This is a genomic window from Flavobacterium supellecticarium, from assembly GCF_004801375.1.
GTDB classification, from domain to species: Bacteria; Bacteroidota; Bacteroidia; order Flavobacteriales; family Flavobacteriaceae; genus Flavobacterium; species Flavobacterium supellecticarium.
In genome coordinates this window covers 1-165,902 of the sequence record NZ_SSNZ01000008.1, presented here as the reverse complement: position 1 = coordinate 165,902, position 165,902 = coordinate 1, and the positions used below count along the sequence as shown (strand labels likewise).

Here is a 165,902-nt window from a genome sequence, read left to right as displayed (position 1 = left end):
ACCTTTCGGTATGGCTATCGTCTGGGCTATCGCTACCAGATATCCGACGATAGTAACGGTCAGGTTTTATGGACCGAACATACTCTAAACTCCAGGGATCAACTTACAAGGGGAACCTTTGGAAATGGTTTACAGTTAGGCAATCAATACGACGAATATGGTTATCTGCTTAAAGCTGACACCTTTCATCCCAATCGGAATACCTCCGCTGGACGACCTATGCTGAATCAAACCACACAATTTGATATCCAAACTGGAAATCTTACCGCGCGAAAAAACAATCTATTAAACCATTCAGCTACTTTTCAATACGACAATCAGGATCGACTCGTGCAATGGAAGAACCAAACCATAACCCTTCACAGTGACGATTTTCGCTCGGGAACCGGTGAATTCGGAACACAATTCGGAGCCATCCCAACAAATGAGAACGGCCAGCTAAAAGTAACCGCAACACAAGGCTATGCCGGTGTTAAAAAGACATTGTTAACGCAGGCTAAAGCAGGTGACCAATTAGCCCTAAAAGTTAAGGTCGACAAAGGAACTACCAACAAAGTTCGTGTATTGGTAGTGGAATACGATCCGGATAGTGGATTGGGTCATGAATCGTTTAAAGGGTATGCTCAAAATGGTGTTCTTGAATTCGAGCATACGGTTACGCAATATCCTTATATCACTTTAAATATCGATAAAGATGGTATGGGTAACGATGTCGGAACCACAACCTTTTTCTATATCGATGACTTATGGATTGGAAAACAGCTTATTGAAGAACAGCACTACGACGATCGTGGTCGTATTACCAAAAATATTTTAGGTCAGTATAACTATACCGATGTCAATAAAGTCTATCAGAACACTTCCATCGACTTGAACATAGCGGACGCTTCCTACTATCAAAACCGGGAAGGGATTTTTAATGATGGCATGGAAGAACAAAAGGGATGGTCGGATTTGGGATTCGGATGGGACATCTTCGGCAAACCGACTTACGACGATTCCAAAGTCAAATCCGGAAAATATTCGCTAAAAATTCATAATCCGACCGACTCGGATAAAACCTTACATTCCGATCACTGGATTCCGATTGATAACCCGCATGGCGCTTCCTATACGTTTTCCGGATGGGTATATAGTGACGGACCTTCTTCTCAGATTTTTCTGTTTATGAATTCCGAGACTGAAACCGGGTATTATACCCTCGTGGCCGACAAATATACCGAGGTGACCCACCAATGGGTGTATCTGGAACGAACCGTATATGTCCCGGCTCATATCAAAAAACTAAACATCCGGGTCGATAATAACGGTGGTGGAAATGTCTGGTTTGACGATATCCGAATTCGAAAAACTGAAAATCCAAAAACCGATTTGCGTCAGTTGCATGTGATGTACGACCTTTTTAAAAAACCAATCTCCATTACCGAAACCGGGGTGGAAAAAGTAGCCTTTTCCTATACATCCGATCATTTTCGAAACACCATGTATTACGGCGGATTACAAGCCCCGGAACAACAGCCTTTCCGAAAGGATTATGCCACCGACGGTTCGATGGAAATTACCACCAATCAGCAAACAGGTGTCTCTACTTTTGTATTTTTTGTAGGTGGTGATGCTTATAGTGCTCCGGTCGTTTTTAAAGACAATGGAACCACAAGCGAGTACCTTTACCTGCATCGGGATTATCAGGGAACCATAGTTGCAATCTCCGATCAAAACGGAAATTTTGTCGAAAAACGACTTTTTGATCCCTGGGGAAAACTGCTAAAAGTACAGGACAAAGATGGTCATAACCTAGACAAACTTACACTACTCGATCGTGGTTATACCGGACACGAGCATATACAGGGTGTTGGGATTATCAATATGAACGGACGGATATACGACCCAAAACTCCACCGTTTCCTTTCGCCCGATAATTATGTGCAGGATCCCTATAATACCCAAAACTATAACCGGTATGGCTATTGTTGGAACAACCCCCTAAAATATACCGATCCTGACGGAGAGTTTATACATTTGATTATAGGTGCCGTTATTGGCGGAATTGTAAACTGGGCAACACATGGAGCAAAATTCAACTTAAAAGGTCTTGGATATTTTGGAATTGGGGCAGCAGCAGGAGCATTAGGTGTAGGTGTAGGAGCAGGAATAAGTTCTGCAATGATTGGAGGTTCTTTTGGTGCCGGATTTATTGGTTCTTCAGCGGCAATGACGGCAACAACAAGTTTTGCAACCGGTGCAGCTATAGGTGGTGGAGCTGGGTTTAGTGCTGGATTTACAACAGGTTTTGGAAATGGTTTAATAGCAGGACAGAACTTTGGACAAGCATTATGGAACGGAGCTAAAGATGGGGTAATTGGAGGAGCTTCTGGTGCCTTACTTGGTGGAATTTCTAGTGGAATTTCTGCTGCTACTGATGGAAGAAATTTCTGGCATGGCGGAACAAAAACAGTAGACGTAAATTTGTCTATACCACAAGTAAATCAAACTGGACAATATGATTGTAATTATGCTTGTGCTGAGAGTGTTGACGATTATTATGGTAATGGAAGAAATCAAAATTACTTTCAAACATTAGAACCAGGAAATGGCCAAGGGCTTACTGATGTAGAAATCGGGCGTATGTATGGTAAAGCTGGATATGGGGCAAGACCAATTTCAATAAATACTTCTAACCCTGTTTCGACTGCTAGTGATATTGCTAATACAATGAGTACAAATAAGGCAGTTGTTTTAAATTATAATACCGGAATCAGTGGGGGTGTAAATTCTGCTGGACAAAGAATTGTTTTTGGTCATGCTACGGTCGTAACCAGAGTGAGAATATTTGATAATGGGCGATTTATTATTAATGTAATGAATCCCGGAGGGTCAACCACAAGGTTCACAAGTGTCAATCTTTTCCACTTAATTTTCGGAGTATATTAGTATGAAAGCAACTGTTTTAAATTTAATTTTAATAGTCTGTAGCAATTTGCTGATGGCACAACAAGATAAAATATACTTTAATTATGACAAATACGGATATAAATACGTTGCTAAAGAGCGATTTATGAATTTAAATTCAAAAGAAAAAAATAGCATTACCCCTGTTTTTTCAACAACTCTGTTATCAAATAAATACAAAGTAGAAGAATTAGATTTTATTTCAATACCCGTTTTGGGGTGGAATCAACAGTCATATAAGTGTGGGGATAATCTTGAACCATTAATAGCATTTAAGCTGAATTTCTTATTCCAGATGGTATTTGTTGTGACTAAAGAAGATAATCTAAAGGTTGGGGCATTTGAGGTTTTTGATTCCTACAATGAAGAAAACAGAAAGAAAGACAGTATAAATAATGTTCCATTTTCTTTGCATGGAAGGCCCGTAATGTCAGATAACAAAAAAATAGAAAAGGAAATCCATAAATACATTTTGGAGAATCCTAATGTTTTTGTTTTTATGATTAGAGGTTTACATGGTTATTGGGCTGTTATTGAGGGAGAGCTTGTGAAGTTGATCTTTAAAGGTTGTAAAATTACAGGAGAGCAAAGTAGCAAATTTGTTTGTAAACAGTATGGACAAGAATTTATTAATGATGCTATTACCGATAGCTTTAGGACAGGTTATAGATACTTAAGTTGTCCAGATTGTAAAATAAATGAGTCAATAAAAATCGACATTAAGAATTGTCTCGTCCTGAAAAAAGTTGACTAAATAAATGTCCGCATTAGACAAATAGTGACTAAACAAAGACATTAAATCTTATATAAAGACATATCGAAAGTAAAAACTTTAATTTTAAACGACCATTAGATAAAAGCTATTTTGAGTCTGTTTCGGTATTATCAAGGAGGTAACGTCGTACTATCCAATCTGGATGGGTATTTTATCGAAAAACGACTTTTTGATCCTTGGGGAAAACTACTAAAAGTACAGGACGAAAAAGGGCATCAACTGGCCGGGCTAACCTTGTTGGATCGCGGGTATACCGGGCATGAACACCTGCAAAGTATCGGGATTATCAATATGAACGGACGCATATATGATCCGAAATTACGCCGATTCCTGTCACCCGATAATTATGTGCAGGATCCCTATAATACCCAAAACTATAACCGGTATGGCTATTGTTGGAACAACCCCCTAAAATATACTGATCCTGACGGAGAGTTTATTTTTACTGCACTTGCCTGTATTATTCCAGGTGGACAGGTATTCTTACCGTGGGCAATTGGTGCCGATATTGGTATGTGGAGCGGCGGAAGTATTGCCAACGGAACAACAAACCCTTTTAAATGGGATTACAGTTCTGGAAAAACCTGGGCTTATATGACTGCCGGGGCAGTTGTTGGCAGTATATCTGGAGGTACCGGATCGATAGTCGCAAGCTCTGGTATGCCTATGGCTAACACTGCCGCCATAGCGAGTGCCTCGTTTATTAATTCATTAGGAACGTCTATTTATACCGGTTGTCAAACGCCTGTTTCTGTAAGCCTTGGAGTTGCTTCTTATGATTTTACCAATGGTAGCTGGGGATATTTGGGTAAAAAAGGGAATAAATGGTATGAAAATGTTGGATATGGATTGGGAGCGATTGCAAATTTTAATGATGCTATGGTAGGTTTCAGTTCAAAAGATATTGGAAGTCTCGAATTAACAACGGAGCATTCTGATACTATTGGCCATTCTGCTTTGGTTGAACCTGGTACTGTTAATAATAATTCTTCTATTGTCTCCTTTGGCCCTCCTGATCAAGATTTTTCATTAAATCCATTTAAAAGTGTTAGAGGTAGTAATAATTGGATGAATCATACAAGCGATGGATCACCACTATGGAGATCGACAATATCAGGGGTAAACAAAAGTAAAATACATTCTTATGGCATGGAATTATCTAAAAATCCTCCAAAATATAACGTGTATTTTAGTAGTTGTGTTACCCATACTAGCAGAGTCCTAAATATGTCTGGTTTTCTTAATATCGGGATTCATCCATACATTTTACACGCTCAAGTATATTTAAGAGGAATCGGTTTTAGAACTTACCTAAGTCATTATTTAACAAGATAATTTAAAACTAAAATTATTATGAGTACGACTATTTTTTACACTATTCTTTTAACTTGTTTTCTAGTTTCAAAAAATGACATTTACGAAGGAAAGGTTTTTCCAGGGTTTGTTGTTTATATTTCAAATATTGATGATCCCGTTATTGTTGGCGAAATTGGAGGAACATCAATTAAAATGGGAGGAGATTATATTATCCTTTTTAGAAAGATTGAAAAAATAGATAATATAAATACATTGGCTTCAAGTCAAAACAAGAAGTGTTATTTGTATAAAGATAGTTCTTGTTATTATTTTCAATATGAAGGAATTAAAGGAAAGAGAAAATTCAAATTAAAAAATGTAAAGAAATCATCTAAAATAAAAAAAATCAGATACGGTATTTTTCAGATGTATTATTACAATAAATATAATGGAGATTATAATCTAAAGGAACCTAATCAGGACTTTAAAAATTTTCTAAACTCACCTTATGAGTATCTGGTTAAAAAATAAGTCTAAATATCTTTCTTAGGATTATTTATATAAAATGAGGGTAAGTAAGATTCATATAGTAAATTGTGTATAGATATGATTCAAAATAAAGGAAATAAGAATTTTAGGCGAATGGGCTAAGAGACCATATATGTTTACTCACACTTATATAAATAATCATTAAAATTAATTACTTATTATTAATCTATTTATTTTTTTATGGTACAGATAAGCCAATAGAAGAAGAAATAATAATTGAAAAAATTGTTATCTATAAAAACTTTTACAAAGCAGGAACCACTTCTTTACTGAAAAACATTTTTATTTCTCCATTGGACTATGAAATTGACACTTCGTTTACCTATGTAAAAACTGAAGATGTAAATATTTTTGAGTTTCTATTGAATAATACCGCTATAAAAAAACATAAACAAATAAAAATTAATGTTGATATGGTACTAATTGTAACTATACAAGGTAAAGAACATTTTTTTGTTATTACAAAATCAAACAATATGATTATAGATTTGACTGCAAATTTAAATTATAAATTGAATTCTGATATGCTGAGGAATAAAGTATACGAATTCATTCATAAATATAGCTAATTAAAATTATTAGAAAGTTTTCTGCTATTTAAAAGAGACCATTATAGCCCCTAATGCCGTTGCAATCATGACTGCTCATTTACTAATTGTATTAGAATAGACAAAATGTCATAAGATCAAACGAACGATTTTAGTCTTGAAATAGTTCTAAGAACAAACCAAAGTATCTGGTATAAAGGGAATTCTTTTATAGAAAATTTAGGCTATGGATTATAATAGCTTTAGTTCTGTTTCTGGAGCCGCACTAACCATCGGTAATTTCTGGCAAGGTACTGTAAGAACAGTACAAACCCCGGTCAATTATAAAACGTACAAATAGCATTAAACTAAAGACAAATGATTACTGAATAAATAGACATAGAGTACAGTTACTACCTTTATCAGAACAAGTATTATACGCTCCCAACTTTAGAATAGTCAAATTATGAAAAAAGCAATGGTAATTTTAGCATTACTTATCAGCAGTTTGGTCTTTTCACAAGAGTTATCTTTGAAAAGAAATGAGATATTTATGTAGGAAAAAAAACTTAAAAACAGAGAAGTACTAGAGTTACTTCAGTTCAATACTGTGGCATTGGAATTGTATCAAGAAGTACGTAACAAGACTATAATTGGAGGAATTTTATTGGGTTTAGGTATCGGATTGACCGCTAGCGATGTGATGTATGGCGCCTCTGCAGATGTCCAATATCCTACACCTCTTACCTATGTGGGGTTGGCTGCTACTGTATTATCAATTACTGTCTTTTGTGGAAAATCAAAAAAATTGAATAAAAGTATTGAACACTATAACAAAAATCTAAAAACAGTAGGCAATACCGGTTCCTATGATATACAGCTTACAGCTAATTCCAACGGAATTGGGTTTAAACTCTCGTTTTAATGAAACTTATATTTAACACCTGACAGGTGGTGTTAAATATAAAAGCCCCGCCATGGCGGGGCTTTTTATATCGAATAATCGGAAGGATTATAACAATGCGTCGATTGCATCACTATAGGTTTGCTTTGGAGCAACTCCTACCTGACGTCCCACTACTTCACCATTTTGGAATACCAAAACGGTAGGAATGTTACGTACGCCATATTTCGCCGCAAACTCTTGGTTAGCATCTACATCAACTTTCCCGATAACGGCTTTTCCTGCATATTCTTCACTCAATTGATCAATGATCGGAGCTACCATTCTACAAGGACCACACCATGCCGCCCAAAAGTCAACCAAAACCGGTTTATCTGATTTCAATACTAATTCTTCAAAAGTAGCATCTGTTATTGCTTGTGCCATTTTATTTTCTTTTAGGATTTGTAGCTACAAAAGTAGCTTTTTATTTTCATTTTTTTAGTGCCTTAAAATCAGTTTTCATTATGCCCGAATTGTTAAAATCGATTTCACATTTTTTTAAGGAAATCCCAATCGGATATTCGAAAACGAAACGCCTACCTTTAATTCAGTCTGAAATTGAGTTGCATCTTTTCCAATTCCTGTAGCAATTCGCCCGAAATATTCACTTTTAACTTCCTACTCGGCATGCTCAATTTCGTCACCACCCGAATTTCTTCTTTTTCTTCCGGGATATCGATTTCGGTATCTTCCAATACCTCATCGGTAACAACATCGTCTTCTACTACCGCTGGTATTTCTACAACCCGTTTGACTTTCTCAAGTTCCATCACTTCAAAAGTCACACTGTGATCGCCACGGTTCATCTGGAAAATCTCCTGCAATTCGGCAATCAGGTTTTGCTGCAACTCCGCTATATTCATTTGGATGATCAGTTTCTTAGCAAAAGATGCTAACACATCCTGCAATGGTTTGACATCTAAAAACTGAATCCGCGGTTCCGTGCGTTTCCCTTCTTTATTTACCCAGCCTTCCTTGATATTCACTTTAAAATACATAAAGTAATTGGCTACCAGAAAATGACGGTATTTTAGATAATCTTCCCGAAACATCGAAAAACGGTAACTTTCATCATAGCCCTCAAGGTTAAAACTGGCAAATCCCATTCCGTTTTTAGCCACACGGTGCTCTACTCCGGTTACAATTCCACCAAAACTCAGGTTTTTCCCAACATGCTGCTCCATGTTTTTTAAGGTGTCCAGACTCGCATTACAGAAATATTTCATTTCAAATTTATAATCGTCCAACGGATGGCCCGAAATATAAATCCCTACTACTTCTTTTTCCTTCGCCAGCTTTTCCATCGTACTCCATTCTTCACATGGCGGTACTACCGGTTCCGGAATCTGCACATCACTGGCTTCTCCAAAAAGACTTACCTGTGAGGAATTTTCATTTTCCTGAAATTTTGCGCCATAGCGAATTGCTTTTTCCAAAAACGTCAGGTTATCGCCATCCGTATGAAAATACTGCGCCCGGTGTGTCGCAGCAAAACAGTCGAATCCTCCGGCCAGTGCCAGGTTTTCAAAGGCTTTTTTATTGGCCGCCCGTAAATCGATTCGCTTTGCCAGGTCGAATATCGATCGGTATTTACCGTCTTTTCGACAATCAACAATCGTATTTACAGCACCTCCTCCTACACCTTTGATCGCTCCCATTCCGAAACGAACGGCATAGTCTTCGTTTACCGTAAATTTATAAAACGATTCGTTTACATCAGGCCCCAATACCTGTAAGCCCATTCGCTTACATTCTTCCATAAAGAAGGATACCTGTTTGATATCGTTCATGTTATTCGACAGTACCGCTGCCATATATTCGGCCGGGTAATGCGCTTTTAAATAGGCGGTCTGATACGCAATCCACGCATAACAGGTCGAGTGGGATTTGTTAAAGGCGTAACTCGCAAAGGCTTCCCAGTCTTTCCATATCTTATCCAGTTTTACCGCGTCGTGCCCGTTGGCTACCGCCTGATCGATAAACTTGGATTTCATTTTGTCCAGTACCTCTTTTTGTTTTTTACCCATCGCCTTACGCAATACGTCGGCATCACCTTTGGAGAAGTTCGCCAGTTTTTGCGACAGTAGCATCACCTGCTCCTGATATACCGTAATACCATAGGTTTCCCCTAAGTATTCTTCGCAGGCATCCAAATCGTATTCGATCGGTTCGTCTCCGTTTTTACGGCGGATAAACGACGGAATATATTCCAACGGTCCGGGACGATACAAGGCGTTCATCGCAATAAGGTCGGCAAAAACGGTTGGTTTTAGCTCCTTCATGTATTTCTGCATCCCGGGTGACTCATATTGGAAGATCCCTACGGTTTCACCACGCTGGAACAGTTCGTATGTTTTTACATCATCGATCGGGAAATTCTCCGGATCCAGTTCGGTTCCGGTTCGGTATTTCACCAATTTTACGGTGTCTTTTATCAATGTAAGGGTCTTCAGACCCAGGAAGTCCATTTTTAACAATCCGGCACTTTCGGCTACGGAGTTGTCAAACTGGGTCACATATAAATCGGAATCTTTTGCCGTGGTAACCGGTACGAAATTCGTGATATCGTCCGGAGTGATAATTACCCCACAGGCGTGAATCCCGGTATTTCGCAACGATCCTTCCAGTGTTTTGGCCTGCTGAATGGTTTCGCCCGCCAGATCCGGTTCTTTCGCAATTGCGATCAGCTCTTTAACGCGGTCAAATTCGTCCGACGATTTCAGGGCTTTTTTAACCTGATCTTCTTCTTCCGCCAGAAAACGCGCCAGATTCCATTTGGATGGCATCATTCCCGGAATCAGTTTCGCAATACGATCGGCTTCAAATAATGGCAAGTCCAATACCCGCGCCGTATCCCGAATCGCCGATTTGGTTGCCATTTTACCATAGGTAATGATCTGAGCCACCTGGTTCGATCCGTATTTATTGATTACGTATTCCATAACACGACCACGACCCTCGTCGTCGAAGTCGATATCGATATCGGGCATGGATACACGGTCGGGATTCAGGAAACGCTCAAAAAGGAGGTCGTATTTAATCGGGTCAATATTGGTAATTCCAAGACAATACGCTACCGCCGATCCCGCTGCCGATCCACGACCGGGTCCTACAGATACATCGAGGTTCCGGGCTTCGGCAATAAAATCCTGTACGATCAAAAAGTAACCCGGATAACCTGTTTTTTCAATCGTCAATAATTCGAAATCCAGTCGTTCGCGGATGTCATCGGTTATTTCTTTATAGCGTTTTGCCGCTCCGACATAGGTCAGGTGACGTAAAAATTTGTTTTCACCTCGTTTCCCTCCATCTTCTTCGTCTTCGGCCACCTGGAATTCTTCCGGGATATCGAATTTCGGAAGTAGTACATCACGGTAAAGGGAATAGGTTTCAATCTTATCGACAATCTCCTGAATCGAAAGAATCGCTTCCGGCAGATCGGCGAAAAGCTTTTTCATTTCGTCTCCCGATTTGAAATAGTATTCCTGATTGGGTAAACCGTAGCGATAACCACGTCCTCTACCAATTGGCGTTGCCTGTTTTTCTCCGTCCTTTACACAAAGTAAAATATCGTGTGCATTGGCATCTTCTTTGGCCGCATAGTAGGTATTATTGGTCGCTACAAGCTTGATATTGTGTTTTTTAGAAAATGAAATCAGGGTCTGATTTACCCGGTTTTCATCTTCCTGATTGTGGCGCATCACTTCAATATAAAGATCTTCACCAAACTGCTCTTTCCACCAGATCAAAGCTTCTTCGGCCTGGTTCTCTCCAATATTTAAAATCTTACTCGGTACTTCTCCGTAAAGGTTACCGGTTAACACGATAATATCTTCTTTGTATTGTTCGACTACCGTTTTGTCGATCCTCGGGACATAATAAAATCCGCTGGTATAGGCTATCGATGACATTTTGGCCAGATTGTGGTAGCCTTTTTTGTTTTTAGCCAGAAAAACCACCTGATAACCGTTGTCTTTTTTGGTTTTGTCTTTATGATTTTCGCAAATGTAGAATTCGCAACCTACAATCGGTTTTACTTCCGTTTCGGTTGGTTCTTCCCCTTTTTCCTCGGCTTCTTTATTTTTGGCCGCCGCTGCTTTGTTGTGGTTTAACACCGCACTTACAAACTGAAAAGCTCCCATCATGTTACCGGTATCGGTCATCGCGACAGCCGGCATTTTAAATTTCACGGCTTCTTTTACCAGGTCGTTAATTCCGATCGTTGATTGTAATACGGAAAATTGGGTATGGTTGTGCAAATGAGCAAACGCCGCATCTTTAAGTTCTTTTTTGTCTTCTTCCGAAACGGTTTGACGGTTTTCTCCTTCTTGCTGTTGCAAACGCTTCCGGATTTCGTCGGATGCCGCTTTCAGGTTGATATGCTTTAAACCGATCAGTTTGATTTCACCCGGATTGTTCTGGCGGAAGTTAAAGAAGTATTCCGGATCCACATCCAGTTCTTCTTTGGTAAATACTTCCCGTTTGATCAGTTCAAGGAAACAGCGAGTCGTTGCCTCAACGTCGGCAGTCGCATTGTGCGCTTCGGCAAATGGTACTCCAAATAAATACTGGTGCAACTCCGTTAGTGTAGGTAGTTTGTATCTTCCACCTCTACCTCCGGGCAATTTTAGCAATTCGGCGGTCACTTCGGTACAGGTATCGAGAATCGGCATTTTTGCCATATCACTTCCCACGTTCATCCGATGGAATTCACATCCCATAATATTGACGTCGAAACCAATATTCTGACCTACAATATATTTGGCTTTTGACAGCGCAATATTAAATTTTTCGAGCACTTCCATTAGTGCCACACCCTGTTCCATGGCCAACTCGGTCGAGATACCGTGGATACGTTCGGCGTCGTACGGGATATTAAACCCTTCGGGCTTTACCAGATAGTCCTGGTGTTCGACCAGGTTCCCCATTTCATCGTGCAGCTGCCAGGCAATCTGGATACAACGCGGCCAGTTGTCGGTATCGGTAATGGGTGCCGACCAGCTTCGCGGTAAACCAGTTGTTTCGGTATCAAATATCAAGTACATAGCTAAAAATCAGTATTTTAAAATCTGTCGTATTTTAAAAAAAAGTAATTTTCAAATGTACTGCTTTTTAGAGAAAGAATATAGCAGAATTTGTTAACAGCCATTAACTACCCCATACGCGGTTTTTAAACAGATCGAAGGTTTGTTTTAGATGACTATTGAGTAATAATAGGACTACTAAAAACAAAAGTCCGTATCCGATTACGGTAAAAATTTCCATATCAGACAATAATACCGATTGTTTGGAGACGGCCTGAATCAACTGTTGCACTGCTAATTTATAGGCTTCGTCAGCTGTAAATCCTTTCGCTAGAAAACTTTGGGTCAGTTTTGCCAATCGCTCACTGGTTACGGGACTTTCGGACAATACAAACTGGCGGAGTTTTGTAAAATGCGATCGCTGCAAAAACACCTGAGCATTTTGCAGAATACAAAAACCGATTGTACTTCCCCAAAAACGACCACTTACACCAACCGTACCGGAAAAAGGCGCATAATGTGTTGGAACCGACGATACCGTAAACAACACCAACGGTACAAATAAAACACCAACTGCTACACCTTGTAACATATACGGAATAAGAATATCCGATAGCGCCACATCGGGCACAAATAAAAAGGTAAACCAAAAATGATAGATCGCAAAAATCAGAAAACCAAGACTAAAAATAAGCCGTGTCGCTATGCCTTTTGCCAGAAAGATACCCGCCAAAACCATTCCGATTACATTTCCGATCACATTAAGGTATTGCACCTGTGCCACGCGCGAGGGTTCCCAATTCCAAACGGTAAACATCGCACTATGACACATATTTAGTGTCGCCCGGGCAATATAAAAAATCACAAAAAGAAAAAAACCGGTTCGAAGATTCGCATAGCGAAACACATTCATATCAAAACAAGGTCTTTTTACCAATTGTTGTCGGATCACAAACAATCCGCCGGCAACTAAAGTTATGAGCAACGATAGAATGATTTGCGGCGAATCAAACCAGTATCTCCGCTCTCCATAAATAAAGAAAAACGATCCGCATAGGATAGCCGTCAACACCAAGATATAACTCGCCCAATCGACCTGATACAAGGGGATTTTTTTATGAAACCGATTGTTGTTAAACGTCAGCATAACCAACGCCACACAAAGTATTTGAAATAGGGCCGAACCATAAGCCATATACGTCCAGTCGTAATTTTCGAGTAACCAAACGGCGATATTCATAATAAAAGGCGATGCCAACAACAAGGCTCCATAATTGCAGCTAAACCCTATGATCACTGCATTTTTGGATTTAAACCGGGTGATCAGCAATTGACGCAACGGAATCCACGGTAAAGCCATTAATACCCCCTCGACCATCCGTAGCATGATAAACACGGAATAATTATCGGTATAGGCCGACAAGATAAACGTGATTGCCGCCAGACTGTAAATCGTTACAAAATACTTTTTGGTCGGAAAAAATTTAAACAGTCGGCTTTCGATCAAAATCGTAGCCAGAAAGGTTCCATAGGTCACACATAATGAAAACTGCAAGTCTTCCACATCCACATCCAAAAAACTGGCCGAATAGGTCACATTCGCGGTATATACCCCCAACAATACCATCGAATGCAACATACACACAATCAGAATCAGAATGATCGCCCAATTGGGAACCCAGGGCTTAAAAACACTAGTTTGCGACATCGCCTATTGGTGTTCGGCTATTACAATTATATTCATCCCCGCCCGTAAAAACTCGGTTTGATCATCTGTTTCAGCCAGTTTGATCCGAACCGGAATCCGTTGCTCAATTTTAACAAAGTTACCCGTCGCATTGTCGGGCGGCAATAGGGAAAAACGCGCACCACTGGCCGGTGATAACGATTCCACCGTTCCGCGAAAAACACGTCCCCGCACCGCATCGGCTTTTAATTCCACTTCCTGACCGATGGTAAGGTATTGTAATTGCGTTTCTTTAAAATTCGCCGTTACCCACTTTTCCTTACTGACAATCGAGACCAACGTTTGTCCTTCTTTGACCATTTGTCCCGGTTGTATCGTTTTCCGACCCACCCAACCATCATACGGAGCTGTTATTATAGTATACGACAGGAAAAGTGAGGCATTGTCTGCCATCGCCTGATTGGATTGCACTACAGCCGCAGCCGTTGGCAGTTTCGAACGGGTTTCTGTTGTATTTAAAGCCGTTGTACGAATGATTTTCTGAATTTCGTTATAATGGGCTTCAGCCGTTTCATAGGCGGCTTTTACCTGTTCCAATTGTTGTTCGGTCGCCGCCTCTTCCTTTAATAAAGCCTTATACCGTTGGTAATCCTGTCCGGTTTTCCAGACTTCCGTACGTGCGGCTTCGAGTTGCGCTTCCTGTTCGGCGGTTTTATTCGATACGGTAGCCACGCTGTTTTCGATTACTTTTATATCCTGACGCGCATGGTTAACATCGGCCAGCGCCCGGTCAAGATGGGATTTATATTCCCGGTTGTCGATTACGATCAGCGTATCCCCTTTACGGACAAACTGATTTTCCTCGTAGCGCACTTCCTGTACAAATCCGGTTACCCGAGCCATAACCGGTGTGACGTATTGATCAACCTGCGCATCGTTGGTTTCCTCGTGGTTGTTATAGAAAATCAGGAACCAGATTCCCAGAACGATTCCGCAAAAAACGATGCAACCGGCTATTACGGTGATCAATGTATGAAAAGAACGATGTGCCCCTGGCGCCTTTTGTTTTCCCATCTTGTAAAAATTGAATTAGAATATTGAGTTGGACTAATTAGTGTAATCGGTCGGCCGTATGCAGTAGCTCGTAGTACTTCATCGCGGCTTCAATTTTGGTAGCCGTATTTTTATATCGGGCTTCCAGCAATGCATTATCGGCATCAATCATTTCGGTGATCAAAACCAGCTGGTTCAGGTATTTTAACTTGACAATCCGGTAGTTTTCGACTGCCAATGCCAATGCTTTTTCGGTTACCGGAATCCGGGCGAGACTTTCCTGATAGTGCCTGTAATCGGCAAATATTTTATCCTCGACAGCATCTTTTACAATGCCGGCTTCCATTTTTTGGCGCTCCAATTGTTGATCGGCTATACGGGATTTTGCTTTGTTTTTATGCAAAGTGGAAAGATTAAATGTGGCTTCAATCCCCACTTGCCCCAACGAATAGAGGTACGGATCCGGCGGAAAAAACATATAATTCGGATATTTAAAACTGTAATTTCCAAACAAACTAATCGTCGGATAATAATTGGACTTTACGAGTTTCTTTTCCAAATGTCCGATTTCGATTTCCTTTTGCGCCATTTTTATCTCTTCGTTATCCAAAGCCGCTTTTAAAAAGTAGTCGTAACTTTCGATATGTTTTAATCCGGAGAGCAACTGCGTCGTATCGGGTTCTATGAGTTGACCTTCCGGAAGTTGCATCATGGTTTTTAGATCGTGTAGTGCTATCGCAATGTTTTTGCGGTTGGTGAGTGCATCCAGTTCCCGATCGGATAATTGCAATTCGGCGCGTAAGACTTCGTTTTTGGTGACCGTTCCGTGTTTTTTAAACGACTGTACTTCTTTTAGACGTTCCTGTTCCTCCTGGATGCTTTCGTCAATTATTTCCTGAAGCGCCATCATTTTATAGATTCCCAAAAACGACGCTACAACCTGTAACTTTACGTCGTTGGTCGTTTTTTCGGATTTTAAAGTCATTAACTCCGACTCTTTTTCTGCTATTTTTACCGTATGGTTGATTTTATTTCCGGCATATAACGGCATTCGGAATGCTGCCGACACCTCGTAGATTTCGGGGATGGTTTTAGTGACCTGTTTTCCCTGAAGAAAGCCACTTTGAAACTCTGTCAGATTGGTAATTCTGGAATACAGGGAATGCAATTCCACTTCGGGTAAGCGGAGTTCTTTTTTGGTTTTGACCGTTTCACCGGAAACCTGTTCGTCGATATGGGCTTTTTGAATAAACCGGTTGTTTTTTTCGGCCATTTGCCAGGCATCGTGTAGCTTTAGCCTGGTAATTTGTTGGGCGTTTATCGTTACTGTACCCGAAAGCAGTAAAATGATAGTGAGTAGCTTGCCTGAAATACTCTTCTTTTTGTGGTTTAAAAAAACCAGCGTGTTGCGATGCATAAGTCCATCAATAAATATGAGGCAAAGTTGGCGTGTTTTTATCGAGTGTTAAAATCATAAAAAGCCAAATATTTATTCATTTCAGACATTTATAATTCATAAAAAAACCACCTCGAAAGGTGGTTTTGTATCTTTATATATTTCGATTTAATAAATCGGAATTCTGTAGAATACTCCTTTTTGATAGTTTACAATACTGTCGTTATCGTTTTTCGCATTAAATTTAAAGCTTCCGGTAATCGTTCCGTCCTGGATGCTTTCAATTTTGATTTCGCCATCACTTCCCTGAACATTAACTACTCGGAATTTTGCCTGATTATCACCACCTACAATAGTAACAATATCGCCCGGTACATATCCGGTACCTCTTAAGTGAATCGCTACCGTAGTCACCACTCCGGCTGTCGTTTGAATCGCAACCTGTAATCCGGTTCCGGAACCGCCCGATGTAAAAACAGAAGTACTATTGGTATATCCTGTCCCCCCGTTTTCTAAAGCAATTTTACTCGCTGGTCCGCTAAAAACTCCTGTCGTATAGATATCTTCCATTCCGTTCATCGTCGAAATGAAACTGGCTCTGTTACTTTGGTTTGTCGTCCCTAACGGATACGTTCCGTTTTGGAAAGAAGATGTTCTTAAAATCACCTGCTCATCTACCGTGATCCCTTCGATTGTAACCGATCCGTCTGCACCAATGGTAGCATGTGCATCAGCAGCTCTCCATAAACCATAGTTCTTTTCACCCTGAAGCGACGGATTATTAAATTGTACGTTCTGCTCACAGGAAGTGAATGCTGCCACAAGAACTACAAGGGAAAGTATTTTTTTCATTTTAAATTCAAATTAATATTTGGGTTCATTATATTTCTACAAAAATAGTTTTTTATAGATAATAAGCTAATAAAATCATAAAAAATCACAAAAACACCTAAGTTATCTTGTTTTCAAAACGATAGCTCCCGTTTTCTTCCCATCCGAACCTAAGGATTTTATATATTTTGTATTCGTTTGTATTTAAAAGTTTTATATATTTGCACCCTTATTTAACAGAGGTCGTGTACCTCAAAATTTAATCACAAGATTATGTCAGTAAAAATTAGATTACAAAGACATGGTAAAAAAGGGAAACCTTTTTACTGGATTGTTGCAGCTGATGCTCGCGCAAAAAGAGATGGTAAATTCCTGGAAAAAATCGGAACTTACAATCCAAACACTAACCCAGCTACTATCGACTTAAACCTTGACAGTGCTGTACAATGGTTACACAACGGTGCTCAGCCAACTGACACTGCAAGAGCTATCCTTTCTTACAAAGGTGCTTTATTAAAACACCACCTAGACGGAGGTGTTCGTAAAGGCGCTTTAACACAAGAGCAAGCTGACGCTAAATTGGCTGCCTGGTTAGACGAGAAAGCTTCTAAAGTTGATGCTAAAAAAGACGGTTTAAGCAAAGCTCAGGCTGATGCTAAAGCGAAAGCATTAAAAGCGGAGCAGGAAGTAAACGCTAAGCGTTTGGCTGCTGCTGAAGAAGCTGCTAAAGCTGCTGAGGCTGCTGCTGCTGAAGAAGCTGCTACTGAAGAAGTTGCTGAAGAGGCTCCTGCTGTTGAAGAAAACAACGAAGAAACTCAAGCTTAATTTACCCGGCGATTCTATGCGTAAAGAAGAATGCTTCTATTTAGGTAAAATCGCTAAAAAATTCAGCTTTAAAGGGGAAGTCCTTGCTTATTTAGACACGGACGAACCGGAAATGTACGAAGAATTGGAATCAGTTTTTGTTGAATTCAACAATAATCTGGTTCCTTTTTTTATTGAAAGCTGTTCGCTACACAAAAACGATTTCCTTAGAATCCGTTTTGAAGATGTAGCTAGTGAAGAGGAAGCCGACAAACTACTTGGCTGCGCCTTATACCTACCATTAAGTGCCTTACCCAAACTGGAAGGCAATAAATTTTATTTCCACGAAGTGATTGGTTTTGATGTGGAAGATACCCGTTTGGGAATTATCGGAAAAATTGTTTCGATCAACGACAGCACCGCACAACCTTTGTTCGAAATCGAACATAACGGAATCGAGATTTTAGTTCCGATGATCGACGATTTTATCGTTGCGATAGACCGAGCCAACAAAAAAGTGGTCTTAAACACTCCGGAAGGTTTGGTTGATCTCTACCTGAACAATTAAAAACTTATGTTTCAGTTTAAGCAATTTACCATAGCACAGGACCGCTGCGCGATGAAAGTGGGTACCGACGGCGTTTTATTAGGCGCCTGGACTCCGCTTGATCATCATCCGTATAGCATTTTGGACATTGGCGCCGGAACCGGATTAATTGCATTAATGCTAGCACAACGCAGTACCGCCGAACAAGTCGATGCATTGGAAATTGACGAAGAAGCCTACGAACAGGCAGTTGAAAATTTCGAAAACAGTCCGTGGAACGATCGTTTGTTTTGCTATCATGCCGCTTTGGATGAATTTGCAGCAGAAATCGAAGACGAATACGACCTGATTGTTTCCAATCCGCCTTTTTATACCGATACGTACTATTCCCAAAACGAACAAAGGGATCTGGCCCGATTTGAAGACGCCATGCCATTTGAAGATTTGGTTGAAGCCGCCTCGGTTTTATTGTCAGATACTGGTATTTTTGCCGTGATCATCCCTTTTAAAGAAGAAGAACACTTTATCGGACTGGCTCAGGAATGCGAATTGTTTCCTTTTAAAATAACACGGGTTAAAGGCACACCTAGCACTGAAATCAAACGAAGTCTGATCGCTTTTTCCCGAAATCCGGAAAATCAGCCGGAAACGGACGAACTTATTATTGAAGTCGCCCGCCATCAATATACTCCGGAATATACCGCACTGGCTAAAGATTTTTATCTGAAGCTATAAAACATTTTACACCTTTCCTTTATTTGGTTATTTGTTATATTTACAACAAAATGTATTCGTTTTAGCTGTTTTACTGTTTTTTAAATTTTTCCTGTTTTCAAAACAAAAATAATTTTAGATCAGCGAATTTATACCTCTAAAATTTAGGCCAATTCGATATTATAGCGCTCTATAGTGTTGAAAAGTTGATTTTGTTTGCTTACTTTTGTGAACCAAAATTTATAAACAATGAAACCAGACTTATTTCAAGCTCCTGATTATTACCTATTAGACGATTTATTATCAGACGAACATAAATTAGTACGTGATGCTGCCCGTGCCTGGGTAAAACGTGACGTATCTCCAATTATCGAAGAATATGCTCAAAAAGCAGAATTCCCAAAACAAATCATCAACGGTTTAGCAGAAATCGGTGGTTTCGGTCCTTATATTCCTGTAGAATATGGTGGTGCCGGATTGGATCAGATCTCTTACGGTTTAATCATGCAGGAAATTGAAAGAGGTGATTCTGGTGTACGTTCTACTTCTTCTGTACAATCTTCTTTGGTAATGTATCCAATCTGGAAATACGGTAACGAAGAGCAGCGTATGAAATACCTTCCGAAATTAGCTACCGGAGAATTTATCGGTTGTTTCGGATTAACAGAGCCAGATTACGGTTCGAACCCGGGTGGTATGGTGACCAACTTTAAAGATATGGGTGATCACTATTTATTAAACGGGGCTAAAATGTGGATTTCCAATGCGCCATTTGCCGATATCGCTGTGGTTTGGGCTAAAAATGAAGAAGGAAGAATCCACGGATTGATCGTTGAAAGAGGTATGGAAGGTTTTTCAACTCCTGAAACGCACAATAAATGGTCGCTACGTGCTTCGGCTACCGGTGAATTGATTTTCGACAACGTAAAAGTTCCAAAAGAAAACTTATTACCAAACAAATCCGGATTAGGAGCACCACTAGGATGTCTTGACTCGGCACGTTACGGAATTGCATGGGGTGCTATCGGTGCTGCTATGGACTGTTACGATACCGCTTTACGTTATTCAAAAGAGCGTATCCAGTTTGACAAACCAATCGGAGCGACACAATTGCAACAAAAAAAATTAGCCGAAATGATCACTGAAATCACGAAGGCACAATTATTAACCTGGAGATTGGGTGTATTGCGTAACGAAGGAAGAGCTACATCGGCTCAGATTTCTATGGCAAAACGCAACAACGTGGATATGGCTTTAACCATTGCCCGTGATGCACGTCAGATGTTAGGTGGTATGGGAATCACAGGTGAATATTCGATCATGCGTCATATGATGAACTTAGAATCGGTTGTAACGTACGAAGGTACACACGATATTCACTTATTGATCACAGGTATGGATGTAACCGGATTAAACGCATTCAAATAGGATTCTAAATCCCTATATATTTAAAAAGAGCTTGTATAAAGCTCTTTTTTTATGGTCAAAACAAGACATTGTAAAACCTAATGATCAATTTATACGTAAATCAATGTTAAAAGCTATTCTCAGAACCGCTAGCTTGTTTATTTTTGTACTAAACTTTTACCAATGAATATAAAATCCATCAATAAAAAAATTCAACCTCAAAAGGACATCCTTTTGAGCCATCCTTTATACAGTCAGATTCAAAATATAGACGATCTACATTGTTTTCTTGAAGGACATGTGTATGCCGTTTGGGATTTTATGTCATTGCTAAAAGCATTACAATCCAAACTAACCTGCACGACTACACCATGGTTCGCTACTAAAAATCCGGAAACCCGGTATTTGATCAATGAGATTGTACTTGCGGAAGAATCCGATATTTCTTTGGACGGAAAACGACTGAGTCATTTCGAAATGTATATTGACGCCATGAACGATTGTCACGCCAATACGACACCGGTATACGAATTTCTGGACAACGTAGTGAACACTCAGAATATTTTTGTGTCGATCAAACAAAGCAGTCTACACCCCAATATCAAGGCTTTCCTTGACTTTACCTTCCGCGTAATCGAACAGGGAAAACCACATGAAATTGCTGCGGCTTTCACCTTTGGACGCGAAGATTTGATTCCAGGTATGTTTACCGCTATCCTAAAACATTTTCAGGAGAATTTCCCGGCTACCGATCTGTCGAAACTAATCTATTATTTTGAACGCCATATCGAATTGGATGCAGATGATCACGGCCCAATGGCCATGCAGATGATTTCCGAACTTTGCGGTAACGATACCGAAAAATGGAGCGAAGTGGAAAGCGTTTCCATATTGGCGTTGGAAAAACGCATCGGATTATGGAATGCCATTGAAGAAACTATCCGTCAGAAAAACCTGGCAACCACATAAAACAAAAAACATCCTTTTCAGGATGTTTTTTTATTTGGATTTCCATATAAAACCGTCCAGTATATAATGGGTAAACTGCGGCACGACCAACAAGGGCACTAAAAGAAAATGTAAGGCGGTAAAATCAAACGAAGCCGCATTAAAATGTTCCTGCCAGACAGTAATTTCCCAAAGGTATTCTTCGGCAAAAGCAATACCCAATAAAATTCCAATATAAAACAACAGACTCGTAACGTTTATTCCGCTACACGAAACAGCCTGCTCCCTTTCTTCTTTCGGTTTTACTTCTTTTAAATAGACCAAGGCCATATAGGGAATACCGTGCGACACCACATTTAAAGCGGTAAAAATCAAATCCTGATTAAAATAGACAATTCCAAAATACCAGGATAAGGCCGTTCCCAGAATCACCATATTTTTCGGAATATTAAAATAGCGTTCTTTTACGGCCCGATACACGGTTCGTATTATATAAACACCCAATATACCATAGTACAGAACCGTTGTTATATCCAACAGGGAACTACTTTCAAATTTCAAAAACTCCTCCGGCATAAACCAGCTGAAATTTCGCTGTGGCGACAAAAACCAGTACAACATCGGATATCCGGTAGCCGTATAAATAACCAGACTATCGAAATTTTTATTTGCTTTGATCCGGGGTTCGTTTCTGGAATACAACCGCATAAAACCATATTGCTGTCGGATAAAATGAAACACGGCAATATAGGCCAATACCGACCAAAAAAAGGCACTCCCAAAAGAGAACAGTAGCATCCCAATTAAAAAACATCCTATCGGCACACCGATCAATAGTTTTTTTCGCTTTTGAAATTCGGAGGCAACAAAATAGGTTTTAAACAAGGTCGCATACACATGTGCCACGTCGATAAAAACAATCAGGAATAACCAGGTATAAAACGAATAGTGTTGTTCAGCCCAAAGGATTTCTTTCTGAAAAAGCACAATCACTGCCAACACCAAAAATGGTGGTAACAGAATAAACAGACTGTCGGTTTTCGCTTTATGAATCCAGGGTTGCATCGTTTATCATTTTATTTACGGCGTTAATCCCCTGATGAAAAGCCTCCTCGAAAATAGAAATTCCAGCCAGATCCGAATGCCCGAAATAGATTCTATTGGCTATGGGTTGTCGCGCCAGTTCTTTTTCTTTTCCGAATAAAAATCCTGGAACAGGACTGATCATTCCATGTCCCAAAAGATGAATATCGATGGTTTCGATGTAGCGTTCTATATCCGGATGGGCTTTTTGCAAATCGGCTATAACCTGTTGTTTCCAGTATTCTTTATCTTTTTTGTATACTGCTCTTCGCGTCTGCGGTAGATTCCCCGATGAAAAACTATGGTAATAGGTGATCACTTTTTTGGGATGCAACTGTTGCAACGATTGATGTTGATCATAAATATATCCCAGTCCTTGCGCATCGTGTATCACGTTGTCCCAGCACAATGGATAACTCTGATTATCGGTTAATTCCGCAACCGTTATCGTCGCCAGTAACCAAGGCGCATAGTGAAATGCTTTGGAAAACTCCTTTCTTCCGGTGAGCAAATACTGATTTATAAATTGTGGTGTGGCCAAAAGTACCCGATCGGCTATAATGGTAACCGATTCCTGTTTTTCATTGTCGAATGCTGTAACAGCAACGGTATCGTTACGGGTTTCCACCTGATATACCAGATGCTTTTTTACTATTTTCTGATCGGTGTATTTTTTCAAATGCGACGCCAGCCTGGCATTTCCTTCCGCCCAGGTGAGTACGTTTTCTTTTTTATCGGCTGTAGCATCGTGTTTGCGACCACAGAAATAATGAATTCCCGCCCAGGCCGAAACGTAGGCAACGCCCAAACCGTAATCGTCCCGGCAACAATAGTCGACATAATACCGCAACACATCCGTTGTAAATCCGTTGCGTTCCATCCACTCCTGCATGGTAATCGTATCCAAGGCTCTTGTTTCAGTATCGGTAGACGAAAGGGCTAAGGGGATATCGAACAAATAGGCACCATCCGATCCTTTTGCATTTCTAAAAAACGCCATTTTATCAAAAAACCGCTCAAACTGTTCTTCTTCCGCATTGGTCATTCCCAATCGCGGTACCAAGCCTTCCTGCCAGCTGTTTTTATAATACAGCCGCTCCTGAGGCGAAAAAGTCAGCTGTTCTTCATCGAATACCGGAAAACCTTTGGCATCATATCCGGTAATTATTTTGGTTTCTTCCAGAAATTGCAGCAGTTCTTTATCCTGAAAATTGGGCAACGGAAGGTAATGTGCTCCCAATGGATATTTCGAATACCGGTTTTCGCCATTGGACGAATTACCTCCCAAATGGTCTTCCATCTCAACCAGTAAAAAATCGGAAATTCCTTTTTTATGAAGTTGTCGTGCCGCGCTAAGACCGGTAATTCCACCCCCTACAATCAGGTATGGAATACGGATCTCCCGAGTTGGCTTCGGAAAGTTTTTTGTCCATAAACGATGCCCCAGTATATGATTGGTTCCCGACAAGCGGATCGCCATCTTCAGAACTTTCTCTTTACAGGATTGCACCAACGGAATCAACAGCAATGATGCAGCGATACCTTTTAAAAAAGTACGTCTTGATTTATAATTTTCCCCACTCTTCATCGAAATAGCGCACTAAGATCTGATTGTCCAGACGATTAATCTCCACGTTATTGGAAACCATATCTTTGGAAAAAAAATTAAACTTATCAAACTGATAATTGTAAAATCGCAATCCTTCGACTTTCCTGTTTACAGTGGCAAACGTAGCCTGCGGATTAAGCGTTGCAATGGTATAGCCCCATTCACCGAATGACGGCACATAGGCATGATAGGCGTCCACCTTTGGAAAAATTTCATGTATCGTCTTATTGATACACCAAAATGACTTCGGTGCAAAATATGGGGATGTAGTTTGAACCACAACAAAAGCCTCGGGAGTTAAAATCGTTTCTAACGATTTGTAAAAATTAAGCGAATACAATTTCCCAAGACTATAATTAGACGGATCGGGAAAGTCGATAATGGCCACATCAAATTTTTGCGGACAGTTTTTAGCCCAGATATAGGCATCCTGATTGATCACCTTTACTTTCGAATCGGTTAAGGAATTTTGATTAAAACCGGTTAGAATCGTATTGGTTTGAAACAGTTTTGTCATTCCTTCGTCCAGATCGACCAAAGTAATACTCTTCACTTCTTTATATTTCAGTATCTCCCGAACGGCCAAACCATCACCGCCACCCAAAACCAATACATGATCTACTTTTTTGGCAGCAGCCATTACCGGATGTACCAGAGCTTCGTGGTAACGGTACTCGTCGGCCGAGCTAAACTGAAGGTTATTATTAAGATACAAACGATAATCACTTTTATTATGCGTCAGTACGATTCGCTGGTAAGGCGTCGAGCTCGTATAAACAATATTTTCTCCATACAATTTCCCCTCCGAAAAGGACAAAATAGCTTCCGAAAATATAAAAACAAGCAACAAAAACAAAAACGAAGCGATTGCTTTTGTTTTTAAAACAAATGGTCGGTTTAATTCTTTTTTAAGCAGAAAACACAACCCAATTGCAATTCCAATATTGATCATACCAAAAAACAAAGAAGTTCGCATCACGCCCAACTGTGGCACCAATACCAGAGGGAACAATATCGAAGCCAATAGTGCCCCGATATAATCGAACGTAAACACATTGGATACCAGATCGCGGAAGGCCACCCGATCTTTCAGTATGTTCATCAGCAGCGGAATTTCCAGTCCCACCAAACAGCCGGTGGTAAACACCAGCAGGTACAGGATAAACTGAAAATAATCGACACTTTCGAATAAAAGAAATAGCACTACCGAACTTAAACCGCCTACTAAGCCCACCAATATTTCGATTTCGACAAAGGTGTCCAGCAGTTTTTTGGTAATGAATTTTGAGAAATACGACCCAATCCCCATTGAAAACAGGTATACACCAATAATCAACGAAAACTGTTTTACGGAATCCCCTAACAGGTAACTCGCCAGTGTACCGGCCACGAGTTCGTATACCAATCCACAGGTCGCAATTGTAAAAACGGCGATAAGCAATAAAAATTCAAATCGGAGGAATTTTTTACCCATGAATCGCTGCGCTTACAATCATTGAAATCCCGATAATGAAAGCCGCCAGCACAATTGCTACCGCCACGTTATTTTTTTCGGTAATTTCTTTCCACGTATTTTCTGGTGTTAGTTTTTCGATTACAAAATAAGACCCTAACAAGATCAACAATCCCAACACGGAAAAGACCAAGGAGTTTAAAATAAGTTTTGTACTGATAAAATCCATATTTTTTATTTTTTGGTTATTTATGATAAAATCGGTTTACATGATGGGTACGCGATTCTGACGTGCCGTATTTTTCCACTGTGGCACAATCGCATATCCGGTTTCCTCCGATTACAAATTGCAAATACACTACATAAATGATCACCCCTAATAATAGAGGCCATTTATTTTGTTTTATATACGCCAGCACGTTATTTTTCATTGTCATCACTATTATTCATAAGGAGTATACGGACTATCGTTCCATCGTTTTGTTTCGTTATACAGCTCTCCAAAGTAGGCAATTAACACCATCACGGCCATAATAATAACCAGCACCCAAATATTCCAATAGGACGCTTTGTTCCAGGTTGCTGTTACCCTCATTCCGGTATTATTAAGGTCTTCCGGTGCTTTTACAACCGTAATCGCCAAGTGGTATTTTCCGGCACTCACGCCACAGATACTAAAATCGTCCGATGTATCGCCTTCGGACCAGCTTTCGCCCTCCGAATAACCGTGATAATATTCGACATCTTTATTGGCATAGATCTCTTCGTTTGTCGTTTCGTTTACCAACGCCACCTGTGCATTGGCCCACGAATTATCCACTCCGGAATGCACGGAAATGGTTAGTGGTGATGCGCCGCCTTCGAGTGTAAACGAGGGTGAAATATACTCTTTGTTGTTGTATTCGCTAAAAGAAATATCATTGCTAAAAACGACTTCTTCCTGCTTATCGTGATACACATACAAATGCGTTAACAGAATCAACAAGGTAACCGAACACAATATCAAAGCCAATTGTCGGACATTAAAAAAATAAGGTTGTACCAATCCGATACCAATCCGGTTGGGCAATTCTGCCGTAGGCTTAAAAATACGTTTTATCTGCTTCTTTGAAATATGTTCGCCCAAAAAAACCGTTCGCTCTTCTTTTTCTAACTTTTCAAAAGAGATCATATACGGTGGCGCGATAAGTTCCGCCATGGTTACCAATCCTGTTGGCAAACTCACATCAAAAAAACCAGCCGCTGCGGCGATTCTCGGCCTTGCAATATCATACAGCTTAAAAACCTTATCGTTATAATCGATTATTTTGGGATGGCCTTTTATAAAATCATCCGGAATTTCCCGTAACAAAATCCAGTGTCCGTTCACTTCCGATAAATACAAAAACTTAGCTGTCGCCGAGGCAAGAACATATTCTCTCCAATAGTAATTCATATATTCTTTAACAACAACGCCAGTAACGATATACTCTTCCTCTTCCAGTATTCCTTTTAGTCCCGGTGTAAGGCTACCAATCTCTTTGTCGTATTTGTATTTGTCTTTAAAGATAAAGTCGCCTGTTTCTGTTGCTTTATAAATACTAAAACACTTGGAACAGACAAATTGTTTTACCGGAAACGGCACTTCAATAGCTGTAGGGGTATCACATTGATAGCACGTAATTCTCATATCTATCTGTTAATTTCAAAATTTTTAATAACATCCGCTTGAAAATATTCGATATAATCGTTTGCGATAGTCTTCACTTTCACGGTGTTATCCTGTAGGTAATTGCACAAATAAATATCCATGGTGAGCTGGTTGTACTCTGGCCAGGTATGAATGCAGATATGCGACTCTTTTAAGCAGACAGCGATCGTAAAGCTATCATTTTCAAAAGAATGCACTACCACACCCACTTTTTCGAGTTGGTATTTTTGTAGTATCGTGTCCGTAAAAAGAACAAAATCCTGTGCCGCCGTAAGCTTGTTACTGTTTGGAACAGAAAGTGTCAGAAGTTGGTGTAATCCGGGAGAATACGAAGTTTGTGTCATTAATTATACCCATTCGGGAAATTTATCGCGTATGGTGATTATACGGCAGACTTTCCAAAATGTTACAAAAAAAGCGAAGAAAAATCTTCGCTTTATTATTTATTATTCCGGAGCCAATTCCAGTTGTAGTCCGTTTAATGCTTCCGTGATGTGAATCTGACATCCGAGCCTACTGTTGTCTTTTACATTAAATGCTTCCGACAACATGGCTTCTTCATCATCGTTCATTTCCGGCAGGTCTACATCGTTGAGTATATAACACTGGCAGGACGCACACATGGCCATTCCGCCGCAAATACCAATGGTTCCTTCCGGCGCCAGTTCGTAGGCCCGCACCAGTTCCATGATATTCATGTTCATATCTGTAGGTGCTTGTACCTCATGAACCGCTCCTTCACGGTCTGTAATGATTATCGTTACATCCTGAGACATGGCTAGTCAATTGATTTTACAACTGCTTTTTCAGCCTCTTTACGAGTACCGTCAAAACCGTCGACACCGCTCACGGTGGTATATTTTAATACGTATTTCTTACCTGGGTTCAGTTTGTTAAACACACTCTGACACATTAAAGTTGCTTCGTGGAAACCACATAAAATCAGTTTTAATTTCCCCGGATAGGTATTGATATCGCCAATGGCGTAAATGCCTTCGATATTGGTTTGATAATCCAATGCGTTGTTTACTTTAATCGCGTTTTTCTCGATTTCAAGTCCCCAGTTGGCAATCGCTCCCAATTTTGGAGTTAATCCAAATAACGGGATAAAATAATCGGTTTCTACATTCATGCGGGCGCCATTGATTTCGATATCCACCGATTCAATACGTTCGGATCCTTTAAAACCAACCACCTCAGCTGGTGTGATCAAACGAATTTTTCCAGCTTGTTTTAATTCCTGAACTTTTTCAACCGAATCCAACGCCCCACGGAATTCGTTTCGACGGTGTACCAAAGTTACTTCCGATGCCACATTTGCCAAAAAGATACTCCAATCCAAAGCAGAATCCCCACCTCCGGAAATCACTACTTTTTTATTGCGGAATTTTTCCGGATCTTTTACGAAATACTCCACCCCTTTGTCTTCCTGTTCGTAAAACTCCAAATCTTTCAGAATCGGTTTTCTCGGTTCAAAACTTCCCAATCCACCGGCAATCGCTACTGCTTTTGCGTGGTGTTGCGTACCTTTATCGGTGGTTACAATAAACGTTCCGTCTTCCAGTTTATCTATGGTTTCCGCTTTTTCATTTAGCGTAAATCCCGGTTGGAACTGTTTGATCTGTTCCATTAGGTTATCGACCAAATCGCCCGCTAATACCGACGGAAATCCCGGAATATCGAAAATAGGTTTTTTAGGATATAACTCCGTTAATTGTCCTCCCGGTTGCGGAAGACCATCGATAATATGGCATTTTAATTTTAAAAGTCCGGCTTCGAAAACGGCAAAAAGTCCTGTGGGACCTGCGCCAATAATTAGTATATCTGTTTCAATCATTACGTAATAGATTAATTAAGGACACAAATGTCCCTCGAATTATTTTCTTGTTCTATGACAAATATCAAGAAATCTAACGATGGAAGGCATTATACTGCCTGTCAGGAAAATATCCTGAAGACAAAAAAAGTCCCGGCTCCTGTATTTCAAAAGCCGGGCACTGTATCCTGAATTTATGCTACGTTAACCACAGTTTCGATCTGCGGCACATATTTTTTGATCGTAGTTTCCACACCGGCGCGTAACGTCATTTGGTTTACGTTACAAGCCGTGCAGGCACCTTCAAGGCGAACTTTTACGTGCTTATCGTCTTCAATTTCGATAAGCGTAATATCGCCACCATCCGAATTTAAGAACGGACGAATTTCTTCCAGTGCTCTTTCAACGTTTAGTTTGATTTCTTCTGTTGTCATTTTATTTCTTTTTTACAGCTGAACATCCAGCCATCGTGGTAATTTTTATTGCTTCTGTAGGCGGCAGACTTTCATTTCTGCTTACTACTTCCTGTACTACGGAACGCGCCAGTTCTTCAAATGCTTTTTCAATTGGCGTTGCCGTTTGTAAGGCGGCCGGGCGACCGTAGTCTCCTGCTTCGCGAATACTTTGTACAATCGGCACTTCTCCTAAAAACGGCACCTGTAAATCTTCCGCCAGATTTTTCGCACCTTCTTTTCCGAAGATATAATATTTGTTGTCCGGTAATTCATCCGGTGTAAAATAGGCCATGTTTTCAATGATTCCCAAAACCGGTACATTGATGCTTTCGGCCTGGAACATTGCTACTCCTTTTTTAGCATCGGCCAAAGCCACTGCCTGAGGTGTACTTACTACCACCGCTCCGGTAATTGGAAGCGATTGCATTAACGACAGGTGAATATCTCCTGTTCCCGGTGGTAAATCCAGTAACATAAAATCCAGTTCGCCCCAATCGGCATCAAAAATCATCTGATTTAAAGCTTTAGAAGCCATTGGTCCTCTCCAGATTACCGCCTGATCCGGACTGGTAAAGAAACCGATAGATAAGATTTCCACACCGTAACTCTGGATGGGTTTCATTTTCGATTTTCCGTCCACCTCAACCGAAATCGGACGTGCTTTTTCCACGTCAAACATAATCGGCATGGAAGGTCCGTAAATATCCGCATCCAAAACACCAACCTTAAAGCCCATATTCGCCAGCGTTACCGCCAGATTTGCCGTAATCGTTGATTTTCCAACACCACCTTTTCCAGACGAAACAGCGATAATATTGCTGATTCCCGGAATCGACTTGCCTTTGATTTCCGGTTTTTCCGGAGCTTCAACTTTTATATTGACTTTTACTTTTGCCTTATCGTATATTTTTTCATGGATCACTTTCATAATGTCCACCTCAGCGCGTTTTTTGATATGCAACGCCGGGGTGTGCAATAATAAATCCACTACTACTTCATCTCCGAAAGTGATTACGTTTTGTACCGCACCGCTTTCTACCATATTTTTACCTTCTCCCGCAATGGAGATCGCTTCCAATGCTTTAAGAATTTCTTTCCTGTCTAATTTCATTATTTTACTCGCTTTAAGTCGTTTATTAAGACTGACTTTATGTTACAAAGATAAGATGAAAAGTTCTTAAAATAAAGATAAAGAATTGTATTTGTTTATTGCGCAATAGCTTCCCTTTACACTCGCGGTTTCAAAAGCCTCAATCCGGGACAATAACGGTAATTCAGACCGGTTCCCAACTGTTTATTTTTTAAAGAATTCCCGGTTTAATTTCGAAAATCCATTTTAAAATTCAATTTTCGAGCAAGCAATCCGGCTTTTTAGCTGTTATTTCAAAAAAAAGCAGCAACCGAAACGTGTCCGATTGCAGCAAAAGGTAGTAAAAATCAAAGTGGATTATTCGTATTTCAGGTATTTCAGAATATCGATCCTTGTTGCCTGATAGGCTTTCGAAAGCACAATAAGCAATGTGAGCGATACTAAGACCACAAAACCAATACTAAACGGCAAGGTGGTTATCGAAATCCGGAAAGCAAAGTCTTCCAACCATTTATTAAGCAGGTAATACGCCGGCATCGCTGCCAGAATAAAACCGATAATACAAAAAATGATGTATTGTGTCGACAGGTTTTTAAGTAGCATTCCGGTTTCGGCGCCCAATGTTCTTCGGATCGCAATTTCTTTTATGCGTCTTTCAATCGAATAGGATGCCAGCGCAAACAATCCGAACAATGCAATAGTGATCACTACAATATTGAGCAGCGAAAACAGGTTTCTTTGTTTGACATAGGTTTCATAGGTCCGGGCGTATTCTTTATCTACAAAATCATATTTAAACGGATATTCGGTATCGACTTTCTGCGTCCAGAATTTCTCCAGACCGGCAATAGTCTGATCCATGTTTTGTGCATCGACTTTTATATAGATTCTATCGATATTGGTTTGCATCCACGGAACGGTCTTAATATGAAAGAAAACCATTGGCGGTATTTCCCGCTGTAACCCATACAAATGGAAATTATCGACTATTCCAACCACTTTTAATTTATGTCCGTTCCATTCGATTTCTTTTCCAACCGGATCTTTTTCGCCCATCTTCTCCCATGTCACTTTATTGATCAACATAGTGCTTACCGTATCGGAAGCCAACTCCGGTGAAAGCATTCGCCCCTGAAGTAGCTTTATCCCTAACATATTCAGCAAATCAAAATCAATTCCCATATTTTGTGCCTGAATCGGATTGTCGTTATGTGTAAAGCCCGTTGAAGACGTAGCGCCTCTACCCGAAAAATTAAAGGTTCCGGCTCCCACTCCCTTAACGCCTTTTATTTTTTGCAATTCCTGCTGAAAGGTTTTGTAGCGTTCATAATCGGTTCCGTCTCTTTTTGGACGATACGGAATCGTTATAATCTGATCGCCTTTATAGCCTAATTCCTTACTACTCATATAGCGCACCTGTTGGTATACGATATACGAACCGATAATAAAAAATGTCGCAATGGCAAACTGAAGGATTAACATTCCGTTTCGGAGCCATATTCCGTTTTTACTTCGTCCGAAATTACCTTTAAGCACTTTTAAAGTCTCAAAATTCGACACATATATCGCCGGAAAAATACCCGCCAATGCAATAACCACGACCACTATCAGCACCAATTGCAAATAGAACTGACTTCCGATCATTTGGAGGTCTTTCCCTAAAAACGAATTATAAAACGGTAGGGCAAGCTCCACGATCATCATCGACAAAATCAAGGCTCCGAAAACCACCAGTATTGTTTCGAAAACAAACTGCCATACAATTTGTTTTTTAGTCGCTCCGATAATTTTTCGGATACCGATTTCTTTGGCTCTTTTAATCGCATTGGCCGTAGCCAGATTGATATAATTCACAATCGAAAGCACCAGAATCAGAATTGAAAGTCCCATCATGATCATCAAAAACTGATAATTCCCTTTTCCTTCCACCAAACCGCTGGTTAAGTCACTTAGTCGTGCTTTTGACAATGGGGTCATGGAAACCTTAATAATTCCGTATTTTTTAATAAACTCCTGTTCCGAAATTCCCAAATTTTTAGCCTCTCTTCGGATACGATGTTCGTAATAAATCGCTTCAATTTCTTTCGCAACCGCAGCGGCTTTTTCGGGTGAATTGATTTTCAACATCAATCCGTAATTAAAATCACCCCAACTCTCGCTGTTTTTATCCATTTTTAGATACAACATCACGTCGGGTGCCATCGACGACTTACCCGGAATACGGTAAACACCTCTTACCGCGTACGGTTTTCCGTCGTAGATCATTTGTTTTCCTATCGGATTTTCATCTTTAAAAAATAACTTAGCGACGTCTTCCGACAATGCGATACTACTTTGATCCTGTATGGCTGTTTTCGCGTTTCCGGCTATAAATTCAAAAGGAAAATACGTGAAAAAATTACTTTGTGCTGCGCCAATTTTCTTGATCATTTCTTTTTTTCCATTGTAACTCAAAATTTCTTCCGAATACCAGGCTGTATAATAACAGTAACTTTCGATGTTTTTGGAGGATGCTTCCAGAATCGGAGCGGTTGGTGCTACATTCCACGCCCACTTACCGGCATCGGCTACATCGTTAATCACTTCATAAACCTTGTCTTTCTCGGGGTTCCATTCGTTATACGAGTGTTCTTCGTTCCAATACAGAATGGCAAAGATTAATCCGGAAATCCCGATGCTTAATCCCAACACATTGAGTATTGAAAACAGTTTGTGTTGCTTAAAATGATACACAAACACTTTTAACCAGTTTTGTATCATTGTTATTTAGCTGTAATGGTTCCTAATGATTTTTTGTCTGTCGTAAGCACTTTCGGTTTGCCGGAATATTCAATAGCAGCTACCGAACTGGCGGATGCATCCAGTTTTTCAGTTACATGTACCGTTACTTTCGAGGTATTTGCCGCTTCAACAATCGCATATTTTACATCCAGATCGCCGGCTTTAAAAACCGATGCCGATTTTGCCTCTACTTTTAATTCGCTTGCTTTTCCGGTAATCGTTGCTTCTCCGGCACTTGCCAATACTGCTTTTAGAACCGTTGCCTGAATAGCACCTTTAAAAGCCGATCCGGAACTGATATCCAATTGTACATTTTTCGCTTTAATGTTTCCTTTCAAATGTGTTCCCGACGAAAGGGTGATTTGTGCATTCACCGTTTCCACTTCGTTTTCAAAGGTCATTTTGGCTCCGGAAGACAGTTTAAAATACGTCACATTTGGTCCCGAAACCTCAACCCGTGCGATTTCAAAATTATTGATTTCTTTAGTGGATTTTATTTTTACTTTTAATACGCCACCATTCACTTCTGTAGTGATCATCTTTACTTTATCGGCCGTATCGGAGGTTACTTTTACTCCGGTTGTTTTACTTTGCGTATAGCGTATTTCAACTCCGGCTGAACCTTCAATGGTTGTAAAATCGGCTACGGTTCTGTTTTCGCTTACCTGTGCCCGACATACAAATCCGATAAGACTTAAGGTTATGGCAATTACAATTCGTATCATGGTTTTTCTTTTTTAAGGTTGTGGTTGTTTTTAATTTTCTTTGGCATCGACCAAAACATCTACATTACGGGCGTTTTGCTTTTCGCTGAGAATCACGCCGTCTTTCATATGAATGGTTCGTTGTGAAAACGACGCATCGTAATCGGAGTGCGTTACCATCATGATCGTCGCGCCATTAGCGTGTAAATCGGTTAACAATTCCATTACCTCGTTTCCGTTACGGCTGTCCAGATTTCCGGTAGGCTCATCCGCCAGAATGATTTTTGGATTGGTGATCAAAGCCCGCGCAACGGCTACCCTTTGTTGTTGTCCGCCCGAAAGTTGTTGCGGATAATGCTTTAGACGGTGGGAAAGCGACAGCCGTTCGGCAATGGCCTCCACTCGTTTTTTGCGTTCCGCACTACCCACATTATTGTAGATCAGCGGCAGTTCAATATTGTCATATACCGACAACTCGTCGATCAGGTTAAAGTTTTGGAAAATAAATCCGATTTGCTGTTTGCGCAACTTCGCTTTTTCATTTTCCTTTAGTCCGTTGATCTCCTGTCCTAAAAGTTTATAGCTACCACTGGTAATACCATCCAAAAGTCCGATGATATTAAGCAGGGTTGATTTTCCGCAACCCGAAGGTCCCATTACAGAGATAAAATCCCCTTCGTTAATTTGCAGCGCAATCTGATTTAATGCGGCTGTTTCCACTTCTTCCGTCCGGAAAACTTTGGAAAGATTTTGAATGCTGATCATAACTGTTCGTTTTTTAGATTGATTGATTTTTTCGATTTCCCGTTTCCGGGTTTTTATATTTTGTTCTTTTGTTTATCCAACTTAAAAATGGCTCGGCTAAAGTTATTATTAATTCCATTATTTTACTTGTCAAATTGTAAAACCACCACTTCTTTATAATCCTGATAGGAAGAGGTGATTACTTTTTCACCCTCTTTTAATCCTTCCAGTACTTCGAAATACAACGGATTTTCCCGCCCCAGCCTGATCGTACGACGGATGGCTTTATCACCATTTACGACAAAGATCCAGTTTCCAGAGGTTTCCTGATTAAAACTTCCTTTGGGTAATACCAGCGTTTTTACACTTTCGGAAAGGGTTAATTTAACACCAAAACTCAATCCCTGTTTTAAATCCAGTTCTTTGGCATTTTCAAAACTCAACTCGACCTGAAATTTACCGTCTTTAACTTCCGGAATTACTTTGGCAATATGTACCGGAAATTGTTTCCCTTTATATTCAATCGTTCCTTTTTGTCCAACCGATACGCGCTCCAGGTAAAATTCGTCGACTTTTGCAACCAGTTTATACCCTTGCATCACATCAATTTTTCCAATACTTTCTCCGGCCTGGTAGTTTTTTCCTAAAATTGGCTCGAACGAAGATAGTCGTCCGGATAAGGGTGCCGTAATTAAAAAGTTCTTTTTATTCCCTCGCAAAATGTCAAGGCTCTTTTCCATTGTCGCAATCGAACGATTGATTTGCTGAATCTGGACCTGGTTGGTTTGTTTTTCTTTTTGAATGCTTTGCTGGATAATATTTTTACGTTCCTGTTGGTAACGGAAACCTTCCCGCGTCGTTTCCCATTCGTTTTTGGCAATGATTCCTTTTTTAAATAATCGTTCGTTAAGATCGTATAATTGTTTGGCCGTATTGTAATCGTGTTCGATGGCAATCAGGTCTTTTGCCAGATTTAATTCCTGATTTCGGATATCCAATCGCGCTTTGTTTAGGTTGTTGATTTGTTCGATCATGGACGTCTCCTGTGTCAGATAGCTTAATTCTGTATTTGGATTATACAATTTAGCCAATGCTTGTCCTTTTTCGACATGACCGCCGTTTTCCACAAAAATTTCCTGTACCGAACCACCTTCAATAATATTGATCAAAATAGAATTTAAAGGTTCGGCTTTCGCCTGAAACATAATAAAATCTTCAAAGTAGGCTTTACTTACGGTTTTGATGCTAATCTCATCTCGTTTTATATTCAGGCTTTTTTCTTTGGTGATCATGGAATAGGCAAAATAGCTAACGGTCAAAAAAAGTAGCACTATCCCTATACGATAGCTATTTTTTCTATTTTTACGAGTGATAACAGTATCCATTTTTTGATTTTTTGATACGATATACAAAGACAATTTCGTGCCATTGTTTTAAAAATCAAGAACCTACTGATTATCAATCGTTTTATAATTCGCTATGATTTTGAAGTGTTCAGTATCGGACACTTTTTTGTCCGAAACCGAACAGCCATGAAAAAAAAACAAGCCCAGATTTTAATTATCGACGATCAGGATGATATTCTTTTAGCCGCAAAACTGCTGTTAAAAAAACATTTTGAAACCATTCATACCGCCAATTCGCCCAAAAAATTGGTGCAATTGCTTGCCGATAATCCTATTGATGTGGTTCTTTTGGATATGAATTATCGTATCGGTTTTGAAGACGGACGGGAAGGGATTCACTGGTTAAAAGAAATTAAGTTGCTGACCCCAAACACGGTAGTCGTTTTGATGACTGCTTTCGGAAAAGTGGAAACAGCGGTCGAAGGACTCAAATCCGGCGCTTTCGATTATGTGATGAAACCGTGGGACAACGATAAATTACTTACGGTGATCAACAATGCCGTAGCACAAAGTCGGAAAGAGCAAAAAAAGAATCCACCACAACTTCAAGCCGGTCAGTCGGTTTTTATGGGCAATGCGCCCAAGATCAAACAGGCCTATGCTATTGCAGACAAAGTCGCCAAAACGGATGCCAATGTTCTTATCCTTGGTGAAAATGGAACCGGAAAATATGTTTTTGCCGATTATATTCACCGGCATTCCGACCGGAAAGACCAGCCGTTTATCGCCGTTGACCTTGGTTCGTTAAACGAAAACATCTTTGAAAGCGAATTGTTCGGTTATGCCAAAGGTGCTTTTACCGATGCCAAATCCGATACCGCCGGGCGTTTTGAAGCCGCACAGGGCGGAACGATTTTTCTGGACGAAATCGGGAATGTTCCGTTGCATTTGCAATCCAAATTACTACAGGTTATCCAGAATAAAACCGTTACCCGATTGGGTGAGGCCAAAGCCCGACCTTTGAATGTGCGTATCATCACGGCGACCAACCTCGATTTAAAACAGGAAGTAGCGGCAAAAAACTTCCGGGAAGATTTGTTCTATCGAATCAATACGATGACGATTCCATTGCCGTCATTGCGCGAACGAAACGAGGATATTATTCCGCTCGCCCACTTTTTATTGGCACAATTAGCTGCGAAATATGGTCGGGATGGGTTACAATTTCAGGAGAAAGCACTGGAAAACATGGAAAAACATCGTTGGAACGGTAATATCCGTGAAATGGAAAACCGAATCGAAAGAGCAGTAATCCTTTGTGAAGAGGCGACCATCACCGCTTCCGATCTGGATCTGACGTCCATTTCCGAACCGGATGAGGTAGCAGAAGACCTGCAATTATCGGATCTGGAAAAGCGAACCATCGAAAAAACATTGCACAAACATCAGTATAACATTAGTAAAACAGCCGAAGAATTGGGCCTTTCGCGAGCGGCTTTATACCGCCGGATCGAAAAATTCGGAATTGACACCAACGATTAAATCCGCCGTTTATGACACAATCCTGGAAAATATACAATGCTTTTTTTATCCGGTTACTGCTATTGTTGGTACTTCTCGGAAGTTGTATTTTATTGTTTCAGAAACAGCTCTACTATACGCTGTTTGGTTTTGCTTTTTTTGGAATCTTACTAGCGTTGGAAATGTATTATTTTATCCGAAATGCTTTTTTATTTTACGATAAAACCATCACCGCTATTTTACAACAGGATTATTCGGCTAGTTATTCCGACGCTTATAAAACCGGAAATTACAGCAAATTGCACCAGCTTTACGAAACGCTAAAAGAACGGGGAAACGAGCAAACGTCTAAAGAACTCGTGTACCGAACCATTTTAAACAATATCGACAGCGGTGTTGTAATCCTTGAAAAAAAAGATACGGAATGGGGTATTTTTTTGATGAACGATTATTTTTCAAATCAGTTTACCGTGCCAAAGGTTTCCAAATGGCATTATCTGAAAAAGCAGATTCCATCGTTTTGTTCGGCTATCGAGCAATTTGATTTTCAGGAAGTGAAAACATCCGTTCAGATTCGAGCGAATGCCGATGCGGAATTTCAGACGTTCCGCTTACAGGCGTCTTTAAGTAAGAGCTACAATACCGAATATTATATTATTTTTCTGGATTCCATTCAAAAGGTAATTGAGAAAAAAGAGAAAGAAGCCTGGATTAATCTGATGAAGGTGATTTCACATGAATTATTAAACTCACTGACACCAATTCGTTCGCTGTCGCAGAATTTACATGAAATTGTAGATCAGGATGCTTTAAGTTCCGAAGATCTGGAGGATATCCGATTAAGTCTTTCGACGATTATCAACCGAAGTGATCATCTTCAATTCTTTGTTGATAATTACCGTAAACTGGCGATGTTACCCTCACCGCAAAAGGAAAAAACCGCTTTACTATCGCTTGTGAAATCTTGTATCGATACCATGATGCCGTTGTTTAAAACACATGGTATTAGCGTCCATAACAACATCGATTTTGACCGCTGGCTGTATGTCGACCGCAACCAATTGGAACAGGTTATACTAAACCTGCTCACTAATAGTATGTATGCATTAACCGGAGATTCGACGGACTCCAAAGTCATCGAACTATCCGCATCGGTTGCGAATAACCGTTTGTTTATTGTAATTTCCGATAGCGGTGCCGGTATTGAAAAAGAGATTCAGGATAAGATTTTCCTTCCGTTTTTTACCACGCGGAAAGAAGGCGCCGGGATTGGTTTGACATTATCCAAAAATATCATTGAAGCCCATGGCGGTTATCTGAACTACCAACGCGACAGCATGCATACGACGTTTGTTATTAGTCTGATTGAAGGCGAAAATTCGTAGTATTACAACTGTATTTCCGGTTGCCAGAATAGTTTTTCGAAGTCCAACACCTGGTTGTTTTTTACTTTAACACCTTCGCTTTCGAGTAATTGCTGCATCAGATGGGTTCCGTCGAAATGGTGTTTCCCGGTGAGCATCCCTACGCGGTTTACGACGCGATGTGCCGGAACATCGTCTTTTCCGTGTGCTGCATTCATCGCCCAGCCGACCATTCGTGCCGAACGCGCTGCGCCCAACGTTTTCGCAATGGCTCCATACGATGTCACCCGTCCGTACGGAATTAGACGTACCACTTCGTACACCCGTTCAAAGAAATTTTCATTTTCGGCTTTCATTATCCCAAATTATTATTGATCAACTTAATGAGGGTAACAATAGAAACCAGTCCGGTTATCGATCCGATAATATAATTGATATTGGTAATCAGAAAAGACGGTTTTTCACCTTCTTTTTTCTTAAAAAACAGTATATAGAGGTAAAACACCAGAAACGATCCGATAACAGCTCCTAATACAAACAGGGAAATATAGGATTGGTTAAAAAAGAAATAGCCGTTTCGCGACAACCATACACTGATAAAGACATAATACGGAATCGGAAAAAGATTAAGTGCCGACAGTAACATTCCCAAAAAGAAACGACTCGTTTTGCTTTTCATTTTAAGCTCTTCCTTCGGTTTCTTTGGCTTGTTGGCAATCGTAAAAAAATAGAGCGTTAGCAACACAAAAATCCCAAGTCCGATTTCCTGCAACAGGTTAATGATCTCCGGATTTCGGTCGATAAATTTTGCGAACAATACTGCCAGATACGTTTGAAAAAGTACGGTAAACGTAGCACCCAATGCGAACATCAATGCCTTACTTCTACCATCCCGCACACTTAGTTTTGCAGCCGTCATATTGAGCAGACCTGGTGGTGTGATCCCAATTGAAGCCACAGTAAAACCAAGTATGAGGGGCATAAAATAATGCATCTATTTTATTTTGAATTGGATATAGGTTATCGCTTTATTTTGTTCTAAATATCGTTGTTCGTAAAACGTCTGAATGGCTGTTACCACTTCCGGTGCTCCTTCGTTTTTGTAAACATTATGGTTGGCATACAACACTTCGTGTCCTTCGCCGTGTAATAATCCCAACGTATAACCGTGCATAAATTCGCTATCGGTTTTCAGATTCATGATCCCGTCTTTTTTCAGGATTTTTTTATAGCGCTGTAAGAATTCCGAGTTCGTCATACGGTGTTTCGTACGCTTGTATTTGATTTGCGGATCCGGGAATGTAATCCAGATTTCATCCACTTCGGCTTCTGCAAATACATATTCCAGCAATTCAATCTGCGTTCGTAAAAAGGCAACATTTGACAGTCCATTTTCAACAGCTGTTTTGGCTCCCCGCCAAAATCGTGCCCCTTTTATATCAATCCCGATAAAATTTTTATCCGGGTAACGTGTGGCCAGTCCAACGGAGTATTCCCCTTTTCCACATCCTAATTCCAACACCAACGGGTTATCATTTTTAAAAACCTCCTGTTTCCATTTGCCTTTAAACGGAAACGAATTCGATACCACCTCTTCCCGAGTTGGCTGAAATACGTTCCCAAATGTCTCGTTCTCCTTAAATCTTTTTAATTTATTTTTACTTCCCACGACTAAACTTAAAATTTTGGTAAAATTACGGAAATATCCAAGAACTAAAATAGTTTTACTTTGCAGTTATTAAATAAGTTATCAAAAACGATCTTATTTAGATCCGGATAACCGGATTGGTTTACGCTTCCCGTTATGCATCGCAGGTTTTTATAAAGACCTGTTATTTCAGGGGTTGATTTGTGTCTTTTGGATTGCCCGCGGGGTAAAATGAAAAACTTTTGGAATATTTAGAACATGCATCAAGAACGAAAAAAAAGAATTCTGGTCGCTCCATTAAATTGGGGTCTTGGGCATGCCACACGTTGCATCCCGGTTATTGAGGCTTTGGAAAATCACGGTTTTCAACCTGTGATTGCTTCCGATGGTGTTGCATTGTCGCTTTTAGAAAAAGAATTTCCGCACCTGCAAGCCTTGGAACTTCCTTCCTATAAAATCCAGTACGCTCAAAACGGAGCCAATTTTAAATGGAAATTGATCACTCAGATTCCAAATATGTATCGCGCCATGCGGGACGAACGGAAAATGGTGGAACGCTGGATTCAGGAAGAAGCCATCGACGGGATTATTTCCGATAACCGACTGGGTGTTTTTTCTTCCAAAGTTCCTTCGGTTTTTATTACGCATCAATTGAATGTTTTAACCGGCAATACGTCCTGGATTACGACTAAAATCCACCATCAGTTTATCCGAAAATACAGAGAATGCTGGGTTCCGGATATCGCCGGAAGTCCGAATCTTTCCGGAAAACTGGGTCATACGGAAACGCCGGTAACGAATGTAAAGTATATTGGCCCGCTAAGTCGGCTGCACAAAAAGACCGTCGAACCATTATACGATCTGATGGTTATTTTGTCCGGACCGGAACCGCAACGAACATTACTGGAAGAAAAATTAAAACTGGAACTGAACTGTTTTGAAGGTAAAATCCTTTTTGTACGTGGTGTGATCGAAGAAGAACAAACTATCTCGCGACGCCTGAATTTTACCTGCTATAATTTTATGAATACCGAAGAACTGGAAACAGCCTTTAACCAGAGCAAAATGGTTTTAAGTCGTTCCGGATATACCACCATTATGGATTTGGCGCATTTGGGTAAAAAAGCCTTTTTTATTCCAACTCCGGGTCAATATGAGCAGGAATATCTGGCCAAAAAACTAAAGAAAAAAGGTTTAGTCCCTTATGCAAAACAAGACGAATTTAAAGTTGGCGATTTAAATCAGGTGGATTTGTATAAAGGACTAAAAAACATCACTCAGGAAATCACCTGGCGTCAGTTATTTTGTCTTTTCGAGCGTAAAGGAAAACTCTGATCCGACACCGATTTTACTTTCTACATAAATACGTTCGTCGTGCGCTTCGATGATGTGCTTTACGATAGCCAATCCCAAACCGGAACCACCTTCGGAGCGCGCACCACTTTTGTCCACACGGAAAAATCGTTCGAATAAACGGGAAATAAACTGCTTTTGAATTCCTTCCCCATTGTCGGTTACACGAATAATCACTTTGTTATTGACCAAATCCTCGATACTGATTTCGGTTGTTCCGTTTTCTTTTCCGTATTTGATGGAATTTTCAACAAGATTGGTCACCACCTGCTGAATGCGTTCTTTATCGGCAAAAACCTTTACCGGTTTAGTATATTTCCGATCAAACATCAGTATAATATTTTTCTGATCGGCACGCATTTCCAGAAGATCCAAAACATTCTGTATGACATCCACAATATTGAATTCGGTAAACTCCAGATTTAGGTCGCCGGTTTCGAGCTTGGTGATCATATCCAGATCTTTTACGATATAGATCAATCGTTCGACTCCTTTTTCGGCGCGTTGCAGGTATTTTTTGCGGATGGTTTTATCGTTCATCGCCCCGTCCAGCAAGGTAAGCAGATAGCCCTGAACGGTGAACAACGGTGTTTTTAATTCGTGAGAAACATTCCCCAGGAATTCCCGACGGTATTCCTCACGAATTTTTAACGTTTCAATTTCTATTTTTTTGTCTTTTGCAAATTTCTGTACTTCGTTCATCAGTGTCGCCATATCGGTTGTAACCGGCTGACTTCTGAGTGTGGTCGAATCCAGTAACGACACATCGTCATAGATTTTTTTAACCCGTCGGTAGATAAAGCGTTCTACGCGGTATTGCAGTACGAAAAAGGAAAAAAAGTAAACGCCTGAAGCAAAAATAATACAGAATTTATAGTTCAGTTCATAAAACCAATACGTCAATCCTGCGATTAATAAGGTGGAAAAAAGGGTAATATAGAACGCAGATTTGACCGCAAATCTGTATGATTTTTTAAAGCTTATGGACATTTATATTTCTAATTTGTAACCGACTCCTTTGATGGTTTTAAATAGATCGTCTCCGATTTTTTCTCTTAGTTTACGGATATGAACGTCGATTGTTCGTCCACCAACCACTACTTCGTTACCCCATACTTTGTCGAGAATTTCTTCTCTTTTGAATACTTTTCCGGGTTTGGAAGCCAAAAGGTAGAACAATTCAAATTCTTTACGCGGCAGGATAATTTCTTCTCCTTCTTTTACAATTTTGTATTCTTCGCGATTGATTTCAATTTCACCTACCCGTAATACATCACCTTGTTGCTCATCTTCTTTTAAGCGACGCAATAAAGCTTTGACCTTACTCACCAGAACTTTCGGTTTAATCGGTTTGGCAATGTAATCGTCGGCTCCGGCATCGAATCCTGCCACTTGTGAATAATCTTCACTTCTTGCGGTCAGGAATGTTATGATCACATTGGCCAGTTCCGGGATTTTACGGATGTTTTCGCACGCTTCCATCCCATCCATTTCGGGCATCATCACATCCATAATGATCAACTGCGGCATTTCCTTTTTAGCTTTTAAAATGGCCTCTTTACCATTGCTTGCCGTTACGATCTGATAACCTTCCTGTGATAGATTATACCCTACGATTTCGAGGATATCCTGCTCATCATCAACCAATAAAATCTTAATGTCTTTTTTCTTCATAATGGACACTCTATGTGTGTTTTCGGGTTGTAAAGGTAAAGATAATACAAAACGATTATATGTGTTAACGATTATTTAATCTGTTAACGATTTCGTAATACATTCCCAACAAAACGATAACAGGTTACTAACTTCAGGTTAACTTCGAAAGGGTTCCTTTGCGCAAAATTTAATACAACACGTAAACAACAACACAATGAAACTTAAGTTATTACTAACAACATTATTGTTCACGGTCTTCGCCTTTGCTCAAAAAGGGACTGTTAAAGGTACGATAACAGACAAGGAGATGAACAATGAGCCACTTCCTTTTGCCAGCGTAACAATTAAAGGTACAACAATTGGCGCAAATACCGACGAAAAAGGAACATTTAGTTTGAGCGTTCCGGAAGGAAACCACATTCTAATGATTGCCTTTTTAGGATACCAAACCATAGAAGTCCCTTTTAAAATTGCTTCGGGCGAAACGAAGACAATTGACAAAGCACTAGGTACTGCCGGTGTACAATTGGAAGATGTGGTTTTAAAAATCGAAACCAACCGTCAGAAAGAAAGTGCGCTTTTAGTAGAACAGAAAAAAGCCATCGAAATAAAACAAAGCATCGGAGCACAGGAACTTTCCCGTAAAGGTGTAAGTGATGTAGCTACTGCGGTTACCAAAACGACCGGTATTACCAAACAGGAAGGTACCGGAAATATCTATGTGAGAGGTTTGGGCGACCGTTATAATTCGACTACCATGAACGGCTTACCGATTCCTTCGAACGATCCGGAAAAGAAAAACATCCGATTGGATATTTTCCCAACCGATATCGTAGAATATGTATCGATCGACAAAGTATATAACGGAAAAACGTCGGGCGACTTCGCCGGAGGTAACGTGGATATCGTTTCCAAAGATTATAAAGGCAAAGGATTTTTACGTCTGGATATTGGTTCTAACGCCAATACCAATGCATTAGCCGAAGACAACTTCCGTCTTCCAAAAGGTCCGAATAGTTTTGGTTTTAGCAATCCGGCCAATCCGAAAACAATCTCCACTTACGATTTCAACACCTTACAATTTGAAGGAAAAACTCCGGTAGCCGGTTCTTTCGGAATCTCAGGAGGTAAATCGTTCGACATCGGTTCGGAAAGCAAATTGAGTATTTTCGCCACCGGATCTTTCGGAAACGAATACACCTCAAAACGCGACGGAAGCGCCAAAGGTAGTGTAAACGGTGACGGAAGTTTGGTTAACCGAAACTTCAAGACCTTCTCTTCTATGGGTTACAATACAAATACAACCGGATTGGTGAATGTAGGTTACAAAATCAACAACAATCATAAAGTAAGTTTTAACTCTTTATTCATCAATACATCAAGCCAGGTTAAAGACGAGTATTTCGGATATATCGCCGATCTTGCCGACGCTGGTAACGGATTGATTCGCCGTTCGGAATATGTAAAAAACACCTTATTCGTAAACCAATTATTAGGCGAACACACGCTTAGTGATCGTTCCAAATTCAATTGGGGTGTTGCTCAAAACAACATCACAGGCGATACGCCGGACAGAATGTACAACACCTTACGAAAAAACGATAACGGCTATACCATCATCAGTCAGTCAAAACCGGACAACCACCGTTATTTCCAACGCTTGAAAGAATACGAAACAGTTGCCACTGCTTCGGTTGACTATAAGTTCCACAAAACCAGCGATGGCGATTTTAGAGGTAAATTTACAGCCGGTTATAACGGTCGTTTTAAAAACAGAGATTTTAAAGCCACTCAGTTTAACTTTAAAACATTTGGCCCTTACACGACCACTATTGTAGATCCTGACAACCTGGATTTATTCTATAACCAACAAAATCTAAGCAATGGTTATTTTGAAATCAGTACGTTTGTTGGAAATGCTGAAATCGCGAACGCTCTTGATCCACAAAAATACACCGGAGAACAAATCATTCACGGAGGTTATTTAAACACCGAATATAAATTCAGCAACAAATTAACTGCTGTTTTAGGATTACGTGCCGAGTATATCTTTCAGAAAGTAGACTGGAAAACACAGTTGGATCCCGTTGGAGACAAAGATGAATTCAAAAAAACAACGTTCCTTCCAAATTTGATCATGAAATATGAATTAAACGAAAAACAAAACCTTCGTTTGGGAATGAGCAAAACCTACACTTTACCACAGTTTAAAGAAAGAGCCTTATTTATCTATGAAGATGTAACTGAAGTAAAAGTAGGTAACCCGGATTTATATCCTTCCGATAACTATAATTTAGACCTGAAATGGGAAATGTTCCCGAAAAGCGAGGAGTTGATTTCCTTTACTGCTTTCGGAAAATACATCTTAAATCCGATTAACGAAGTAACCATCGCTTCTTCTACAAACGATATTTCATTTGTTAACACCGGAGATCGCGGTTATGTTGCCGGAGCCGAAGCCGAATTCCGGAAACTGATCTTCCAATCGGGCGAAAACAACAGTAAAAAAGTAACAGCCGGAATCAACGCTTCTTATATGTATACCACTCAGGACTTAAACGGTTCTAAAGTAGACAAAGAGACGCGTTATAATGTTGACTTTACCAAATCGAAAAGTGCCTTTACCGGAGCATCGCCTTTATTACTAAATGCTGACGTATCATTCTTTAAAGAATGGAACAACAAAGAATCGAACATCTCCACTACTTTAGCCTATTCGTATTTCTCGGATCGCATCTATGCCTTAGGAACAAATTTACGTGGCGACCAGGTAGACAAAGCTGTAGGAACCTTAGATTTTATTGTAAAATCAAAAATCAACAAAAACTTAGGTATCGGACTAACTGCTAAAAACATTTTAAATCCTAAAATCGAACGTGTACAGGAAAACAACAACGGTGACGTTACCTTGTTAACCTATACTAAAGGAATGAATCTGAGTTTCAATGTGAACTATCAGTTTTAATACAACATCAAAATACACCTGAAGGAGCGAATTATCGCTCCTTCTTTTTTAAAGTAAAGTTGCCTTAACAAACGAAACATTTACTTAATAATTACTTCTTTATATGTTAATCCAACCGTGACAATGGCTTAACCCGCTTTAAAAAAAAACGAAGCACTTTTGCATCAAACATAACTAAAAAATTATTCAGAAAACAAAATGAAAAAATCAATCGTAAAATTATTTGTAATTTTCGCAGTAACTGCAGGAACTTTAGCAAGTTGTTCTTCATCTGACGAGAGCACACCAAGCGGACCTTCTTCTTCTTTCGTTGCTAATGCGAACGATTTTAAAGGAACGATCAACGACGGTGTAGTAACTTTAGTTGCCGGAGCAACTTATAAGCTTACTGGAAAAATCCAAGTAAATAGCGGTGCTACTTTAACTATTCCTGCCGGAACAAGAATTGAAGGAACCGGAGGTACATCTGCTTATATCGCAGTAGCACAAGGTGGTAAAATCAACATTTTAGGAACCGCTGCAAATCCAGTAGTTATGACAAGTGGTTTGACAACTAAAAATGCTGGTGACTGGGGAGGTTTAGTAATTTGTGGAAAAGCACCAATCAACAGAGGAACGGTTACAGCACAATCAGAAGTTGCTGACTTAACATACGGTGGTACTGTTGCAAATGACAACTCTGGTGTAATCCAATATTTAAGAATTGAATATTCTGGTGCTGCTTTCAACACTGAAAAAGAATTCAATGGTGTTTCTTTCTTCGGAGTTGGTAACGGAACTGTAGTTGAAAACGTAGAAGTTTATCACGGTGCTGATGACGGTTTCGAATTTTTCGGTGGAACGGTTAACACTTCCAACTTAATCGCTATCGGAAACGAGGATGATCAATTTGACTGGACTGAAGGATGGAACGGTACCAACACAAACTGGTATGGTAAACTTGCTTTCGGAAAAGGAAACAGAGGTATCGAGGCTGATAACTATGAGTTCAACTTTGATGCAAACCCGGTTTCTAACCCAACAATCACAAACTTAACTTTAATCGGTGCCGGAAGTGCTGCTGATGCAACAGCGTATCCAGAAAACCAGGCTTTAAAATTAAGAAGAGGAACTAAAGGTATGTTCAACAACGTAGTAGTAAAAGATTTCAAAGTTGGATATGATGTAGAACACGATCAAACCATCTCTTTCGTAGGTACTACTTTAAAAGGAACCAACACAAAATTCGAAGGAATCGGATCGAACGCTAAAGGTAAGAAAACAGACGGTAGTGCTATGGATGTAAACGCTGTATTCACGGAATCAGCTGCTGCAACTGGCGCTGGTAACGGAACAGCTGCACCAAGCTGGTCAACCGGATGGACAGTAGGACTTTAATTAAAAGTAACTAAATATCTTTTTCAGAAAAATATCTCTCTTTCAATAAGGGGGATATTTTTTTTGGCATAAATTTTGAACTTTTTTTATATCTTTATGCCATATTTAGACCTATGAAGAAAAATTACTTTTATATTATTTTAGTTGCCTTTTTCCTGTTTTCTGCCAGTTTATTTGCGCAGGAGGCTAAAGGTTCTTCGGGTACCACTATCGAAGGTCTGAACATTTATCCAAACCCAACCAACGGGGACAAAATATACATCACTTCCAAATCGACACAAGATAAGGAAGTTGAGATTTTCGACGTGTTAGGCAAGCGTATTTTACAGGCTACTCTAAACTCAAAAGAGCTAAATATAGCCAATTTAAACGCGGGTGTTTACATCATTAAAATCAAAGAAGGCGAAGCTTCCGCTACAAGAAAGCTTATTATCAAATAGTTAACAAAGGGTTATTTCTTACATTTAACCATAATTTTACATTAAAAGTTTTCATTTATCACGAAATACTTCTTAACTTTGTTGTCCACTTTTTAAAAAACAATTCAAAACATGAAAAAACTTTACACTTTATTAGCAACTGTTGCATTATCGTATGCTGTCAATGCTCAAAACTTAATACCTAATGGTGGATTTGAAAACTGGACTGCTGGTGCTCCTGACTCATGGACAGTAACTGTTCCTGCAAACGGAGGATCTGTTACTCTTGAAACTGCGGCTGGTAACGTACACGGCGGTACAAGTTCAGCTAAATTTACAGCACCTGCCGGAACAGGTAACGTAAGAGCTGGTGTTGCTGACTTTGCTGTAGTTGCTGGTCACCAATACACATTGACATACTGGTATAAAGACGAAACTGATAATGCTAGAGGAAGACACTGGGGAGCTTGGAGAACTAGCTCAGCTGGTATTACTGACACTTCTTTACAACCAGACTACTATGGTAACACTACAGGATGGCAACAAGTTTCTGTAACGGCTACTGCTCCAGCTGGTGCAACTATCTTGCGTTTTGACTTCCGTGTATACCAAGACACTGGAAACTCAGGAGCTATCTATTATGATGACGTAACTTTAGTAGATAACACACTAGGATTACAAGAAAATGCTATTTCTGGTTTAAAAGTATATCCTAACCCGGTATCTGGAAACAACTTCTATATTTCATCTGATGCTTCAGCTGTAAAATCAGTTGCTGTTTATGATGTATTAGGAAAACAAGTAATCAATACACGTGTTGAAAACGAAGCTGCTATCAACGTTTCTAACTTAAACGCTGGTGTTTATATCGTTAAAATCACTGAAGAAGGAAAAACGGCTACTAGAAAATTAGTTATCAAATAATTTCTCTTCACACTATATAGAAAAGCGTCAACAATGTTGACGCTTTTTTTATGCTCTAATTTTAAAACTTAAACTACCCTTTACTTTAAGATGATCAAAAGCCAACATCAGGTCGCTATCTTGCCAACAAAAAAACCATGAGACAAATTTACCTGGCTTTATTCAGCATCGCATTGAGCGTAACCGCTAACGCCCAAACGAACTTAATTCCAAACGGGAATTTTGAAACCTGGACCAACAACACTACTCCAAGTGGATTTACAGCTGTAAACACTGAAACCTTCTCGGCAAATAACTTTATCACCCGCGAAACCAGTATATTTAAAAGCGGTGCATCCGCCGTAAAACACCAATCACAAGACGATACACAAACGGTAAGTCCAACTGATTTAATCCCGGTTATTCCCGGAAACAATTATACTATTTCCTATTGGTTTCTGGATAACGACACCAAAGCCCGTAGCCGCGCCTGGCATTCCTGGGTTAATATTTCCAATGGAAACGAATCGGAACTAACCGACCATAGAGACATATTACACCCAACAACCTACTCCAGCAACAATGCACAATGGGTACAGGCAAGCTTTACCCTAACCGCTCCGACCAATGCCACGCATTTCCGTTTTCAGGCGCGTACCTACAGACAATCAGCAACCAGCGTTGGTGGCTTTATTTACTATGATGATTTTTCAATGGTAAACAACACCCCAATGGGACTAACCGATCACCAAATCGACGGTTTAAAATTATACCCGAATCCGGCCAGCAACAATGATAACCTTTATATTACTTCGACAACAGGATCTGATAAAACAATTGAGATTTATGATATCCTTGGAAAACAGGTTCTGAATTTGAAATCCGAAAACAACAACCCTATTCAGCTTTCCAATCTAAACACCGGAGTGTATCTTTTAAAAATTACAGAAGAAGGAAAAACCGCCACACAAAAACTGATCATCAAATAACAGCCTCCATATTCTTAACCTTATCGAGCACCAACGAATGTTGGTGCTTTTTTTTATTTTAAAACATATTGTTATTTTTAAAACAATTTATTTTCTTAATTTGTCAGAAATTTTTTAAATCTAATTTATATGAAAACAAAACTACTTTTAACAGGGTTCTTTTTAAGCGGATTTCTATCATTAAATGCACAAAACGTAGCTTCTAATTCAACCGTCACAAGTGGTGGTCTACAATCCGGTAGTAATGGAGAAGGCAATACTTTTTATGGTTATCAAGCCGGCATGTCAACAAACAATATTACATTCAGCAACAACACCTTTATTGGCCACTCAGCCGGAAGAACAAATACTTCCGGCAAACAAAATGTCTTTATCGGCAATCATTCAGGTATAGACAATACAACAGGAACAAACAATCTCTTTATTGGCTATGGTTCTGGCTCTAATAATACTACGGGCATTCAAAACACATATATAGGCAGCCTAGCCGGTGCATTTGCTCCTGGATCGACAAATACTTTTATAGGATATGGATCAGGTCGAGAAAATGATGGCAATAACAATACATTTATTGGTATCAATGCAGGAGCAGAAAGCAGAGGTTCAGGCAATGTATTGATTGGAGCATATGTTGCACTAAGTTATGATATCGACAATAAGCTTTATATTGACAACAAAGAAACTGATACTCCTTTAATATGGGGTGATTTTACAGCCAGTCAATTAAAACTAAACGGAAAAGTAGGTATCGGAAGCACATTTGGCAATTTCCCAACAACAGCCGGTGGTGTTAATCTAAACAATTATAGTCTTTTTGTAAAAGGAGGTATATTAACGGAAGAAGTACGTGTGAATCTTCAATCTGCCTGGGCGGATTATGTATTTCAACCGGAGTACCAATTACCGACACTAAACGAAGTAGAAAAACATATTCAGGAAAAAGGTCGCTTAATAAATGTGCCATCGGCAGCACAAATTGCAGAAGAAGGAATTGCTTTAGGTGAAATGATAAAAATCCAACAGGAAAAAATCGAAGAATTAACCCTGTACATCATTGAGCAAAATAAAACCAATGAAAAACAAGCTAAAGACATTGAAGAATTAAAAAAGCTTGTAAACAATCTGACAAATAACAAATAATCCTTTAACAGCATGAAAAAACAATACCTTACTATCCTTATAGTACTGTTAATCGCTATAAAAGGATTTGCACAATCGGAACCCTGTCTTACCGATGAACTGATGCGCAATGCACTAAAAGAAAATCCTTCGATCCAAAATTATCTGGACGAGATGGATCGAACAATAAATCAGACTCAAAATCAGAGTTCCAAGTTAGCTGCATCTGCAATGATAACGATCCCTGTGGTTGTTTATATTGTACACGGAGGGGTTAATAATCCTGAAAACATTTCAGACAATCAGGTTACCAGTCAGATAACAGCCTTAAACTCCTATTTCAATCCACATGGAATTAATTTTTGCCTAGCAACAAAAGCTGGTAATATAGCAATCCCATCAAGCGGAGGAACACAAACAACTCCCGGTATAGTACACCTCTTAAGTACAGCTTTAACCGATCATGATGCTCAAACCGAACAACAAAATTTAGTCAATATAGCCGGAACCACAATTTCTTCAAATCGTTACTTAAGGATCTGGGTTGTAAAAAGCATTAGCAACACCGGTGCTGCGGGAACTACTTTAGGATACTCTATGTTTCCAAATACTTCCCCCATATTTGATGGTGTCGTTATCAGATCTGATGTTTTTGGAAGTGCTCAATATTGCCAAAATTGCAATCTAATGCCAAACTACAACTTGGGTAAAACACTCGTTCACGAAGTTGGTCACTTCCTGGGACTGTATCATACATTCCATGAGGGCTGTACAGAACTAAACAATTCAAACTGCAATCTAGCCGGAGATCGTATTTGCGATACACCACCTACTGAAACCGCAAATTTCCTATGCATCAACAAAGACACCTGTATAGAGCCAAACAACCAACCAGACGACATACACAATCATATGGATTATGGTGACGACAATTGCTCAACACACTTCTCCGAAGGGCAACGTTCTAGAATGTTCGCCACCTTATTCACATATAGATACGAATTATTCGATACCGACAATTCAATTTATACCGGTATTTGTAACTATCAAAACATGATATCGGCAACTTTTTCAGCAAGCAATTATGCTCCTTGCCAAGGAACAACGGTTACATTTTCACCAACCATGACCGGTTCGAATATAACATACCTTTGGAACTTTGGCGATCCAGCCTCCGGAAATAACAATACCTCAACATTACAAAACCCCACACACTTATTTTCCTCTGTAAGCAATTCTCCCTATAATGTCACATTAACGATTAATAACGGCACCTCATCATCCACTTCGGCTAAACAAATCTTTAATTCTTTGTGCCAACCAATACAAAATGAAGACAATTCCTGGTATTTCAGTACCTATAACGGGCTTAATTTCAACACTGGAACTCCCCTATACAATTCTTCCATCCCTTTCACTAATACAATGCAGGAGGCTTGTTCTGTACAAAATGATCCTTCCGGGAATGTATTGTTCTACACCAACGGGATCAATGTCTGGAACAAAAACCACATACTAATTAACAATTCCAATTCCATAAAAGGTGACACTAGTTCTGCTAGTGGCGCAATAACTGTAAAAAATCCAGCCAACAACAATCAGTATTACATCTTCACAAAAGGTTCAGATCTAACAAATAACGGTTTTAGGTACAGCATTATAAACAACTCAAATGGCGTAATTTCCATGTCATCTACCGTAGGCCAACCCATTACCTTTCCAAACGGTTACTTAACCGGTGACAACAACTCCATATTAGGAGGTGAAGGCGTTAGTGCTGCACAACATTGTGATGGCTATTGGATCGTTACATCGTCACGTAAATCTTCAGGTTATTTTTTAGTTGTCTACTCTTTAACCTCTTCCGGATTGAGCTTTATTAATGAAACTGCCCTGCCCACTAATATTACCCGAAATCTATCTACAATAGAGTTTTCACCTAACGGCAATAAAATAGCCTATATCAACAGAGCAGGCACGGTGCTTTTATTTGATTTCAATAAGTTTACTGGAGCAGTATCAAATATGAAATCAACAAGCTCAAATGAACTTTACTACTCAGGTTCATTTAGCCCTGACTCTGCTCTTTTCTATTACGGCGCCGGAAGCAAAGTATATCAAATAAATGCGAATGCAGTAAATCCAAATGAAAGTCGTATGACTATTTTTAACGGTAGTGCAACCATTAATGGATTTCAAAAAGGTCCTGATAACAAAATATATTTAAGCTTCACAAATTCAAAACTTGCCGTAATACACAATCCAAATATCATAGCTACACCAGATAATGCTAATGCCTGTAATTTTACCCCTAACGGGCCAATTTTACAACAATCTTTATCTTATGCTTTACCGAACATGGTTGATGCGAAAATAGAAACAGCTTTTAACAACACCATCAGTCATAGCGCTTCCGGGTGTCTCACCTACAAATTCAATGCTAACGTTTGTACTCAAACCTTTAGCTGGAATTTTGGAGATTCAGCATCAGGAGCAAATAACACCTCAACTCTGGCTAATCCGTCACATACTTTTTCAAGTGCCGGCACTTATACCGTAACTTTAATTTCCGGTGGAAATACCATAACCAAAACCATAACGGTAGGCATGGCATCTGCAAATATCCTGGGAAGCACATCAGCCTGTTCCACAAACAGTAATGCAACCAATAATTTTGTTGTATTACAAGAGGGACAAAGAGCGCAATGGTCTATAACCTCCGGAGCAGGATCTATTAACGGCTTAAACAATCAGTCTAACGTGCTTGTTAATTGGACGTCACTTCCAGGAACCATTTCAGTTACCGTTACCGATGTTAATGGCTGTACCAGTACAGCGACAAAGACTATTACAGCGAACTGCAACCCAACAACAAACTGCGATAACGATCTGGTTTTAAATACAACCGAAGCGACCAACACTACGCATCAGGTTTCAAATACTATTACTTTAAATGGCAATTACACTATAAACAGTGGTGTCAATGTAAATTTAAAAGCCGGAAATACGATTATTTTTAAACCGAATAGCGTGGTAAAAAGCGGTGCCAACATGCTGGCTAAAATCGAAAATTGTCCAGAACAAAAAACAGTATTTGAAGATCTGAAAATGGCTCCAGAAACAACTATAGACCAAATCCGACTTTATCCAAATCCGACCACAAGCCGTATAAAAATTGAAACATCGGGTGCACCAATGACAGAGATCGCTATTAGTTCTTTTGAAGGAAAATCTATTTTCATTTACAAACTAAAAGAAAGCACACAACTATATCAGATCGACATGTCCGATTTACAAAACGGGATTTACTTCCTAACAATCAAATCAAGCACCGGCGAACTAGTAACGAAAAAAATAATTAAACAATAACATAATATGTGCTCTAAATATTTTATAACTCTCAGTTTGACATTTGCAATCAATATTATAAACGCTCAAAGCATTGCGACTTCATCAATAACAAGTGGCGGGCTTGAAGCAGGATCTAACGGTCAAAAAAATACTTTCTATGGTTATCAATCCGGAAAAATAAACACTTCTTCCGGTATTTCTAATTCTTTTTTTGGGCATCAAACCGGAATTGCAAATACAAATGGCCATTCAAATACTTTTATTGGAAATACTGCCGGCATTACCAATACTACAGGGGCATCAAATGTCTATCTTGGACACGAAAGTGGAAAAGCTAGTTCTAGCGGAAATGAAAACGTTTATCTCGGTGTTTATGCTGGTGGCGAAAATGAAAGCGGTAGTGGCAATACTTTTATTGGTCATAATGCCGGTGGCGAGGCGCAGGGTTCCAACAATATCTTTATAGGCAGCTATTCAGGTTATTACGAACACACTAGCAACAAATTAATCATTAATAACAGTTTCAATACAAGTCCGCTTATCTGGGGCGATTTTGCTCTGGATTTAGTAAAACTAAACGGTAAAGTAGGTATCGGTTCCGGCTTCGGTAATTTCCCGACAACAGCCGGAGGTGTAAACTTAAACACTTATAATTTATTTGTTAAAGGAGGTATTTTAACCGAGGAAGTCCGTGTAAATCTTCAATCTGCCTGGGCCGATTACGTTTTCCAACCGGAATACAAATTACCAACACTTGCTGAAGTTGAAAAACACATTCAGGATAAAGGTCATTTGATAAACGTTCCGTCTGCTACTCAGGTTGCAGAAGAAGGAATTGCCTTAGGCGAGATGACCAAAATCCAACAGGAAAAAATCGAAGAGCTAACACTCTATATTTTGCAGCAAAACAGAATAAATGAAGTTCAAAATCAGAAACTGGAACAACAATCAAAGGAAATAGACGAACTAAAAAAACTCGTACAAAATCTTATTGACAAGAAGTAAGCCGTTTCCGATATTTTTTTCAAAAGCACCAACTCGCGTTGGTGCTTTTTTATTTTGTATTTTTGCTCAAAAAGTTATACTCTTGATCACTTCTGCCGATATCTTTCAGATTGCCTCTAAAAAGGAATTTGAAAAAACCACGCTCAAAGTCTTCCGTCATCAGTTCGACAACAATAGTGTCTATCGGGATTTTTGCACCCTTTTAAAAAAGGACAAAACCAATGTCAAACAGCTACTAGACATTCCGTTTTTACCCATCCAGTTTTTTAAAAGTCACGAGGTTGTAAGTAGTACCGATCCGGTTCAGACCATTTTTACCAGTAGCGGAACAACCGGAATGAGCACGAGTCGACATTTGGTGACCGACTTACAGTATTACGAGGAAAGTTTTCAATTGGGTTTCTCACAGTTTTACGGCAATATCGAAGATTACGTCGTACTGGCGCTTTTACCTTCTTATCTGGAACGCGAAGGCTCGTCCCTTATCTATATGGTTGAAGATCTGATACAACGCTCTAATCAGCCAGATAGCGGTTTTTACCTGAATAATTACGACGAGTTGATCGCCAAATTGATCAAACTCGATAACGAAGGTCAGAATATCATCCTGATTGGCGTTACCTATGCACTATTGGATCTGATCGAAATGCAATCGTTCGCGCTAAAAAATACCATTATCATGGAAACCGGTGGTATGAAAGGACGTCGTAAAGAGATTATCCGCGAAGAATTACACGCTATTTTAGCTAAAGGTTTTGGGGTTTCCAAAATCCACTCCGAATATGGAATGACCGAATTGCTATCGCAGGCGTATTCGTTAGGGGATGGTATTTTCGAATGTCCACCCTGGATGGATATCCTAATCCGCGATACGGAAGATGCGCTATCCTATATTGAAACCGGCAAAACCGGTGGAATTAATGTCATTGATCTGGCCAATATCAATTCCTGTTCGTTTATCGCTACTCAGGATTTAGGCAAAAAATATTCAAACCATTCTTTTGAAGTACTCGGACGGTTTGACAATTCCGATATACGGGGTTGTAACCTTATGGTGTTATAAAAAAATAAGAAAGGGAGTTTTAAAAACTCCCTTTCTTTTTATACGGCACGAATCACAAAATAATTCTTTTTCCCTCTTTGCAACAGTACAAATTGTCCATTGATCAGGTCTTTACTCGTGATTTGATAGTCTTCCGTTACTTTTTCTTTATTAACCGCAATCGAGTTTTCTTTTAAAGCCCGACGCGCTTCGCTATTAGAAGCCAAAAATCCGGATTTACCCGATAACGCTTCGATAATACCCACTCCGGATTCGATTTCCGCTTGGGCTATTTCAGCTTGTGGCACTCCTTCAAAAACATCCAAAAATGTTTTGGCATCCAAGTCTTTTAAGTCTTCCGATGTGGAATTTCCAAATAGAATATTCGACGCTTTGATTGCATTTTCCAAATCGGTTTTGGAATGTACCATAATGGTAATTTCTTCCGCCAGACGCTTTTGTAACGCACGTAAATGTGGCTCACCTCTATGTTGTTCGATTAAGGCTTCGATTTCCGCTTTGGATAAAAAGGTAAAGATCTTAATATATTTTTCCGCATCCGTATCGGACGTATTCAACCAGTATTGGTAGAACTTATACGGCGAGGTTCTTTCGGCATCCAGCCAAATGTTTCCGCCTTCGGATTTACCAAATTTGGTTCCGTCGGCTTTTGTAATTAACGGACATGTTAACGCATAGGCTTTTCCACTTTCTTTTCGGCGCACCAATTCTGTTCCGGTGGTAATATTACCCCACTGGTCACTTCCTCCCATTTGAAGCGTACAATTTTTCGCTTTGTACAAATGTAAAAAGTCATACCCCTGAACCAACTGATACGTAAATTCGGTAAAAGACATTCCTTCAGCCGATTCCGATGAAAGCCGTTTTTTTACGGAGTCTTTAGCCATCATGTAGTTCACAGTAATGTGTTTTCCTACATCACGGATAAAATCCAAAAACGAGAATTCCTTCATCCAGTCATAGTTATTCACTAATTCTGCTGCATTGGGCGCATCGGAAGTAAAATCCAGGAAACGAGACAACTGTGCCTTAATCGATTCCTGATTGTGTCGCAATGTAGCTTCGTCCAACAGGTTTCGTTCGTTCGATTTACCCGACGGATCACCTATCATTCCAGTAGCCCCGCCAACCAACGCCAAAGGCTTGTGGCCGCTTAACTGAAAATGTTTTAGCATCATTACGCCTACCAAATGTCCAATATGCAATGAATCCGCTGTTGGGTCAATTCCCACATACGCTACCCGCATCTGCTCCAACAAATGTTCTTCCGTGCCTGGCATAACGTCGTGGAGCATTCCTCTCCAAGTCACTTCTTCAATAAAATTCTTCATTTTTTTTCAATTTGCACAAAGATAGTCGAATTAAGGCATTTCAAACACCCTGTTTTTTGACAATTTTTAATTTTAAAATATTTCTTACTTTTATCCGTGGCGATAATTAGTACATTTGCAACTATGATACTTGTTACAGGCGGAACCGGATTAGTGGGCGCTTATCTTCTTCTGGAATTACTCCGAAAAGAGGATAGGGTTCGCGCCATTTACCGTACGGAAGCCAATATCACCTTAACCCGAAGACTTTTCGAGACACATCAACAACTGGAATCCTTTGACCGTATCGAGTGGCTTCAAGCCGATATTACCGATATTCCGCAATTGGAAAAAGCTTTCCGGGATATTGATTATGTGTATCATTGTGCTGCGTTGATTTCGTTCGATCCGAAAGACGAAGAAAAGCTACGAAAAACAAATATCGAAGGAACCGCGAATATTGTGAATTGCGCACTCCACTTTAAAGTTCAGAAATTGTGCTATGTGAGCTCTATTGCCGCTTTGGGCGATGCTCCGGAAGGGCAATCGGTTATTACCGAAGAAACCGACTGGAATCCCGAAAAACTGCATGGCGATTATGCCATTACCAAGTTTGGCGCCGAAATGGAAGTCTGGCGCGCCTCACAGGAAGGACTGGATGTTGTGATCGTAAACCCCGGAATTATTTTTGGTAGTGGTTTTTGGAACAATGGCAGCGGGCAGATTTTTAAGCAAATCGCTTCCGGATTCCCGTTTTATTCCAAAGGAGTAACCGGCGTTATTGCCGTGGAGGATGTCGTAAAAATTATGATCTCACTAATGGATAGCTCGGTTTCAAGAAAACGTTTTACATTGGTAGCCGAAAATCTTTCTCTGGAAAAAATCCTGTTTACCATTGCCGACGGTATGTCTAAAAAAAGACCTTCTTTTTATGCCGGCCCATTGGCCACCGCAATTGCCTGGCGATTGGATTGGTTGTTTTCGACTGTTTTTTTCCAAAAAAGAAGTTTTACCAAGGCAACGGCCAAATCGGCACATTCACAGGAAACATTCAGTCCAAAAAAAATAGTCCAGCAACTGGACTATTCGTTTACTCCTATGGAGTCGTATCTTTATGATTTAGCAAAACGCTATATTACGGAGCATCGGCAGGTTTAACACCTGTTGTTTTTTCAATTTCAACTCCAACTTCTTTTCGCCGCTCTTCCAAATTATCGATTACTTTTTCGTATAGTTTTTTATACCCATCTACATCGGAAGCATAGTATTTATTGCTCGTTTCAATTACCTTGGCATTGACTTTATATTTATTAAAAATAAAATCGTTTAACTTGACGTTATTGGTCGTTAATTTCTGCGGATCATAACCTTCTACAGCTTGATAAATGGCAATATCCGTTAATATTTCCACCATCTTATCTTCCGGAATCAAATTGGCTGGCTTTTCCATCACCTGTTTATCACAAGCAACCACAAAGTACAGTAAACCAATGAGTAATACGATCTTTTTCATACTTTTTATCTATCAAATAACAAACGCTCACCGCAACGGATGTCTTTTACTTTTGAATTTACATAAACCAATTGCCCGTTTACCAGCGTATGGGTAATTCTCGATTTAAAATTAGCTCCTTCAAACGGCGACCAGCCACATTTATAGAGAATATTTTCCTTTTTAACCGTCCACGGTTGCCCGGCGTTTACCAAAACCAAATCGGCAAAATACCCTTCACGGATAAAGCCTCTTTTTTCAATTTTAAAGATTTTTGCCGGATTGTGCGCCATTTTTTCAACGATCTTCTCTAATGAAATTTTCCCCTGATGATAGGCCTCAAACATCGCTACAACAGCATGCTGTACTAACGGACCTCCGGAAGGAGCGCTGGTATATGGATTTTGTTTTTCCTCAAGCGTATGTGGCGCATGGTCGGTTGCAATCACATCAATACGATCATCCAGCAACGCTTTCCATAATTCATCGCGATCTTTTGCTGTTTTTACCGCCGGATTCCATTTGATCAGATTTCCTTTTTTCTCATAATCGGCATCGGTAAACCACAAATGATGTACACATACTTCTGCCGTGATTTTTTTATCTTCCAAAGGAATCTTATTGGTAAACAATTCTGTTTCCTTTGCTGTCGAAACGTGGAAGATATGCAATCGCGCACCTGTTTTTTTCGCCAGCTCTATTGCTTTTGACGACGAAATATAGCACGCTTCCTCGCTACGAATCAGGTGATGGAATTTTACCGGAATATTATCGCCGTATTCTTCTTTATATTTTTCAAGATTGGCTTTAATCGTTCCTTCGTCTTCACAATGAACCGCAATCAGCATTGGCGTACTGGAAAAGATTTTCTCCAATGTCTCTTCATTGTCCACCAGCATATTTCCGGTCGATGATCCCAAAAACAATTTAATTCCCGCTACATTTTTGGGATTTGTTTTCAGTATCTCTTCCAGATTATCATTGGTTCCGCCCATCATAAACGAATAATTCGCATATGAGGTTTCGGCTGCAATCTGGTATTTTTGTTCTAATAATTCCTGAGTTACCGCATTCGGAACCGTATTGGGCTGTTCGATAAAAGAAGTTATCCCTCCCGCAACAGCCGCTCTGGATTCGGAGGCAATATTTCCTTTATGGGTTAGTCCCGGTTCGCGAAAATGCACCTGATCATCGATCGCACCCGGAATAAGATAGTTTCCCTCCGCATCAATAATCACACAGTCGGAAGATTTCGGACTGATGCTTGCCGCAACCTCCTTGATATATTTATCTTCCACCAGCACATCTCCTTCAAAGATAACTCCTTCATTAACAATCTTCGCATTCTTGATCAATATCTTGCTCATCGTACTTTTCTATCTTATAATCTATAATCGGTTTATCATTTTTTTAAAGCGCAGAGTAATTACACCAAAAATAGCTTCTTTTATAATAGCATTGCTCATTTTTGACTCTCCTTTGGTTCGATCGGTAAAAATAATAGGCACTTCTACTATTTTCTTTTTTTTGACAAAGGTTCTGTATTTCATTTCGATCTGAAAAGCGTACCCTACAAATTTAATTTTATCCAGATTGATTTCTTCCAACACTTCTCGTCTGTAACAAATAAATCCTGCCGTTGCATCGTGGATTTTCATACCGGTAATCAGGTCGACATATACCGAAGCGAAATAGGACAACAGTACGCGGTTTAACGGCCAGTTTACCACATTAACACCGGTAACATACCGCGAGCCAATTGCCATTCCGGCACCATCAACGCAGGCTTTATACAAACGTTCAAGATCTTTGGGGTTATGGGAGAAATCGGCATCCATTTCGAAAATATACTCGTAATTCCGTGCTAATGCCCATTTGAATCCGTGTACATAAGCCGTTCCGAGTCCTGACTTTTTAAGTCGGTTTTCCAAAAACAAGCGATTCGGAAACAATTCCTGAAGTTCTTTTACCTTAGTCGCAGTTCCATCCGGCGAATTGTCGTCGACAATCAGCACATCAAATGAAACGTCCAATTCGAAAACAGCTTTAATGATGCCCTCTATATTTTCGATCTCATTGTATGTAGGAATAACAACTATGCCCAAGCTCATTTTTAACTAAATTTGCCTGCAAAAATACACTATTTCCAATGGTTGTTTCATAATAAAAGTATAATAAAAATATTCCACTTAAAAATTAGTACTTTTACAGGCATTATGATGGATCTATTATTTACCGAAAGAGTCGTCGAAAACAAAGACTGGGCAACCGTACTGTTTGTACTGTGCTTTGTTTTACTGGCTATTAACAAAACCATATTTGAAGTCCGTTTTAACGAATTTATCCGACTGGGAATATCCGACAAATACATTAAGATTTACAAGGATAGCGGAAACATGCAAAGCTGGTTCACTATTTCTATGTTTCTGATACAATTAATCTCCTTTGCATTCCTGATTCAAATCATCCTGAGTTATTACGGTTATACCACCAAAACCAACTGGATTTCCTATATTCAGATTATCACGCTTTTGGGGGTATTTATCCTGTCCAAATACCTGATCGAAAAGATTATTGCCACTTCATTTAACATTGAAGAGTTTAATGAGCAGTTTAATTTACAAAAAGTTAACTACCGAACCTACATCGGATTACTCGTTCTACCCCTCAATTTAGTCCTTTTCTATAACGATTTCCCATCAAAAAATTTAATTTTAGGGATTATCATTACTATTTTAGTAATAAACATAGCAACTTATGCACTAACATTAAAGATTTATCAAAATTCCATACTAAGCAAGCTGTTCTATTTTATTTTGTATCTTTGCACTCTTGAAATAGCCCCCTATTATTTCATGTATTATTGGTTTACGAAAAGTTAGAGCATTACAATTATTTTAATATGAAAGTGAAAACAATCTTGGTTTCGCAACCAGAACCTAAAGTAGAAAATTCACCGTATTTTGAGCTGCAACAAAAGCTTAAAATCAAAGTCGACTTTAGACCATTTATTCACGTAGAGGGCGTTCCTGCTAAGGAGGTAAGACAGCAAAAAATTGATTTAAACAATTATTCGGCTATCATTCTAACCAGCAAAAACTCCGTCGATCACTTTTTCAGAGTTGCTGAGGAAATGCGTTATAAAGTTCCTGAAGACTTAAAGTATTTTTGCCAGTCAGAAGCCATCGCTTTCTATTTACAAAAATATGTCGTTTACAGAAAACGAAAAATCTATGTGGGTCAAAAAGATTTTGTCGACCTATCGCCGTTGGTTAAAAAATACAAAGATGAAAAATTCCTACTTCCTTCATCGGATCAGCTAAACGCCGACATACCACAGACTTTAAACAATTTAAAAGTTGACTGGACTCCTGGAACATTCTACAGAACGGTTATGAGTGATCTTTCCGACTTAAAGGATGTTTATTACGATGTACTGGCTTTCTTTAGTCCAACCGGAATCAAATCTTTATTCAAAAACTTCCCGGATTTCCAACAAAACAACACCCGTATTGCTGTTTTTGGAAGTACCACACAAAAAGAAGCTATTGAACATGGCTTACGCGTTGACATCATGGCTCCGACACCCGAAACCCCGTCGATGACCATGGCTTTAGAAAAATACATCACCAAAGCCAACAAAGAATCCAAAGACAAATAATTCGAAATAAAAAAAGCTTCCTTAAAGGAAGCTTTTTTCTTTTAAACTCTCAAAAAAACAAAATCGAATATATAAAGGATAGATCCGACTATTCTATTACAATCCCATCATTTTAAGCAATCAGCGAATGGATAACTCTTATGATGTAATCTTTTTCTCATCACCAACATCAGCAAAACCGATTATCAGCTACTAGAAACAATATTATACAAAAACCGAAATTCTTAAATCTGCAACCAAGGAAAATCGTATCCATTTTACTTAAATACGCCGACCTAAAGTATCAGAATTTTTCAGTTCGTGTTTTGATAATTGTATTAATTCCACTTTTTAAATTCCGACTTTTAATTTCAACAGAACTGGATTTCAACAACATAGCCCCGCCCACTGCTTACTCTCCAGCAACTGTTAAAATTAAAAATACTTTTACTTAAACAACCACTTAAAAATACTGCGAAACAACAGATAAAAATTACGGTTTTTTTACATTTTTATTACGGATTACACAAATTGTTAACACAACAGATTAATAACCTAAAATTAACGTTTTTAACACCTACTGACATTCAAAAATCACAAACAAAACGCATAAGTCAAGGTTCAAATTACACCTGTAACAAAAAAAGCTACCTCTCGCGAGATAGCTTTTCTATATTCCAAAAAGGATGAATTACAGTTGCGGACCTGCTTTAACTAAATTCTTACCTTCTTCATTATCGGTATATTGTACAAAGTTCTTAATAAACAACCCTGCAAGATCCGTAGCTTTTGCTGTCCACTCCGACGCATCTGCATAGGTATTTCTAGGATCAAGAATCTCTGTATTAACTTCAGCCAATGCTGTCGGAACTTCCAGATTGAAGATCGGAACGATAGCCGTTTCCGCTTTTTCGATCGATCCGTCAAGGATTCTGTCGATAATCGCACGGGTATCTTTAATAGAAATACGTTTTCCGGTTCCGTTCCATCCTGTATTTACCATATAAGCCGTTGCATTGTGCTCTTCCATTTTCTTAACCAGTTCTTCCCCGTATTTCGTTGGATGCAAACACAAGAATGCTTTTCCAAAACAAGCTGAGAAAGTTGGCTCCGGTTGTGTTACACCACGCTCCGTTCCAGCCAGTTTTGCAGTAAATCCAGACAAGAAGAAATATTTGGTTTGTTCCGGTGTCAATTTGGATACTGGCGGCATTACCCCAAATGCATCTGCCGTAAGGAAGATTACTTTAGAAGCGTGTCCGGCTTTCGATACTGGTTTTACAATATTATCAATATGATAGATCGGATATGAAACACGTGTGTTTTGTGTTACAGAACCATCTTTAAAGTCAATTTTACCATCAGCATCTACCGTAACATTTTCCAACAATGCATCTTTACGGATCGCATTAAAAATATCCGGTTCGTTTTCCTTACTTAAGTCGATTGTTTTCGCATAACAACCTCCTTCGAAGTTAAACACACCTTCGTTATCCCATCCGTGCTCATCGTCTCCGATTAATTCCCGTTTCGGATCGGTTGACAACGTTGTTTTTCCTGTTCCGGATAATCCGAAGAATACCGCTACATCACCCTCTTTTCCTTTATTAGCAGAACAGTGCATTGAAGCGATTCCCTGTAACGGAAGGTAGTAGTTCATCATCGAGAACAGTCCTTTTTTCATCTCACCACCATACCAGGTTCCTCCAATTAACTGAATTTTTTCGGTAAGGTTAAAAGCGATATACACTTCTGAGTTTAATCCGTGTGCCGCATAATCTTTGAAAGTTGCTTTAGAACCATTCATTACTACGAAATCCGGTTCTCCAAAGTTTTCAAGTTCCGCTTCCGTTGGACGGATAAACATATTTTTTACAAAATGCGCCTGCCATGCCACTTCCATAATAAAACGCACTTTTAATCGTGTGTTTTCGTTAGCGCCACAAAAAGCATCTACAACATATAATTTCTTTCCGGAAAGCTGGCTTACTGTAGTCTCTTTTAAAGCATTCCAGGTATCCTGAGAAATTGGTTTGTTATCGTTAACTGCTTTTTCTGATGTCCACCAAATGGTATCTTTTGTAATATCGTCTTTAACAATGTATTTGTCTTTAGGAGATCTTCCCGTAAATACACCCGTCATAACGTTAACGGCACCAAGTTCTGTCAACTGCCCCTTCTCGAATCCTTCCAGCTCCGTATTTAATTCTTCATTATATAGGTGATCGTAAGACGGATTATAAATAATCTCAACCGTGTCCTTGATCCCGTATTTTTCTAATGAAATTATATTCGTAACATTCATAACTTAAAAATGTGTTGTTTTGTTATTTAAGAACGCAAAAGTAAAAATTTAATTTTAGAATAATTTTTTTTTAATAAATATTATGCTTTTTCCTGATTACCTGTACAAAAAGGAGCAACCAGGCCAGGATCATCAAAAGCCCGCCAATTGGGGTTATCGGTCCTAAAAATTTAAAATCGATCCCGGTTGCCGTACTCGTCGCCAGCAAATAAATAGATCCCGAAAAAAACAACACTCCGATAACCGTAAGATAACAAATGGTCTTTTTGACCTTTTCCGTTGTCAATGTTGTCATTCCTACAAATAATAAGAATATGGCATGGTACATCTGGTATCGCACTCCTGTTTCGAAAGTTGCCAATTGTGTTTCATCCAGCACCTTTTTCAGTCCGTGTGCTCCAAAAGCCCCTAATATTATAGCGACAGCTCCCATTATAGCAGCCGCTGCAATTGTTTTTCTATCCATCGTGTATTTATTTCCTATCAAAGGTAGCATTATTTTAAAAAGTTAAATAATGACATTAATCATCTTTTATATTTTTAAAGAAAATAACAAATTCATATTTTCGTAGACTTTTTAAAACAAACAACCAGCATGAGACATATTTTAATTATCGGAGCCGGTCGCTCGGCTTCGTCGCTCATAAAATATTTACTGGATAAATCGGAACAGGAAAATTTACACCTTACCATCGGCGATTTATCTTTAGAATTAGCAGAAAAGAAAACTAACAATCACCCAAGAGCCACTGCTATTGCTTTCGACATCCATAACGAAGCACAACGCAAAGCGGAAATTCAAAAAGCCGATATCGTAATCTCGATGCTTCCGGCTTTTTTACATATTGAAGTAGCCAAAGACTGTATTACCTATAAAAAACATATGGTTACCGCATCTTATATTTCGGATGCGATGCAGGAACTAAACGAGGCAGCCATTGCCAATAATCTTGTTTTTATGAACGAAATCGGATTGGATCCGGGAATCGATCATATGAGTGCGATGAAAGTACTGGATGAAATCCGTGAAAAAAACGGAAATGTAATTCTTTTCGAATCGTTTTGCGGCGGATTGGTAGCACCGGAATCGGACACCAACTTATGGAATTATAAATTTACCTGGAATCCGCGTAACGTCGTTTTGGCCGGCCAAGGTGGTGCTGCAAAGTTTATTCAGGAAGGTACCTACAAATACATTCCATACCACAAGCTTTTTAGAAGGACTGAATTTTTGGAAGTGGAAGGTTATGGACGTTTTGAAGGTTATGCCAACCGCGATTCCTTAAAATACAGAAGTGTTTACGGATTAGACAATGCCTTGACGGTTTTCCGCGGAACGATCCGACGTGTAGGCTATTCCAGAGCCTGGGATATGTTTGTACAATTGGGAATGACCGACGATTCGTATGCGATCGATAATTCTGAAACAATGAATTACCGTGAGTTTGTGAATTTGTTTTTACCGTATCACCCTACGGATTCCGTTGAAATCAAATTGCGTCATGTTTTAAAAATCGATCAGGATGATGTGGTTTGGGATAAATTACTGGAATTGGATTTGTTTAATGCCAACAAAATCATCGGACTGAAAAATGCTACTCCGGCTCAGATTCTTGAAAAAATCCTGACCGATAGCTGGACTTTGGAACCGGACGACAAAGATATGATTGTGATGTATCACAAATTTGGCTATGAAGTAAACGGCGAAAAGAAACAAATTGACGCTACAATGGTTTGTATTGGCGACGATCAGACGTATACATCGATGGCAAAAACCGTTGGATTACCGGTAGCGATGGCTACACTACAGATCTTAAACGGAAATATTACAACGCCGGGTGTACAACTTCCGTTAAACAAGGAGGTTTACCTTCCGATTTTAAAAGAGTTGGAAGAATACGGTGTTATTTTTAAAGAAAAAGACGTTCCGTACAAGGGATATAAATAATAGCAAAAGCCTGATTTTCGAAAATCAGGCTTTTTTATTTCAATTTCTATTTCATTTTGTAACTTTAGCTATAAATTTATTTTAAATGAAGCTTAATTCCTTACAAGTTGAAATGGACGGTATCGACAAGGAGATCCTGCGTTACCTAATGGAAGATGCCCGAAAACCGATATTACAAATTGCCAGTAAGATTGGTATTTCCGGTGCGGCCATTCACCAGCGATTGCGAAAACTGGAACAGGCCGGTGTGATAACCGGTTCCCGTTTTACCGTAAGTCACAAAATATTAGGATACAGCACAATGGCCTTTGTGGGTATTTATCTGGACAAAGCATCCCGAAATCCGGAAGCTGTTCGGGAGTTAAAAAAGATACCGGAAGTATTGGAATGCCACTACACCACCGGAAACTGGAGTATTTTGATCAAATTGATTTGTCACGATAACGAACATCTGATGCAATTACTCAACAAAAAAATCCAGGCCATTGAAGGCGTTTCCCGAACCGAAACATTTATCTCACTGGATCAGCAAATCGAACGCCAAATACAGTTATAAAACAAAAAATCCGGTGCTTTCGCACCGGATTTTTTTATCGTATTACTATTGTTTTAGTCTCTTCTTCCAAAAACCTGAAAAGCCCAATATAATAAGGAGGCTAATGCACCGATAGCTGCTACCACATAGGTTCTCGCCGCCCATTTTAAGGCATCTTCCGCTCCGGCATATTCCTGCTGACTTAACATGTTTTTGTTTTTCAACCAGGCCAACGCTCTGTTACTGGCGTCGTATTCTACCGGTAAGGTGATAAAACTAAATGCCGTTGCAAGCCCCATTAAGATCAATCCCAAAATAGCAATATAAAATCCGAATCCTACTTTGGCCGCCGCGCCCAAAATCAAACCACCAACGATTAACCATTGTGACATTCCGGAAGCTACATTAACAATCGGTACCATTTTGGAACGCATTTGCAACATACTATAGGCCGTGGCGTGTTGTACCGCGTGTCCACATTCGTGGGCCGCTACTGCCGCCGCCGCCGCATTACGTTGGTTGTATACCGCTTCACTCAGGTTTACCGTTTTATCAACCGGATTATAATGATCGGTTAAACGTCCCGGAGTTGAAATCACTTTTACGTCGTAAATTCCGTTGTCTGCCAGCATTTTTTCGGCTATTTCCGCTCCGGACATCCCGTTACGCAAATGTATTTTCGAGTATTCTTCGAATTTACTCTTTAGCCTGTTACTAACAATCCAACTTACTAAAGCAATTGCTCCTAATAAAACATAATATCCTAACATGTTCTCTCTTTTTAGTTTTCTAAATATACCAAAAAGAATAGCAAACTACGCGCCAATTAGCGTTCCGTTAACAAAATATGCTATTTTGTCAGGTGAATTATCCTACCAAATTGATAATCTTACCCGGAACAATTACTACTTTTTTCGGTGCGTTTCCATTTAGCTGTGCAATCGTACGTTCGTCAGCTAAAATGATTTTTTCGATTTCGGCCGCTGTCAGATCCATTGGCAATTCGATTTTAAAACGCATTTTCCCATTAAACGATACCGGATATTCTTTACTGCTTTCCACTAAGTGTTTTGCATCGAATACCGGGAATGGTACTTGCGAAATCGAACCTTCATTGCCTAATGCCTGCCATAATTCTTCTGCGATATGCGGTGCATACGGTGAAATCAGGATCGCTAATGGTTCTAAAATAGCGCGTTCGTTACATTTGGCCGCTGACAATTCGTTTACCGCGATCATAAATCCGGACACAGACGTATTAAACGAGAAGTTCTCGATATCTTCCTGTACCTTTTTGATCGTTTTATGTAGGGTTTTTAACGCTTCTTTACTCGGCTCGTTATCGGTTACAATCAGTCCGTTATCGTCGAAATACAAACGCCATAGTTTTTTCAAAAATCCGGATACTCCGGTAATTCCGGCTGTATTCCACGGTTTTGCCTGTTCCAATGGCCCTAAAAACATTTCGTACAAACGCAAGGTATCCGCGCCGTATTGTTCGCAAATATCATCCGGGTTTACGACATTGTATTTCGATTTGGACATTTTTTCCACTTCGCGACCTACGATATACTTACCGTTTTCGTTCGCAATAAACTGGGAATTTTTATAATCCTGATATAAAGCGTGATTTTTAAACGCATCGATATCCAATTCATCCGAGGCATTTACCAGATTTACATCGGCATGGATTTTTAATACCGGTACAAAATCCGATTCCTGCTCTGTGATTATATATTTATTTTGAGCGCTGTCGAATGCTACATAAACACCCGGCTGCCCGTCTTTTTCAACAATAAAATTCTTAGAAGCGAACAACACGTCCGTACCCATCGTAAAACGATATACAAACGCACTCGTCCCTAAAATCATCCCTTGATTGATCAATTTTTTAAACGGCTCTTCCGTTGGTGCAAATCCTTTGTCTTTTAAGAATTTATTCCAAAAACGGGAATACAACAAGTGACCGGTTGCGTGTTCGCTTCCACCGATATACAAGTCGACATTTTCCCAATATTGTAAGGCCTCTTCCGAAGCAAACGCCTCATTGTTATGCGTATCCATATAACGCATCCAATACCACGAGCTTCCCGCCCAACCCGGCATGGTGTTTAATTCCAATGGGAATACCGTTACATGATCAATTAAATCATTGCTCACTACTTTATGGTTCGCAGTATCCCAGGCCCAAACCGTTGCGTTTCCTAATGGCGGTTGTCCGTCTTCGGTTGGCAAATATTTTTCCACTTCCGGTAATACGATTGGCAAATGTTCCGTTTCGATCATTTGCGGCAAATCGTTTACATAATATACCGGGAAAGGCTCACCCCAATAACGTTGTCTGGAGAATACCGCATCACGCAAACGGTAGTTGGTTTTACCTTTCCCTTGTCCCAATTGTTCCAAAGCTTCAATCGCTTTTTGGGTCGCTTTTTTATAATCTAAACCGTTCAGAAAATCCGAATCGGCTATAACTGTATTTTCTTTGTCGGAGTAGGCTGTTTCCGAAATATCCACACCTTCGAAGATGTTTTTAATCGGAATACCGAAATGTTTCGCAAACGCGTAATCCCGTTCGTCACCACATGGTACGGCCATTACAGCTCCGGTTCCGTAACCCGCCAAAACATAATCGCCAATCCAAACCGGAATCGGTTCTTTGGTAAACGGATGCTCGGCATAAGCTCCGGTAAATACGCCCGAAATGGTTTTCACATCGGCCATACGATCTCTTTCACTACGTTTTGCCGTAGCTTCAATATAGGCATCCACCGCTTGTTTTTGTTCCGGTGTTGTGATTTTAGTGACCAGTTCGTGTTCCGGTGCTAATGTCATAAACGTAACACCAAAAATAGTATCAGGACGCGTCGTAAAAACGGCTACTTTCTCGTCATGTCCTTTTAAATTAAATGTCACCGCAGCTCCAACCGATTTCCCGATCCAGTTCCGCTGACTTTCCTTAATACTTTCGCTCCAGTCGATCGTTTCCAATCCTTGTAGCAAACGCTCGGCATAAGCCGAAATACGCATACTCCACTGGGTCATTTTTTTACGAATCACCGGGTGACCGCCACGTTCGGATACACCGTTTATAATTTCATCATTTGCCAATACCGTTCCCAAAGCCGGACACCAGTTTACTTCGGTTTCCGCCAAATACGTCAATCGGTATTGTAGCAAGATTTTTTCTTGTTCTTCTTTCGAAAAAGCGTTCCATTGCGCCGCTGTAAACGGTACGATGGCCTCATCACAAACCGCATTAACCGTCGCATTTCCTTCCTTTTCAAAAATAGCGGTTAGCGTACTGATGTCTTCCGCCTTATCGCTGTCGTTATTATACCAGGAATTGAATAATTGGATAAAAATCCACTGTGTCCATTTGTAATAGTCCGGATTGGAAGTACGTACTTCGCGGCTCCAGTCGAATGAAAACCCGATTTTATCCAATTGCTCGCGGTAACGGGCGATGTTTTCTTTGGTTGTTTTTTCAGGATGTTGTCCGGTTTGAATCGCATATTGCTCGGCCGGCAATCCGAAACTGTCATACCCCTGCGGATGTAACACATTGAATCCTTTGTGACGTTTGTAGCGCGCATAAATATCAGACGCGATATAGCCCAGCGGATGCCCAACATGCAGTCCCGCTCCCGATGGATACGGAAACATATCTAACACAAAATACTTTGGCTTCGCGGAATCGTTCGCTGCTTTAAAGGTCTGGTTTTCGGACCAGTACTTTTGCCATTTGGCTTCAATTTGATTTGGATTGTACTTCATTACTCTGAATTGCTATAATTACCGGATAATCTTCCTGTTTTAGTATTCCTTTTTTGAATCCCGAATATAGGGTATCATTTTCGGGCAGGCAAATTTACATTATATTATAAGAAAGTTAAAACTTTGAGCGTTATAAACCTTAAAAACAATTTTCTTTCTTATTTTTACGGCTTAAATCAGATTCTATGGCTACATCTTTTGAAAAGTATCAAAAACGCAGACTTATTTCTTCCTATTTTTCGGTTATTTTAAGTATTTTCTTAGTGTTGTTCCTGTTGGGCGCATTGGGGCTTTTTGTTATCAATTCTGAAAAGATTTCCAACGATTTTAAAGAAAATATCCCGATGTCGGTTTATTTTAACGACCAGGCAAACGACAGTATTTTAAAAGCGTTCGGCACCCAACTAACCGCTTCGAATTATGTAAAAGACCAGTCGTTTGTTTCCAAAGACGACGCGGCTAAAAAACACAAAGATATTATTGGTGAAGATTTTATGGAATTTTTAGGCTTTAACCCGCTTCAAAATTCATACGACATTCACCTAAAAGGGAATTATGTGGTTTCCGACAGTATTAAGGAAATCGAAAGCAATATCCGTAAAAACCCAATGGTTACCGAGGTAATTTACGACAAACAATTAGTGGATCTGGTAAATGAAAACGTAAAGAAAATTACGTTTTGGATTTTGATCGTCAGTGGCGTACTGGCTTTTGTAGCTATGCTTTTGATCAACAGCTCACTTCGCCTTTCGATTCACTCGAACCGTTTTATTATTAAAACCATGCAAATGGTTGGCGCGACCAAATCGTTTATTCGTAAACCGTTTATCTGGAGAAGTATCAAACTGGGATTAATCGGTTCCGGATTGGCCATTGCCGCTTTAATCGGTCTGGTTTATTATGTCGACGGAATGTTCCCAAGCCTTGGTATCGCAACCGATTACCTTTCGACCGGAATTGTTTTGGCCGGCGTACTACTGGTAGGAATTATCATTACCTGGATCAGTACGTTTTTTGCCACACAACGCTTTTTAAATTTAAGAACCGACGATTTATATTAAGAATCTTCAATTCAATACCCTAATGAAAAACGAAAACAAGCACAAACACGACTTTCTTTTTGAAAGCAGCAACTATAAAATCCTTTTTATCGGACTGGCCGTAATCGCCCTTGGTTTTATACTAATGTCCGGCGGCGGCAGTAACGACCCGAATGTATTCAGTACTGATATTTTTGATTTCAGACGTATCAAACTGGCTCCGACCGTTGTATTGATCGGTTTCGGAATTACGATTTATGCTATTTTAAAAAACCCTAAAAAGGATAGCGCAGAAAATTAATGGATTTATTACAAGCACTTATTATTGCCATAGTCGAAGGACTAACCGAATATTTACCGATCTCTTCTACCGCACATATGGGCTTTACAGCCGCTTTAATGGGCATGGAGGAATCGGAATTTTTAAAAATGTTCCAGGTTTCCATTCAGTTTGGCGCTATTCTTTCGATTGTAGCGTTATACTGGAAAAAGTTTTTCGATTTCACCAATCTTACTTTTTACTTTAAACTAGCCTTTTCGGTAATCCCAGCCTTGGTTTTGGGTTACTTTTTCGACGATAAAATCGAAGCCGTTTTAGGCAATCAGATTGCTATATCGTCTGTTTTGGTTGTCGGCGGAATCGTTTTATTATTTGCCGACAAATGGTTTAAAAACCCAACGATACTCGACGAAAAAGAGATTACCATTAAAAATGGAATTGCGATTGGTTTTTGGCAATGTCTGGCGATGATGCCCGGAACTTCGCGTTCGGCCGCTTCGATAATCGGAGGAATGGCACAAGGTTTAAGCCGAAAAGCTGCCGCTGAGTTTTCATTCTTCCTGGCCGTTCCAACCATGTTGGCCGTGACGGTTTATTCCATTTTTGTAAAAACTTGGGGAAAAGGAACCGCCACCGAAATGAAAGGCTATGAAATGATTTTACAGGATCAGGATCACATTACTTTTTTTATCATCGGAAATGTTGTGGCTTTTATCGTCGCTTTGGTTGCTGTAAAAACGTTTATTAATGTGCTTACCAAATACGGTTTTAAATTTTGGGGTTGGTACCGGATTGTAGTTGGAATTGGTTTGTTACTTTATTTTTATTCCGCTAAATAATGGAACCTTTAACCGCAGAACACTATCAGGAAGGCCAGGTTCTTCTAATTGACAAACCCTTGCAATGGTCGTCTTTCCAGGCTGTAAACAAAATTAAATGGTCGTTAAAAAAACATCTCGGTTTAAAAAAAATCAAGGTTGGCCATGCCGGAACGCTCGACCCGTTGGCCACGGGATTACTAATCGTATGTACCGGTAAATTCACCAAACGCATTCCGGAATTACAAGGAATGATCAAAGAATACACCGGAACCTTTCATATTGGCGCTACCACGCCATCCTATGATCTGGAAACCGAAATCGACGCGACCTTCCCAACCGATCATATCACGGAGGAATTACTGTATAAAACCATTGCTCAATTTTTAGGTGAAATCGACCAGAAACCACCGGTTTTTTCAGCCATAAAAAAAGATGGAAAACGCTTGTACGAACACGCCCGTAAAGGCGAAGAAGTTGAAATAGCCGCCCGGAAAACGGTTATCCATGAGTTTGAAATTACCCGTATTGCACTTCCCGAAGTGGATTTCCGGGTGGTTTGTAGCAAAGGAACCTATATCCGCTCATTGGCATATGATTATGGCGTTGCGTTACAATCCGGAGCGCACTTAACCGCATTACGACGCACCAAAATAGGAGACTACTCCGTTGAAAATGCTATGATCGTTACCGATTTTGAAGAGTCGGTTACGCCACAATAAAAAAAGGTATTCCGCGGTAGAGTGCCCCCAAAAAGTCAGACACTATTTGTGGGCAGTTCACGGAGTACCTTTTTTGTTATTACAAACCTTGCATCAGGTCGAGTAATTCTTTTTGTGTCGACAATCCTTTGTCTTTTAAATACCATTTTTGCAAATCGGTTTTGGCAGTTTCGTCAATCACGCCGTGTTGCGCTTTATAATCCAGAATCAACTGTTTCGCACCTTGCGGACGTGGTCCCCAATCGGCTTTTACTTCCTTTGTTTCCGCATCCAGAACGATTAGTTTCGGAATCGCTTTTCCGCCATTGGTCAGGAATTGTTGCATCAATTCTTCGTTTTCATCGCGGAAAACCAATTTCATTTCAATATTTGGCGCCTCCAATTCCATTTTATGCAATACCGGCACAATCTGAGCCGCATCACCACACCAGCCTTCCGAAAGTACCAACCAGATGTATTTTTTTTCGATATTTTTTAATCCTTCACCAATAACATTCGGAACCGGTATTGTTTTCTCCAAACGGTTCATTCGGACTTCATTTAACTCACTATAATGCAATAAATCATCCGATTGTTCTGCTCCGGTCGATTTTCCTTCTTTTAGCAATTTCGTCACCAAGTCTCTATATTCCTGATACGAATAACTTCTTTTCAGACTTTCTTCAATATACATTTCCATTTCACTTTGTTTAGTATGCGGCACAAAGTTAGCGCAAATGACCGCATTAAAAAGTAACAAAAGTAACAATCCAATGGACAAAAAGTGTAACTTTATCTTTTTACAATAAAGATGGATTTACAAACAAAGTCAATCGGACTGATCCTTTCCGGTGGTGGAACCAAAGGATTGGCACATGCCGGAGCGATAAAATTTTTAGAAGAAAAAAACATACGGCCAATCCATATTGCCGGAACCAGTGCCGGTTCGATTATCGGAACCTTATATGCCTGGGGAAAATCACCAGAGGAGATTCTGGAATTTTTTAAGTCGATTTATTTTTTCCACTGGAAACACTTTACACTAAAAAAAGCCGGGCTAATCGATTCGGAATCGTTTAAAAAGTATTTTAGTTCCATTTTTGAAGACGCTACTTTAGGCGATCTGAAAATACAAACCCATATTACGGCCACCGACATGGTAAAAGGCAAGCTGAAAATTTTTAGCCCCGACACCAAAATTGTCGATGCCATTCTAGCCTCCTCCTCTTTTCCGGGTGTGATGTCGCCCTACGAAATCAAAGGGAACATTTATAGTGACGGCGGCATTCTGAATCATTTCCCAACCGATGTGCTACAAGGCCGATGCGATACGCTGATTGGTGTCTATGTGAGCCCGATCCAGAAAATCGAAGCCAAAGACCTCTCGTCGATAAAAGCAGTGACCACACGTGCTTTTGATCTGCTTTCGGCTAATTCGAATATGCAGAAATTCAACAATTGCGACTGGGTGATCGAACCGGAAGAATTATCCATTTTTAGCACTTTCGAAACCAACAAAACCCGGATGGAAGCGATTTTTAATATCGGATATGAGGCGGCAAAGAAATCGTATCTCGAATTGAAATTATAAAACCAATCCCTATTCTTTGAACCCTCACAGCTTGTTTAAGAAATATTTACGGACTTCGTTTTAAAAAAACAGATAATAACTATATTTGCACCACTAAACAAAACTTGCAATGAAATACAAAAGAATTCTTTTGAAACTAAGTGGTGAAGCTTTAATGGGAGAACGCCAATATGGTATTGATCCGAAAAGGTTGGCCGAATATGCTGCTGAAATCAAACAAATCCATGACAACGGTGTTGAAATCGCCATTGTTATCGGAGGTGGAAATATTTTCAGAGGTGTCGCCGGAGCCAGTAACGGAATGGATCGAGTTCAGGGGGATTATATGGGAATGTTAGCCACTGTGATCAACGGAATGGCGCTACAAGGTGCTTTGGAAGAAGCCGGAATGCAAACCCGTTTACAAACTGCTTTGAAAATTGAGGCTATTGCCGAACCGTATATCAAAAGAAGAGCGGTACGTCATCTTGAAAAAGGACGAATCGTAATCTTCGGTGCCGGAACCGGTAACCCGTATTTTACAACCGATACCGCAGCCGTTTTAAGAGGTGTGGAAATTAATGCTGATGTAATCCTGAAAGGTACCCGTGTAGACGGTGTATATACTGCCGATCCGGAAAAAGATGCCAATGCCGTGAAATTCGACTATATTTCTTTTGACGATGTATTGAAAAAAGGATTGAATGTAATGGACACTACCGCTTTCACGTTAAGTCAGGAAAACGAATTGCCAATTATCGTTTTCGACATGAACAAAGAAGGTAATTTATTAAAAGTTTGTGAAGGAGAAACTGTTGGAACAACAGTAAATATTTAATTTTGAATTATAAAAATTAGTATCATGACCGAAGAAATTAATTTTATTTTAGATAGCACAAAAGAATCCATGAACGGTTCTTTAGAGCACCTTGAAAAAGCATTTCTGAATATCCGTGCCGGAAAAGCAACACCTCAGATGTTGGGTGGTGTTTTTGTAGATTATTACGGATCGCAGACGCCACTTTCACAGGTTGCCAATGTAAACACACCGGATGCGCGTACAATTACCGTTACGCCATGGGAGAAAAGCATGTTACAGCCTATCGAAAAAGCGATTATGATTGCCAATCTTGGTTTTAATCCGATGAATAATGGTGACAATATCATCATCAGCGTACCGCCATTAACCGAAGAGCGTCGTCGCGACCTGGTAAAACAGGCTAAAGCAGAAGCCGAAGATGCTAAAATCAGTATCCGAAATTCCCGTAAAGAAGCGAATACCGATATCAAAAAACTAGAAAAAGACGGGACATCCGAGGATATCTGTAAAAGTGCCGAAGAAGACGTTCAGAAATTAACGGACATTTACATTAAAAAGATTGACGAGGCTTTGGTTGCAAAAGAAGCCGAAATCATGAAAGTATAAGTAAAAGATCCGCTCCACAGCGGATTTTTTATTAGAACGGATTTGCAAACCTATTTTCATTTTAAATAAAATAAGAAGCTATCTTTTTGACAGGCTTTTTATTACCTTTGCGGGCATTGCAAATTTTTTTTCACTTAAAATCAATATAAAAATCATTACAATGAAGCACACTAAAGTTAAGGACCTGCTAAACGGTACGAAGACATTGCATGAAGTAAAAGCAAAAGGTTGGGTTAGAACATTTAGAAATAATCAGTTTATCGCGTTGAATGACGGTTCTACGATAAATAATATTCAGTGTGTTGTTGATTTTGAAAATACCCCGGATGAAACTCTAAAACGAATCACTACCGGTGCAGCCGTGAGTGTTACCGGTACATTGGTAGAAAGTCAGGGTGCCGGACAAACGGTGGAAATCCAGGTAACCAAGCTGGAAATTCTGGGTGATTCCGATCCGGAAAAATACCCGATGCAACCGAAAAAACACTCGTTGGAGTTTTTACGTGAAAATGCTCATTTACGAATCCGAACCAATGCTTTCGGAGCAATTATGCGCGTACGTTCGACTTTATCGTTTGCCGTACACCAATATTTCCAGGAAAAAGGATTTTTCTATGTAAATACACCTATCATCACCGGATCGGATGCTGAAGGTGCCGGAGAAATGTTCCGCGTTACCGCATTGCCTTTCGACGGTACGCCAAGAACCGAAGACGGACAGGTAAACTTTAAAGAGGATTTCTTCGGAAAAGAAACCAATTTAACCGTATCCGGTCAATTGGAAGGCGAAACCTATGCGATGGCTTTAGGTCAGATTTATACTTTCGGACCAACTTTCAGAGCTGAAAACTCGAATACTTCACGCCATTTGGCCGAGTTCTGGATGATCGAACCGGAAGTAGCATTTAACAACCTGGCGGACAACATGGATCTGGCCGAAGATTTTATCAAATATGTGATTAAATATACGGTGGATAAATGTGGCGATGATCTGAAATTTTTAGAGCAACGTTTACTGGATGAGGAGAAATCAAAACCACAGGCTGAAAGAAGCGAAATGTCCTTATTGGAAAAATTAAGCTTTGTAATGGACAATAACTTTAAACGTGTAAGTTATACCGAGGCAATTGATATCCTGAAAAGCTCCAAACCAAATAAAAATAAAAAATTCAACTATATCATCGACGAATGGGGTGCTGATTTACAAAGCGAACACGAGCGTTACCTTGTAGAGAAACACTTTAAATGTCCGGTAATTTTATTTGATTACCCGGCAAAAATCAAAGCGTTCTATATGCGTTTGAACGAAGACGGAAAAACGGTTCGCGCTATGGACATCCTATTCCCTGGAATCGGAGAAATTGTAGGTGGATCACAACGGGAAGAGCGTCTGGATGTATTATTACAAAAGATCGCCGACCTTGGTATCGATGAAAAAGAATTGTGGTGGTATCTGGATACCCGTCGATTCGGAACAGCCATTCACAGTGGTTTCGGACTTGGCTTCGAAAGACTGGTATTGTTCGTAACCGGAATGTCTAACATCCGTGACGTAATTCCATTCCCAAGAACGCCGCAAAACGCTGAATTCTAATTCTGGAATCGTTTATCTGTCAGGTTACACTGAAAATGTGTTAATTTCGGTTTCACATCGCAGTACCTGCTAAACTTATACTAACCTTTGCCGATTTTTTTTTATTTTTGAAAATAATAATTTGGCAAAGGTTACTTTATTATGGCGGTATCCTACTGCCTCTGATTAACCCAAAACCGAATACACAATACAAAAATGCTTAAACAACATTTACAGCTCAAATTATCGCAAAAGCTATCCCCTCAGCAAATCCAACTGATGAAGTTGATTCAATTGCCTACGCAGGCTTTTGAACAACGTCTGAAGGAAGAACTTGTGGAAAATCCGGCTTTGGAAACCGGAAAAGAGGACACTATGGAGCATGACGAATATGAAGCCGATAATTATGATGAATACGACGATTATGACAACGAACGTATCGATGCCGACGAAATCAATATCGACGAATATTTGAGTAACGATGAAACGCCCGATTATAAATTACAAGCCAATAATTATAGCGACGATGACGAAGACCGCACTCTTCCGTTTGCCGCACCGGTGAGTTTTCATCAGGATCTGATTAACCAATTAAATACGTTTATACTTTCCGACAACGAACGTGAAATCGCCGAGTTTTTAGTAGGAAGTATTGATGATATGGGCTATATCCGCCGCGATATTCAGGATATCGTAGATGATATGGCTTTTACGCAGGGAATTTATACCGACGAACAAAATGTGGAGCGTATTCTAAACATTATCCACGAATTGGAACCGTCGGGTGTTGGCGCGCGCGACCTACAGGAATGTTTGTTGTTACAACTTCGCCATAAAACGCCAACTGAAGCGATCGAACTTGCCATTGATATACTCGAAAACCAGTTTGATGCGTTTACCAAAAAACATTACGACAAATTACTACAGAAATACGATATCTCACAGGAGCAACTCCGCAAGGCGATTGACGAAATCGAAAAACTAAACCCCAAACCGGGTGGTTCGTTCGACACCAATTCCCGTACTGTAGAACATGTAGTTCCGGATTTTTCAATCCGCCTGATCGACGGCGAACTGGAGCTTTCCCTAAACGGGAGAAATGCCCCGGAATTGCACGTTTCCAAAGATTATCAGGAAATGCTGCAAACCTATAAGGAATCGCGCGAAAAATCGAATTCTCAAAAAGATGCCGTACAGTTTATCAAACAAAAACTGGATTCGGCCAAATGGTTTATCGATGCCATCAAACAGCGTAACGAAACCTTATTTGTGACGATGAACGCGATCATGCATTACCAACAGGAGTATTTTCTTGATGGCGATGAAACCAAACTAAAACCGATGATCTTAAAAGACATCGCTGATATGGTTGGTTTGGATATTTCGACCGTATCCCGTGTGGCCAACAGTAAATATGTGGAAACCCCTTACGGCACAAAACTCATCAAAGAATTCTTTTCTGAAGCGATGAAAAACGATCAGGGGGAAGATGTTTCGACCATCGAAATCAAAAAGATCTTGCAGAATGTAATCGAAGAGGAAGACAAAAGTAAGCCGCTTCCCGACGATAAACTAGCCGATATCTTAAAAGAAAAAGGCTATCCGATTGCCCGAAGAACGATCGCCAAATACCGTGAACAGCTGGATATTCCGGTGGCACGTATGCGAAAAAAAATATAATTGCCCGACTTAAACCCATCATTTCAATGGATTTCAAAAAGATCTTCCCGTTATTTTCTTATTTGTTCCATCCGCTGTTCATTTCGGTTTATGCCACGCTGTTTTATTTTTTCGTAACCCGGAATTATTTTTATCCGCATGAAATCTACCTGATTCTGTTTCAGGTGGTTATTCTGACGTTATTCCTACCGGTATCGACATATTTCCTTTTAAAATCACTTGGATTAATCCGTTCCGGGATTATGTTGTCGGAGAAAAAAGAACGACGATTACCATTGGCTTTTCAGGCGATGTTTTTCCTGGTATTGATCGAGCATTCCCTAACAATGCTACCGATTCCGGAGTTGTATTTTTTCTTTCTCGGTGCGTTGATCAGTTCGATTATTGCTTTGGTCCTACTGCTATTTCACTTTAAGGCCAGTTTGCATATGGTAGGCATTGTTGGGATAAGCCTTTTTATCATCGGGATTTCCATGCATTACCATATTCGGTTTGTGAACCTGATTGCTTTTTCGATATGTAGCATTGGAATTGTCGCGTCGTCCCGTTTGTATATGAACGCCCACTCGATGAAAGAGATTGTCATCGGCATATTGGTTGGCGCTTTACCGCAAATCGGGTTATGGTATTTCTGGTTATAGAATGTAGAAAATTACCAGAAAGCTAAAAACATTCATTTTGATTTTTTCACCATCGATTTCACCCGATTTAAACAATGGGTTTAGTCCATAATAGGCGTAGGCATTAAATGTATTATACCCAATCCCGACATAGGGCCCGTATTGGATTTTATTCAGGTCGGAATTATTAAATACTTTGATTTTTTCGGTACTTCCGGTATACACCGATTTACTATAGAACAGGTAACTAAACTTAAATCCGGAATAGATTCTCCAGAATTTATGACTTTCCGGTGTTGATGTACGCCAACGTACTTCGATCGGAATATCCAGATAATGCATTTCCAGTTTGTTTTTTTCGAAATCGGAACTGATGGAATAATTGGCGACGCCGTCTATTTCTTCAATTTTCATGTTCTGACGAAGACTGTTAAACGAATAACCAATTCCCGGCGCTATGGCAAAGGTCCGTTTTTCGTTAAGTGGAATATCGCGGAGAATACCGGCACTCAGACCCAATGAAAAGGAGTTTTGCGAAAAGCCACGCGGACTATTTCGCACTAAGTTATAAGCAATACTGATATAAAACTGATCTTCCCGGTACAGCGAGTCTACGACAACTTTCTTTTCTTCTTCTTTTTTTACCGTTTCTTCGGTTTGTGCCCAAAGACCTACGGGAAGGATTAATAAGAGATATAGCAGGCCAACTTTAATCATACTTTACTTATTTCTGTACTAAAGTAGTAAAAACTAGCTTTACTTTTATTTATTGTCCCGATTCTTTTGACCGTTTAAATCAGTCCGATCTTTTTGGCTTCTTCGATCAACTCTTTGTCGCCACCTTTGGAACGTAGCAACTGGCTTTTGATATTGGCTTTTCGTTTTTCCAGTGCACTCATCGACAACGGAATATAGTTGGGAAGATCGGCCGTTTTAACACCTTGAGAAATCAACAACAGAATCTGACTATCGATAGAATCCCATTTGATGTTTTTCATCATCAGTTCTTTCAAGGCATTGGAAATCGTGTGACTGGCAAAGGTTTCACCTCCATAGATTTTCTCGAATACGTTGGGAAACATTTCAAAATTGATATCGCATTTCGAAATAAACGCCTCCGGATTGACTTTATTCATAATCTTATCAATCAGTACCGGTTCATTGTGCATCGTGAGCAGCGCAATTTTACATTTTGGAAATTTTTCACGAATCAACAGTGCCAGATCCACTCCCGATTCGATGTTCATTTCTTTATAAGGCGGCAAGCTAATATCAAGATAAGCAAAGTCGATATCTTTTTTTAGCCTGGAAAAGTTCATAATGGTCGTATAGGCTGTAGTACAATTATGAGCCGTTGTAAAAGTAAGCGTCAACTCATCGGTATTGAATTCGGAAAGCAAGTTGATATAACCATCCAATGTCATTGGATGATCATCTACTAGCAAAATATTTATTTCTTTGGCCATACGATTTTTTTTCTATTACAAATCTAACGAAAAAGTACGGAATATCCGTAAAACAATTTCAGACGAAAGTAATAGCTTGCACTAAAATTAAAGTTGTGCATTATCCGTTTTTGCTAATCGATGACGATGAGAAGGTAGCCAAGAACATTCTGGAAGTTTTTGAAGATTTTGAAGACTTTCTGTGCCTTGGTGTGATTAAGACGAAAGAAGAAGCTATCAACCGGATATTGGAGTTAAAACCCAAACTGGTGTTCATTGAAATTGCTTCTAAAAAACCGGATTCGGATTTATCGTTTGCTATTTTATCCGAACTTAACGAATTTCTGGAAGAATTACCCTATTTTGTGGTAATTACTTCGGATGAAAGTCATGCATTTGAAGCTATTAAAAAAGGGGTGTCGGATTACCTGTTAAAACCTTTAAGCCAGAGCGAGTTACGAAAGTGCCTGCTTCGCTTTCAGAAAAAAAATCCGTTTAAAGAGCCTGAAACTATTTGTGTAAAATCATACGGCGATTATCAGTTTGTGCATTTAAAAGACATCACCCATTTAAAAGCCGACAATAATACCACCGATATTTACCTTAGCTCTGGTCAGAAAGTTAGCGCTTACAAAACCTTAAAGCATTTTGAAAGTCTGCTTCCTTTTTACTTTTTAAGGGTACACAACAGTTCGATAGTAAATATTAATTATGTTTCCCGTATACATTTGGGAAAATTGAAATGTTATTTAAATAATAATGAAATTTCCATACCTTTCTCCAAATCGTATAAAGATAACATCGATACCATTATAAGGCGAATTTCATCTTAACAAAAACCTATTGTTTACACGTACAAATGATACATCCACTAGCAAACGCCTTACAACCACTAAATACACGATTAATGATTACCAAAACAGCTTGTTCCTTATCTAATTTTGTAACTGTAATAATGACGGAACAATTTAAAGCTTTAAACAATTACTAAGATGAGGGAACATGCTTTACACATGACATCTTCAGTAATACTGGTAAGTAATCCCAACTTTCAGCAACTAAAACAAATCAAATACCACTACTTCATAAAAAATGTTGTAGCGACCCCATTATCTTAACATTAAAATATTTTTTTTATGAAAAAAGCTCTTTTTATTTTGACACTTATTATTGTTGGCGGATTAACATTTTCATGTTCAACAGATGAGTATGATGTAACTCAGGAAACCAGTGCCCGAAAATTCAATACCAATGACGATGTAATGCGCGGTACACCTGCTGACTCTACAAGTATGCTTCCGAGCTATACTCCAAATACAACGACAGAACCAATCAGTCCGAATCTTGATGATAACGGAGGTGGAACATTGAACCCTCCAAAAAGATAATATAAAAACGAAAGTTTTTTTTCGACCTGGGCAATATAAGTTGTGATATTAACTTATATTGCCTAGGTTTTTTATATTATTTTTGATCAATCCCTAATTCGCCACCATTTTGAACGCCCCAGTATCGAAATTTATATTTTGCCTTATCCTCTGTTTTTTGATGTTCTCTTGTGAGATGAACAAAAAAAGTGACATTGCTGTTTCGGATAAAAAAATAAATGCGCTGTTCAAAGACGCGAACAACAATCAGAAATCGCTATCGAAGAAGAAGGTATTACTGGATTCTATTTTCCATGAAATTTCCCGGCGCAAAAACGACTCGATTACCCGGAATTTTCATTTCCAGCTGGCAGACGAATATTACCGCCTCAACGATTTTCAGACATCCAGAATCATTAGTGAAGAAGCTTTTAACCTGGCCAATGACGCCAACGATAGTGTTGCTACTGCAAAAGCGCTGTATTATATTGGCGATTGCTACGAGCCTATAAAAAAGGATAGTGCTTTCTATTATTATCTTCAGGCCGAAAAAATATACCGCCGGATCAAAGACTCGGAAAATGTTGGCCGTATGCTATTATACAAAGGAGGGATTTTATATAGCGAGGGCAACTACATTGAAAGTGAAATCGAAGCCAGCAAATCGCTACAATTACTCAATAAATCCGGAAATTATAAGCTTACCTATAGCGCTTATAATATTCTTGCCAATTCTCTTCAGGGATTAAATGATTTTAACGGTGCGCTAAAATACCACGAACTCGCGTTAAAAGAATACGACAAACTCAAACTAAAAGAAACCGATCCGAAAGTTATTCTTGGGTATTATATCCCAACACTGAACAATATCGGTTATATGTACGACAAAATCGGAGAGCATCAAAAAGCGATCAAACAATTCGAAAAGATTATTGCGATTAAAGATCTCCGCAAACTTTTCCCGGAATATTATGCCGCGACGCTGAGTAATCTTGCGTATTCCAAAATGAAAGCCGGTGATTTTAAGGATCTGAAAGAGATGTTTTACGAATCGATTCATCTCCGGGACAGTCTGGGAAATCAGGCGGGTGTTGCGTATAGTAAAGTACAGTTGGGCGAATTTTACCTCATCCAGAAAGACACTTTGCAGTCGATCGTAACACTAAAGGAAAGTTATCAGCTCGCCAGTGACACCAAAAGTTATTATGAACTGTTGCGCTGTTTAAAACTCTTATCCAAAATCGACACCAGTAGAAGTCAGCAGTATTCCGATGAATATATTGCTGTTAGCGACAGCTTACAGAAAAAGGAACGGGCAACCCGTAACAAATATGCCCGTATTGCCTATGAAACGGAACGACTCGAAGAAGAAAACGAAGTGCTAACCAAACGAAATCTGTATATATTACTTGGAGCGGCCTTTTTTATTTTTGTGGTGACCGCTTTAGGGATTATCCGTCATTTAAAAGCCAAAAACAAAGAACTTCAGCTAATCCAACAGCAACAGGAAGCGAATGAAGAAATCTATCACCTGCTTGTAGAACAACAGGAAAAAGTCAATACCGCTAAAGAAGAGGAAAAGACCCGGATTGCTATGGAATTGCACGATAATATTATGAACAAGATCTATGGTGTCCGGATGAACCTTGGTTTTTTTAATAATAAAGCCGACGAAAAAGCGACTGAAAAACGAAAAGAATATATCCTGGAGCTTCAGAATATTGAAAAAGAGATCCGTACGATTTCGCACGATCTGACCAAAAACTCGTACTTCGAAGAGCGCAATTTTACCGAGTTGTTAAGCTTCCTGATCAAAAACCAGGAAAATATCAATACCACGGATTTCCACTATGAAATCGATGAAAACATCGATTGGAATACGGTTCCGAATACCACCAAAATCAACATCTATCGTATCGTACAGGAAGGCATTCTGAACATCAACAAATATGCGAATGCGAAAAATGCTTTTGTGACCCTTACACTTACCGAAACCGGTAAACTGCAACTAATTATAAGTGACGATGGTGCCGGTTTTGACCTAAAAATTGCCAAAAAAGGGATCGGTATCAAAAACATGACCGAACGAATCTCTTCTTTAAAAGGTGAAATGCAGATTAAATCCAATATTGGAAAAGGCACACAGATCGAAGCTGTTTTCCCTCTGTAAGTCTTACCGTATGGCCGTATTACAGTTTGTATCTGCTTGATTCCCTTTTTAAAGATTTTATTCTTTTACGATTGAAACCAACCCTATCGTTACAATCTTTCGCTTCCGAAATGATATTTTCAAAACAATACCCGAATAATGATCACAAAATCGCCTGTCTTTTTTAAAAACTATTTGCATTAGAAAAACCCAGTAGCTGTTTCAATATATTTGTCTTTGATTGTTCTTTTTATCTTTTACTATTAACAGTATTATTTGATCAACTTATAAACAAAATAAATGTCCTTTTTTAAAACCTTATTCGGCAAAAGCACTCCTATAGCGGAAGACAAAGCCTTTACCATTGATTTTGAAGATGCGCTAAAGCGCTATATCGGCGTAACCAATGGTGATGTCGCCTATGAATTTAAAGATAAAAGAGGTAATGTGATTCCTCCCTCCTATGCTTTTGAAGGTGCCTATAATCAATGGAAGGAAATACAATCGGTATGGGATAAACGCGGGGTTATTTTTGCGGCACTGGATTCGGTTTATTTTCACCGGATTCCAAAAGCACAGGTAATCGAACGTTTTGTGATTGACCGTTATCCGGAAAAAGCGTTGCAATTTGCCGCAGCCAATTTAAACGAAGCGGATTATACCGATCCGGAGGCACTGGCATCCTTAGCGAAGTGTCATTTTATACTGTTAAACTTTGACGAAAGTATCGCACTGGCTCAAAAAGCCCTGGAACAGGATGGAGACAACAAAAAAGCAAAAATTGCTTTAGCGAATTCCTTTCACTTAACCGGCCAACATGAGAAGGCGCATCAAATCTATCAGCAACTTTTAGAAAACAGTTTGCGAAACGAATGGAAAAGTGATGAAATAAACGTGCTGCAATTGGTCGATTTTAAAAATGATATTATCCATTCATCCGTTTATGCTGTTGCCCTGCTTTCGGTTCCGGAGGCGGATGAAACCATCTGGAATACAGTCGCCGAAGAGTTTTATTACTGTCCGTATTTTAGAAGTCAGCATGCCTTTTGGTATATCCGAAGCGGGGAAAGTCTAAAAGGTGTTGTTAAATTACTCGCCACAGCTCAGGAGTTCCCATGGTATCGGGATGCGGTTGTGAATGCTAAAAGTAGCATTCTGCAATTCCGGGAGCAGATGCAATCGGACGATTTGTGGGAAAACGAATTACAGTATCTAACGGAAATCATGCAAAAGAATAACTGGAACTAAATTATACTCCTTCTAAAATAGATCGGCTAGTAGTTCGTCATTTTTTAGGAGGAGACATAAAAGTTCGCGCCGTGCCCGCATTACCCCCTATAAACCATAAAGGTAACAAGCTAAAAGCTACAACACCCTCCTCTGTGGCCGTAGGCGTACCGTTAAGGTTACGCATACTACCATCCTGAACGCATTTCCTGTCTTAAAAAAACCGAATTCTGTTTCCAATTAAATTCTGGAGAACCTTGATCGAACATTTTAAGCATCCTATCACCAGTTCTCCATCCTTATACTGTAGTTGTAGTGGCTTTACCAAACTTAAATAAATTCAAGCCTCCTTCTGTTCCCCCTTTAGCGACAACTGCCCCAACTCCTTTCCCCAGTTTCTATAAGCTACTAAATTATGTCCATTTTGACAACAATTCGCCAAACCATTTTCAATGACTTTAAAAACTGTTTTTAGTATCTCTTTATGAAAAAAAAAGAAGTTACTGTTTTCTTAATATTAGGAAATGTAATAGTTGCACTTGTTACATTCATATTAGCAACAAGTGCACCCAAAACATGCAGCAATATTTTGACAAACAACTTCATTGTTTAAGAATTTCTTGAGCATCCACATTTGTTTTTAACAACGGTAATCCAAGTGGTGATTTTCTTTCATAAACTATAGGAAAACGGTCTAGGAAATCAGTATTGCTGAATTCCTCATACTTCTTAATGCTTCCAATAAGATAGCCATTTAATTCATAGCTACACAAAGCATAATTGAAGCTGCCGTTACATTCAAAAAAGCGATTAATAAAAATTGTGAGTTTTTTTAAGTCTTCTTTAAAAGTGTCTTTGTAAAAAAACTGTTCGGGCAGGCCAATAGATAATTCTTCAAAATCAGATTCATCAGCATCAATAATCGACACTAAAATTTGTCTTCCTGAAAATATTTCAGATGTGTTTTCTCCTTCAGATAATTCAAGCTCATTCAAACAAAACTCTATTTCTGATTTTGAAGATTTTGTTTTTGGGGCTATTAGCGATATATCAAAATATTCTGGCATAAAATTTACTTTATTTGATTGCTCCTGTAGACAATAAATATTTAACTTGATCTGCACTTAATTTCCAACCACCAACTAAATTACCGCTTATATCGGTCATAACATTTAAGCCTGTACTTGAATTATAGTAGTGTAATACTTGCTGTGTTCCTCTATAGGTTCCCTGAATTGGAGTTAATCCTTTTATATGGGTTTTTATCACTCCTTCAAATTCACCTGCCATCGCTTTGCTCCAATTTCCTGTTACTCCAAAATCCTTAGCATGACGGCCAAACATATGCTGTAAAGTCCGTTGCTGAACATTGAGTACCCCCTTAGCAACTTGCCCGGTTTTCGCCAATAAGTCAGTACCTGCCCCTACTTGCGTTGCACCCGCATTACCCCCTATAAACCATAAAGGTAACGAACCAAAAGCTAAAACACCCTCCTCTGTGGCCGTAGGCGTACCGTTGAGGTTACGCATAGTACCATCCTGAACGCTTCTTCCCTATTAAAGAAATAACTTACCCTAAAACAGGTCGACTAGTAGGCCATCAACTTTTTTCACGATGGGACCATCCGTCTTTGCTATCTGTGTCTGAAATAAATTTGAATTTGTTCTCTCCTGAATATTCGGAAAAGTAATGGCTGCACTCATTACTTTTACATTCGTAACGAGTGCAACAAAAACAAACTGTAATAATTTAATAAACAAGTTCATCTTATTTTATATTCCTCATAAGAAGTGTTATTCGAAAAAGATTATCTTCTTCTACTTCGTTACTCAATGACCAATATTTTATCAAGTTATTAAAAATCAGCCTTTCAGACTCTAATATAAATTTGATTTTGTTCCATCTATCATCAATTTCTAAATCATTCTCATTTAGAAAATCTTCATAAGAAGCAAGAATAAGAGATATTACAGCTACTTTTTTATCAGTAGACAAATCATTCTGATGATAAAATTCAAGGAAATCATCAATTCTGTTGGAATCTGCCATTTCTATATCCCAATCCTGTTCTATACCTGTATAAGGCAATGATAACTCATTGCTAAGTTGTTCGATTATTTCTTTTTTCAGTATCATAAGGCCAAAATTAAGGTATTAATGGATAAGCTGTTTTAACTCCGCCACCGCTAGGAACAAGTCGTATATGAGTAGCTGCTTTAAATATTCCGTCTGGCATAATAACTCTTGCCGGAAAACCTTTAGGAATAGGAATATTCACAGCTCCATTTGCTGTTTTACCTACGTTGTCTAAAATAAATTGAGCTGCTTTTTGATTGTTCAAGAATTGACCTTGTGCCATACCAGAACCTTTTGCCCTGTTAATCAAAAAGTTTGTCATATCATCTCCGTGAGTAGTGAATGTATGCCCAAAAGTCTTTTTAGTTAACTGTATTCCTCCCTTAGTAACTTGTCCAGTTTGCTCCAACAACTTGGTACCTGCCTCTGCTTGTGTCGCGCCGGCATTACCTCCTATAAACCATAGCGGTAACGAACCAAAAGCTAAAACACCCTCCTCCGTGGCCGTAGGCGTTCCGTTTAGGTTACGCATACTACCATCCTAACGCTATTTCCTGTTAAAAAAGACTCGCCCTAAAATAGGCAGACTTTTAGTTCGTCAACTTTTTCAGGATGGAACATTATTTTAAACTCAATTTTGGGTCTTTAAAAAACAATGTGAGATATCTATTATCAACAGTATTCACGAGCATTTCCAATTCTTTGTTATCGTTATATTTCATATATAAGATTAAACTGAAAACACCTATGTGCTTATTTAAATCATATCGCTTTTGCTCATCCCCAAGCGTACATTTTGCATACTCCCAATTTTCAATAACCCAAATACAAGGAGCATCTAAATATGTATCCTTAATCAAATCATAGTGTCCTCTAAAATGAACTTCTATTTTTTGAGTATCTAAATCGTAGCAAAACTTACTTACCGGCTCGTCATCAAACGAATATTCTAATTTCTTTTCCATATTAATACTCATTTATCTGATTGGAATATGAGCTGCAGAGCTTTTATAATTCACTGGATTGAGGAAGATATTATAACTGTTCCCTCCATACTCCAAATGCATATGATTGAAAGGTGTTCCTGATTGCGGTGGGTCTAATCGGATTCGCATACCGCCCCGCTCAAAAACGCTTACAGGGGAAGTTTTAGGACTCATTCTTTTGAAGCCCGCAGACTCTATATTTTGAATCAATGTACCCCGCTCTAAGTTACCTGCTCCTTGTAACCATTGTTTTACTGCGGTTCTTCCTCCACCTAAAGATTGTACTTGTCCGGTTTGCTCCAACAATTTGGTACTTGCCTCTGCTTGTGTCGCGCCGGCATTACCTCCTATAAACCATAGCGGTAACGAACCAAAAGCTAAAACACCCTCTTCCGTAGCGGTAGGCGTTCCGTTTAGGTTACGCATACTACCATCCTGAACGCTTACTTCCTATTAAAGAAAACTAATCTTAAAACAGGTCGACTAGTAGACCATCAACTTTTTTCAGGATGGAACCATCTGTCTTTGCTATCTGTGTATGAAATAAATTTGAATTTGTTCTCTCCTGAATATTCGGAAAAGTAATGGCTGCACCCATTACTTTTACATTCGTAACGAGTGCAACAAAAACAAACAGTAATAATTTAATAAACAAGTTCATTTTGTGTTTCCTTATCTTTTTAGTACTAATAATAATTTTCATCTTCTTCAGACAATTCTTTATACCTTTTCATTTGCTGTGAATTTCTTATAACACTAAGTACTTGTCCGTGATTCAACGGAACAATATTTAACCCTTCATCTAAAATGACTAATCCGTTAAGGCTACAAAACTCAAGAATGTGCCTTAATATCGATTCATAGTTACTTGTAAAATCTAATCTAAAAGAAACAGAGAGAACATTACCTTCATTATCAGAAAGAACCTCAAAGCAATTTGATTCCTGATTACCGTATAAATCAATATCGTTACTCCAAGATTTAGTTTTTTCGAGGATTGAATTGATTTTATTAAAAAAGCCTTTTTTAAGGGGGTAATTTTCCCAAAATAACTCATCATCAAATCCTTCATCTGTATAGTTAAAGGAAAAATCTTCCGCTAAAGTATTTACACTTTCTTTTGGTAAAACTTGAAATGTATATTGCCAAATTGCCATTAGTAACGAGAATAAATTAGATCATCAACTGATTTATAACCAGCATAAGGTAGTTTTACTTGCTGTACTGGAACATTTTGAATTCCCAACTCTTTTGCTGCCCTTAAGCGATGGTGGCCGTCAACAACGAATCTTTTACCATTATGCTCTACAAACTTTATTGGTTCCTGAATCCCATTTAGCTTTATATTAGCTTTAAGTTTTGAAAAAGCATTTTTGGATTTAGTAAGCCCGTGAGTTATTTCTAATTCATACGTTCCTAACTTAGTTCCCGTCTCAGCAACTTGCCCGGTTTGCTCCAGCAATTTGGCTCCCGTCTCTGCTTGCGTTGCACCCGCATTACCCCCTATAAACCACAGCGGTAACGAACCAAAAGCTAAAACACCCTCCTCTGTGGCCGTAGGCGTACCGTTAAGGTTACGCATACTACCATCCTGAACGCTTTTTCCTATTAAAGAAGACCCGTTCTAAAATCTGTCAACCTATTCAAAATAATATTTTTAGGAATAGTTTCACACTATCCAACTATTGATTTTATATATAGATTTTTTGCAGTAGGTTTTTTTTTACAAAGTGCTAATAACTCATTTCTTTTTTGTTTATATTTTTCTTTATCAAAAAGGTAAAGAAAGAAATAGGGTACAATACTTTCACTATCTCCATACTCTTTTAAAAGATTTTCGCAGTCTTTTTCTGAAAACTCATCACCATAAATAATATGCTGAAAATACTTCTTCCAAAAATTCAATTCTAAATTATTAGGGAACTTGCTTAGCCCTATGTCTAAAATTTCAGGATACTTATCGTATCCAATATTCCTTAATTCTTCCGATATTTTATAATAAGAAAAGAAACCAAAATCCTGAAAATTCCAATATAAAAAAGATAGGTTTAAAAAAGTTTCAAGATTAATCTCGCCTTCATCAATGCTTTTTTGATAATAAATAGCCGCATCATTATATTGCTTATTAATATCTTTATCTAATGCTATAGTAAATTTTCTCATAATTTATCTTGGAATTAAATTTACGCCTGCATCAAATATTTTTCCATTTCTTGTCTGTACCCATATTTGACCATTCTTAAAAGTTTGAGTAAATCCTTCAGCTCCATTTTTTATGGCATTTGGTGCTAAGATACTTTGATTCAGATTTGCTGGGTTATTAGCTACACTTTCGAACAATTGAATATATCTGTTTTGTGACGTAAGCGTTGAAGGATTAACGTGTCCAGTAGCATCTCTAAAAATATGTCCTAATACTGATTCTGACCTTGTTACTGTGTTTGTTACCCCCTTAGCAACTTGCCCGGTTTTCGCCAATAAGTCAGTACCTGCCCCTACTTGCGTTGCACCCGCATTACCCCCTATAAACCATAGCGGTAACGAACCAAAAGCTAAAACACCCTCCTCTGTGGCGGTAGGCGTACCGTTGAGGTTACGCATACTACCATCCTGAACGCTTCTTCCCATCAAATATTGTACCGGGATACTAAAGCTGTTAAACGTGCCATATACAAACCGATCCAGAAAATTACCGTCCGAAAGTGCCGTCATGTTTACCCCCAGAAAATGATGTTGTGTGGGCATCTGAATGACCGCTACCGGTACATACGGATGCTCATTCCGGTTAATGACTTCCCCATAATAGTTTAGGGTCGGATGGTTATTATAGTTATCAATATAGGTATTCGCATATTCCGTAGCGGCATAGGAAATGGCCGATGATGTAGGTCCTAAAATCGCATTGTAGACTCCGGTATCTCCCCATTTATACGGATTTACCTCTCCGGTTGTCTGGGCTCCGTGTATATAGGCCGACACCAGATACCCTATGGCCTGCCACCACCATTCCCCGGTTGGATCGGTGTATTTGGTTGGATTGTTTAAACAATACCCATAGCGGTTATAGTTTTGGGTATTAAAAAGATCCTGAATATAATTGTCAGGCGACAGGAACCGGCGTAATTTCGGATCGTATAAACGTCCGTTCATATTGATAATTCCGACGCTTTGCAGATGTTCGTGTCCGGTATAACCTCTGTCTAAAACCGTTAATCCGGCCAGATTTCGACCTTGTCCGTCCTGTACTTTTACAATCGCACCCCATGGATCAAAAAGACGTTTTTCGACAATGGCCCCAACCTGATCCAAAACAGCTATGATACTACCCTGATAATCCCGTTCTAAATACAGCAATTCCGAAGTGGCGCCGTTATCTTTAAATACTGCCGGAGCACTATAGGCATCTCCTCCCACAAAGAATACAAACGTAGATTCGCCCGTTTGCTGGTTTGTAGTAATTTCCATCGAACCGTCGGAAGCATAATCTTTTCGAAACTGCCGTTGGGTGCTATCGGTTTGTAAACCACCATAAAACATCGCCGATCGATAATGACTATCACTGTATTTAAAATCGATTTTTTCGACACCGGTTTCGGTAATGGAAACCGGATTTTTAAACATATCGTAGGTAACATCCAACTGACGTAGATCCGTTTTCGGATTATCCGTTTTGCGAATCCTAATGTCATCAAACCAAACATTTCCACCACCGTTATTATCCACGCGAATATTGAGTTTTTTGATATGTGATGGTACATAGACCGTTCGTTCCAAATAGACCCATTGGTTGGTGACTTCGGTATATTTGTCGGCCACGATAGTATAGTACCCGGTTTCAGTCTCGGAATTCATAAACAGAAAAATCTGAGAAGAAGGTCCGTCACTATATACCCATCCGGAAAAGGTATAGGAGGCGCCATGCGGGTTATCAATCGGAATCCAGTGATCGGAATGTAAGGTTTTATCCGAGTTGGTTGGATTATGAATTTTTAGCGAATATTTTCCGGATTTGACTTTGGAATCGTCGTAAGTCGGTTTGCCGAAAATGTCCCATCCGAGTCCCAAATCCGACCATCCCTTTTGTTCTTCCATGCCATCATTAAAAATCCCGTCCCGGTTTTGATAGTAGGAAGCGTCCGCTATGTTCAGGTCGATGGAAGTGTTTTGGTAGACCTTGTCGGCGTTGGTATAATTATACTGACCTAAATTGTTTTCGGTAATACGACCACGATCGTCGTAGCGCTGTTCTTCAATAAGCTGTTTTCCAACCCATAAGTCATCGATATAGAAAAAGGTTGTGGTTCCGACATCGTTACCCATACCATCTTTATCGATATTTAAAGTGATATAAGGATATTACGTAACCGTATGCTCGAATTCAAGAACACCATTTTGAGCATACCCTTTAAACGATTCATGACCCAATCCACTATCCGGATCGTATTCCACTACCAATACACGAACTTTGTTGGTAGTTCCTATGTCTACCTTAACTTTTAGGGCTAATCGGTTGCCTACTTTAGCCTGCGTTAGCAATGTCTTTTTAACACCGGCATAGCCTTGTGTTGCGGTTACTTTTAGCTGGCCGTTCTCATTTGTTGGGATGGCTCCGAATTGTGTTCCGAATTCACCGGTTCCCGAACGAAAATCGTCACTGTGGAGCGTTATAAGCTCTTTATTCCATTTTACCAGACGATCCTGATTGTCGTATTCAAACGGTTCATAGGTGTTAAACAGGCTGTTGCTTTTACTGATTAAGTTTTGTCTTTGTGTTTCGAATGTTGTTTTTAAACGCAATACGTCTTCGGACACATCAACTGGTACAAAAGGCCCGGTATTCGGATTCGTAACCATACGGGTTGTTACCGCTTCTTTCGGAAAACCATATGGATCATAGGTACTATTTCTAGTGATCCAGAAACCGCTGCTTTCACTGGTCAACTGCCCGCTTGCATCAACTGTATGGGCGTTCCAAACCGGGTTTTTAGTTACGTCGTCAACTATTTGGGTGTGCTGCCCTGCCAAATAATAATAGGCAAATGCCCTGCTACTGGTTTTATTATTGGTTAACGAAGTTGCGGTGTACTTTTCTTTTCCTATTCTTCCGAATGCGTCGTAGGCAAATTCTTTCTTAAAAGTTGCATAAGGGGTTATCTGACTTATTTTTTTAACTCTTTTATAGGTATCGTATTCATAATACAATTCGTTGGTTGCATTACCGGCTAAAATTTCCTCACGTACCGATTTGTAAAACGTATTATCATTATTGTAATAATATTTTGTACCATGCAAAACCGTTCCTGTTTCGGCTTCTTTTACCGAAATAACTCGACCGACATCATCTCTAATCACGGAAAAAGTTCCTTTTGGGGTTATCTCTTTGGTGAGTTCACCAAATGCATTGTATTGGTACCTGTAAATTCCGGCTGAGGGGTCTTCCAGTTTTGTTTTGTTACCCCAGCCATCATACGCCAATTTGATTCTTCCTCCTTCGTAAACCGACTCTTTCAGATTACCGTTTGCATAATAACTATAGGTAATGGTTCCGCCCGGTCTTTCCGTTAACGAAATAAGCTGACCCAATGCATTGTATACACTTTGTTTGGACTTTATACCGTCGTTTTCAATTGTTATTAAGCCTGAATAACTATAATTTACAACTTTACCCTGAGTATTTGCTGTTTTTAATGAAACGGCCTGAATAAGTCTGCCATATCGATCATACTGCATTTCATTCCATACCGTAGCTTGCTCATTGCTAAAATAAGGGTGGCTTTCGGAGATAAGCCTGTCCTCAATATCGTACCTCAAATCGATATACGACCATATACCGTTGATGGTTTTTGTTCCTTTTCGCACTTCCCTTCCATAAGCGTCAATCTGACTGGTACTACGACTACCATCATCCCCTATAGTGGTTTTAAGGACTCCTTTGTCAGGCGTTTTCGCATACGTATACTTGTCACTTTTCCCCAGATAATTGGTTTTCTTGATCGTTTTCCCCCATTTGTCATAGACATAAGTAGTAGTCATCGGGTTAGTACCGTTGCTTATGGTTTCTGTTAGCATTAAACCGTTACTGGCATCATAGGTATAGGTGGTTTGATTTCCCAAAATATCCGTCTTCTTGCTTACAAAACGATGTGTTGGTGTGTCATATTCCCATTTATTAACCCTGGGTGCCATTCCTGTGGCCGACAGTGTTTTTTGGATTAGATTGCCATAGTGATCGTATTCGTTATTTTCGGTTATATATCCGGTATTATGACCTTTTCGTCTTAGCTGTTTTAACAGGTTCTTTTCATAAAAATACTCCTCTTCGCTTTGCACCGCATCATTCCCCGCCAGGGTCACGGTAGTACTTTTACTCCTTGGCCGGTCTATCATATAAGGAGCCGTTATTAGCGGGTCATATCTATAGTCTTCTACCGTAGTCCGTTCGAGCGTGGTCCCGTTTTTAACCTTGGTAGTTACCTTAGCGGGACTCCCTGTGGCATTATAAACCGTTGTCGTTTCACTGTTAACTCCGGTTAGTCCGTTACAATTTGTAACCCGTGTTTTTCTTAGTTTGTATACCTTATTGGAGAGTACCGGCTCTTCATCATAGCTATCTTCGTTGTTATATAGCGTATTACTTTTGCTGATAAAGAAATCGGTAGCAGCCAGGGTTAAACTAGGTGAAACCAGTCCGGGAACCGAAAAATCCTGAATTACGGCTCCTCTTTTATTCATATCGAACTTCGTTATATAGGAGATGATTTTGGACGGATCGTCATACCAATTTGTTTTCAAGACCGACTGGAATCCAAAGAATCCAAGTCCTTCTGCATGAGCTACAGCACCCTGGTAACGGTATTCCTGAATTTTATGATATGCCGGTCCGCTTTTTTGTATTTTCGAAACGACTTTAAATTTTTCAGCAGTATTAATTGTATAATTTGGAAATATTTCGATGTCGTTCCCGGCAAAATATACGCCGTTTCCCGGTTTTAAATTGGCATAGCTAATCGATTGGGTGGTACCGTTAGTATGGATACTTTTAAGCAGGTATTCGTCATCCAAAAAGCTTTTGTTGGAGAAAAACGAAATTTTGTTGCTTAGATCGCCTCCCAATAGTGCGATTTCAGTTTTGCTACCGTCCGTCTTACTTTTTCGGGTTAAAAGTGCCACCAGCTTTTTATCAAACCTGTTCATCTCGGCATAAGGAATACCACGTGCATGCATCATTCGCTGAAAGGACTGATGCCCCCAAGGTAACGAAACCGAAGTAGCACCCGTTCTGAAATAATGCTCTATTTTAAGTCCATGAAATTTGTAATAATTCTGAACCGGACAACATTGATGCGCACCTTGGTTATCCGTCCAGATCGTATAGGAAATGCTGCCTGGTTCTTTTACCAATATTGGAGAAAGCTTTAAGATGTCGTCTTTTCCGTCATTATTAAAATCTAGTGCCAAAAACTGCTCTTTATACGATTCCGGTCCGGTATAGGAAGGCAATAATTCCGCTATAAATTGCATTCCGCCTGTAGCCATTAACACTTTTCCCAATGCCGGAAAAAATATATCGCTCTTACCATCACCATTGTAATCACCTATCGTAATTGGAAACATCCGGTTACCACTTACCGAATGCCCTGTCATAGTAAATGGACTTCCCAGATATCCCGGCATATTGGTCGTCCAACTGTACATTTTTACAAAAACAGTATTCCGTAACGAATAAATATCCATCACGTTATACGGATCTCCTCTGAAAATAATCAGATCGGTTTTACCATCACCATCAAAATCGCCTGTTTTAAATCGGTAGCTTCCTTTTACAATCGGCATCCCATTAGCATGAGTACCTGTCACATTTCCAATTCTTAATGTCCCGGAATTATAGGTCAAATCAGACGCTATCCTTCTGTCTAAATCAACCAACTGGGTTGCCAATGTTCCGTCGCCATTGTTCTTAAGAAACAGCAAGTCCGTTAATCCATCGCCATTAAAATCGCCCGGAAGCGAAAAATAACCGTAAGGCGAGTACATATCATTAGTGTTATACTCCGGAATAATAGACGTAAAGTTTTTCTGATATTCTAAATCGACACCACCGGTACTGCTATTGTATGAATATACTTTAACTACCGCATCATATCCTCCTTCAACCGTGCACCAGCCTTGCCGGTTCTTCTTTTTAAAACTACTATCCAGAAAATTTACAGTGGAAAAAACGGTGCCGATTGTTACAGGAGTGGTTTGAGTAAGCAGATTAACAGCCTCATCTGACGGATTTAATTTATAAATTCCGATAGATTGATTCCTGACATCAGCACTTCCTGTAAGTATTTCCATCTCCCCGTCACCATCAAAATCTCCGGTTATAGTTCGCTTGATATCAGCAAAAGGAATAGTGGTTTGAATGGTTTTTACAAATTCAATTTGCTTCGGGAAAGTGGTTAAATTAGCAACATACTGAAAAACCGTTTTAGGATAGCTCTTTGTGTTATCTCCTGTTTTTTCCTGTATACTGACCAGTTTTTCATGTCCCAGAGCGCTTATAGTATGCTCAAAAACATAATTGCGTAGGACTACTCCATTTCCTTTAACCTGAATTTCACTTATAATTTTATCATTGATTTTCTGAAGTCCGGCAATATGAAATTCTTCCGGCTTCAATCTGTTTTTATAAATAAAAAAAAACCTCATTTATAGGCATATCTGTACCTGCCGATCCGTACTTAATACTATTCAGGACTGTCGTATTGGAAATCCAATTGGTATAATAATAATTGATTCGCAATCCCTGAGGGTTTTCCCAATAGGTAATGGAATATTCCGTTTGCGATCTGGAATTGGAAGTATTCCCGTGTATATAACCATAATAGGCTTTGGAGCCATCGGCATATTCTACAATAAAATAATCCGGACCCCGATCCGGCGCTCCTTCAATACCGCCAACGAGTGTAACCTTGGTATTCGAATAATTTTCCGTTTCATAGACGGCTCCATCCCTACCATGCACACCGCTTTTTAGTAACAGCCGCTGACCGTCTAATGCATAGTTATCCGAAAGATTATAATTAATAATTTCAATCTTATCATTATGGAATTTAGTAGATGGCACCCTTGTAATCGAGGACAAACCGGTAAGATTCCATCCGTATCCCAGCATTCCAACACCTGACTGACTATTATAGCTGATACCGATTTTAGGCACAGTTTCATTAATTCCAGGAGGTAAATAAAGTGGTATTGTATAGTTTGCGGCTCCGGATGCCGAAACCGTTAGTTTTCCTTCGGTGACACCCACTTCGGTGGCACTTCCAACAAGAGGCGTTTGTGATAAGACCGGAATAGCAGACAATAAGGCGGATAGAATAATGAACAACGTAATTTTTTTTCCCATAAGTGAAATCGTATTGAATCGAAAAATCAATTGAAACAATTTACATAACAGGAGAGCAGTGATGTGTCTGAAAAACACGGCAATGTTTACGGTTTCGACTATTTCTTCGAAAATTGAAAAACTATTAATGGAGGAAGCATTATAATCCGTTTTATTTTTAAAACGGCTGGAAGGGTGTTTGGAACAGAAAATTAGCCCCCCTTTTTTGAATTGACTAAAAAATGATCTTTCTTTCCAACTTAATGAACGTTTTGTTTTGGTTTTTTATGAGCATAATTTGATCATTAAACACTGTAAACGGGATTGAAAAACAACAAAAGTAGTATCTTGCATTCGTAGCGTAACGGCGATGACAAACCGCACTATTAAGCTCAAATCATGCAACAAATAATGGAAACTAAATCTGACTATCCACCCACTTATGAATCTTAAAATTTTTTACCTTCTGGGTTTTATTAATAATTACGCCGGTGGTTTTTCTGCTAAAGACGGGATATTCCAACGGTTTTCGTTTACGGAAGACTTTGAAATCAGTGAGCACAAAATGGCTGTTTTTAAAAAAGTCGTTACCATTTGCGAACAGCTCCTACTGGAAACCGATAGGGAAAATGACATTCGGATTGACTATTTTGAGAATCAAAAAGGATGTATTCTGTATTCCCGGAATATTGTTCAGCTTCTGGATGATGCTGTAAAAAGCAAGTCTTTTTTTATCGATCGGGATTATTTTTTGTTAGACGAAAATCTCTTCGAAAAATTCGAACGTTGGGATAACAACGCTTACGCCTATCAACAACGCGTTCAGTTTTTAAACGGTGTTATGGATAGCAATGCAAGCGATAATACGCTCTATTTCTATAATGATTATAAAAAATGCCTGCTAACACATGCTGTTTTGTACTGTTTTGCAGATGAAGAAGATCAGATTATAATGGAATCTTTTTTCAAAACTCCTTATGTTAATACGATCCGGATCAATAAAGATGGACATATCTGGTCTATTATAAAGGAGCATTCTTAAAATTATTATTTATGGAAAAACCCGAATTCTGGGAAGCCAGTTTTGTTGATAAAAAAGAAATGTGGGGTTTTACGCCCGCGCAATCTACCGTGATGACAAACGATTTCTTTGTGTCCCAGACCCTAAAAAACATTCTTGTTCCCGGAATCGGTTATGGTCGGAATGCACAGCTTTTCAGGGAAAACGGAATGACCGTAACCGGAATTGAAATTTCAAAAACGGCTATCGAAATGGCCCGGAAACATTATGGTGATACGCTAAAAATTTTTCATGGTTCGGTAACCGACATGCCATTTGATCATCAAAAGTATGATGGTATATTTTGCTATGCGCTCATCCACCTTTTAGATGAGGAAGAACGAAAAAAACTAATCCGTGATTGCTACAATCAATTGGAAGAAGGTGGCTATATGATTTTTACGATGATCACCAAAGAAGCCGCTACCTATGGAACCGGAAAACACCTCGGGCCGGATCGTTATGAAATAATCGAAGGTGTGAAGCTGTTTTTCTATGATCTGGAATCGGTTCACCGGGAGTTTGACCCATTTGGTTTAATCGACATCACGACGGTTCCGGAAAATTTCCCGTTCTTTTTGGTAAAATGCCGGAAAAACGAAAAGTAAATTATAGGTATATATGTGCGACTTTACAAAAGGTATCAAATTATGTAGCTGTGAACCGGAAACCATCAAATTCCGGGAACAGGAATTCTATAAAAAATCCGGTGATCAACTTATTCCGGTTCGAAACAAAAAAAACGATGGTATTCCGTTACGGTATATCTGGAGACTATTCCGTTTTGTGGAAGCGTATAAAGACTGTGCGATGCTCGGTCATTATATTATGCCTAGTGATTCCATTGGAAACGGTCTGGATGCCGAATGGATTGCTTTAAACCTAAATTGCGAAAACTGTTTTGATTTTGACTATTCGCCACAAGAAGGTGATAATTTGTTTATCCGGCAAAATGTAATCTTAGGTCCCTATATCTCCTTTGTTTTTAAAAGCGGACAATGGATAATTGATCATCATGATCCGTTTGCCATCGCTATAGAATCGGTAAAAGACGGCATCATTAAGGAGATCGACTAAAAGCGTCCGCAATTTCACGCTAACTCTTTTTAATGTTACATTTTTTTATCACCTCTGAATATCAATACAATATTACTATATTAGTTATCGCAAAAAGTCATAGCGAATGAATACGATCAAAAGTATTGTAGTTGGCAAAAAATTTCCCCATTCAAAACGGGACATTACTATAGGAATCACTCCGGATTCTTATTCCGAAATCGGGCACCTGAGTGAACTGGACCTGGATGTTATCACCGATATCATTTCCGAATTAGAAACTTTAATCACCAAAAATGATCCCGGTGATTACGTCGAATGGGGTGTCGATTTGTTTTCGGTGCTTTCTTTTCCGGAACTATCAAAATGTACTGATACGATCCACGGAGTCGATTTGGCCGATACCAGCACTACCTATCTGCTTACTTATATGCGACAATTGCAATCCATTAAAGAACAGTATTCGGACGTAACGGCTTTACATAGTATTCTCGAACGAGCGTTTCAACAGATAAAAAACGATCCATCCACTTTTAAAAAATGGGAAAATGGAACGTATTATGAAACGGCAATTGATGGTCTTCTGATCAACTTAAACCTATCGGATGCCGATTTTATACTTTCTGCTACGGAATATGCGGATCAAATAAACTAAAACCGCTTCCTATTATTAGCCGGTTTCGATGCTACGGATCCGACAATGGTGGCATTAAAAAATAACTTAAAAAAATAACCTTGGAATACATTACTTTTAAATCGCAATTATACTTTACAAGCGCCCGATTGATTACGCTGATGAAGCTGTATCTGATGTCGGAAAATGAGTTCAGATGGCAATTTTACAACGAATGCACACAATTGGAAAAGGAATTTTTCGGAACTTATAAAATCGGAGGCGGAGGCATCAAAAATGATGGCTTTGACCTGGACCGTTTTTTGAATGATCAAAATACAGAGGCTTTTGCTGCTATTCTACATAAGATTCTTACTGAAAAAGAGCTAACCAACAATCAAACCACAAAAAATATAGCAGCACTGGCAGGATTCGCCCAATATGAAAGGACCACAGTCCAAACGTTCATAATAAACAACCTGATTTTTAACGACCCTCAAAAAGGAAATGAATTAAAAATACTTTTCGAAGCAGTGTATACGGCTTTACAACAAGGCTTTTTTTACAAAGTATCCGATATCCATCCGGACCAACTTATGGGGGAATGGCTATCCACTAAGGAAACCGGACAATTACGGATTAATTACAATATGACCAATTTTATGCCACTTGGCGATACGATACATCTTATTGTGAGTCGCCATAAGAACAATTTCCTCCGCTTTAGTTGTCTGGCTAAGGTTATGGATTATGATACAAGAAAGGAAGGAGAAATTACCGTTCGGGAAACCTATATCAACATACAGGATGGCTATATTCACCATCATCGTTTAGAGGAAGATGGTTTTAAATTTTTATATAAAAGTCCGATTTATGGATATGACGGAAATCGCTTTGAAACACAGGTTAGCGATCTAGGATTTGTTTTTGAAAAAATAAAAGAATAGACCGATTCATGACTCAAGAATAGAATAAATAGTAAAGCACTTCTATTTTCTTTTAAGCGTTTTACATTCACAGTCAGGCATTTCTGTAAAACAGCTACTACGTTCAAAAAAACACATATATGTGAAATTTAACAGTGATTTTACACACAACTATTTGTCGAATTAATTTTTAATTGTATTTTCGAGAGAAATTTCCGATAATCCCCTATCGGGAAACGAAAAAGACGAAATCTTAAATTTCATTAAATATAATGAAGGCGGCGATCCGTTTTCAGAGGTGTCTTTTTCTATGAACTATAGTGCTACACCATTCGTGTAACTATTTCCGTATCCATTTTAAAAATGGATACGAAACGAGTAAAACCAACCATAAATCAATACTATGAAAAACAAGAGATTCTTGCTTTTGGTAGCCATCGCGACTTACAACTGCAACGGTAGCCTAATAATTTAAAAATACAGTTTACTTTTTAGAACCTCCGGAGGCATTGCTGTCGGAGGTGATTCAACAACCAACCAAATAACAAAACATGGATATTAACCAAGAACTTGTAATCGCTGCGGAAGCCGGCGATATTGAAACGGTAAAACAAATGCTTGCCAAAGGTGCCGATGCCAGTGCTATGGGGCCTAATTCGGGCGCTTTACATTGTGCGGCAGCCTACGGTCATCGTGAAATCGTACAACTTTTGTTGCAAAACGGAGCCAACCCAAATGTGGCGGATAACCAATCGTTTTATCCGATCCACCTGGCCACCGCCTACAAACATATAGACATCGTTCAGGATCTGATTGCACACGGGGCTAAAATCGACGTGGTAACTTCCAGTCAGGGAACGATTCTTCACGTGGCTGCGGCAAACGACTTCTACGAACTAATCCAAATATCGGATGTCAAAAGAGCCCTACTCGAAACCAGAGATCACGAACAGAAAACGCCGTTAAACGTAGCCGCTTCGCTCGGTAATTATGCGTTTGGATGGCGCCTTATTGACAGGGCGGGTGCAGATGTAAACACCTTGGACGAATACGGATTTTCGCCTTTACTTAATGTTTTGATGCGTTTGGGACAAGCCAAAGTCGAACATTGGGAATCGGAAGGAACTAATTCCGGTGTTTATGTAAAGTACCTGATCGAAAACGGCTGTTTCCGTTATATAAAACCGTACAATGGCGGTGAAAATGAAAAAGGACGTGTGCTTTCGCTTATGGATCAGTACGACATCTCCGGATATTCCTGGGGACCAACCGAGCATCGCAACTACGTAGGATGTATCTATCTTGCCAAAGATCTTATCAAAAAAGGTGCGGATGTTAACATTCGCGGTAACAATGGCAATACTCCAATGATCATGGCTTGCTCTGCCGGTGAACCGGAAGCAATCAAGCTATTGGCCAAAAAAGGAGCTTCTTTTGACGTTAAAAACGAACAGGGAATTGCGCCTTTACATTACGTTGCGCGCAGTAAACGTGTCGACGGTTTGAAGACTTTTCTTAAACTTAACGAAGGTGTCGACATCAACCAATTGGATGGAAACGGATGGACAGCCGGACATTATCTTGCCGATACCGGAGGACCTACCGAAATGGCAAAAATCCTGGTAAAAGCCGGTCTTGATACCACAATTGGAAGTACAAACCAGCTGGGACCACTTCCTCCGGGAATCACTGCAAAAGAAGTAGCCGAACACTGGAATGACGACGAGATCGCGAAACTGCTAACCCCTAAAAAAACAAAAGCAAAATAATGGCCAGATCAAAACCTATCGGGCTTAGACAAATTGACAAACCGGAGGATCCGAGCAAAGTAATTGTCTCTTTTCCAAAACCGGCAGACGTTCTGGCCGAACCCAAACATTTCGATCAGGAAATTCTGTTACCACAATACAGTATTCCGGGGAATGTTATTAAACCCGAATTCGCGGATCTGATATTTCATTTTATCGTAACACCGGTTTTTCTGGATTATGCCGATTTTAGACTTACCGCCGACAATAAATACGAAATTGTATCGTATAGTGAAACGCCAATCGCCAATTTCGACGAAGAGTTTATCGAATGGTGTGCCGATGAAATGTCGGATAATTTTCACGGATACGAAGACGAACCAACTTATTTCGAAGTCGACAAATCGGTAACACGTAAAAGCCTTTACATGGGCGGAGAACCCATTTGGGACCAAACCACCTACGAAAAAGACCATGTGCGCAAAACCGATTATACGCTCGACATCTTTAAAGATGAAAACGGTGAGCTAATGCAGTACATTGCCACACTTTACGACAGTAGAGTCTATGGTTCTTACAACCTGTTCTATTCGCCTAAGACGCGTTTAATACGGCAATTTCACCAATCGACTTAAAATGAAAGCACTTAATAGCCTACAGGCCGATTTAAACCGCCTTTATGAAGGTCAGGATACAAAAAAGGCACTAAAACTTGTATTCAACGGAAAAGAAAGCGCCCTCGAACAAATGCGTGTCTTTGAGAACGGATTTTGGTTTGTGGCTCCTTTTGTATTCGGATCAACCTCCCGCGAGACCCTAACGGCATTGCTTTCACCTCGCATGACATCTTTGAAGGATGCTCCTGTGGTGGGTGTTTATATCGGTTTAGGCTATGCTACTCCAACAGCCGTCACCCGAGCACCAAACCTAAAAGCGTTGATTCCAATGCTATACCTGAGTTTGATGGAAAACGCTACCAAGATCAAAGCCTTGAAATCGGATCTGGATGCTGCAATCAATCAGTCAAAGCTGCTTTTTGATTATTTGGGCGAAGGCGACCTCGATTTTCTCAAGTCCTATCTGTTGGATGAGAAAAACCAGGAGCGTTTTAAAAAAGCAAAAAAGAACCAGGATTCTTTTTTCTGTGATTTTTGGAATCATTACTACGACACGCCCGAACACAAAAAAGCGTTTGATCTTTTTGCTCAGTTAATTGACAACAAGAAATTCCTGCCCGAATTCCAGGAGGAAGATTATGGTATCTGGAATGCCTACGTACGTAGTGTACTGACGCAACGTGCTTACGATCTGGAACCTAAAAACAAGACCCAAATGGAAAAACGGTATTCGCATTTATGGAAGTATGCCTGTATGCCACACGGATTGGACTGCGACACAATGCCTTTTAAGAAATACCAGTACTACTACGGTAACTCTAAGGACATGATGTGGCACGTGAGTCTCTCCATTAATTCAGCTCTCGAACACGAAGGCTTTTTGCCGGATGCTGTAGCCAACCATCCGTTGTATGAAGCCACGACCCTGATCGAAGGCAATCAATACGCAGGAGAGAACCATTTGATGGCCGCAAAGCGTTTCGATCAGGAACTTAACGATCCCGAAGCCTGCTGGAATGCCTTGGTGTCGACAGCCTATTGGGCGGGTCATGCAAAACGTCTGGACCTCGTAGAAGCGTCATGGCAATATGCGATCGACTTATCGAAAAGACAAGGTTGGAACGTCTTACACGAAGTACTTAGAGATCAATGGGCTTTTTACGAGTATCACAAAAATGACAGGCTCGAAAAAATGGATCGCACTAAGACGTTTTTAGCCGATTTTATCCGCATCGAGGCCGATGCATTGTACGCTAATGACACTTCCAAGATACGTCAATTACATGCGATGACCGATTTAACAAGGAGTTACTACAGCAAAATCAATTTCGAATGGAAAAACGTTCAGACCTCGGAAAACGAACAACCCAAACCGCGTCACCTGTATGAAATCGTACAATACGACCATCAGCATTACGAGGAAATCTGGGTCTGTTATCTGTCTGCCGCCAATCCAAAAGAAATGACGCTGGACGATTGTTTCGTGCTGGCACAAATCAACGGCGAACCAAAAATAATCGCACGCTTTACGCCAAAGCAAACCGATTACGACCGATGGGAGCTCGTTTCAGGTGACTCGGATGTCATCGGTTACACCACAAACACTTATATTACACAACAACATTTTAATACGCCCATTGATGCAAAATGGGAACGTGATTTACTTCGAAAACTATGAAAAAATTCTTTAAAATCGGCTGCGTAGCGTTTATCGCTCTAATAGCCATCGCCTATGCCATTTATTACATTCAAAATGGACCAACCGGCCCCACTCAGGCGGTTAAATTTATGAATACGGGAACCGAATTGCGATCCGTAACCTTTGAACAGATAATGCCCGACGGGAAGTTGGAGAATGCTTACACTATCAACGACAAAATCAAACCCGGTGAATTTCTTATCAAACAAGTTCCGGCTGGAAATTATAAAGTATCGGTTTGGGATACGAACGACAGTTTAGTTAAAGCGTCCGACTACAAAATTGTACTTCCAAAACCGGATGAATCGAATTACGAACTGATGCGTTTCGATTTGGCAGTAGACAAATATTTTGTATTGGTTAACATGAACAGTTTGTACGAAGGCAATGCAATCGCCGAGCACATGGCCAATGCGATGGGTACAAAAAGCAATGGGATTCGTATTGCTAAGGTCTATGAAGGCGATTTACCCTTTCTAATCGAAGAAGCGTATACGATACGTACCATAATCGACCTTGAAGAAGATTTCCCGAGTAGCAAAAAGTACGGTAATGTTATCTACGGATTGTTTGCTATTCCGAAAGCACTACCGAAAGAGCAACTACAACGCGCTTTAATGGAAGAAATCGTCAAAAAAACAAAAGAATAAATATGAGAGAACAAATACTGCAATTACTTAAAAGTGATTCGTATCTGGGTTATATTAACGGAATCGATCTTTTCCTCGACAGCTACCGTAACAATTCGATCACCAGTGCTGATCTGGACCACGAAATCATCGAACGCACCTGCGCCGTTTTCCTGATCGAGAACTGGGCGGCATTCGAAGATTGGGACAGTACACTCGAACGTTTTATGGACGTATTGCCAGGTTATGGCGACTATCTGTCTCACGATGACATCGGACATCATTTGCGAGGACTGGCGATATTTATCGATGGGATTTACCAGGGCGAAATCGACCTTTCCGGTTTTTTATACGCTTCCGGAAACGTGTATATCAATGCGCAAACTGCGGCACAATCGCTTAAAGAATTTTTCCAACAACAAAATGATGATGAATCTACCAAATTATTCGAAGAAATCGAGACCTTTTTTGGTACTATTTCTTCCGGTCAATTCGGTGCGGCAGCAATTCTGACGGAATTGCGCGATTGGTCGGTCGAAATGGCACAAGGTTTTTATGTCGTGATGTCGCGTACGGAATACAATCGTATCTGGATGTTGCGCAGTATCTACAAAGTAGTCGATTCCCCAATTATTCAGGAACATATTTTCGACAAATTCCTAAATATTTTACGTCCGCTGCGTGTCAAATATGAAGAAAATGGGGAAACTGAAAAAATCGAGCCGTTAGATGAATTGATCGAAAGCATTGTTTCAGCGAGCAAAGGCGACTAATTGCCCCGAAAAATAAAAGTTGTTTAAAGAAATCCGAAAAGGATGCCTTATTAATTCCGTTCTTCGACATGTTGAACGGAATTATTTTTTAAAATTGTACTTGTAACAACCTATCTTTCGAAATACTACAACAACAAAATCCTAAAAATGGAATATACTTCAATTTACGGCTATATTAAAATTGATCGGGATTATCACAAGTCGGTCGATTTTATCAAAACTTTGAGAAAAGACAACACTTACCCGTTTATCAACACCAATATGTTTAGTTTTGGCGACTATGAAGTTCCGTATTATTATGAAAATATGCTATTTGGATTTGCCGCGACCTATAAGTATTTCGGATTGGACACCTCCGACTGGAATGATTTTATCCTAAAAATGGAACACATTCTCCGGAATATCGATTTTGAAAATGCGCAATTTCATGTGGAAAGCGCTTTAGGCGATTATACCTTATTTTGGGCGAATCGAAAGTCGGCTGCTACCGAAAAAAATGAAGCCGGTTTTCTATCTGAATACAGGTTGATCAAAACTGAAGAATGGTATTTTGGTTTTGGAAAAAGAAGTCCGTTTATTGGCTATCCGGACGATGAAATTGCCGATCCTAATCAGGATTTACGAAATAACATTCCTGATTTTGTATATCCGGTACCGAAGAAGTAGATTTTATAAAATCCGTGGCATTTGAATGTCCCAATCCTATTTTCATTTATTTCAAATTAGCAACAAATAAGACCTTTATGAATTACGCGATACAAATATTAAAAGAAAAACAAGTCCAATTGGTAGCACAATTACGGGAAGGCAATGCCAACAAAGCAGCCATTTTAAAGCAAAAGAAAGAGATTGATACCGCTCTAAACTGGCTCGAGACTATCGAAAAACAAAATTTGGGGCGTTTGTCGGATTACGAATGGATCGAACTTCCTTTTATGAATAATGGCTATTCGTCGTATAGAATTATGGATGATGGTGAAACCGACAACCGGGAACATTGGATTGAATTTAAAACACCAATTGAAGTTACCGCAACTGATTTTTTGGTACTCAAAAAACCAAAATAATACGATCGAAAATTTGGAAATCGGGAGTTCCTATACGCTGGAAGCATTCCGATTTTGTATATCCGGTACCGAAGTCGTAAATTTTATAAAACACGTTTTTTAGCATTCAAACCATGACCTATAAAGTCCTTCGAAAAACAAAAAAAATATACATCACTCCAAATACTATTTTCTATGGCGGCTCGGTGATTTGTTTTACCCCGGTAGTAATTAGTCTGGCTTTAGGTTTTGATGACAGCTTATGGATGCACACTCTGCTGTATGTTCAATTACTTGTTTTTTTTACATCAATAATCATCGGTATTTTTAAATTTAATAAATACAAAACTTTAAAAGGTGAATTGACATCCTCTTTGGAGTTCCTTCACGACGGTATACAAATAGATGACACCTTTTATGCGCTGGACAAAATAAAAAAAATAAGCCTGGAAAACACTTACGATTATAAAGGTCGCGTTGCTTTTTCGAGAGGCGATTTCGATGGAAAATACTCGAATGGTGTTGACAATTTATTACACTTATATTTGACTGATGGAACCATTATTCCTATTCATTTTCAACAAAATACAGAAAATCAAATCATCCAGGATAAAGAGCATTTTATACGCTACTGCAATGACGGGAAACTAGGTTATCTGTCACTATTGGATCTTTTAAAAATTACCGATTACAATCAAATTCAGCTTTTTAAAAAGGAAAATCTTACCCGATTTCAATAATTTCGATTACAATCGACATCATAGCTAATTAAACATTTTGACTTTATACAGATATTCAATATTTATAAAAAGATATCTTTTTACTTATACCATTCGTTTTTCAGTTCTATTTTTCGTAAATTATGGTATCATTTCACTCCAATATTTGGGTGCATTATGAAAATATTAATAGTTCAAAAACATAAATTGCTGTCTAAAACAACTACTTTTGTAGTACAAGACGCTGACTGGAATTATGGAAAACAATAAAACATTAGACACTATTCTTGCTGCAATTGGTGTATTAACCCTTACTGCAATTGTATATAACGGTTTGAAATCGTTAACCTCGCAAACCGAGACAGCCGTAATTTCTAAAGATGCAGTAAAGGCAATTCAAAATCCGGAAACAGCCAATAAGCTTAGAGAAGCTGTCGACAAATATCACGATACCGGCGATTGGGATCAAACGGAATTAAAATCGATACTATAGGCTATGAATCTAACATTAGGATTTATAGCCTTTTTTATTGCTATTGTGATCCCTGGCATTCTATTCAGACGCTTCTTTTTTTACGGTGAATTCTCCAAACAATTCAACACAAAAGATCCGGTACTCCATTCCATTTTTTTCAGCATTATTCCGGGTATAGTAATACAATTGGTATGTTTTACCATTTATGCTGCAACATTGGGTTTTGAAATCAGTTTCTAAGATATTTTCACCATCTTCAGAGATGTTACTTCTGATAACACTCAAGACACAGATCAGGTGACACAAAACTTTATCAACAATGACATAACCACTTTTTTCATTTACACTGTATGTGTTTTTGTTTTTTCAGCTCTTGTTGGATTTGCACTTAGCCGGCTTATAAGGATTCGAAAATGGGATATGAAATACAAACTATTTCGATTCCAAAATCAATGGTACTATGTTTTTAGTGGTGAAGTTTTAAATATGAAAAAATTTGAAGAAGCACACCGGTATTCTTTGAAAAATAAGACTTTTGAGCAGGACACTTTTATGACCTATGCCGATATATTATTATCAGTAAATGAAGACAAAAAAGAACTTTATACCGGATATGTCGTCGATTATGATTTAATGAGTGAGGACACCACCCAATTGGACAAAATTTATTTAATCGACACACACCGTTATAAAAGAAAGGAAATAAAATACGATCAAAATGGCACTGAAATAATTGATCCAAATGAAGAAAACACCTCTAAATCAAGAAACCTAATCAAAGTTCCGGGTGATATTTTTGTCCTTAATGCCCGAAATATTATAAACCTGAATTTAACTGGTAGTGTCTCACTAACTGTGAGACTATCGAAACCAACAATAAAGAACACTTACTATTATTAAATAGCTATTGAGTAATAAACTACATCTTTCCTCTGAAATGAGTAGTCAGTTTGAAATGAGATAAGCTATCAGATTAAATGCATATCTAGTGACTCAATTTTAGCATTGTTATATTCGAAGCGTCTATTTTTTGTCTATTTGATAAATCCATCGAGTATATTCAATCCGAAATTAGAAACTGACAAAAAACAAGTTACTTTTGTAAATAAAAATATTTCTATCTAAAATGGAATAATTAACTTTGCCTCAAATTTAAACTCTTTTAGTGAGAAAATCTATAGCCATATTAGCTCTTTTTATGCTTCTTAAACCTGTGATTCCGGTTTTGGAGTATATTGTATTTTATGACTATATCAAAAACGAACTTTGTGAAAACAAAGACAAACCAAAACTTAAATGTAACGGAAAGTGCCATTTAGCGAAAGAGATGGCTAAAGCATCCGATACTCCTGAAAAAGGAAACGAAAAGAAACATATCTCAATAGAAACAAGTATTGTTTTCTATAAAGATATCGAAGAGGATTTCGGTTTTAGTCCCCTTTTCTACAAATACAAATCAAAAATATCTTCAAATTATGATCTGTCCTATTCTCATTTAGAGACAGATTCTGTATTTCGCCCTCCGGTAGTTTAATTTTTACAATAGGATTATAGCGCCAGATATTGTTTTTCAACAATATACGAATGGATATGGTCTATATTCAGATGATAGCACTATTCTCTATTTTATCAGCGGTAGCTTTACATCGTCATAACGTTTTTTAAAAACAGCTTATTTCATGTAAACTGCCAGTCGATATCGTATCGTTTTAAATTAAACATTTACCTGAAATGAAATTTTTTAATTTTTGTGTAATTGCGGCCTTGTTCGCAGTTATAACTTCATGTACGCTGGATAAAACGGATTTTGAAGCGGAAACCAACCGGGATGTTACCGAATATTTTGAATTTAAAGAAGTTACTTCTTTAAATAGCGGTAATTACAAAATAAGTATTGCGGCTTTAAACGGGACTTTTTATAAAGGATATAATGAAATTCGCTTAACCATAATAAATACTCAAAACAATCAGACACTGAATAGTTCGGATGTCACTTGCTTGCCCATACTGACCAATTCCGATGGCAATAAAACTTCGTGTCCTCACCGATATAATTTGATTTATAACGAAGACGGTCATTATTATTCGGGATATGCCGTATTTACAAGTATAAGTAATCCAATGGAAAACTGGGACCTTTACATTGGTTTCACCGACAATAATCAGTTACATTCCGGTAATCGCCTTATATCCGTTCATAATCAACCAAATATGAATCTGAATATGACATCTTTTACGGGAAATGACGGTGAAAAGTATTTTATTGCATTGGTAGCTCCTCAGAAACCCAGAGTAGCCGAAAACGAATTGGTAGCAGGAATTTATAAATACAATCAGCCCACAGGACCTGCGGGAACATTTCCTGATCCGTCACAGTTTTCATATTCCGAAGTTCAAAATTATACTTTGAAACTGGATCCGAGAATGCCGGAACCCTCAATGGGTAATCATTCCTCGCCTAACAATGTTGATTTAACTCAGAAAACAGACGGGTTGTATTACGGAGTAGTTAATTACACCATGACCGGAAACTGGACACTGAATTTTATTATGCAGAATCAAAACGGACAAGTCATAAAAGGAACAGAAGTTCCGACGGATTTCACACCGGGAATCGAAGGAGTAAAAAGCGAACTTTATATTGACATTTTATTCTGATGCTATGAGATATATCACAATCGTATTGCTTTTTTGGGGAATGCTTGTTAATGCCCAGAATACTGAAGCAAAAAAGGACAGCATTAGAGAAAAAGAAATCAAATTAAAAGAAGTCGAAATTATTGTCGCTGCGAAAAAGAAAATCGAAACCGAAATGAAAATGGCAGTTTCTGTAGATCAATTTCTGGCTTCCTCCGATCAGATCAGTTTTATTAAGCGTGGCGCATATGCATGGGAACCATTGTTAAACAATATGAGTACAGAACGTTCTGTCATCACTATTGACGGAATGCACGTTTTCGGAGCTTGTACAGACAAAATGGATCCGATTACGTCTTATGTGGAGAGCAATAATCTATCGACAATCGATATAAAATCAGGTCAGGAAGGTGGCATGCACGGCTCAACCGTAGCGGGAAGCATCGATTTGAAAAGAAAAAATTCAGCATTTAGCGAAAAGCAAGAATGGAAAGGCGCTTATCAATCGGGTTTTGAATTTAACAATAAGCAGTTTTTCAACCTTGGAAACGTCTCTTTTGCAAGTCATAAATTCGTAGCAGACGGAAGTATTTCCTATCGAAAGGCTGAAAATTATTTTGATGGAAATAACAATGAAGTGAAACATTCGCAATTCAAAAAGTTCAACACTTCTTTAGGTTTGGCTTACAAAACGAGTACTTTATCTTCTTTACGTGCTGATGCTATTTTTGATGTGGCAAAAGATGTAGGTTATCCTGCACTTCCGATGGATTTATGGCTTTCAAGAGCATTGATCACTTCGGTTGCCTACAAGCAATTGTTTAAAGAAGGATTGGTAAGAGTCTGGGATTCGAAAATCTATTTTAATGCCATCGAGCATTATATGGACGACACCACCCGACCTGAAAACCTGGTGCATATGGATATGCCGGGCTGGAGTACAACGTATGGATTGGTTTCTAAAATTAATCTAAAAAAAGAAAACTACTCTTCAGAAGTTCAGCTGAATGCATATCATAATGTTTCCATTGCCGAAATGCGAATGTATCCGCAGAATCGAAGTAAACAAACCATGTTTGCCTACAGCTGGCCTTGGGTTACTACTCGTTATGCAGGCCTTTCAATAAACAATGCATTGGAGATTACTGAAAAAAGTCAGATCAATTTTGGCGGTTCTTTAGGCATGAATTATAATCATTCCAAATATGTGGATTTTAATTGGATTTTTCATCCTGGAGCTCCCCAGGAAAAAACCCGTTTTTTACCCAGTCTTTATGCCGGTTATACGATAGATGTCAAAAAGTTTAATTTTTCTGTCGGAGGTGGTTATGGTCATCGCGCGCCATCCGTTTCAGAAGGTTACGGCTATTATATCTATAACAGTTTCGATCGTTACGATTATATAGGAAATCCTGATTTAAAAAATGAAATTTCGTATGAAATCAATGCCGGGGCAGGTTTCACTGATGAAAAGTTTAGCCTTAAAGCCAAAGCAAACTATTTTTATATTCAGAATTACATCATCGGAAGAATTTTAAGTATGGGTAGCCCTATGAACTATCAATCAGTTGGAGTAAAAGGATACACTTCTCTTGACTATGCTACTTTGTTTAATTTTTCACTTAACGCTCAATACGACATACTGGAACATCTGCATTGGAAAGGAACCTTGACCTATGCCCGCGGAAAAGATAATAAAGAAGGAAACCTTCCTTTTATACGCCCGTTGAGTTATCAGACTTCATTACAGTATCATTATAAAAATTTCGGTTTTCAGACCGCTTTAAACGGTGATTTCGAACAAATTAATTACAGTCCTGAATATGGAGAAGACAAAACACCTTCTTACAGGGTTTGGAACCTGTCTGCTGATTATACTTTTTATATCAACAATTTCAAAACTGTATTTCAGATCGGTGCCGAGAATGTCTTAAATGAATATTACAGTACTTATGCCGACTGGGGGAATATCCCAAGAATGGGACGCAATATTTTTACCTCGTTAAAAATCAATTTTTAATTATAAAATCAATTAATAGTAACAACTAAATTTTTCAAAAATGAGAAATCTTAAAAAGTACCTTTTATTATCTGCTATTTCATTAGCAATTGTATCGTGCAGCAGTGATGATGCAACACCAGTAGCCAATAACGTAACGCTATCATTCAAAAACACCTTTGGGGATACCGAGATTGTTTTAGGGGGAGCGACATCTTCTGCGGCAACTGTAAACACATCTGATGCGGGTCAGGTTCACCATTTTTCGGAACTGAAATATGTAATCAGCAACATTCGTCTGGTAAAAGCAGATGGAACTGAAGTACCATATAACATAAACGATTTGGATAAAGGAGCCACCGTTATTAACCATGCCAATCCTTCAACATTAAATTATGTAATGAGTAATATTCCTAGCGGAGAGTACAAACAAATTAAATTCGGACTGGGAGTAAGAAGTGACCTGAATACTTTAAATCAGGTAAGCTTCCCTAACTTCTATGCTACTGCCGGTGCCAATGACACTCAGATGATGTGGGAATGGGGAACGGGATATCGCTTTACCAAAATTGAAGGATTTTATGGTACCGATAATAAAGAAATGTCTATTCACACCGGAAGTACTGTTGAAGGTTCTGAAGGGAGTTACACACAAGGTGTTGATGCCTACAGAAATATTACTTTGGATCTGCCTGTAAACGCTGTTGTCGGCAATCAGTCGCCTAAAATTAAAATAAAAGCCGACTTTAATAAACTATTAAGCGGAACTACTAATACGATTACATTATCAACCGGAACAGGAATGGGTGACAATGCTACACCTAATATTCACACAGCTGTTCAGATGGTAAAATTTGTAGATAATTTAGGTGGTAACGGAACAAACGATCTAAAAGGAATGTTCTCTGTGAGTACCGTAGAAAACTAATTGATACAAAGAGCCGTCTTAAACAGGCGGCTCTGTTAAATACTTCATATAAGATGAAAGTTTTTTTAAAAATTTCATCTCTTTTATTCTTGTCAATGTCTTGTAGCAATGACAACTACGAACCGGTTTCATATGATAATCCCGAACTATCGTTAAATATTCCCGTTGGTTTTCCGGAGCTGAACAATTCATTTTACACCAACAAACCTACAAAATACGGAGTTGAATTAGGAGAAAAACTGTTTAATGAAAAACGCTTTAGTGCAGACAATACTATTTCGTGCGCAAGTTGTCACAAGCAATCATCTGCCTTTGCCGACAATAATATACAGGCAATCGGAATTGAAGGAAGAATCGGGCTTCGCAATACACCGCCGGTTCAAAATCTTGCTTTTATGAAATTTTACAATTGGGATGGAAGCAAACTAAGTTTGGAAAATCAGCCCATTGTACCCATTATTACACATGAAGAAATGGATTCTTCTATTTTAGAAGTCATTGGTAAAATTCAAAATGACACTTCATACAAAACACTTTTTCAAAAGACATTCGGGGATGAAAATATTACACCCGAACGAATTTACAAAAGTATTGCCCAGTATGAATACACGTTGATTTCTGCCAACAGTAAATACGATAAAGTAATGCGAAATGAAGGAGCTACTTTTACCGAAAGTGAAACACAGGGCTATTTGGTTTTTCAGCAAAAATGCTCCGGTTGTCACAGTACAGAACTCTTTACCGACCAAAGTTTCCGAAACATAGGATTTCCGATTAACCCGAATTCGAATGAAGCAGGGAGAGCAAGAGTTACCGGGAATATGCAAGAATATATGAGTTTTCGAGTACCGTCTTTACGTAATGTAGAATATACCGCACCTTATGGAAGTTTTGGACAATTCGCGACACTTAAAGATGTTTTAGATTATTTTGATAATGGCGTTTTAGATGCCGATAATTTAGATCCTGTATTTAAAAACAATGATAAAAGAATTCCGCTGACCGAACAAGAAAAAGGATATCTTATTTCATTTATGAAAACGTTAAGTGACGGCAGTTTTACAAATCATTAATATTAAATTCTGATAACTATAATTAGTCTGAGACAGTACTAGCTTACTTTAAATTGTACTATAGAAAAACCCCTATCCTGGTCTTTCCTGTTTTAATAAAGCAATGCAATCTTAGAAAAAATTAAAAACTATATTTACAATATTTTATCATCATTTTCGAATGGAAAAATTAGTAGGAAGCATACTGTTAGGACTGGTATTGTTGTCGTGTACGAACCGACAACAAAGATTACCTTTTCTGGGGAATCCGGTTGTAAAAGGACAAGACACCCTCTATCCGAAGATTAAGAATTTTACTTTTATTGATCAGGATAGTATAACGGTGACGAATAAAACATTTGATGGTAAAATATATATCGCCGATTTTATTTTCTTGTCTTGCCCTACGATTTGTCCTAAAATGACCGTTGAGATGCTTGCTGTTTATCACAAATATCAAAACAATCCAGATGTTGCTTTTTTATCGCATACGATAGATCCCGAACAGGATACGATAAAGCGATTAAAAGCATATTCCGAAAACCTAGGAATTACCGGTAAATGGCATTTTGTAACCGGTAATAAGGAAAACATCTATAAGATGGCAACCGAAAGTTATTTTATGACAGCTTATCCCGATGCCAAAGAACCGGGAGGCTATGTACATAGCGGCGGGTTACTATTAATAGATCGTAACCGACATATCCGTGGTGTTTACGACGGAACTAATCCGCAGGAAACAAAACGATTAATCGCTGATATAGCCTTATTATTAAAAGAAAAATAAAGCAGTGAAAAAGATTACAACCTTTTTTTTACTTATTGTATTTGTGTTTCAAAGTACGAGTAACTTTTGGATCATAACTTCTTTTTATATAAATCAGGACTATATTGCTGAGAACATATGTATCAACCGGTTTGATAAAATTCCGGTTTGTTATGGTAAATGTTATCTATCCAAACAGCTTAGGGAAAATGACAAAAAAGAACAAAAGCTTCCTAATATAAAAGAAAAAGAAATTCAACTCTTTTATTACCACGATTTTTATTTTACGATCAATAAAGTAACCGATAACAGTTATTGCATACATTATCCCCAGTACAGACCGGAATTCTTTACAGAAGAATACCTTTATTCTGTATTTCATCCTCCGAAGCAGAACGCCTAAAATACCGTTTAAAATTTTTTAATTTAAATGAAACCATTATGCAAACCGGATATTTAACTGTTTGTAACATGGGTTTATTCGGCGATAATGCTGTTAGCTTCTGGATGGAGGACCTGACGGGTATTCTGGAGCGGTTTCCGCTATTGGAATGTCCACACAAACAGGATTTTTTTGCCATTTACAGTGTTGAACAGGCGGAAGGCGATATCTATATTGATAATCAAAAGATTAAGCTAGAACCGCAAAAGGTTATCGTAGTTAGACCTCGTTGCATCAGCAATATAAACATTAATAAAGCAGCTAAAGGAAAGCTGATTTGTTTTACAGAAGACTTTTTTTCCCTGCGTTACAATAACAATATTCTGCATCACTTTTCTTTTTTAGAAAGGGAAGCATTACCTTATATCAGGTTAAATGATACTCAGATAGCGCGCTGGGAAACATTACAACTTTTTGTTGATAGCGAATTTAAAACCAAAGGAAAGGAAACGGGCAAGGTGCTCCGTTCGTATCTGAATATTTTATTATTTGAGTTGGAACGACTTTATAATCCTTTAGGAACACCAAAAGAACATTCACTCCGACAAGAGAAGATACAACTTTTCCAAAAGTTAATCGATCAGAATTTTAAAGAAAAGAAGTTACCTTCCGACTATGCCGCAATCTTAAATGTAAGTCCGAATTACCTGAATAAAATGTGTAAGGAAGAAACAGGACTCACTGCCGGCGATCTGATCCGGAAGCAAATCGTATTGGAAGCACAGCGATTGTTGCTCTATACTACGGATACTATAAACGAAATAGCCGATAAACTCGGATTTGAAAACGTATCTTATTTTGTGACTTTCTTTAAAAAGCAGGCTAATGTTACTCCTGAGCAATTCAGAAGAACTGAAAAATAAATCGTAAAAACAAACACCATGAAAATAAAACATAACAAACTTATAACAATACTACTGAATACAATGGCATTGTTGGTGCTAACAGTCTTTTTCAGTTGCCAAAAAAAAGAGGCCGGAAATACTTTAAGGAGTTCTAAGCAACTGATTCAACCGGAAAATCCGCTTAATAAACTGAAATACGATAATACAATCGATTTTTATTGTAAAATGGATATAACCCGGTATGGCGTTAGTGATACACTTCACTATAAGGGAAAATTATACGGTTTTTGTTCTAAAATGTGCAAAGATGAATTTCAGAAGAACCCGGATTCATACCTTATCGATAAAACGGTTTTGGAGCATAAATAACCAAAAGTGTAAAAAGTAAAATAAAAGTACTTTTTATCTAATGAAAGCGTTCCGTTTATTGAAATTTCCGGCTTGATTATTTTGAAAGTTTTTACTGATTAGTAGTCATCTTTGTGAAGTCAAAACAAAGCACAAAAGCAAAGAAATAATGCCTAAAATTTTTTATTTTTTTCCTTTTCTGGTTTTATCTGTACTGATTGTTGCTGTAAGCTATAATCAGGATCAAAAGAAAAAAAATGCAGAAAAAGAACCGGATATAGTAAATATTACAGGAACCGATTCTAATTCAAATACCAGCAAATTAATTAAAGTCTGATCTTTAAATAACGTTGTTACAGTCGTGTGTAGCGACCGGAATGGAGATCAGTAACGATAACTGTAACAGCTGACAAAAAACAGTTATTTATTTTAATTACAAGAGCCATTTTCCAAAGAAGCAGTAATGTTAAAAAGTACCCATTATTAGTAAGCTTCCCGAAAGTGGTTAGTTAAAGCCCCCGATGCGAAAGTATCGGGTTTTTTTGTATCCTATTTTTAGCGATAATAATGGTAATATGTTATATCGCGGGTTTTAAGGTGTAAAAAACGAAAAAAAAGTCCGCTTTCATGAAAAAGAAAGGAACGTTTATCTAAATATTCCGCTTTTTTATTTTTATGTCCGTGGCTGTATTCTTCGAAACTTTGTAAAAAAAATTTATGGATTTCCCAATGTTTCATTTGGACTGGCTCAATAATCGGATGCTGATTGCCGGTATTGCCACCCTGCATGTAATTATCAATCACAGTCTTGCTGTAGGTTTTATTCCTTTTATAACATGGTTAGAGCAAAAAGGAGTAAAGAAAAGTGCGGCCAATGAAGTAACCCACCAGGAGTGGGATCAAATGGTTTATAAAATGATGAAAGTAGCATTTATCATTACCACAACTATTGGAGCGATGACTGGAGTAGGAATATGGTTTTCGGCCTCACTAATAAGCCCGGCTTCGATAGGTAGTTTAATCCGTGTTTTTTACTGGGCATGGTTTACAGAATGGATCGTATTCGTTACAGAAGTTATTCTCATTATGATCTATTTTTTGACATGGAAGAACAGTAATAGCTCATTAAAAGCCAAGTTGCGACATATCCGCTTCGGCTGGTTTTTGAGTATCGCATCCTGGATAACTATGGCGTTAATTGTTTCCATTCTTGGATTTATGATGGATCCGGGAAACTGGAATACCGACAAAAGCCTGATAAATGGTTTTACAAACCCGATCTATCTCCCGCAATTGTTATTCAGAACTCCTACAGCTATGTTATTGGGAGGTATTTTCGGATTGTTGTTGGCTACTTTGTTTACCAAATCCGGATCGGAAATAAGAAAAATAGTAGTTCAGGCAGCCTCAAAATGGATATTGCTATGGGCGCCAATCACACTTATAGGTGCAATCATTTACTATAAGGCGATACCGGAAGCAATGACCGAAAATATGAGTACGGCAGTCGGAACAATGGACTTTGCGCAGTATTACGATTTATTGAAATATATGATTGTAGCAGGTATCGGATTAACAGTTATTATAGCTTTAATTGGCTTGTTCAAAACAAAAAAGATTAAGCCTTATATGGTAGTCATACCGGTTATTACTGCCTTTGCCTTTTTGGGATTCTTTGAGCGAGTAAGGGAATTTATTCGTAAACCTTATGTCATCGGGCAATATATGTATTCCAATTTATTACTGGAAGACGATTATGTGGTCTATCAACAGGATGGTGTTTTAAAACATGCTACCTATACTACAGTAACGGAAATCAATGATGAAAACAAGATTGAAGCTGGTAAAAATGTATTTACCATTGCTTGTAGCCGTTGCCATACGACACAGGGTGTAAATAGTGTGGTGGATGTCTTCGAAAGAATGTATGGTGTTGGTCAGCCGCTGGATGTAAATTCAATGGCTACTTATATTCCCAACATGCACAACGGAAGAAACTATATGCCACCATTTCCGGGAACACAACAGGAATCAGAGGCATTAGCCGAATATATACGATATGTCCAGGAAACAGGAGAATCACTGGAAGGTGCACAAACCGATGGTGTTGCTGTGAATCCTTCTAATTCTGTAAAAGCTGTTTTAGAGTATAAAAAAAGTAACAAAAAGACAAAAGATGAATAATAGCTTATTGATAGCCCTGCAATCCGGTTCAATACCGGTACCCAAAGATATCCCATTACCCTTGCCGCTACCGGAATGGTTACTGATTATACTATTAGTGATTTCATTTTTAGCCCATATTATTTTTGTGAACCTAATGTTGGGCGGATCACTATTAACACTTTGGACCGAAATAAAAGGATTAAAAGACAAAGAGTACGATATTCTGGCTCTCGAAATTGCCAAAACGACAACTGTAAACAAGAGTATTGCTGTAGTATTGGGAGTCGCACCGCTTTTAAGTATTAATGTATTATATACCGTATACTTTTATTCGGCTAATGCGCTAACCGGTTTGGTATGGATTGCGGTAATACCATTGGTAACCATAGCTTTTCTACTCACCTACCTTCATAAATATACATGGAAAACCCTAGAAAATAACAAAGCCGTTCATATTTCAATTCTGGCACTGGCGGTGGTAATCTTTTTATTTATTCCGTTTATCTTTCTAACCAATATCAATCTGATGTTGTTCCCCGAAAAATGGGCGATGGTAAAAGGTTTTATGGATGCTTTGCTGTTACCGAATGTCTTTCCGAGGTATTTTCATTTTATTTTTGCTTCACTGTCGGTTACCGGATTATTTTTATTCTGGTATATGAGTCGGAAGAACTATCCTTTTGAAACTATTTTTAACAGGCTAACCCGCTACGATATTCAACGCAAAGGCTATTCCCTGGCTTTGGTTGCTTCGATTGCACAGTTTCTGATCGGTCCTTTAGTATTGCTTACATTACCATCTAAAGGCATGGGATGGAATCTGATTTTAGTAATTCTCACCGGAGCTGCGATGGCACTTCCGGCGATGTGGATGATGTGGAAAGCGCTTTCCGGAGCCCAGGAAAATATGAGCCGGAATTTTTATAAAATTGCCCTGCTGCTCACCGTAACAGTATTATTTATGGGATCCGGAAGGCAGATATACCGGGCGAATTCATTAAAACAACACCAGGAACTGGTAAAAATCAAAACAGCAGCATTTCAGGAAATTAAAAAACAGGCTATCGCAAAGAGTAAAACAGCACAGACGAATGAAGCCAATGGAGCACTTTCGAAAGCCGATAAAGGTAAAAAAGTATTCAATCAATACTGTGCTGCGTGCCATAAACCAACGGAAAAGCTAGTTGGACCACCGGTAACCGAAATGCAATCCATTTATAAAGACAATGTTGCCGGATTGAAAAACTGGATTCGTAAACCCGGAAAAAAACGTCCGGACTATGCCCAAATGCCGGCATTCCCACAGATAGCTGATTCCGATTTGAATGACTTGACAACGTATCTTTTAACATTAAACAAATAAAACTATGGTAGCCGTATTTGGAATCATGATCGCCTTATTTATTGTTCTCGCGGTGATAAACCTTGTAAAGATCAATATGCTGGCATTACAGATTATTAAAGACAAAGAGCTTAATAATCAGGAAAACCCGAAAGAGAAAAAATATCAGTTTATTAAGGGACTGTATTAAAAGTAATACCCGCCTAGAAACAGGCGGGTTGTTCTAATTTAGAAAATCAATCCGAATATTTATATTTTCGGTTATAAGAGGTCTATTCACGAAAACAAATAGGTTCTACTATTTTGTGAAGCGTTACTTTTGTGCCGTGAAAAAAATACTTGTCATATTTGCTTTTTGGATGCTGCTAAAGCCGGTATTACCAGTTTTGGAGTACGCAGTAAATTATCAGTATATTGTAACAGAACTTTGTATCAATAAAGACAAACCAGCGGTTCATTGTAACGGAAAATGTCACTTAATGAAAGAGTTGGCTAAGGCTTCTGACAGGTCGGAAAAACAATTACCGGAAAAAAAGCTCTCGCTTTTGGAGAGCATTATTTTGTTTTACAAAGAGCTCGAATATTTTAAAATCTGTTATTGGACTCAAGCGGAAAATCGAAAAAGTCACTTTAACTACGACAATTCTTTCTATACGCATCTTATTAGCTATTCTCTGCTAAAGCCTCCCATTTTTATTGAATTCTAATACACCAGGATTCACCTCTCAGAAAAGCAGTCTATCTACCAGTATTCTGTTGGAGTAAAAAATATTAATTTCAAATGAATAAGAACCCAAAATCAAGCAAAATAGCCCTGTAGGTTCACTGTAATTGACTTTAAACTCTTATTTGGGATCACAAGCGGAAAGAGAAAGGCTATTAGCATTCCTGAAAACCATTATGGATTATGATCATATCAATAATCCATAATTTTACTTACAAACTTAAAAAAACCAATGAAAAACAACTATATTTTTTTACTGCTGTTTTTTAGCAGTATCGCAATGGGACAAAATACTGTCCAACCACAATGGAACACACAGGGAATAACCGTAGCCGGTGGAAACGGAGCTGGTTCGGATGCCAACCAGCTTATGATGCCCTACTCTGTTTTTGTAGATGAACAAAATAATATATATGTAGCCGATGCTCCCAATCATAGAATCCAAAAATGGTTACCCGGAGCAACAACCGGAATAACCGTAGCCGGAGGAAATGGTGCGGGAGATGGCAGTAATCAGCTAAACTATCCCACAGGAGTATGGGTTAAAAATGACGGAACAATTTATATTTTAGATAGTTTTAATGCCCGAATTCAGCAATGGTTACCAGATGCAATTACAGGAACAACTCTAGTGGGGAATAATGGCATAGGCAGCGCTGAAAATCAAATGAGCTATCCAGGCGGATTCTTTCTAAAAGGAAATGATTTCTATATCATGGATTCCGGAAACAGTCGTATTTTGAAATGGGGAATTGGCAATACTACAGGATCAGTCGTAGCCGGAGGAAGTTTTGGTGCCGGAATGAATCAATTAGGCAACCCTAATTTAAGCGGAACTGTCTATGTCGATAACGATAATGCTATTTATGTAACCGATTTCAGTAACAACAGAATCCAGAAATGGCAGTCGGGAGCAACAGATGCCATAACGGTCGCCGGCGGAAACGGTGATGGTTCCGGTAATAACCAAACGTTTACTCCTAATGGCATTTATGTGCTGAACGGTGGAATAATACTGATAGCCGAATACGGAAATAACCGGATTAGCCGATGGACAGAAAGTCAGTCGGAAGGTACGGTTATTGCCGGCGGAAACGGATCCGGTTTAGCTGCCAATCAGTTGAATTTACCAAGAGGTATGTTTGTCGCACAAAACGGAGATCTTTATGTAACAGACTTCGGAAATAACAGAATACAAAAATTTGAAGCCATTCCACAACAGCAACCTATCTGTACGGAAAATCTTGGTGGTGGCTTAGAGCCTTCTTTTGTGGAATTAAAAATCAACGGAACCAATTTCCTGCATACTACTTATGAAGAGCCCACAATATATTATCATGAATACCCACAGTCAGGAAATACCACAACCACATTAAATCGCGGACAGCAATATAGTTTTTACACTTTTACATCATCAGAAGCTGTCATCGGACTTTGGATTGATTACAATCGGAATAATATTTTTGAGGCGAATGAGTATACGCAGCTTGTAAATAATATGAGTTCTCAAAACACCAAGAATTTTACGGTTAGTACTAACGCTCTATTAGGAACTACCAAAATGAGACTTCGTTCCCGTGCTTATGGTAGTACAATTGAAGATAATGATGCCTGTACTCATTTCGGTTCCGGTGAAACCAGAGATTATACCATTACGATAGCCGATTCCAATCTCTCTTTAGGGGAAAATGAAGCAGTAAAAAAGGTTCGGTTGTTTCCGAATCCGACGCAATCCATACTCAATGTAATAGCAGTAGAACCGGTTTCTATAGCAATTCTTAGTCTGGACGGTCGGGTACAAATTCCGCGTAAACAGACCAATATACTGAACTTACAATCACTATCTCCTGGAATTTACATGGCTTTAGTATATGATGAAGAACTGATCGTTCGGGAGGTAATTAAAATAATAAAACAATAAAATAAATACAATTCATTTTGATTATAAAACCGGTATTTCAAATGATTTGGGTAAGCTTTTCAGAAACTTCATAACTGAATTTAGAAGATTGTAATACTTGTGGATGCTCAATAAATACACGGAGCATGGGATTTAGCTCAATGTCTAACAGTAATTTACGGACATTAGATATATTCATCTAACTAAATCTTGACGATGTAAATATTAAGATTATTATTAATCTCTATAAATTATAGTTAGTTTTTTAAGCCTTTATGACCTTATAAAGGCTTATTTTTTTTTATTATTTACTTTCATAAACTTATCTATGCATTGATAATCAAAATGAGATTTAAATTTACAAAGGCAATAAAAAAGCACAATATTTAATTTACTATCAGTCAATCAATTGTCACTACTTGGCTTAAAGGTTCGAGAGAATTTGAACAACAAAAAAACACGCTGCAAATCATTGACTTACAGCGTGTTACATCATTCAGCAGAGAGGAAGGGATTCGAACCCTCGATACTCTTTTGGAGTATACACACTTTCCAGGCGTGCGCCTTCGACCACTCGGCCACCTCTCTAAATTTTCAGACTGCGAATTAACGACTTTTATTTTGTTTTTTCAATGCTTTTCCGAAAAAAAATTTTAGCTCATTTCGCCGCGGATTGCCGTTTCAAATATGGTTTTAAAAACCGACGGGGAAACCTGTTGTCCCAACAAGTACATCAGCTTGGCAATTGCGGCTTCGGTAGTGATATCCCGACCCGAAATAACGCCTATTTTTTTAAGCTCCAATCCGGTTTCGTATTTATCCATATTCACACTTCCACCCGAACATTGGGTTACATTGACCACATGAAGTCCTTTTTCGATGGCTTTTTCCAGCGTTGCAATAAACCAGTCTTCCGTTGGTGCATTACCAGAACCGTAAGTTTCCAGTACGACACCTTTAAGATTTGGAATATGCAAAACCGCCTGTAATACGCTTTCGTTAATCCCCGGAAACATTTTGATGATCACCACATGATCATCAAAAGCCGTGTTGACTTTTAATTTTTTAGTTCCGCTTTTATGGAACAGTAGTTCTTCGTTTACTTTTAAATGCACACCCGATTCAGCAATGGCCGGATAATTGGGCGATGCAAACGCATTGAAATGTTCCGCGCTTATTTTGGTTGTCCGGTTCCCACGGTATAATTTGTATTCGAAATACAAACATACTTCCGTGATCAACGGTTTGTTTTTATTTTTTAGGGTCGCAATTTGTATGGCAGTAATCAGGTTTTCTTTGGCATCGGTTCTTAAATCCCCTATTGGCAATTGCGAACCGGTAAACACCACTGGCTTACCTAAGTTTTCAAGCATAAAACTCAATGCCGAAGCCGAATACGACATCGTGTCCGAACCGTGTAATACTACAAAACCATCAAATTTATCGTAGTTTGTTTCAATTGCATTCGCCATAGCCACCCATTTTTGCGGGTTCATATTAGACGAATCGATCGGTTCTTTAAACGAAAACGTCGCAATATCGCAATCCAACAGCTTTAATTCCGGAATGCGTAATAACAATTCGTCAAAATCAAAGGCTTTAAGCGCACCCGTTTCGGCATCTTTTACCATACCAATGGTACCGCCTGTATAGATTAACAGAATGTTCGGTCGGTTAGACATTTTCGTATTTCATTTTATTGATAACCGGATTGGCATACATTGCCAGGAAACCATCACGCAGCGTCTTTACTTCTGCACCTAATTTCATTTCCAGTCTTCGTTCGAAAAGTTGCTTCTCTTTTTGTGTGTATTTATCCGAAAACTGATCCGTTTTATGTAGTAAATCGTAGGCAATAAAATTGGTTGGCCACAATCTGTAGGTCGACAGAATCGAATCGTCTATTACCTGTGCCAATGCCTGAATCTGTTTGTTGGAATTATCAAATTCGGCACCAATCTTATCCAGTTCCGTATCCAATATGTCACCAACATGGATATGGATTCGCTTTTTCTGTCCGATAATACCGCTAATCAGCGTTATAAAATCTTCGTTTTTTTCTTTTATATACACCTCATCGTTTGCTTCAGCCATTAATTGTGGCATTTTTAATGCATCCGTAGGATCGTATTCATAGGAAATTGATACCGGTACTATTTTTAATTTCTTAAAAAAGGGAATTACGTCTTTTCCTTCACAGGCCATTGCCAACATTTTCAACACACCGGGATGTGTTGCATCATTTCCGTCTTTTGTACGTCCTTCGCGCTGGGCAATCCATACCGAACGATTCTCTTTTGTCAACAAATGATACATAAATTCCGACATCAGCTTGGAACTTTGCAGTAATTCTCTTGGCGATAATCCGCGTTGTACCAAAAAGTTACGATTTAATTTGGAAAGGGATAATAAAAAGGACTTTTGTACCAGATTATCTCCAATTGCCGAGGCCGTCATAATCATTCCATGATCAAAAAGGCTGACATTCAATAAAGAAGTATCCAGAATGATATCCCTATGGTTCGAAATGAACAGATAAGCCGTATTCGGATCCAGTTTCTCGAAACCGGAAGTAGTTAAGCCATCGGAGCTTTTTTCCAACACTCTTTGCACCGACTGATAAATAAAATTTACCTGAAAGTCTCTGATAGAATGTGTCCTTTTTAATTGCTCCATCCATACAGCTTCATCTACATCGGGAAACGTAAAGCTCATCAAAGCCTTCATCATCGGATGATGCATGATGCTTTGCAGTGCTTCATTTACTTCAGAATCATAAAACTGGCGTATATGATCAAATTTTGACATTAGTTATAAATTTAACAATCCACAAATGAACGAAAATTTTATTAATTGAAGGGAAATTCTTTGTTAAATCCCAAAAATTGCTTTAGAGTTCTCCGTAGTGATTCGGGCGATTTCGGCAACCGGAAGTTGGTAGAGTTCCGCCAGCTTTTCGGCCACCAATCGGGTATAACCACTTTCGTTACGTTTTCCACGATAGGGAACCGGTGCCAGATAAGGTGAATCGGTTTCCAATACCAGATGTTTTAGATCAATTTGGCTTAAAAACTGGTCAATTTTACCGTTTTTAAAGGTTACAACACCGCCGATTCCCAATTTCATATTATAAGAAATAGCCTGTAAAGCCTGTTCATAGGTTCCGCTAAAGCAATGGAAAATACCGAATAGTTCGTCTGATTTTTCCAGTTCGAGCACTTCAAAAATTTCATCAAACGCTTCACGGCAATGAATATTAATAGGCAATTTGTATTTTTTAGCCAGTTGAATCTGGTGACGGAACGCTATTTTTTGAATCTCCAATGTAGTTTTGTCCCAATACAAATCGATCCCGATTTCTCCAATGGCTTTAAATTCCCGTTGCGCCAATGCTGCTTCCACATGCGCCAGTTCTTCTTTGTAATTTTCCTTTACATAGCACGGATGCAAACCCATCATGAGATAGATATGTCCCGGATAGGCTTTTTCCAACGCATACATTTTTTCCGTATACGTCGAATCGATCGACGGTACAAAAAAACGGGTCACACCTGCTGCAATGGCTCTTGCAATCATCTCATCCCGATCCTGGTCAAATTCTTCCGAATATAAATGCGTATGGGTATCTGTTAAAGTCATCCTAATCTTGTCTTTTTAAAGTTGCAAAGGTACAAAGTTGTTCGTTTTTTAAGCTACATTTGATTTATGGAAAATTTACAGGACGTTTTAAAAGACAACGGCTATACCAAGATCCCTTTTAAAGTATCAAAAACACAACATTTGTTGATCAAAGCGAAAATCAACGGGGTTTCCGGTGATTTTATTTTAGATACCGGCGCCTCTAATAGCTGTATCGGTTTTGAAAGCATTGCTCATTTTTTATTGTCCGCGGAAGATTCTCCAACAAAAGCTTCCGGTGCCGGCGCTACCGGTATGCATACCCAAATGGCCTCAGGCAATTTATTACAACTTTCACGTTGGAAAACGGATGATTTTTCAGTGGTCATTTTTGATATGAGTCATGTGAATCTCGCATTACAACAGTACAAAGCGAGACCTGTTCACGGGATAATCGGTGCAGATATCCTATTAAAAGGCAAAGGAATTATCGACTATTATAATCATTATCTTTATTTAAAGAAAAAATAATCGCTATTCGTAATTTTTTAGTAGTTTTAAAGTCAAATTAGCAACCATTTGGCTTTATGAAGAAAAACTACTTATTTTCCTTACTCGTATCATTATTAACTACGATCGTTATTGGTCAGACCTGTCCTGTACCGAGCAATGTTTCAGTGGTCAATATTACCTCAAATTCCGCTGTGATGAATTGGACAGGAGCCAACGAAACACAATGGGAAGTCTATGTCACGCCCGCCGGAACAGCTCCTCCAAACAGTAATACAGTCGGAACCATCGTAACCAGCAATCCTTACGTAGTGACCAATCTTATCGGATGTACCACGTATAATGCCTATATAAAAGCCGTTTGTTCGCCAACACAAAGCAGCAATTGGTCGGCGGCATTACCTTTTACGACCGTCTTAGGACTTAATTCCGATATTCCGGATCTGGAAACCTGTGATGCCAACATGAGCGGTTTTGCAACATTCGACTTAACTTCAAACAATTACGCCATATTATACGGGCTTAACCCTTCCGAATATACGGTAAGTTATTTTGAAACCATAACGGATGCTTATTCCAACTCATCAGCTTTGGCCTCACCAACAAACTATACCAATATTAATCCGCAACAAATGCAGATTTATGTCCGGGTTGAAAACAATACTTCGGGATGTTTTGCGATTGCCTATTTTTACATCAGAGTAACACAAGGTCCTAATGTTTATTTGCCACCAACCGGTCAAATCTGCTACAACCAGACAAACAGCACAGCAACTCCTTACACCATCAACACCAATTTACCAGCCAATGGATATGCATTTCAATGGTATAAAAATGGCGTGATCATTGCCGGAGCAACCGCAAATTCATTTTCTGCCACAACTGAAGGCACTTATGTTGTTTCCGTAGAAAACATCGTTACAGGTTGTACCGCCATGGCCTCAACCTTATTAACCTATTCAAGCGCTGTAAATGCCACTGCTTATATAGATGATCAAACAATTACAATCAATACTACCGGACCCGGAAACTATCAGTATCAGATCGATAATGAACCGGCGCAATTGAGCAATATCTTTGAAAATATAAGCTTAGGAACACACAGTATCGCTGTGATTCCTCTCAATTCCAGTTGTTCACCTTTATATCTAACGGTACAGGTAACCACGCCTTCGGCTCCACGGGGACAATCAACACAAACGTTCACACAGGGGCAAACCTTAGCCCATCTGGTTATAAGCGGACAAAATATTAAATGGTATAGTACCCCTTCGGCTCCCGGCTTAACAGCTTCAACACAAACACCACTACCTTTAACAACCGTTTTAACGCATAATACCACTTATTATGCGTCGCAAACTATTAATGGTATTGAAAGTCCGAATCGTTTGGCGGTAACCGCTCAATTAACGGCATTGGGTAATGATGATTTTAACTTCAAGAAATTAACCTATTATCCGAATCCGGTTACCAATAGTCTTACTGTTTCAAATCCGGAAGCGTTTACCGGAATTACCGTTTCGAATCTGTTGGGACAAATTGTTTTCGACCGCAACGTAGATTCTAATCTTTATGAAGTTGATTTTTCCTCTCTTTCTAAAGGAATATACCTGGTTCGGATCACCGCCAACAATCAAAGTAAGACTTTTAAAGTCGTAAAAGAATAAAGAACTAGCCTCCCAATATGGAGGCTTTTTTTTTAATATTTACACAAATATTGTAAGTTTTTTTAGTAAATTTAAAAAAATCCTACTGAAAACCAGTAATTATGAAAAAAAACTACTATTTTATAGCAATCCTTTTTATATTGATCAGCAATTGTGTGTCCGGACAAAATTGTCCCGCACCTTCAATCGTACTTCCTGTAGCAAGCACCTCTACCTCCATATCGCTTCAATCGATATCCACTGGTAGTGAAACACAATGGGAAATTATTAAGCTCCCGCATGGGAGTCCCGCTCCTACGGTTTCTGCTACCGGTATCATTACCTCCTCCAATCCGTTTACTTTTACCGATCTTGAACAATGTACTTCTTACGATTTTTATGTACGTGCAAAATGTTCTGCATCGGAAAGTAGCAGCTGGACGCCACGTCTGGATGTCATTACTACCATACCTGTTGCTTTGCCTATACCCGATTTATCGGTTTGCGATACCAACAATGACGGATTTGCTACCTTCAACCTTACTGCCCATAGCAGCCTTATTTTAACAGGGTTGGATCCTTCCTTTTATTCGGTTGCTTATTATAGGGTTTCCAATATAATCGGTAATGATGAGGACCTGATAACCAATCCGGAAAGCTATACGAATACGACTCCATTTCAATCGACTATTATCGTCAAAGTGTACAGTCCTGTTGGGCGTTGTGCTCACTTTAATTGGTTAACTCTCATCGCACTTCCAACACCGGAAGTGACGCTACACGACGCTACGCTCTGTTTTAATCCGGGCACACAAACCAGTACACCGCACCTTTTCGACACCCAATTGTCTGATACGGAATACGATTTTGTATGGCTCAAGGGCAATGATCCTATTAACGGGGCTACCGGTAGCTCTTATAGTACGGCTACTCCTGGTATGTATAGCGTAACGGTTACCAACCGTACCAATGGCTGCCAGTCGACAGCAACAGCAACTTTATCACCACCCGCTACCCTTACTGCAACAGCGACCGTAAACAATCAGACGGTTACCGTTACAATAGATAACCCTGATAGCTTCCAATATCAAATGGACAACGGTCCGGTACAAAGCAGTCCTGTTTTTCAAAATGTGGCCGCAGGCAATCATACGATAACGATTATCCCGATACAATCCGCATGTCCTCCTTTTAGCATTACCACAAACGTAACACTGCGTAATTCCGATTTTACTTTTCAAAAATTACGCCTTTACCCCAACCCGGTTACCCACAGCCTGACGATTTCGAATCCGGAAACTTTTACCGGGATTACCGTTTCCAATCTGTTAGGTCAGATCGTTTTCGAACGCAACGTAAATTCCAATCTTTATGAAATCGATTTTTCGACTCTTTCCCAAGGGGTATATTTGGTTAAAATCGCTATACACGGTCAAAATAAGACCTTTAAAATCGTAAAAGAATAACGAACTAGCCTCCCTGATACGGAGGCTTTTTTATACTACTTCCTGCATTTTATTTCAACTATTTCCTATCTCTTTACATCCATTTTCATTTCTCAATCGGCTAAATATTAAATTATTTCACATTAAAAAGACAAAATAAAACAGCAAACAAATTCGTTAAATTTATTTATATTTACATGTTTTTTTGTTAAAACAACCACTAATTAACCAATAAAAAAGCTCAAACTGATTTATTTTATTTAATGACACTGAACCCAAAATAAATTAAAATCTAACCCAATCTTAACTAAAAAATGAAACTGATTATTGAGCAACTCAAAAAAGGAATTCAAACCCATCCTTCCGTTCTTAACAGTACCTTATCTAGTGTCAAATCATGGAAACGAGCCCAGTATATAATCCTTTCGGAGATTATAGCCGATGCCTTATCGCGCTCGGAATACTTACAGGGAAATCGAAAAAACGAATTGGGAACCACTATTTCAAGTACCACCTTACACCGTATTTTCACTAATGATTATGAGACTAAAGAAAACTCCGATTTGCGTTTTCTAAAAACCTTGGACAAACTGGCTATTTTTATCGGTTATGCTTCTCTCAATAGTTTTATCGCAAATCATAAGGAGAGAATACATCCCATTTCGTTATTCGATAGTAATGATGAACATACTGCCTATTTTGAACATCTTCTCCACCAATTTTGTGAAGATGAATTTCAATGTCTGTTAAAACTTCCTGAAGTAAACCTCAGTCGTTTATCGGATTTTATTTTTGAAGACGGTCCGTTAACCCAACGTATCACCGGATTATTGGAAAAATATGCTAAATTAAACCTCTTTTTAAACAACGATAACAATCGGTCGAAATTCGAAATTTATGATTTCCGGATTACGCGTATTGACGATACACTGACCGTAATTTCCGCTAAAGAACGCTGGAATCTGGAATGGCGCGACGCAACCGGTACGATTAGCAATACCTATAACAAAGTAGATCTACAGACGTATTTTATCAAGAAAAAACATAACACCTGGAAAATCTGGGACAATTACAATCCCAACTACCACAATCTCAGTTTGGAAGCTTCACTTAATATGCTTCAGAAAATTGAGGCCTGAAAAACAAAAAACCTGTCAGAACACGTCCCGACAGGTTTTTTATTGTAAACATATACTATTTATAATTTTCCTTTCCGGAATACCGAGTAGGATATTATCGTACTGATCAACATTAGAGTTCCTCCCAACAAAAAGGGCGCACCCGGAAATTGGAATGGCGCTTCGTCGTGGGTAAAAAAGTAAAACGTATTGGTCATTAAAGGCGGACCGATAATCGACGTTACACTCATCAAACTCGTTAAGGTTCCCTGTAACTCACCTTGTTCCGTTGGTGGCACATGACTTGTGATTACCGATTGTAATGCCGGACCGGCGATACCTCCCAAACAGTATGGCACCAGGAACATCAACATCATCCAGCCTTCATAGGCAAAGGCAAAAAGGAACATTCCGATGGTATACAAAAACATCCCCACATAAATACTTTTCTCATTTCCAAGTTTTGGATTGATCCAACGGATTAAACCTCCCTGAACCAAACCAACCAGTAATCCAATGGCTCCTAATGAAATCCCGACCATTTTTTCGTCCCAATGGAAACGGTACATCGTAAAGAAACTCCAGTTACTGTGAACGGCGTGTGCCGCAATGTACAATATCGTCATGGATACCACCAATCCGATTAAAGACGGGTATTTTTTCAGGTTTAACAACGATCCTACCGGGTTTGCTCTTTTCCAATCGAAAGGACGGCGGTTTTCTTTACTCAGCGACTCCGGAAGAACAAATAATCCATACAGGAAGTTGATTGCACACAAAACGGCAGCCGCATAAAACGGAACCCGAGCGCCATATTGTCCCAATACACCACCAATTACCGGTCCGATGATAAATCCGAGGCCAAAAGCCGCTCCTATCATTCCGAAGTTCTTTGCCCGGTCTTCAGTGGTGCTGATATCGGCAATATAAGCTGAGGCTGTGGTAATACTCGCTCCGGTGATACCGGCCAAAATCCGTCCTATAAACAACCAGGTGATGGTTGGCGCAAACGACAACAGCAAATAATCCAGTGCAAATCCCAAAAGGGAAACCAATATAATGGGTCTTCGTCCATATTTATCGCTTAGGTTTCCGATTACCGGGGCGAAAATAAATTGAGTAAAGGCATAGGCAAATGTCAGCCATCCGCCATATTTGGAGGCCACACTGACATCTCCGTGTATTAGCTCTTCGATCAGCTTAGGGATAACCGGAATAATAATCCCCCAACCGGTAATATCGATGAGCATGGTTATAAATATAAAACCAATCGCTGCCGATTTTTGTTTCTGTTTCATTTATTTTTTTCTTACTTAATCCGTCACAAAAATATTGTTTTTTGCTTCTGTTCGTATTTTTTCTTTTAAAGGTTATTTAATCTTTTTTAAATCGGTTCGATTACAGGCATAAAAAAACCACGCAAAATGCGTGGTTTTTTATCGTATCGGAAAATCGTATTTATAGCTCAAGAGCTTTTTTAGGATTGTTATCCATTAAGATTTCTACCGGGTTTTCCAACGCTTCTTTTACAGCCACTAAGAATCCAACAGATTCACGGCCATCAATAATTCTATGATCATATGACAAGGCTACAAACATCACAGGAGCAATAACGATCTGACCGTTTTTAACTACCGCGCGTTCTACCACATTGTGCATTCCTAAAATACCGGATTGTGGCGGGTTGATGATTGGTGTTGACAACATACTTCCAAATACACCTCCGTTTGAAATCGTAAATGTACCACCTGTCATTTCATCCACAGTGATTTGTCCGTCACGTGCACGAATCGCCAAACGTTTGATTTCTGCTTCCACACCTCTGAAAGTCAACAATTCTGCATTACGTACAACCGGTACCATTAATCCTTTCGGACCAGAAACCGCTACGGAAATATCACAAAAATCGTAAGAAATTTTTTCTTGTCCATCGATCATTGAGTTTACATCCGGATATAGCTGTAAGGCTCTTGTAACCGCTTTTGTAAAGAAAGACATAAATCCTAATCCCAATCCATGTTTTGCTTTGAAAGCTTCTTTATATTCTTCGCGTAAGGCATAGATCGCACTCATATCCACTTCGTTGAACGTTGTCAACATAGCTGTTTCGTTTTTAGCAGAAACCAGCCTTTCCGCTACTTTACGACGTAACATGGATAATTTTGTTCTTTCCGATCCTCTGCTTCCACCTGTAGGCGTACCCATAGACGGAACTGCATTTACCGCATCTTCTTTTGTAATTCTTCCACCTTTACCTGTACCAACGATTTCTGCAGGCTGAATGTTTTTCTCATCAAGAATTTTTCGTGCTGCCGGAGATGGTGTTCCTGTAGCATATGTAGTAGCTGCCGGAGCTGCTTTTGGAGCTTCCGCTTTTGGAGCCTCAGCTGCTTTTTCTTCTTTTGCAGGTGCTGCTGCGCCACCTTCCGGTTTTGCGGCTCCTGTATCGATTAAACAAACTACCTGACCTACTGCAACGGCATCACCTTCTTCTGCTTTAAGGGTAATAATACCACTCGCTTCCGCTGGTAATTCCAGGGTTGCCTTATCGGAATCAACCTCTGCAATAGCCTGATCTTTTTCTACATAATCTCCGTCTTTTACCAACCACGTTGCGATTTCAACTTCTGTGATCGATTCCCCCGGTGAAGGGACTTTCATTTCTAAAATCATCGGTATATAATTTTATAAGGTGTTGTTATTTTTATCTGAATTTCAAATGTACAATTTAATTGAATAAATTTTTGTCAAAAACCATCGCAATTGCATTGGCATGACGTTTTTTGGAACGGGTATAACTTCCTGCTGCCGGCGCACTGTATGCTTTTGGCGATGCTAAACGGAATTTCACTTCGTTAAAATTCATTAGCATATAGCCGTAAGCTCCCATGTTTTTCGGTTCTTCCTGTGCCCAAACGAAATCGTCGGCATTCGGATATTTCGCCAATACTTCTTTTAATTGTTCAACCGGTAACGGGAATAATTGCTCGATTCGTACCAAAGCCACATCGTTTCTTCCTTTTTCTTCTCTTTCGGCCAATAGATCGTAGTAGAATTTACCCGTACAGAAAACAACCGATTTTACCTCGTTCGGGTTTACTGTTACGTCGTCGATCACTTCCTGGAAGCTTCCAGTTGCAAATTCTGCTACCGAAGAAACCGCTAACGGATGACGCAATAAACTTTTCGGTGTAAACACGATCAACGGTTTACGGAATTTCGTCACCATTTGTCTGCGCAACAAGTGGAAGAAGTTCGCCGGAGTGGTACAATCCGCTACATACATATTGTGTTTGGCACACAACTGCAAATAACGCTCCATACGGGCCGAAGAGTGTTCTGCACCCTGGTTTTCGTATCCGTGCGGTAACAACATTACCAATCCGTTTTGGTTGTTCCATTTGTCTTCTGCAGCCGAAATATACTGATCAATCATGATCTGCGCTCCATTCGAGAAATCTCCGAACTGTGCTTCCCAGATTGTTAAGGTATTCGGGCTAGCCAATGCATATCCGTAATCAAAACCTACAACTCCGTATTCCGATAATAGTGAGTTATAGATATAGAATTTTCCTTTTTGATCTTTTAACTGGTTTAACAATACCACTTCTTCTTCTGAATCTTCCACTTTAACCACCGCATGACGGTGTGAGAAGGTTCCTCGTTCTACGTCCTGACCGGAGATACGCACATCGTATCCTTCGGTTAACAGGGAACCATAGGCTAACATTTCGCCCATTGCCCAGTCTAACTTGTCCGTTTCGAAGAACATGGTTTTTCTGTCGTTAATCAGTTTCTGGATTTTGCTGATAAATTTCTTATCAGACGGTAATTCAGTTACAACTTTAGCAATATCAGTTAAGACTGCTTTGTCTACTTTCGTATCGAATTTCTGTAACATTCCTTCATCACTCACCTGCTCAAATCCTTTCCATTCATCCTGCATAAACGGTGTGATGATCGTTAAATCTTTTTTACGGGAAGCTTCCAGATTCTCTTCCAATCCTGCCTTATATTCGGCTTCCAATGCACCAACATAGTTACTGTCGATTACATTTTCCGCTTTTAATTTCTCGGCATAAATATCTCTTGCATTTTTATGTTTTGAGATGATTTTATAAAGTTGCGGCTGTGTAAAACGAGGCTCGTCACCTTCGTTATGGCCATATTTTCTATATCCTAAAAGATCGATAAATACGTCAGAACCAAATTCCATACGGTAATCCAAGGCGAACAACATCGCGTGCACTACTGCTTCTGCATCATCTGCATTTACGTGTAGTACCGGCGACAAGGTCACTTTGGCAATATCCGTACAGTACGTAGACGAACGCGCATCTAAATAATTCGTTGTAAATCCAACCTGATTATTGATCACTAAGTGAATCGTTCCATTGGTTTTATAACCGTCCAGTTTTGCCATCTGAACGATTTCGTATACAATTCCCTGTCCGGCTACTGCGGCATCACCATGAACGGCGATTGGCAATACTTTTGCCGTATCGTTCGGGAAATAACGATCCTGTTTGGCTCTGGCAATACCTTCTATTACCGCTCCAACTGTTTCCAGGTGCGACGGGTTTGGCGCCAGGTTAATATTGATATTTTTTCCGGTTTGTGTGGTACGGTTGGCTGTTAATCCCAAGTGGTATTTTACGTCTCCATCGAACAAGGCATCATCGTCATAATCTTTTCCGTCAAATTCCGAGAAGATATCCTGAGTTGCTTTTCCGAAAACGTTTGCCAATACATTCAAACGACCACGGTGTGCCATCCCCATTACAAACTGCTCCACTCCTTTTTCAGCTGCCGTCTCGATCAAAGCATCCAATGCCGGAATCGCCGACTCACATCCTTCCAATGAGAAACGTTTTTGTCCAACGTATTTCGTATGAAGGAAGTTTTCGAAAGAAACCGCTTCGTTTAATTTTTTAAGGATTCTTTTTTTCTGATCCGCATTAAAACTCGGGTGATTGTCGTTAATGTCCAGTCTTTTCTGAATCCATTCGATCACTTCCGGGTCACGGATATACATATATTCCACTCCGATAGACTCGCAGTATACTTTATTCAGGTGGTTTAAAATTTCCTGAAGCGTACATGGGTTAAGGTTTACTACCCGCGCTGCATCGAAAACAGTATTTAGATCAGCTGTGGTTAATCCAAAATTTTCAATTGCCAATGACGGCGTAAAAATTCGTCTGTCGCGAACCGGGTTTGTTTTGGTAAACAAATGACCTCGGGTACGATAACCATCAATCAATTTTAAAACATTAAATTCTTTTTGTAATTTGTCCGAAACAATAGAACAATCGGCTTGTCCATTGGCTACTGCTGTAAGTTGCTCAACCGGACCTTCGCTATATTCGCTTGCAAAATCGAACCCCTGGAAGAAGCTCCTCCAACTTGGTTCAACGCTATCTGGATTTTGTAAATATTGATCGTATAAATCTGCAAAAAATGCAGTGTGTGCCGCGTTTAAAAAGGAAAACCTATCCATAACTTTGTCTAAAGACCTTTTTTGTTAGAAAATTTTTCGCAAAAGTACGACAATTGTAATAATCTTTCAATGTTTTTCATACTTTTATGTCATAAAATATTCCTAAAAATGAACATCAAATCAAGCATCAACAGTTTTTTAACAATCTTTTTGAGTTGTGTCTTTTATTTAATGATGACTTCTACATTAAAAGCACAAGTTTATCAACAAACAGCTCAAAAAAGTGATTTCTGGCAACGCGTGCGGTTTGGAGGCGGTTTAGGACTAAACTTTGGGAATAATTTTACAAATATCAACGTTGCCCCGAGTGCCGTCTATCAGGTGAACGAATATTTCGCAGCCGGAATCGGTCTTAGCGGGAGTTATGTCAAACAAAAAAACTACTACGATTCCTATATCTACGGCGCGAGCATTATCACCCTTTTTAACCCACTACCGGAAATACAATTATCAGCCGAACTCGAGCAACTTCGCGTGAATAATACCTATACACAATTCAATCCGCATATCGAAGATGATTTCTGGAATACCGCATTATTCCTGGGCGCGGGGTATCGTGTAGAAAACTTTACCATAGGGGTACGCTACAATGTTTTGTTTAAGGAAAGTAACAATGTGTATAGCGAGGCATTTTTACCTTTTGTCAGAATTTATTTCTAAACCAGACTTTTTGCCATTCGCGTTTTAAAACCAGAAAAGCTACCTGTTCGGCCAATTCCACCAGATCGGAACCGTCCAGACTTTTGATCTGTTCTTCCGGAACATCGATAATATACAATAGGTTCAGGTATTCGGCAAATTTAAACTGAATTAACTGGTAGATTTTATCGTGTAACCGCACTTTTAAGTCGATTGGCGCAATCGAAACGTCAAAATCCAGACTTTCATTGGCCAGGTTAAAGTCTTTATTGACCTGCTCTACCAGTTTTAGATACAAGTCTTCTTTTTGTGCTTCCGAAAGCAGTAAATCGGTATTTAAGGGCGCTACAAACATCATTATACCTGTCGTTTCATCAGGTTTTCCCCGAAATCTTTTAGTTCCTGTTTTTTCGCTTCGGAAATATTCATTTTTTCAAGGGTCTCAAATGCTTTTAATGTATACATCGCAATCGCTTCCTGCGTCACTTTGGCCGCACCCGTTTCGATAAAAATAGTTTTAACCGATGCAATTTTATCGCTATTGTCTACCGGCTGAATCGAAAACAAATGTTGCAATTCGGCTTTGGTTCCGGCATTGGCAAATTCCAGTGCTTTTAAATACAAATAGGTTTTTTTGTTTTCAATAATATCGCCACCAACCTGCTTACCAAAAGTCAGCGGATTGCCAAAAGCATCCAGATAATCGTCCTGCAACTGGAAGGCAATTCCCAGATTTAATCCAAAATCGTAGATCAGATCGGCATTTTCAACGGTTGTTTCCGCTACGATCGCGCCCATTTTCATGGCCGCTCCTACCAACACGGCAGTTTTGTATTCGATCATTTTCAGGTATTCCGGAATCGTCACATCGTCTCGCTGTTCGAAATCAACATCCCATTGTTGTCCTTCACAAACCTCCAAAGCGGTTTTACTGAACAGCCTTGCAAGGGCTGAAAAAATACGGGGTTCATATTGTTCAAAATATTGATAGGCCAGAATCAGCATTGCATCTCCTGACAAAATCCCGGTATTGATGTCCCACTTTTCGTGAACCGTTTCATTTCCTCTTCGCAACGGCGCATCGTCCATGATATCGTCGTGAATCAGTGAAAAATTATGAAACAACTCCACTGCGGTTGCCGCAGCCATTGCCTGATTCGCATCGGTATCGAAAATTTCTGCCGCCATCAGGGTTAAAACCGGTCGCATCCGCTTTCCTCCCAACGATAAGATATAGACTATCGGGTCGTATAAATTCCTCGGTTCTTTTTCGATCGAAAGTTTTGAAAAGTATTCTGCAATGAGCGTCTGATAATAACTTACTGGGTGCATGCCTGATATTTTTGGCTAAAGTAACGCAAATATCCGCGCCGTCAAAGCAAAAAATTTATGTTAAAATATCGTAAAAACTTTGGAAACTTTTTTAGTATTAAAAGTTTCCTTTATACATTTGCCGAAATTTTTTGACCATGAAAAACGAAATTTTAGAGAAAGCATCCGACATGTTTATGAATCTAGGCTTTAAAAGTGTGACGATGGATGATATCGCTTCTGAAATGGGTATTTCAAAAAAAACCATTTACGAACACTATGCCACAAAAGTGGAATTAGTCAAAGCGGCGACTATTTTTATTTTTGATAAAATATCATCGGGTATTGACCAGATCTGCGCAATGGGCAAAAACCCAATCGAAGAATTATTTGATATCAAAGACTATGTTCAACACACCATAAAAGAAGAAAATTCTTCGACCATATTTCAGTTACAGAAATACTATCCTAAAATACACGATTGTTTAAAATCGATGCAATTTGAAAAAATGGATACTTGTGTGATCGACAACCTGAACCGCGGCAAAGAAGCCGGTTTATTCCGTCAGGAAATAGATGTCGAGTTTATTGGACGTATTTATTATACCAGCGCAATGAGCACGATGGACATTGAATTGTTTCCGGAAAAAATGTACACCCGTAAGGAACTGGATGAAAAACTGCTGGAATATCACGTTCGCGGTATTGCTACTCCCAAAGGAATTGAAATCTTAGAAAAATTACTCATTAATCAATAAACATCATATGAAAACAAGAATAACAATTGCGTTATTATTTTTTGCCATTGTCTCCCAGGCTCAGGTACAGCGTTTGTCATTAAAAGACGCTCTGAAATATGCTTTGGAAAATAAAGCCGACGCCAAAAAGGCCAAGCTGGAAGTGGAAAACAGTAATCACAAAATAGCCGAAGTGCGTTCCCGTGCCTTACCGCAAATCAGTTTGAACGGAAGCCTTACCTATAATCCTATTTTACAGCTAAACGCCTTACCAGGTGATTTCTTCGGACAACCGGGTACTACTATTTTAGCACCGTTAGGACAAAAATGGAATTCGGTTGGAGGCGCTTCCCTAACTCAGAATATTTTCGATTATTCGGTGTTTACAGGTTTAAAAGCAGCCAAATCAACACGTGAGTTCTATCAGGTAAATGCACAGTTAACCGAAGAGCAGGTGATCGAAAAAGTAGCTAATGCTTACTATCAGGTATTTGTACAAAAACAAAAACTTAACACGATCGACAGCACATTGGAAAACACCACCAAAGTGCGTAACATCATCGACGGTCAGTTTAAAAACGGATTGGCTAAAAAAATCGATCTGGATCGGGTAAATGTTAAATTGATCAACCTAAACTCAACAAGACAACAGTTAGTCAATGGGGTACAAATGCAAGAAAACTCCTTAAAGTTCCTAATCGGTTTACCGGCTTCTACACCTATCGAAATCGTAAAAGAAGACATTCAGGTTAAACCGTTTTTAAACGAAACACCATCGGTTACCAACCGTTCCGAATATCAATTACTTGAAAAACAAAAAACACTTTTAAAATATCAGAAAGAGTCTTTTGTAGCCGAGCATTATCCAACGCTTTCGCTTACTGCCAACTATAACTATATCGGTCAGGGACCTGTGATGCCTTTGGGCGCCAAACCTGCCGATGGCGTATACTGGTCGGATTTCTCAGCGATCGGATTAAACCTTAGAATCCCTGTTTTTACCGGTTTTGCTACACGTTCTAAAGTAAGACAGGCGGATATTAGCCTACAAAAAATCGAAGAAGATCTGAAAGATTCGCAACTGGCTTTAGGATTGGAATTTGAAAATGCCAAATCGCAATTAAACAATAGTTTGATCACAATCAATAACCAAAAAGAGAATGTGACGCTGGCCCAGGAAGTTTTCAGCAACACCAAAAACAATTACGTTAACGGACTGGCTTCATTAACCGACCTGTTGGATGCTGAAAATGCATTAACAGAAGCAAAAAACAACTATACTTCTGCCTTATTGGAATACAAATTGGCCGAAATTCAGATCATCAAGTCCAAAGGAGAACTAAAAACACTTTTAAATCAATAACCATCAATCAATATGAAGAAGAAAATTATCACAGCAGTCGTTATATTAGGTTCTTTAGGCCTGATCGCTTATGTGTTAAGCAGCAATAAAGCAAAGAATGAAGCCAAAACAGCCGTGGTAGCCGAAACGAATGCAACCGTGGTTGTAAAGATCGATACCGTTAAAACACAACCCGTTTCACTGGATTTCGTAGCCAATGGAAATTTCTACCCTTCACAGGAATTAAACTTTTCGGCTGAAAACTCCGGACGTGTCACCAAAGTACTGGTTGACGAAGGGACTCCGGTACGTATCGGACAAACGTTAGCAATTATCAAAGCCGATAAAATCAACGTGGATTTACAGAATGCGGAAGCATCGTATCAGAATGCTGCTACCGACGCACAACGTTTTGAAAGCGCTTATAAAACCGGCGGGGTTACCAAACAACAACTGGATCAGGCGAAACTGGCGCTTGCCAATGCCAAAGCGCATTTGCAACAAGCCCGAATCACATTGGGTGATGCCAGTATCAAATCGTCTATCAACGGAATCGTAAACAAACGTTTTATCGAACCGGGATCGGTAGTTTCGCCAGGAACTCAATTGTTTGAACTGGTAAACGTATCGACATTAAAATTAAAAGTAACGGTAAGCGAAGATCAGATCGCCGGACTTAAAATCGGTTCTCCGATTAAAGTAAAAGCGAGCGTTTATCCGGATAAAGAATTCAACGGTAAAATTACATTTATCGCGCCAAAAGCTGATAGCAGTCTAAACTTCCCGGTAGAAATCGAAATCACAAACAATGCCGGAAACGACCTGAAAGCAGGTATGTATGGCACCGCTTTATTCGCATCATCAAGCGACAAAACACCATTAATGATTGTACCGCGTAATGCATTCGTAGGAAGTGTGAGTGCCAATCAGGTTTTTGTAATGCAAAAAGACGGAACGGCTAAAATGAAAAATGTAACCGCTGGAAGAATCATCGGAGAAAAAGTGGAAATCCTTAACGGATTAAGCAATGGGGATATTGTGATCACCAGTGGTCAGATCAACTTAACTGATGGTGCAAAAGTTACGGTTTTAAAATAGTTAGGTGTTGCCTCGAGACAACATAAGACTTAAAACTTAAAGAAATATATGAAATTAGCAGAAATATCCATAAAACGCCCGTCACTAATTGTCGTTCTCTTTACGATTCTGACATTAGGAGGGTTATTCAGCTACGGCCTTTTGGGTTACGAGTTGATCCCGAAATTCGAAAATAACGTAATCAGTATTTCGACCATCTATCCCGGTGCTTCTCCCGGCGAGGTGGAAAATACGGTGACCAAAAAAATTGAGGATGCGATTTCCTCTTTGGAGAACATTAAAAAAATTGACTCCAAATCGTACGAAAGTTTATCCGTTGTAGCGATCCAGTTAAACAATAATGCCAATGTAGATTATGCTTTAAATGACGCGCAACGTAAGATTAACGCCGTGTTGAGTGACCTTCCGGACGATGTAAAACAACCGTCATTAAGTAAGTTCTCTTTTAGTGATTTACCCATCATGACCATTGCGGCCAATGCCAAAATGAACGAGGCCGAATTTTTCGACTTAATCGATAAAAAGATCAGCCCGATTTTATCCCGAGTAAATGGTGTGGCGCAGATCCGTCTGATTGGTGGTCAGGAGCGTGAAATCCAGGTAAACATGGATGCCAACAAAATGAAAGGCTATGGTTTATCGATTCCGCAAGTACAACAAGGAATCCTTACGTCCAATTTGGATTTCCCTACCGGAAGTATTCAGACACGTGATCAGAAAATTTTGATCCGTTTGGCGGGTAAATATAAAACGGTAGATGAATTACGAAATCTGATTGTATCCGATAATAAAGGCGTACAAATCCGTCTTATGGATATCGCCGATGTACAGGATACCCAAAAAGACGTGGAGAAAATTGCTCGTGTAAATGAGAAAAATGCAATCATCCTTCAGGTAATCAAACAATCCGATGCGAATGCTGTGGAAGTGAGTGAGAATATTCAGGCTTTACTCAACAAGCTACGTGTCGATTATAAAGAGCAGCAGTTGCAATTGGATATCGCCAATGACAGCTCGGTGTTTACACTTCAGGCAGCCGATTCGGTTATTCACGATTTGATTCTTGCGGTTATCCTGGTAGCCCTTGTAATGTTGTTCTTCCTTCACAGTGTACGTAACTCCCTGATCGTTATGGTATCGATTCCGGCTTCGTTAATCGCGACGTTTATCGGATTTGTATTCCTTGATTATACGCTAAACTTAATGAGTTTATTAGGTCTTTCACTTGTAGTAGGTATTCTTGTGGATGACGCGATTGTGGTATTGGAGAATATATACAGGCACATGGAGATGGGTAAAAACCGGGTTCGCGCCGCTTATGATGCGACGTCCGAGATCGGTGGAACCGTAGTTTCGATTACCTTGGTTATCGTGGTGGTATTCTTACCGATCGCGATGAGTACCGGATTGGTATCGAACATTATCACACAGTTCTGTGTGACCGTAATTATCTCAACCTTATTATCGTTACTTTCTTCCTTTACCATTGTACCGTGGTTATCGTCTCGTTTCGGTAAACTGGAGCACATTGAAGGTAAAAACATGTTTGGACGTATCATTTTAGGTTTCGAAAAAATATTAACCCGTTTTACAAACTGGGTAAGTGATATCCTGGTTTGGTGTTTAGGTCATAAGAAAACGACCTTAGGAATTGTTGCCGGTTTATTCTTTGCCTCCTTATATATGGTTGCCGGTGGATATGTAGGTGGTGAATTCTTTGCGCGTTCGGATGCTGGTGAATTCTTAGTGCAAATTGAAATGCCAAAAGATGCCTCATTGGAACAAACCAACTTTATGACGCAAAAAGCAGAGGATTTCCTTAAAAAACAAAAAGAAGTAAAAAGTTTGATCACCACTGTAGGACAAACCAGTGAAGGTTTTGGTGGTACACAAGCTACGGCTTATAAATCGGAAATCCGTGTGAAGTTAGTCGATCAGGATCAACGTGAGGATGACTCCTATGTATATGCGGCGAAGACCAAACTGAAAATGCAAAACGTTTTGGTGGGTCCGAAAATCAAAACCGTAGGTATGAGTATCATGGGTACTGCCGAAGAAGCACCATTGGCGTTGGTAGTTACCGGTACGACTTTAGATAGCGCAATGGTTTTTGCCAAAGCAGCCGAAAAAGAATTGTATAAAATTAAAGGCGCTTCGGAAATTAAATTATCGGTTGAAACCGGAAACCCGGAAGTAAACGTTCAGGTAGATCGTGATAAAATGGCGGCTTTAGGGCTAACATTACAAACGGTGGGTATGACGATGCAAACGGCTTTTAGTGGAAATACCGATGGTAAATACCGTGCCGGAGAATACGAATACGATATCAATATCCGATACAATACTTTCGACAGAAAGAACATCAACGATGTAAGTAACCTTATCTTCGTTAATAATAAAGGAGAACAAATCAAATTATCACAATTTGCTACGGTAAAAGAAGGATCCGGACCAAGTCAGTTGGAGCGTCGTGATAAGAGTGCTTCGGTTACCGTTCAGGGACAAACCGTAGGTCGTCCTACTGGTACAGTAGCGGCGGAATGGCAATCGGCTTTCGAAAAATTACACAAACCAACCGGAGTAAACTATGTTTGGAGTGGTGATATGGAAAACCAGACCGAAGGTTTCGGTACCTTAGGATTTGCATTATTAGCAGCGATCATTTTGGTTTACCTGGTAATGGTGGGACTTTACGACAGTTATGTTCACCCGTTCGTAGTATTATTCTCGGTTCCGTTATCGTTTATCGGTGCGTTACTGGCCTTAGGTTTAACCAACAACTCGTTGAATATCTTTACCATCCTGGGGATCATCATGTTGATCGGATTGGTGTGTAAAAATGCGATTATGTTGGTCGACTTTACCAACCAGCGTCGTGCGGCAGGTGAATCAATTCACGATGCCTTGATTCAGGCGAACCACGCGCGTCTTCGTCCGATTTTGATGACGACCATCGCGATGGTATTCGGTATGTTACCGATCGCATTGGCTTCGGGTGCCGGTGCTGAGTGGAAAAATGGTTTAGCTTGGGTAATTATTGGTGGTTTGATCAGTTCGTTATTCCTGACCTTGGTTATCGTTCCGGTAATCTATGACATTATGGAGAAAATCGTTCATAAATTCTCAAAAGGTAAAGCAACCGATTACGCACAGTTGATGGTAGAAGACTATGTTCCAAACGAAGTAAGTGAGGACGGTTTTACACCAACACACAAAATGTAAACAAACAAAGCAATTTAAACTAAGAATGGCGGTTATGAAATTTCATAACCGCCATTCCTCATTTAGAAGCGAACCCTATTAAGGTCATGCGAACAGTATTAATTTTTTTTGAAAGTCAAACCGTAATTAATTTCTGTTTACTAACGCTTCCTGTTTCCAGTTTTTGATATCGGAAATTCTGCTGTTGGAATAATCGACTTCACTTAACGTCGCTTTATTCCAGAAAAACCATTTTCCGGTTTTTTGTCCGTCTGCATATTCTCCTATCGCCTGCTTGGATCCGTCTTCGTTAAACGAAGCCCATTTTCCATGCGGTTTTGCATCTTTGTAAAAGCCTTCCTGTTTCAACTGACCATTATCGTAATAATAGGTCGCTTTGACTAAATTACCGACAATCTCATATTTAGGTTCTACATTTTGAGCGAAAATCACTCCAGAAAACAGCAACAATCCGGCAATTAAGTTCTTTTTCATAGCTTTGGTTTTTAAATAGTTAATCAATTTCAAATCAAATTTAAAAAACATATTTACAATTTCAAAACTTTCAGTTAACAATTTCATAACATTGCAGTTAAATTTAACATTGGAAGCCTGTTTTAAGGCGATTCCGATTCCTTTTCACCATTTTATTCCGCAGAAACTTTAACCTATTGACTTTAAACTTGAAACAAAAAACCTAAATTTGCGCATAAATTTTTTAAGAAATGTACAGAAGTCATAATTGTGGAGCGTTACGAGCTTCCGATAGCAACAAAGAAGTTACTTTAGCCGGATGGGTGCAAAAAACACGTGATAAAGGTTTTATGATATGGGTGGACTTACGCGACCGTTACGGAATTACACAATTAATTTTTGATGCCAACAGAACAAGTCCTAAAGTTTTTGAAAAAGCAAAAACATTAGGTCGTGAATTTGTGGTTCAGGTAAAAGGAACTGTAATCGAACGCGAATCCAAAAATCCAAATATGCCAACCGGTGATATCGAAATTTTGGTAACCGAATTAAACGTATTGAATACTGCTTTAACACCTCCGTTTACCATCGAAGATGAAACTGATGGTGGTGAAGATATCCGTATGAAATTCCGTTATCTGGACATTCGTCGTAATCCGGTAAAAAACAATTTGTTGTTCCGCCATAAAGTAGCACAGGAAGTACGTAACTACTTGTCGGCACAAGACTTCTGTGAAGTAGAAACACCTTATTTAATTAAATCGACTCCGGAAGGTGCGCGCGATTTCGTAGTGCCATCCCGTATGAACGAAGGGCAGTTTTACGCTTTACCGCAATCGCCGCAAACTTTTAAGCAGTTATTAATGGTAGGTGGTATGGATAAATATTTCCAGATCGTAAAATGTTTCCGTGACGAGGATTTAAGAGCCGACAGACAACCGGAATTTACACAGATTGACTGTGAAATGGCTTTTGTAGAACAGGAAGATATTCTGGATACTTTCGAAGGACTAACCCGTCACTTATTAAAAGAAATAAAAGGTATCGAAGTAGACAAATTCCCACGAATGACCTACGATCATGCCATGAAAACCTACGGTAACGACAAACCGGATATCCGTTTCGGAATGGAATTCGGAGAATTGAACGACGTAGCACAACATAAAGAATTTGCCGTATTTAACGCGGCCGAATTAGTAGTAGGTATCGCCGTTCCAGGTGCTGCAAGCTATACCCGTAAAGAAATCGACAACCTGATTGACTGGGTAAAACGCCCGCAAATTGGTGCGTCCGGTATGGTTTACTGTAAATACGAAGCCGATGGTTCATTAAAATCGTCGGTAGACAAATTCTACGATCAGGACGATTTGGCCAATTGGGCAAAAGCGACCAACGCCAACCCGGGTGACTTAATTTTAGTTTTATCCGGTCCGGCACACAAAACCCGTACGCAATTAAGTGCCTTACGTATGGAAGTAGCAACCCGTTTGGGATTGCGTAAATCCGATGAGTTCGCACCGTTGTGGGTAGTCGATTTCCCACTTTTGGAATGGGACGAAGAAAGTGCCCGTTTCCACGCGATGCACCACCCGTTTACCTCTCCAAAACCAGAAGACATGCATTTATTAGACACCGATCCGGGTAAAGTGAGAGCCAACGCCTACGATATGGTATTGAACGGAAATGAAATTGGTGGCGGATCAATTCGTATTCACGATAAAGAAACACAAAAATTAATGTTTCAGCATTTGGGATTCTCCGATGAAGAAGCTAAAGCACAATTCGGCTTCCTGATGGATGCGTTCCAATATGGCGCGCCTCCACATGGTGGACTGGCATTTGGACTTGACCGACTGGTTTCAATTTTAGGCGGACAGGAAACGATTCGCGATTTTATTGCTTTCCCGAAAAACAATTCCGGTAGAGACGTAATGATTGATGCGCCTGCAGCGATCGACAACAAACAGCTCGAAGAATTATCGATAAAATTAGACCTTAAATAACACAGTAAAGCGGAGTAACTTCCGCTTTTTTTTATCGATTTAAAAAAATATTAACACTAATTTAAAGTCCTCAAAATTTAAACATTTTTGTTTGTTTTTTTTCATCAAAAACTTGCTTGTGTTAAAAAAAAGTATATCTTTGAGTATTATTAATTATTTTTTATTATTACACTATGCGAACAGGCAAAGTAAAATTTTTTAATGAATCCAAAGGTTATGGATTTATTACTGACGAAGAAACTGGAAAAGACATTTTTGTTCACGCTACTGGTATTAAAGTTGAAACTTTAAACGAAGGTGACAAAGTTTCTTACGAAGAAGAAGACGGAAGAAAAGGTAAAGTAGCTGCTAAAGTAGTAGTTATCGAAGACTAATATATATATTAATTTTTGGTTACCTAAATGGACTAAGCCGCTCGTAACCGAGCGGCTTTTTTATATTTTCACTTTCCCTAAAAATAGTTCCTCAAAATTCTATTATTTATATTTAGTCTAAATATGTTTTGCATTTATGACAGAAAACAACGGCAAATTGATTAAAAAATAAGATTGCTTATCCCGTTTAGGAGTGTATATTTGTGAATTATTTCCAGAATTAAGAGAACTAAAATCATGCAAACAAATCAAATTGATTACATTCCAATAGTGATGCAATCACTACTAGCTATCGGGTTTGTGGTTACAACGATCATAATTTCAGGGCTATTAGGCCCTAAAAGACACTCTCAAAACAAGGACAAAAACTTCGAGTGCGGTATCGAATCTGTAGGAAACGCCCGTATTCCTTTCTCCGTTAAATACTTTTTAGTCGCCATATTATTTGTTCTTTTTGATGTTGAAGTAATCTTCATGTATCCTTGGGCTGTGAATTTCAAAGCCATGGGTGTGGAAGGTTTTATGAAAATGGGTATTTTCATGACACTTCTTGTCGTAGGTTTCTTCTACGTAATCAAGAAGAAAGGATTGGAATGGGAATAAAGAATTCAAAATTTTAATCGGTCTCAAAAACACCTGGGATACTTAAAGTTTAAAATAATAAAACGATGAGTGATACTTCAAAATATAAAACGGTAGACGCACCGGAAGGATATGCCGGTGAAGGTTTCTTTGCTACCAAATTGGATTCCGTTGTCGGATTAGCCAGAGCCAATTCGCTATGGCCTTTACCTTTTGCAACTTCTTGCTGTGGTATTGAATTTATGGCTACTATGGCCGCTCACTACGATGTGGCACGTTTCGGATCGGAACGTATGAGTTTCTCACCACGACAAGCCGATATGCTTTTGGTTATGGGTACAATCGCTAAAAAAATGGCCCCTATCTTGCGTCAGGTATACGAGCAAATGTCTGAACCAAAATGGGTAATCGCCGTGGGTGCCTGCGCTTCTTCAGGTGGTGTATTCGATACGTATTCTGTTCTTCAGGGAATCGATAAAGTAATTCCGGTTGACGTATATGTTCCCGGATGTCCGCCAAGACCGGAACAAATTCTGGATGGTATTATGCGACTTCAGGAAATCGTTAAGAGTGAATCGGTTAGAAGAAGAAGTTCCGACGAATATAAAGATTTATTAGGTTCTTATAACATCAAGTAAAATGGCTTTAGAAACCTCAGTAATACAAAAAAAACTAATTGAAAACTTCGGTTTAAAAGTATCCGATTTCTTTCAACAACATGATATTTTCACTTTTGAAGTAGCATCAGACTCTATCGTAGAAGTTATGAAATTTCTAAGAGATGATGCTACTTTACGTTTTAATTTCCTAACCGATTTGTGTGGTATTCATTACCCGGATTACGAAAAAGAACGTCAGTTTGCCGTGGTATACCACATGCACAACTGGATGGACAACGTTCGTATCCGTATCAAATGCTATTTGGATGGCGATAAACCGGAAATCGATTCGGTTACCGGACTATTCCTGAGTTCCAACTGGCAGGAAAGAGAAACCTATGATTTTTACGGGATTATTTTCAAAGGCCATCCGCAATTGAAACGTATCCTGAATATGGATGAAATGACATCGTTCCCGCTTCGAAAAGAATTCCCTATGGAAGACAGCGGACGAACCGATAAAGACGACCGATTCTTCGGTAGAACATCCCAAAATTGCTAATAGTAACCTGAAAAAAATATTTTACAGCTAAAATGTCAGATCTATTATTATCACCGGAACACCGATATGCGAAAGAAATCGAAAAGAGACGCAATGAAGACGGCAGCGAACTTTCCATATTAAACCTGGGGCCAACGCACCCGGCGACACACGGTATTTTCCAGAATATCCTCCTGATGGACGGAGAACGGATTCTGGACGGTGAAGGAACTGTGGGTTATATCCACCGTGCTTTCGAAAAAATTGCCGAAAACAGACCGTTCTACCAGATTACGGTTTTAACCGATCGTATGAACTATTGCTCCGCTCCTATTAATAATATGGGTTGGTGGATGACACTGGAAAAAGCACTTGGAATTGAAGTTCCAAAACGCGTACAATACCTTCGTGTTATTATAATGGAGTTAGCCCGTATTGCCGATCACATTATTTGTAGTTCGGTTATGGGTGTGGATACCGGAGCCTTAACCGGTTTCTTATATGTATTCCAGTTCCGTGAAAAAATCTATGAAATTTACGAAGAAATCTGCGGTGCCCGTTTAACAACAAACATGGGTCGTATCGGAGGTTTCGAAAGAGAATGGAGTCCGGAAGCTTTTAAAAAGATCGATGCCTTTTTGGAAGAGTTCCCTCCTATATGGAAGGAGTTTGAAAACCTGCTAACCCGTAACCGTATCTTTATGGATCGTACGATCGGGGTTGGCGCTATTTCTGCCGAAAAAGCAATTAGCTATGGTTTTACCGGCCCTAACCTGCGTGCTGCCGGTGTCGATTATGACGTTCGTGTGATGCAACCGTACAGTTCCTACGAAGATTTTGAATTTAATATCCCTGTAGGAAAACACGGTGATACGTACGATCGTTTTTGCGTGCGTAATGCCGAGGTATGGGAAAGTTTAAGTATTATCCGTCAGGCATTGGCAAAACTTCCGGAAGGACCTTTCCACGCCGATGTTCCGGATTATTACCTGCCTCCAAAAGACGAAGTATACCACAATATGGAAGCCCTTATCTACCACTTTAAAATTGTGATGGGGGAAGTTCCGGTTCCGTTAACCGAAGTATACCATCCGGTAGAAGGCGGTAACGGAGAAGTTGGTTTCTATTTGATCACCGACGGTAGCCGTACACCATATCGCTTGCATTTCAGAAGACCTTGTTTTATCTATTACCAGGCGTATAACGATATGGTACGGGGACAAATGCTTTCGGATGCGATCGCAACTTTGTCGAGTCTTAACGTAATTGCAGGTGAATTAGACGCATAAGGATTATGGAAAATACACAGTATAAACAAGAAATAAATATCACGCCGGAACTGATGACGCGTATTAACGAGTTAATTGGCCATTATCCGGACGACAAAAGAAAATCGGCTTTATTGCCGGTATTACACGAAGTACAGGATGCACACGAAAACTGGTTAAGTTATCCGTTAATGGATAAAGTAGCCGAAATCTTAAACATCCAACCGATTGAAGTATATGAGGTCGTATCATTTTATACAATGTACAACCAGAAACCAATCGGAAAATATATGTTCGAGTTTTGCCGTACTTCCTGTTGTGCCGTTCGCGGTGCCGAAGATCTGATGGATTATACCTGCGAAAAACTGGGTATCAAAGAAGGTGAAACCACTCCGGACGGTATGTTTACCGTTGTGGGTGTGGAATGCCTTGGTGCCTGCGGATACGCTCCGATGATGCAGGTTGGTGATTTCTATAAAGAGCACCTGACCAAAGAAAAGGTAGATACCATCATCGCGGAATGCAGAGAAGGAAAAATCAACTTACACGATAAATAATACCATGGGAAGAAAGATATTATTAGACAAGATAAATATTCCAGGTATCAAAACCTACGAAGTGTACCGCCAGAACGGGGGTTATGCTTCTGTTGAAAAAGCACTGAAAACATTAACTCCAGACGAAGTAACCGAAGAAGTAAAAACTTCCGGATTGCGTGGTCGTGGTGGAGCGGGTTTCCCCGTGGGACTAAAATGGAGTTTTATCGATAAAAAATCGGGTAAACCTAGACACCTGGTTTGTAATGCCGACGAATCGGAACCGGGTACTTTTAAAGACCGTTTCCTGATGGAATATATCCCACACTTATTAATTGAAGGTATGATCACGTCCAGCTATGCGTTGGGTGCAAATCTGTCCTATATCTATATCCGGGGGGAATATATGTGGGTATTTAAAATCCTGGAAAGAGCCATCAAAGAAGCTTACGCGGCCGGATGGTTAGGAAAAAACATCTTAGGAACCGATTTCTCTTTGGACCTTCATGTACATTGTGGTGCCGGAGCCTATATCTGTGGTGAGGAAACTGCTTTGATCGAATCATTGGAAGGAAAAAGAGGAAACCCACGAATCAAACCACCATTCCCGGCGGTTAGCGGTTTATGGGCCAATCCTACCGTAGTAAACAACGTAGAATCCATTGCAGCTGTGCCTTGGATCATTAATAATTCCGGAGCAGATTATGCCGCTATCGGAATCGGACGTTCTACAGGAACTAAATTGATTTCGGCTTCCGGACATATCAAAAACCCGGGTGTATACGAAATCGAATTGGGATTAAGTGTGGAGGAATTTATGAATTCCGACGAGTATTTAGGTGGAATGATGAACGACAGACCGCTTAAAGCTTTGGTTCCGGGAGGTTCTTCCGTGCCAATCTTACCGGCACATTTAATCTATAAAACCGCAAACGGAGACGACCGTCTAATGACATACGAATCGTTGAGCGACGGTGGTTTTGCTACCGGTTCCATGTTGGGTTCCGGTGGATTTATTGTCTATAACGACACGACTTGTATCGTACGAAATACCTGGAATTTTTCCCGTTTCTACCACCACGAAAGCTGCGGACAGTGTTCGCCATGTCGTGAAGGTACCGGATGGTTGGAAAAAGTATTACACCGAATCGAAAACGGTCACGGACGTATGGAAGATATCGACCTGCTTTGGGACATTCAGAGCAAAATCGAAGGAAACACAATCTGTCCGTTGGGTGATGCTGCTGCATGGCCGGTGGCTGCCGCAATTCGTCACTTTAGAGACGAGTTCGAATACCACGTTCGTTTCCCGGAAAAGATCAAAAACAGAGATCACTTTGTGGAAGAACCTTTCGAAAAGGTACGCCACTTAATTGCAAAACAAACAGTATAAAGTCAAGAATCGCACTATGAAAGTTACTATAGACGGTCACGAAATAGAAGTAGAACCAGGAACCACTATCCTGCAGGCTGCCCGAATGATTGGAGGAGAATCCGTTCCGCCGGCAATGTGTTATTACTCCAAATTAAAAGGAAGCGGAGGAAAATGCCGTTGCTGTTTAGTAGAAGTTTCCAAAGGTAGTGATGCCAATCCTACGCCAATGCCAAAATTGATGGCATCGTGCGTAACTGGTGTTATGGACGGTATGGAAGTAAAAAGTATCTCTTCACCAAGAGTTCAGGAAGCGCGTAAATCGGTTACCGAATTCTTATTAATCAATCACCCGCTGGATTGTCCGGTTTGTGATCAGGCTGGTGAATGTGATCTGCAAAACCTAAGTTTTAACCACGGAAAATCCGAAACCCGTTTTATCGAAGAAAAAAGAACCTTCGAACCGGAAAACATCGGTGAAAATATTCAGTTACACATGAACCGTTGCATCCTTTGCTACCGTTGTGTGATGACAGCCGATCAGTTAACCGACGGACGTGTGCACGGTGTGGTAAACCGCGGGGATCATTCGCAAATTTCAACCTGTATTTCCAAAGCGATCGATAATGAATTCTCCGGAAACATGATCGACGTATGTCCGGTTGGTGCTTTAACCGATAAAACTTTCCGTTTTAAATCGAGAGTTTGGTTTAACAAACCATTCAATGCGCATAGAGACTGTGATAAATGTTGTGGAAAAACAACCGTTTGGATGTTCGGAAACGAAATTCAGCGTGTAACAGCCCGTAAAGACGAATACCACGAAGTGGAAGAGTTTATCTGTAACAGCTGTCGTTTTGACCATAAAGATGTAAACGACTGGGTAATCGAAGGACCTCGTAAATTCGAGAAATTCTCCGTAATCAACCAGAACAACTACACCCGTAAACTGGACAAAGTAACGATCGAAACCGAAAAACAAATCCTTTTAGGTCGTGATCAGGACAGAAAGAAAATCAGTATGGTGGAAGTTCCGCTTAAGAACACCGAAAATTCTAAATCATAATACGCCATGGAGAGTACGATAATTATAGAAAAAAGTGTCATTATTATTGCGGTTTTCGCTTTAACCATGCTAATGGCCATGTATTCTACTTTGGCCGAACGTAAAATCGCGGCCTGGCTTCAGGATCGTGTCGGACCCAACCGTGCCGGTAAAGGAGGAATCCTGCAACCACTTGCCGATGGTCTGAAATTGTTTTCAAAAGAAGAATTCCTACCGAATACCCCTAATAAATTCCTGTTTGTAATCGGACCTGCCATTTCCATGAGTATGGCTTTGATTACAAGTGCGGTAATTCCATGGGGTGACAAATTGCATTTGTTCGGACGTGATATTATCCTTCAGGCTACCGATATCGACGTAGCCATGCTGTTTATCTTCGGCGTTTTGTCGGTGAGTGTATACGGTATTATGATTGGTGGATGGGCGTCTAACAATAAATTCTCCCTGATGAGTGCTATGCGTGCCGGGTCGCAAATGATCTCGTACGAGGTAGCGATGGGATTAGCAATCATTGCTTTGGTGATGATGTCCGGAACGTTGAGCTTACGTGAAATTGCAGCACAACAATCCGGTATGAACTGGAATATTTTCTACCAGCCGCTTGGATTCCTGATCTTTTTGGTGTGTTCGTTTGCCGAAACCAACAGAACACCATTTGACCTTGCCGAGTGTGAGGCCGAGTTGATCGGTGGTTACCATACGGAATATTCGTCTATGAAAATGGGATTCTATTTATTCGCCGAATACGCGAGTATGTTTATCTCATCCACGATTCTGGCCGTATTGTATTTCGGAGCCTATAACTACCCGGGAATGGACTGGGCTGTTGAAAACTGGGGTGTAAATATCGCTAACGTTATCGGAATGGTGGTACTTTTCGCCAAAATCTGTTTCTTCATCTTCTTCTATATGTGGATTCGATGGACGATCCCGAGATTCCGATATGACCAGTTGATGAATTTGGGATGGAAGATGTTAATTCCTCTGGCCATTGTAAACATTGTTATAACGGGAGCAGTAATATTACTTTTCCAATAATAAAATAATACAGAAATGTCATTAGATACAGTTTCATTATCAGGAAGAAAAAAAGAGGTTTCCAACAAAAAGATGACTTTTTGGGAAAGCCTTTACCTGGTTGCGATCGCAAAAGGTTTAGTCATTACGATCCGCCACTTGTTTAAACGAAAAGTTACCATTAAATACCCGGAACAAAAACGGGAATTTAGCCCGGTATATCGCGGTCAGCATATGTTAATGCGCGATGACGAAGGTCGTGAGCGTTGTACTGCCTGCGGACTTTGTGCGCTTTCCTGTCCGGCTGAGGCAATCACAATGAAAGCCGAAGAGCGTAAACCGGAAGAAAAACATTTATACCGCGAAGAAAAATACGCTTCGATCTACGAAATCAATATGTTGCGTTGTATTTTCTGCGGATTATGTGAAGAGGCTTGTCCGAAACAAGCGATTTACCTTACAAAATCAAAGGTTATCGTTAAATCGAACAGCAACCGTGAAGATTTTATCTACGGAAAAGACAAATTGGTAATGCCGTTGGAAATGGCCATCCAAAATACTAACCAGAATAAGGCAAGTTAATTATGATTGAAGTTTTATTTTATATACTATCGACCATTACACTAGGTACGGCACTGCTTACTATCTTTAGCAGAAACCCGATCCACAGTGCGATTTATCTGGTTATCTGTTTCTTTTCGATTGCAGGACATTACCTGTTACTAAATGCGCAGTTCCTTGCAATTGTACACGTTATCGTATATTCTGGTGCCATCATGATCCTGATGTTGTTTACCATCATGTTGATGAACCTGAACAAAGAACACGAAAAACACAAACCAAAACTGATTATCATTGCTGCCACCATCGCCTTCTGTTTGGTTGCGTTGGTATTATTGGCTGCTTTACTAAAAACCAAACCGGTTGTAGAAAGTTATTACAATTCGGGTACCGACTTCCAGTCGATTAAAGTATTAGGTCAGGTATTATTAAACGAATACATGGTTCCATTCGAATTTGCTTCGGTATTACTATTGGTAGCCATGATCGGTGCGGTATTAATCTCTAAAAAAGAAAAACAAAAAGCCTAATTGATATGGAACATATTTTAAAAGAAATAGGTGTAGAAACGTACTTATATTTATCGGCTCTACTATTCAGCATAGGTGTTTTTGGAATCCTTTTGCGTAGAAATGCTATCATCATGTTTATGTCTATCGAGATTATGTTGAATGCCGTGAATCTGCTATTGGTTGCGTTTTCAACCTTCCATCAGGATGCTTCCGGACAAGTATTCGTATTTTTCTCGATGGCTGTGGCTGCTGCCGAAGTTGCCGTAGGTTTAGCGATTCTGGTTTCGATTTTCCGTAACCTTGGATCGATTGATATTGATAATTTAAAGAATTTAAAAGGATAATCCCTAATGGAGACAAGTTTCGTTTTACTCTTATTATTGGCCCCTTTTGTCGGGTTTTTATCTAATATATTTTTTGGAAAACAGCTCGGTAAAACCGGTTCCGGTGTTTTGGGAACATTAGCCGTAGTGGTTTCCTTCTTTGTTTCCTGCTACTTCTTTTCGCAAGTAAGTGGAAGCAAACAACCTATTAATGTACATTTATTCGACTGGATTTCACTTGGAAAATTCAGCATTAATTTCGATATACTATTAGATCAGTTATCCCTGTTATGGTTGCTGTTCGTTACCGGTATCGGATCGTTGATCCATATCTACTCGATCAGTTATATGCATGACGACGAAAACATCCATAAGTTTTTCGCCTACCTGAATTTGTTTATTTTCTTTATGATTACTTTGGTAGTGGGAAGCAACTTATTAATCATGTTTATCGGATGGGAAGGCGTTGGATTATGTTCTTACCTGTTAATCGGGTTCTGGCATAAAAACCAGGAATATAACGACGCTGCTAAAAAAGCATTTATCATGAACCGTATCGGAGATTTAGGTTTCCTGATCGGAATCTTTATCATCGGATATTTATTCAATACATTGGATTTTAACGTAATCAAACAAGCGGTATTAACGGGATCAAATCCTGAAGTAGCTGGTTGGTTGAGCATTGCAACACTGTGTTTATTTATCGGAGCTTCCGGTAAAAGTGCGCAAATTCCGTTGTATACCTGGTTACCGGATGCGATGGCAGGACCAACTCCTGTTTCGGCTTTAATCCACGCTGCAACCATGGTAACAGCCGGTATCTTTATGATTACCCGTTTGAATTTCTTATTCGACCTGACACCGGATGTTCAGAATATCATTGCCGTGGTTGGAGCCATCACTTCGTTGGTAGCCGCTTCTATCGGATTGGTACAAAACGATATCAAAAAAGTATTGGCCTACTCTACCGTTTCCCAGTTGGGATTAATGTTCCTGGCTTTAGGTTTGGGCGCTTATGAGGTAGCGGTATTCCACGTAATCACACACGCTTTCTTTAAAGCTTGTTTGTTCTTAGGTTCCGGTTCGGTTATCCACGCTTTACACGGCGAACAGGATATGCGTAGAATGGGTGGTTTAAAAGGCGCGATGAAAGTTACTTTCCTTACGTTCCTATTGGCAACCCTTGCTATTTCGGGTATTCCACCATTTGCCGGTTTCTTCTCTAAAGACGAAATCCTGATGGTAGCTTTCCACGAAAACAAAGTATTATGGGTAATCGCGGCTGTAGCTTCTATTATGACCGCTTTCTATATGTTCCGTTTGTTATACCTGACGTTCTTTAAAGAATTCAGAGGTACCGAAGAACAAAAACATCATTTACACGAAAGTCCGATGCTGATTACCTTCCCATTGATGGTGTTAGGGGTATTATCGGTAGTGGGTGGTGCGATTAGTCTGCCTGGAAATAGTTGGTTAAACCATTATCTGGAGCCGATTTTTGCACATGCACCACATGAAGCACATCATTTGGGTACAACCGAATATATGCTAATGGCTTTTGCCGTTGTGGGCGCGCTTATCGGTATCGGAATTGCGTATTCCAAATACATCAAAAAATCAGAAGTTCCGGCAGAAGACAGCGAGATCACTGGTTTTGCGAAAGTGTTATACAACAAATACTATGTGGACGAAGCCTATATGGCCGTAATTGTAAAACCAATTTATTCGTTGTCAAAATTCCTTAGGGATTATATTGAGACCGGATTGTCGCAAATTATCTTCGGATTCGGAGCAGTTGCCGACGGGTTGGCTTTACAAGGTAAAAAATTACAAAACGGAAATATTGGTTTTTATTTATTCGCCTTTGTATTCGGACTTTGTTCGGTAGTGTTTTATTTATTCTTTTTACGATAATCTATTAAAAATGGACGTAACAATAGTACTCTTAATCTTATTACTCGGAGCGGTTGTCACTTATTTTTCAGGAAATAAAGCGGCATCCAAAGTAGCGTTGCTTTTTAGCGCAGTTGCTTTTGGCGCTTCCCTTATGATTTTAAACCAATATAATCAGGGAATCGACTGCGGTTTTTCAGCAGTCTGGATGACCAATCCTAATATTCTTTTCTCCCTAAAAGCAGACGGCCTGGCTTTAGCAATGGTACTTTTAACGACCGTATTAACGCCGTTAATCATCCTGTCTTCTTTCGGAAATAACTTTAACAACGCCAAAAACTTCTACGCTTTAGTGATGTTTATGGCATTTGCGATGACGGGGACATTCCTGGCATCCGACGGTTTCTTATATTATATTTTCTGGGAACTTTCGTTAATCCCGATTTATTTTATCGCATTACTTTGGGGTAATGGTGATGCCGCCGAACGCAAAAAAGCAGTGATCAAATTCTTTATCTATACGTTTGCCGGTTCATTATTTATGTTGGTTGGGTTTATCTACCTGTACCAAAAAGCCGGAAGCTTCCAATTGGATAAATTATATGCGTTGGAATTATCCGCTACAGAAGAATTCTGGATTTTCCTGGCGTTTTTCTTTGCCTATGCGATCAAAATTCCAATCATCCCATTCCATACCTGGCAGGCCAATGTATACCAGAAAGCACCAACTGTTGGAACCATGCTTTTGTCCGGTATCATGCTTAAAATGGGATTGTATTCGGTAATCCGCTGGCAATTGCCAATCGCGCCGAATGCCGCCCAGGAATTGCTATATACCATTGTTGGTCTAAGTATTGCCGGTGTTATTTACGGTTCGATTGTAGCCTTAAAACAACGCGATTTAAAGAAATTATTAGCCTATTCGTCTTTGGCGCACGTAGGATTAATCGCTGCCGGATGTTATACACTAACACTAGATGGTTTACGCGGTGCCGTATTGCAAATGATCGCACACGGTTTTGTAATCGTAGGTTTGTTCTTTGCAGCCGAAATCATTTACCGTCGTTTCGAAACCCGTACCATTGCCGATATGGGCGGAATCCGTTCGCAATCTCCAAAATTCACGTCCATGTTTATGATTCTGGTATTGGCATCGGTTGCTTTACCGGGGACGTTTAACTTTGTAGGTGAGTTTACCGTATTATACAGTTTGTTCCAAACCAATCTGGCCTTTGCCATCGTAGGCGGAACGACTATCATCCTGGGAGCATTCTATATGTTGCGTATGTTCCAACAGGCCATGTTAGGAGAAACAAATGCAAAACCATTTGCAGATGTGAGCTTTAATGAAGGAATTGTTTTTGTGCTAATCATCGGATTTTTATTGTTCTTCGGATTGTATCCGAAACCAATCATCGATTTGATTACGCCAAGTATACAAGATATTTTAGTACATATTAAATAAATTTAGTCCAGCATAATGAGTACAATAATAGCAATTGCAGTATTAGGGGTTGTTTGCCTTTTAGCTGAAATTTTTAACTTACGAAAAGCCATTATTCCAATAACCGTTGCCGGTTTGTTGGCGATATTGGGTATGACCGTGACTGAATTTAACACAACCGAAAGCTACTATAACAATATGATTGTTGTAAACCGTTTTACGGTGGCTTTTTCAAGTCTGTTTATTCTGCTAACCCTTTTCCTGGTTACGCTGAGTCATCATTTTTACAAAAATCGTCCGTCTAAAGTTTCTGATTTTATCGCGATCAAAATTTTCCTTTTATTAGGAGCTGTCGCAATGGTATCGTTCGGAAACCTGGCGATGTTTTTCTTAGGTCTTGAGATTTTATCCATTTCATTATATATCCTTGCCGGAAGTAAGCCTTTGAGTCTGAAAAGTAATGAGGCCGGTATGAAATATTTCCTGATGGGATCGTTTGCATCCGGTGTGATCCTTTTTGGTATTGCTTTAATTTATGGTGCTGTCGCTTCATTCGACATGAATATGATCTACGAAGCATCCAATTCGGCTGCAACGGGCGATTGGTTTTATATCGGGGTATGCATGATTACCGTAGGAATGTTGTTTAAAATTGCTGCCGTTCCATTCCATTTCTGGGCTCCGGATGTATACGAAGGTGCTCCTGCTTTGACTACCGCTACAATGAGTACATTGGCAAAAGTAGTGGCTATGGCGACTTTCTTTAAACTAAACATGGCCATGAACGGTAATATGAATTTTGCTTACGAAACCGTAATCGTGATCATTTCGATCTTCTCAATGACCGTTGGTAATATTATGGCATTACGTCAGAACAATATCAAAAGAATGTTGGCCTTTTCGGGTATTTCACATGCCGGATTTATGCTGATGGCACTTTTAAACCTGTCGAACACTACCGGAAGTTTGTTTTACTATGTGACGGCTTATACCCTTGCCGGTATTGCTGCTTTTGCTGTAATCCTTTACGTATGTAACGATAAAGACGATGAAAGCATTACCTTCTTTAACGGACTTGGAAAAAATAATCCTGTAATGGCTGCTGTTTTATCGGCATCCTTATTATCGATGGCCGGTATTCCGATTTTCTCCGGATTCTTCGCCAAATTCTTTATCCTGAATCAAACACTACAGGCCGGTTACCTGATTCTGGTTATTGCCGGTATCATTAACTCCATCATCAGTGTATATTACTATTTTAAAGTAATCAGCGCGATGTATACCAAAGAGCCGAATGAAGCTAAAAAACCGGTTCCGTTCGAATATTATGTGGTAGCTGTACTGGCTATCGGACTGAATATCGCGATCGGTTTATTCCCTTCCTGTCTAATGGATTTACTATAGCCAATAATACAAACATTCATTTATACACTAAAAGAGTCATCAGGAAACTGGTGACTTTTTTTGTTGGCGTATCTGATAGTTATTATAAGCACCTTAAAAAATTTCAGCTATTTTTTGCAACCTAAAAGCCAAATTCGGGCACATAATATCCAATTCTCATTCCACACGCCTCACTCCTGATTTTTTTAAACATTTTTTTCTAACTTATGCTTTAAACAATCGTCCTCCATACTAATTAAATCCAAATCACTATGAAGGTCGCTATTCTACCATTGATCACTATTCTGAGTTGTTTTTTATGCAGCTCCATCGACACCAAAGCACAAACCCTACATTTTTCTTACGATACCGCCGGGAATCAAATCACCAGAGCACTAATCTGTAAAGAATGCATCGGAGTTGTCGAACCTGGAGTCAATCGGATTGCCAGACCTGATACTATTCCGTTAAAACCAAAAGAACAACTCCAGTATTACCCTAATCCGGTGATTGATGAATTATATCTGAAATGGTCTTCTGTAAACAATAAATTACTGGTGTCCATTGCGCTTTATTCCATAAACGGACAACATATAAGGGCTTTTTCAAATCTTGAAAGACAATCCGGTTTTAAAATCCCTTTTTCAGGCTATCCCTCTGGTATTTATAGTCTGATTTTCAACTATACTAATGGCGAACAGCAGGTGCTTACCATCATCAAAAAATAACGTCCTGATTCCCTACCCCAAAACTTCAAAATTGTAAAACGCCCATAATAAATTCTAATATGATTAGGAAACTATTACATCTTACAATGCTTTTGTGGTACTATACAGCATTTCCACAGCAGCAGCCGTTTCACGATACACAGGGAAAACTGGAAATTTCCAATGCGGGACAAACCACCTATACCCTGCCTATTGCGCTGCCTCCCAGTTTGAAAAATACCAGTCCGCTTATCAATATCGTATATCAAAGTGGTC

154 protein-coding genes and 1 tRNA gene are annotated in these 165,902 nt (G+C 39.3%); 96 read left to right on the top strand and 59 right to left on the bottom strand.

Going from position 1 to position 165,902, the window contains the following annotated elements; genetic code table 11:
- The 5 genes from E6C50_RS14870 to E6C50_RS14850 form a co-directional block, all read left to right on the top strand.
- Nucleotides 1–2,931, top strand: a 2,931-nt coding sequence (locus E6C50_RS14870; protein ID WP_136404024.1) for an RHS repeat-associated core domain-containing protein, incomplete at its 5' end; no start/stop codon positions are given.
- A gap of 52 nt (nucleotides 2,932–2,983) precedes the next feature.
- Nucleotides 2,984–3,703: a hypothetical protein gene (locus E6C50_RS14865; protein ID WP_211089554.1), complete on the top strand. Its 720-nt coding sequence runs from the start codon at nucleotides 2,984–2,986 to the stop codon at nucleotides 3,701–3,703.
- Between the two features lie 111 nt (nucleotides 3,704–3,814).
- Nucleotides 3,815–5,059: an RHS repeat domain-containing protein gene (locus tag E6C50_RS14860; RefSeq protein ID WP_230979017.1), complete on the top strand. Its 1,245-nt coding sequence runs from the start codon at nucleotides 3,815–3,817 to the stop codon at nucleotides 5,057–5,059.
- Between the two features lie 18 nt (nucleotides 5,060–5,077).
- Nucleotides 5,078–5,551 carry a hypothetical protein gene (locus E6C50_RS14855; protein WP_136404022.1) on the top strand — a complete coding sequence of 158 codons (474 nt, stop codon included), beginning with the start codon at nucleotides 5,078–5,080 and terminating at the stop codon, nucleotides 5,549–5,551.
- A gap of 1,161 nt (nucleotides 5,552–6,712) precedes the next feature.
- Nucleotides 6,713–7,021 carry a hypothetical protein gene (locus E6C50_RS14850; RefSeq protein WP_136404021.1) on the top strand — a complete coding sequence of 103 codons (309 nt, stop codon included), beginning with the start codon at nucleotides 6,713–6,715 and terminating at the stop codon, nucleotides 7,019–7,021.
- Nucleotides 7,022–7,108: 87 nt separating this feature from the next.
- Here E6C50_RS14850 and trxA read toward each other — a convergent pair whose 3' ends face one another.
- From trxA to E6C50_RS14820, 6 genes are all read right to left on the bottom strand, one after another.
- The gene (gene trxA, locus E6C50_RS14845) at nucleotides 7,109–7,426 is read right to left on the bottom strand and encodes a thioredoxin (protein WP_136404020.1); all 318 of its coding nucleotides are present in this window, start codon (nucleotides 7,424–7,426) and stop codon (nucleotides 7,109–7,111) included.
- Nucleotides 7,427–7,584: 158 nt separating this feature from the next.
- Nucleotides 7,585–12,087 (bottom strand): DNA polymerase III subunit alpha, encoded by a 4,503-nt coding sequence (gene dnaE / locus E6C50_RS14840; protein ID WP_136404019.1) that lies wholly within the window; start codon nucleotides 12,085–12,087, stop codon nucleotides 7,585–7,587.
- Between the two features lie 103 nt (nucleotides 12,088–12,190).
- Nucleotides 12,191–13,774 carry an MFS transporter gene (locus E6C50_RS14835; RefSeq protein WP_136404018.1) on the bottom strand — a complete coding sequence of 528 codons (1,584 nt, stop codon included), beginning with the start codon at nucleotides 13,772–13,774 and terminating at the stop codon, nucleotides 12,191–12,193.
- A gap of 3 nt (nucleotides 13,775–13,777) precedes the next feature.
- Nucleotides 13,778–14,827 (bottom strand): HlyD family secretion protein, encoded by a 1,050-nt coding sequence (locus E6C50_RS14830; RefSeq protein ID WP_136404017.1) that lies wholly within the window; start codon nucleotides 14,825–14,827, stop codon nucleotides 13,778–13,780.
- Nucleotides 14,828–14,864: 37 nt separating this feature from the next.
- Nucleotides 14,865–16,223, bottom strand: coding sequence for a TolC family protein (locus E6C50_RS14825; RefSeq protein ID WP_136404016.1), 1,359 nt, complete (start codon nucleotides 16,221–16,223; stop codon nucleotides 14,865–14,867).
- Between the two features lie 147 nt (nucleotides 16,224–16,370).
- The gene (locus E6C50_RS14820) at nucleotides 16,371–17,054 is read right to left on the bottom strand and encodes a DUF6252 family protein (RefSeq protein ID WP_136404015.1); all 684 of its coding nucleotides are present in this window, start codon (nucleotides 17,052–17,054) and stop codon (nucleotides 16,371–16,373) included.
- Between the two features lie 252 nt (nucleotides 17,055–17,306).
- Here E6C50_RS14820 and E6C50_RS14815 point away from each other — a divergent pair, with 252 nt between their 5' ends.
- The 5 genes from E6C50_RS14815 (at nucleotide 17,307) to E6C50_RS14795 (ending at nucleotide 21,474) form a co-directional block, all read left to right on the top strand.
- Nucleotides 17,307–17,858: a 30S ribosomal protein S16 gene (locus E6C50_RS14815; RefSeq protein ID WP_136404014.1), complete on the top strand. Its 552-nt coding sequence runs from the start codon at nucleotides 17,307–17,309 to the stop codon at nucleotides 17,856–17,858.
- 16 nt (nucleotides 17,859–17,874) lie between these two features.
- Nucleotides 17,875–18,405 (top strand): ribosome maturation factor RimM, encoded by a 531-nt coding sequence (gene rimM, locus E6C50_RS14810; protein ID WP_136404013.1) that lies wholly within the window; start codon nucleotides 17,875–17,877, stop codon nucleotides 18,403–18,405.
- Between the two features lie 6 nt (nucleotides 18,406–18,411).
- A complete protein-coding gene (locus E6C50_RS14805; RefSeq protein WP_136404012.1) occupies nucleotides 18,412–19,119 on the top strand; it encodes a tRNA1(Val) (adenine(37)-N6)-methyltransferase in 708 nt (235 codons plus the stop codon).
- Between the two features lie 228 nt (nucleotides 19,120–19,347).
- Entirely contained in the window at nucleotides 19,348–20,526 is a 1,179-nt protein-coding gene (locus E6C50_RS14800; RefSeq protein ID WP_136404011.1) for an acyl-CoA dehydrogenase family protein, read from the top strand.
- A 162-nt stretch (nucleotides 20,527–20,688) separates the two neighbouring features.
- Nucleotides 20,689–21,474 carry a DUF3050 domain-containing protein gene (locus E6C50_RS14795; RefSeq protein WP_136404010.1) on the top strand — a complete coding sequence of 262 codons (786 nt, stop codon included), beginning with the start codon at nucleotides 20,689–20,691 and terminating at the stop codon, nucleotides 21,472–21,474.
- Nucleotides 21,475–21,504: 30 nt separating this feature from the next.
- Here the strand turns inward: E6C50_RS14795 and E6C50_RS14790 are convergent, their stop codons facing one another.
- The 15 genes from E6C50_RS14790 to E6C50_RS14720 all read right to left on the bottom strand — a co-directional run bounded on the left by E6C50_RS14790 (nucleotide 21,505) and on the right by E6C50_RS14720 (nucleotide 36,263).
- On the bottom strand, nucleotides 21,505–22,518 hold the full coding sequence (locus tag E6C50_RS14790; RefSeq protein ID WP_136404009.1) for a hypothetical protein: 1,014 nt from the start codon (nucleotides 22,516–22,518) through the stop codon (nucleotides 21,505–21,507).
- The gene (locus tag E6C50_RS14785; protein ID WP_136404008.1) at nucleotides 22,499–24,124 is read right to left on the bottom strand and encodes an FAD-dependent oxidoreductase; all 1,626 of its coding nucleotides are present in this window, start codon (nucleotides 24,122–24,124) and stop codon (nucleotides 22,499–22,501) included. The genes E6C50_RS14790 and E6C50_RS14785 overlap by 20 nt, the downstream gene beginning before the upstream one ends.
- A complete protein-coding gene (locus E6C50_RS14780) occupies nucleotides 24,102–25,619 on the bottom strand; it encodes a polyamine aminopropyltransferase (protein ID WP_136404007.1) in 1,518 nt (505 codons plus the stop codon). The genes E6C50_RS14785 and E6C50_RS14780 overlap by 23 nt, the downstream gene beginning before the upstream one ends.
- Nucleotides 25,612–25,827 (bottom strand): DUF350 domain-containing protein, encoded by a 216-nt coding sequence (locus tag E6C50_RS14775; protein WP_136404006.1) that lies wholly within the window; start codon nucleotides 25,825–25,827, stop codon nucleotides 25,612–25,614. Before E6C50_RS14775 ends, E6C50_RS14780 begins: the two co-directional genes overlap by 8 nt.
- A 16-nt stretch (nucleotides 25,828–25,843) precedes the next feature.
- Nucleotides 25,844–26,029: a hypothetical protein gene (locus tag E6C50_RS14770; protein WP_230979016.1), complete on the bottom strand. Its 186-nt coding sequence runs from the start codon at nucleotides 26,027–26,029 to the stop codon at nucleotides 25,844–25,846.
- 11 nt (nucleotides 26,030–26,040) lie between these two features.
- The gene (locus tag E6C50_RS14765) at nucleotides 26,041–27,267 is read right to left on the bottom strand and encodes a DUF4178 domain-containing protein (RefSeq protein ID WP_136404004.1); all 1,227 of its coding nucleotides are present in this window, start codon (nucleotides 27,265–27,267) and stop codon (nucleotides 26,041–26,043) included.
- 2 nt (nucleotides 27,268–27,269) lie between these two features.
- Entirely contained in the window at nucleotides 27,270–27,632 is a 363-nt protein-coding gene (locus tag E6C50_RS14760; protein WP_136404003.1) for an S-adenosylmethionine decarboxylase family protein, read from the bottom strand.
- 102 nt (nucleotides 27,633–27,734) lie between these two features.
- A complete protein-coding gene (locus tag E6C50_RS14755; RefSeq protein WP_136404002.1) occupies nucleotides 27,735–28,064 on the bottom strand; it encodes a 2Fe-2S iron-sulfur cluster-binding family protein in 330 nt (109 codons plus the stop codon).
- A gap of 2 nt (nucleotides 28,065–28,066) precedes the next feature.
- On the bottom strand, nucleotides 28,067–29,125 hold the full coding sequence (locus E6C50_RS14750) for an NAD(P)/FAD-dependent oxidoreductase (RefSeq protein ID WP_136404001.1): 1,059 nt from the start codon (nucleotides 29,123–29,125) through the stop codon (nucleotides 28,067–28,069).
- Between the two features lie 173 nt (nucleotides 29,126–29,298).
- On the bottom strand, nucleotides 29,299–29,538 hold the full coding sequence (locus tag E6C50_RS14745; protein ID WP_136404000.1) for a NifU family protein: 240 nt from the start codon (nucleotides 29,536–29,538) through the stop codon (nucleotides 29,299–29,301).
- Between the two features lies 1 nt (nucleotide 29,539).
- The gene (locus E6C50_RS14740; RefSeq protein WP_136403999.1) at nucleotides 29,540–30,670 is read right to left on the bottom strand and encodes an Mrp/NBP35 family ATP-binding protein; all 1,131 of its coding nucleotides are present in this window, start codon (nucleotides 30,668–30,670) and stop codon (nucleotides 29,540–29,542) included.
- Between the two features lie 336 nt (nucleotides 30,671–31,006).
- The gene (locus E6C50_RS14735) at nucleotides 31,007–33,409 is read right to left on the bottom strand and encodes an ABC transporter permease (RefSeq protein ID WP_136403998.1); all 2,403 of its coding nucleotides are present in this window, start codon (nucleotides 33,407–33,409) and stop codon (nucleotides 31,007–31,009) included.
- Between the two features lie 2 nt (nucleotides 33,410–33,411).
- Nucleotides 33,412–34,155 carry a head GIN domain-containing protein gene (locus E6C50_RS14730; protein WP_136403997.1) on the bottom strand — a complete coding sequence of 248 codons (744 nt, stop codon included), beginning with the start codon at nucleotides 34,153–34,155 and terminating at the stop codon, nucleotides 33,412–33,414.
- 30 nt (nucleotides 34,156–34,185) lie between these two features.
- Nucleotides 34,186–34,899: an ABC transporter ATP-binding protein gene (locus E6C50_RS14725; protein WP_136403996.1), complete on the bottom strand. Its 714-nt coding sequence runs from the start codon at nucleotides 34,897–34,899 to the stop codon at nucleotides 34,186–34,188.
- A gap of 122 nt (nucleotides 34,900–35,021) precedes the next feature.
- Complete coding sequence (locus tag E6C50_RS14720) at nucleotides 35,022–36,263, bottom strand: efflux RND transporter periplasmic adaptor subunit (RefSeq protein ID WP_136403995.1); 1,242 nt, start codon at nucleotides 36,261–36,263, stop codon at nucleotides 35,022–35,024.
- Nucleotides 36,264–36,410: 147 nt separating this feature from the next.
- On the opposite strand from E6C50_RS14720, the gene E6C50_RS14715 reads away from it, so the two are divergent.
- Both E6C50_RS14715 and E6C50_RS14710 read left to right on the top strand, forming a co-directional pair.
- Complete coding sequence (locus tag E6C50_RS14715) at nucleotides 36,411–37,766, top strand: sigma-54-dependent transcriptional regulator (protein ID WP_136403994.1); 1,356 nt, start codon at nucleotides 36,411–36,413, stop codon at nucleotides 37,764–37,766.
- 11 nt (nucleotides 37,767–37,777) lie between these two features.
- Nucleotides 37,778–39,130 (top strand): sensor histidine kinase, encoded by a 1,353-nt coding sequence (locus E6C50_RS14710; protein WP_136403993.1) that lies wholly within the window; start codon nucleotides 37,778–37,780, stop codon nucleotides 39,128–39,130.
- A gap of 2 nt (nucleotides 39,131–39,132) precedes the next feature.
- Here E6C50_RS14710 and E6C50_RS14705 read toward each other — a convergent pair whose 3' ends face one another.
- The 3 genes from E6C50_RS14705 to trmB are packed head-to-tail and all read right to left on the bottom strand — an operon-like array spanning nucleotide 39,133 to nucleotide 40,778.
- On the bottom strand, nucleotides 39,133–39,465 hold the full coding sequence (locus tag E6C50_RS14705; RefSeq protein WP_136403992.1) for an MGMT family protein: 333 nt from the start codon (nucleotides 39,463–39,465) through the stop codon (nucleotides 39,133–39,135).
- Complete coding sequence (locus E6C50_RS14700; protein ID WP_230979015.1) at nucleotides 39,465–40,091, bottom strand: LysE family transporter; 627 nt, start codon at nucleotides 40,089–40,091, stop codon at nucleotides 39,465–39,467. The genes E6C50_RS14705 and E6C50_RS14700 overlap by 1 nt, the downstream gene beginning before the upstream one ends.
- Nucleotides 40,092–40,103: 12 nt before the next feature.
- The gene (trmB, locus tag E6C50_RS14695; RefSeq protein WP_136403990.1) at nucleotides 40,104–40,778 is read right to left on the bottom strand and encodes a tRNA (guanosine(46)-N7)-methyltransferase TrmB; all 675 of its coding nucleotides are present in this window, start codon (nucleotides 40,776–40,778) and stop codon (nucleotides 40,104–40,106) included.
- Between the two features lie 237 nt (nucleotides 40,779–41,015).
- On the opposite strand from trmB, the gene E6C50_RS14690 reads away from it, so the two are divergent.
- Nucleotides 41,016–42,092 carry a glycosyltransferase gene (locus E6C50_RS14690; protein ID WP_136403989.1) on the top strand — a complete coding sequence of 359 codons (1,077 nt, stop codon included), beginning with the start codon at nucleotides 41,016–41,018 and terminating at the stop codon, nucleotides 42,090–42,092.
- On the opposite strand, the gene E6C50_RS14685 is transcribed toward E6C50_RS14690, so the two are convergent.
- Both E6C50_RS14685 and E6C50_RS14680 read right to left on the bottom strand, forming a co-directional pair.
- The gene (locus E6C50_RS14685; protein WP_136403988.1) at nucleotides 42,057–43,100 is read right to left on the bottom strand and encodes a sensor histidine kinase; all 1,044 of its coding nucleotides are present in this window, start codon (nucleotides 43,098–43,100) and stop codon (nucleotides 42,057–42,059) included. The genes E6C50_RS14690 and E6C50_RS14685 overlap by 36 nt on opposite strands.
- Nucleotides 43,101–43,784, bottom strand: coding sequence for a response regulator transcription factor (locus tag E6C50_RS14680; protein ID WP_136403987.1), 684 nt, complete (start codon nucleotides 43,782–43,784; stop codon nucleotides 43,101–43,103). It lies immediately after the preceding gene.
- 196 nt (nucleotides 43,785–43,980) lie between these two features.
- Here E6C50_RS14680 and E6C50_RS14675 point away from each other — a divergent pair, with 196 nt between their 5' ends.
- From E6C50_RS14675 to E6C50_RS14635, 9 genes are all read left to right on the top strand, one after another.
- Nucleotides 43,981–46,731: a TonB-dependent receptor gene (locus tag E6C50_RS14675; RefSeq protein ID WP_136403986.1), complete on the top strand. Its 2,751-nt coding sequence runs from the start codon at nucleotides 43,981–43,983 to the stop codon at nucleotides 46,729–46,731.
- A 198-nt stretch (nucleotides 46,732–46,929) separates the two neighbouring features.
- Nucleotides 46,930–48,108 carry a hypothetical protein gene (locus E6C50_RS14670; RefSeq protein ID WP_136403985.1) on the top strand — a complete coding sequence of 393 codons (1,179 nt, stop codon included), beginning with the start codon at nucleotides 46,930–46,932 and terminating at the stop codon, nucleotides 48,106–48,108.
- Nucleotides 48,109–48,221: 113 nt separating this feature from the next.
- Nucleotides 48,222–48,548, top strand: coding sequence for a T9SS type A sorting domain-containing protein (locus E6C50_RS14665; protein ID WP_136403984.1), 327 nt, complete (start codon nucleotides 48,222–48,224; stop codon nucleotides 48,546–48,548).
- 111 nt (nucleotides 48,549–48,659) lie between these two features.
- The gene (locus tag E6C50_RS14660) at nucleotides 48,660–49,451 is read left to right on the top strand and encodes a T9SS type A sorting domain-containing protein (RefSeq protein ID WP_136403983.1); all 792 of its coding nucleotides are present in this window, start codon (nucleotides 48,660–48,662) and stop codon (nucleotides 49,449–49,451) included.
- A 137-nt stretch (nucleotides 49,452–49,588) separates the two neighbouring features.
- Complete coding sequence (locus E6C50_RS14655; RefSeq protein WP_136403982.1) at nucleotides 49,589–50,419, top strand: T9SS type A sorting domain-containing protein; 831 nt, start codon at nucleotides 49,589–49,591, stop codon at nucleotides 50,417–50,419.
- Between the two features lie 129 nt (nucleotides 50,420–50,548).
- Nucleotides 50,549–51,559: an FtsB/FtsL family cell division protein gene (locus E6C50_RS14650; RefSeq protein ID WP_136403981.1), complete on the top strand. Its 1,011-nt coding sequence runs from the start codon at nucleotides 50,549–50,551 to the stop codon at nucleotides 51,557–51,559.
- A gap of 12 nt (nucleotides 51,560–51,571) precedes the next feature.
- Nucleotides 51,572–54,907, top strand: a complete 3,336-nt coding sequence (locus tag E6C50_RS14645) for a M43 family zinc metalloprotease (protein WP_136403980.1) — start codon at nucleotides 51,572–51,574, stop codon at nucleotides 54,905–54,907.
- A gap of 36 nt (nucleotides 54,908–54,943) precedes the next feature.
- Nucleotides 54,944–55,894, top strand: coding sequence for a SlyX family protein (locus tag E6C50_RS14640; protein WP_136403979.1), 951 nt, complete (start codon nucleotides 54,944–54,946; stop codon nucleotides 55,892–55,894).
- Between the two features lie 82 nt (nucleotides 55,895–55,976).
- Nucleotides 55,977–56,957, top strand: a complete 981-nt coding sequence (locus E6C50_RS14635) for a LuxE/PaaK family acyltransferase (RefSeq protein WP_136403978.1) — start codon at nucleotides 55,977–55,979, stop codon at nucleotides 56,955–56,957.
- Between the two features lie 38 nt (nucleotides 56,958–56,995).
- On the opposite strand, the gene tyrS is transcribed toward E6C50_RS14635, so the two are convergent.
- Entirely contained in the window at nucleotides 56,996–58,288 is a 1,293-nt protein-coding gene (gene tyrS, locus E6C50_RS14630; protein WP_136403977.1) for a tyrosine--tRNA ligase, read from the bottom strand.
- Between the two features lie 123 nt (nucleotides 58,289–58,411).
- Here tyrS and E6C50_RS14625 point away from each other — a divergent pair, with 123 nt between their 5' ends.
- The gene (locus tag E6C50_RS14625; RefSeq protein ID WP_136403976.1) at nucleotides 58,412–59,425 is read left to right on the top strand and encodes an NAD-dependent epimerase/dehydratase family protein; all 1,014 of its coding nucleotides are present in this window, start codon (nucleotides 58,412–58,414) and stop codon (nucleotides 59,423–59,425) included.
- Here the strand turns inward: E6C50_RS14625 and E6C50_RS14620 are convergent.
- Genes E6C50_RS14620 through E6C50_RS14610 form a run of 3 tightly spaced genes read right to left on the bottom strand, consistent with a single transcriptional unit; the run spans nucleotide 59,403 to nucleotide 61,870 of the window.
- Nucleotides 59,403–59,780: a DUF4296 domain-containing protein gene (locus E6C50_RS14620; protein WP_136403975.1), complete on the bottom strand. Its 378-nt coding sequence runs from the start codon at nucleotides 59,778–59,780 to the stop codon at nucleotides 59,403–59,405. The genes E6C50_RS14625 and E6C50_RS14620 overlap by 23 nt on opposite strands.
- A gap of 5 nt (nucleotides 59,781–59,785) precedes the next feature.
- Entirely contained in the window at nucleotides 59,786–61,126 is a 1,341-nt protein-coding gene (locus E6C50_RS14615; protein WP_136403974.1) for a dihydroorotase, read from the bottom strand.
- Nucleotides 61,127–61,147: 21 nt separating this feature from the next.
- Nucleotides 61,148–61,870 carry a polyprenol monophosphomannose synthase gene (locus E6C50_RS14610; RefSeq protein ID WP_136403973.1) on the bottom strand — a complete coding sequence of 241 codons (723 nt, stop codon included), beginning with the start codon at nucleotides 61,868–61,870 and terminating at the stop codon, nucleotides 61,148–61,150.
- A gap of 105 nt (nucleotides 61,871–61,975) precedes the next feature.
- On the opposite strand from E6C50_RS14610, the gene E6C50_RS14605 reads away from it, so the two are divergent.
- Together E6C50_RS14605 and E6C50_RS14600 are read left to right on the top strand one after the other, a co-directional pair.
- On the top strand, nucleotides 61,976–62,641 hold the full coding sequence (locus E6C50_RS14605; protein ID WP_136403972.1) for a DUF4271 domain-containing protein: 666 nt from the start codon (nucleotides 61,976–61,978) through the stop codon (nucleotides 62,639–62,641).
- Nucleotides 62,642–62,661: 20 nt separating this feature from the next.
- Entirely contained in the window at nucleotides 62,662–63,420 is a 759-nt protein-coding gene (locus E6C50_RS14600; RefSeq protein WP_136403971.1) for a uroporphyrinogen-III synthase, read from the top strand.
- A 670-nt stretch (nucleotides 63,421–64,090) separates the two neighbouring features.
- On the opposite strand, the gene pckA is transcribed toward E6C50_RS14600, so the two are convergent.
- Both pckA and E6C50_RS14590 read right to left on the bottom strand, forming a co-directional pair.
- Nucleotides 64,091–65,704: a phosphoenolpyruvate carboxykinase (ATP) gene (gene pckA, locus E6C50_RS14595; protein WP_136403970.1), complete on the bottom strand. Its 1,614-nt coding sequence runs from the start codon at nucleotides 65,702–65,704 to the stop codon at nucleotides 64,091–64,093.
- Nucleotides 65,705–65,774: 70 nt separating this feature from the next.
- Nucleotides 65,775–66,170, bottom strand: a complete 396-nt coding sequence (locus tag E6C50_RS14590) for a DUF423 domain-containing protein (RefSeq protein WP_136403969.1) — start codon at nucleotides 66,168–66,170, stop codon at nucleotides 65,775–65,777.
- Nucleotides 66,171–66,299: 129 nt separating this feature from the next.
- Between E6C50_RS14590 and E6C50_RS14585 the strand changes: the two genes are divergently transcribed.
- The gene (locus E6C50_RS14585) at nucleotides 66,300–67,652 is read left to right on the top strand and encodes a saccharopine dehydrogenase family protein (protein ID WP_136403968.1); all 1,353 of its coding nucleotides are present in this window, start codon (nucleotides 66,300–66,302) and stop codon (nucleotides 67,650–67,652) included.
- 85 nt (nucleotides 67,653–67,737) lie between these two features.
- Nucleotides 67,738–68,208: an Lrp/AsnC family transcriptional regulator gene (locus E6C50_RS14580; RefSeq protein WP_136403967.1), complete on the top strand. Its 471-nt coding sequence runs from the start codon at nucleotides 67,738–67,740 to the stop codon at nucleotides 68,206–68,208.
- Nucleotides 68,209–68,261: 53 nt separating this feature from the next.
- Here the strand turns inward: E6C50_RS14580 and E6C50_RS14575 are convergent, their stop codons facing one another.
- Both E6C50_RS14575 and E6C50_RS14570 read right to left on the bottom strand, forming a co-directional pair.
- Nucleotides 68,262–68,957, bottom strand: a complete 696-nt coding sequence (locus tag E6C50_RS14575) for a zinc metallopeptidase (RefSeq protein ID WP_136403966.1) — start codon at nucleotides 68,955–68,957, stop codon at nucleotides 68,262–68,264.
- A 97-nt stretch (nucleotides 68,958–69,054) separates the two neighbouring features.
- Nucleotides 69,055–71,964, bottom strand: a complete 2,910-nt coding sequence (locus E6C50_RS14570; protein WP_136403965.1) for a leucine--tRNA ligase — start codon at nucleotides 71,962–71,964, stop codon at nucleotides 69,055–69,057.
- Between the two features lie 185 nt (nucleotides 71,965–72,149).
- On the opposite strand from E6C50_RS14570, the gene E6C50_RS14565 reads away from it, so the two are divergent.
- From E6C50_RS14565 to truB, 4 genes are read left to right on the top strand one after another with little or no spacing between them, the layout of a single operon-like run.
- Nucleotides 72,150–73,025 (top strand): cell division protein FtsX, encoded by an 876-nt coding sequence (locus E6C50_RS14565; protein WP_136403964.1) that lies wholly within the window; start codon nucleotides 72,150–72,152, stop codon nucleotides 73,023–73,025.
- Nucleotides 73,026–73,047: 22 nt separating this feature from the next.
- A complete protein-coding gene (locus E6C50_RS14560; protein WP_136403963.1) occupies nucleotides 73,048–73,305 on the top strand; it encodes a DUF3098 domain-containing protein in 258 nt (85 codons plus the stop codon).
- Nucleotides 73,305–74,123, top strand: a complete 819-nt coding sequence (locus E6C50_RS14555; RefSeq protein WP_136403962.1) for an undecaprenyl-diphosphate phosphatase — start codon at nucleotides 73,305–73,307, stop codon at nucleotides 74,121–74,123. Before E6C50_RS14560 ends, E6C50_RS14555 begins: the two co-directional genes overlap by 1 nt.
- Nucleotides 74,123–74,824 (top strand): tRNA pseudouridine(55) synthase TruB, encoded by a 702-nt coding sequence (gene truB, locus E6C50_RS14550; protein WP_136403961.1) that lies wholly within the window; start codon nucleotides 74,123–74,125, stop codon nucleotides 74,822–74,824. Before E6C50_RS14555 ends, truB begins: the two co-directional genes overlap by 1 nt.
- Nucleotides 74,825–74,903: 79 nt before the next feature.
- Here truB and E6C50_RS14545 read toward each other — a convergent pair whose 3' ends face one another.
- A complete protein-coding gene (locus E6C50_RS14545; RefSeq protein WP_136403960.1) occupies nucleotides 74,904–75,503 on the bottom strand; it encodes a thioredoxin family protein in 600 nt (199 codons plus the stop codon).
- A 111-nt stretch (nucleotides 75,504–75,614) separates the two neighbouring features.
- Here E6C50_RS14545 and E6C50_RS14540 point away from each other — a divergent pair, with 111 nt between their 5' ends.
- The 6 genes from E6C50_RS14540 to E6C50_RS14515 all read left to right on the top strand — a co-directional run bounded on the left by E6C50_RS14540 (nucleotide 75,615) and on the right by E6C50_RS14515 (nucleotide 81,693).
- Nucleotides 75,615–76,394, top strand: a complete 780-nt coding sequence (locus E6C50_RS14540) for a patatin-like phospholipase family protein (RefSeq protein ID WP_136403959.1) — start codon at nucleotides 75,615–75,617, stop codon at nucleotides 76,392–76,394.
- Nucleotides 76,395–76,503: 109 nt separating this feature from the next.
- Entirely contained in the window at nucleotides 76,504–77,211 is a 708-nt protein-coding gene (pyrH, locus tag E6C50_RS14535; RefSeq protein WP_136403958.1) for a UMP kinase, read from the top strand.
- A gap of 24 nt (nucleotides 77,212–77,235) precedes the next feature.
- The gene (frr, locus tag E6C50_RS14530) at nucleotides 77,236–77,799 is read left to right on the top strand and encodes a ribosome recycling factor (protein WP_136403957.1); all 564 of its coding nucleotides are present in this window, start codon (nucleotides 77,236–77,238) and stop codon (nucleotides 77,797–77,799) included.
- Nucleotides 77,800–77,959: 160 nt separating this feature from the next.
- Nucleotides 77,960–79,393 carry an asparagine--tRNA ligase gene (asnS, locus tag E6C50_RS14525; RefSeq protein ID WP_136403956.1) on the top strand — a complete coding sequence of 478 codons (1,434 nt, stop codon included), beginning with the start codon at nucleotides 77,960–77,962 and terminating at the stop codon, nucleotides 79,391–79,393.
- A gap of 195 nt (nucleotides 79,394–79,588) precedes the next feature.
- Nucleotides 79,589–81,052: an RNA polymerase factor sigma-54 gene (rpoN, locus tag E6C50_RS14520; protein WP_136403955.1), complete on the top strand. Its 1,464-nt coding sequence runs from the start codon at nucleotides 79,589–79,591 to the stop codon at nucleotides 81,050–81,052.
- Nucleotides 81,053–81,078: 26 nt separating this feature from the next.
- Nucleotides 81,079–81,693 carry a hypothetical protein gene (locus tag E6C50_RS14515; RefSeq protein WP_136403954.1) on the top strand — a complete coding sequence of 205 codons (615 nt, stop codon included), beginning with the start codon at nucleotides 81,079–81,081 and terminating at the stop codon, nucleotides 81,691–81,693.
- Here E6C50_RS14515 and E6C50_RS14510 read toward each other — a convergent pair.
- Together E6C50_RS14510 and E6C50_RS14505 are read right to left on the bottom strand one after the other, a co-directional pair.
- Nucleotides 81,688–82,389, bottom strand: coding sequence for a porin family protein (locus E6C50_RS14510; RefSeq protein ID WP_136403953.1), 702 nt, complete (start codon nucleotides 82,387–82,389; stop codon nucleotides 81,688–81,690). The genes E6C50_RS14515 and E6C50_RS14510 overlap by 6 nt on opposite strands.
- 74 nt (nucleotides 82,390–82,463) lie before the next feature.
- Complete coding sequence (locus E6C50_RS14505) at nucleotides 82,464–83,138, bottom strand: response regulator (protein ID WP_136403952.1); 675 nt, start codon at nucleotides 83,136–83,138, stop codon at nucleotides 82,464–82,466.
- A gap of 95 nt (nucleotides 83,139–83,233) precedes the next feature.
- Between E6C50_RS14505 and E6C50_RS14500 the strand changes: the two genes are divergently transcribed.
- The 4 genes from E6C50_RS14500 to E6C50_RS14485 all read left to right on the top strand — a co-directional run bounded on the left by E6C50_RS14500 (nucleotide 83,234) and on the right by E6C50_RS14485 (nucleotide 87,881).
- On the top strand, nucleotides 83,234–83,950 hold the full coding sequence (locus E6C50_RS14500) for a LytR/AlgR family response regulator transcription factor (RefSeq protein WP_168732833.1): 717 nt from the start codon (nucleotides 83,234–83,236) through the stop codon (nucleotides 83,948–83,950).
- 303 nt (nucleotides 83,951–84,253) lie between these two features.
- Nucleotides 84,254–84,505: a hypothetical protein gene (locus E6C50_RS14495; protein WP_136403950.1), complete on the top strand. Its 252-nt coding sequence runs from the start codon at nucleotides 84,254–84,256 to the stop codon at nucleotides 84,503–84,505.
- Between the two features lie 175 nt (nucleotides 84,506–84,680).
- Nucleotides 84,681–86,654, top strand: a complete 1,974-nt coding sequence (locus E6C50_RS14490; protein ID WP_230979014.1) for an ATP-binding protein — start codon at nucleotides 84,681–84,683, stop codon at nucleotides 86,652–86,654.
- 279 nt (nucleotides 86,655–86,933) lie between these two features.
- Complete coding sequence (locus tag E6C50_RS14485) at nucleotides 86,934–87,881, top strand: tetratricopeptide repeat protein (protein ID WP_136403949.1); 948 nt, start codon at nucleotides 86,934–86,936, stop codon at nucleotides 87,879–87,881.
- 581 nt (nucleotides 87,882–88,462) lie between these two features.
- Here the strand turns inward: E6C50_RS14485 and E6C50_RS14480 are convergent.
- From E6C50_RS14480 to E6C50_RS14420, 12 genes are all read right to left on the bottom strand, one after another.
- Entirely contained in the window at nucleotides 88,463–88,927 is a 465-nt protein-coding gene (locus E6C50_RS14480) for a hypothetical protein (protein WP_136403948.1), read from the bottom strand.
- A 10-nt stretch (nucleotides 88,928–88,937) separates the two neighbouring features.
- Entirely contained in the window at nucleotides 88,938–89,390 is a 453-nt protein-coding gene (locus tag E6C50_RS17880) for a colicin D domain-containing protein (protein ID WP_211089553.1), read from the bottom strand.
- A 238-nt stretch (nucleotides 89,391–89,628) separates the two neighbouring features.
- On the bottom strand, nucleotides 89,629–89,997 hold the full coding sequence (locus E6C50_RS14470) for a hypothetical protein (RefSeq protein ID WP_136403947.1): 369 nt from the start codon (nucleotides 89,995–89,997) through the stop codon (nucleotides 89,629–89,631).
- A gap of 10 nt (nucleotides 89,998–90,007) precedes the next feature.
- The gene (locus E6C50_RS14465; protein WP_136403946.1) at nucleotides 90,008–90,469 is read right to left on the bottom strand and encodes a hypothetical protein; all 462 of its coding nucleotides are present in this window, start codon (nucleotides 90,467–90,469) and stop codon (nucleotides 90,008–90,010) included.
- Between the two features lie 88 nt (nucleotides 90,470–90,557).
- Nucleotides 90,558–90,902, bottom strand: coding sequence for a hypothetical protein (locus E6C50_RS14460; RefSeq protein WP_136403945.1), 345 nt, complete (start codon nucleotides 90,900–90,902; stop codon nucleotides 90,558–90,560).
- Between the two features lie 12 nt (nucleotides 90,903–90,914).
- Nucleotides 90,915–91,349, bottom strand: coding sequence for a hypothetical protein (locus E6C50_RS14455; protein WP_136403944.1), 435 nt, complete (start codon nucleotides 91,347–91,349; stop codon nucleotides 90,915–90,917).
- Between the two features lie 260 nt (nucleotides 91,350–91,609).
- On the bottom strand, nucleotides 91,610–92,080 hold the full coding sequence (locus tag E6C50_RS14445; RefSeq protein WP_136403942.1) for a hypothetical protein: 471 nt from the start codon (nucleotides 92,078–92,080) through the stop codon (nucleotides 91,610–91,612).
- Complete coding sequence (locus E6C50_RS14440) at nucleotides 92,080–92,505, bottom strand: ParB N-terminal domain-containing protein (protein WP_136403941.1); 426 nt, start codon at nucleotides 92,503–92,505, stop codon at nucleotides 92,080–92,082. Before E6C50_RS14440 ends, E6C50_RS14445 begins: the two co-directional genes overlap by 1 nt.
- A 92-nt stretch (nucleotides 92,506–92,597) precedes the next feature.
- Nucleotides 92,598–93,086: a hypothetical protein gene (locus E6C50_RS14435; RefSeq protein WP_136403940.1), complete on the bottom strand. Its 489-nt coding sequence runs from the start codon at nucleotides 93,084–93,086 to the stop codon at nucleotides 92,598–92,600.
- A gap of 3 nt (nucleotides 93,087–93,089) precedes the next feature.
- Nucleotides 93,090–95,243: an RHS repeat-associated core domain-containing protein gene (locus tag E6C50_RS14430; protein WP_136403939.1), complete on the bottom strand. Its 2,154-nt coding sequence runs from the start codon at nucleotides 95,241–95,243 to the stop codon at nucleotides 93,090–93,092.
- A gap of 36 nt (nucleotides 95,244–95,279) precedes the next feature.
- Entirely contained in the window at nucleotides 95,280–99,617 is a 4,338-nt protein-coding gene (locus E6C50_RS14425; protein WP_136403938.1) for an FG-GAP-like repeat-containing protein, read from the bottom strand.
- Nucleotides 99,595–100,317 carry a SpvB/TcaC N-terminal domain-containing protein gene (locus tag E6C50_RS14420; RefSeq protein ID WP_136403937.1) on the bottom strand — a complete coding sequence of 241 codons (723 nt, stop codon included), beginning with the start codon at nucleotides 100,315–100,317 and terminating at the stop codon, nucleotides 99,595–99,597. Before E6C50_RS14420 ends, E6C50_RS14425 begins: the two co-directional genes overlap by 23 nt.
- A gap of 421 nt (nucleotides 100,318–100,738) precedes the next feature.
- Here E6C50_RS14420 and E6C50_RS14415 point away from each other — a divergent pair, with 421 nt between their 5' ends.
- The 28 genes from E6C50_RS14415 to E6C50_RS14285 all read left to right on the top strand — a co-directional run bounded on the left by E6C50_RS14415 (nucleotide 100,739) and on the right by E6C50_RS14285 (nucleotide 126,827).
- Nucleotides 100,739–101,338 (top strand): hypothetical protein, encoded by a 600-nt coding sequence (locus E6C50_RS14415; protein WP_136403936.1) that lies wholly within the window; start codon nucleotides 100,739–100,741, stop codon nucleotides 101,336–101,338.
- An 11-nt stretch (nucleotides 101,339–101,349) separates the two neighbouring features.
- On the top strand, nucleotides 101,350–101,964 hold the full coding sequence (locus tag E6C50_RS14410) for a class I SAM-dependent methyltransferase (protein ID WP_136403935.1): 615 nt from the start codon (nucleotides 101,350–101,352) through the stop codon (nucleotides 101,962–101,964).
- 13 nt (nucleotides 101,965–101,977) lie between these two features.
- Nucleotides 101,978–102,433, top strand: a complete 456-nt coding sequence (locus E6C50_RS14405; RefSeq protein WP_136403934.1) for a hypothetical protein — start codon at nucleotides 101,978–101,980, stop codon at nucleotides 102,431–102,433.
- A gap of 106 nt (nucleotides 102,434–102,539) precedes the next feature.
- Entirely contained in the window at nucleotides 102,540–103,067 is a 528-nt protein-coding gene (locus E6C50_RS14400; protein WP_136403933.1) for a hypothetical protein, read from the top strand.
- An 80-nt stretch (nucleotides 103,068–103,147) separates the two neighbouring features.
- A complete protein-coding gene (locus tag E6C50_RS14395; RefSeq protein WP_136403932.1) occupies nucleotides 103,148–103,972 on the top strand; it encodes a hypothetical protein in 825 nt (274 codons plus the stop codon).
- A gap of 530 nt (nucleotides 103,973–104,502) precedes the next feature.
- Nucleotides 104,503–105,720, top strand: coding sequence for an ankyrin repeat domain-containing protein (locus tag E6C50_RS14390; RefSeq protein ID WP_136403931.1), 1,218 nt, complete (start codon nucleotides 104,503–104,505; stop codon nucleotides 105,718–105,720).
- Nucleotides 105,720–106,334 (top strand): hypothetical protein, encoded by a 615-nt coding sequence (locus tag E6C50_RS14385; RefSeq protein WP_136403930.1) that lies wholly within the window; start codon nucleotides 105,720–105,722, stop codon nucleotides 106,332–106,334. Before E6C50_RS14390 ends, E6C50_RS14385 begins: the two co-directional genes overlap by 1 nt.
- Before the next feature lies 1 nt (nucleotide 106,335).
- A complete protein-coding gene (locus E6C50_RS14380) occupies nucleotides 106,336–107,994 on the top strand; it encodes a hypothetical protein (RefSeq protein WP_136403929.1) in 1,659 nt (552 codons plus the stop codon).
- The gene (locus tag E6C50_RS14375; protein WP_136403928.1) at nucleotides 107,991–108,665 is read left to right on the top strand and encodes a hypothetical protein; all 675 of its coding nucleotides are present in this window, start codon (nucleotides 107,991–107,993) and stop codon (nucleotides 108,663–108,665) included. The genes E6C50_RS14380 and E6C50_RS14375 overlap by 4 nt, the downstream gene beginning before the upstream one ends.
- 2 nt (nucleotides 108,666–108,667) lie before the next feature.
- Nucleotides 108,668–109,417 carry a hypothetical protein gene (locus tag E6C50_RS14370; protein WP_136403927.1) on the top strand — a complete coding sequence of 250 codons (750 nt, stop codon included), beginning with the start codon at nucleotides 108,668–108,670 and terminating at the stop codon, nucleotides 109,415–109,417.
- A gap of 147 nt (nucleotides 109,418–109,564) precedes the next feature.
- Nucleotides 109,565–110,083, top strand: a complete 519-nt coding sequence (locus tag E6C50_RS14365; protein ID WP_136403926.1) for a hypothetical protein — start codon at nucleotides 109,565–109,567, stop codon at nucleotides 110,081–110,083.
- A 77-nt stretch (nucleotides 110,084–110,160) separates the two neighbouring features.
- On the top strand, nucleotides 110,161–110,484 hold the full coding sequence (locus tag E6C50_RS14360) for a hypothetical protein (protein WP_136403925.1): 324 nt from the start codon (nucleotides 110,161–110,163) through the stop codon (nucleotides 110,482–110,484).
- 113 nt (nucleotides 110,485–110,597) lie between these two features.
- On the top strand, nucleotides 110,598–111,203 hold the full coding sequence (locus E6C50_RS14355) for a hypothetical protein (protein ID WP_136403924.1): 606 nt from the start codon (nucleotides 110,598–110,600) through the stop codon (nucleotides 111,201–111,203).
- Between the two features lie 235 nt (nucleotides 111,204–111,438).
- Complete coding sequence (locus tag E6C50_RS14350; RefSeq protein WP_136403923.1) at nucleotides 111,439–111,675, top strand: hypothetical protein; 237 nt, start codon at nucleotides 111,439–111,441, stop codon at nucleotides 111,673–111,675.
- 3 nt (nucleotides 111,676–111,678) lie between these two features.
- The gene (locus E6C50_RS14345; RefSeq protein ID WP_136403922.1) at nucleotides 111,679–111,897 is read left to right on the top strand and encodes a hypothetical protein; all 219 of its coding nucleotides are present in this window, start codon (nucleotides 111,679–111,681) and stop codon (nucleotides 111,895–111,897) included.
- A 180-nt stretch (nucleotides 111,898–112,077) separates the two neighbouring features.
- Nucleotides 112,078–112,557 carry a hypothetical protein gene (locus E6C50_RS14340; RefSeq protein ID WP_136403921.1) on the top strand — a complete coding sequence of 160 codons (480 nt, stop codon included), beginning with the start codon at nucleotides 112,078–112,080 and terminating at the stop codon, nucleotides 112,555–112,557.
- A 298-nt stretch (nucleotides 112,558–112,855) separates the two neighbouring features.
- Nucleotides 112,856–113,191 (top strand): hypothetical protein, encoded by a 336-nt coding sequence (locus tag E6C50_RS14335; RefSeq protein ID WP_136403920.1) that lies wholly within the window; start codon nucleotides 112,856–112,858, stop codon nucleotides 113,189–113,191.
- 197 nt (nucleotides 113,192–113,388) lie between these two features.
- Nucleotides 113,389–114,315 carry a hypothetical protein gene (locus tag E6C50_RS14330; protein ID WP_136403919.1) on the top strand — a complete coding sequence of 309 codons (927 nt, stop codon included), beginning with the start codon at nucleotides 113,389–113,391 and terminating at the stop codon, nucleotides 114,313–114,315.
- A gap of 4 nt (nucleotides 114,316–114,319) precedes the next feature.
- The gene (locus E6C50_RS14325; RefSeq protein ID WP_136403918.1) at nucleotides 114,320–116,314 is read left to right on the top strand and encodes a TonB-dependent receptor plug domain-containing protein; all 1,995 of its coding nucleotides are present in this window, start codon (nucleotides 114,320–114,322) and stop codon (nucleotides 116,312–116,314) included.
- A gap of 40 nt (nucleotides 116,315–116,354) precedes the next feature.
- Entirely contained in the window at nucleotides 116,355–117,221 is an 867-nt protein-coding gene (locus tag E6C50_RS14320; protein WP_136403917.1) for an MbnP family protein, read from the top strand.
- A 53-nt stretch (nucleotides 117,222–117,274) separates the two neighbouring features.
- On the top strand, nucleotides 117,275–118,294 hold the full coding sequence (locus tag E6C50_RS14315; protein WP_136403916.1) for a cytochrome-c peroxidase: 1,020 nt from the start codon (nucleotides 117,275–117,277) through the stop codon (nucleotides 118,292–118,294).
- Nucleotides 118,295–118,454: 160 nt separating this feature from the next.
- Nucleotides 118,455–119,060 carry an SCO family protein gene (locus tag E6C50_RS14310; protein WP_136403915.1) on the top strand — a complete coding sequence of 202 codons (606 nt, stop codon included), beginning with the start codon at nucleotides 118,455–118,457 and terminating at the stop codon, nucleotides 119,058–119,060.
- A gap of 450 nt (nucleotides 119,061–119,510) precedes the next feature.
- Nucleotides 119,511–120,344: a helix-turn-helix domain-containing protein gene (locus tag E6C50_RS14305; RefSeq protein WP_168732832.1), complete on the top strand. Its 834-nt coding sequence runs from the start codon at nucleotides 119,511–119,513 to the stop codon at nucleotides 120,342–120,344.
- Nucleotides 120,345–120,362: 18 nt separating this feature from the next.
- A complete protein-coding gene (locus E6C50_RS14300) occupies nucleotides 120,363–120,695 on the top strand; it encodes a YHS domain-containing protein (protein WP_136403913.1) in 333 nt (110 codons plus the stop codon).
- A 696-nt stretch (nucleotides 120,696–121,391) separates the two neighbouring features.
- A complete protein-coding gene (locus tag E6C50_RS14295) occupies nucleotides 121,392–122,858 on the top strand; it encodes a c-type cytochrome (RefSeq protein WP_136403912.1) in 1,467 nt (488 codons plus the stop codon).
- A complete protein-coding gene (locus tag E6C50_RS14290; RefSeq protein ID WP_136403911.1) occupies nucleotides 122,851–124,203 on the top strand; it encodes a c-type cytochrome in 1,353 nt (450 codons plus the stop codon). Before E6C50_RS14295 ends, E6C50_RS14290 begins: the two co-directional genes overlap by 8 nt.
- 4 nt (nucleotides 124,204–124,207) lie before the next feature.
- Entirely contained in the window at nucleotides 124,208–124,372 is a 165-nt protein-coding gene (locus E6C50_RS17765) for a hypothetical protein (RefSeq protein ID WP_168732830.1), read from the top strand.
- A 766-nt stretch (nucleotides 124,373–125,138) separates the two neighbouring features.
- On the top strand, nucleotides 125,139–126,827 hold the full coding sequence (locus tag E6C50_RS14285; protein ID WP_136403910.1) for a GEVED domain-containing protein: 1,689 nt from the start codon (nucleotides 125,139–125,141) through the stop codon (nucleotides 126,825–126,827).
- A 479-nt stretch (nucleotides 126,828–127,306) separates the two neighbouring features.
- Here E6C50_RS14285 and E6C50_RS14280 read toward each other — a convergent pair.
- The 4 genes from E6C50_RS14280 to E6C50_RS14265 form a co-directional block, all read right to left on the bottom strand.
- A tRNA-Ser gene (locus E6C50_RS14280) sits at nucleotides 127,307–127,394 on the bottom strand.
- A 65-nt stretch (nucleotides 127,395–127,459) separates the two neighbouring features.
- Nucleotides 127,460–128,488 carry an asparaginase gene (locus tag E6C50_RS14275; protein ID WP_136403909.1) on the bottom strand — a complete coding sequence of 343 codons (1,029 nt, stop codon included), beginning with the start codon at nucleotides 128,486–128,488 and terminating at the stop codon, nucleotides 127,460–127,462.
- Nucleotides 128,481–129,614, bottom strand: a complete 1,134-nt coding sequence (locus E6C50_RS14270; RefSeq protein ID WP_136403908.1) for a 1-acyl-sn-glycerol-3-phosphate acyltransferase — start codon at nucleotides 129,612–129,614, stop codon at nucleotides 128,481–128,483. Before E6C50_RS14270 ends, E6C50_RS14275 begins: the two co-directional genes overlap by 8 nt.
- A gap of 63 nt (nucleotides 129,615–129,677) precedes the next feature.
- Nucleotides 129,678–130,445 (bottom strand): TatD family hydrolase, encoded by a 768-nt coding sequence (locus E6C50_RS14265; RefSeq protein WP_136403907.1) that lies wholly within the window; start codon nucleotides 130,443–130,445, stop codon nucleotides 129,678–129,680.
- A gap of 66 nt (nucleotides 130,446–130,511) precedes the next feature.
- Between E6C50_RS14265 and E6C50_RS14260 the strand changes: the two genes are divergently transcribed.
- The 4 genes from E6C50_RS14260 to E6C50_RS14245 all read left to right on the top strand — a co-directional run bounded on the left by E6C50_RS14260 (nucleotide 130,512) and on the right by E6C50_RS14245 (nucleotide 135,164).
- Complete coding sequence (locus E6C50_RS14260) at nucleotides 130,512–130,955, top strand: retropepsin-like aspartic protease (protein WP_136403906.1); 444 nt, start codon at nucleotides 130,512–130,514, stop codon at nucleotides 130,953–130,955.
- Between the two features lie 56 nt (nucleotides 130,956–131,011).
- Entirely contained in the window at nucleotides 131,012–132,601 is a 1,590-nt protein-coding gene (locus tag E6C50_RS14255) for a T9SS type A sorting domain-containing protein (RefSeq protein WP_136403905.1), read from the top strand.
- Nucleotides 132,602–132,702: 101 nt separating this feature from the next.
- On the top strand, nucleotides 132,703–134,046 hold the full coding sequence (locus tag E6C50_RS14250; RefSeq protein WP_136403904.1) for a T9SS type A sorting domain-containing protein: 1,344 nt from the start codon (nucleotides 132,703–132,705) through the stop codon (nucleotides 134,044–134,046).
- 293 nt (nucleotides 134,047–134,339) lie between these two features.
- Nucleotides 134,340–135,164, top strand: coding sequence for a hypothetical protein (locus E6C50_RS14245; RefSeq protein WP_136403903.1), 825 nt, complete (start codon nucleotides 134,340–134,342; stop codon nucleotides 135,162–135,164).
- Nucleotides 135,165–135,223: 59 nt separating this feature from the next.
- Here E6C50_RS14245 and E6C50_RS14240 read toward each other — a convergent pair whose 3' ends face one another.
- The 3 genes from E6C50_RS14240 to E6C50_RS14230 form a co-directional block, all read right to left on the bottom strand.
- A complete protein-coding gene (locus tag E6C50_RS14240) occupies nucleotides 135,224–136,441 on the bottom strand; it encodes a TCR/Tet family MFS transporter (protein WP_136403902.1) in 1,218 nt (405 codons plus the stop codon).
- A 160-nt stretch (nucleotides 136,442–136,601) separates the two neighbouring features.
- Nucleotides 136,602–137,816 carry a 2-oxoglutarate dehydrogenase complex dihydrolipoyllysine-residue succinyltransferase gene (gene odhB / locus E6C50_RS14235; protein ID WP_136403901.1) on the bottom strand — a complete coding sequence of 405 codons (1,215 nt, stop codon included), beginning with the start codon at nucleotides 137,814–137,816 and terminating at the stop codon, nucleotides 136,602–136,604.
- 55 nt (nucleotides 137,817–137,871) lie between these two features.
- Nucleotides 137,872–140,643 carry a 2-oxoglutarate dehydrogenase E1 component gene (locus tag E6C50_RS14230; RefSeq protein ID WP_136403900.1) on the bottom strand — a complete coding sequence of 924 codons (2,772 nt, stop codon included), beginning with the start codon at nucleotides 140,641–140,643 and terminating at the stop codon, nucleotides 137,872–137,874.
- Nucleotides 140,644–140,751: 108 nt separating this feature from the next.
- On the opposite strand from E6C50_RS14230, the gene E6C50_RS14225 reads away from it, so the two are divergent.
- Nucleotides 140,752–141,303 (top strand): hypothetical protein, encoded by a 552-nt coding sequence (locus E6C50_RS14225; RefSeq protein ID WP_136403899.1) that lies wholly within the window; start codon nucleotides 140,752–140,754, stop codon nucleotides 141,301–141,303.
- On the opposite strand, the gene E6C50_RS14220 is transcribed toward E6C50_RS14225, so the two are convergent.
- Together E6C50_RS14220 and E6C50_RS14215 are read right to left on the bottom strand one after the other, a co-directional pair.
- Nucleotides 141,287–141,637, bottom strand: coding sequence for a hypothetical protein (locus E6C50_RS14220; RefSeq protein WP_136404025.1), 351 nt, complete (start codon nucleotides 141,635–141,637; stop codon nucleotides 141,287–141,289). The two genes, E6C50_RS14225 and E6C50_RS14220, sit on opposite strands and share 17 nt — an antisense overlap.
- A 2-nt stretch (nucleotides 141,638–141,639) precedes the next feature.
- Nucleotides 141,640–142,614 (bottom strand): polyprenyl synthetase family protein, encoded by a 975-nt coding sequence (locus E6C50_RS14215; protein WP_136403898.1) that lies wholly within the window; start codon nucleotides 142,612–142,614, stop codon nucleotides 141,640–141,642.
- 137 nt (nucleotides 142,615–142,751) lie between these two features.
- Here E6C50_RS14215 and E6C50_RS14210 point away from each other — a divergent pair, with 137 nt between their 5' ends.
- The 4 genes from E6C50_RS14210 to E6C50_RS14195 are packed head-to-tail and all read left to right on the top strand — an operon-like array spanning nucleotide 142,752 to nucleotide 148,992.
- On the top strand, nucleotides 142,752–143,351 hold the full coding sequence (locus E6C50_RS14210) for a TetR/AcrR family transcriptional regulator (RefSeq protein ID WP_136403897.1): 600 nt from the start codon (nucleotides 142,752–142,754) through the stop codon (nucleotides 143,349–143,351).
- A 7-nt stretch (nucleotides 143,352–143,358) separates the two neighbouring features.
- Nucleotides 143,359–144,693 carry a TolC family protein gene (locus E6C50_RS14205; RefSeq protein ID WP_136403896.1) on the top strand — a complete coding sequence of 445 codons (1,335 nt, stop codon included), beginning with the start codon at nucleotides 143,359–143,361 and terminating at the stop codon, nucleotides 144,691–144,693.
- A 12-nt stretch (nucleotides 144,694–144,705) separates the two neighbouring features.
- Nucleotides 144,706–145,770, top strand: a complete 1,065-nt coding sequence (locus E6C50_RS14200; protein WP_136403895.1) for an efflux RND transporter periplasmic adaptor subunit — start codon at nucleotides 144,706–144,708, stop codon at nucleotides 145,768–145,770.
- A gap of 48 nt (nucleotides 145,771–145,818) precedes the next feature.
- On the top strand, nucleotides 145,819–148,992 hold the full coding sequence (locus tag E6C50_RS14195) for an efflux RND transporter permease subunit (protein WP_136403894.1): 3,174 nt from the start codon (nucleotides 145,819–145,821) through the stop codon (nucleotides 148,990–148,992).
- A gap of 126 nt (nucleotides 148,993–149,118) precedes the next feature.
- Here E6C50_RS14195 and E6C50_RS14190 read toward each other — a convergent pair whose 3' ends face one another.
- A complete protein-coding gene (locus E6C50_RS14190) occupies nucleotides 149,119–149,466 on the bottom strand; it encodes a toxin-antitoxin system YwqK family antitoxin (RefSeq protein ID WP_136403893.1) in 348 nt (115 codons plus the stop codon).
- 230 nt (nucleotides 149,467–149,696) lie between these two features.
- On the opposite strand from E6C50_RS14190, the gene aspS reads away from it, so the two are divergent.
- The 18 genes from aspS to E6C50_RS14100 form a co-directional block, all read left to right on the top strand.
- Nucleotides 149,697–151,448 carry an aspartate--tRNA ligase gene (gene aspS / locus E6C50_RS14185; protein ID WP_136403892.1) on the top strand — a complete coding sequence of 584 codons (1,752 nt, stop codon included), beginning with the start codon at nucleotides 149,697–149,699 and terminating at the stop codon, nucleotides 151,446–151,448.
- Between the two features lie 173 nt (nucleotides 151,449–151,621).
- A complete protein-coding gene (locus tag E6C50_RS14180) occupies nucleotides 151,622–151,822 on the top strand; it encodes a cold-shock protein (protein WP_136403891.1) in 201 nt (66 codons plus the stop codon).
- A gap of 237 nt (nucleotides 151,823–152,059) precedes the next feature.
- The gene (locus E6C50_RS14175) at nucleotides 152,060–152,425 is read left to right on the top strand and encodes an NADH-quinone oxidoreductase subunit A (protein WP_136403890.1); all 366 of its coding nucleotides are present in this window, start codon (nucleotides 152,060–152,062) and stop codon (nucleotides 152,423–152,425) included.
- Between the two features lie 65 nt (nucleotides 152,426–152,490).
- Nucleotides 152,491–153,042, top strand: coding sequence for an NADH-quinone oxidoreductase subunit B (locus E6C50_RS14170; RefSeq protein WP_136403889.1), 552 nt, complete (start codon nucleotides 152,491–152,493; stop codon nucleotides 153,040–153,042).
- 1 nt (nucleotide 153,043) lies between these two features.
- The gene (locus E6C50_RS14165; RefSeq protein WP_136403888.1) at nucleotides 153,044–153,565 is read left to right on the top strand and encodes an NADH-quinone oxidoreductase subunit C; all 522 of its coding nucleotides are present in this window, start codon (nucleotides 153,044–153,046) and stop codon (nucleotides 153,563–153,565) included.
- A 32-nt stretch (nucleotides 153,566–153,597) separates the two neighbouring features.
- The gene (locus E6C50_RS14160) at nucleotides 153,598–154,833 is read left to right on the top strand and encodes an NADH-quinone oxidoreductase subunit D (RefSeq protein WP_136403887.1); all 1,236 of its coding nucleotides are present in this window, start codon (nucleotides 153,598–153,600) and stop codon (nucleotides 154,831–154,833) included.
- A 5-nt stretch (nucleotides 154,834–154,838) separates the two neighbouring features.
- Entirely contained in the window at nucleotides 154,839–155,369 is a 531-nt protein-coding gene (locus tag E6C50_RS14155) for an NADH-quinone oxidoreductase subunit NuoE family protein (RefSeq protein ID WP_136403886.1), read from the top strand.
- A 4-nt stretch (nucleotides 155,370–155,373) separates the two neighbouring features.
- Nucleotides 155,374–156,741 (top strand): NADH-quinone oxidoreductase subunit NuoF, encoded by a 1,368-nt coding sequence (gene nuoF, locus E6C50_RS14150; protein ID WP_136403885.1) that lies wholly within the window; start codon nucleotides 155,374–155,376, stop codon nucleotides 156,739–156,741.
- A 16-nt stretch (nucleotides 156,742–156,757) separates the two neighbouring features.
- Nucleotides 156,758–157,786 carry a 2Fe-2S iron-sulfur cluster-binding protein gene (locus tag E6C50_RS14145; protein ID WP_136403884.1) on the top strand — a complete coding sequence of 343 codons (1,029 nt, stop codon included), beginning with the start codon at nucleotides 156,758–156,760 and terminating at the stop codon, nucleotides 157,784–157,786.
- A gap of 6 nt (nucleotides 157,787–157,792) precedes the next feature.
- On the top strand, nucleotides 157,793–158,824 hold the full coding sequence (gene nuoH / locus E6C50_RS14140) for an NADH-quinone oxidoreductase subunit NuoH (protein ID WP_136403883.1): 1,032 nt from the start codon (nucleotides 157,793–157,795) through the stop codon (nucleotides 158,822–158,824).
- Nucleotides 158,825–158,839: 15 nt separating this feature from the next.
- The gene (locus E6C50_RS14135; RefSeq protein ID WP_136403882.1) at nucleotides 158,840–159,385 is read left to right on the top strand and encodes a NuoI/complex I 23 kDa subunit family protein; all 546 of its coding nucleotides are present in this window, start codon (nucleotides 158,840–158,842) and stop codon (nucleotides 159,383–159,385) included.
- 2 nt (nucleotides 159,386–159,387) lie between these two features.
- On the top strand, nucleotides 159,388–159,894 hold the full coding sequence (locus tag E6C50_RS14130; RefSeq protein WP_136403881.1) for an NADH-quinone oxidoreductase subunit J family protein: 507 nt from the start codon (nucleotides 159,388–159,390) through the stop codon (nucleotides 159,892–159,894).
- A 5-nt stretch (nucleotides 159,895–159,899) separates the two neighbouring features.
- Nucleotides 159,900–160,220 (top strand): NADH-quinone oxidoreductase subunit NuoK, encoded by a 321-nt coding sequence (gene nuoK, locus E6C50_RS14125; RefSeq protein WP_136403880.1) that lies wholly within the window; start codon nucleotides 159,900–159,902, stop codon nucleotides 160,218–160,220.
- A gap of 6 nt (nucleotides 160,221–160,226) precedes the next feature.
- Nucleotides 160,227–162,113 (top strand): NADH-quinone oxidoreductase subunit L, encoded by a 1,887-nt coding sequence (nuoL, locus tag E6C50_RS14120; protein WP_136403879.1) that lies wholly within the window; start codon nucleotides 160,227–160,229, stop codon nucleotides 162,111–162,113.
- Nucleotides 162,114–162,123: 10 nt separating this feature from the next.
- Nucleotides 162,124–163,557: a complex I subunit 4 family protein gene (locus E6C50_RS14115; protein WP_136403878.1), complete on the top strand. Its 1,434-nt coding sequence runs from the start codon at nucleotides 162,124–162,126 to the stop codon at nucleotides 163,555–163,557.
- Between the two features lie 15 nt (nucleotides 163,558–163,572).
- Nucleotides 163,573–164,940 (top strand): NADH-quinone oxidoreductase subunit N, encoded by a 1,368-nt coding sequence (locus E6C50_RS14110; protein WP_136403877.1) that lies wholly within the window; start codon nucleotides 163,573–163,575, stop codon nucleotides 164,938–164,940.
- A gap of 251 nt (nucleotides 164,941–165,191) precedes the next feature.
- On the top strand, nucleotides 165,192–165,647 hold the full coding sequence (locus E6C50_RS14105; protein ID WP_136403876.1) for a T9SS type A sorting domain-containing protein: 456 nt from the start codon (nucleotides 165,192–165,194) through the stop codon (nucleotides 165,645–165,647).
- 59 nt (nucleotides 165,648–165,706) lie between these two features.
- Nucleotides 165,707–165,902: hypothetical protein (locus E6C50_RS14100; protein WP_136403875.1), on the top strand; the 196-nt coding region annotated here is incomplete at its 3' end.

Bases quoted from the DNA above. Each gene is read 5' to 3' on its own strand.
- tyrS (WP_136403977.1), bottom strand. From the start codon at position 58,288: ATGAAGAATTTTATTGAAGAAGTGACTTGGAGAGGAATGCTCCACGAC.
- E6C50_RS14775 (WP_136404006.1), bottom strand. From the start codon at position 25,827: ATGGATTTTATCAGTACAAAACTTATTTTAAACTCCTTGGTCTTTTCC.
- E6C50_RS14485 (WP_136403949.1), top strand. From the start codon at position 86,934: ATGTCCTTTTTTAAAACCTTATTCGGCAAAAGCACTCCTATAGCGGAA.
- E6C50_RS14855 (WP_136404022.1), top strand. From the start codon at position 5,078: ATGAGTACGACTATTTTTTACACTATTCTTTTAACTTGTTTTCTAGTT.
- E6C50_RS14725 (WP_136403996.1), bottom strand. From the start codon at position 34,899: ATGATCAGCATTCAAAATCTTTCCAAAGTTTTCCGGACGGAAGAAGTG.
- E6C50_RS14815 (WP_136404014.1), top strand. From the start codon at position 17,307: ATGTCAGTAAAAATTAGATTACAAAGACATGGTAAAAAAGGGAAACCT.
- E6C50_RS14295 (WP_136403912.1), top strand. From the start codon at position 121,392: ATGGATTTCCCAATGTTTCATTTGGACTGGCTCAATAATCGGATGCTG.
- E6C50_RS14405 (WP_136403934.1), top strand. From the start codon at position 101,978: ATGTGCGACTTTACAAAAGGTATCAAATTATGTAGCTGTGAACCGGAA.
- E6C50_RS14200 (WP_136403895.1), top strand. From the start codon at position 144,706: ATGAAGAAGAAAATTATCACAGCAGTCGTTATATTAGGTTCTTTAGGC.
- E6C50_RS14560 (WP_136403963.1), top strand. From the start codon at position 73,048: ATGAAAAACGAAAACAAGCACAAACACGACTTTCTTTTTGAAAGCAGC.
- E6C50_RS14480 (WP_136403948.1), bottom strand. From the start codon at position 88,927: ATGCCAGAATATTTTGATATATCGCTAATAGCCCCAAAAACAAAATCT.
- E6C50_RS14490 (WP_230979014.1), top strand. From the start codon at position 84,681: ATGAACAAAAAAAGTGACATTGCTGTTTCGGATAAAAAAATAAATGCG.
- E6C50_RS14620 (WP_136403975.1), bottom strand. From the start codon at position 59,780: ATGAAAAAGATCGTATTACTCATTGGTTTACTGTACTTTGTGGTTGCT.
- E6C50_RS14330 (WP_136403919.1), top strand. From the start codon at position 113,389: ATGAAATTTTTTAATTTTTGTGTAATTGCGGCCTTGTTCGCAGTTATA.
- E6C50_RS14565 (WP_136403964.1), top strand. From the start codon at position 72,150: ATGGCTACATCTTTTGAAAAGTATCAAAAACGCAGACTTATTTCTTCC.
- E6C50_RS14570 (WP_136403965.1), bottom strand. From the start codon at position 71,964: ATGAAGTACAATCCAAATCAAATTGAAGCCAAATGGCAAAAGTACTGG.
- E6C50_RS14160 (WP_136403887.1), top strand. From the start codon at position 153,598: ATGTCAGATCTATTATTATCACCGGAACACCGATATGCGAAAGAAATC.
- E6C50_RS14785 (WP_136404008.1), bottom strand. From the start codon at position 24,124: ATGAAGAGTGGGGAAAATTATAAATCAAGACGTACTTTTTTAAAAGGT.
- E6C50_RS14400 (WP_136403933.1), top strand. From the start codon at position 102,540: ATGAATACGATCAAAAGTATTGTAGTTGGCAAAAAATTTCCCCATTCA.
- E6C50_RS14410 (WP_136403935.1), top strand. From the start codon at position 101,350: ATGGAAAAACCCGAATTCTGGGAAGCCAGTTTTGTTGATAAAAAAGAA.
- E6C50_RS14495 (WP_136403950.1), top strand. From the start codon at position 84,254: ATGAAAAAAGCTCTTTTTATTTTGACACTTATTATTGTTGGCGGATTA.
- E6C50_RS14555 (WP_136403962.1), top strand. From the start codon at position 73,305: ATGGATTTATTACAAGCACTTATTATTGCCATAGTCGAAGGACTAACC.
- E6C50_RS14720 (WP_136403995.1), bottom strand. From the start codon at position 36,263: ATGGATACTGTTATCACTCGTAAAAATAGAAAAAATAGCTATCGTATA.
- E6C50_RS14205 (WP_136403896.1), top strand. From the start codon at position 143,359: ATGAAAACAAGAATAACAATTGCGTTATTATTTTTTGCCATTGTCTCC.
- E6C50_RS14585 (WP_136403968.1), top strand. From the start codon at position 66,300: ATGAGACATATTTTAATTATCGGAGCCGGTCGCTCGGCTTCGTCGCTC.
- E6C50_RS14655 (WP_136403982.1), top strand. From the start codon at position 49,589: ATGAGACAAATTTACCTGGCTTTATTCAGCATCGCATTGAGCGTAACC.
- E6C50_RS14715 (WP_136403994.1), top strand. From the start codon at position 36,411: ATGAAAAAAAAACAAGCCCAGATTTTAATTATCGACGATCAGGATGAT.
- E6C50_RS14690 (WP_136403989.1), top strand. From the start codon at position 41,016: ATGCATCAAGAACGAAAAAAAAGAATTCTGGTCGCTCCATTAAATTGG.
- E6C50_RS14340 (WP_136403921.1), top strand. From the start codon at position 112,078: ATGAAATACAAACTATTTCGATTCCAAAATCAATGGTACTATGTTTTT.
- E6C50_RS14250 (WP_136403904.1), top strand. From the start codon at position 132,703: ATGAAAAAAAACTACTATTTTATAGCAATCCTTTTTATATTGATCAGC.
- aspS (WP_136403892.1), top strand. From the start codon at position 149,697: ATGTACAGAAGTCATAATTGTGGAGCGTTACGAGCTTCCGATAGCAAC.
- E6C50_RS14425 (WP_136403938.1), bottom strand. From the start codon at position 99,617: ATGAGGTTTTTTTTTATTTATAAAAACAGATTGAAGCCGGAAGAATTT.
- E6C50_RS14830 (WP_136404017.1), bottom strand. From the start codon at position 14,827: ATGGGAAAACAAAAGGCGCCAGGGGCACATCGTTCTTTTCATACATTG.
- E6C50_RS14310 (WP_136403915.1), top strand. From the start codon at position 118,455: ATGGAAAAATTAGTAGGAAGCATACTGTTAGGACTGGTATTGTTGTCG.
- E6C50_RS14365 (WP_136403926.1), top strand. From the start codon at position 109,565: ATGGAATATACTTCAATTTACGGCTATATTAAAATTGATCGGGATTAT.
- E6C50_RS14730 (WP_136403997.1), bottom strand. From the start codon at position 34,155: ATGATACGAATTGTAATTGCCATAACCTTAAGTCTTATCGGATTTGTA.
- E6C50_RS14385 (WP_136403930.1), top strand. From the start codon at position 105,720: ATGGCCAGATCAAAACCTATCGGGCTTAGACAAATTGACAAACCGGAG.
- E6C50_RS14835 (WP_136404018.1), bottom strand. From the start codon at position 13,774: ATGTCGCAAACTAGTGTTTTTAAGCCCTGGGTTCCCAATTGGGCGATC.
- E6C50_RS14430 (WP_136403939.1), bottom strand. From the start codon at position 95,243: ATGGGTAACGATGTCGGAACCACAACCTTTTTCTATATCGATGACTTA.
- E6C50_RS14335 (WP_136403920.1), top strand. From the start codon at position 112,856: ATGCTTCTTAAACCTGTGATTCCGGTTTTGGAGTATATTGTATTTTAT.
- E6C50_RS14710 (WP_136403993.1), top strand. From the start codon at position 37,778: ATGACACAATCCTGGAAAATATACAATGCTTTTTTTATCCGGTTACTG.
- asnS (WP_136403956.1), top strand. From the start codon at position 77,960: ATGAAGCACACTAAAGTTAAGGACCTGCTAAACGGTACGAAGACATTG.
- E6C50_RS14470 (WP_136403947.1), bottom strand. From the start codon at position 89,997: ATGATACTGAAAAAAGAAATAATCGAACAACTTAGCAATGAGTTATCA.
- truB (WP_136403961.1), top strand. From the start codon at position 74,123: ATGGAACCTTTAACCGCAGAACACTATCAGGAAGGCCAGGTTCTTCTA.
- E6C50_RS14745 (WP_136404000.1), bottom strand. From the start codon at position 29,538: ATGACAACAGAAGAAATCAAACTAAACGTTGAAAGAGCACTGGAAGAA.
- E6C50_RS14665 (WP_136403984.1), top strand. From the start codon at position 48,222: ATGAAGAAAAATTACTTTTATATTATTTTAGTTGCCTTTTTCCTGTTT.
- E6C50_RS14685 (WP_136403988.1), bottom strand. From the start codon at position 43,100: ATGTCCATAAGCTTTAAAAAATCATACAGATTTGCGGTCAAATCTGCG.
- E6C50_RS14260 (WP_136403906.1), top strand. From the start codon at position 130,512: ATGGAAAATTTACAGGACGTTTTAAAAGACAACGGCTATACCAAGATC.
- E6C50_RS14460 (WP_136403945.1), bottom strand. From the start codon at position 90,902: ATGGAAAAGAAATTAGAATATTCGTTTGATGACGAGCCGGTAAGTAAG.
- E6C50_RS14790 (WP_136404009.1), bottom strand. From the start codon at position 22,518: ATGCAACCCTGGATTCATAAAGCGAAAACCGACAGTCTGTTTATTCTG.
- dnaE (WP_136404019.1), bottom strand. From the start codon at position 12,087: ATGTACTTGATATTTGATACCGAAACAACTGGTTTACCGCGAAGCTGG.
- E6C50_RS14180 (WP_136403891.1), top strand. From the start codon at position 151,622: ATGCGAACAGGCAAAGTAAAATTTTTTAATGAATCCAAAGGTTATGGA.
- E6C50_RS14680 (WP_136403987.1), bottom strand. From the start codon at position 43,784: ATGAAGAAAAAAGACATTAAGATTTTATTGGTTGATGATGAGCAGGAT.
- E6C50_RS14435 (WP_136403940.1), bottom strand. From the start codon at position 93,086: ATGAGAAAATTTACTATAGCATTAGATAAAGATATTAATAAGCAATAT.
- nuoK (WP_136403880.1), top strand. From the start codon at position 159,900: ATGGAACATATTTTAAAAGAAATAGGTGTAGAAACGTACTTATATTTA.
- nuoF (WP_136403885.1), top strand. From the start codon at position 155,374: ATGGGAAGAAAGATATTATTAGACAAGATAAATATTCCAGGTATCAAA.
- E6C50_RS14345 (WP_136403922.1), top strand. From the start codon at position 111,679: ATGAATCTAACATTAGGATTTATAGCCTTTTTTATTGCTATTGTGATC.
- E6C50_RS14115 (WP_136403878.1), top strand. From the start codon at position 162,124: ATGGACGTAACAATAGTACTCTTAATCTTATTACTCGGAGCGGTTGTC.
- E6C50_RS14110 (WP_136403877.1), top strand. From the start codon at position 163,573: ATGAGTACAATAATAGCAATTGCAGTATTAGGGGTTGTTTGCCTTTTA.
- E6C50_RS14210 (WP_136403897.1), top strand. From the start codon at position 142,752: ATGAAAAACGAAATTTTAGAGAAAGCATCCGACATGTTTATGAATCTA.
- trxA (WP_136404020.1), bottom strand. From the start codon at position 7,426: ATGGCACAAGCAATAACAGATGCTACTTTTGAAGAATTAGTATTGAAA.
- frr (WP_136403957.1), top strand. From the start codon at position 77,236: ATGACCGAAGAAATTAATTTTATTTTAGATAGCACAAAAGAATCCATG.
- E6C50_RS14190 (WP_136403893.1), bottom strand. From the start codon at position 149,466: ATGAAAAAGAACTTAATTGCCGGATTGTTGCTGTTTTCTGGAGTGATT.
- E6C50_RS14360 (WP_136403925.1), top strand. From the start codon at position 110,161: ATGAATTACGCGATACAAATATTAAAAGAAAAACAAGTCCAATTGGTA.
- E6C50_RS17765 (WP_168732830.1), top strand. From the start codon at position 124,208: ATGGTAGCCGTATTTGGAATCATGATCGCCTTATTTATTGTTCTCGCG.
- E6C50_RS14285 (WP_136403910.1), top strand. From the start codon at position 125,139: ATGAAAAACAACTATATTTTTTTACTGCTGTTTTTTAGCAGTATCGCA.
- E6C50_RS14590 (WP_136403969.1), bottom strand. From the start codon at position 66,170: ATGGATAGAAAAACAATTGCAGCGGCTGCTATAATGGGAGCTGTCGCT.
- E6C50_RS14580 (WP_136403967.1), top strand. From the start codon at position 67,738: ATGAAGCTTAATTCCTTACAAGTTGAAATGGACGGTATCGACAAGGAG.
- E6C50_RS14320 (WP_136403917.1), top strand. From the start codon at position 116,355: ATGAGAAATCTTAAAAAGTACCTTTTATTATCTGCTATTTCATTAGCA.
- E6C50_RS14325 (WP_136403918.1), top strand. From the start codon at position 114,320: ATGAGATATATCACAATCGTATTGCTTTTTTGGGGAATGCTTGTTAAT.
- E6C50_RS14600 (WP_136403971.1), top strand. From the start codon at position 62,662: ATGAAAGTGAAAACAATCTTGGTTTCGCAACCAGAACCTAAAGTAGAA.
- E6C50_RS14390 (WP_136403931.1), top strand. From the start codon at position 104,503: ATGGATATTAACCAAGAACTTGTAATCGCTGCGGAAGCCGGCGATATT.
- rpoN (WP_136403955.1), top strand. From the start codon at position 79,589: ATGCTTAAACAACATTTACAGCTCAAATTATCGCAAAAGCTATCCCCT.
- E6C50_RS14465 (WP_136403946.1), bottom strand. From the start codon at position 90,469: ATGCGTAACCTAAACGGAACGCCTACGGCCACGGAGGAGGGTGTTTTA.
- E6C50_RS14615 (WP_136403974.1), bottom strand. From the start codon at position 61,126: ATGAGCAAGATATTGATCAAGAATGCGAAGATTGTTAATGAAGGAGTT.
- E6C50_RS14275 (WP_136403909.1), bottom strand. From the start codon at position 128,488: ATGTCTAACCGACCGAACATTCTGTTAATCTATACAGGCGGTACCATT.
- E6C50_RS14370 (WP_136403927.1), top strand. From the start codon at position 108,668: ATGAGAGAACAAATACTGCAATTACTTAAAAGTGATTCGTATCTGGGT.
- E6C50_RS14265 (WP_136403907.1), bottom strand. From the start codon at position 130,445: ATGACTTTAACAGATACCCATACGCATTTATATTCGGAAGAATTTGAC.
- E6C50_RS14145 (WP_136403884.1), top strand. From the start codon at position 156,758: ATGAAAGTTACTATAGACGGTCACGAAATAGAAGTAGAACCAGGAACC.
- E6C50_RS14175 (WP_136403890.1), top strand. From the start codon at position 152,060: ATGCAAACAAATCAAATTGATTACATTCCAATAGTGATGCAATCACTA.
- E6C50_RS14380 (WP_136403929.1), top strand. From the start codon at position 106,336: ATGAAAGCACTTAATAGCCTACAGGCCGATTTAAACCGCCTTTATGAA.
- E6C50_RS14660 (WP_136403983.1), top strand. From the start codon at position 48,660: ATGAAAAAACTTTACACTTTATTAGCAACTGTTGCATTATCGTATGCT.
- pyrH (WP_136403958.1), top strand. From the start codon at position 76,504: ATGAAATACAAAAGAATTCTTTTGAAACTAAGTGGTGAAGCTTTAATG.
- E6C50_RS14170 (WP_136403889.1), top strand. From the start codon at position 152,491: ATGAGTGATACTTCAAAATATAAAACGGTAGACGCACCGGAAGGATAT.
- E6C50_RS14195 (WP_136403894.1), top strand. From the start codon at position 145,819: ATGAAATTAGCAGAAATATCCATAAAACGCCCGTCACTAATTGTCGTT.
- E6C50_RS14545 (WP_136403960.1), bottom strand. From the start codon at position 75,503: ATGGAAATGTATATTGAAGAAAGTCTGAAAAGAAGTTATTCGTATCAG.
- E6C50_RS14610 (WP_136403973.1), bottom strand. From the start codon at position 61,870: ATGAGCTTGGGCATAGTTGTTATTCCTACATACAATGAGATCGAAAAT.
- E6C50_RS14780 (WP_136404007.1), bottom strand. From the start codon at position 25,619: ATGGGTAAAAAATTCCTCCGATTTGAATTTTTATTGCTTATCGCCGTT.
- E6C50_RS14255 (WP_136403905.1), top strand. From the start codon at position 131,012: ATGAAGAAAAACTACTTATTTTCCTTACTCGTATCATTATTAACTACG.
- E6C50_RS14605 (WP_136403972.1), top strand. From the start codon at position 61,976: ATGATGGATCTATTATTTACCGAAAGAGTCGTCGAAAACAAAGACTGG.
- E6C50_RS14445 (WP_136403942.1), bottom strand. From the start codon at position 92,080: ATGGCAATTTGGCAATATACATTTCAAGTTTTACCAAAAGAAAGTGTA.
- E6C50_RS14740 (WP_136403999.1), bottom strand. From the start codon at position 30,670: ATGAAATTAGACAGGAAAGAAATTCTTAAAGCATTGGAAGCGATCTCC.
- E6C50_RS14675 (WP_136403986.1), top strand. From the start codon at position 43,981: ATGAAACTTAAGTTATTACTAACAACATTATTGTTCACGGTCTTCGCC.
- E6C50_RS14805 (WP_136404012.1), top strand. From the start codon at position 18,412: ATGTTTCAGTTTAAGCAATTTACCATAGCACAGGACCGCTGCGCGATG.
- E6C50_RS14800 (WP_136404011.1), top strand. From the start codon at position 19,348: ATGAAACCAGACTTATTTCAAGCTCCTGATTATTACCTATTAGACGAT.
- E6C50_RS14455 (WP_136403944.1), bottom strand. From the start codon at position 91,349: ATGCGTAACCTAAACGGAACGCCTACCGCTACGGAAGAGGGTGTTTTA.
- E6C50_RS14765 (WP_136404004.1), bottom strand. From the start codon at position 27,267: ATGAGAATTACGTGCTATCAATGTGATACCCCTACAGCTATTGAAGTG.
- E6C50_RS14245 (WP_136403903.1), top strand. From the start codon at position 134,340: ATGAAACTGATTATTGAGCAACTCAAAAAAGGAATTCAAACCCATCCT.
- odhB (WP_136403901.1), bottom strand. From the start codon at position 137,816: ATGATTTTAGAAATGAAAGTCCCTTCACCGGGGGAATCGATCACAGAA.
- E6C50_RS14440 (WP_136403941.1), bottom strand. From the start codon at position 92,505: ATGCGTAACCTTAACGGTACGCCTACGGCCACAGAGGAGGGTGTTTTA.
- E6C50_RS14755 (WP_136404002.1), bottom strand. From the start codon at position 28,064: ATGTCTCAGGATGTAACGATAATCATTACAGACCGTGAAGGAGCGGTT.
- nuoL (WP_136403879.1), top strand. From the start codon at position 160,227: ATGGAGACAAGTTTCGTTTTACTCTTATTATTGGCCCCTTTTGTCGGG.
- E6C50_RS14820 (WP_136404015.1), bottom strand. From the start codon at position 17,054: ATGAAAAAAATACTTTCCCTTGTAGTTCTTGTGGCAGCATTCACTTCC.
- E6C50_RS14350 (WP_136403923.1), top strand. From the start codon at position 111,439: ATGGAAAACAATAAAACATTAGACACTATTCTTGCTGCAATTGGTGTA.
- rimM (WP_136404013.1), top strand. From the start codon at position 17,875: ATGCGTAAAGAAGAATGCTTCTATTTAGGTAAAATCGCTAAAAAATTC.
- E6C50_RS14540 (WP_136403959.1), top strand. From the start codon at position 75,615: ATGGATTTACAAACAAAGTCAATCGGACTGATCCTTTCCGGTGGTGGA.
- E6C50_RS14355 (WP_136403924.1), top strand. From the start codon at position 110,598: ATGACCTATAAAGTCCTTCGAAAAACAAAAAAAATATACATCACTCCA.
- E6C50_RS14515 (WP_136403954.1), top strand. From the start codon at position 81,079: ATGGATTTCAAAAAGATCTTCCCGTTATTTTCTTATTTGTTCCATCCG.
- E6C50_RS14105 (WP_136403876.1), top strand. From the start codon at position 165,192: ATGAAGGTCGCTATTCTACCATTGATCACTATTCTGAGTTGTTTTTTA.
- nuoH (WP_136403883.1), top strand. From the start codon at position 157,793: ATGGAGAGTACGATAATTATAGAAAAAAGTGTCATTATTATTGCGGTT.
- E6C50_RS14625 (WP_136403976.1), top strand. From the start codon at position 58,412: ATGATACTTGTTACAGGCGGAACCGGATTAGTGGGCGCTTATCTTCTT.
- E6C50_RS14645 (WP_136403980.1), top strand. From the start codon at position 51,572: ATGAAAAAACAATACCTTACTATCCTTATAGTACTGTTAATCGCTATA.
- E6C50_RS14825 (WP_136404016.1), bottom strand. From the start codon at position 16,223: ATGCATCGCAACACGCTGGTTTTTTTAAACCACAAAAAGAAGAGTATT.
- E6C50_RS14415 (WP_136403936.1), top strand. From the start codon at position 100,739: ATGAATCTTAAAATTTTTTACCTTCTGGGTTTTATTAATAATTACGCC.
- E6C50_RS14760 (WP_136404003.1), bottom strand. From the start codon at position 27,632: ATGACACAAACTTCGTATTCTCCCGGATTACACCAACTTCTGACACTT.
- E6C50_RS14165 (WP_136403888.1), top strand. From the start codon at position 153,044: ATGGCTTTAGAAACCTCAGTAATACAAAAAAAACTAATTGAAAACTTC.
- E6C50_RS14240 (WP_136403902.1), bottom strand. From the start codon at position 136,441: ATGAAACAGAAACAAAAATCGGCAGCGATTGGTTTTATATTTATAACC.
- E6C50_RS14315 (WP_136403916.1), top strand. From the start codon at position 117,275: ATGAAAGTTTTTTTAAAAATTTCATCTCTTTTATTCTTGTCAATGTCT.
- E6C50_RS14865 (WP_211089554.1), top strand. From the start codon at position 2,984: ATGGCACAACAAGATAAAATATACTTTAATTATGACAAATACGGATAT.
- E6C50_RS14705 (WP_136403992.1), bottom strand. From the start codon at position 39,465: ATGAAAGCCGAAAATGAAAATTTCTTTGAACGGGTGTACGAAGTGGTA.
- E6C50_RS14135 (WP_136403882.1), top strand. From the start codon at position 158,840: ATGTCATTAGATACAGTTTCATTATCAGGAAGAAAAAAAGAGGTTTCC.
- E6C50_RS14230 (WP_136403900.1), bottom strand. From the start codon at position 140,643: ATGGATAGGTTTTCCTTTTTAAACGCGGCACACACTGCATTTTTTGCA.
- E6C50_RS14575 (WP_136403966.1), bottom strand. From the start codon at position 68,957: ATGTTAGGATATTATGTTTTATTAGGAGCAATTGCTTTAGTAAGTTGG.
- E6C50_RS14290 (WP_136403911.1), top strand. From the start codon at position 122,851: ATGAATAATAGCTTATTGATAGCCCTGCAATCCGGTTCAATACCGGTA.
- E6C50_RS14305 (WP_168732832.1), top strand. From the start codon at position 119,511: ATGGGTTTATTCGGCGATAATGCTGTTAGCTTCTGGATGGAGGACCTG.
- pckA (WP_136403970.1), bottom strand. From the start codon at position 65,704: ATGAATGTTACGAATATAATTTCATTAGAAAAATACGGGATCAAGGAC.
- E6C50_RS14670 (WP_136403985.1), top strand. From the start codon at position 46,930: ATGAAAAAATCAATCGTAAAATTATTTGTAATTTTCGCAGTAACTGCA.
- E6C50_RS14215 (WP_136403898.1), bottom strand. From the start codon at position 142,614: ATGCACCCAGTAAGTTATTATCAGACGCTCATTGCAGAATACTTTTCA.
- E6C50_RS17880 (WP_211089553.1), bottom strand. From the start codon at position 89,390: ATGCGTAACCTCAACGGTACGCCTACGGCCACAGAGGAGGGTGTTTTA.
- E6C50_RS14505 (WP_136403952.1), bottom strand. From the start codon at position 83,138: ATGGCCAAAGAAATAAATATTTTGCTAGTAGATGATCATCCAATGACA.
- E6C50_RS14130 (WP_136403881.1), top strand. From the start codon at position 159,388: ATGATTGAAGTTTTATTTTATATACTATCGACCATTACACTAGGTACG.
- E6C50_RS14225 (WP_136403899.1), top strand. From the start codon at position 140,752: ATGAACATCAAATCAAGCATCAACAGTTTTTTAACAATCTTTTTGAGT.
- E6C50_RS14220 (WP_136404025.1), bottom strand. From the start codon at position 141,637: ATGTTTGTAGCGCCCTTAAATACCGATTTACTGCTTTCGGAAGCACAA.
- E6C50_RS14155 (WP_136403886.1), top strand. From the start codon at position 154,839: ATGGAAAATACACAGTATAAACAAGAAATAAATATCACGCCGGAACTG.
- E6C50_RS14270 (WP_136403908.1), bottom strand. From the start codon at position 129,614: ATGTCAAAATTTGATCATATACGCCAGTTTTATGATTCTGAAGTAAAT.
- E6C50_RS14770 (WP_230979016.1), bottom strand. From the start codon at position 26,029: ATGAAAAATAACGTGCTGGCGTATATAAAACAAAATAAATGGCCTCTA.
- E6C50_RS14650 (WP_136403981.1), top strand. From the start codon at position 50,549: ATGAAAACAAAACTACTTTTAACAGGGTTCTTTTTAAGCGGATTTCTA.
- E6C50_RS14375 (WP_136403928.1), top strand. From the start codon at position 107,991: ATGAAAAAATTCTTTAAAATCGGCTGCGTAGCGTTTATCGCTCTAATA.
- E6C50_RS14735 (WP_136403998.1), bottom strand. From the start codon at position 33,409: ATGATACAAAACTGGTTAAAAGTGTTTGTGTATCATTTTAAGCAACAC.
- E6C50_RS14420 (WP_136403937.1), bottom strand. From the start codon at position 100,317: ATGGGAAAAAAAATTACGTTGTTCATTATTCTATCCGCCTTATTGTCT.
- E6C50_RS14700 (WP_230979015.1), bottom strand. From the start codon at position 40,091: ATGCCCCTCATACTTGGTTTTACTGTGGCTTCAATTGGGATCACACCA.
- E6C50_RS14795 (WP_136404010.1), top strand. From the start codon at position 20,689: ATGAATATAAAATCCATCAATAAAAAAATTCAACCTCAAAAGGACATC.
- E6C50_RS14510 (WP_136403953.1), bottom strand. From the start codon at position 82,389: ATGATTAAAGTTGGCCTGCTATATCTCTTATTAATCCTTCCCGTAGGT.
- E6C50_RS14300 (WP_136403913.1), top strand. From the start codon at position 120,363: ATGAAAATAAAACATAACAAACTTATAACAATACTACTGAATACAATG.
- E6C50_RS14750 (WP_136404001.1), bottom strand. From the start codon at position 29,125: ATGATTGAAACAGATATACTAATTATTGGCGCAGGTCCCACAGGACTT.